This is a genomic window from Streptococcus sanguinis (genome assembly GCF_900475275.1).
Taxonomy (GTDB): Bacteria; Bacillota; Bacilli; order Lactobacillales; family Streptococcaceae; genus Streptococcus; species Streptococcus sanguinis_N.
In genome coordinates this window covers 922,744-1,153,429 of record NZ_LS483364.1, presented here as the reverse complement: position 1 = coordinate 1,153,429, position 230,686 = coordinate 922,744, and the positions used below count along the sequence as shown (strand labels likewise).

222 protein-coding genes, 4 tRNA genes, 5 pseudogenes and 1 CRISPR repeat array (2 of these 232 running past the window's edge) are annotated in these 230,686 nt (G+C 42.3%); of the genes and pseudogenes, 34 read left to right on the top strand and 197 right to left on the bottom strand.

What is annotated here, in order from left to right; genetic code table 11:
• From DQM55_RS05985 to DQM55_RS05900, 15 genes are all read right to left on the bottom strand, one after another.
• On the bottom strand, positions 1-94 hold the beginning of the coding sequence (locus tag DQM55_RS05985; protein ID WP_111675809.1) for a phosphoribosylanthranilate isomerase. The gene continues 407 nt to the left of window position 1, outside the view; the window shows 94 of its 501 coding nt (coding positions 1-94); its start codon is at positions 92-94; its stop codon lies beyond the left edge, outside the window.
• A 57-nt stretch (positions 95-151) separates the two neighbouring features.
• Positions 152-2,245: a type I DNA topoisomerase gene (gene topA, locus DQM55_RS05980; RefSeq protein ID WP_111675808.1), complete on the bottom strand. Its 2,094-nt coding sequence runs from the start codon at positions 2,243-2,245 to the stop codon at positions 152-154.
• Positions 2,246-2,329: 84 nt separating this feature from the next.
• Positions 2,330-3,172 carry a DNA-processing protein DprA gene (dprA, locus tag DQM55_RS05975; protein WP_111675807.1) on the bottom strand — a complete coding sequence of 281 codons (843 nt, stop codon included), beginning with the start codon at positions 3,170-3,172 and terminating at the stop codon, positions 2,330-2,332.
• Between the two features lie 131 nt (positions 3,173-3,303).
• A complete protein-coding gene (locus DQM55_RS05970) occupies positions 3,304-3,867 on the bottom strand; it encodes a sugar O-acetyltransferase (RefSeq protein ID WP_111675806.1) in 564 nt (187 codons plus the stop codon).
• The gene (locus DQM55_RS05965) at positions 3,843-4,685 is read right to left on the bottom strand and encodes a PRD domain-containing protein (protein WP_111675805.1); all 843 of its coding nucleotides are present in this window, start codon (positions 4,683-4,685) and stop codon (positions 3,843-3,845) included. Before DQM55_RS05965 ends, DQM55_RS05970 begins: the two co-directional genes overlap by 25 nt.
• A gap of 17 nt (positions 4,686-4,702) precedes the next feature.
• Positions 4,703-5,467: a ribonuclease HII gene (locus DQM55_RS05960; RefSeq protein WP_111675804.1), complete on the bottom strand. Its 765-nt coding sequence runs from the start codon at positions 5,465-5,467 to the stop codon at positions 4,703-4,705.
• Positions 5,454-6,305, bottom strand: a complete 852-nt coding sequence (ylqF, locus tag DQM55_RS05955; RefSeq protein ID WP_111675803.1) for a ribosome biogenesis GTPase YlqF — start codon at positions 6,303-6,305, stop codon at positions 5,454-5,456. The genes DQM55_RS05960 and ylqF overlap by 14 nt, the downstream gene beginning before the upstream one ends.
• A gap of 141 nt (positions 6,306-6,446) precedes the next feature.
• Complete coding sequence (locus DQM55_RS05950) at positions 6,447-6,785, bottom strand: ATP cone domain-containing protein (protein ID WP_111675802.1); 339 nt, start codon at positions 6,783-6,785, stop codon at positions 6,447-6,449.
• A 243-nt stretch (positions 6,786-7,028) separates the two neighbouring features.
• A complete protein-coding gene (gene dapA, locus DQM55_RS05940) occupies positions 7,029-7,964 on the bottom strand; it encodes a 4-hydroxy-tetrahydrodipicolinate synthase (protein WP_111675801.1) in 936 nt (311 codons plus the stop codon).
• Between the two features lie 82 nt (positions 7,965-8,046).
• Positions 8,047-9,123 (bottom strand): aspartate-semialdehyde dehydrogenase, encoded by a 1,077-nt coding sequence (locus DQM55_RS05935; protein WP_111675800.1) that lies wholly within the window; start codon positions 9,121-9,123, stop codon positions 8,047-8,049.
• Positions 9,124-9,797: 674 nt separating this feature from the next.
• Positions 9,798-10,322: a GNAT family N-acetyltransferase gene (locus tag DQM55_RS05920; protein ID WP_111675798.1), complete on the bottom strand. Its 525-nt coding sequence runs from the start codon at positions 10,320-10,322 to the stop codon at positions 9,798-9,800.
• The gene (locus tag DQM55_RS05915; protein WP_111675797.1) at positions 10,319-10,972 is read right to left on the bottom strand and encodes a DNA alkylation repair protein; all 654 of its coding nucleotides are present in this window, start codon (positions 10,970-10,972) and stop codon (positions 10,319-10,321) included. Before DQM55_RS05915 ends, DQM55_RS05920 begins: the two co-directional genes overlap by 4 nt.
• Positions 10,973-10,975: 3 nt before the next feature.
• On the bottom strand, positions 10,976-11,587 hold the full coding sequence (locus DQM55_RS05910; protein WP_002897543.1) for a DUF5052 family protein: 612 nt from the start codon (positions 11,585-11,587) through the stop codon (positions 10,976-10,978).
• On the bottom strand, positions 11,584-12,117 hold the full coding sequence (locus DQM55_RS05905) for a GNAT family N-acetyltransferase (protein ID WP_231909458.1): 534 nt from the start codon (positions 12,115-12,117) through the stop codon (positions 11,584-11,586). The genes DQM55_RS05910 and DQM55_RS05905 overlap by 4 nt, the downstream gene beginning before the upstream one ends.
• A 76-nt stretch (positions 12,118-12,193) precedes the next feature.
• Entirely contained in the window at positions 12,194-13,864 is a 1,671-nt protein-coding gene (locus tag DQM55_RS05900) for a formate--tetrahydrofolate ligase (protein WP_111675795.1), read from the bottom strand.
• Positions 13,865-14,077: 213 nt separating this feature from the next.
• On the opposite strand from DQM55_RS05900, the gene DQM55_RS05895 reads away from it, so the two are divergent.
• From DQM55_RS05895 to DQM55_RS05875, 5 genes are all read left to right on the top strand, one after another.
• A complete protein-coding gene (locus DQM55_RS05895) occupies positions 14,078-14,761 on the top strand; it encodes a phosphopantothenate--cysteine ligase (RefSeq protein WP_111675794.1) in 684 nt (227 codons plus the stop codon).
• 11 nt (positions 14,762-14,772) lie between these two features.
• Complete coding sequence (gene coaC / locus DQM55_RS05890) at positions 14,773-15,324, top strand: phosphopantothenoylcysteine decarboxylase (protein WP_111675793.1); 552 nt, start codon at positions 14,773-14,775, stop codon at positions 15,322-15,324.
• A complete protein-coding gene (locus tag DQM55_RS05885) occupies positions 15,308-15,871 on the top strand; it encodes an ECF transporter S component (protein ID WP_002930513.1) in 564 nt (187 codons plus the stop codon). Before coaC ends, DQM55_RS05885 begins: the two co-directional genes overlap by 17 nt.
• Positions 15,872-16,107: 236 nt before the next feature.
• Entirely contained in the window at positions 16,108-17,826 is a 1,719-nt protein-coding gene (locus DQM55_RS05880; protein WP_111675792.1) for a phospho-sugar mutase, read from the top strand.
• 124 nt (positions 17,827-17,950) lie between these two features.
• Positions 17,951-18,298 carry a thioredoxin domain-containing protein gene (locus DQM55_RS05875; protein ID WP_111675791.1) on the top strand — a complete coding sequence of 116 codons (348 nt, stop codon included), beginning with the start codon at positions 17,951-17,953 and terminating at the stop codon, positions 18,296-18,298.
• A 46-nt stretch (positions 18,299-18,344) separates the two neighbouring features.
• On the opposite strand, the gene mutY is transcribed toward DQM55_RS05875, so the two are convergent.
• The 5 genes from mutY to DQM55_RS05850 all read right to left on the bottom strand — a co-directional run bounded on the left by mutY (position 18,345) and on the right by DQM55_RS05850 (position 22,929).
• Positions 18,345-19,505 carry an A/G-specific adenine glycosylase gene (gene mutY / locus DQM55_RS05870; protein ID WP_111676934.1) on the bottom strand — a complete coding sequence of 387 codons (1,161 nt, stop codon included), beginning with the start codon at positions 19,503-19,505 and terminating at the stop codon, positions 18,345-18,347.
• 65 nt (positions 19,506-19,570) lie between these two features.
• Complete coding sequence (gene pta, locus DQM55_RS05865) at positions 19,571-20,548, bottom strand: phosphate acetyltransferase (RefSeq protein ID WP_111675790.1); 978 nt, start codon at positions 20,546-20,548, stop codon at positions 19,571-19,573.
• A gap of 23 nt (positions 20,549-20,571) precedes the next feature.
• Positions 20,572-21,459, bottom strand: coding sequence for an RluA family pseudouridine synthase (locus DQM55_RS05860; protein WP_111675789.1), 888 nt, complete (start codon positions 21,457-21,459; stop codon positions 20,572-20,574).
• Positions 21,456-22,283, bottom strand: a complete 828-nt coding sequence (locus DQM55_RS05855; protein ID WP_004191240.1) for an NAD kinase — start codon at positions 22,281-22,283, stop codon at positions 21,456-21,458. The genes DQM55_RS05860 and DQM55_RS05855 overlap by 4 nt, the downstream gene beginning before the upstream one ends.
• Complete coding sequence (locus DQM55_RS05850) at positions 22,258-22,929, bottom strand: GTP pyrophosphokinase (RefSeq protein ID WP_002895452.1); 672 nt, start codon at positions 22,927-22,929, stop codon at positions 22,258-22,260. The genes DQM55_RS05855 and DQM55_RS05850 overlap by 26 nt, the downstream gene beginning before the upstream one ends.
• A gap of 95 nt (positions 22,930-23,024) precedes the next feature.
• On the opposite strand from DQM55_RS05850, the gene DQM55_RS05845 reads away from it, so the two are divergent.
• From DQM55_RS05845 to DQM55_RS05815, 7 genes are all read left to right on the top strand, one after another.
• Positions 23,025-23,588 carry a CYTH domain-containing protein gene (locus tag DQM55_RS05845; protein WP_331813032.1) on the top strand — a complete coding sequence of 188 codons (564 nt, stop codon included), beginning with the start codon at positions 23,025-23,027 and terminating at the stop codon, positions 23,586-23,588.
• 136 nt (positions 23,589-23,724) lie between these two features.
• Positions 23,725-24,681 (top strand): ribose-phosphate diphosphokinase, encoded by a 957-nt coding sequence (locus DQM55_RS05840; protein WP_111675787.1) that lies wholly within the window; start codon positions 23,725-23,727, stop codon positions 24,679-24,681.
• A 10-nt stretch (positions 24,682-24,691) separates the two neighbouring features.
• Complete coding sequence (locus DQM55_RS05835) at positions 24,692-25,804, top strand: cysteine desulfurase family protein (protein ID WP_331813031.1); 1,113 nt, start codon at positions 24,692-24,694, stop codon at positions 25,802-25,804.
• Position 25,805: 1 nt separating this feature from the next.
• Positions 25,806-26,153, top strand: coding sequence for a DUF1831 domain-containing protein (locus DQM55_RS05830; protein ID WP_111675786.1), 348 nt, complete (start codon positions 25,806-25,808; stop codon positions 26,151-26,153).
• A gap of 112 nt (positions 26,154-26,265) precedes the next feature.
• Positions 26,266-26,487, top strand: coding sequence for a DUF4649 family protein (locus DQM55_RS05825; protein WP_002900305.1), 222 nt, complete (start codon positions 26,266-26,268; stop codon positions 26,485-26,487).
• 124 nt (positions 26,488-26,611) lie between these two features.
• Positions 26,612-27,259, top strand: a complete 648-nt coding sequence (locus DQM55_RS05820) for a redox-sensing transcriptional repressor Rex (protein WP_002900304.1) — start codon at positions 26,612-26,614, stop codon at positions 27,257-27,259.
• A gap of 24 nt (positions 27,260-27,283) precedes the next feature.
• Positions 27,284-27,976, top strand: coding sequence for a gamma-glutamyl-gamma-aminobutyrate hydrolase family protein (locus DQM55_RS05815; protein ID WP_002900303.1), 693 nt, complete (start codon positions 27,284-27,286; stop codon positions 27,974-27,976).
• 69 nt (positions 27,977-28,045) lie between these two features.
• On the opposite strand, the gene radC is transcribed toward DQM55_RS05815, so the two are convergent.
• From radC to gyrA, 3 genes are all read right to left on the bottom strand, one after another.
• A complete protein-coding gene (gene radC, locus DQM55_RS05810; protein ID WP_002900302.1) occupies positions 28,046-28,729 on the bottom strand; it encodes a RadC family protein in 684 nt (227 codons plus the stop codon).
• Positions 28,730-28,883: 154 nt separating this feature from the next.
• Positions 28,884-29,639 (bottom strand): class A sortase, encoded by a 756-nt coding sequence (locus DQM55_RS05805; protein ID WP_111675785.1) that lies wholly within the window; start codon positions 29,637-29,639, stop codon positions 28,884-28,886.
• Positions 29,640-29,653: 14 nt separating this feature from the next.
• A complete protein-coding gene (gyrA, locus tag DQM55_RS05800) occupies positions 29,654-32,113 on the bottom strand; it encodes a DNA gyrase subunit A (protein WP_231909457.1) in 2,460 nt (819 codons plus the stop codon).
• Positions 32,114-32,307: 194 nt separating this feature from the next.
• On the opposite strand from gyrA, the gene DQM55_RS05795 reads away from it, so the two are divergent.
• Positions 32,308-33,294, top strand: coding sequence for an L-lactate dehydrogenase (locus DQM55_RS05795; RefSeq protein WP_002895436.1), 987 nt, complete (start codon positions 32,308-32,310; stop codon positions 33,292-33,294).
• Between the two features lie 44 nt (positions 33,295-33,338).
• Here DQM55_RS05795 and DQM55_RS05790 read toward each other — a convergent pair whose 3' ends face one another.
• The 17 genes and pseudogenes from DQM55_RS05790 to parE all read right to left on the bottom strand — a co-directional run bounded on the left by DQM55_RS05790 (position 33,339) and on the right by parE (position 46,270).
• The gene (locus DQM55_RS05790; RefSeq protein WP_111675783.1) at positions 33,339-33,755 is read right to left on the bottom strand and encodes an NUDIX hydrolase; all 417 of its coding nucleotides are present in this window, start codon (positions 33,753-33,755) and stop codon (positions 33,339-33,341) included.
• Between the two features lie 54 nt (positions 33,756-33,809).
• Positions 33,810-33,881, bottom strand: a tRNA-Arg gene (locus tag DQM55_RS05785).
• 87 nt (positions 33,882-33,968) lie between these two features.
• Positions 33,969-35,171 (bottom strand): 30S ribosomal protein S1, encoded by a 1,203-nt coding sequence (gene rpsA, locus DQM55_RS05780; protein ID WP_002897515.1) that lies wholly within the window; start codon positions 35,169-35,171, stop codon positions 33,969-33,971.
• Between the two features lie 163 nt (positions 35,172-35,334).
• Positions 35,335-35,406: transfer RNA gene (locus DQM55_RS05775), tRNA-Gln, on the bottom strand.
• A gap of 13 nt (positions 35,407-35,419) precedes the next feature.
• Positions 35,420-35,500 (bottom strand) — tRNA-Tyr (locus DQM55_RS05770).
• 49 nt (positions 35,501-35,549) lie between these two features.
• Positions 35,550-35,780, bottom strand: coding sequence for a DUF2969 domain-containing protein (locus DQM55_RS05765; RefSeq protein WP_002895433.1), 231 nt, complete (start codon positions 35,778-35,780; stop codon positions 35,550-35,552).
• Between the two features lie 105 nt (positions 35,781-35,885).
• Positions 35,886-36,911 (bottom strand): annotated as a pseudogene (locus DQM55_RS05760) (branched-chain amino acid aminotransferase); the annotation flags it as partial.
• Between the two features lie 168 nt (positions 36,912-37,079).
• Positions 37,080-39,530, bottom strand: coding sequence for a DNA topoisomerase IV subunit A (gene parC / locus DQM55_RS05755; protein ID WP_111675782.1), 2,451 nt, complete (start codon positions 39,528-39,530; stop codon positions 37,080-37,082).
• Positions 39,531-39,772: 242 nt separating this feature from the next.
• On the bottom strand, positions 39,773-40,591 hold the full coding sequence (locus tag DQM55_RS05750; protein ID WP_111675781.1) for an aminoglycoside 6-adenylyltransferase: 819 nt from the start codon (positions 40,589-40,591) through the stop codon (positions 39,773-39,775).
• Positions 40,592-40,607: 16 nt separating this feature from the next.
• Positions 40,608-41,144 carry a GNAT family N-acetyltransferase gene (locus tag DQM55_RS05745; protein ID WP_111675780.1) on the bottom strand — a complete coding sequence of 179 codons (537 nt, stop codon included), beginning with the start codon at positions 41,142-41,144 and terminating at the stop codon, positions 40,608-40,610.
• Between the two features lie 29 nt (positions 41,145-41,173).
• The gene (fic, locus tag DQM55_RS05740; protein ID WP_111675779.1) at positions 41,174-41,779 is read right to left on the bottom strand and encodes a protein adenylyltransferase Fic; all 606 of its coding nucleotides are present in this window, start codon (positions 41,777-41,779) and stop codon (positions 41,174-41,176) included.
• A 13-nt stretch (positions 41,780-41,792) separates the two neighbouring features.
• On the bottom strand, positions 41,793-41,984 hold the full coding sequence (locus DQM55_RS11835) for a GNAT family N-acetyltransferase (protein WP_231909456.1): 192 nt from the start codon (positions 41,982-41,984) through the stop codon (positions 41,793-41,795).
• Between the two features lie 12 nt (positions 41,985-41,996).
• A complete protein-coding gene (locus DQM55_RS11830) occupies positions 41,997-42,167 on the bottom strand; it encodes a GNAT family N-acetyltransferase (RefSeq protein ID WP_231909455.1) in 171 nt (56 codons plus the stop codon).
• 26 nt (positions 42,168-42,193) lie between these two features.
• Positions 42,194-42,469: pseudogene (locus DQM55_RS05730) on the bottom strand (DUF6261 family protein); the annotation flags it as partial.
• A gap of 34 nt (positions 42,470-42,503) precedes the next feature.
• Positions 42,504-43,310, bottom strand: a complete 807-nt coding sequence (locus DQM55_RS05725) for an Eco47II family restriction endonuclease (protein WP_111675778.1) — start codon at positions 43,308-43,310, stop codon at positions 42,504-42,506.
• The gene (locus tag DQM55_RS05720) at positions 43,307-44,308 is read right to left on the bottom strand and encodes a DNA cytosine methyltransferase (protein WP_111675777.1); all 1,002 of its coding nucleotides are present in this window, start codon (positions 44,306-44,308) and stop codon (positions 43,307-43,309) included. The genes DQM55_RS05725 and DQM55_RS05720 overlap by 4 nt, the downstream gene beginning before the upstream one ends.
• 18 nt (positions 44,309-44,326) lie before the next feature.
• Complete coding sequence (gene parE / locus DQM55_RS05715) at positions 44,327-46,270, bottom strand: DNA topoisomerase IV subunit B (protein WP_111675776.1); 1,944 nt, start codon at positions 46,268-46,270, stop codon at positions 44,327-44,329.
• A gap of 190 nt (positions 46,271-46,460) precedes the next feature.
• Between parE and plsY the strand changes: the two genes are divergently transcribed.
• Positions 46,461-47,111, top strand: a complete 651-nt coding sequence (plsY, locus tag DQM55_RS05710) for a glycerol-3-phosphate 1-O-acyltransferase PlsY (RefSeq protein WP_111675775.1) — start codon at positions 46,461-46,463, stop codon at positions 47,109-47,111.
• A 39-nt stretch (positions 47,112-47,150) separates the two neighbouring features.
• On the opposite strand, the gene nt5e is transcribed toward plsY, so the two are convergent.
• From nt5e to DQM55_RS05650, 12 genes are all read right to left on the bottom strand, one after another.
• The gene (gene nt5e, locus DQM55_RS05705; protein WP_111675774.1) at positions 47,151-49,307 is read right to left on the bottom strand and encodes a cell surface ecto-5'-nucleotidase Nt5e; all 2,157 of its coding nucleotides are present in this window, start codon (positions 49,305-49,307) and stop codon (positions 47,151-47,153) included.
• A 163-nt stretch (positions 49,308-49,470) separates the two neighbouring features.
• Positions 49,471-50,739, bottom strand: a complete 1,269-nt coding sequence (locus DQM55_RS05700; protein WP_004191178.1) for a dihydroorotase — start codon at positions 50,737-50,739, stop codon at positions 49,471-49,473.
• 12 nt (positions 50,740-50,751) lie between these two features.
• Positions 50,752-51,216, bottom strand: coding sequence for an NUDIX hydrolase (locus DQM55_RS05695; protein WP_002895418.1), 465 nt, complete (start codon positions 51,214-51,216; stop codon positions 50,752-50,754).
• A gap of 8 nt (positions 51,217-51,224) precedes the next feature.
• Positions 51,225-51,878: a uracil-DNA glycosylase gene (locus DQM55_RS05690; protein ID WP_004191174.1), complete on the bottom strand. Its 654-nt coding sequence runs from the start codon at positions 51,876-51,878 to the stop codon at positions 51,225-51,227.
• 10 nt (positions 51,879-51,888) lie between these two features.
• On the bottom strand, positions 51,889-52,506 hold the full coding sequence (locus DQM55_RS05685) for a hypothetical protein (protein WP_231909454.1): 618 nt from the start codon (positions 52,504-52,506) through the stop codon (positions 51,889-51,891).
• Between the two features lie 64 nt (positions 52,507-52,570).
• On the bottom strand, positions 52,571-53,323 hold the full coding sequence (locus DQM55_RS05680) for a DUF4336 domain-containing protein (RefSeq protein ID WP_111675772.1): 753 nt from the start codon (positions 53,321-53,323) through the stop codon (positions 52,571-52,573).
• A complete protein-coding gene (locus DQM55_RS05675; protein WP_111675771.1) occupies positions 53,320-54,858 on the bottom strand; it encodes a glycosyltransferase family 39 protein in 1,539 nt (512 codons plus the stop codon). The genes DQM55_RS05680 and DQM55_RS05675 overlap by 4 nt, the downstream gene beginning before the upstream one ends.
• Before the next feature lie 111 nt (positions 54,859-54,969).
• Complete coding sequence (gene pyrE, locus DQM55_RS05670) at positions 54,970-55,599, bottom strand: orotate phosphoribosyltransferase (RefSeq protein ID WP_111675770.1); 630 nt, start codon at positions 55,597-55,599, stop codon at positions 54,970-54,972.
• 79 nt (positions 55,600-55,678) lie between these two features.
• Positions 55,679-56,371 (bottom strand): orotidine-5'-phosphate decarboxylase, encoded by a 693-nt coding sequence (gene pyrF / locus DQM55_RS05665; protein WP_061585549.1) that lies wholly within the window; start codon positions 56,369-56,371, stop codon positions 55,679-55,681.
• Positions 56,372-56,618: 247 nt separating this feature from the next.
• Entirely contained in the window at positions 56,619-57,557 is a 939-nt protein-coding gene (locus tag DQM55_RS05660) for a dihydroorotate dehydrogenase (RefSeq protein WP_111675769.1), read from the bottom strand.
• Positions 57,558-57,569: 12 nt separating this feature from the next.
• Positions 57,570-58,376, bottom strand: a complete 807-nt coding sequence (locus DQM55_RS05655; RefSeq protein WP_111676928.1) for a dihydroorotate dehydrogenase electron transfer subunit — start codon at positions 58,374-58,376, stop codon at positions 57,570-57,572.
• Positions 58,377-58,581: 205 nt separating this feature from the next.
• A complete protein-coding gene (locus tag DQM55_RS05650; RefSeq protein WP_111675768.1) occupies positions 58,582-59,445 on the bottom strand; it encodes a hypothetical protein in 864 nt (287 codons plus the stop codon).
• A 308-nt stretch (positions 59,446-59,753) separates the two neighbouring features.
• Here DQM55_RS05650 and DQM55_RS05645 point away from each other — a divergent pair, with 308 nt between their 5' ends.
• Positions 59,754-60,662: a LysR family transcriptional regulator gene (locus DQM55_RS05645; RefSeq protein WP_002897493.1), complete on the top strand. Its 909-nt coding sequence runs from the start codon at positions 59,754-59,756 to the stop codon at positions 60,660-60,662.
• A 79-nt stretch (positions 60,663-60,741) separates the two neighbouring features.
• Here the strand turns inward: DQM55_RS05645 and csm6 (DQM55_RS05640) are convergent, their stop codons facing one another.
• The 16 genes from csm6 (DQM55_RS05640) to rpiA all read right to left on the bottom strand — a co-directional run bounded on the left by csm6 (DQM55_RS05640) (position 60,742) and on the right by rpiA (position 78,282).
• Positions 60,742-62,022 carry a type III-A CRISPR-associated CARF protein Csm6 gene (gene csm6, locus DQM55_RS05640; protein WP_111675767.1) on the bottom strand — a complete coding sequence of 427 codons (1,281 nt, stop codon included), beginning with the start codon at positions 62,020-62,022 and terminating at the stop codon, positions 60,742-60,744.
• Positions 62,019-63,188 (bottom strand): type III-A CRISPR-associated CARF protein Csm6, encoded by a 1,170-nt coding sequence (gene csm6 / locus DQM55_RS05635; RefSeq protein ID WP_111675766.1) that lies wholly within the window; start codon positions 63,186-63,188, stop codon positions 62,019-62,021. Before csm6 (DQM55_RS05635) ends, csm6 (DQM55_RS05640) begins: the two co-directional genes overlap by 4 nt.
• Positions 63,185-64,264 (bottom strand): type III-A CRISPR-associated RAMP protein Csm5, encoded by a 1,080-nt coding sequence (gene csm5, locus DQM55_RS05630; protein ID WP_111675765.1) that lies wholly within the window; start codon positions 64,262-64,264, stop codon positions 63,185-63,187. The genes csm6 (DQM55_RS05635) and csm5 overlap by 4 nt, the downstream gene beginning before the upstream one ends.
• A 1-nt stretch (position 64,265) precedes the next feature.
• Entirely contained in the window at positions 64,266-65,165 is a 900-nt protein-coding gene (gene csm4, locus DQM55_RS05625) for a type III-A CRISPR-associated RAMP protein Csm4 (protein WP_111675764.1), read from the bottom strand.
• Position 65,166: 1 nt separating this feature from the next.
• Positions 65,167-65,829, bottom strand: coding sequence for a type III-A CRISPR-associated RAMP protein Csm3 (csm3, locus tag DQM55_RS05620; protein WP_111675763.1), 663 nt, complete (start codon positions 65,827-65,829; stop codon positions 65,167-65,169).
• Positions 65,829-66,218, bottom strand: a complete 390-nt coding sequence (csm2, locus tag DQM55_RS05615; protein WP_048771740.1) for a type III-A CRISPR-associated protein Csm2 — start codon at positions 66,216-66,218, stop codon at positions 65,829-65,831. The genes csm3 and csm2 overlap by 1 nt, the downstream gene beginning before the upstream one ends.
• 3 nt (positions 66,219-66,221) lie before the next feature.
• Entirely contained in the window at positions 66,222-68,426 is a 2,205-nt protein-coding gene (gene cas10, locus DQM55_RS05610) for a type III-A CRISPR-associated protein Cas10/Csm1 (protein WP_111675762.1), read from the bottom strand.
• Positions 68,407-69,141, bottom strand: a complete 735-nt coding sequence (gene cas6 / locus DQM55_RS05605) for a CRISPR-associated endoribonuclease Cas6 (RefSeq protein ID WP_111675761.1) — start codon at positions 69,139-69,141, stop codon at positions 68,407-68,409. The genes cas10 and cas6 overlap by 20 nt, the downstream gene beginning before the upstream one ends.
• A gap of 2,398 nt (positions 69,142-71,539) precedes the next feature.
• Positions 71,540-71,866 carry a CRISPR-associated endonuclease Cas2 gene (gene cas2, locus DQM55_RS05590; protein WP_172454733.1) on the bottom strand — a complete coding sequence of 109 codons (327 nt, stop codon included), beginning with the start codon at positions 71,864-71,866 and terminating at the stop codon, positions 71,540-71,542.
• Between the two features lie 2 nt (positions 71,867-71,868).
• Complete coding sequence (gene cas1 / locus DQM55_RS05585; RefSeq protein ID WP_111675757.1) at positions 71,869-72,870, bottom strand: CRISPR-associated endonuclease Cas1; 1,002 nt, start codon at positions 72,868-72,870, stop codon at positions 71,869-71,871.
• Positions 72,871-72,982: 112 nt separating this feature from the next.
• Positions 72,983-73,720 carry an NAD-dependent protein deacylase gene (locus tag DQM55_RS05580; RefSeq protein ID WP_111675756.1) on the bottom strand — a complete coding sequence of 246 codons (738 nt, stop codon included), beginning with the start codon at positions 73,718-73,720 and terminating at the stop codon, positions 72,983-72,985.
• Positions 73,721-73,731: 11 nt separating this feature from the next.
• Positions 73,732-74,493, bottom strand: a complete 762-nt coding sequence (locus DQM55_RS05575; protein ID WP_111675755.1) for a hypothetical protein — start codon at positions 74,491-74,493, stop codon at positions 73,732-73,734.
• Entirely contained in the window at positions 74,490-75,203 is a 714-nt protein-coding gene (deoD, locus tag DQM55_RS05570) for a purine-nucleoside phosphorylase (protein WP_172454732.1), read from the bottom strand. Before deoD ends, DQM55_RS05575 begins: the two co-directional genes overlap by 4 nt.
• Before the next feature lie 335 nt (positions 75,204-75,538).
• A complete protein-coding gene (locus DQM55_RS05565) occupies positions 75,539-76,351 on the bottom strand; it encodes a purine-nucleoside phosphorylase (RefSeq protein WP_111675753.1) in 813 nt (270 codons plus the stop codon).
• A gap of 28 nt (positions 76,352-76,379) precedes the next feature.
• Positions 76,380-77,591, bottom strand: a complete 1,212-nt coding sequence (locus DQM55_RS05560) for a phosphopentomutase (RefSeq protein ID WP_111675752.1) — start codon at positions 77,589-77,591, stop codon at positions 76,380-76,382.
• A gap of 13 nt (positions 77,592-77,604) precedes the next feature.
• Positions 77,605-78,282, bottom strand: a complete 678-nt coding sequence (rpiA, locus tag DQM55_RS05555; protein WP_111675751.1) for a ribose-5-phosphate isomerase RpiA — start codon at positions 78,280-78,282, stop codon at positions 77,605-77,607.
• A 176-nt stretch (positions 78,283-78,458) separates the two neighbouring features.
• On the opposite strand from rpiA, the gene mnmE reads away from it, so the two are divergent.
• Positions 78,459-79,832, top strand: a complete 1,374-nt coding sequence (mnmE, locus tag DQM55_RS05550; RefSeq protein ID WP_111675750.1) for a tRNA uridine-5-carboxymethylaminomethyl(34) synthesis GTPase MnmE — start codon at positions 78,459-78,461, stop codon at positions 79,830-79,832.
• A 99-nt stretch (positions 79,833-79,931) separates the two neighbouring features.
• Positions 79,932-84,062: a CRISPR direct-repeat array (repeat unit 36 nt; unit sequence GTTTTGGAACCATTCGAAACAACACAGCTCTAAAAC).
• A gap of 90 nt (positions 84,063-84,152) precedes the next feature.
• Here the strand turns inward: mnmE and csn2 are convergent.
• From csn2 to DQM55_RS05495, 11 genes are all read right to left on the bottom strand, one after another.
• A complete protein-coding gene (gene csn2, locus DQM55_RS05545; RefSeq protein ID WP_111675749.1) occupies positions 84,153-84,818 on the bottom strand; it encodes a type II-A CRISPR-associated protein Csn2 in 666 nt (221 codons plus the stop codon).
• Positions 84,808-85,152 carry a CRISPR-associated endonuclease Cas2 gene (cas2, locus tag DQM55_RS05540; RefSeq protein WP_111675748.1) on the bottom strand — a complete coding sequence of 115 codons (345 nt, stop codon included), beginning with the start codon at positions 85,150-85,152 and terminating at the stop codon, positions 84,808-84,810. The genes csn2 and cas2 (DQM55_RS05540) overlap by 11 nt, the downstream gene beginning before the upstream one ends.
• Positions 85,149-86,015, bottom strand: coding sequence for a type II CRISPR-associated endonuclease Cas1 (cas1, locus tag DQM55_RS05535; RefSeq protein ID WP_111675747.1), 867 nt, complete (start codon positions 86,013-86,015; stop codon positions 85,149-85,151). The genes cas2 (DQM55_RS05540) and cas1 (DQM55_RS05535) overlap by 4 nt, the downstream gene beginning before the upstream one ends.
• Positions 86,015-90,190, bottom strand: a complete 4,176-nt coding sequence (gene cas9 / locus DQM55_RS05530; protein WP_111675746.1) for a type II CRISPR RNA-guided endonuclease Cas9 — start codon at positions 90,188-90,190, stop codon at positions 86,015-86,017. Before cas9 ends, cas1 (DQM55_RS05535) begins: the two co-directional genes overlap by 1 nt.
• A 307-nt stretch (positions 90,191-90,497) precedes the next feature.
• Positions 90,498-90,569, bottom strand: a tRNA-Arg gene (locus tag DQM55_RS05525).
• Positions 90,570-90,609: 40 nt separating this feature from the next.
• Positions 90,610-90,957: a 50S ribosomal protein L19 gene (gene rplS, locus DQM55_RS05520; protein ID WP_002900259.1), complete on the bottom strand. Its 348-nt coding sequence runs from the start codon at positions 90,955-90,957 to the stop codon at positions 90,610-90,612.
• A 118-nt stretch (positions 90,958-91,075) separates the two neighbouring features.
• Positions 91,076-91,402: a fluoride efflux transporter CrcB gene (crcB, locus tag DQM55_RS05515; protein ID WP_172454731.1), complete on the bottom strand. Its 327-nt coding sequence runs from the start codon at positions 91,400-91,402 to the stop codon at positions 91,076-91,078.
• A complete protein-coding gene (gene crcB / locus DQM55_RS05510; protein ID WP_111675744.1) occupies positions 91,399-91,773 on the bottom strand; it encodes a fluoride efflux transporter CrcB in 375 nt (124 codons plus the stop codon). The genes crcB (DQM55_RS05515) and crcB (DQM55_RS05510) overlap by 4 nt, the downstream gene beginning before the upstream one ends.
• On the bottom strand, positions 91,773-92,036 hold the full coding sequence (locus DQM55_RS05505) for a chorismate mutase (RefSeq protein WP_111675743.1): 264 nt from the start codon (positions 92,034-92,036) through the stop codon (positions 91,773-91,775). The genes crcB (DQM55_RS05510) and DQM55_RS05505 overlap by 1 nt, the downstream gene beginning before the upstream one ends.
• Positions 92,037-92,332: 296 nt before the next feature.
• A complete protein-coding gene (gene sufB / locus DQM55_RS05500) occupies positions 92,333-93,715 on the bottom strand; it encodes a Fe-S cluster assembly protein SufB (protein ID WP_111675742.1) in 1,383 nt (460 codons plus the stop codon).
• Positions 93,716-93,839: 124 nt separating this feature from the next.
• Positions 93,840-94,280: a flavodoxin gene (locus tag DQM55_RS05495; RefSeq protein WP_111675741.1), complete on the bottom strand. Its 441-nt coding sequence runs from the start codon at positions 94,278-94,280 to the stop codon at positions 93,840-93,842.
• 105 nt (positions 94,281-94,385) lie between these two features.
• Between DQM55_RS05495 and DQM55_RS05490 the strand changes: the two genes are divergently transcribed.
• On the top strand, positions 94,386-95,321 hold the full coding sequence (locus DQM55_RS05490) for a DHH family phosphoesterase (protein ID WP_111675740.1): 936 nt from the start codon (positions 94,386-94,388) through the stop codon (positions 95,319-95,321).
• Between the two features lie 107 nt (positions 95,322-95,428).
• The gene (locus tag DQM55_RS05485; protein WP_002895374.1) at positions 95,429-95,671 is read left to right on the top strand and encodes a type B 50S ribosomal protein L31; all 243 of its coding nucleotides are present in this window, start codon (positions 95,429-95,431) and stop codon (positions 95,669-95,671) included.
• 216 nt (positions 95,672-95,887) lie between these two features.
• Here the strand turns inward: DQM55_RS05485 and DQM55_RS05480 are convergent, their stop codons facing one another.
• From DQM55_RS05480 to uvrC, 13 genes are all read right to left on the bottom strand, one after another.
• The gene (locus DQM55_RS05480) at positions 95,888-97,714 is read right to left on the bottom strand and encodes a CAP domain-containing protein (protein WP_111675739.1); all 1,827 of its coding nucleotides are present in this window, start codon (positions 97,712-97,714) and stop codon (positions 95,888-95,890) included.
• A gap of 705 nt (positions 97,715-98,419) precedes the next feature.
• Positions 98,420-98,710 carry a cupin domain-containing protein gene (locus tag DQM55_RS05470; RefSeq protein ID WP_002895366.1) on the bottom strand — a complete coding sequence of 97 codons (291 nt, stop codon included), beginning with the start codon at positions 98,708-98,710 and terminating at the stop codon, positions 98,420-98,422.
• A 29-nt stretch (positions 98,711-98,739) separates the two neighbouring features.
• Entirely contained in the window at positions 98,740-99,534 is a 795-nt protein-coding gene (gene ldcB / locus DQM55_RS05465) for an LD-carboxypeptidase LdcB/DacB (RefSeq protein WP_371513526.1), read from the bottom strand.
• Between the two features lie 4 nt (positions 99,535-99,538).
• On the bottom strand, positions 99,539-101,269 hold the full coding sequence (locus tag DQM55_RS05460) for a TcaA second domain-containing protein (protein WP_111675738.1): 1,731 nt from the start codon (positions 101,267-101,269) through the stop codon (positions 99,539-99,541).
• Between the two features lie 16 nt (positions 101,270-101,285).
• A complete protein-coding gene (locus DQM55_RS05455) occupies positions 101,286-102,323 on the bottom strand; it encodes a DUF6574 domain-containing protein (RefSeq protein ID WP_111675737.1) in 1,038 nt (345 codons plus the stop codon).
• A 98-nt stretch (positions 102,324-102,421) separates the two neighbouring features.
• Complete coding sequence (locus DQM55_RS05450) at positions 102,422-102,736, bottom strand: rhodanese-like domain-containing protein (RefSeq protein WP_111675736.1); 315 nt, start codon at positions 102,734-102,736, stop codon at positions 102,422-102,424.
• Positions 102,729-103,691 (bottom strand): zinc-binding alcohol dehydrogenase family protein, encoded by a 963-nt coding sequence (locus DQM55_RS05445; protein ID WP_111675735.1) that lies wholly within the window; start codon positions 103,689-103,691, stop codon positions 102,729-102,731. The genes DQM55_RS05450 and DQM55_RS05445 overlap by 8 nt, the downstream gene beginning before the upstream one ends.
• 273 nt (positions 103,692-103,964) lie before the next feature.
• Positions 103,965-104,453, bottom strand: a complete 489-nt coding sequence (locus DQM55_RS05440) for a prolyl-tRNA synthetase associated domain-containing protein (protein WP_111675734.1) — start codon at positions 104,451-104,453, stop codon at positions 103,965-103,967.
• Between the two features lie 12 nt (positions 104,454-104,465).
• Positions 104,466-105,050: a uracil-DNA glycosylase family protein gene (locus DQM55_RS05435; protein WP_111675733.1), complete on the bottom strand. Its 585-nt coding sequence runs from the start codon at positions 105,048-105,050 to the stop codon at positions 104,466-104,468.
• A 53-nt stretch (positions 105,051-105,103) separates the two neighbouring features.
• On the bottom strand, positions 105,104-106,510 hold the full coding sequence (gene pepV, locus DQM55_RS05430; RefSeq protein ID WP_111675732.1) for a dipeptidase PepV: 1,407 nt from the start codon (positions 106,508-106,510) through the stop codon (positions 105,104-105,106).
• 69 nt (positions 106,511-106,579) lie between these two features.
• A complete protein-coding gene (locus DQM55_RS05425; protein ID WP_111675731.1) occupies positions 106,580-107,185 on the bottom strand; it encodes a nitroreductase family protein in 606 nt (201 codons plus the stop codon).
• A 259-nt stretch (positions 107,186-107,444) separates the two neighbouring features.
• On the bottom strand, positions 107,445-107,990 hold the full coding sequence (locus DQM55_RS05420) for a hypothetical protein (protein WP_072074056.1): 546 nt from the start codon (positions 107,988-107,990) through the stop codon (positions 107,445-107,447).
• 153 nt (positions 107,991-108,143) lie between these two features.
• A complete protein-coding gene (gene uvrC / locus DQM55_RS05415; protein ID WP_111675730.1) occupies positions 108,144-109,973 on the bottom strand; it encodes an excinuclease ABC subunit UvrC in 1,830 nt (609 codons plus the stop codon).
• Between the two features lie 364 nt (positions 109,974-110,337).
• Between uvrC and DQM55_RS05410 the strand changes: the two genes are divergently transcribed.
• The 3 genes from DQM55_RS05410 to DQM55_RS05400 all read left to right on the top strand — a co-directional run bounded on the left by DQM55_RS05410 (position 110,338) and on the right by DQM55_RS05400 (position 113,870).
• Positions 110,338-111,594, top strand: a complete 1,257-nt coding sequence (locus tag DQM55_RS05410) for an extracellular solute-binding protein (protein WP_002915028.1) — start codon at positions 110,338-110,340, stop codon at positions 111,592-111,594.
• An 81-nt stretch (positions 111,595-111,675) separates the two neighbouring features.
• Entirely contained in the window at positions 111,676-113,034 is a 1,359-nt protein-coding gene (locus tag DQM55_RS05405) for a carbohydrate ABC transporter permease (protein ID WP_002904606.1), read from the top strand.
• Positions 113,034-113,870, top strand: a complete 837-nt coding sequence (locus DQM55_RS05400; RefSeq protein WP_002895328.1) for a sugar ABC transporter permease — start codon at positions 113,034-113,036, stop codon at positions 113,868-113,870. Before DQM55_RS05405 ends, DQM55_RS05400 begins: the two co-directional genes overlap by 1 nt.
• 163 nt (positions 113,871-114,033) lie before the next feature.
• Here DQM55_RS05400 and DQM55_RS05395 read toward each other — a convergent pair whose 3' ends face one another.
• The 19 genes from DQM55_RS05395 to lepA all read right to left on the bottom strand — a co-directional run bounded on the left by DQM55_RS05395 (position 114,034) and on the right by lepA (position 131,440).
• Positions 114,034-116,595: a CAP domain-containing protein gene (locus tag DQM55_RS05395; protein ID WP_111675729.1), complete on the bottom strand. Its 2,562-nt coding sequence runs from the start codon at positions 116,593-116,595 to the stop codon at positions 114,034-114,036.
• A gap of 190 nt (positions 116,596-116,785) precedes the next feature.
• Positions 116,786-117,508, bottom strand: a complete 723-nt coding sequence (trmD, locus tag DQM55_RS05390; RefSeq protein WP_111675728.1) for a tRNA (guanosine(37)-N1)-methyltransferase TrmD — start codon at positions 117,506-117,508, stop codon at positions 116,786-116,788.
• Positions 117,498-118,016: a ribosome maturation factor RimM gene (rimM, locus tag DQM55_RS05385; RefSeq protein ID WP_111675727.1), complete on the bottom strand. Its 519-nt coding sequence runs from the start codon at positions 118,014-118,016 to the stop codon at positions 117,498-117,500. The genes trmD and rimM overlap by 11 nt, the downstream gene beginning before the upstream one ends.
• 94 nt (positions 118,017-118,110) lie before the next feature.
• Complete coding sequence (locus tag DQM55_RS05380; protein WP_002909609.1) at positions 118,111-118,473, bottom strand: TIGR02328 family protein; 363 nt, start codon at positions 118,471-118,473, stop codon at positions 118,111-118,113.
• Between the two features lie 75 nt (positions 118,474-118,548).
• On the bottom strand, positions 118,549-119,103 hold the full coding sequence (locus DQM55_RS05375; RefSeq protein ID WP_002918892.1) for a GNAT family N-acetyltransferase: 555 nt from the start codon (positions 119,101-119,103) through the stop codon (positions 118,549-118,551).
• Between the two features lie 165 nt (positions 119,104-119,268).
• Complete coding sequence (locus tag DQM55_RS05370; RefSeq protein WP_011837040.1) at positions 119,269-119,934, bottom strand: potassium channel family protein; 666 nt, start codon at positions 119,932-119,934, stop codon at positions 119,269-119,271.
• Between the two features lie 10 nt (positions 119,935-119,944).
• The gene (locus DQM55_RS05365) at positions 119,945-121,294 is read right to left on the bottom strand and encodes a TrkH family potassium uptake protein (protein ID WP_002918889.1); all 1,350 of its coding nucleotides are present in this window, start codon (positions 121,292-121,294) and stop codon (positions 119,945-119,947) included.
• On the bottom strand, positions 121,291-121,842 hold the full coding sequence (locus DQM55_RS05360) for a putative immunity protein (RefSeq protein WP_002918888.1): 552 nt from the start codon (positions 121,840-121,842) through the stop codon (positions 121,291-121,293). The genes DQM55_RS05365 and DQM55_RS05360 overlap by 4 nt, the downstream gene beginning before the upstream one ends.
• A 175-nt stretch (positions 121,843-122,017) precedes the next feature.
• Positions 122,018-122,257 carry an RNA-binding protein KphA gene (gene kphA / locus DQM55_RS05355; protein WP_002895313.1) on the bottom strand — a complete coding sequence of 80 codons (240 nt, stop codon included), beginning with the start codon at positions 122,255-122,257 and terminating at the stop codon, positions 122,018-122,020.
• 19 nt (positions 122,258-122,276) lie between these two features.
• Positions 122,277-122,549, bottom strand: a complete 273-nt coding sequence (gene rpsP, locus DQM55_RS05350; protein WP_002895310.1) for a 30S ribosomal protein S16 — start codon at positions 122,547-122,549, stop codon at positions 122,277-122,279.
• Between the two features lie 128 nt (positions 122,550-122,677).
• Complete coding sequence (locus DQM55_RS05345; RefSeq protein WP_111675726.1) at positions 122,678-123,505, bottom strand: hypothetical protein; 828 nt, start codon at positions 123,503-123,505, stop codon at positions 122,678-122,680.
• 11 nt (positions 123,506-123,516) lie between these two features.
• Entirely contained in the window at positions 123,517-124,206 is a 690-nt protein-coding gene (gene pynA / locus DQM55_RS05340; RefSeq protein WP_111675725.1) for a pyrimidine 5'-nucleotidase PynA, read from the bottom strand.
• Positions 124,207-124,396: 190 nt separating this feature from the next.
• The gene (locus DQM55_RS05335; RefSeq protein ID WP_111675724.1) at positions 124,397-125,323 is read right to left on the bottom strand and encodes a cysteine peptidase family C39 domain-containing protein; all 927 of its coding nucleotides are present in this window, start codon (positions 125,321-125,323) and stop codon (positions 124,397-124,399) included.
• A 53-nt stretch (positions 125,324-125,376) separates the two neighbouring features.
• Complete coding sequence (locus DQM55_RS05330) at positions 125,377-126,210, bottom strand: AraC family transcriptional regulator (RefSeq protein WP_111675723.1); 834 nt, start codon at positions 126,208-126,210, stop codon at positions 125,377-125,379.
• 200 nt (positions 126,211-126,410) lie between these two features.
• Positions 126,411-126,905, bottom strand: coding sequence for a YkgJ family cysteine cluster protein (locus tag DQM55_RS05325; RefSeq protein WP_111675722.1), 495 nt, complete (start codon positions 126,903-126,905; stop codon positions 126,411-126,413).
• Between the two features lie 167 nt (positions 126,906-127,072).
• Entirely contained in the window at positions 127,073-127,717 is a 645-nt protein-coding gene (locus DQM55_RS05320; protein ID WP_111675721.1) for a hypothetical protein, read from the bottom strand.
• Positions 127,718-127,821: 104 nt separating this feature from the next.
• Positions 127,822-128,613, bottom strand: a complete 792-nt coding sequence (gene pnuC / locus DQM55_RS05315; protein WP_111675720.1) for a nicotinamide riboside transporter PnuC — start codon at positions 128,611-128,613, stop codon at positions 127,822-127,824.
• Positions 128,614-128,943: 330 nt separating this feature from the next.
• A complete protein-coding gene (locus DQM55_RS05310; RefSeq protein ID WP_111675719.1) occupies positions 128,944-129,576 on the bottom strand; it encodes a hypothetical protein in 633 nt (210 codons plus the stop codon).
• 40 nt (positions 129,577-129,616) lie between these two features.
• A complete protein-coding gene (lepA, locus tag DQM55_RS05305) occupies positions 129,617-131,440 on the bottom strand; it encodes a translation elongation factor 4 (RefSeq protein ID WP_172454728.1) in 1,824 nt (607 codons plus the stop codon).
• Between the two features lie 122 nt (positions 131,441-131,562).
• Between lepA and DQM55_RS05300 the strand changes: the two genes are divergently transcribed.
• Positions 131,563-132,378, top strand: a complete 816-nt coding sequence (locus DQM55_RS05300; RefSeq protein WP_111675717.1) for a Cof-type HAD-IIB family hydrolase — start codon at positions 131,563-131,565, stop codon at positions 132,376-132,378.
• Positions 132,379-132,461: 83 nt separating this feature from the next.
• Here the strand turns inward: DQM55_RS05300 and DQM55_RS05295 are convergent, their stop codons facing one another.
• From DQM55_RS05295 to DQM55_RS05265, 7 genes are all read right to left on the bottom strand, one after another.
• Positions 132,462-133,037 carry an NADPH-dependent F420 reductase gene (locus DQM55_RS05295; protein WP_111675716.1) on the bottom strand — a complete coding sequence of 192 codons (576 nt, stop codon included), beginning with the start codon at positions 133,035-133,037 and terminating at the stop codon, positions 132,462-132,464.
• Positions 133,038-133,272: 235 nt separating this feature from the next.
• Positions 133,273-133,638, bottom strand: coding sequence for a TIGR02328 family protein (locus DQM55_RS05290; protein ID WP_111675715.1), 366 nt, complete (start codon positions 133,636-133,638; stop codon positions 133,273-133,275).
• A 51-nt stretch (positions 133,639-133,689) separates the two neighbouring features.
• Positions 133,690-134,784, bottom strand: coding sequence for a ferrochelatase (gene hemH, locus DQM55_RS05285; protein ID WP_172454783.1), 1,095 nt, complete (start codon positions 134,782-134,784; stop codon positions 133,690-133,692).
• Positions 134,785-134,979: 195 nt separating this feature from the next.
• A complete protein-coding gene (locus DQM55_RS05280; RefSeq protein ID WP_111675713.1) occupies positions 134,980-136,263 on the bottom strand; it encodes a glycosyltransferase in 1,284 nt (427 codons plus the stop codon).
• Entirely contained in the window at positions 136,232-136,879 is a 648-nt protein-coding gene (locus DQM55_RS05275; RefSeq protein ID WP_172454727.1) for a hypothetical protein, read from the bottom strand. Before DQM55_RS05275 ends, DQM55_RS05280 begins: the two co-directional genes overlap by 32 nt.
• Positions 136,872-138,014, bottom strand: coding sequence for a glycosyltransferase (locus DQM55_RS05270; protein ID WP_172454726.1), 1,143 nt, complete (start codon positions 138,012-138,014; stop codon positions 136,872-136,874). The genes DQM55_RS05275 and DQM55_RS05270 overlap by 8 nt, the downstream gene beginning before the upstream one ends.
• A gap of 2 nt (positions 138,015-138,016) precedes the next feature.
• Positions 138,017-138,787 carry an SDR family NAD(P)-dependent oxidoreductase gene (locus DQM55_RS05265; protein WP_111675710.1) on the bottom strand — a complete coding sequence of 257 codons (771 nt, stop codon included), beginning with the start codon at positions 138,785-138,787 and terminating at the stop codon, positions 138,017-138,019.
• Positions 138,788-138,925: 138 nt separating this feature from the next.
• Here DQM55_RS05265 and pepT point away from each other — a divergent pair, with 138 nt between their 5' ends.
• Positions 138,926-140,149, top strand: a complete 1,224-nt coding sequence (pepT, locus tag DQM55_RS05260; RefSeq protein WP_111675709.1) for a peptidase T — start codon at positions 138,926-138,928, stop codon at positions 140,147-140,149.
• Between the two features lie 45 nt (positions 140,150-140,194).
• Here pepT and DQM55_RS05255 read toward each other — a convergent pair whose 3' ends face one another.
• From DQM55_RS05255 to DQM55_RS05200, 12 genes are all read right to left on the bottom strand, one after another.
• Positions 140,195-140,854, bottom strand: coding sequence for a DUF6572 domain-containing protein (locus tag DQM55_RS05255; protein WP_002904652.1), 660 nt, complete (start codon positions 140,852-140,854; stop codon positions 140,195-140,197).
• Between the two features lie 119 nt (positions 140,855-140,973).
• Positions 140,974-141,708: a PoNe immunity protein domain-containing protein gene (locus DQM55_RS05250; RefSeq protein ID WP_111675708.1), complete on the bottom strand. Its 735-nt coding sequence runs from the start codon at positions 141,706-141,708 to the stop codon at positions 140,974-140,976.
• A 282-nt stretch (positions 141,709-141,990) separates the two neighbouring features.
• Positions 141,991-145,554, bottom strand: coding sequence for a pneumococcal-type histidine triad protein (locus DQM55_RS05245; RefSeq protein WP_111675707.1), 3,564 nt, complete (start codon positions 145,552-145,554; stop codon positions 141,991-141,993).
• 9 nt (positions 145,555-145,563) lie between these two features.
• The gene (locus DQM55_RS05240) at positions 145,564-146,502 is read right to left on the bottom strand and encodes a metal ABC transporter solute-binding protein, Zn/Mn family (RefSeq protein ID WP_111675706.1); all 939 of its coding nucleotides are present in this window, start codon (positions 146,500-146,502) and stop codon (positions 145,564-145,566) included.
• Between the two features lie 283 nt (positions 146,503-146,785).
• Entirely contained in the window at positions 146,786-149,965 is a 3,180-nt protein-coding gene (gene carB / locus DQM55_RS05235; protein ID WP_111675705.1) for a carbamoyl-phosphate synthase large subunit, read from the bottom strand.
• 23 nt (positions 149,966-149,988) lie between these two features.
• The gene (locus DQM55_RS05230; RefSeq protein ID WP_172454725.1) at positions 149,989-151,065 is read right to left on the bottom strand and encodes a carbamoyl phosphate synthase small subunit; all 1,077 of its coding nucleotides are present in this window, start codon (positions 151,063-151,065) and stop codon (positions 149,989-149,991) included.
• A gap of 114 nt (positions 151,066-151,179) precedes the next feature.
• Positions 151,180-152,097, bottom strand: a complete 918-nt coding sequence (locus tag DQM55_RS05225) for an aspartate carbamoyltransferase catalytic subunit (RefSeq protein WP_002900182.1) — start codon at positions 152,095-152,097, stop codon at positions 151,180-151,182.
• A 107-nt stretch (positions 152,098-152,204) separates the two neighbouring features.
• Positions 152,205-153,488, bottom strand: coding sequence for a uracil-xanthine permease family protein (locus DQM55_RS05220; protein WP_002900181.1), 1,284 nt, complete (start codon positions 153,486-153,488; stop codon positions 152,205-152,207).
• A gap of 8 nt (positions 153,489-153,496) precedes the next feature.
• Complete coding sequence (pyrR, locus tag DQM55_RS05215; RefSeq protein ID WP_002900180.1) at positions 153,497-154,015, bottom strand: bifunctional pyr operon transcriptional regulator/uracil phosphoribosyltransferase PyrR; 519 nt, start codon at positions 154,013-154,015, stop codon at positions 153,497-153,499.
• 233 nt (positions 154,016-154,248) lie between these two features.
• Positions 154,249-156,789 (bottom strand): pneumococcal-type histidine triad protein, encoded by a 2,541-nt coding sequence (locus tag DQM55_RS05210; RefSeq protein WP_111675703.1) that lies wholly within the window; start codon positions 156,787-156,789, stop codon positions 154,249-154,251.
• A 135-nt stretch (positions 156,790-156,924) separates the two neighbouring features.
• A complete protein-coding gene (locus DQM55_RS05205) occupies positions 156,925-157,557 on the bottom strand; it encodes a Pr6Pr family membrane protein (protein WP_049539168.1) in 633 nt (210 codons plus the stop codon).
• 7 nt (positions 157,558-157,564) lie between these two features.
• Positions 157,565-157,903 (bottom strand): zinc ribbon domain-containing protein YjdM, encoded by a 339-nt coding sequence (locus DQM55_RS05200; protein WP_032912892.1) that lies wholly within the window; start codon positions 157,901-157,903, stop codon positions 157,565-157,567.
• A 274-nt stretch (positions 157,904-158,177) separates the two neighbouring features.
• Here DQM55_RS05200 and DQM55_RS05195 point away from each other — a divergent pair, with 274 nt between their 5' ends.
• Both DQM55_RS05195 and DQM55_RS05190 read left to right on the top strand, forming a co-directional pair.
• Entirely contained in the window at positions 158,178-158,702 is a 525-nt protein-coding gene (locus tag DQM55_RS05195; RefSeq protein WP_049539160.1) for a hypothetical protein, read from the top strand.
• Between the two features lie 20 nt (positions 158,703-158,722).
• A complete protein-coding gene (locus tag DQM55_RS05190) occupies positions 158,723-159,253 on the top strand; it encodes a transcription repressor NadR (RefSeq protein ID WP_172454724.1) in 531 nt (176 codons plus the stop codon).
• Positions 159,254-159,299: 46 nt separating this feature from the next.
• Here DQM55_RS05190 and DQM55_RS05185 read toward each other — a convergent pair whose 3' ends face one another.
• From DQM55_RS05185 to DQM55_RS05145, 8 genes are all read right to left on the bottom strand, one after another.
• Complete coding sequence (locus DQM55_RS05185) at positions 159,300-159,767, bottom strand: 8-oxo-dGTP diphosphatase (protein WP_111675702.1); 468 nt, start codon at positions 159,765-159,767, stop codon at positions 159,300-159,302.
• A 23-nt stretch (positions 159,768-159,790) separates the two neighbouring features.
• Positions 159,791-160,234 (bottom strand): hypothetical protein, encoded by a 444-nt coding sequence (locus DQM55_RS05180; protein ID WP_111675701.1) that lies wholly within the window; start codon positions 160,232-160,234, stop codon positions 159,791-159,793.
• Positions 160,212-160,754 (bottom strand): hypothetical protein, encoded by a 543-nt coding sequence (locus DQM55_RS05175; RefSeq protein WP_111675700.1) that lies wholly within the window; start codon positions 160,752-160,754, stop codon positions 160,212-160,214. The genes DQM55_RS05180 and DQM55_RS05175 overlap by 23 nt, the downstream gene beginning before the upstream one ends.
• Positions 160,744-161,289, bottom strand: a complete 546-nt coding sequence (locus tag DQM55_RS05170; RefSeq protein WP_111675699.1) for a DUF1697 domain-containing protein — start codon at positions 161,287-161,289, stop codon at positions 160,744-160,746. The genes DQM55_RS05175 and DQM55_RS05170 overlap by 11 nt, the downstream gene beginning before the upstream one ends.
• Positions 161,290-161,331: 42 nt before the next feature.
• Positions 161,332-163,167: a DUF2971 domain-containing protein gene (locus tag DQM55_RS05165; RefSeq protein ID WP_172454723.1), complete on the bottom strand. Its 1,836-nt coding sequence runs from the start codon at positions 163,165-163,167 to the stop codon at positions 161,332-161,334.
• Between the two features lie 21 nt (positions 163,168-163,188).
• Positions 163,189-165,177, bottom strand: coding sequence for an excinuclease ABC subunit UvrB (gene uvrB, locus DQM55_RS05155; RefSeq protein WP_111675697.1), 1,989 nt, complete (start codon positions 165,175-165,177; stop codon positions 163,189-163,191).
• A gap of 161 nt (positions 165,178-165,338) precedes the next feature.
• Positions 165,339-166,286 (bottom strand): CPBP family intramembrane glutamic endopeptidase, encoded by a 948-nt coding sequence (locus DQM55_RS05150; RefSeq protein WP_111675696.1) that lies wholly within the window; start codon positions 166,284-166,286, stop codon positions 165,339-165,341.
• Between the two features lie 79 nt (positions 166,287-166,365).
• Positions 166,366-167,298 carry a CPBP family intramembrane glutamic endopeptidase gene (locus tag DQM55_RS05145; protein WP_111675695.1) on the bottom strand — a complete coding sequence of 311 codons (933 nt, stop codon included), beginning with the start codon at positions 167,296-167,298 and terminating at the stop codon, positions 166,366-166,368.
• A gap of 195 nt (positions 167,299-167,493) precedes the next feature.
• Here DQM55_RS05145 and DQM55_RS05140 point away from each other — a divergent pair, with 195 nt between their 5' ends.
• Both DQM55_RS05140 and DQM55_RS05135 read left to right on the top strand, forming a co-directional pair.
• A complete protein-coding gene (locus DQM55_RS05140; RefSeq protein ID WP_111675694.1) occupies positions 167,494-169,662 on the top strand; it encodes an ABC transporter substrate-binding protein/permease in 2,169 nt (722 codons plus the stop codon).
• A complete protein-coding gene (locus DQM55_RS05135) occupies positions 169,662-170,402 on the top strand; it encodes an amino acid ABC transporter ATP-binding protein (protein WP_111675693.1) in 741 nt (246 codons plus the stop codon). The genes DQM55_RS05140 and DQM55_RS05135 overlap by 1 nt, the downstream gene beginning before the upstream one ends.
• 57 nt (positions 170,403-170,459) lie before the next feature.
• On the opposite strand, the gene DQM55_RS05130 is transcribed toward DQM55_RS05135, so the two are convergent.
• From DQM55_RS05130 to DQM55_RS05100, 6 genes and pseudogenes are all read right to left on the bottom strand, one after another.
• Entirely contained in the window at positions 170,460-172,238 is a 1,779-nt protein-coding gene (locus DQM55_RS05130) for a serine hydrolase domain-containing protein (RefSeq protein ID WP_111675692.1), read from the bottom strand.
• Positions 172,239-172,304: 66 nt separating this feature from the next.
• Positions 172,305-174,086 (bottom strand): serine hydrolase domain-containing protein, encoded by a 1,782-nt coding sequence (locus DQM55_RS05125; protein ID WP_111675691.1) that lies wholly within the window; start codon positions 174,084-174,086, stop codon positions 172,305-172,307.
• 102 nt (positions 174,087-174,188) lie between these two features.
• Positions 174,189-175,001 (bottom strand): CPBP family intramembrane glutamic endopeptidase, encoded by an 813-nt coding sequence (locus DQM55_RS05120; protein ID WP_111675690.1) that lies wholly within the window; start codon positions 174,999-175,001, stop codon positions 174,189-174,191.
• A 219-nt stretch (positions 175,002-175,220) separates the two neighbouring features.
• The gene (locus tag DQM55_RS05115) at positions 175,221-177,005 is read right to left on the bottom strand and encodes a serine hydrolase domain-containing protein (RefSeq protein ID WP_111675689.1); all 1,785 of its coding nucleotides are present in this window, start codon (positions 177,003-177,005) and stop codon (positions 175,221-175,223) included.
• Positions 177,006-177,040: 35 nt separating this feature from the next.
• Positions 177,041-178,831: pseudogene (locus DQM55_RS05110) on the bottom strand (serine hydrolase domain-containing protein).
• A gap of 113 nt (positions 178,832-178,944) precedes the next feature.
• On the bottom strand, positions 178,945-179,136 hold the full coding sequence (locus tag DQM55_RS05100; RefSeq protein ID WP_111675686.1) for a hypothetical protein: 192 nt from the start codon (positions 179,134-179,136) through the stop codon (positions 178,945-178,947).
• 617 nt (positions 179,137-179,753) lie between these two features.
• On the opposite strand from DQM55_RS05100, the gene DQM55_RS05090 reads away from it, so the two are divergent.
• Together DQM55_RS05090 and DQM55_RS05085 are read left to right on the top strand one after the other, a co-directional pair.
• Positions 179,754-181,286: an ATP-binding cassette domain-containing protein gene (locus tag DQM55_RS05090; protein ID WP_111675685.1), complete on the top strand. Its 1,533-nt coding sequence runs from the start codon at positions 179,754-179,756 to the stop codon at positions 181,284-181,286.
• A 90-nt stretch (positions 181,287-181,376) separates the two neighbouring features.
• Positions 181,377-182,411, top strand: a complete 1,035-nt coding sequence (locus tag DQM55_RS05085) for a DNA helicase UvrB (RefSeq protein ID WP_231909453.1) — start codon at positions 181,377-181,379, stop codon at positions 182,409-182,411.
• Between the two features lie 264 nt (positions 182,412-182,675).
• Here DQM55_RS05085 and DQM55_RS05080 read toward each other — a convergent pair whose 3' ends face one another.
• The 11 genes from DQM55_RS05080 to DQM55_RS05030 form a co-directional block, all read right to left on the bottom strand.
• Complete coding sequence (locus DQM55_RS05080) at positions 182,676-184,412, bottom strand: ABC transporter ATP-binding protein (protein ID WP_111675684.1); 1,737 nt, start codon at positions 184,410-184,412, stop codon at positions 182,676-182,678.
• Positions 184,402-186,144: an ABC transporter ATP-binding protein gene (locus DQM55_RS05075; RefSeq protein WP_111675683.1), complete on the bottom strand. Its 1,743-nt coding sequence runs from the start codon at positions 186,142-186,144 to the stop codon at positions 184,402-184,404. The genes DQM55_RS05080 and DQM55_RS05075 overlap by 11 nt, the downstream gene beginning before the upstream one ends.
• Positions 186,145-186,240: 96 nt before the next feature.
• Positions 186,241-187,428 carry an MFS transporter gene (locus tag DQM55_RS05070; RefSeq protein WP_111675682.1) on the bottom strand — a complete coding sequence of 396 codons (1,188 nt, stop codon included), beginning with the start codon at positions 187,426-187,428 and terminating at the stop codon, positions 186,241-186,243.
• A gap of 156 nt (positions 187,429-187,584) precedes the next feature.
• Positions 187,585-188,931, bottom strand: coding sequence for an asparagine--tRNA ligase (gene asnS, locus DQM55_RS05065; protein WP_009659378.1), 1,347 nt, complete (start codon positions 188,929-188,931; stop codon positions 187,585-187,587).
• 21 nt (positions 188,932-188,952) lie between these two features.
• Entirely contained in the window at positions 188,953-189,318 is a 366-nt protein-coding gene (locus DQM55_RS05060) for a VOC family protein (protein WP_002906354.1), read from the bottom strand.
• A 179-nt stretch (positions 189,319-189,497) separates the two neighbouring features.
• Positions 189,498-189,848: a hypothetical protein gene (locus DQM55_RS05055; RefSeq protein WP_002897376.1), complete on the bottom strand. Its 351-nt coding sequence runs from the start codon at positions 189,846-189,848 to the stop codon at positions 189,498-189,500.
• A gap of 9 nt (positions 189,849-189,857) precedes the next feature.
• Positions 189,858-190,451 carry a hypothetical protein gene (locus DQM55_RS05050; protein WP_002897375.1) on the bottom strand — a complete coding sequence of 198 codons (594 nt, stop codon included), beginning with the start codon at positions 190,449-190,451 and terminating at the stop codon, positions 189,858-189,860.
• A gap of 14 nt (positions 190,452-190,465) precedes the next feature.
• Positions 190,466-190,885 (bottom strand): hypothetical protein, encoded by a 420-nt coding sequence (locus tag DQM55_RS05045; RefSeq protein ID WP_002897374.1) that lies wholly within the window; start codon positions 190,883-190,885, stop codon positions 190,466-190,468.
• A gap of 231 nt (positions 190,886-191,116) precedes the next feature.
• The gene (locus tag DQM55_RS05040) at positions 191,117-191,590 is read right to left on the bottom strand and encodes a hypothetical protein (RefSeq protein ID WP_111675681.1); all 474 of its coding nucleotides are present in this window, start codon (positions 191,588-191,590) and stop codon (positions 191,117-191,119) included.
• Between the two features lie 252 nt (positions 191,591-191,842).
• Entirely contained in the window at positions 191,843-193,024 is a 1,182-nt protein-coding gene (locus tag DQM55_RS05035; protein WP_111675680.1) for a pyridoxal phosphate-dependent aminotransferase, read from the bottom strand.
• Positions 193,021-193,509 carry a cell wall elongation regulator TseB-like domain-containing protein gene (locus DQM55_RS05030; RefSeq protein WP_111675679.1) on the bottom strand — a complete coding sequence of 163 codons (489 nt, stop codon included), beginning with the start codon at positions 193,507-193,509 and terminating at the stop codon, positions 193,021-193,023. Before DQM55_RS05030 ends, DQM55_RS05035 begins: the two co-directional genes overlap by 4 nt.
• A 114-nt stretch (positions 193,510-193,623) precedes the next feature.
• Between DQM55_RS05030 and DQM55_RS05025 the strand changes: the two genes are divergently transcribed.
• Positions 193,624-194,070 carry a MarR family winged helix-turn-helix transcriptional regulator gene (locus DQM55_RS05025; protein ID WP_111675678.1) on the top strand — a complete coding sequence of 149 codons (447 nt, stop codon included), beginning with the start codon at positions 193,624-193,626 and terminating at the stop codon, positions 194,068-194,070.
• Positions 194,071-194,155: 85 nt separating this feature from the next.
• Positions 194,156-194,704: an NADPH-dependent FMN reductase gene (locus DQM55_RS05020; RefSeq protein WP_002895223.1), complete on the top strand. Its 549-nt coding sequence runs from the start codon at positions 194,156-194,158 to the stop codon at positions 194,702-194,704.
• A 98-nt stretch (positions 194,705-194,802) separates the two neighbouring features.
• Here DQM55_RS05020 and DQM55_RS05015 read toward each other — a convergent pair whose 3' ends face one another.
• The 11 genes and pseudogenes from DQM55_RS05015 to DQM55_RS04965 form a co-directional block, all read right to left on the bottom strand.
• Entirely contained in the window at positions 194,803-195,102 is a 300-nt protein-coding gene (locus tag DQM55_RS05015) for a DUF4176 domain-containing protein (protein WP_111675677.1), read from the bottom strand.
• Between the two features lie 31 nt (positions 195,103-195,133).
• Complete coding sequence (locus tag DQM55_RS05010) at positions 195,134-195,679, bottom strand: hypothetical protein (RefSeq protein ID WP_111675676.1); 546 nt, start codon at positions 195,677-195,679, stop codon at positions 195,134-195,136.
• A complete protein-coding gene (locus DQM55_RS05005; protein ID WP_111675675.1) occupies positions 195,676-196,218 on the bottom strand; it encodes a hypothetical protein in 543 nt (180 codons plus the stop codon). The genes DQM55_RS05010 and DQM55_RS05005 overlap by 4 nt, the downstream gene beginning before the upstream one ends.
• A 101-nt stretch (positions 196,219-196,319) precedes the next feature.
• The gene (locus tag DQM55_RS05000; protein WP_111676922.1) at positions 196,320-196,871 is read right to left on the bottom strand and encodes an ABC transporter permease; all 552 of its coding nucleotides are present in this window, start codon (positions 196,869-196,871) and stop codon (positions 196,320-196,322) included.
• Between the two features lie 61 nt (positions 196,872-196,932).
• A pseudogene (locus tag DQM55_RS04995) lies at positions 196,933-197,455 on the bottom strand (hypothetical protein).
• 39 nt (positions 197,456-197,494) lie between these two features.
• A complete protein-coding gene (locus DQM55_RS04990; protein ID WP_111675674.1) occupies positions 197,495-198,127 on the bottom strand; it encodes a hypothetical protein in 633 nt (210 codons plus the stop codon).
• 1 nt (position 198,128) lies between these two features.
• Entirely contained in the window at positions 198,129-199,760 is a 1,632-nt protein-coding gene (locus tag DQM55_RS04985) for an ATP-binding protein (RefSeq protein WP_111675673.1), read from the bottom strand.
• Positions 199,751-200,110 (bottom strand): hypothetical protein, encoded by a 360-nt coding sequence (locus DQM55_RS04980; protein WP_111675672.1) that lies wholly within the window; start codon positions 200,108-200,110, stop codon positions 199,751-199,753. The genes DQM55_RS04985 and DQM55_RS04980 overlap by 10 nt, the downstream gene beginning before the upstream one ends.
• Positions 200,110-200,409, bottom strand: coding sequence for a TIGR04197 family type VII secretion effector (locus DQM55_RS04975; protein WP_172454722.1), 300 nt, complete (start codon positions 200,407-200,409; stop codon positions 200,110-200,112). The genes DQM55_RS04980 and DQM55_RS04975 overlap by 1 nt, the downstream gene beginning before the upstream one ends.
• 64 nt (positions 200,410-200,473) lie before the next feature.
• Positions 200,474-201,202: a peroxide stress protein YaaA gene (yaaA, locus tag DQM55_RS04970; protein ID WP_111675671.1), complete on the bottom strand. Its 729-nt coding sequence runs from the start codon at positions 201,200-201,202 to the stop codon at positions 200,474-200,476.
• Between the two features lie 16 nt (positions 201,203-201,218).
• On the bottom strand, positions 201,219-201,803 hold the full coding sequence (locus DQM55_RS04965) for a VanZ family protein (protein WP_111675670.1): 585 nt from the start codon (positions 201,801-201,803) through the stop codon (positions 201,219-201,221).
• 129 nt (positions 201,804-201,932) lie between these two features.
• Here DQM55_RS04965 and DQM55_RS04960 point away from each other — a divergent pair, with 129 nt between their 5' ends.
• Positions 201,933-202,394, top strand: coding sequence for a DUF1836 domain-containing protein (locus tag DQM55_RS04960; protein WP_111675669.1), 462 nt, complete (start codon positions 201,933-201,935; stop codon positions 202,392-202,394).
• Positions 202,378-203,025, top strand: a complete 648-nt coding sequence (gene trhA / locus DQM55_RS04955; protein WP_002900134.1) for a PAQR family membrane homeostasis protein TrhA — start codon at positions 202,378-202,380, stop codon at positions 203,023-203,025. Before DQM55_RS04960 ends, trhA begins: the two co-directional genes overlap by 17 nt.
• Positions 203,026-203,055: 30 nt before the next feature.
• Here the strand turns inward: trhA and DQM55_RS04950 are convergent, their stop codons facing one another.
• Both DQM55_RS04950 and DQM55_RS04945 read right to left on the bottom strand, forming a co-directional pair.
• A complete protein-coding gene (locus DQM55_RS04950; RefSeq protein ID WP_111675668.1) occupies positions 203,056-203,655 on the bottom strand; it encodes an ECF transporter S component in 600 nt (199 codons plus the stop codon).
• On the bottom strand, positions 203,636-204,502 hold the full coding sequence (locus DQM55_RS04945) for a pyridoxamine kinase (protein ID WP_111675667.1): 867 nt from the start codon (positions 204,500-204,502) through the stop codon (positions 203,636-203,638). The genes DQM55_RS04950 and DQM55_RS04945 overlap by 20 nt, the downstream gene beginning before the upstream one ends.
• Positions 204,503-204,541: 39 nt before the next feature.
• On the opposite strand from DQM55_RS04945, the gene DQM55_RS04940 reads away from it, so the two are divergent.
• Positions 204,542-205,861 (top strand): aminotransferase-like domain-containing protein, encoded by a 1,320-nt coding sequence (locus tag DQM55_RS04940; protein WP_111675666.1) that lies wholly within the window; start codon positions 204,542-204,544, stop codon positions 205,859-205,861.
• 49 nt (positions 205,862-205,910) lie between these two features.
• Here the strand turns inward: DQM55_RS04940 and DQM55_RS04935 are convergent, their stop codons facing one another.
• The 29 genes and pseudogenes from DQM55_RS04935 to hflX form a co-directional block, all read right to left on the bottom strand.
• Positions 205,911-207,650, bottom strand: coding sequence for an ABC transporter ATP-binding protein (locus tag DQM55_RS04935; protein WP_111675665.1), 1,740 nt, complete (start codon positions 207,648-207,650; stop codon positions 205,911-205,913).
• Between the two features lies 1 nt (position 207,651).
• Positions 207,652-209,394 carry an ABC transporter ATP-binding protein gene (locus tag DQM55_RS04930; RefSeq protein ID WP_111675664.1) on the bottom strand — a complete coding sequence of 581 codons (1,743 nt, stop codon included), beginning with the start codon at positions 209,392-209,394 and terminating at the stop codon, positions 207,652-207,654.
• Between the two features lie 87 nt (positions 209,395-209,481).
• Positions 209,482-210,153: an MmcQ/YjbR family DNA-binding protein gene (locus DQM55_RS04925; protein WP_111675663.1), complete on the bottom strand. Its 672-nt coding sequence runs from the start codon at positions 210,151-210,153 to the stop codon at positions 209,482-209,484.
• Between the two features lie 32 nt (positions 210,154-210,185).
• Positions 210,186-210,818: a copper homeostasis protein CutC gene (locus DQM55_RS04920; protein WP_172454721.1), complete on the bottom strand. Its 633-nt coding sequence runs from the start codon at positions 210,816-210,818 to the stop codon at positions 210,186-210,188.
• Positions 210,819-210,882: 64 nt separating this feature from the next.
• Positions 210,883-210,972 (bottom strand): annotated as a pseudogene (locus DQM55_RS04915) (GNAT family N-acetyltransferase); the annotation flags it as partial.
• A 94-nt stretch (positions 210,973-211,066) separates the two neighbouring features.
• Complete coding sequence (locus tag DQM55_RS04910; protein ID WP_002920904.1) at positions 211,067-211,666, bottom strand: hypothetical protein; 600 nt, start codon at positions 211,664-211,666, stop codon at positions 211,067-211,069.
• A 203-nt stretch (positions 211,667-211,869) separates the two neighbouring features.
• Entirely contained in the window at positions 211,870-212,916 is a 1,047-nt protein-coding gene (rfbB, locus tag DQM55_RS04905) for a dTDP-glucose 4,6-dehydratase (protein WP_111675661.1), read from the bottom strand.
• 61 nt (positions 212,917-212,977) lie between these two features.
• Positions 212,978-213,526, bottom strand: a complete 549-nt coding sequence (locus DQM55_RS04900) for a hypothetical protein (RefSeq protein ID WP_111675660.1) — start codon at positions 213,524-213,526, stop codon at positions 212,978-212,980.
• A gap of 1 nt (position 213,527) precedes the next feature.
• Positions 213,528-214,121 carry a dTDP-4-dehydrorhamnose 3,5-epimerase family protein gene (locus tag DQM55_RS04895; protein WP_111675659.1) on the bottom strand — a complete coding sequence of 198 codons (594 nt, stop codon included), beginning with the start codon at positions 214,119-214,121 and terminating at the stop codon, positions 213,528-213,530.
• Between the two features lie 4 nt (positions 214,122-214,125).
• Complete coding sequence (gene rfbA, locus DQM55_RS04890) at positions 214,126-214,995, bottom strand: glucose-1-phosphate thymidylyltransferase RfbA (protein WP_002897349.1); 870 nt, start codon at positions 214,993-214,995, stop codon at positions 214,126-214,128.
• Positions 214,996-215,129: 134 nt separating this feature from the next.
• Positions 215,130-215,954 (bottom strand): ZIP family manganese transporter TmpA, encoded by an 825-nt coding sequence (tmpA, locus tag DQM55_RS04880; protein WP_111675658.1) that lies wholly within the window; start codon positions 215,952-215,954, stop codon positions 215,130-215,132.
• A gap of 22 nt (positions 215,955-215,976) precedes the next feature.
• Positions 215,977-216,447 carry an 8-oxo-dGTP diphosphatase gene (locus tag DQM55_RS04875; protein WP_002903078.1) on the bottom strand — a complete coding sequence of 157 codons (471 nt, stop codon included), beginning with the start codon at positions 216,445-216,447 and terminating at the stop codon, positions 215,977-215,979.
• A 1-nt stretch (position 216,448) separates the two neighbouring features.
• A complete protein-coding gene (locus tag DQM55_RS04870) occupies positions 216,449-217,543 on the bottom strand; it encodes an NAD(P)/FAD-dependent oxidoreductase (protein WP_002909466.1) in 1,095 nt (364 codons plus the stop codon).
• Positions 217,544-217,554: 11 nt separating this feature from the next.
• Positions 217,555-218,352, bottom strand: a complete 798-nt coding sequence (locus DQM55_RS04865; RefSeq protein ID WP_002909465.1) for a Nif3-like dinuclear metal center hexameric protein — start codon at positions 218,350-218,352, stop codon at positions 217,555-217,557.
• On the bottom strand, positions 218,339-219,028 hold the full coding sequence (locus DQM55_RS04860; RefSeq protein WP_002909464.1) for a tRNA (adenine(22)-N(1))-methyltransferase: 690 nt from the start codon (positions 219,026-219,028) through the stop codon (positions 218,339-218,341). Before DQM55_RS04860 ends, DQM55_RS04865 begins: the two co-directional genes overlap by 14 nt.
• Positions 219,029-219,169: 141 nt before the next feature.
• Positions 219,170-219,958 carry a glutathione-dependent disulfide-bond oxidoreductase gene (yghU, locus tag DQM55_RS04855; protein ID WP_111675657.1) on the bottom strand — a complete coding sequence of 263 codons (789 nt, stop codon included), beginning with the start codon at positions 219,956-219,958 and terminating at the stop codon, positions 219,170-219,172.
• A 67-nt stretch (positions 219,959-220,025) separates the two neighbouring features.
• Positions 220,026-220,706 carry a DnaD domain-containing protein gene (locus tag DQM55_RS04850; RefSeq protein WP_002909462.1) on the bottom strand — a complete coding sequence of 227 codons (681 nt, stop codon included), beginning with the start codon at positions 220,704-220,706 and terminating at the stop codon, positions 220,026-220,028.
• Between the two features lie 8 nt (positions 220,707-220,714).
• Positions 220,715-221,656: a homoserine O-acetyltransferase MetA gene (gene metA, locus DQM55_RS04845; protein ID WP_002909461.1), complete on the bottom strand. Its 942-nt coding sequence runs from the start codon at positions 221,654-221,656 to the stop codon at positions 220,715-220,717.
• Between the two features lie 147 nt (positions 221,657-221,803).
• Positions 221,804-222,316 (bottom strand): adenine phosphoribosyltransferase, encoded by a 513-nt coding sequence (locus DQM55_RS04840; RefSeq protein ID WP_002897341.1) that lies wholly within the window; start codon positions 222,314-222,316, stop codon positions 221,804-221,806.
• 228 nt (positions 222,317-222,544) lie between these two features.
• Entirely contained in the window at positions 222,545-223,039 is a 495-nt protein-coding gene (locus DQM55_RS04835; protein ID WP_111675656.1) for a hypothetical protein, read from the bottom strand.
• A 46-nt stretch (positions 223,040-223,085) separates the two neighbouring features.
• A complete protein-coding gene (gene recJ, locus DQM55_RS04830) occupies positions 223,086-225,305 on the bottom strand; it encodes a single-stranded-DNA-specific exonuclease RecJ (RefSeq protein WP_111675655.1) in 2,220 nt (739 codons plus the stop codon).
• A 105-nt stretch (positions 225,306-225,410) separates the two neighbouring features.
• Positions 225,411-226,001 carry an HD domain-containing protein gene (locus tag DQM55_RS04825; RefSeq protein WP_111675654.1) on the bottom strand — a complete coding sequence of 197 codons (591 nt, stop codon included), beginning with the start codon at positions 225,999-226,001 and terminating at the stop codon, positions 225,411-225,413.
• Positions 226,002-226,094: 93 nt separating this feature from the next.
• Positions 226,095-226,691: a hypothetical protein gene (locus tag DQM55_RS11825; RefSeq protein ID WP_331813030.1), complete on the bottom strand. Its 597-nt coding sequence runs from the start codon at positions 226,689-226,691 to the stop codon at positions 226,095-226,097.
• On the bottom strand, positions 226,684-227,139 hold the full coding sequence (locus DQM55_RS11820) for a hypothetical protein (RefSeq protein WP_231909451.1): 456 nt from the start codon (positions 227,137-227,139) through the stop codon (positions 226,684-226,686). The genes DQM55_RS11825 and DQM55_RS11820 overlap by 8 nt, the downstream gene beginning before the upstream one ends.
• Before the next feature lie 54 nt (positions 227,140-227,193).
• Positions 227,194-227,904: a class I SAM-dependent methyltransferase gene (locus DQM55_RS04815; RefSeq protein WP_111675653.1), complete on the bottom strand. Its 711-nt coding sequence runs from the start codon at positions 227,902-227,904 to the stop codon at positions 227,194-227,196.
• A 6-nt stretch (positions 227,905-227,910) separates the two neighbouring features.
• Complete coding sequence (locus tag DQM55_RS04810) at positions 227,911-228,666, bottom strand: SDR family NAD(P)-dependent oxidoreductase (protein WP_111675652.1); 756 nt, start codon at positions 228,664-228,666, stop codon at positions 227,911-227,913.
• On the bottom strand, positions 228,663-229,592 hold the full coding sequence (rnz, locus tag DQM55_RS04805; protein WP_111675651.1) for a ribonuclease Z: 930 nt from the start codon (positions 229,590-229,592) through the stop codon (positions 228,663-228,665). Before rnz ends, DQM55_RS04810 begins: the two co-directional genes overlap by 4 nt.
• Before the next feature lie 10 nt (positions 229,593-229,602).
• On the bottom strand, positions 229,603-230,226 hold the full coding sequence (locus tag DQM55_RS04800; RefSeq protein ID WP_172454720.1) for a cystathionine beta-lyase: 624 nt from the start codon (positions 230,224-230,226) through the stop codon (positions 229,603-229,605).
• Positions 230,219-230,686 carry the 3' end of a GTPase HflX gene (gene hflX / locus DQM55_RS04795; protein WP_111675649.1) on the bottom strand. It continues 771 nt past the right edge of the window, so 468 of the gene's 1,239 nt are visible here — the last part of the coding sequence; the start codon falls outside the window, past its right edge; its stop codon occupies positions 230,219-230,221. The genes DQM55_RS04800 and hflX overlap by 8 nt, the downstream gene beginning before the upstream one ends.

Below are 230,686 nucleotides of genomic sequence, written 5' to 3'. Positions count from 1 at the left end.
GCTCCAGACCTAGAGAACCCATCAGAAGTGGAACAATTCCTATCTTATTCAGTTGAGACGCGATTTTTAGAAATTCTGCAAATTTATCTGTCATAAAACTTCACCTCTTCTTCAGAAAGATATTTTACGTAATATAAATTATGTAAAAATGTTATTTCACTTTTTCTTCTTCGTAATCGCCATTGCTGCAGACTACTTGCTTGCCACCACCGCGTACTTTCTTTTCAATCAGATAATGGTCACATTTTGGACAGTTCCGACCAACTGGCTTGTCCCAAGATGTGAAATCACAGTCAGGATAACGATCGCAGCCGTAGAAAATGCGATTTCGCTTAGTCTTACGCTCAATAACTTGACCTTTCTGACACTGTGGACAGGTCACGCCGATTTCTTTGACGATAGCCTGAGTATGACGACAGTCTGGAAAATTGCTACAGGCGTAGAACTTGCCAAATCTACCCAATTTGATGACCATGGGACTGCCACAGACCTCACAGTCAAAACCAGCTGGCTCATCCTTGATTTGGATTTTCTCCATTTCAGTCTCGGCTTTAGCCACTTCCTTTTCAAAAGGTTTATAAAACTCGTCAATAACTTTCTGCCATTGCTCTTTGCCAACTTCTACATCATCTAGTTTAGCTTCCATTTCTGCTGTAAATTTCACATTTACAATGCCTGGGAAGAATTCGACAATCAGTGAATTGACAATCTCCCCTAGTTCCGTCGGCTCAAAGCGCTTGGAAACCAGCTTAACGTAATATCGTTTCTGAATGGTCTCAATGGTCGGTGCATAGGTAGACGGCCGACCAACGCCATTTTCTTCTAAAGTCTTGATAAGAGTCGCTTCAGAATAACGAGCAGGTGGCTGGGTAAAGTGCTGTTCTGGATTGGTATTTACACGTTTGACGGTATCGCCCTTTTCCATGTCTGGCAGCATTTTATTCTTGTCAGAGTCGTTGTAAATAGCCAGATAGCCATCAAACTTGACCTGACTGCCGTTGGCAGAAAATTGGACACCATTTTGCCCCAGCTTAACATTCATAGTATCAAAGACTGCTGCTGTCATTTGACTGGCTACAAAACGGTTCCAAATCAGCGTATAGAGCTTAAGCTGATCCTTATCCAGATACTTTGCGATGCTTTCTGGAGTATTGAAAACGCTGGAAGGACGAATGGCTTCGTGGGCATCTTGAGCGCCAGAAGCGTTCTTGGGCTTGCTGCCATGTTTGGAATATTTGGCGCCAAATTTATCCGTGATAAAGCTCGCTGCTTCATTTTGCGCTACTGGGCTGATACGAGTCGAGTCGGTACGCATATAGGTAATAAGACCTTGTACGCCAGAACCGATATTAATCCCTTCATAGAGCTGCTGAGCCACCATCATTGTCTTACGAGTCCGGAAATTAATCTTATTAGCGGCATCCTGCTGCATAGAGGAAGTCGTGTAGGGCAGCGGAGCATTGCGTCGACGCTCTTTCTTTTCGACACTGTCGACTGTAAAGTCATCACCCTTGAGGTGAGACAGAACTTCTTTGACCTCGTCATTGTTGGTCAGCTTCATCTTTTTACCATTCATACCATAGAAGCTGGCCTGGAACTGACGGGTTCCTTTCTTGAAGGTTCCATCAATTGTCCAGTACTCTTCTGGTTTGAAGGCATTGATTTCATTTTCCCGGTCAATAATCAGCTTGAGAGCGACAGACTGCACCCGGCCAGCTGACAGGCCTTTTTTGACTTTCTTCCAGAGAATAGGAGAAATAGAATAACCAACCAAGCGGTCCAGAACTCGACGAGCCTGCTGCGCATCAACTAAATTCATATCAATCTGACGCGGCTCTTTAAAAGCATTTTTGACCGCATCTTTGGTAATTTCGTTGAAGACGACACGGTTTTTCTCTTTTTCATCCAGATTAAGAATGTGAGCCAAATGCCATGAAATAGCTTCTCCTTCGCGGTCCGGGTCACTTGCCAGAAAGACTTGTTTAGCTTTCTTTGCTTCTTTTTTCAAGTCATTAATCAACGGACCTTTACCACGAATATTGATGTACTGCGGCTCATAGTTGTTCTCAAAATCAATGGACATAGTAGACTTTTTCAGGTCACGAATATGCCCGACACTGGCCAGAACCTTGTAGTTTCGTCCCAGATATTTTTCTATTGTTTTTGCCTTAGCAGGCGACTCTACGATGACAAGATTTTTCTTGGTCGTAGACTTCTTCTTTGTTTTTGTAACCAATTTAGACACCTTCTATAAGAAATAAATCTCATAGAGTTTAAACTATTTTTTGATAGATGTCAACTGCTAACTTTTCTTATAGGAAAACTTGTTTTAAAAATCAAATTCAGAAAGAACGTCAGAGCCTGATGTGATGCACTTTGCGCCCTCTTGAATCAAATGATGGCAACCGTCAGATTTCCCATCTAAAATTGACCCCGGAATAGCAAAGACATCTCGCCCTTCTTCCATCGCTCGCTCACAGGTAATCAGGCTGCCTGAGCGCATCTTAGCTTCTGCCACGATGACGCCACGACAGAGACCAGCGATGATCCGATTCCGCTCTGGAAAATGAAACTTCAAAGGCTGTTCACTTGGACCATACTCTGTCAGCAATAAATGATTTTTGCCAATGTAAGATTGTAATTTTTTGTTTGCTTTGGGATAAAAGACATCTAATCCTGTTCCGATGACAGCAATCGTCTGCCCCCCGTTTTGCAGGGCAGCCATATGAGCCGCTGTATCTATTCCACGAGCTAGGCCACTAACGATAACCAATTCATTATTTAGCTCCTTGACAATCTTTTGTACGGAGGCATTTCCTTGCTTGCTGCTGTCTCGACTGCCAACGACTGCAGCCTTGGGCAATTCTAGTAGATTTAGATTTCCCTGATAAAATAACAAAGTCGGGGCATCATAAATCTCACATAAATCCCAAGGGTAAATATCATCCAAGATAGAAAAGGACGGAAAAAGTTCGAATTCTTCCTTCAAAGCTGGTAGATCAAGACGTTTATACTTCTCTATAAAGAGAGCGGGATTACGGCACTCAGATACGACAGCCTTATCTCGGAGAGAAAGCTTGCTATCTCTACTCTCGGCGTATCTCAAAACATTTAAAACCTGATGATTAGTCAAACCAGCTTTTTTCATTTTATAAATCTCAAAATTATTCATTTTTTCACCTCACTTTCTTATTCGTAAAAAATTCAAAAAAAGAACTGCAATACAGTTCCTTCTTTACGATTTTATTGAATTTGATGTTGTCAATAGCTGGTCTCCTTGACTATTTGCCTTTAACCCATCTTTTATTCTTTATGAACAGGAATTTCCTTAATAATTTGTGCTGGATTACCAGCCAAGACTACATTGTCACCAAAAGACTTAGTCACAACCGCTCCTGCTCCGACTACCACATTATCCCCTAATGTCACTCCTGGCAGAATCGTCACACCTCCGCCAGCCCAGAAATTATCACCAATAGTGATTGGTGCTCCGTACTCAATACCGGAATTTCTTTCCACTGGATCAAGCGGATGAAGAGGTGTCAAAAACTGACAATTTGGACCGAGCATGCCATTGTTTCCGATGCGAATGGGGCAAACGTCCAGCATAGTCAGGTTCCAGTTAGAACAAAAATTTTCTCCTAAATGAATGTTAATTCCGTAGCCGCAAACCAAATCTGGCTTCATAGCAAGATTATTTCCCGTACTGCCAAACCATTCCTTGATAATGGCCGTACGCTTGTCACTGTCTTGCTCGTGGTTGAAACGATATTGAAATTCTTTGGAGCGGGCTCTAATTTTTCTTAAATCTTCGTCTTGTGGTCGGTAAATCTCTCCAGCAATCATTTTTTCGTATTCGCTTTGCATGTCATCCTCCTTTTCATGCGTGACAAATGGATGGTCAGGTAAAGTTGTTCATCCTCTGATGTTTGGTAATTTCTGGTTTGCTTTAAAAATTCAGCAATCTTCCTAGTTGTCTCATAAGCCAAGGGATACTTACATTTAAGTAAGTCAAACATCTCATTGTCCTCTAAATCACGGTGGCCGCTATCAGTCAGGACTCGCTCACAGAAAAATTTTAGATGGGTCATGAAGCGCTCAAGGTAGATGTCTTCCTCGTCTAAAGAAATTTCCAAACTGTACTTGACAATGGTCATGATTTCCTCCATCATCATAGTCAAATCACGCGCAGTTCCGTCGCCATTTTCCAGCTCTGCATTGACCAAGGTCAGCGCCATAAAAGCTGCTTCATCATCTGGAAGTTCCTTGCTGACATAAGCACTCAAAAGCTGTTTGGCATACTGACCAACCTCAAACTCGATAGGAAAAAAGCGTTTAATATCCCACATGAGGAAATTCTTGAGGTAAATATCATCTTCCAAGCGCAGCAAGACTCCGTGGATATGATCTGCCATCGCCAGAAAAGCAGTGTCTTTGAGTTTCTTCTGCAGTTTCTCCCTTGCGAAAGAAATAATCTTATCTGACATTTCCATGACCTCTGCTGGCAACTCCATCAGAAGCTGTCGTCTATTTTCTGACAAGACATACTTTTTCTCAATCAGCTCATCTGGAATCTCCTGGCCAACTTTTCGACCAAAGGCCAGTCCTCGTCCCATTAGAATAACTTCTTCTTGGTCCTCTTCAGAAATCACCACATTATTGTTTAAGATTTTACTGATAAGCATGCCTCACCTCTTCGTGCCTATTCGCACATGGATTTTATTGGTTCAAATGTCTTGCGATGAATAGGAGTTACGCCGTTTCGCTCCAAGCCCTGCAAATGGCTCTTAGTTCCATAGCCTGCATTTTGCGCAAAATCATAACCAGGATATTCTTTGTCATAGTCTGCCATCAGCTTATCTCGAGTGACCTTAGCAACAATACTGGCCGCTGCAATAGATAGCGAATTAGCATCACCTTTGATGATGGACTCTTGCGGAATCTCGACATCTAGCTTCATGGCATCAATCAGCAGATAATCTGGCTTGAGACAAAGCTTAGACAAAGCATCTTTCATAGCAAGCTTGGTCGCTTCGTAGATATTGACTTTATCAATAATCTTGCTGTCCATCAGGCCAACACCTACTGCCAAGGCTTTATCCATAACTGCTTGATAGATTTCATCATGCTTTTTCTTAGGAATTTTTTTACTATCGTTAAGCCCCTTAATCTTACATCCTGGAGGTAAGATTACTGCTGCAGCGACAACTGGTCCAGCTAGAGGACCGCGGCCGACCTCATCAATCCCAGCGATTGCCTGGTAGCCTGCTTGATAAAGCTCTTTTTCATACCGTAACATCTGCTCCAGACGCAAATCTTCATCTAACTCTGCCTGAATAGCTCTTTTACGCTTTTCAATCGCTTTTTGAACTCCACTGCGCAAATCATTCGCTGCTTCTGCCAGAAAAGGATCAGCCAAATCAGTCACTAACTCTAAGCGTTGCTGAATCTCCTTAATCGTTGCCATCTAATTCTCCTACTGTATCCAAGCAATATCGGCCCAATTTACCATCACGAACATCTTTGACAAATAAGCTATAAAAACGATCATAGTCATCACGGAAACCAAGTTTTTGAGTCATATCCATAATCATATCAGGTGCTTCCTGACTCAGATCCAGCTGCTTGAAGCGTGCTGTCAGCTCCTCAGGATAATGCTCCTTGAAATAATCGAGGCCAAAAATCGTTACCTCATCCATAGGCAGTAGATTATCCTTAATAGCTCCAGTCAGAGCAAGCTTGAGAGCAACCGTCTCATCTTCAAACTTAGGCCAGAGTATTCCTGGTGTATCCAAGATTTCCAAGTCTTTATTTGACTTGAGCCATTGCTGGCCCTTGGTTACACCTGGCTTATTCCCTACAACGGCAATTTTCTTACCTGCCAAGCGATTCATGAGGGTTGATTTGCCAGCATTGGGAATGCCAATAATCATGGTACGCAGGGTTTCGATGCGAATTCCTCTCTCTTTCTGACGCGCCAATTTGTCAGCCATAAGCTTTTTAGCTGCATCTGTCACTTTTTTTACAGCAGATTGCTCTTTGGAATTAATAGATAAAGTCGGAATCCCTTGGCTTTCAAAATAGCTCTGCCATTCTTTAATACGAACAGGGTCAGCCAAATCAGCCTTGTTTAAAATCAAAAGCTTGGGCTTGTCACCCACAATCTTAGTCAGCATAGGATTCTGACTAGATAAGGGCAGTCGCGCATCAACCAGTATCGTCACAAAATCAACAAACTTAATATTTTCCTGTACCTGTCTCCGTGCCTTAGACATATGCCCTGGAAACCATTGAATCGTTGCCATAATTTATCCTTTCAACGAATATCATTGATAAAATTTTATATCTTTAACTATTTTAACATATTTCTAAAATTTAAGCGGATGAATGCTAAAGTGATCCTTTCTACCTCAAGAGCAAAAAAAGCCCTAGCAGGCTTTTTAACTTTATCTCACTTGCTCAAAATGCAGATGCACAGCGATATGATCTCCATAGCCATTGCGCTCTAAATCGCGTTGCAAGCGATAGGAAATATAATGCTCTGCAATGGTAATATAGCCTGCACCCAAGAGGCGGCTTTCAACCATGGACTGAATCATGCTAATAGTCGCACGCTCAACCTTAGCTTCATCCAAATCCAGAACCACTTTCTTTGTAACCTGCGCTAAATTCTGACGCAAATCATCTGTCAACACATAGACAGTCTGAGCTGCCTTTAAAACTGCTTGATAAATTTTATCTGGGTCAAATTCTACAACCTCACCACTCCGTTTAATAACTTGCATAAAAAAACTCCTTTTATATTATATATTTCTAATCTAATGTAAGTCTCTAACATGACTGCTGTCAGTCCAGTTGTCTATAGTCTGCTCAAAAAGAATTCTGGAAGCCAGACCATACCTTAACATTATATAATTTTTTCCAATATTTTTCAAAGGAAGCTTCCTTTTTTCTTTAATCTTAAAAGACTATATAAAAAAGGACTGCTCTGGGCAATCCTTTCTAGAAATATTTTTCAGTTCTATCAATCAATAATCCGGTCTTAGAACGCCTTTAACCGTCTCTTTGGTTGCTTGATAGTCGCCATCGACCACAACCTTGATAATACGTTTGGCATCTTCTTCGGGCGCTGGTACAAGCGGCAAGCGAGTTGGGCCAGCTGCAAATCCTAAGTAATTAAGGACTGCCTTGACTGGAGCTGGACTTGGGTAAGAGAAAAGGGCATTGACTTTAGGGATGAATTTCCGTTGGATAGCTGCTGCTTTTTTGATGTCATTGTGTTCAATAGCGTCCAGCATTTCAAACATTTCATCACCGTTTGTGTGAGAAGCAACAGAAATAACTCCATCAGCCCCCAAATTCATAGCATGAAAGGCATCGCCATCCTCACCAGTATAAATCAGAAACTCCTCTGGACGATGCTCAATCAGATAGGCCATGTTCGCCAGACTGGTACATTCTTTAACGCCGATAATATTTGGATGTTCTGCCAACCTCAGCATAGTCTCAGGTGTCATCTCAACAACAACCCGGCCAGGTATATTGTAGATAATGATAGGCAGGTTTGAAGCATCCGCAATGGCTTTAAAGTGCTGATACATCCCTTCCTGAGAAGGTTTGTTGTAATAGGGTACAATGGCCAAACCAGCTGCAAAGCCACCAAATTCATCTACTTCTTTGACGAATTCGATAGAATCACGCGTTTCGTTGGTACCGACACCGGCAATCAAAGGAACACGCCCTTTGACAACCTTTTGAACTGCCGCAAATAACTCCAACTCTTCATCATGAGTCAGAGTTGGACTTTCAGCAGTTGTTCCAGCTAGTAAAATCCCATCCGTATGATGCGCCAAAAGGTGCTCAATCAAGTCTGGAATAGCATCAAAATTAATGGAACCATCTTCATGAAAAGGTGTAATAAAAGCTGTGATGATTTTACAGTTTTTCAGATCCGAATACGCCATAAACTTACCTCTCTTTATTATACGAAAAGAGGGTTGAAAGAACGATTATTCAACCCTATGCTGTCAAGTTTCCTTATTCACTTTATTTTAATTCAAAAACAACTTCTGCTGTCGGACGAACTAAACCACGCTCATGCAGTGTCTCTGCGATTTGAACAGAATTCCAAGCTGCACCTTTAAGAAGATTGTCTGAAACAACCCACATATGAATTCCTTTTTCTGCATCAAGATCCTTACGAATTCGGCCAACAAAGGTTTCTTTCTTACCAACCGCATTGATCGCTTGCGGATAAACCTGATGAGCTACATCATCCTCCAAAATAGCACCTGGGAAAGCTGCGATTGCTGCTTTTACATGTTCAATAGGTGCAACTTCCTTAGTCTCGATGTAGACAGACTCTGAGTGAGCAGACAAAATCGGAAGGCGGACACATGTCGCAGAAACAGCAATAGAATCATCTTCCATGATTTTCTTCGTTTCTTTAGTCATCTTCATCTCTTCATAAGTGTAGTCGTTATCTGTAAAGACATCAATCTGAGGTAAGGCATTAAAAGCAATAGGATAATGTTTTTTGTCGCCGCCACATGGCAGGATATTGGCTTCCGCCTCCTTAGGATTTACACCATCATTGAGAACAGAGCGCAATTGAGCTTGGGTTTCAAGAATGGCTCCCATACCTGCACCAGAAACTGCTTGATAGGTAGACACAATGATGCGCTCCAACCCCCACTGCTGACGAACAGGCTCTAAAGCCACCATCATCTGAATTGTCGAGCAGTTAGGGCAAGCGATAATTCCCTTGTGCTGATCTAATGCATGGGCGTTGACTTCTGGAACAACCAGAGGAACATCAGGATTTTGACGGAAATAAGAGGTGTTATCAACCACTACTGCTCCAGCTTTGACTGCGTAAGGAGCGAATTTTGCTGAGGTAGAACCACCAGCTGAAAAGAGAGCAATATCTACACCTTCAAAAGCCGTCTCAGTCGTCTCTTCAATAGTAATATCTTGTCCCTTGAACTGGAGAACTTTACCAGCTGAACGAGCAGACGCCAGATAGCGTATTTTATCAATTGGAAGGCTAGATTCTTCCAGCATTTTAATCATTTGAGATCCAACGGCACCAGTGGCACCTACTACAGCAACTGTATATCCCATGCGATAACCTCTCTGAATTTTCAAAAAATTTTGTATTGTTAGTATTATACTATTTTTAGGGAAAAATGCAAATAGTTCTAAAGAATATAAGTGCGATTTTTTGATAAACCACACCAACTCTCATGCCTATCTAAGAGAGCTTTCAAGGTTTACAGCTTTTGTTCTTACGAACAAAACTGCATCCATTGCTCTACGACTCAACTGCCTTCTGCGAAGTTGAGTCATCAAGAGCAATAGCACTCACGACGCCAACCGTCTCAGCATCAATGTCTCTAAGCTCGGCTGAGAAAAACCGTCTTGCCTCTCTAAGAGAAGTTTCAAGGTTTACAGATTTTGTCCTCACGAACAAAACTGCATCCATTGCTCTACGACACAACTGCCTTCTGCGAAGTTGTTTCATCAAGAGCAATAGCGCTCACGACACTGCGCGTCTCAGAATCAATGTCTCTAAGCTCGGCTGAGACAACCCTTCTTGCCTCTCTAAGAGACATAGAAAAATCCCCAATTCGTAGATTGGGGATAAGGGCACTTTCGTGTGATCAGCAGGTTCACACAACTGATCAAGGTCCGCTCCTGCGTTATGACCTCCCATGCTTCAATTTGCAGAAAAGCTGCATATCGACTCATCGCACGAAATATAGTTTACCTTATCTTTTTCCGTCTTGTCAAGGTATTTAATCTAAAATATAAACAAAAACTTGTCTATCTTTCCATTCCTGACCTTCTTTTTGGAATTGTTTCCGTACTCCTTCAAGATAGAAATCAGCTTGCTCCAGCAAATTCTGTGAAGGGATATTCTGTAGATCAACATGTGCTTCTAAACGATGAAATCCTAGTTCACGACTGACTTTCTTAAGTTCACCTAGCATAGCTCTGGCGTAGCCCTGACGCCAAAATTGATTATGTATCGTATAACCTATTTCCGCCCATTGAAAATCGTCTCTAGCCAGCACAAATAAATTAACCATTCCTACATGTTTTCCGCTTTTTGCATCATAAATTCCCCAAATATACTGTTGGTCTTTCTCTCGGAAATCTCGGTGCTTAGCCACCAAATCCGCAAACCAACTTTCTGTACAAATTGTCATATCTAAAAACCCATCATCAAATGGAGATTGGGAAGGCAGTCTATTGGAAAATCCTTCCAGCCAAGCCGAATAATCTTTCTCTTCCAGATATTTTAAATAAATATGTTTCATAAATACTTACTTCCCTCTCGAATACTAAGCGCAGCCATTTCCGCCTGATGCCGTTCTATAAAATCCTTGACCCAGTTTGGATTGGTTTTGGAATAATCTCTCAGCGCCCAGCCGATGGCCTTGTTAATAAAGAATTCTGTTTGGCCTAGATTATTCACTAAAATCTGTTCTAAAAGTTCAGTATCAGTTTCCTCTTTTCGCAGTAGTTGATGGTCAATAGCCAAGCGCCGCAGCCAGATATCCTCATCACAACTCCAGGATAAAATAATCTCTTTGGTTTCTGGAAATCGGGCAATGATTGATCCGACCAAGCGATCCAAAAAGTCAATAGTATCCCACCAAGATTTTGTTTGAGCCAGCTTTTTCAAACGTGGCAAGTCAGATGGAGTCAATAGCTTCTTGCAAATCCCCAGATAATCTAGCGCGGCATACTGTAATTCACGATAAGGATTACTCCAAGCTTCATTTATAAAATTCCAGTCAACGACGGAGTCTGTCTGTTGTTTGAAAAAAGTCTTTGCGAGCTTCCGTCTGGCTGGAGTTTTGACTCCTAGAAACTCAAATTTATTTTTCATATAGGCTTTCATAGCCACTGCATCATCAGGGTTAGCTACAGCTTTTAACTCTTTTACCAATTCCTCTACATTCATATCTTACTCCAGCAATTCACGGTCATAAATAGTGTAGTCGCAGCGGTAAATCACGAGACGTTTGCCGTCAATCAGCAACTCAGAGGTTTTAGGAGCATCGGATTTATCTAGAGAAACACGGTCTCCAGCATAGGCAGCCAACGGAGTGCCGTTTTGAGAGCGAATCAAAATGACCTTTTTCTTTCCGGTAAAGTCGTTTTTAAAGGCTGAAATCATGCGATTTAAAACAGGAACAGAATGGCTATTCTCCTCAACATCTGCAGTCTTTTGATACTGGGCAAAGACATCTTTCAAGCCTTTTTCTTCTGCAATCAAGGAAGAGCCCACATGGTCAATCTCATACTTACCCAAGGTTATTTTGAGCACAGAAGAATCTTCCTTGGAATTTCCTTCCGCATCAACTGAATCAAACTCCTCGTTACGCGAGATGGATAGTGACTTGCCCGACATCTGGTCTATGAGTTGGGAATTCTCATCATAGGTGCGAACCGTCATCTCCAACCCCAACCATTCCTCCTTGGCATTTTTAAACCAATTTTCAACGGACTGACAACCCGTCAAGGCCAAAAGGGTAATGCTTAGAAGAGTTATTAATAAATGTTTCTTTTTCATCATTTCCACTCCATTTCTTTTAAAAGTTTAATTGGTCCAGCTTGCTTGTCCAAGGATTTCTGCAGCCAAACAATGTCATGCCAACGCTCGAATTTATAGCCGATTTTAGGGAAATGCGCTACTTGCTGGTAGACTCTTTTTTGATGCAAAGCCAGGCTGGCTTCATTTGGCAGAGAAATACAGGCTAGAAAATGCATATATCCCATCTGATCTAACAGGTCTTCAAGCTCATCATAAAGCCTGCTGCCGACTCCCTTTCCTCGAGCATCTTGACTGACATAGACGGATAATTCCACCGCCCAATCATAGGCGGCGCGCGCATAATAAGTCGAAGCATAGGCATAGCCTAAAATTAAACCATCTTCTTCCGCTACCAGATAAGGATATCTTTCCAACGTTTTCTCAATCCTAGTTGCAAAATCCTCAATGGTGGGTACTTCATATTCAAAAGTGATGGCTGTATTTTCTACATAAGGCGCATAAATAGCAAGCAAGGTCGTAGCGTCTGATGGTGTTGCAAATCTAATGTTCATGTTGTCTCCATATTCTATTCTCATTATTTTCACTATTATACCAAAAAAGGCTCGTAAAGAGCCTTTTAAACCAAGATCAAAATAGTCCAATCGCTGTGCCGTCTGCTGCAACATCCATATTGAGTGCTGCAGGACGTTTTGGCAATCCTGGCATGGTCATGACATCTCCTGTCAAAGCCACGATAAAGCCTGCTCCAAGTTTTGGTACCAGTTCACGAATGGTAATTTCAAAGTTTTCTGGCGCACCAAGAGCTGCAGGATTGTCAGAGAAGCTATACTGTGTTTTGGCCATACAGATTGGCAGCTTATCCCAGCCGTTTTTGACAATTTCGCGAATCTGAGTCTGCGCTTTTTTCTCAAAGTTCACCTTCGAACCACGATAGATTTCTGTGACAATTTTTTCAATTTTTTCTTCAATAGAGAGATCATTGTCATAGAGGCGAGTGTAATGAGCAGGCTCTTCAGCAATGGTTTTGACTACAGTCTCAGCCAGAGCAACACCACCTTTGGCGCCATCAGCCCATACACTAGCAAGCTCAACCGGTACCCCGATTTCTGCACAAAGTTCCTTAAGCGTAGCAGTTTCAGCCTCTGTATCTGAAACAAATTCATTGATGGCTACTACCGCTGGAATACCGAACTTACGGATATTTTCAACGTGACGCTTGAGATTAGCAAAACCAGCTCTGACCGCTTCAACATTTTCTTCTGTCAGAGCATCCTTAGCAACGCCACCATTCATCTTGAGGGCGCGTAAGGTTGCAACAATCACCACTGCATCTGGAGAAGTGGGTAAGTTTGGAGTTTTAATATCTAAAAATTTCTCAGCACCAAGATCTGCACCAAATCCTGCCTCCGTCACAGTATAATCAGCCAAGCGCAACGCTGTGCTAGTCGCTAAAACAGAATTACAGCCGTGGGCGATATTGGCAAAAGGACCGCCATGAACAAAGGCTGGTGTTCCGTAAATAGTCTGTACCAGATTTGGCTTAATCGCATCTTTCAAGACCAAAGCCAAGGCTCCTTCGACTTCAAGGTCACGAACATAGACTGGTGTACGGTCATAGCGATAACCGATGACAATGTTAGCCAAGCGCTTTTTCAAATCTTCAATATCCGTAGCTAGGCAAAGAATCGCCATAATTTCAGAAGCAACCGTAATGTCAAAACCATCTTCTCGCGGAATACCATTAACCGGACTTCCTAAGCCAACGGTCACATGGCGAAGAGCTCGGTCATTTAGGTCAACCACCCGCTTCCAGATAATACGACGCTGATCGATTCCCAGTGCATTTCCCTGATGAAGATGATTATCGATAAGAGCTGACAGGGCATTATTGGCAGTCGTGATGGCATGCATATCACCAGTAAAATGCAAGTTGATATCTTCCATCGGTAGAACTTGCGCGTGACCTCCGCCAGCTGCTCCTCCCTTGATGCCCATCACAGGCCCCAGAGATGGTTCGCGAATGGCAATCATAGTTTTCTTGCCAATTTTATTGAGTGCGTCAGCCAGTCCAATGGTAATGGTAGACTTACCTTCTCCTGCTGGAGTTGGATTGATTGCCGTCACCAAAATCAGCTTGCCAACAGGATTTTTTTCAACCTCACGAATTTTATCAAAGCTGAGCTTAGCCTTATACTTACCATATAATTCCAAGTCGTCATAGTTGATGCCGACTTTTTTCACTACATCAACAATAGGCTGCAATTCAACACTTTGAGCAATTTCAATATCTGTTTTCATCAAGAACTCCTCTGTCAATTAATATAAAGATTATAACAAAAAAGAGCAAAATCTACATGATTAAGCTCTAAAAAGATTTTAATGTTCGGGAAAAAGAAAAGTTAAGAAATTTAAATTCTCTAAAATATAAGATTTCAGAGAATTATTTTCCGCTGTGACACTCTGCAATTAGAATTATTTTACTAAATTTCTTTTTTCTTGTAAAATAGTGCTATGAACATATTGATTACTTCTGGCGGGACCAGCGAGAAAATCGACCGTGTCCGCTCTATTACCAATCATTCGACAGGCCAGCTTGGGAAAATCATAGCTGAAACTTTCCTAGACAAGGGCGATCAGGTGACTCTGGTGACGTCTCCCAAGGCTGTCCGCCCTGCAGCCCATCCCAATCTTACCATTGTCCAGATTGAAAATGTTACAGAATTGCTTGAAACTCTGGAGCCGCTCGTTCACACACATGATATACTGATTCATGCAATGGCAGTCTCTGATTATACCCCCGTCTACATGACTGGTATGGAAGCTGTAGCTGCTAGCTCTGATATGGCTGAATTTCTGGATAAGACTAACTCAGAAAGCAAGATTTCTTCTCAGGATGATGTTCAAGTTCTTTTTCTCAAAAAGACACCTAAAATCATCAGCCTAGTAAAAAACTGGAATCCAGACATTCGCTTGATTGGCTTCAAACTCTTGGTTGATGCTTCTGATGAAGAGTTACTCAAGACCGCACAAGCCAGTCTCATAAAAAATCAGGCAGAAATCATTGTCGCCAATGATTTGACAAAGATTTCTAATAAGGAGCACAAAGCCTATCTTGTCGGAAATGATACTGTAACCCAGGCTCAATCCAAAGAAGAAATTGCTCAGCTCCTCTACCTGCATATCCATAGTCCATAAGGAGGTAAATGATGACACAGATTACCTTAGCCGTCAGTGGCAGCATATCAGCTTACAAAGCTGCTGACATCACTAGCCGTCTAAAGAAAGAGAACTTTGAAGTTGCTGTCCTCATGACAGAGGCAGCGACAGAATTTATCACACCGCTGACCCTGCAAGTCTTGTCACAAAGTCCAGTTGCAATTGATATTATGCAAGAACCTGACCCTAGCAAGGTCAATCACATTGACATCGCTAAAGAGTCTGACCTCTTTCTGCTTGCGCCTGCAACAGCCAATACCATCGCTAAACTAGCCAACGGTTTAGCTGACAATATGGTGACAGCTACTGCCCTGGCTCTGCCGCCTCATACCAAGAAAGTTTTGGCTCCAGCTATGAACACTAAGATGTTTGAAAATCCACTAACCCAGCAGAATTTGGAGCGCCTGCAGCGTTTTGGATGGAAGATTATCCAGCCGCGCGAAGCTGTTCTAGCCTGTGGCGATCAGGGGACAGGTGCTCTAGCTGAGATTGATACAATTATTGATACAGTAAAGGAACTTATTTATGAAAAAACAGTCTAAAATTGCTCAAATTGCTATTTTCTTTGCCATTATGTTGGTACTGCACCTGCTAAGTTCGGTCATTTTCAACTTACTTCCAGTACCGATTAAACCTACGATTATTCACATCCCAGTGATTATCGCCAGTATCCTCTATGGCCCTAAAGTCGGAGCTGTCCTAGGCGGCCTCATGGGATGTATCAGCGTTGTTACCAATACCTTGGTGCTGCTACCAACCAGCTATCTCTTTAGCCCTTTTGTTCCAAATGGAAGCCTTTCTTCGCTTCTTGTTGCCATGGTACCTCGCATTCTCATCGGGATTACTCCTTATTTCGTATATAAAGCTATGAAAAATAAGGCTGGCTTGATTGTAGCAGGTTCCGTCGGTTCTGCTACCAATACCATCTTCGTCTTGGGCGGTATCTTCTTTCTCTTTGCAAATGTATATCAAGGTGATATCAAAGCACTTCTGGCTGTTATTCTATCAGCAAATTCCATTGCCGAGTTAATCATTTCTGCGATTTTGACAGCAACTATCATTCCTGCGCTTGAAAAAGCCAAAAAATGATGATGATTTAGTTTTCTGGACCAAGCCTTGCTTTGGTCTTTTTTATACTGCAATTCAGCTCTAATATTCTGAAATCCTTGAAACAATGTCTTGAAAAGTATTTCATTGTTTTCTAGGTAACCTCTTTCAAAATTAATGAAAATATGCTACAATGTAAGCGATTAAGAAAATTTAAGAGCAGGATTTTTTACTAAAATCTCCTACTCTCCATTTCAAAAATAAAGGAGACTCCACCTATGACTTATCAAGATAACTTCAAAAAATGGCTTGATTATGCTGAACTTCCTGACTATCTTCGTGAAGACTTGAATAGTATGGACGAAAAAACTAAGGAAGATGCCTTTTACACCAATCTTGAGTTCGGTACTGCTGGTATGCGTGGTTTAATTGGCGCTGGTACCAACCGTATTAATATTTATGTTGTCCGTCAGGCAACCGAAGGTTTAGCTCGCTTGATTGAAGAAAAAGGTGATGAGTTCAAAAAACGCGGTGTTGCCATTGCTTACGACTCCCGTCATTTCTCACCAGAATTTGCCTTTGAATCTGCTGCTGTTTTAGCTAAACACGGCATCAAGTCCTATGTCTTTGAAAGTCTGCGCCCAACTCCGGAACTTTCATTTGCAGTGCGTCATCTGGGAACTTTTGCTGGTATTATGATTACAGCCAGCCACAACCCTGCTCCATTTAACGGCTACAAGGTATACGGTGAAGACGGCGGACAAATGCCTCCGCATGATGCAGATGCATTGACTGACTACATCCGTGCTATTGAAAATCCTTTTGCTATTGAGGTCGCTGACGTTGAAGCTGAAAAAGCTTCTGGTTTGATTGAAGTGATTGGCGATGCTATTGATGCTGAATACCTCAAGGAAGTTAAAGATGTCAATATCAACCAAAAACTGATTGATGAATACGGTAAGGACATGAAGATTGTCTACACTCCTCTGCACGGTACTGGTGAAATGTTGGCTCGTCGCGCTTTGGCTCAAGCTGGATTTGATTCTGTAGAAGTTGTTGAAGCTCAAGCTGTAGCTGATCCAGACTTCTCTACTGTTAAGTCTCCAAACCCTGAAAGCCAAGCAGCCTTTGCCTTGGCTGAGGAATTAGGCCGTAAGGTTGGTGCAGATGTCTTGGTTGCAACTGACCCAGATGCTGACCGTGTCGGTGTAGAAGTTCTGCAAAAAGACGGCAGCTATCTCAACCTTTCAGGTAACCAAATCGGAGCCATTATGGCTAAATACATCTTGGAAGCTCATAAGAGTGCTGGAACTCTGCCAGCTAACGCTGCTCTCTGCAAGTCAATCGTTTCTACTGACCTGGTGACTAAGATTGCCGAAAGTTATGGCGCAACCATGTTCAATGTCTTGACTGGTTTCAAATTTATCGCTGAAAAGATCCAAGAATTCGAAGAAAAACACGACCACACCTACATGATGGGATTTGAAGAAAGCTTCGGCTATCTGATTAAACCGTTTGTACGTGATAAAGACGCTATCCAAGCTGTTTTGGTTGTGGCTGAGCTTGCTGCCTACTACCGCTCACGTGGCTTGACTCTGGCTGACGGTATTGAAGAAATCTACAAAGAGTATGGCTACTTTGCTGAAAAGACTATCTCTGTGACCTTGTCTGGTGTTGATGGAGCTGAGCAAATCAAGGCTATCATGGCTAAGTTCCGTGACAATGGTCCAAAAGATTTCAACGCTACTGCTATTTCTGTTACTGAAGACTTTAAGGCGCAGACTTCTACTGCAGCAGACGGTACTGTTACAGCTCTGACAACTCCTCCAAGCGATGTGCTGAAATACACCTTGGCTGACGGTTCATGGATTGCTGTCCGTCCATCCGGAACAGAACCAAAAATCAAGTTCTACATTGCCGTTGTCGGTGATAGCAATGAGGATGCTCAAGCAAAAATTGCTGCTATTGAAGCAGAGATTAATGCCTTTATCAAGTAAAATAACACTATCAACCAATCAACCAGAGAATGAAATTCACATTCTCTGGTTTTTCGTTTCCAAATCAAGCATTTTTCTGCTTTTTATGGCATACTAGTTTTATCAAAAGAAATGAGGATTATTTATGGAACAATTTGCTCAAAATATTAAAGACTTGGAAGTCACAACTGTTGACCGTGCTCGTCAAGCTATTGCCGACAAAGAGACTGCAACTTTCTTCGTCGGTCGTAAGACTTGCCCTTACTGCCGTAAGTTCGCTGCTACTCTTGCTGGCGTGGTCGCTAATACTAAGGCGCATATTTTCTTTATCAATAGCGAAGAAGCCAGCGAATTAGAGAAACTGCAAGCCTTCCGCTCTGAATACTGCATTCCGACGGTTCCTGGTTTTGTTCATGTTCAAGACGGCCATGTATCTGTTCGTTGTGATTCTTCTATGACTGCAGATGAGATTAAAGCTTTTGCAAACTTATAAAATTGATTCAATTCAAAAATCTGAGACAAAAAAGTCTCAGATTTTTTTACTTATTTCTAGCTTCCTGAAAGGACTCCCACATTTTTTGCTGGGGTTTGGCAAAGGGGTAATTGCCAAAGTCTCCTGGATGAAGCCACAAGACCTCCCCCTCAGCTACGTGCTGACTATCTTTAACTCGGCCATAAGCCAGCTGAATATGCCACTTACGATGACTGAAGATATGCTGAATTTTTGAAAAGGACTGCCGCTGCCAATCAACAATCAAACCATAATCCTGCTCAAAGCTTTCTTGAGGTGACAAGTCAAGACTAGGCTGGTTTTCAGCAACTTCAAAAAGTGACATCTGATTTTCAGTTTGAAATTCCTCAACTTCAATCAATGGAAAATGCCAAAAACCTGATAACAAGCCAGCAGCTTCATTCTTTTCAAGCAAGAACTGTCCCTGTTCGTTTTCGATAATCAAGCCTTGCAGATAGACTGGAACTGGCTTCTTTTTAGGTGCTTTGATTGGATATTTATCCATAGTTCCGTGCAAATAAGCTGCGCTGAACTCTTTTACAGGACTGTCTTCTGGATGAGGATTAACAGGAGCTTCGATATCTGACCCCAGATCCATCAGCGCTTGATTAAAATCTCCAGGTCTATCTGGATCAATTAGAATCTCCATCATAGTCTGAAATACCTTCCGATTGCTAGGTTGGCCAATATCTAAATCAACTTCAAACAATCGACTCAGCACCCGCATAACATTGCCATCCACCGCAGGCTCAGCTAGTCCAAAGGCAATACTAGCAATTGCACCAGCCGTATAAGGCCCGATCCCTTTGAGGCTAGCAATTCCTTCATAGCTATCAGGAAATTTCCCAGCGAAAGCCGTCATTATCTGCTGGGCCGCTTTTTGCATATTTCGCACCCGCGAATAATATCCCAGTCCTTCCCAAGCCTTGAGCAGTCTATCTTCTGGTGCCTGTGCTAAGTCAGCTACTGTCGGAAACCAGTCAAGAAAACGTTCATAGTAAGGAATCACCGTATCCACCCGAGTCTGTTGCAACATAATCTCAGAAACCCATATATGATAAGGATTATTTGTTCTGCGCCAAGGCAGGTCGCGTTTGTTTTCATCATACCAAGTCAATAATTTTTCACGAAAAGAGGCAATTTTATCTGCCTGCCACATCTCAATTTCGTATTCTTTCAAATCTAACATAAATCTAGTATAGCATAAGGCAAGAAAAATAGGAGAGCTTACGCCCTCCAATTGTTTCCTATCGTTTAATAATGACCAACAGCCTGACTAGCTGTAATCAAAGTCAGCTTATAAACATCATCCGCATTACAGCCTCGAGAAAGGTCGTTAACTGGATGGTTAAGACCCTGCAAGATAGGACCTACTGCTGAAAATCCGCCCAAACGCTCTGCCATTTTGTAGCTGATATTCCCAGCTTCGATACTTGGAAAGACAAAGACAGTCGCTTGACCAGCTACCGGGCTGCCAGGCGCTTTCAATTCTGCTGTTGCAGGAACGAAAGCTGCATCAAACTGTAATTCACCATCGATAGCCAAGTCTGGACGCATTTCTTGAGCCAGTTTAGTCGCCTCCACTACCTTATCAACCTTTTCACCGAATCCAGAGCCCTTGGTCGAATAGCTGAGCATGGCAACTTTTGGATCGATACCGAAAATTTGTGCTGTTAAAGCTGAGTTAACAGCAATCTCCGCCAAAATATTGGCGTCTGGATCGATATTAATGGCACAGTCACTGAAAATGTAGCGTTCGTCATCACGCACCATGAGGAAGGCTCCTGAAGTACGAGAAACCCAAGGCAGGGTCTTGATGATTTGAAGAGCCGGCCGAACAGTCGCTGCTGTGGAGTGAATCGCGCCAGACACCATCCCTTGAACCTTACCAAGATAAACCAACATGACCCCAAAGTAGTTGACATCTTCCTTGAGCAACTGACGTGCTTCATCTGCAGTGATTTTTCCTTTACGACGCTCAACGAATGCTTCTACCAATTCCTCAAAGCAGGAACAGTTTGAAGGATCAATAACCTGATATCCTTCTTTTACTCCCTCAATTTCTAGATAAATACGGATTTTATCAGGATTCCCCAAAAGAACTGGAGTAATATCGGTTTCTTTCACCAAGCGTTTAGTTGCTTGCAAAATCCGTGGCTCCTCACCCTCTGGCAAGACAATCTTTACTTCCTTATCCTTCAAGGCTTCACGAATTGAATCAAAAATTTTCATGTTTCTTAAAACTCCTTTATCTCTTATTCTTTTAATTTCTCAATAACTTGTTTAAAATCTTCTGGCAAAGGACTGGCACGCTCAACTTCCTGACCACTAAAAGGATTATAAAATTTCAAAGAATGACAATGTAAAGCTTGACGCTCTATTCCGTGTTCCAAACTCCCACCATAAAGGTCGTCACCCAAAAGCGGAAAGCCAATATGTGAAAAATGAACACGGATTTGATGAGTCCGCCCGGTATGAAGATGGATATCCACCAGATAGACATCTCCGAACTGCTCTATAATCTTATAACTGGTATGAGCGTACTTGCCATCCTCTGTCACGCGCCTCGTAATGATACTCTCAGGATTGCGTCCAATCGGAGCAATAATCTCACCTTGCTCTTCTAAGTCACCAGTCCCCCGAACTAGAGCGTAATAGCGCTTTTCTATCAGCTTCTTCTGCAACTGTTTGTCCAATCTGGCATGAGCATAGCCATGCTTGGCAAAGAGCATGAGCCCACTTGTATCCTTATCCAGACGCGTCACGATATGCACCTGCTGGTTTTCATAGGCATGACGAATATAGTAAGCCTTAACAAAGTTTGCCATAGTATTGGAATGATTAACACTGGGAATACTGGCCACCCCTGCCGGTTTATCCAAAACCAAGAAATGCTCATCCTCGTAGACGACAGACAAGTCCTTATCAACAGCTTTCAGACTCTCAAATCCTTTTTCAGAAGGAATGTCAATCGTCACTTTATCGCCAATATCCAAGAGATAAATAGCATTCTGAGGCTGATGGTTGACAAGAATGTTTCCGCCGGAAAATTTTATCTTAGCCAAGAGGCCTTTGGAAATTTCGTGTCGCTTCAAAAAAGTCTTTACCTTGACATGCTCATCAGCAATAAACTCAAACCTCATTCCTGGCACTCTCCAATAAAGGAGTCTCTGACACGATTCCAAAAGCTGGTATGGCTTGGTGAAGCCACAAAATGTATCTTGTGATTGTCAATCTGATACTCAATACGGACAATATTTTTGAAAGAGAAAGTTTGATTGTCAACCGCAATAGTATGATAGTCACTGCGGGTCGGCACTAACTCAATCTTATCCTTTTTAGGAACAATGACCGACGAGCCCAACGTCCGATAAACCCGATTGTTGAGACTAGCAATTTCTGTCACCTGCAAGGCTTCGATAGTCGGATGCAATACCGCTCCGCCCAGAGATTTGTTATAGGCTGTACTGCCTGTCGGAGTAGAAACAGAAATACCATCTCCTCGGAAACGCTCGAAATGAACCCGATTGATAATGACATCGGCCACCATAGTCCGATCCGAGCGTTTGATTGTTGCTTCATTCAAAGCACGAATGATACGCGTATCACCATTTTCAAAAGTAATTTTGACATTTAAAATTGGATAAGAAACCTGAGCACCCGTATCCAATTTAAGGTTTTCGACAAGTTTATCTAGTTCAAAATCACGGTAGTCTGTATAAAAGCCGAGATGCCCTGTATGCACACCGACAAAGCGGACCCGATCCAGCTGTTCTTCATACATATGAAAAGCTGATAGCAGCATGCCGTCACCACCCACCGAAATCACGATGTCGGGATTCTTAGGAGTTAAAATAAAGCCATTCTGTTTAAGCTTCTGCTTCAAATCCTGATAGACTTGTTCACTCTGTCTTTTCCGATTGCGGATAATCGCTATTTTTTTATCTGTATTCTTCATCTGTATCATCACTATTTCCCACACCGTCATTTAACTTGCGGTGAAGAGGATCAAAGAGAGCCTGCGCCTCCTGGATAGCATCACGGATTTCTCCCATCTCCTCATCCAGCTGATAGGCAAGATTAGCTGTCGTTTCCAAGCGACATTTGATCTCCTCGGGAAATTCTCCTTTATACTTGTAATTCAAAGAATGCTCAATCGTAGCCCAAAAATTCATCGAAAGGGTGCGAATCTGAATCTCAGCCAGAATAAGCCTATGACCATTAATCGTATCAACTGGATACTCTATAATCACATGGTAGCTCCGATAGCCACTTGCTTTTTTGTTTTTAATATAATCCCGCTCCTGAACAATGCGCATATCAGTCCGGTTTCGCAGGACTTCTAAAACTTCATCTACATCATCGACAAACTGAACCATGACTCGTAAGCCAGCGATATCCTGCATCTCTTGCTCAATATTCTCCTCGCGAATGCCTCGCAGAATCATCTTTTCTTTAATGCTCTCAATAGGCTTGACACGCCCAGTCACAAACTCAATCGGGGAATGACGTTGCTGCTTGCGGTATTGCTTTCGCACCCCACGTAACTTAATTTTCAGCTCTCCAACTGCTTGAATATAGGGGTCTAGAAACTCTTCCCATTCTATTGTCATACACTTACCTTGTCATATCATTATTTTTTGTATAAAATAAACACAACTGTTATTATAACATAAATCGCTTTCAAAAAAAAGAAAAGGATATGAAAATGAATCACTTAGAAATTGAATTCAAAACCATGCTGACCAAGGAAGAGCACGACCGTCTGCTCCAATTATTTGCTGATATTTCGCCTATTAGCCAGACCAACCACTACATCGAGTCAGACCAGCAGAGTATCCGACACGCCCACATGGCTTTTCGAGTACGAACTTTTAACCATCGAGAAGCTGAGCTGACGCTCAAGATTCCTCAAGAAGTCGGATCCTTGGAACTCAATCAGAATTTGACACCAGAAGAAACCAAAAACATTTTGCAGAACAATGAATTTCCTACGGGAGAGATTTTAGAGACGCTGCTTCAGAAAGAAATTCCCATCCAAGACTTGAAGATTCTAGGCTCTCTAGAGACTATCCGCTATGAAAAAGAAAATGAAATCGGTCTATTTGCTCTGGATGAGAGCCACTACTTGGGCAAAACTGACTTCGAACTCGAAGTCGAAGTTGAAGATTTCGAAAAAGGAAAAGAAAATTTCCTCAACTTCCTAAAACAGCACAAGATCGACTACAAACCCGGCAAGAGCAAGATAGCAAGATTTTCTGAAAACTTGTAAATCAACGACCACAAAATAGCTGAAATAATCTAATTTTTTTGGTAAAATAAAAGGTAGCAATCTAAAGCCTATTGAAATATAAATTTCATGGAGCATTAGATTATAGAAATGACACAAAAAGAGGACGGTCCAACTCATGTCAGATAAAAAAAATATGAAGCTTTTTTCCCTCAACTCCAATCATTCCATAGCTGAAAAAATCGCTGAGGCTGCTGGGGTTCCTTTGGGAAAACTTTCCTCCCGCCAATTCTCGGACGGCGAGATTCAGATTAACATTGAAGAAAGTGTACGTGGCTATGATATATACATCATTCAGTCTACTAGCTTCCCTGTCAATAATCACTTGATGGAACTCTTGATTATGGTTGATGCCTGCAAGCGTGCCAGTGCTAATACGATTAATGTTGTCATGCCTTATTTTGGTTATGCCCGTCAGGATCGGACTGCTGCCCCTCGCGAGCCAATCACAGCTAAACTGGTTGCCAACATGCTTGTCGGCGCTGGCGTAGATCGTGTGATTTCTCTGGATCTTCATGCCGTGCAGGTCCAAGGATTCTTTGATATCCCAGTCGATAATCTCTTCACTATCCCACTCTTTGCCAAACATTATTGCAATATGGGGTTAACGGGAGATGATGTCGTTGTCGTCAGCCCTAAAAACTCTGGTGTTAAACGCGCTCGCAATCTGGCTGAATATCTGGATGCCCCTATCGCTATCATTGATTATGGCGAAGACGAGGCAGGTCGCTCTGAGGGCTATATCATCGGAGATGTCGAAGGCAAGAAAGCTATTCTGATTGACGACATTTTAAATACCGGTCGGACTTTCTCTGAAGCAGCTAAAATTGTCAGCCGCGAAGGCGCAGTAGAAATTTATGCCGTATCTAGTCATGGACTCTTTGCAGATAAAGCTGTAGAATTACTAGATAATTCTCCTATCAGGGAAATTCTTGTGACAGACTCTGTTGATACCAAAGAAAATACACCTAAGAATCTCCACTACATTACAGCTAGTGAACTGATTGGTGATGCCATTGTCCGCATCCAAGAGAGAAAACCAGTCAGCCCACTCTTTGCCTATCAAAAGAAATAAGGTAACCAGAGTGATTTATTTAGATAATGCCGCTACAACTGCTTTGTCGCTCGCTGCAATTCAAGCAATGACCAAGACGATGACTGTCTTTGGGAATCCTTCCAGTACGCACAGCCATGGACGAGAGGCTAGTAAACTGCTCAGACAGGCGCGTGAGGATATTGCTCAAGCCCTGCATACTCAAAGCAATAAGATTCTTTTTACTTCAGGCGGCACTGAAAGCAATAATACTGTAATCAAAGGCTATGCCCTTCGTCACCAGAACCAAGGAAAACATATTGTTACCACTGCTATTGAGCACCATGCCATCTTAGAAGTGGTAGAGTACTTAGTAGATAAATTTGGCTTCGAAGCTACTTTTGTTCAGCCGATAGATGGTCAGATTCGAGCGGAGGATATTGAGAAGGCTCTTAGACCTGACACTATTCTTGTGTCCGTCATGGCGGTTAATAACGAGACGGGTGCTATCCTTCCCATTAAGGAAATTGGTGAATTACTGCAAGAACATCCTGCTGCTTTTCACGTTGATGCTGTCCAAGCAATTGGTAAACTTCCCATCTACCCTGACGAGCTAAGGATTGACTTTCTCTCTGCTTCAGCGCATAAGTTTCATGGTCCCAAAGGCGTTGGCTTCCTTTATGCCAAGAAGATGGATTTTGACAATTTCATGCACGGTGGCGACCAGGAAGAAAAACACCGGGCCGGAACTGAAAATCTAATCTCTATCACAGGTATGGCGGCGGCTCTGTCAGATAGCACGGAACATCTTGAGGAAAATCTAGCGCATGCGCAAGACTTAAAAGACAGCTTACTTGCTGACTTATCGGACATTGAACATTACTTAAATGAAAGTCAGCCAAGCTTGCCATATGTCATCAATTTGGGATTTCCCAATCAAAAGAATGACCTACTTCTGCTTCAAATGGATTTAAATGGCTTTTCCATTTCAACAGGCTCAGCCTGTACAGCCGGAGCTATACAACCCAGTCATGTCTTGCAGGCTATGTATGGCAAGGATTCCAACCGCTTGTATGAGTCCATTCGGATCAGCACTTCGGACCAAACGACTCTGCAAGAGATTCAATCATTTACAAAGAAATTAAAAGAAATTTTAGGAGGATAAGATGGCCTTTCAAACATCTGTTAGCTTAGCAAACTGTGAATATACCTATTCACTTCACCCAAATGTCAAGAAATTTACCTTGCGCGACAATACTTTCGCGGAAAGCAAGGTCGGAAACTATGAACTCTCTCGTCTGCTGGAAACTGTTCCCAACAGCGGAAATGGTTTTCTGCTGAAAATCATCGTCAATAAAGATTTGAATGGTTTCAAAATCAACATCACTGATAAATCAGGCCTGCGCTTGGTTAATATTTTCAAATCAGAAGACCATCACATTATCCAGCAAAAATTTTATTTCTTGATGGATAGCCTGGTTGAAAGAAATATTTTTGAAAAGACACCACAATAAGCAAGATTCTCGCAATTTTGCTTTTTTGATTTAGACTCTTAAAAAAACGAGCTTGACTTCTACTTAGAACACTTGAAGAAAAGACTAACCGAACCCAAAGAAAGGATTAACAATGGTTGAACTGACCTATTTGGACTCATATAAGGTAAAACGAACACTTACCTATGAAGACTTCGACGAATTTCTTCTCGCCTTCTCTGGCTGTGTCACAGTTCCTGACTCGCTCAAGGTGCTTTCTGTTACGTATAAGGGACACCAGCTGCCTTTTGCAGGGCTAATTGGAGACTTGTACCGCCAGATGTACCAGTTAGACTTAACTCCCTATCAGGACTAATCTCTTCGCAACTGCAACATAACTTAAACTTTCACTCTTTTCTTTTTTAGTGCATTAAACATCTTTAATTAGTTGATTTTTTCACAAACTTCCTATAAAATAGAATTAGAAAGGTTGTGATTTTGTGAAAACTGAAAAAAATACTACAATTCCTCGAGCAACTGCTAAAAGGCTATCGCTCTACTATCGTATTTTTAAACGGTTTAATGCTGAGAAGATTGAAAAAGCAAACTCCAAGCAAATTGCAGAAGCCATTGGTATTGACTCTGCTACTGTCAGACGAGATTTTTCTTATTTCGGTGAGCTTGGCCGCAGAGGATTTGGTTATGATGTCAAGAAATTGATGAACTTTTTTGCTGACCTCTTGAACGACAATGCTATTACCAATGTCATGATTGTTGGCGTTGGTAATATGGGGCGGGCTCTGCTGCACTATCGTTTTCATGAGCGCAATAAAATGAAGGTTGTAATGGCTTTTGACACAGATGACCATCCAGAAGTTGGCAGCACAACCAGCGATGGGATTCCTATCTATGGAATTTCCCAAATCAAAGAAAAAATACAGTCAGGAAATGTGCAAACTGCCATCCTAACTGTACCTAGCGTAAAAGCTCAAGAAGTCGCATCTATCTTAGTTCAGGCTGGTGTCAAGGGCATTCTCTGTTTCTCACCTGTAAACCTATCCCTGCCTAAGGATGTGGTCGTCCAGTATGTTGACCTGACTAGCGAACTGCAGACTTTGCTCTACTTCATGAGAAAAAATGATTATTAATTTGAAAGAGGTATTAAACACTCTATGAGTAAACCTATTATTGGAATAACCGGAAATGAAAGAGAAATCCCAGACGATCACTTCATCCATATGAGCTATACAGCGACAGGATTCGTTGAGGGTGTCAAAGAAGTTGGCGGAATTCCAATGATTTTGCCAATCGGTGATGAAGAAATGGCTAAACAGTATGTTTCCATTGTCGATAAATTAATCATCACAGGCGGTCAGAATGTATGTCCGCAATTCTATGGAGAAGAGAAAACCATTGACAGCGATGATTATTTACTCAAGCGAGACATTTTTGAGTTAGCTTTAATCAAGGAAGCTCGCCGCCAAAATAAACCAATCTTCACTGTCTGCCGCGGAACCCAACTTTATAATGTCGCTTTAGGCGGTACGCTTCATCAAGATATTGAAGATCATTGGCAAGATAGCTCTGCTGAGTACACAACCCAAAGCATGGTGACCAAGAATGGTTCTATTCTGCACGAAATCTATGGACCAGCATCCGAAATCAACTCCTTCCACCACCAAAGTATCAAGGATTTAGCTGCTGGCCTAGAAGTCATCGCCTATGATCCTCGCGATAAGATTATTGAAGCCATCACTTCTACTGACGGCAGTCCTTTCCTTGGCGTCCAATGGCACCCAGAGTTCTTGTTTGGCTCCAGAGAAGGAGACTTAGCTCTGTTTGATTATGTTGTCAATATTCTTTAAAACCCTCTATTCCTAGATATACTTCTGTTCTACACGAATAGAAGTTTTTTTATATTCAAGTAAACCAAATTATATCATATCTGTCTCCTCTCGATAGCTATAGTAGTTGGACTTGGACACAATCAAATGATCCAAAAGGACCAAGCCCATCATCTCACATGCTTCTTTCATATGCTGGGTCACCTCATCGTCGTTTCTACTAGGAACGACTGAGCCTGATGGATGATTGTGTACCAGTATGATAGATGTCGCCAGATGCTTAAGAGCGTAGTGGAGAATTTCTCTCGGCTCAGCAATGCTTCTGCTGACAGTCCCCATAAAAATAGTCTGCTGGTGCAGAATTTGATTTTGACTATTAAGATAAATAGCAACCAAGCACTCCTGCCTCATATCTCCAAGTTCTTGCTGCATCTTCTGGGCTAATTTTTGACTGCCCATAATCTGCTCTTTCTGCAGAACCTCTGCTCGGTTAATCCGACGGCCTAATTCGATAATGGCTTGCAGCTCCACAGCCTTAATCGGACCGATTCCAGAAATAGTCTGCAATTCCTGCAAAGTTAAATACTTGAGATCGTTCAAACTGGAAATTGATGATAAAATTCTTTGAGAAACTTGAAAAACAGTTTCTTTTTTGTTGCCTGTCCTGAGAAAGATTGATAGAAGCTCCTGATTACTGAGTTTTTCAGCGCCTTCTCTCATCAATCGCTCCCGCGGCATCATGCTAATATCATCTTGAAATGAAATGCTATACATAGAAACCTCCTTACCTTATTATTCGGAAAAAGAGTCAAAATCAGCAAGAATAGATACCAAAAATCTTTCGTCCAGAACAAATTTTAGATAAAAAAACTCCAAAAATTAGAGTTCTTTCTAACCTTTGGAGTGAAATTTTTTTAGCCTTTTGCATTTAAATCTGCATTTGGTTATAGGACTTACTGAAAGATTCAAGAACTTCCTTAGGAGCCTTATCATACTCGACAGAGCCTTCTAACGTTCCCTTGACAATAGTCCGGTTGGTTGCCGCAGCATCCTCACAAGTAACCAAAGTAATCTCTGTAACGCCTTCGGTATCCTCAATCAAATCCGTTCGATCTGGAGTTACCGTTTCAACACTAGTGATTACATAAGTATAGACATGCTCTTTATCAGTGATATAGATCTTCATGCCAGCCTTAGCACGATCCAGTGGGGAAAAGAGCATGTTGCTAGCCCCTGTGATGCCAAAGACATGGTGGCTAGCCAAGGCATAATTCCCCTGCCCCATCTGCTGGGTCTCTTTCATCGTACCAGCACCATAATACAATCCAGCATTATCCAGCCCTTTGAAGATCGGCAAATTCATGGATACTTCTGGAATTGAGATACCTCCGATAACAGGCAGTTGCTGGGCTTTCCACTGAGCATTGATAACTGCTTCTGTAGAAAGCGACTCTACCTTATTAAAATCAAAGCTAGTCTCAGCATTTTTATTTTTATTAATAGAGTCTTTGGAAACCTTGCTGACCTGATATTGGTTGGTATGCCAAACCATAATCATGTTTCGAATTTGCGCATTAAAGATTAAGCCCAGAGCCACAATAATTAATAATGTCGCAACAATATTGATAAAAATATTTCTTTTGCTTCTCTGTTTTCTTTTTCGACTTCTTTTTCCTTGTACCATATAGAGGTCCTCTTTTACGATTCGTTTTCTTCCTCTGCTACATCTTCTTTATCGTCTGCTTCGACGCTTGTAAAGGTGACAATCTGTGCATTTTGGTCCAGACGCATGACCTTAACTCCCATGGTTGAGCGGCCTGTCTGAGAAATATTCGCCACACTGGTCCGAATGATGACACCTGTATTAGTGATAATCATCAAATCTTCCTCGCCAGTAACTGTCATCAGACCAGCAAGAGGTCCATTCTTATCAGTGATATTGGCTGTTTTAATCCCTTTACCACCACGGCCCTTGGTTGGATACTCGCTGGCAAGAGTACGCTTACCATAGCCTTTTTCGGTGATGACAAGCACTTCGTCTCCCTCAGCAATCACACCAGCTCCAACGACCTGGTCCCCCTTTCGAAGATTGACTCCGCGAACACCAGTCGCTATACGGCTCATGCTCCGGACAGCTGTCTCATTGAAGCGGACAGAATAACCAAACTTAGTACCAATGATAACGTCTGAAGCGCCGTCCGTCAGAAAGACATTAATTAACTCGTCTTCATCTTTCAAATTCAAAGCCTTAAGACCATTCTGACGAATATTAGCAAATTCCGTTACACTGGTCCGTTTGACCACCCCATGACGGGTAGTAAAGAAGAGATAGGAATCATCACTGCGATCTTGCTGGACATTAATAATGGTCTGAATAGTCTCACCTTCATCCAGTTTCAAGAGATTGACCACTGGCAAGCCCTTGGCTGTCCGGCCGTACTCAGGGATTTCATATCCTTTGAGACGATAGACTCGACCTTTATTGGTAAAGAAGAGCAGTCTATCGTGGGTACTCGTTGAAACAAGCTCTTTGACGAAGTCATCGTCTTTGACACCAGTTCCTTGAACACCGCGGCCTCCGCGTTTCTGAGCGGTAAATTCAGCCTGATTCAGACGTTTGATATAGCCTTTATTAGACAGGGTAATCAAAACATCCGCTTCCTCAATCAAATCTTCATCTTCAAGAGAAAGAACTTCTCCCACCATCAGCTCAGTTCGGCGGTCATCCGCAAATTTACGTTTGACCTCGTCTAACTCTTCCTTGATAATAGCGATAACGCGCTCTGGCTTAGCCAAGATATCAGCCAAGTCTGCAATCAAAGCAATCAGCTCGTCGTACTCTGACTGAATCTTATCACGTTCCAAACCAGTCAGACGACGAAGACGCATATCAAGGATAGCCTGACTCTGGCGCTCAGACAGTTCAAACTTAGCCATCAATTCAGCCTGTGCTTCTGCGTCCGTCTCGCTATTACGGATAATGCGAATCACTTCATCAATGTGATCCAACGCAATCAGCAAACCAGCCAAGATATGAGCTCGAGCTTCTGCCTTTTCTTTATCGAAGACCGTCCGTCGAGTCACCACTTCCTTTTGGTGCTCAATATAAGCCAACAAAATCTCACGAAGAGACAGAATCTTCGGCACACCATTTTGAATAGCCAGCATATTGAAGCTGAAATTGGTCTGCATCTGAGTCAGCTTGAAAAGGTTATTTAGAATGACATGAGCAGAGGCATCACGGCGAACCTCAATGACAAAACGGACCCCTTCACGATTGGACTCATCACGAACAGCTGTGATACCGTCAATGCGTTTTTCCTGCACCAGACGAACAATATGCTCATGAACCTTAGTCTTATTAACCATGTATGGAAACTCAGTTACGACAATTCGCTCACGGCCATTTTTCATCTCTTCGATTTCAGTGCGAGAACGAAGAACAATCGAACCCTTCCCTGTTTCATAAGCCCGGTGAATACCGGACTTGCCCATAACCAGTGCTCCTGTCGGAAAATCTGGTCCAGGCAGGACTTCCATGATATCGCGAGTGGTTGCTTCCGGATTGTCCATGACAAGCTTAACAGCATCAATAGACTCACCAAGATTATGCGGTGGGATATTTGTCGCCATCCCAACTGCAATCCCTGTCGCACCGTTTACAAGCAAGTTAGGGAAGCGAGCAGGAAGAACTACAGGCTCTCTCTCGCTGGCATCATAGTTGTCAATATAATCAACAGTGTTTTTATTAATATCGCGAAGCATCTCAAGAGCAATCTTGCTCATACGTGCTTCTGTATAACGTTGAGCAGCAGCCCCGTCTCCGTCCATAGAACCGAAGTTTCCATGGCCATCTACAAGCATATAGCGGTAGCTCCACCATTGAGCCATCCGCACCATCGCTTCATAAATAGAAGAGTCACCATGCGGGTGATACTTACCCATGACATCCCCTGTGATACGAGCTGATTTCTTGTGAGGCTTCTCAGGTGTCACGCCCAGCTCATTCATACCATAGAGAATCCGACGGTGAACTGGCTTTAGACCATCACGAACATCTGGAAGTGCCCGAGCCACGATAACGCTCATCGCGTAATCAATGAAACTAGTCTTCATTTCACTAGTCAGATTAACATTTACTAAGTTTCTGTCTTGCATTAAAAAATGCCTTTCTTTCATATTAAACTACCCTTTATTATACCACATTTTCTTTAATTTTTCAGTATTTTGAACCGTTTGTAAAAACGTTTACATCGCTAGATACACAAGTTGACCGTGACAAAATATGGCAAAAGTGGTAGAATGAATATGTACGGGAAATATTCCCTAAAAAAATAAGGAGATGTTTAGAAATGACTGCTACTAAACAACATAAAAAAGTCATCCTTGTCGGTGACGGTGCTGTAGGTTCATCTTACGCATTTGCTCTTGTAAACCAAGGTATTGCTCAAGAACTTGGTATCATTGAAATTCCTCAATTATTTGAAAAGGCTGTCGGTGATGCTGAAGACCTTAGCCACGCCCTTGCTTTCACTTCACCTAAAAAAATCTATGCAGCTACTTATGCAGACTGTGCGGATGCTGACCTCGTTGTTATCACTGCAGGTGCACCTCAAAAACCAGGTGAAACTCGCCTTGACCTTGTTGGTAAAAACTTGGCTATCAACAAATCTATCGTTACTCAAGTCGTAGAATCAGGCTTCAACGGTATCTTCCTCGTTGCTGCTAACCCAGTTGACGTTTTGACTTACTCAACTTGGAAATTCTCTGGTTTCCCTAAAGAGCGTGTTATCGGTTCAGGTACTTCACTTGACTCAGCTCGCTTCCGTCAAGCTCTTGCTGAAAAGATTGGTATTGATGCTCGTTCTGTCCATGCCTACATCATGGGTGAGCACGGTGACTCTGAGTTTGCGGTTTGGTCACATGCTAACGTTGCAGGTGTCAAATTGGAGCAATGGTTGCAAGCTAACCGCGACTTGAACGAACAAGACTTGGTTGATCTTTTCATCTCCGTCCGTGACGCAGCATACTCAATCATCAACAAAAAAGGAGCAACTTACTACGGAATCGCGGTTGCTTTGGCTCGTATCACAAAAGCTATCCTTGACGATGAAAATGCAGTATTGCCATTGTCAGTCTTCCAAGAAGGACAATACGGTGTTGAAAATGTCTTCATTGGTCAACCTGCTATCGTTGGTGCACACGGTATTGTACGCCCAGTAAACATCCCACTTAACGATGCTGAGACTCAAAAAATGCAAGCTTCTGCTAAAGAATTGCAAGCAATTATTGATGAAGCATGGAAGAATCCAGAATTCCAAGAAGCATCTAAAAACTAATTTAAAAAACATCTCCTAATAAAAGGGGATGTTTTTTAGTTGTTTTATATAGATTTGTCAGCAAAAATATCAAACAAATAAGGTACGATGAGCTCGCTATCCATGTCTTCTAAAGAAGAAATCCAGACAAAGTCTGTATGCTCTTCTGAATCCAATATAATATCACGCTCTTCCAAAATCTTGCCAGCATAAACTAAGCGTGTGAAAACAGTATCTTTGCTAGCATCAAACTGACTATCTTCATGGATAATCTTATCAATCCGAATCTTTTGATTAACCTCCTCCATAGCCTCACGTAGAGCTGCCTCTCTAGGCAGTTCATTCTCTTCTACACTTCCGCCTGGAATATCCCAATAAGATGGATAGACATTAGGAAGACCTCGCTTTATCTTAGAGCGTTTGATAAGCAAATACTTCCCCTCTTTCTCGATTAAGGTATGAGCGATTAATTTTACTATCATTGCATTCTCCTCCAAGAAAGAAAAAAAGACTCCGAAGAGTCCAATTTAAAGTCATCCACCCTGAGAGAATCGAACTCCCATCTCAAGAACCGGAATCTTGCGTGATATCCATTACACTAAGGGTGGCAACTAATTCATTATAACTGATTTTCTCTGAAAATACAAGTGAAAATCAGAAAAAGAAGTTGAGATTTCTCAACTTCTTTTAACTAATTACAATTCAATATCGCCAAACAAATCAGCCATTGAGAATCCAGTTTGAGTTTCTGGAAGTTCAAAGTCACGTTTTTCTTGACGTTTTGGACGACGAGGACGTGATTGGCGTTTCTCATCTTTTTGTCCTTCTTCTTGAGCTGGACGTTCTTCAAGAGCCTTGATAGAAAGTGATACACGCTCATCAGCAGCATTCACTTCAAGAACCTTAACAGTTACTTCTTGACCAACCTTAAGGGCATCCTTAGGGCTTTCAACACGTTTGTGTGAAATTTGTGAGATGTGAACCAATCCATCGATACCTGGCAATACTTCAACGAAAGCACCGAAATCAGTCAAACGTTTTACAGTTCCTTCAATCACATCACCTGCAGCAAGTTTTTGCTCAACGCCATCCCATGGTCCAGGTGTTGTTGCTTTAAGAGAGAGGGATACGCGTCCTTCTTCTTCGTTCAAATCAAGAACTTTCACTTCAATTTCATCACCAACTGATACAACAGACTTAGGTGATACGTTGCGTTCATGTGACAATTCAGTCAAGTGAACCAATCCATCAACTCCGCCAAGGTCAATGAAAGCACCGAAGCTAGTAATACGAGCAACTTTACCAGTTACAATATCACCAACATTCAACTTACCAAAGACTTCAGCACGTGCCGCTGCAGCTTCAGCTTCTACAACCTCACGACGTGAAAGGATGAAGCGGTTTTCTTTTGGATCTACTTCTTTGATCTTAGCATCAAACTCTTGACCTACAAAACGCTCAGTGTTACGAACGAAACGAGTATCAAGCATTGAAGCAGGGATAAATCCACGAAGTCCTTCAAACTCAACTGAAAGTCCACCTTTAACAGCACGAGTGCCCTTAACAGTGACAACTTCTTCTTCACGACCAACCAATTTGTCCCAAGCTTTGCGAGCTTCCAAACGTTTTTTAGATACCAGGTAAGTTACTGTGTCTGTATCTTTACCCACTACTTGACGAAGAACAAGCAATTCAAGTGTTTCACCTGGTTTTACAAGGTCGTTGATATCAGCGTCGCGGTCATTTGTCAACTCACGAAGAGTCAAAACACCTTCAACACCAGTTCCAGCGATTGCAACATTAGCTTGGTTAGCGTCAACAGTCAATACTTCAGCAGTAACGACGTCACCTGGCTCAACTTGGCTAACACTGTTTAGCAAATCTTCAAATTCATTCATCTAAAAAAATCCTCCAACAATCAAGCTTTCGCTTGACATACTACTTATTTATTTTCCTAAGCACCCGCAAATGACATTGATCTATCGTTAACGATTTTCATCCTATAAAGAAATAAAACACCAGAAGACATTTTATTATTTTATCAGATCTATTACCTAAGAACTGGGGTAGCTGGATTCGAACCAACGCATGAGGGAGTCAAAGTCCCTTGCCTTACCGCTTGGCTATACCCCATTAATATAAAGAATGGAGAGAGAGGGATTCGAACCCCCGAACCCGAAGGAGCGGATTTACAGTCCGCCGCGTTTAGCCTCTTCGCTATCTCTCCGACAATCAACGCTATCTATTATAACATTGATACAATGAAAATGCAAGCCCTATTTGCTTAAATTATAGGTTTCAATCAAAGTTTCCACAGCTCTTTCAAGTTTTTTATAAAAACTTTCAGCATTTCCATTTTTGATGATTGCAAACTGGCCATCTAGCTCGGCAATCTCACCAATAACCTTTTTGCCAATAGCAAGACTATAACCGTCAAATTGGTCTGCTCCGACCTTCACTTTACTGTCTGTGATTTGAATTTCAATTTTTTTGTCTTTCTTACTCATAACTTACCTCTTTCAAATTTCTATTGTACACGAAAATAGCTGAGTGCGCAAGCTATCTTAGGCTAGAATCACAGAAAAACTGCCCAATCAAGGACAGTTTTTAGATTATACTTTTACAATCCAACCTTCTGGCGCTTCAACATCGCCGAATTGAATACCAGTTAATTCGTCATATAGCTTGCGAGTGACTGGCCCGACTTCTGTCTCGCTATAAAAGACATGGAAATCGTCACCGTGCTGTATACCACCAATAGGAGAAATAACCGCTGCTGTTCCACAAGCTCCCGCTTCAGTAAATTTACCTAAGTCTGCCAGAGGAACATCTCCTTCAATAGGTTTGAGCCCTAGTCTATGCTCTGCCAGATAAAGCAAAGAGTACTTGGTGATGGATGGCAAGATAGACGGACTGAGCGGTGTTACAAACTCATTATCCTTTGTGATACCAAAAAAGTTGGCAGATCCCACCTCTTCAATCTTAGTATGGGTTGCTGGATCCAGATAAATCACATCAGAGAAATGCTTATCCTTAGCAATCTTTCCGGGTAATAAGCTAGCAGCGTAATTCCCTCCAACTTTTGCCGCACCAGTTCCGTGCGGTGCCGCGCGATCATAGTCATCTGACACAATGAAGTTAGTCGGAGTCAGACCGCCTTTGAAGTAATTGCCGACTGGCATTACAAAGATAGTGAAAATGTATTCTTCAGCTGGTTTCACGCCAATAATATCGCCAACTCCAATCAAGAGAGGCCGAATATAAAGGGTTCCGCCTGTTCCGTATGGTGGTACATATTCTTCATTAGCTCGGACAACCTGCTTAACTGCATCCACAAACATTTCTGTAGGAACTTGCGGCATGAGCAAGCGATCAGCTGTCTGCTGTAAACGTTCCGCATTTTTATCTGGACGGAAAAGCTGAATACTGTCATCCTTAGTTCGATAAGCCTTAAGCCCCTCAAAAGCCTGCTGGCCGTAGTGAAGGCTAGGAGACGACTCAGAGATATGGAGCGTAGCGTCCTCTGTTAACGTTCCTTCTTCCCACTGGCCGTTGCGATAGTATGCTATGTAGCGATAAGGCAGTTTCATATATGAGAATCCTAGATTTTCCCAGTCAAGATTTACAGTCATTGTCTTTCTCCTCTTCTTCCAAACTTCATTTTTAGATACTCCCTATTTTACACCTTTTTAAGATATTTTCAAGTATTATTTTCAATTTTCAGAAAATTTTGTTATCTGATCTTTTGTTCCGCTATCAAACTCATAGAAATTGAAAAAACCAGCTCCCGCGAACTGGTTTGATGATTACTTGATATAAGCTGAGAAGACTTCTTCGTCTGAAATGGTATCAGAAATGAAGCTACCGTTGCTAGTTCTCTCAGACAAGCTGAGGTCGGCCAGATTGATTTCATAGGCCGTTCCTTTATTAGAAAGCACCTGCAAAATCTGCTCCTCACTGGCTTCTGCTTCTGTTGTGAAGAGATCAAAGTCCACTGTTTCGCCAAAGACAGGTCCAGCTGCAAAGACACGATGTGGCTTGGCCTTAAGCTCTCTTAGAACCTGAAGGCCGCGATTTGCCCGACTGGTAACAGGAATATCTGCTACTGCCATACGCTTGAGCGAACCGCGCTGAGTTAGGAGGTAGAGCGAGTCTGTGTTGGCGATAAAGGCTGCCGCTAGAACATCGTCTTTCTTGAGATTGATGGCTTTAACCCCAGCTGCCTTAGCTCCGATGACAGGAACTTCCTCAATATTGAAGCGAAGGGCATAGCCATTCTTGGTCACGAGCATAACATCATCCAGCTTAATCGGTGCTAGAGCAATGACCTGGTCGTCTTCATTTTTTAGTTTAGCAAACTTAAGCGATTTGGACTTGTAGGTCCGCCAAGGACTGAATTCCTTGCGCTCTACACGCTTGATTTGACCTAACTTGGTCGCTGCAAAGTAAGTGCCCTCCTCAAAGCTGTCCAGCAATTCTGTATAGATAACCTCTTCCTTGGTATCAAAGTTGCTGATAGTCTGACTGAGGTGTTCTCCTATTTCTTTCCAGCGGATGTCTGACAGCTCATGAACAGGCCGGTAAATAACATTTCCCAGGCTGGTAAAAATCAATAAATGCTGGGTTGTCTTGGCTGGGCTGACGAAAATCAGTCGGTCATCGTCACGCTTGCCCATCTCCTCTAGGGTCGAAGCTGAGAAAGAACGCGGACTGGTTCGCTTGATATAGCCAGAACGTGTCACGCTGACATAGGTTTCTTCCTCAACGATGAGACTAGCTGTATCAATCTCGATGGCGTTTGCTGTATTCTGCAGCTCACTGAGACGCGGATTGCCGAACTTCTTCTTGACATCGCGGAGCTCTCGCTTCATGAGGTTATACATAGTTCGCTCATCGCCGATAATGGCTGCCAGCATCGCAACCTTCTCGCGCAGCTCTGCTTCTTCCTCTTCCAGAACCACGACGTCTGTATTTGTCAAACGGTAGAGTTGGAGAGTGACGATAGCCTCAGCCTGCTCCTCAGTGAAATCATAGCTGACTTTAAGATTTTCCTTGGCGTCTGCTTTGTTTTCTGAAGCACGAATCAGGGCAATCACCTCGTCCAAGATGGAAAGCACCCGAATCAGTCCTTCCACGATATGAAGTCGTTTCTCAGCCTTGGCCTTGTCAAAACGGCTGCGAGCCAGAATAATCTCCTTGCGGTGGGCAATATAACTGGTCAAGATTGGTACAATCCCCACCAAACGAGGCGTGAAGTTGTCGATTGCCACCATGTTGAAGTTATAATTGACTTGCAAATCAGTGTACTTGAAAAGGTAGTTGAGAATCAGCTCGGTATTGGCGTCTTTCTTGAGCTCAATGGCAATGCGAAGACCGTCACGGTCGGATTCGTCCCGCACCTCAGCAATGCCGGCCACCTTGTTGTTGACCCGCACATCGTCAATCTTCTTGACTAAGACCGCTTTATTAATCTCGTAAGGAATCTCGGTGATAACTATTTGCTCTTTTCCGCCTTTCAGCTTTTCAATCTCAGTTCTGGAGCGGACTACGACGCGACCTTTACCAGTCTCGTAGGCTTTCTTAATCTCATCACGACCTTGGACAATAGCTCCTGTCGGGAAGTCTGGACCAGGCAGAAACTCCATAAGTTTGTCGACCTTGGCAGACGGATGGTCAATCATATAGATGACCGCGTCAATGACTTCAGCTAGATTATGAGGTGGAATATCCGTCGCATAACCAGCAGAAATTCCAGTTGCACCATTGACCAAGAGATTAGGAAAGGCTGCTGGCAGAACAGTCGGCTCCTTCTCGGTATCGTCGAAGTTCCAAGCAAAAGGAACGGTATCTTTCTCGATATCCTGCAAAAGATAGCCAGCCATCTCAGACAGGCGCGCCTCAGTATAACGCATAGCCGCCGGTGGATCACCGTCCATTGAGCCATTGTTCCCGTGCATCTCAACGAGAATCTCACGGTTTTTCCAGTCCTGAGACATACGAACCATGGCATCGTAGATGGAACTGTCACCGTGGGGGTGGAAATTCCCCATGATGTTCCCGACAGACTTGGCAGACTTGCGGTAGCCCTTGTCAAAGGTATTGCCATCCTTGTTCATGGAATAAAGAATACGGCGCTGCACAGGCTTCAAGCCATCGCGAATGTCCGGCAAGGCCCGCTCTTGAATAATGTATTTGGAGTAGCGACCAAAACGCTCTCCCATGATGTCCTCAAGGGACATGTTTTGAATGTTACTCATAGGATACTAAGCCCGTAAAATACAAAGCGAAAATAGGAAATTCTTGCAGTGAGCGATGCTCACAAGAGAATTTATCTTTTTCACACAGTATTTAGGGCGTGTTCAACTCCTTTCAAAGAATGTAGAGTAGTTTTTTATAAAATAAAGGATATTTTACGGAAATTAGTCCCGTGTTCAGTTACTATAAGTAACCAAACTATCCTTTCTGTAGTTTAATGTTTTAAATTACGTTCTTTATTTAGTCAGTAATTGGGAAGTCTTGCCTCAGCATACTCAATCATCTTCTCTGCAGTTACTTTGTCATAGTGGAAGCCAGTTTTGAGAGAGAAGGCTTGTGCTTCCTTGTGGAAAAAGTGCATAGTAGCTAAGAAAGACTTGGTGAGGCTTTTCTGGTCAGAAAAGTCAAGTAAGGCTGTAAATTCTTTCTCTTTCTCAGAAGGCAAATAATGAAAGAGGTACTTGTAGTTCTTGCCAACATCGACAGTTCCCTTATCCGCTGCCACTTGCCAAGCAAAAAGCTTGAGCAATTCTTGCTGACAGATTCCATACAGATGATCCGTCGCATAGACCAGGTGGTTTCGATGAATGCCCTTGACCACATAGGCTGAGACCCACCAGAATTCATTACAGGATTTGTCAAAGTCAGTCGCACTGGCTGGTGCCGTCCAATAGCGCTTGGGTGTCGGTGCGTGAGGAGCAAACAGCCCCTGCGGGTCATCCAACACCGTGAAATCCGCTTCGCTATCCACCCACTCTTTGATGTATTCCTTAGGACAAAGAGTCAAATCTATCCTATTGCCATCTCCAAAGAGCATGAGATAGAGGCGGCGATGGTCTAGTAGGACATGCTGCTCAATCATGCGCTTGCCAAATCCTTCCAACCAAGCAAGGTCGGCTATTAGACCATCCAAATCCTCCACAATGTAGACTACATCATAGTCTTGGAACTCGTCTCTGGGAGCATTTGGATTTGTCCGCGAGCCAGACATAGCGACAGCGTCAACTTGTAGCACTTTTGCGGTTTGCAAAATCACATCAAACATCTCGGTTTCAGTTCTCATGGAAACACCTACCTTTTTAGTGAAAACTCTTGATTCTGTAGAGGACATGTCTATAAAGGGGACTGTCTGCTGGAACTTTTTCATTATCAAATTCTTTGACAAATTCCATGCCTAGCTTTTGCATGACTTTTTGCGAAGGAAGATTGAGTAAGGATGTAAAAGAGTAAACTTCTGACAAGCCAGCTTGCTGAAAAGCAAAGTCTAGACAGGTTTGGGCAGCCTCCGTCGCATAAGCACGATTCCAAAACTCTTTTCGCAGACGCCAGCCGATTTCTACTGCTTCTTTTCCAGCGAAAATCTGTAAATCCGAATGGTGCAGACCTACCAAGCCGATAAACTCCTGACTGGACTTTTCTTCAACAGCCCAAAGACTGTAGCCATAAGCTTTAACTTCATCTTGAATACCCTGATAAAGCCGCAAGGACTCCGCTTGACTATATGGCTTTGGGAAATACTGCATGACATCCGAATCCTGATTCATAGCAATCAAAGCCGGCAAATCAGATTCCTGCAAGTCTCGCAAGATGAGACGGTCTGTTTCAAGAATAGTCATCTAATCACTCCTTTGCAAACTTTCTTATCTCACAACTCCTCAGCTTTATATAGGCTATAGCCTTCATAGTAGTAACTATGGTCAATGCCCTTCATATAGAGGTTGCGGTTATGAATGTCCTTTGTGAGGGCTTGCTTGAGGACATGCTTGATTTCTGTATCTCGAATGGGGCTGCGCTCCATAGCCAAAAGGTAATCTTCCTTATCTACTTGAGACCAGTCCACGACTTGCCCCAGCTCAGCCTTTAGTAGGTGGTCCAGCCAAAGCCTCATGCTCCTACCATTTCCCTCGCGGAAAGGATGGGCAATATTTAGCTCCACATACTTTTCGACAATCTGATCAAAGGTCTGCTGAGGCATGCGGTCAACATTTTCCAAGGAAGCTGCCAGATACATGACAGGCGCAAAGCGAAAATTCCCTTTGGAGAGATTGACTGTCCGAATCCGGCCAGCGAAGTCATAAATTTCTTCAAACAAGAAAGCATGAATAAAGGCCAGAGTGGCATAGGTGCCAGCTGCTTTATCGTCCAGAAGCTGCTCTTCAAAAAGCTCTTTAGCTCGGGTCTTGCTGATTTTTTCTTCCATCTTGGCTAGTTCAAGCGAATCCGTCAGACCCAGTTTATTGTCAAGCGTCATTGGCTTGCTCCTCTCATTCAGATTTTCTAAATCCTGTACCAACAGGCTTAAAACCTACTGCCCGATAAAATCCATCTGCTTCAGATATTAATTCAATCCGTGTCAAAGGATATTTTTTGTGGATCTCCTCAATCAGCTGCTGTCCCAGTCCTTTTCTGCGGTGGGATTTATCAATAATTATTTCAGCTAAAAAGGTCGTCAGCACTTCATCCGTCAGTTAACGGGCAAAGCCAAGGATTTTCTGGTCCTCTTCAAGCACCAAGTAATGAGACAGATTTGTTGAAAATAGAGATGTCACTTTTTCCTCTGTAAAAGAAAGCCATTTTTCACTTTGATAAAGGCTATAAATAGCTTGACAATCTTTTCTGCTTGCAGGTCTGATAATCATCTTCTATTCCTCCAAATCTGTCAGACTTAATTAACACTCCCCACTGCTTCCGTTACCTTCTTAGTAGGTTTACGTTTTTTGTAGCGGCTGCGGATGGTGTTGAGGTGGTCGTGGAGATTGACCACGTGAGTTCTTTCAGGATAAGCGTAGGCAATGATTGCAGTGAAATCCACTAGAAAATCATAGATTTCTTGCAGCTTGAGGCGGACGTTCTTATTTTGGCTTGGTGTCTTGCCCTTGATCTCAGTCAGTCGCTCCTTGTAGACCTTTTCAAAGGCCTTCTGAGCGGCAGCAAGACTGTCGAAAATGTGATGATTTGAATTATTAAAAACTCTATTACTTATTATCAAATCCTAAATAAGTTGGAAATCCTAACATATAAATTGCCATAGAAATTGCTAATTCTTCTGTTTCAGCATTTTCTTTTTCTGAATTGATAATAATTTCTTCAAAGACTGTATCACATGGAGTTGTAGAATCTTCAAGTTCTGAAACAACATTTTTAATAACTTCTGGCAAAATCATACACATTTGGTAGAAAGCATCATCTTGACCTGTAACTAAAGCATAAAATTGGTCAAGACTGACTCGACGTATAAATTTGTGTCCCATCTTCTTACCGTCTACTTTAGGTTCCCATTTAATATTTTGCGATTTTTTTGCAATAGCTTCTACAAGAAAACAAGCGCAATCATCATCTTTTAAAATTTGGTTTTGCATCTTAATGAACGTTTTTCCAGACGAAGCAGCATTCATCGTATTATGTTTATTTTTCATTTCAACATAAATCGAACTAACAATTGAGCCATCTGGCAATGTAGTACCTTTAGGATTTTTATAAATAACGTCCCATCCCTCTTTAGGTACTTTACAATATTCTATATATCGGAAAATCTTTTGGTGGAAATAACCTATGTCATTATTATTTGATTTATCACGCTGACGAAAAATTTCACTTTTGATAATTTCATCCCATGAATTATGATAAACAGTTTTATCAAAAATCAATTTAATCGGATCAATGATATTTTTATTAAAACGTTTCAAATCAAATGATTGCAACTTTTTTCCGTACTTTTCAATAGTTGCTTTAACATGATTATAAAAATCTTTTTCGCTGATAAAATTTAACGGCCAAGTCATAACATCTCCAAACTTTCTCTTATTTTTTTTCCTACTTCATAAGCAAGATTAACTGGAACAGCATTACCTACTTGTTTATATTGATTTCCAACACTACCTTGAAACTCCCAATCATCTGGGAAACTTTGAATCCGAGCATTTTCTCTAACAGTAAATGGGCGAGATTCTAATGGATGACACCGTTCGGTTTGTTTTTGAGTTGGTGAAGTTAGAACTGTAAGAGAAGGTTCATCCAAACTCATTCGTCTTAGAATCCCGGTTCTTCCACCTCCCATATCCCAAGTAGATTTCATATACTCTTTAGCAATATTTTCAGGAATGTCTCTCCAATAACCTCCAGGTGGTACAAGTTCAAAAATCTTTTTCTTATAATCTGAATATTGAGCACCAACACTTGATGGACAATCTAATAGAATATCCTTTAACACTGGTTTATAATCATGAGGTTCTGGATACTCGAAAGTTATTTTGTCAGTTAAGTCATTTCTAATTCCAACCATAATCATACGTTCACGTTTTTGAGCAACACCATAATCCCAAGCATTCAACACTCGCCATTGCACAGTATATCCTTCTGCCTCAAAAATTTCCATAATCGTTCTAAATGTTCTACCTTTATCATGTGTAACTAATCCTCTTACGTTTTCAAATAAAAACATTTTGGGTTGTAGTTTATCTAAAAATACAGCATAGTGATAAAACAAAGTGCCACGGGCATCTTCAAGTCCTAGACGATTTCCTGCATAAGAAAAAGATTGACATGGTGCGCCTCCACTGAGTAAATCTAGCTCCCCTTTTCTTATATTGAATAATTCTTCTAAATTTAAGGGAGAAATTTTTTCAATATCCTCATGAATAACATTCCAATCAGGTCTATTACTCTTTAATGTTTCAGATGCAGCTTTATCAAATTCAATTAAACCAATAGACTCAAAGCCTGCTCTTTCAATACCTAGCGCAAGACCTCCAGCACCTGCAAATAATTCTATGACTTTCAATAACTATTCCTCTTATTCTTAAAATACTGTTACTTCCTCAAGCGTAAACTTGACATTATCCTCAATCCACTTGCGGCGTGGTTCGACCTTGTCGCCCATGAGGACATTGACGCGGCGTTCGGCGCGAGCCAGGTCTTCGATGGTGACACGGATGAGGGTGCGAGTGTCGGGATTCATGGTTGTCTCCCAGAGTTGGTCGGCGTTCATTTCACCGAGCCCCTTGTAGCGCTGAAGCATAGCTCCCTTGCCAAACTTGCGGCGCAGGTCATCCAGCTCACCATCGGTCCAGGCATACTCGACGACTTCGCTCTTGCCCTTGCCCTTGGACATCTTGTAGAGAGGCGGCAGGGCGATATAGACGCGGCCAGCCTCGACTAGCGGGCGCATATAGCGATAGAAAAAGGTCAGCAGCAAGGTCTGGATATGGGCACCGTCGGTGTCCGCATCGGTCATGATGATGATCTTGTCATAGTTGGCATCCTCAAGGGTAAAGTCTGACCCAACACCTGCTCCAATCGTGTAGATCATGGTGTTGATTTCTTCGTTCTTGAGAATGTCGGCCATCTTAGCCTTAGCAGTATTGATAACCTTACCGCGCAGAGGCAGGATGGCTTGGAACTTACGGTCACGGCCTTGCTTGGCAGAACCACCGGCAGAGTCTCCCTCGACCAGATAGAGTTCGTTCTTGGCTGGATTCTTGGATTGGGCTGGAGTCAGCTTACCAGAGAGCAAGCCCTTGTCTTTTTTATTCTTCTTGCCATTCCGGCTTTCGTCACGTGCTTTACGGGCTGCTTCCCTGGCATCTCTAGCCTTGATAGCTTTGCGGATGAGATTGGAAGCTAGCTCACCATTTTCCAAGAGGAAGAAAGTCAGCTTGTCAGAGACGATGGAGTCCACGGCCGGACGAGCCAAAGGACTGCCCAGCTTGTCCTTGGTCTGACCCTCAAACTGCAGGTGCGCCTCAGGGACCAGGATGGACAGGACAGCAGCCAAACCTTCGCGGTAGTCCGATCCTTCTAGATTCTTGTCCTTTTCCTTGAGCAGGCCGGTCTTTCTGGCATAGTCGTTCATGGCCTTGGTAATAGCGGTCTTGAGTCCCGTCTCGTGAGTCCCGCCGTCCTTGGTGCGAACATTATTGACAAAGGATAGGATATTATCGGCGTAGCCGTCGTTGTACTGAAGGGCCACCTGAACTTGGAAGCCGCTCTCTTCGCCCTCGAAATAGAGGACAGGGGTCAGGGTTTCCTTGTCTTCATTGAGGTAGCTGACAAAGTCTTCAACTCCGTTTTCATAGTGAAATTCTACTTCTTCGTCAGTCCGCTCATCAGTCAGCGATAGGCGGACGTTCTTGAGCAGGAAGGCTGATTCCTTAAGCCGCTCCGCAATGGTGTTGTACTTGAAGTCTGTCGTTGAAAAAATCGTATCATCCGGCATGAAGGTCACTTTGGTCCCAGACTTAGACTTAGGTGCAGTGCCGATTTTCTTGAGCGTAGTGACTGGTTTCCCACCATTTTCAAAGCGCTGCTTGTAAACAGTCCCATCCCGCGTGATTTCCACTTCCAGCCAGCTGGACAGGGCGTTGACAACAGAGGAACCTACACCGTGGAGACCACCTGAGGTCTTATAGCCACCTTGGCCGAACTTACCACCGGCGTGGAGAACGGTGAAGATGACTTCAACCGTAGGAATACCCATAGCGTGCTTGCCGACTGGCATCCCGCGTCCGTGGTCTGCGACGGTCAAACTGCCGTCCTTGTTGATCGTCACATCGATCCGGTCGCCGAAGCCTGACAGGGCCTCATCAACAGCATTGTCCACAATCTCCCAGACCAGATGGTGGAGTCCAGCTCCGTCGGTCGATCCGATATACATCCCTGGACGCTTGCGGACGGCATCCAACCCTTCTAATACCTGAATGGCATCGTCATTATAATTGTTAATATTGATTTCCTTTTTTGCCACAAGAACCTCCTAATGATTCATCTTTTCTATCTTACAAGTTTTTGGCAAATATTGCAAAGATTTTTTTGAAAAAACTGCTGATAAGAACTGATTTTACACGAAGAACAATCCAATATCCGAGTAGACATTTCCTGCTATAAATTCTATCCTTTTCTATTGTAAGAAAGCGAAATAATGGTATAATAAAATCATGATGAACACGATAATTGGATTAATACTAGCATACTTACTGGGCTCTATTCCGACTGGACTTTGGATTGGGCAAATTTTCTTTAAAAAGAACCTGAGAGAATACGGCAGCGGCAATACCGGAACGACCAATACTTTCCGAATTTTGGGAAAGACCGCGGGAACGGCTACTTTTGCTATCGACTTTCTCAAAGGAACTGCAGCGACCCTGCTGCCTTTCTTTTTGCATATTGAGGGAGTTTCGCCGCTTATCTTTGGCCTCTTGGCTGTGATTGGCCATACTTTTCCTATCTTTGCTGGCTTTAAGGGCGGCAAGGCTGTGGCAACCAGTGCAGGGGTTGTTCTGGGCTTCTCACCAGCCTTCTTTATTTATCTGATTGTTATCTTTGCCAGCATCCTTTATCTGGGAAGTATGATTTCTCTGGCAAGTGTGCTTTCGGCAGTTATCGCCATCCTGTCGGCGCTGCTTTTTCCTCTAGTCGGCTTTATCCTGCCCAACTATGACCTCTTCTTCACTCTGATTATCATTGCGCTAGCCTTGATTATTATCCTCCGGCACAAGGACAATATCCAACGTATAAAGCAGAAAAAAGAAAACTTAATCCCTTGGGGCTTGAATATCACACATCAAAATCCTGAGGCTAAGAAATAAAACGGAAGTGAACAACTTCCGTTTTATTGTGTCTTCTAACTAGTCTTCTTTGTGACTTTTCTTGATTCCTGCCAATCCAAAGAATCCTAAAACCATACCAACTAAGCTCAGGGCAACTGTTGATTCGCTGCCTGTCTGTGGCAGTTCTTTAGCTGCAGGATCCTTAGTGAAGGTCTTGGCAACATGAACTGCTACTTGCTTGGTTTGATTTGGCGTGTTAACCAGTGGCGCTGCCTGTTTTCCAGGATCAACTGCTTTGGAGCCAGCTGGGTAGGAAGCCGCATTAGCCGGATCCGTTCCTTGCTTGATTTCTTCAATATCTTTGTAGCCATCACCATCTGTATCCTTAGTGGATGAAATAGAGATAGCGCGTGAGTTTGGATTGATAACCGCATAGGCTGTCAAATCAGCTTTTGCCAGATAGTCTGCGAAGGCCACATCCATAGATGGTCCTTCCTCGCGAGGGCCACCCAGCATGGTATAGCCATCCCCACCAGCAGCCAAGAAGTCATTGGTCGTCAGATAGTAGGTCTTATTTGGATCAAGAGGCTCATAAACACCCGTTTCTTTGTTCTTAATCTCAATGTGGAGGACACGCTGATTAGCTGTCAGAGTCGTGTCGTAGTAGACTTTAGCCCCAGAGATTTGCAGGTAACCACCGCTTGGTTCTAGCAAGGGTTGTCCGTTCTCATCCAGCACAGGCTTGCCATCTTTTTCCTGAAGAATAGAGCCCAGAGATTTGGCAAACATATCTGCGATGTTTTGACCAGTTACCTTGATTTGCGAAATAGTGTTCCCGAAAGGCAATACGGCGATGACATCTCCCTTGGTGATTGGCTTGTCTTTAGCAATAGTTTCACGCAGGCCACCGCCGTTAGTAACAGCCAGGTCTGTTTTATTGGCAAAGCCAGTTTGACCATAATCGTAGAGAGCATCGGCTACAACATTACCCAGATTGGTTTCCCGAACACGGACATTTTCACGGTCACCATTAAGCTCTACAGGACTGTTTGCCACAATAACCTTGGCATTATCTGCGTCGTACCTAGCTTTAATCTTGCTGACCATGTCTGCTACAACTGGGTCTGGAGCGACTTTTTTAGCTGTTTCAGCAGAGATTTGCTGAGGATTTCCCAGAAGCTGATTGGCCTTGAAAGTCACTTTTCCGATATTGTGTAGATAGCTACCGGTCTGGTTGTAAGTTACATTATCACCATAAGTGGTAGACTCTACTGTGTGGGAGTGGCCGTCAATAACGGTTACACGCTTACCTTTGAGCTTAGGATTTTTAGAAAGGGCTTCAGCCAATGTTGAGCCGCGCCACTCAGTCGGTGTGGTCGTGTCAACACCTAAGTGAGCCAAAACAACGTAGTTTTTGTAGTTCTTTCCTTCTGCCGCTGCGCGTGCTTCAATTTCGTCAATAACCCGATTAACTTCTGTGATTGGATCAGTGAAGGTCACACCTTGGATGTTTTTAGGGTGAGTTTTTGTAGAAGTTTCTGGTGTTGTCACACCGATTACCACAAACTCATCTCCCTCAACCGCTGGGTCCTTGTCTACAATGGTAGAGGCTTGGAAAACTCGAGCATTATTAGCGTAGGTATTGGAGCTGAGAAGTGGGAATTTAAGAATTTCCTTGTATTTCTTTGCCTCATCTAGACCAAAGTCAAACTCATGGTTCCCGACTGCCATAGCATCGTAGCCAATTTCATTGAGGATTTTCGCACGTTCCTCCCCTTTTGAACTATTGGAAATTGGCAGACCCTGGAAGGCATCACCCGCATCCACAACTAGCACTTTAGGATTTTTAGCGCGCTCTTCCTTGATGACAGTTGCCAGCTTAGCATCACCGATAACGCCTTTTTCCTCTACGATGCGACCATGCACATCGTTAGTATGGAGAATCGTAGCCTCTGGTAGATTTTCTGACTGGGCTGGTGCTGCAGCGGCTTCTGTCGCAGCTGGACCAGCTGGAGCAGCTGTATTCTGACTATCTGCTGGCTTTTCTTCTGCTGAAGCTGCTGGAGCAGTTAGTTGCGCTTCAGAAGCTGTCTCAGCAGCTGGCTGATTGGTCAACTCAGTCGTTGCCGGCTCTGGACTAGCCTGTGCCTCTTCTGCAGAGACTTGATGAGCCAAAAAAGCAGGTGCCAAAAGCACTGTTGATAGAACAGGTAAGATGAAAAATTTCTTCTTCATATAACGAACACTCCTCTTTAGTATTTTGTTATATTATACATCTTTTTTGCTTAAAAAGGAACTAAACCACTACTATTTTAACAAACATTCGGTTTTTCAGAAAATTACTAGAAAATTTTCTGTGTTAAAAAAGACCCTGAAATTCATCAGAGTCTAATCTGCATTATCCTTTAAAGACAACTTCCCCATCACAGATAGTAAACTTCACTTGGCCTTTCAGCTTTTCACCAACAAAAGGTGAATTGGCTGCCTTGGAGGCAAAGTGGTCAGTCACAAGTCTATCTGCTTCTGGATCAAATATTGTCAAATCAGCAGGACCATCCTGAGCGATGAATCCAGCATCAAAACCATACAACTGAGCTGGATTAAATGTCATTTTCTCCAAAAGCTCCATCAAGCTCAGATGACCAGCCTCTACCAAGTAGGTCAGTCCCAGAGAAAGCGAAGTCTCAAGCCCAGTCATACCAGAAGGCGCCTGAGTGATATCGGCTACATTTTTCTCGTCAGCATGATGTGGAGCATGGTCCGTCGCAATGACAGAAATGACACCAGACTTGAGCCCCTCGATAACCGCCAGACGGTCCGATTCTAAGCGCAGAGGCGGATTCATCTTAGCATTGCTGCCCTTTGTCAATAGCAGAGCTTCTGTCTTCGAGAAGTGCTGAGGCGCTGCTTCAGCAGTGACTTGAGCGCCTAGCTTCTGAGCGAATTCCACCACCTTTACACTCTCAGCCTTGGACAAATGCTGGATATGCACATGAGCCTTGGCATCATAAGCAATCATAACATCGCGGGCAACCATGCTGTACTCTGCCACACCTGTCGCGCCGCAGATATGAAAATGCTCTTTGGCAATATGCTCGTTAAAACCAAGTATGCCGTTGAGATTGGGATCTTCCTCGTGCAAGCTGATAAAGGTGTTATTTTTACGCGCTTCTACGAGGGCTTGGCGGACAATGCCAGCGTTGGTCAGCGGAATACCGTCATCAGAAAAACCTACTGCACCAGCTGCCAAAAGACCTTGGAAATCTGTCAGATGCTGCCCATCAAAATTCTCTGTAATTGTTGCAACCGACTTGATATGGATATTTTCCCGACTAGCCGACTCCAGTACTTCTTTCAGAGTTTCAACCGTAGAGATAGTCGGATTGGTATTGGCCATCATAACAACGGTCGTAAAACCACCTGCTGCTGCTGCCAAGGCCCCCGTATGAATATCTTCCTTATGAGTCTGGCCTGGCTCCCGGAAATGCACATGTATATCCACCAAACCTGGAGCCACAACCAAACCACTGGCGTCAATCACTTTTGCTCCTTCTGCCTGCAAATCTTGACCGATTTTGACGATTTTCTTCCCCTCAACCAAGAGGTCAGCAATTTGGTCAAAACCAGTTTTAGGATCCATAACTCGTCCGTTTTTGATTAATAGCATCGTCTTATCTCCTTATTCGTAAAAGTCCACCTGCGTATCCAGCAGCTTATCCCCGTCATAAACAAACTTTGCTGAAAAGAAAGGCTTGTCTTCTAGAAGCCACTCAACAAAAGTATGATCGCCTTCCCAAGTTGGTTTAGACAAAACCTGGTCATAGGGCACCCATTCTAAAGTCCCTTCGTTGCAGTCAATCAATTCCCCCTCAAACTCCGTCACCTTGAAGACGTAGGTGTACCAGTCCAAGTTGGGAGTAAACTCTGGAAAAGTGATAACGCCTTTAAGAACAGGCTTGGCCTTTAGACCTGTTTCCTCTAGAATCTCACGTGCAGCGCATTCCTGCGGGGTTTCTCCACGCTCTAGCTTGCCACCGACACCGATCCATTTTCCAGCGTGAACATCATTGGGCTTTTTATTGCGATGCAACATAAGAAACTCTCGACCATTATCGATATAACAAATCGTTGCTAACTGAACCATACTACCTCCTAAGCTAACCAATCGATAGGCTCCAAGCCCTTAGCTACTAAAAAATCATTGGTACGAGAAAAAGGTTTACTACCAAAGAAACCACGGTAAGCGGACAGCGGACTTGGGTGAGCTGACTCGATTATCAAATGTTGAGAATTGCTAATCAGGGCTTTTTTCTTGCGGGCGTAAGAACCCCAGAGGATAAAGACAACTGGATCGGTCTTCTCATTAGCTACCTTGATAATAGCATCAGTAAAAGGCTCCCAGATTAAGCCAGCATGCGCATTGGCCTGACCAGCAGGCACTGTCAGACCAGCATTTAGCAAGAGAACACCTTGCTGAGCCCAGGAAGTCAAATCATGCGACTCTTTCACACCGATATCATCAGCCAGTTCTTTGAGAATATTCTGCAAAGAAGGCGGAGCTGGAATGTCATCAGGCACCGAAAAACTTAAGCCTTGTGCCTGTCTTGGTCCGTGGTAGGGATCCTGCCCCAAAATAACCACCTTAACATCTGCTAAATCTGTCGTCTGAATCGCATTAAAAACCTTTTCCCGAGGTGGGTAAATGGTCCCCGAAGCATACACTTCATCTAAAAAATGATTGATTTTTGCAAAATAACCTTCCGGCAATTGCTCCTTAATCAAAGCGTGCCAAGCTGAATGCTGCATATATGTCTCCTTACGTCTCAATTTCACGAACTTGTTCATCTAGCTCTATGGCCGGATAATGGTCGGCTAGATAAGAACTAAAGCGACTCCAATTTTTCTCTTTGTATCTAAATGGCATAAACTGTTCTCTATAATCTATATTTCTGACAATAAGGAAGAACTTCGGCGGCAAAAGAGACTTGTTTTTCTTGCCCTTGTATCGACTATATTTCTGATATTTATTCAAGAAAATCTGCCAAATTTGAGAATCAATCTTCCTAAAACAGAAATAGTTATGATAAGTAATGAGGCAATTCTTATAAATCAAAAGCTTTAATTCTTTGTCGTGAAAGTCGACCTCTTCTTCTATTGTTTCAAAATCAGGAGTTGGAGATAATTCCTCCGTCATTATTTTAAGATATTTTCTATGCCTGCTGATATGCTCAGTTAATTCAAGAAATCGAACAAAAGCGAAACCAGAAATAATAATTCCACCAGCGACCCCTACATAAGCACTTTTTCTCTCACTCTTACTCGCTTCTTCCCGTACATATCCACTTCCATTATGAATCAAATAAGAAAAAACAAAAACGGTCAGCAAAATCAGAAACATAAGAAAAACGATTTTGTATATAAAATTAAAAAACAAGCTTCTCTTTATCATAAAATTTTAGAGATATCCTCCTTGAAACAAGGCAATAAATACTTTTTTCCTATTTTATCCACCTAAGTGCTCTTCTGAGTTCTGCTCTGCCATTTTCCAGAAAACAAGAACCGTGGGCTAGTATGATTTTCTCCGGTTGCCAAGCCAGCATCTGCTCTAGACATTCATTGGCTTCTTTTTGATGACCGATAAAGGTCATGCGGTAGTCAATAGGTGTCTGGCCATCCGGAGCTGCAACTCGAACTAATTTATAAGCCTTGCCGCGAATCTGACTTGGAAAATGTTTTGTTTCAAAATTCTCAATCAAATCTGTCAAAATCAAGGTTTGACTGTCCTTATGAAAAAAGACAACTTCCTCAATATAAGTACTTCCCTTGAAAACCAACTGATCTATCTGACCTGCCCAAGCTTCTGGAGCCTCATCTGTCAGTTTTTCATTAAAAGAGACTGGTATTTTCTGCTTGGCTGCTCTCTCTTCCACTCCTGGGCTAGACCAAGCAATTGCCTCAGGATAACGCTTCTTCCAGTCAGCTATATAGGCATAGTGAATCTTATTAGGCGAAACAAGATGTGCAACTGGTCCCAAAACATCCAACTGGTCAAACAAGGCTTGATTTGGCTGAATTGGTGAATGGCACCAGAGCTGACCATTTGCTAACTTGATAACAGTCATGCGGGTAGAAAAAGGCAACTTTGTCACCACTGCATCCATCTCAATCAAATCACCGTCAACAATCCAGATATTCTCGGCAATAGACTTCAAGCTATAAAGCGGTTCATAGATAGGAACAGGTCTTTTCATTCTAAAGACTCCTTCTTTCTAGTCCAAAAGCGAAACTTCCCTAGGGCTTGAGGATACTGGGCTAATCCTAGGGCAGACAGAATTAGAATCTGTGGCAAAAACTGAATCAGATAACGCGTCTTCCCTCCCTCGAAAATCTGCAGAAAGAGCAGGCCACCAAAAACAGCTAAGGTTAGAAAATTCAGCTCATCACTGGAGCGATATTTCCAAAGGGCAAAGACAAGTCCTGCCGCCATGACAATCCAGACCACCTGCTTGGACAGCGAGAAATAGACAAATTCTGACTTGTCAGTGTTCAGGAAGAAGTCACGGACAAACTGAGTTAAAGGATTATCCTTCGTATCTTGGTAAAAAGGCGATATATAAGGCGTCTTTTCATTTTCAACACTGCGGTAGAGCCAGCCCAAATCACCTTCTGCTACAGTCAGAGACTGCTTGTGGAAGAGATGATGAGCTAAAGTCAAAGGATTATATTCACTTAAGCGCCGCTTGATTTCCTTGATAACATATTCCTTGGCAAACATGCCATTGTTATAGTCATACTGCTTATCGGGCTCAATGTACTGCAAGAGCCCTTCTTTCATATCTTCCTGATTGTGGCCATTAAAGGTCAGACCTAGATTGATAAAGAGCAGGGGACCTTTTGCTAGTCCCTCTCCCTTCATAATCGGCACTTCCGTCTGATGCTTGGACCAGTAATGCAGCGGGGCGTAACTAATCGCAAAACTGCAAGCAAAAACGACTAATGCTAGAAAGAACTTCTTCCAATTCTTTTTGAAAAAGAGGACTCCAAAGACAGCTATCAGCAGAATCATTACTGTTGGTCTAAAGAAGAAAGCCAGACTAGTCATCAGCCCAAGCAAAATACTGCGCCAAACCAGCTGTCTACTGGTTTCCTCTCCCTTTAGCAATCCCAGAACTAGGAAAATCTGCAGACTAATGAAAGGCAGAGGCGGAATATCGGTATACATTGAAAAGAAATAAGGAGAGAATCCCAGTAAGAGCACATATAAACTAAAGACAGCATCTGCAGCCTTTTGGGAAAAATACTTTTGGCAGCCCTTATAGAGAATCAAGGCCGTTACGTTAGTATAAACAATATTCAAGGCCTGCATGACCCATAGACCAGATTCCCCAAATACGTTAAAGAAAAAACGCTCGTAGAGAAAGAGTGAGACATTGTTAGGGTTGCGGGTCAGATAGCTGGAAATGGAGCTTTCTTTCAGAGTTTTGAAAGCCCCTGTAAAGACAACTGCTGCATCCCGCCTAATCAAAAGTTCTGCTGAAAAGAGCATAATCAGCTGAAAAATAAAGGCAGCTAGCATAATAAGAAGTTTATGCTTCATCAGCCAATGATAAGCTTTTTCTAGCAAATGCCGATAGCGATAGGCCAGATAAGCCAAGCCAGCAAAGGCAATTATAGCTATACTATTCAGCTCTGCAACATGCCAGATGGCAATCAGAAACCAATGAACAGCCGTAATCAGCATAACTTTCTGTAATATCGAAAAGGATAGATGATAAATCTTAGACATAGCTCTATTATACCAAATGCCGAGACTTTAAGCCATTTTTAAAGGTAAGACAAGGACGTTTTACTGAAAAATGACCTGAATAAGAGTCAGATCATTTTATTTCTATTCGGTCTAGGCATGCCAATTTTCTTGGTCATGCTTAAATTTCTCAAGCAAGTCCAAACCCTCAGGACTGACATACCCCTCAGCTTCGGCCAGAGTGATTAGCTCAGTGTAGTTAGAAAGGGTTACTAATTTCACACCCGCTTCATTGAAGTTCTTTTCTGCTTTTGGCAGCTCATAGGTAAAGATGGCTGCTGCTCCAATCACATCCGCACCTTCTCGTTTCGCTGCAGCAATCGCATCCAAGACCGAACCGCCAGTTGAGATTAAATCCTCAATGACAACCATCTTCTGCCCAGGCGCTACGCGACCTTCGATTTGATTGCCCGCTCCGTGATCTTTTGGTTTGCTGCGGATATAGGCAAATGGCAGGTTCATCTTATCCGCGATAATGGCTCCATGAGGAATGCCTGCTGTCGCAGTTCCAGCAATGACTTCTACATCTGGAAATTCCGCCCGAATCTTTTCGACAAAACCATCCTCGATCAAGGTCCGAGTCTCTGGATAGGCCAAGGTCACACGGTTGTCCGTATATATAGGTGATTTGATGCCCGACGCCCACGTAAAAGGCTCTTCTGGCTTCAAATACACAGCTTTGATTTTCAATAAATCACGCGCAATCTCTTTTGCTAAAGTCATTTTTTGCTCCTTATAAAATTGAAATTTTATGATGCTGTTAATTTCGTATAACGATTTAAATCGTATCTCTTGTTCTTACTTAGCTATTCCACTGCTTCTTAATCTCGTGGTAGGCATCCCAAGGATTTTCAGCCTGAATAATCGGACGTCCTACTACAATATAATCACTACCGATTTGATGAGCTTCTTGCGGAGTCATAACCCGTTTCTGGTCGCCAATTTCTGCTCCAGCTGGTCGAATACCCGGCGTCACACAGAGAAAGTCTTCAGCAGTTGCCGCCTTAATCAATTCAACTTCTTGAGCTGAGCAAACGACGCCATCCAAACCGGCTTCTTTAGCTTTCCGAGCGTAATTGACTACAGACTCCTGAACCGTAGTCTGGATATTTTGGCAATCACGCATATCTTCCTCGCTGGTCGAGGTCAGCTGGGTCACCGCAACCAACTTAGCCTTATCCCCCAAGACCTTCTTAGCTTCGCTCATCATCTCTACACCGCCTGCTGCATGGACCGTCACCATGTCGATGCCAAAAGTACCTAAGACAGACATGGCTGAGCGTACTGTATTGGGAATGTCGTGCAGTTTCAGATCCAAGAAAATGCTGTGTCCAAGACCTTTCAGATAATGAACGATTTCTGGACCGATGGCATAGAAGAATTCCATGCCGATTTTGACATAGAGTTTTTCATCTTCCGGAAAATGCTCCAAGAAATCTTTGACATCGTCAAAAGATGGAAAGTCGAGGGCGATAATAGGCCGTTCTTCACGCATGAGGGGAAAATCTCCTTTTAAGTTATTATCTTCAAAGAAGTCCATTGGTCATTTATATCTCAAAACCAACCTTCACGTTAGGCCCAGAGACATAGAAAAACCTTGCCCGAGAGCAAGGTTACACGAAAATGTGGCAGTAGTTGCCATTCAAACGTATGTACCTTAGTAGCCTCTCTGGACTTCTTTAAAGGTTATATTTAGTTCATTCTATAATTTCACAGCAGGATTGTCAAGCAAAAATGTAACTTTAAAGCAAATTCTCTCGAACTTCTTTTCGTAAAGTTTCAAGACTTTCGATGCCGTATTTATCCATAACCTTTGGCAAGTCTTCAATGATGGTCGGACAGGCATAAGGATCCGTGAAATTGGCAGTGCCCACCCCGATAGCTGAAGCACCTGCTATAAACATCTCCAGAGCAGCCTCCGCAGAATCAACTCCCCCCATACCAATAATGGGAAGTTTGCTTGCCTGCGCCACTTGACGGATAAGCTTGAGCGCTACCGGAAAGACAGCCGGACCCGACATACCCCCTGTGCCATTAGCGATAATAGGCTTGCGCGACTTCAAGTTAAATCGCATACCTACTAAGGTGTTAATCATGGTAAAACCAGCAGCACCAGCGTCTTCAACAGCCTTGGCTACCTGAGTAATGTCTGCTACGCTTGGAGTTAATTTGACATAGACTGGTACAGCAGAAGTCTCTACTGCTGCCTTAGTTGCTTCGTAAGCCAACTCTGGAACTTGACCAATCAAAAGCCCAGCATTTCCATGGTCAACATTAGGACAGGAGATATTGAGCTCAATAGCCTTGACATTAGGGGCTTGAGATATTTTCCCAGCCACTGTGGCATACTCTTGATTGGAAAATCCCGCTACATTAGCGATGATTGGCAGGCCGGGATAATGCTTTTCCAGCCAGGGTAGTTTTTCAGTCAGTACAACTTCAACGCCAGGATTTTGCAAACCAATAGCATTAAGCATACCAGCTGGCGTTTCTGCCACCCGCGGTGTGGGATTGCCAAATCGAGGCTCTAAGGTCGTTGCCTTTATCATGATAGAGCCTAGCAGGTCCAAATCATAGTACTTAGCATACTCTTGTCCGAAGCCAAAGCAGCCAGAGGCTGGAATAATAGGATTTTTTAGGTCCAAGCCTGGCAAGGAAACCCTTAAACGTTGGTCACTCATTCTTTTTCCCTCCTAGACAATAATCGTGCCCGTCTCAAAGACCGGCCCGTCTTCACAAACCCGCTTATTGACTGACTCGTCCTGACCTGCCACATGAACGACGCAGGCATAGCAAGCGCCCATACCACAAGCCATACGAGACTCCATGGAGAGATAAGCATGCGGATGGTCCTGAAACTTACGATCGACATACTGGAGCATGGCTGGCGCTCCACAGGAATAGACAGCCGCATAGTCTTGGGTCATCTCATCTACCACCGCTGATACATAGCCCTTGCGACCATAGGAACCATTATCCGTCGTGACAATGACATCAGCGTATTTTTTCATTTCTGCTTCCAAAATAACAGCAGATTTATCAGAGAATCCCAGTACAGCTGTCACTTGTGCACCCTTGGTATGCAATTCTTTAGCAACCTCAAGCAAGGGAGGGACACCAATCCCACCACCGATAATCAAAACTCGGTCATCTGCCCTTACAGGACTTAAATCAAAGCCATTTCCCTGAGGTCCCATAACATCAAGAAACGAGCCAACTGGCAGTTGAGAAAAAATAGCCGTCCCGCCGCCTTCTATCCGATAAATAATGCGACAAGTCAGATTGTCTCGGTCAATCTCTGCGATTGAGATAGGCCGGCGCAAAAGCTTGCTTTCATCTGGTACCCGAATATGTAAAAACTGCCCAGCCTGCATCTGAGCAACCATTTGTCCCTTTAGAATCATGGAAAAAATATTAGGCGCAATTTCTACTTGCTCAAGCAGCTCCATCTGCTCCAGCATAATCTTGCCAAATCTCTTTTTACAACTGTCACTAACCATGACAACCTCACTTTCTACAAGAAAAACCTCGCCGCAGCAAGGTTTCGCAAAAAACAAGGCAGCCAACTGCCTCTTATACCGTTTTTCCTACCTTACAGCCTCACTGGACTTAATTAAAGGTTAAATTGTAAACATTATATCGTTAGCGATGAGGAATGTCAAGGTGACTACAAAAAAATAATGCATCAGAAAATAAAATCTAGTGTTAGTTCAAATTTACAGAATCTTTTTTCACAAGATACCAGTTGCCCGAATCTATCTTAATAAACTCTAAATCAACTTGCCTAAGCTTCATATTGCTTTCATCTGGCTTAGGTGACACATAAGAAACTTTTAAATTAGAAATATAATCTTCAGCTGACAGATTTTGATTTTGCGGTGGTCCATACAGACTGATAATTTCTTCATAGGTAGAACCCGTTTGAGAATTTCCTTCCTTATTTTCCAAAAGCAAACTATCGAACGCTGCTTGAGTCCAAGTGAAATCTCTGCTCGCTTCGGTATCAATGGGTAATTTAGAACTATTTAAATTGTAGTATTCTTTAGAGATAAGTTTGTATTCATCTTTAAATTTTTCAAAAACTAAGCTTACATAAGCATACTTATAACGCTCGATACTATGCCATCGCAACCGAATTTGAGGAGTTTCTTTCCCATAATTCAAGGCTATCCATCCTTCACCCGAATCAGGCCTTCCATATCTGTTGATTATCGCATCCAGACTGGTCCCTCCAAGATTTTTGTCAAATCTTAAACCATCAAAATCCTGAACTTCCCAAGAAAATTGATATTCTTTTTCGTCACTTATCAACTTTCTAGCAAAAATTTCTGCCTCATTTTGTTCAGAATCAGAACTTGTAGAAGATACTATTTCCTGTGTTGAACTAGTTTTTCGAGAAGTTAAATGTTTCTGCGAATGAAGAAATGAAAAAACAACAGCCGTCAAAATAAGTGCTCCGTAAACTAAAGAACCTATGACAATAAATGCAGTCCTTTTATTCTTGTTCTTTTTCTCCTCTTTGGAAATATCAGAAAATATTTCTTCGAATGATTCATCATCTTTTTTCATAACTTCTTGATTTAATTACCTTACTAACTTATAAATTTAGTTTAGACTACATAGATAGTATTAAAAACAGATTTCATTAAAACTATTTGATAGACTGAAACCAACTTTTATTTTATCACGGCTATTTCAAAAAATCAAAATCCAGACGCAACCAATCCTATAAAAATCGTTATTCAAGTAGATTGAGAAAATCTACTTCTACCATTCTATACCCATAGTAACATATAGAAGTTCTTACATATGTTAAGTTTGTCCTCAGAACTAGCAATCACTAGAAAAATCAACTCAGTTTGTGATAAAATAGTCCTATGAGAATTCAACAGTTACACTATATTATCAAAATCGTCGAGACTGGCAGTATGAACGAAGCTGCGAAGCAGCTTTTCATTACACAGCCTAGTTTGTCCAATGCTGTGCGGGATTTGGAAAATGAAATGGGAATCGAGATTTTCATTCGCAATCCCAAGGGAATTACCTTGACCAAGGACGGCATGGAGTTTCTTTCCTATGCCCGGCAGGTAGTTGAGCAGACGCAGCTTCTAGAGGAGCGATACAAAAACCCTGTCGCCCACCGTGAGCTTTTTAGCGTGTCTGCCCAGCACTATGCCTTTGTGGTCAATGCTTTTGTTTCCCTGCTTAAAAAAAGCGATATGGAGAAATACGAGCTCTTTTTGCGGGAAACTCGGACTTGGGAAATTATTGACGACGTAAAAAACTTCCGCAGTGAAATCGGCGTCCTCTTTCTCAATAGCTACAACCGCGATGTCCTATCCAAGATGCTGGATGACAATCACCTGATTGCCACTCATCTCTTTACAGCTCAGCCCCATATCTTTGTCAGCAAGTCCAATCCGCTAGCCAAGAAAAAGCTGGTTCAATTATCTGACTTAGAAAACTTCCCCTACCTCAGCTATGACCAAGGGACTCACAACTCCTTCTACTTTTCTGAGGAAATTCTCTCTCAGGAACACCATAAAAAATCTATCGTGGTCAGCGACCGTGCGACCCTCTTTAACCTTTTGATCGGTCTGGATGGCTACACGATTGCAACCGGTATCCTCAACAGCAACCTCAACGGAGATAATATCGTGTCAATCCCACTGGACATTGATGATCCGATTGAGCTGGTCTACATCCAGCACGAAAAAGCCAGCCTATCCAAAATGGGAGAACGCTTCATTGAGTATCTGATTGAGGAAGTGAAGTTTGATAAATAATAATAGATTAAACCCGTATCGGGATAACCGATGCGGGTTTTTTTACAGTTTAAAGAACCATAATTGATTACAAGCTGGCTTATTTTAACTGATCAAGTAAAAATTCATTTTTCTTATCAAAATAACTAAACCATTCTACATCAAAGGAGTAATTATACTGAAGCATTGCTTGCAAAGCTCTGATTAATTTCAGCATTCTTTTATTATTTACAGTCTGACTATCAATCTCCATCAAACCGTGAGCAAGGTTATTTCGCTCTCCATTGAAACTTTTTACAACCTTGATACTGTCCATCAAATCCTCATCTTCTTTATAAAACTCTAAAATATTATAAAATGACAGCAGATTCAAAACAGAATTGTATTGAAAAATTCTCTCTTCTTTTTCAATACTTCTCTCCTTCTTTAGAATAGAATCAATATAAGTTATAATTTCATCAGAGTCTGAGTGTTCTGGATTTAATCTAGGTAAATTGTCAGTTCTGATAATGAGGTTAGGATGCTCTTTACGAAGAAGCTCTTCTAAAAGAAATTCGGCAAGAGATTTTGATTTTATCAAAACATCAGCAATATGTCCTCGACGATTTAAAATATCAATCATTAAAAAGTAGTTGATTGCTTTAGCCTCTTGAGCACTAAAATCTTGATTTGAAATATCTGCTAGCAGTGATTGTTTTCTAAACACATTAACAAAATTTTCCAGAATAGCACATACTTTCTTTTGCTTTGTTTTAGACAGAATTTTGTTATCTTTTTTCGTCAGAATTGCAAGCGCTGCTGCATAATCATACTGCTTGATAAGTTGTCTCAGGTAGCGTTTCACCAAAGACTGATTAAACTTTTCAGATTTATCTTCTAAGCTACGATTCTCAAAGCTACTACTATTATCTATATTTGTATCAATTAATTCTTCAATATCAGGGCCGGAAGCTGGATCAAAACGTCGATTAGCTGATTTATCTGGAGTCGCAACTTGCACAGCTCTAGTATTATAATCATAGATTCGATTAGCAGCAAACATCGCAGAAATTATTTGAGGAGTCGCAGAAGAAAGATTTAAGATTAGTTCATCTTCATCATTTTTATAACGCTTAATAATCTGAGTGATTTCTTCATACATCTTATCAAAAATATAGACTTCATCGTTTTTTAAAATAGTCGAATCGACAACAATGATTGGCGAATAGCCTTCAATAGACTGAAGAGCCGTTTCTATCCATTCCTTCTTAGCTAACATCTCCTCGCTATAAATTAAAACAATTTTTTCTGGACGATATATTCGAGTTAGATGCAGCAAAGCTCCATCGTGATTCTTCATAATGGGATCTGTCGTCCCAACTGCAGATATTAAAATTTTCATTTTGCATTCAAACTTTCTAACAATCTATCATTTGTGTTTTCATAGAAATCTAATAAACTTTTATCAAAAGAATAGTAGGTTAAGATTAATTTCTTCAAAGCTTTCAGTGCTCTGCTTAATTTCTTAACATCTTCCGGACTTAAGGAATCCAAAGTATGCGCTATTGCATTTCTAGAGGAAGTCAACTCTCTAATCGGTTTCATTTCCTTCAATATTTCCCACTCTTGATTGTTCTTTAAAATTGTTATATAGTCACCAAAAAGTATATAATTCCTATCAAAATAATTTTCAATATTCCTCAATTCTTGAGGATAATTTTTATTAATATAGTCTTCAGCAATAAATTCTAAAAGCGATCTCATTCGGATAAAACTTTCACCAACATTGCTTCTTTTTTTCTGAATATCAATAATCAGATAAGCATTTAAAACTCGCTTAGTAGTTTCGTCCAGCTTCCGCTTTTTTAGTCTCTGGGGAATATCCTGTCTATCCAGAGCATCCACGAGATTCTTTAATTCTTCTTTAACTTTTCTTAGATTATCATCAGAAATCAAGCTATTCAAAACATCTAAGGCAGCTCTGTAATCATATTTTTCAATCAAATTTTTAGCCGTTCGTTTTAAAAGTGCTTGTCTGAACTTCTCTGATTTATCTTCTATCGTCCTATCCTCAAAATTAGGACTATTATCCTCGTTTGTCTCAATTAATTCATCAATATCTTCTTCATTATCATGTTCTAACCTCTCGTTAGAAGAACCAGTCGGACTAGGAACTTGAACAGCTTTTACATTAATATCATTCAATCTATTAATAATAAATAGAGCAGACTTAATCTGAGGCGTCCCGCTAGATAAATTTAAAATAAATTCATCAGTATTATTAAAAAATGCTGGATTTAGAAATCTCTCAATTTGTTCATACATCTTATCAAAAATAAAAACTTCGGAATTCTTAATGATTGTTGGGTATTGCTCTATTTCAGGACTATAAGATTCTTCAATAGAGTGAAGAGCTGCTACTATCCTATCATGTCGTAGAACAGTTCTTTCTGAATAAATGATAATGATTTTGTCTGGTCTGTATTTCCTAGCTATATGAAGAAGAGCACCATCGCGAAAACCTCGAATAGGATCTGTATCACCCACCGAAGAGATCAAAATTCTCATTTAGAAACCTCCTGAATAATAAAATTCACTTTTCCCATTTCGTAAAAATTATCTGTGTTTCTAACAAGAGTTCTAGTATCACCATTGACACAGAACTTTAGATTGGGAGCTTTGGTTAATTTCAATACGCCCTTACGAACCATTTTAGTTTTCATTCTACTATATCGTTTTTGTAGAATTCCGTCAGCCTGCTTAAATACTGTTTTTGTCCAAGCACCACTTCCAGATCCTAAATAAAGAGGATACTGAACATTTTTTTGATAATATTTTTCGTCAAACTCCTCCAAGAAAAAAGCTTTATAGTTATTATAAAATTTAAACGATAAATTACCAAGCTGTTCAATCATCTTCGCCGCTCTATCAGATGTAGTAGTAATAACAAATTCAGCAATCGTAAGAGGGGGAAGAGATTCTCGATATAAAGGAATTGGTTTAGCATTTTTTGTGATAGCAGAATAATCCCATTTCTGTGCTAGTATCAAATCTTGACTTTGAAATTCTCTGTTCTTGATTTTCAACGAGAGACTGTCACTAATCCTGATTTCATTAAAGATGTCATCAAAATTTTCATTCTTCTTTGCTCCCCAAGGAACTACTCTTTTATTTTCTCGTTTTTTTTCTGAAACAAAATTTGTCTTTTCCCACTGAGAATGCGCATTGAGCAAAACAGTTCGAATAGCGCCTTTTAACGAACTACCTGGAATATAAGGCTTTCCAAATCCATCTCGGATATATTTAGAAACTTCATTTATAGTTCCCTTGGTAGATTTATCTTTTTCAAAACCTGTCTCTTGGATTTTATAACCACCGAAATTTCGCTCCCTGATTCTATTTCCCTCTACAAATGAAATTAATCGATTATTTCTAGATGCTTTACCATGCTCCATCAGAAAAGACTCAAACTTATCTGATAACCCTTTCTCAACCATAGATGAGTAAAACTTTCCCATATCAGGAAAATAGTAAGCTCCATTTTCATAAATAAACTCGCGACTAGTATACTTCTCTCCGCTTCCGATATGTAGTGGCGCCATAGTACGAAGAGTCAGCTTAAATGTTCTGTATTCATGTTTCATACTAGACCTCCAATTTATAAAAAAGCGGTTTGGCAAAATTCCAGACAGGATGTGAGAAATTGACCGGCCTTATATCAGCAATCTGCCCTCGAAATGATTTTGAAAAAGTTGAGCCAGCTTTAAATTTGTAGAAATCTTGCTTCCTAAAATTACTTTGATAGCTGTTGCTAAAGGCAAAGCCACTTGATTTAGCCAACAAGTACTGTCCATTGCAAATAGCTTCTTCTAAATCATCATCATTTGGCAGTGCTGTTGTTAGTGTCATAACATTTGATACAGCTTCAAAAGCTAAGTGTTTAGACAGTTTCTCTGGTACATCCTTTATTTCAAGATGAAACCTTCCATAGCCAGAACTTCTTTTTCCGCCCAGTCCAGAAAATTGCAGTGCAGTCATAAGTTCATCAAAAAGCTGACTTTGTTTAGCAATAAGGTATAGAGAAACATTCTCTTGATAAGTAATTGTTCTAACCTGGAATAAATGTCCATCCATAAAAGGCTGATTTTTGGTAACGATATTTAGTTTTCCAAACTCCTCATTATCTAATACTTTTCCATTCAAAAAAGCTTCAAAATCATCTAAACGGATGTAACTTAATTTTTTTGTTTTTTTCGCTTGCTTTCTCAGCTCAACAAGGTCATTCATTTGAGGTAATTTATCCATTTTAGGATAGCCGATTGGTTTTGGTAAAAATGGCATATCAACAAAAGGGAATGCATCTGATAGCACAAAATCATCCTGTCGGACTAAAGATAGAAAATCCTCTTCTTTGCCCATCTTAATAGCTTCAATAAACAGCGCCGAAAATAAACGATCAGCTGTAAAAGTAAAAGCAGTACTATCTAATTTACCAGTACCGAAATGAGCAGTCTGAAAGCTCAAGAGATACATTTTATAGGCCATTTTAGACCTCCGTTTTCAATAACTCATTCAAGTTGCTAGTATCATAAGTTCCGAAGACTGTCTCAAGTTGCAAATCTTCGAAAGAAACTTTTCCATACCCACGGCTTCCAGAACCTCCAAGATAGTCCAACTCTAAAAGTTTTAGACCATCAACAATAACTTTTAAATCTTCTTCTGCCTGTTCGGCTGACTCATCTGTAATTTCATAAATCAGTTCAAAATTAAAGACACTTTCTCGAATAGCTCTTTCAATTTGACGCGGGTTTGCCTCAGCTGTAATGCGGTCAATAGTATTCTCAAACTTAACCTCAGTATATCCTCTAGCACCCTTTTTATCTAATTCGTCAGCATTTATCAAAAATGCATCTCGAAAAATCAATCTACCAATTCTAAATTTTTTTGAACTATGATTACCAAAGAGGCGACTTAAAATGTCTCCATCATCTTCAGGTGAAGAAGCCAGTGTCTCATTGTAAACCTTAGCTAACAGACTTCTCATTTTTCCTTTAATGCTAGACCCAGGAATAATTGGATAGTTAGTAATCGGATCTTTAATGACAGGAGAATCAGTTGCACCAATGGCTGCAAAAGCATTGCTAGCGCCGATATGTAAGCCAGTCTTCAAGTGAATATTAGCTGAAATTTTTACTTTTGCGTATGTCATTAATCTTTACCTCCATAAAACTTGAAATAAGCAACTAAGGCTTCCATATAGCGACAAAAACGTTGCAGAGATACTTTGTCTTTAACTTCCTTTAAAGCTTCTAGCAAATCACTTTGTAATAATAAATCTTCAACTGGATAGATTTTCTCACCTCTAAATCTTATCTCATTCCGGCGTGATTGATAGACTAGTCTAACTCTTAAATACGACAAATCAGAATTTAACTCTTCAAAATTTCTAACATTACTTTTATCTGAAATGCTACTTGTAAGTGATAAAATATTCCTAATTTGACTTGTAGTCAAAAAAAATTCATCATTTTTCTTCCTTAATTGTAATATTGCCTTTTCTGCCTTATCAACATAATTTTCATCCGTTAAAATTGCCATTTCCTAATCCTTTCTAGTTTCATAAAGATAGAGTAAGAGAGCTGCCTCAGCCTCTTTTCGTTCTTTTGCTCCAGCATTGTACCAGCTGAAAAAGAGATTTTTAAACTCTCTAAAAGCTTCTTTGTCTTTGGAACTATTCTCAAGACGTGCTAAATAATAAGCCAAACGAGCTACATTGATTTTCGTATAGTCTCTCAAAAGTTCAATCAAACGGTAGATAAATACCTTTCCTCGCTCATCTTGACTCTTAAAGAAGGAGCGAATGTTAATCAGCTTACCTTGATAGATTTCAGTGATAAAATCATCAAATTTAAATGTGAATTTCTCCTCAAATAAACTAAGACTATCTTTGTCATTTGCTTTTGCAGCCTCTTCCAAGTCTCCAGTATAAGACGCCATAAGACTGATAGGGGTTTTATCAGCAAACAAGCCAATACCAGCAGAAAGTGTCAACTTCCCATCAGACCATTTTAAGAAGGCTTGCCTCAATTCCACTGTAAAATCAATCACATCTTTCCAAGCACCAATAGCAAAGACATCATCCCCACCAGCATAGATAATCGTCATCTTTTTCCCATCCGCAAACTGCTGAATATAGAACTTAAAAAACAGACTCATATTACGAGAGAAAATCGCTGATCTTGAAAGACTACTGTAGATTCCATCTTTTTGATGAGAAAACCCTGCCATAAAGGCTGCACCTAAATCATCCACATCCAAACGAACAACAGCCAAACGACGAATTCCTAAACCAGTATCTTTGTCCTGAGCCATATCAGCATACTCATGAATCTCTGCATAGCGATAGTCACCCGCAAAAATATGAGTTCCTGACTGATCAAGTGACCACTTATTCTTGACATAGAAACGGTCTGTTTGCAAGGCTTGATCACCTTCAGCTGTTACCAGTACAGCATCGGGACCGATTGGCAAACCTGCTGCTCCACCTCTGCAAACTCGGAAGGTATCATCTGAAATCCTTTTTGAGAATTTTCTCAGTTCATCACAAATATGGCAGAGAGAATGCTCTTCATCCTCATAAACTTGTTTTGTAAGCTTCTCTACAGAATGGCAGATTTCACACTCTCTTTCAGAATTATTTCCACCTTTGTTTAAGAATTTCAAGGTCTCTGCATCATATCGTGAAAGCTTCTTATCAGAAATCATCCGGCTGGTCTTTTGATAGATAGTTCGATATGCAGCAAGCGAAGCTATTGATGTAGACTGGACTTGTCTAGTAATCTCCCCTGCCGCAAATGCTGTCCATCCAAAAGCGACATAGAGTCCTGTCTGGAAGTTCTCTAGTAAGAACTGATTAAAAGATGCTTCAAACTCCTTTAAAAGAGCGGTTGTTTTCTCTGTATTTGCCAAGATGAAGTAAGCATGACCTCCTCCGACGTAGAGTAGATTTGTTCTTGAAAGCTCTAGTTTTTCCAGCAAGCTATCAACGATATGTTCACTCATTAAATCAAGGTACAAACTTCGGGCTTTCAGCTGTTTAGCTGCTCCGCCACTTGAGATATTATAGATAAAATCCTGAATACCGGATACATCAAAACTCGCAAGTAGAAAGACCTTTTCTTGGCTAAAGGCATCCAGCCAGTCATCTCCATGCTCCTCTAGATAATCCCAGATAGCAGCTGCAAATCCTGCCGTTAAGAGACTATGCTGAGATACATTAATATCTGCAAAATCTTCCAGACCTGGACTTACAGGTACAAATGAACAGAGAGCTTCCAGTGCGTGAAGGAGATTCGGTATACTTTCTACGCTGAAAGAATGCTCTTTCAGAATAGCTGCCAATTTATCAAGAATCCTCTTATAGTCCTGCTGAGTAATTGGAAGGCCTCCTAGATCAGCTGACTCTGGTAGCCTTTGTTCATCCTCTAACAAAGTCAAAGGCTTATAAAGGTAACTCCTTTTCTCTTTGAAAACATTAAAAATATCAGCAAGTGGCTTAAAATGATCCGATAAAACTTCCGAAGCATCTAGATCTAAGCCACTAGCCATTTGATTGGCTAAGAGAATGATTTTTTCACTGCGCTCTTTCTGTTGACTGTCTATGTCCGACCAGTGCGGAGCGTTTTGCTCAAGCCAGTTCTTAACCAGTTCCTCACTATAGTCTTCCTTGTTTTCAGCTCTTGCGATAAGGCTGCCAAAGTTGTAAAACAAGGCCTGGTAAATCAAATCAAGTTTTTCTTTCTTCAATTCTCATCCCTCCCATTCCTAAGCTGCATTTAGCTCCGACTCCAGAATATTCCCCGAATCTCAGAAGCATCTGGGCATAGGCCTTTAAGGTAGACGCTCCCTGGATCCGAATAGTTACCCTGCCCTCAAAGGCGGGGTATTTTCGTCCATGAATCGGGAAATAATGACTCTTCAGACGATAACTGCTGATTTGGCTATGCTCTGCTAAAAACTCCAGCGTTTCCTCCTCTATCTCTGCTTTGCCTTCTACCAGCCGGCTGTACTTCTGCATGAGGCTCTGAAAGATTAGACGTGTATCTGGAAAAAGGACAAACTGTCCCTGACGTTTAAAGGTCGTCGGAGTATAGAAGTTCAGGCTTATCAAGTGCGAAGCCTCATCTCCCTGAAAAATCTCCAGCAAGGACTGGGAAGAAAGGGACTGGATCTCGATATTCTTCACCAGAATCTCCTCAGAATAAGTCTCTAATTTTATCGTTTCAAGACTCAATAGCTGGGGCAATATCTGCTGCTCCGCTTCTTCCGAAAGTAAGTTTACCGTCCAAATAGACTCCTCCCGCTCCGAACGAAGATTCATCGAATATGGATTGGTCTCTTGCTGATGGAGGAAGGAGGCAAAGTCATCCGACAGCTTCTCCATGAGAAAGCCCTGCAGTTTACAGACTAAGTCATCATCCTTCAAAGATGCCTTTGAAAGATGCAATCGTATTTTCTTCACATTTCCATTCCTTTCTATAATAAGAAAAAGCGCCTAAAAACGGTGAAAGTATTTTTCACCGAATCTAGGGCGCCCTTTTTTAGTTATTATCAGTACTGTTTTTACGATTGTTATTATATCAAATCTTGAAAGCGATGTCAAGATTTTTCTTATTTTAAATATCTAATCCTATTTTAAAAATTGCATCATAATTCCCCCAGTTTGCAGTCCCCTCTCGAGGTGACTGGGGTTTCTTATGGGTGGTATTCGAGCTATGACTTTGTCAAATAAAGTGTTTCCGTCCTCTCGCGAGGTGACCGGGGATTGTTACCAGATGGAACAAATACTACCAATAATGGCTTGATTGGGTTTACGTCCCCTCTCGAGGTGACTGGGGGTTCTAACGGACATGAACGTTATTAGATATGTGGGAGGTATTTAATTTTCGTCCCCTCTCGAGGTGAATGGAGCCTCTTACTAAATGCCTTCCACAATCCTAAATAACGTGTAAAGTTTCCGTACCCTCCCGAGGTGACTAGGGGTTCTTACCAAAACAAGCACTCATTGAATTTAATAAATCTAACGGGTTTCCGTCCCCTCTCGAGGTGATTGGGGTTTCTAACGGACTAGAGTATTACAGTTACCGAGAACAAACAGACATGTTTCCGTTCCCTCTCGAGGAGTCTGGGATTTCTAACTGGCTCTACATCACAGCTTTTGGCAAGGTTGCTGAAAAGTTTCCGTTCCCTCTCGGGCAGACTGGAGGTACTAACCGTTACTAGACGAGCGATGTTTCATAATCTCCTTGTTTCCGCCCCCTCCCGAGGTGACACTGGAGGTTCTAACGAACTGAGTGTTCGGTTCAAAATGGATGTTCGCGGTGTGTTTCCGTCCCCTCTCGAGGAGACTGGGGGATCTTACTTTTACAGGGACTAAAAAAGGCTATGAATGGTGGCGGGTTTCCGTCCCCTCCCGAGGTGACTGGGGGTTCTTACTATCGTGAGTATCGTGCCTAAAATCAAGGAAAAGGCACGTTTCCGTCCCCTTTCGAGGTAACTGGGGTTTCTTACATAGTATGAAACCAACCACAGGGGTAGAGGTATGACCGTTTCCGTACCCTTTCGAGGTGACTGGGGGGTTCTAACTGATGAAGTACGCTTGATATCTCTCAATCCACAGTATGGTTTCCGTCCCCTCCCGAGGTGAATGGGGGTTCTAACCAATGAGAAAATATATTGGAGGCTGGTTAAAATATTGTTTCCGTCCCCTCTTGAGGTGTCTGGGGGTTCTTATAAAATAAACAAATTAAAGAAGTTGAAGCAGAAGGTTTCCGTACCCACTCGAGATGACTGGGATGTCTCACAAAATGGCAAAAATTGGATATGCAAGGGTTAGTTCGTTTCCGTACCCTCGCGAGGAGACTGGGGGTTCTAACCTTTTGACAAAAAACTAGATACTGAATATCTGGAACTGTTTCCGTACCCTCCCGAGGTGAATGGGAGGTCTTACGAAAGCCAGGAAGACCTAAAGGAAGGACAAAATTTCCGTTTTCGTCCCCTCCCGAGGTGAATGGGGGGTCTTACATAGCTTGAAACTAAAAGATAGTTATTTTGGAGAAGAAGTTTCCGTACCCTCTCGAGGAAACTGGGGTTTCTTACGAAAGAGAGGAATTTACTATGGATAAATTTGATTATAAGTTTCCGTACCCTCTCGAAGTGAATGGGGATTCTTACGCTAGAAAATTGAAACAACAACGTAAAACCTCCGTTTCCGTACCCTCGCGAGATGAATGGAGTTCTTACACAAAGACGAACACGGCGTATTTCAATTAGGACTTAGTTCCCGTACCCTATCGAGCTGACTGGGGTTTCTTACAAAGACGTTGCTGTTCCTGTCCTTATTGGCGTTACTAGTTTTCCGTACCCTTCCGAGGTGAATGGGGGTTCTGACCGATTGAGAGTAAAGAGGGCGAAGAAAACTGCTAGGTTTCCGTACCCTCCCGAGGAGACTGAGGGGTCTTACCAAGACAAAGTTGAAGTGTCTGAAGACTTCCTGGCTTTTCCGTTCCCTCTCAAGGAGACTGGGGGGGCTTACAAGCTTGCTCACTATGTCTATGAGACTAAGACCTATTTGTTTCCGCCCCCTCTCGAGGTGACTGGGGTGTCTTACAAGATATTTGTAAAACTGAATAATTCTGAACACGTAAGTTTCCGTCCCCTCTCGAGGTGACTGGGGTGTCTTACGAAAATGACGGTCAGACTGTTGAGGGTGGAAAACTTGTTTCCGTCCCCTCTCGAGGTGACTGGGGTGTCTTACCCCATATCTTGTATAGGGTCTTCGCGTCGAACCACTAGATCTAGTTTGACATCCCAGTTGGAACTTATCCTTATTATACCATGAAGCCAGCAAATTTTAAAGATTAAAAGAATAATATCTCTTCCAGCAACTCAGCGCCAACATAGGGATTAAAGACTACAGTTTCTTCTTTATGCCCGACATATACGATGATATTGTCTCCTTCATCGGCTTGATAAAAGTCTCTTATATCTTTTATCAAAAGTTCAAAATTCAGCTTTTCTATATCGACTTCGAAGCAAGAACGCTGAACCCTTGTACCATAGCCTTCCAAAAGCTTGGCTAGTTTTAAACGCCTTTTATTACTTACGATATCATAAATAACCAGACAAAACTTTGTTTTCTTCCTGGCAAATTCCTTGCTGACACTATCAAGATTATAAAAAGTCATCTTCACTCTCCCGTATAACTGCTGATATAGTCGTCAGCATTCCTTGACTTAAAACATCGAATCAAAGACTTGACTTGCTGATCTGCCATGTACAAAAAAGTGTAGCGATTCTTATCCAATTCGACATAATGATGGATTTCTAAGATGCGCTCCCTCATAGCTCGAGAAAATACTTCAATCCCTTCCGAAGTCAAATGCATTTCATCCCCCATCTTCTCAAAATGCTCCCCCCTAATATCACCATGCTTAATCAGACTCATCACAGTATCATCTACGATGACTGGCCGCCACTCTTCCATTAGGTCGCTGGCTAGTACTGCATGATGGGTATGTGGCTGATGGGTAACTCCAAAGCCTGCACTAAGACCATTTTTCCGAATCAAGCCAATAAAACAGGAATACAAAATCGAATACCCAAAATTTAGCAGCGCATTAAAACGATCTAAGGACGGCCTCCTATTGCGACAATAAAACTGAAAATCTTCTTCTACCAGTAGATTAAGATAGTAGAAATAAGATTTAGCAATCCTACCTTCAATCCCCATAATTTCTGATATGCTTTTGGCAGATTTAAGGCTCTCACAAGCAGATTTAAAACGTTTAAAATCCTCTTCGTCAAATAGCCCTTGCTCATCGTATGCTTTTAGCAGATTTAATTGATTCATGATTTTTGCCGAAGCTATCCTCTGCGACATCTTCAGACAGAAACTTTTATCAAAAGAAGCTTGGGCCTGCTCTCTCTGCTTTTCATAGTCCGCTTCCTTAAAAGAATCCATCGAAAATAAAAACTCACCCTTGCTAGAAAAATAGAAGACTGGAATCCCATGGCGAGATAAAGATTTCAGCAATTGTGTTGATAACTGAGAATTACCAAATATAAGAATGTTATCAATTAGACCTAATGAAATAGCCTTGAGCATAGTGCGTTCTTGGTTCTTTATCATTAACTTACGATCACTAATTGATAAACTGTATGAAGAGTTCTGAATATACAAATCGGCCATATTAAAACACCTTCTTTTTATTTAATATTTTAATATACCTATTTTAAGTTGTCAATAAAAACCCTTGCAAAATCTACAAGAGTCTTTTCTTTCTTATTTTTAGAAATAGATTCTAGTCATCTCTTCTCAACTTCCCCAACACTTCTCCAATCTTGCCCTCAATGACTAAGTCTGCCTGGCTGTCTTGAGGGATGCTGGTCTTGTTGATGACGACCAGATGCTTACCTGAAAAGTACTGGATGAGGCTGGCTGCGGGATAGACGACTAAGGAAGTGCCGCCGATTATCAGTAGGTCAGCTTGATGGATAGCTTGAGCTGCCTGCTGGAAAACTTCCATATCTAGAGGCTCTTCATAGAGGGTCACATCTGGCTTGACAATACCGCCACAGTCAAGGCAGTGAGGAATGGTACCCTGCAGAGCCAGAAAGCCATCCAAATCATAGAATCGCTGACAATTCAGACAGTAATTTCTATCCGCACTACCATGAAGCTTGAGAACCTTTTTCGAACCAGCCATTTCATGCAAGCTATCGATATTTTGAGTCACCACAGCCTTGAGCTTGCCCGTCTTCTCCAAGTTCGCCAAGTATGCATGAGCAGCATTGGGCATAGCATTCGGATAAAGCAGATACTTCTTGTAAAAGTCAAAAAACTCCTGCGGATAGCGCTCAAACATAGTGTGAGAAACCAGCTGCTCTGCTGTAAAATGCCGTCCCAGCTTGACGCTGTATATCCCATCTGAACTGCGGAAGTCCGGAATATTGGACTCCGTCGAAACACCCGCCCCACCGAAAAAGACGATATTTTGACTTTGGTCTATTAATTCTTGCAGCCTTGCAATCTTATCCATCCTGCTACACCTTATAAGAGACTTTCTATGACCGCATTCGCTCGGTCGAAGTAAAAAGGTTCCCTCTGATAAACTATACCTGTCTCCTGCGCCAAATCAACCAGAAGCTCCATAAAGTGCTGAGATGAGAAACCTGTCGTCCGGTGCAATTCTTCCTCATCGAAAGGCTTGATAAGATGAGCCAACGGATTGCGAACTGACTTTTCTAACTCTCTTAGCTGCTGTGCTGATTCTTTGACAGATTCAGGAAAATGCAACTGCAAAATCAGCTCCGTCAAACTAGAAGAATTGACCGTGCTTTCTGCATGAAAATTTTGCAGGTCAGGATTATCAGAATGTCGCATCTTTTCAAACTTCCAACGGTCGTAACTAGCCCCTCGCGAATTATGAATATAGCTGTCAATATCCGGTATTTGCATGCGAATCAGCCGCATAAAAATCCGATAAATAGCCGGACTGACAGCTCGGATAAAGTCAATCAGCTGCTCATTTCTAAGCTTGGCTTCCAGATCATAAAGGTAATTGACCAGCTGCTCGTCCGCTTCATTTTCATGGCAAAAAAGCTGAAAATCAGCTAGGTTAGACCCAGTGATTTCCAACTTTAGATTCATCATAGATTGGATGTTGAGCTCCCTTCGCTCCGCTAAAGCCTCAAGAAGAAGGACCAAGTCAGACTGGACACTGCTTCCTGCTCGCTCAGCTAGTTTATGGGCATAAGCATAGTCATAACGGGAAATAGCAAAGAGAATAGCTTCTTTGACATCTACTTTCATGCTTCTGCAATCAAGGTTTCCAAACCAACCTTCATCATATCGGTGAAGGTATTTTGGCGCTCTTCTGCTGTCGTATCCTCTTCAGGATTGACCAAGCTGTCAGAAATAGTCATGATAGCAAGAGCGTCCACATGGTGCTGAGCTGCCAAGTAGTAAAGAGCCGCAGCTTCCATTTCCACTGCCTTAACGCCCCACTTGCCAAGCTCGATGTTCTTTTCAAAGTAATTTGAGTAAAAGACATCTGACGACAAAACATTCCCAACATGGGTTGTCATACCGAGATCTTTGGCGATATGATAGGCCTTATCTAGTAAATCAAAGCTAGCGATTTGTGGAAAATCATACTGTGGCCAGTCATTGCGGATAATGTTGGAGTTAGTTGCAGCCGCCTGCGCCAGTACTAATTCACGGACATGGACATCAGCATTAAGCGAGCCAGCAGTTCCGACACGGATTAGCTTTTTCACACCGTAGTCAACAATCAACTCACGCGCGTAGATAGAGATTGAGGGCATTCCCATCCCTGTCCCCATAACTGAAACACGTTGTCCTTTATAAGTACCAGTGTAACCGAACATATTGCGGACTTCATTGAAGCAAACAGCATCCTCAAGGAAATTCTCCGCAATAAACTTAGCCCGAAGCGGATCCCCCGGAAGAAGAATTTTATCAGCAATCTCGCCTTGCTTAGCAGCAATATGAATAGACATAGTTAAGATACCAAACCCGTCAAAAGCAAAGGGAAAATAGGAGATGGCCGCAGTGAGCGATGCTCGAAAGACCAACTATCTTTTTCCCACCGCTTTTAGGGTGGGTTCAATTCCTTTCTTTCTTAATTTTAATATTCCATAGAAAGACTAACCCGAGTTCAATTCAAACTCAGACGCCCTTCCTTTCTGTATTTATTTGAAAGATAGTTTTTCGCTCGTGTTCAAATCTGAACAACTCACTCTACCTTTCTTTAGTTTAATGATTTTATCGGCTAGATAGAAAGGCTGTTCCGGATTAAATTACCAACCCAGACACTACGCCTTTCAACATTTTTTTACAATTCAGCAAGCGTTTCTTTAAGAAGTCGTTTGAAATCACCCTTGACACGTTCTGTTACTCCAACCACTTCCTCATGATTAAGCTCTTCTTGGAAACCAGCAGCAAAGTTTGTAATGCATGAAATTCCAAGGACTTTCAAACCAGAATGTGCTGCTACAATCACTTCAGGAACAGTAGACATGCCGACTGCATCCGCTCCAAGCGTCTTATAAGCACGGATTTCTGCAGGTGTTTCATAAGTTGGTCCAGTTACACCGATATAGACACCCTCATCCAGCTTGATACCAAGCTTATCAGCAACTTTATGAGCGACGGCACGGTATTCTGGAGTGTAAGATTTAGACATATCAGGGAAACGTGGACCAAATTCATCCAAGTTTTCACCAATCAAAGGATTTTGACCAGTCATATTGATGTGGTCAGTGATGGCCATCAGTGTACCAGGGCCATAGCCAATACCGCCAGCAGCATTGGTCACAATGACACCTGTCGCACCAAGAGCCTTCATCACACGCACTGGGAAAGTAACGATTTCTAAAGGATTTCCTTCATAGAAGTGGAAACGGCCTTGCAGTGCCAAGACTTTCCGTCCTGCCAAGTCTCCATAGACTAATTTACCAGCGTGACCAACAACAGTTGAGCGGCCCCAGTTTGGAATATCCGCATAGTCAAGACTAACGGTATTTTCAATTTCTGAAGCCAATTCTCCCAAACCAGATCCCAAAATCAGACCAAACTCAGGTTCTGTCATACCTTTTTCTTTTAAGAAGACTGCTGTTGCTTTGATTTTTTCTGATAAGCTTGTCATAAATATTTTCCTCACTCTCTTATTATGCTTATACCAATTTGTCCAAGAAGCTTTCACCAATCATAGCCTTGTCCACTCCGAAGTTTTCAGCAACGGTAGCTGAGATATCTGCAAAGTGTCCGACAGGAATATGACCATGACCGCTCAGCGATTTTCCGAAGACCAAGAGCGGAATGAACTCACGAGTGTGGTCCGTTCCGGCATAGGTCGGATCATTACCATGGTCAGCAGTAATCATGAGCAAGTCATCTTCACGCATGTTTTCTATAATTTCTGGGATGCGAGCATCAAACTCTTCCAAGCAGTCACGGTAGCCATGTGGATCACGGCGGTGACCATAAAGAGCATCAAAGTCTACTAGGTTAGTAAATGAGAAACCTTCTTTGAAGTTTTCATCTTTCAAGGCTTTGACCAATGTATCTACACCATGATTGTTAGACTTATTGTGTCCCATGTCATGATTGATTCCAGCACCGTTAAAGATGTCATTTATCTTACCAACAGAATAAGTATCAATTCCGGCTTCATTGAGCTTGTCAAGTACAGTTGGATTGAACGGAGATACGGCATAGTCGTGACGATTTGCTGTACGAGTGAAGTTACCTGGCTCACCTACATAAGGACGAGCGATGATACGTCCCAGAAGCGCAGGACGTTCCAAGGTAATAGAGCGGGCGAATTCACAGATACGATAGAGCTCTTCCAAAGGAATTACTTCTTCGTGTGCCGCAATTTGCAATACTGGGTCAGCTGAGGTGTAGATAATCAGCTCGCCTGTTTCCATCTGACGAGGACCAAAGTCATCAATAACTGCTGTACCAGAGTATGGCTTGTTAGCCTCACGAATGACCTTGCGACCAGAAAACTCTTCAATCTGAGTCAGGATTTCTTCTGGGAAGCCATTCCAGAAAGTATCAAAAGGCTCAGTAATATTGAGACCCATGATTTCCCAGTGCCCTGTCATCGTGTCTTTTCCAAGCGATACTTCTTCCAGCTTGGTATAGTAGCCGCTAGGATTTTCTTCTTGAGGAACTGTCTTCAAAGGAGTAGGACGCTCGATATTTCCTAGACCGATCTTAGCCATATTTGGCACATTCAGTCCTACCGTTTTGGAAATATGTCCCAGAGTATCTGAAGCACCATCTGGTACCCCTGCATTGACAAAGTTATTGGCATCTGGAGCAGCACCGATACCAACTGAGTCCATGACTACCAAGTGAATACGATTAAATTTTGGCATAAAATACCTCTTTCTATTTATTGGCCTCTAAAACTTGGAGACCCGATTTTCCAGCAACAATGACCTTGTCTACCATTTGATTAAACAATCCATGCTCCACTACTCCCACAACATGATCAAGTCCTTGTGCAAACTCAACTGGATTTTCAATCACACCTAAATCTAAGTCAATAATAAAATTCTGCATGTCTGTGATAAAACGCTGGTCGTCCTGCTGACGAAATGCCGGCTTATAGCCCGCACTCTCAAAGCGACGAAAGAGCTGTTCAGCACCGTACTGAACAACTTCTACTGGTAGCTTGAAGGCACCTAACTTCTCGACCATCTTGCTCTCATCGACTACCCAGATATAGTGCTTTGTAGGCACCGCTACGACTTTCTCCATGAGAAGTGCGCCACCACCGCCCTTGATACCGTTAAAAGTGGCGTCAACCTCATCAGCTCCATCAACTGTCACATCAACAAAGTCAACTTCATCAATGGATTTGAGCGGAATACCTAAACCTTCCGCCTGTTTGCTAGTGACACTGGAAGTCGTCACAGCTGTAATCTTCAGTCCTTCTTCTTTTATACGACGGCCAATCTCTTCGACAAAATAATAAGCGGTCGAACCCGTCCCGAGACCAACTATCATCCCGCTTTGGACAAATTCAGCAGCCTTGATTCCTGCCAGTTTCTTTAGATTTTCCATAGCACCTCCTCAAATCACACTACTTTTATTATAACATGATTCTCACTAACATGAAAGTGTTTTCTTTACCAGACTTAAATTTCATTCCTTCCGCTTGATAATCGAAAGCCTTGCTCCTCCTTGATTTTTGCGTTACAATTAGATTAATTGATTTTAAACACAAGGAAAAATACTGTATGATTACCAGAGAATTTGATACAATCGCTGCGATTTCTACACCTCTTGGCGAAGGAGCCATCGGTATCGTCAGACTAAGCGGGACTGACAGCTTTGCTATTGCCCAAAAAATCTTCAAAGGGAAAAATCTGAGCGAAGTGGAAAGTCACACACTCAACTACGGTCATATCGTTGACCCTCAAAAACAGGAAATTCTAGACGAGGTTATGGTTGGTGCTATGCGCTCTCCCAAGACCTTCACGCGCGAGGATATCATTGAGATAAATACCCACGGTGGGATTGCGGTCACGAATGAAATCCTACAGCTGGCTATCCGCGAAGGTGCGAGAATGGCTGAGCCTGGCGAGTTTACCAAGCGGGCCTTTCTCAACGGGCGTGTGGATTTGACTCAGGCTGAGGCTGTCATGGACATCATCCGCGCCAAAACCGATAAAGCAATGAACAACGCTGTCAAGCAGCTAGATGGCTCCCTCTCCAACCTTATCAACAATACCCGTAAGGAAATTCTCAACACACTGGCTCAGGTCGAGGTCAACATCGACTATCCCGAGTACGACGACGTGGAAGAGATGACGACCCAGCTTATGCGAGAAAAAACGGCTGAGTTTGAGGCTCTGCTGAGCAATCTCCTCAATACTGCACGACGAGGTAAGATTTTACGCGAAGGCATTTCCACTGCTATCATCGGCAGACCAAACGTTGGCAAGTCCAGCCTACTCAACAATCTTCTGCGTGAGGACAAGGCCATTGTGACTGATATCGAGGGTACGACCCGTGATGTGATTGAGGAGTATGTCAATATCAAGGGTGTGCCGCTCAAGCTCATCGATACCGCAGGCATTCGGGAAACCGATGACCTTGTGGAGCAAATTGGAGTTGAGCGCTCTAAAAAAGCTCTGCAGGAAGCCGACTTGGTCCTCTTAGTTCTTAATGCCAGTGAGCCTTTGACAGATCAGGACAGACAATTGCTCGAAATCAGTCAAGATAGCAATCGAATCGTCCTGCTTAACAAGACTGACCTAGAAGAAAAGATTGAGCTTGATCAGCTCCCTACTGATGTCATTAAGATTTCTGTCCTCCACAACCAAAATATTGATAAAATTGAAGAACGCATCAATCAGCTCTTCTTTGAAAATGCTGGTATCGTCGAACAAGACGCTACCTACCTGTCCAACGCCCGCCATATCTCCTTGATTGAAAAAGCTCTGGAAAGCCTGCAAGCCGTCAACCAAGGCTTGGACATGGGGATGCCGGTAGATCTTCTCCAAGTCGATATGACCCGCACTTGGGAAATTCTCGGCGAAATCACTGGTGACGCCGCACCAGACGAGCTTATCACCCAACTCTTCAGCCAATTCTGCTTAGGGAAGTAGAGAACAAAAGGACTGATATACTCAGTCCTTTTTATGATGAATAAAAACAAAACAACACAGCTCTAAAACGAGGTTGAAAAAATTCTTGAAAAAGAAGCTGTTTTGGAACCATTCGAAACAACACAGCTCTAAAACGCTCAACCGTTTAAAACGCTCTGCGACCTTGTTTTGGAACCATTCGAAACAACACAGCTCTAAAACACGAAGTCGTTGAAAAAAAAGGCAAGAAATGTTTTGGAACCATTCGAAACAACACAGCTCTAAAACTCATTGACTTGATTTGCGTTTAATGCTAAAGTTTTGGAACCATTCGAAACAACACAGCTCTAAAACTAAAGTTTCTTCTCAAGATCTGCAAGTTTAGTTTTGGAACCATTCGAAACAACACAGCTCTAAAACATCACCTTCCTCATTTACGATATTGATTGAGTTTTGGAACCATTCGAAACAACACAGCTCTAAAACTTTCAGTAGATTCAAGTGCTTTATCCAATGGTTTTGGAACCATTCGAAACAACACAGCTCTAAAACTTCCTGGTCTGCATGAGGAACTTCACTAAAGTTTTGGAACCATTCGAAACAACACAGCTCTAAAACCAATCTCCTACTCGTGATGTGTTGACGCAGGTTTTGGAACCATTCGAAACAACACAGCTCTAAAACGCAAGAGCCTAGACAACGAGAAGGCGTCCGGTTTTGGAACCATTCGAAACAACACAGCTCTAAAACGCAACAGCTCCTGAGCCAAGTTTAGCCGCGGTTTTGGAACCATTCGAAACAACACAGCTCTAAAACAAGCCAAAGCGATTTGTTGCGTTGCTTGGCGTTTTGGAACCATTCGAAACAACACAGCTCTAAAACAATAATCTGCTATTTCTTGAAGACGGTCAGGTTTTGGAACCATTCGAAACAACACAGCTCTAAAACTTCAGTAAATATTTTTCTAAAACTTCCTTGGGTTTTGGAACCATTCGAAACAACACAGCTCTAAAACTGAGTTGGATAACCTTCTGACGACCACCAAGTTTTGGAACCATTCGAAACAACACAGCTCTAAAACTCATGACGAGTTCGAATACGATTGGACTAAGTTTTGGAACCATTCGAAACAACACAGCTCTAAAACTTGGACTCAACGGTTCAGTCAGTGGTTTCAGTTTTGGAACCATTCGAAACAACACAGCTCTAAAACCCAGTTGACGAACGTAAAACAGGTTTCTTTGTTTTGGAACCATTCGAAACAACACAGCTCTAAAACCTACGGCTTTAAAATCATACATTGCCCTCAGTTTTGGAACCATTCGAAACAACACAGCTCTAAAACCAACTCATTTAAAATCTCTGATGTATCTTTGTTTTGGAACCATTCGAAACAACACAGCTCTAAAACCTGATTGAGTCTAGCTCTACCAGCCCTTTCGTTTTGGAACCATTCGAAACAACACAGCTCTAAAACTAAACAATCATAATAAAAGAAGAGAGATAAGTTTTGGAACCATTCGAAACAACACAGCTCTAAAACAGAACAGCTGGGAAATATGCACTACCTGTAGTTTTGGAACCATTCGAAACAACACAGCTCTAAAACATTTTAGGCGCTTTATCCATCAACTCAATCGTTTTGGAACCATTCGAAACAACACAGCTCTAAAACGTGTATTTCACAATCGTCCGATTGCCTTTCGTTTTGGAACCATTCGAAACAACACAGCTCTAAAACTTCTGGCATTTTGAGTGAAAATCATATCATGTTTTGGAACCATTCGAAACAACACAGCTCTAAAACTAAACAGAGTTGGCTTCATCTACAATAATAGTTTTGGAACCATTCGAAACAACACAGCTCTAAAACTACTTTGTAAGTTAAAAAAATGATTAATAAGTTTTGGAACCATTCGAAACAACACAGCTCTAAAACTTGAATGGGATTGGTGTCTGTGATGACAGTGTTTTGGAACCATTCGAAACAACACAGCTCTAAAACATCCAAATAGCAATAGCCGTACCCAGCATAGTTTTGGAACCATTCGAAACAACACAGCTCTAAAACAAGCCCAATACTACGGCACCAACGGGCGGCGGTTTTGGAACCATTCGAAACAACACAGCTCTAAAACATATTTCTAGTATAATTTCCAGGCATACGCGTTTTGGAACCATTCGAAACAACACAGCTCTAAAACTAGAGTTACCATTGACACGCAGAGCTATATGTTTTGGAACCATTCGAAACAACACAGCTCTAAAACTGCAAGCCTACCTTTTAACTGAAATTCAAAGTTTTGGAACCATTCGAAACAACACAGCTCTAAAACTGTTACAGAACGGGGTATCGCCGACGCTCAGTTTTGGAACCATTCGAAACAACACAGCTCTAAAACTCAGCTCCTCTTGCATGCGCTCCAACCGCTGTTTTGGAACCATTCGAAACAACACAGCTCTAAAACATATTTTAAAGGGGTTTAATATCAGTTACAGTTTTGGAACCATTCGAAACAACACAGCTCTAAAACTAGCTTTTCTGCCCCTTAACTGAAACTCAAGTTTTGGAACCATTCGAAACAACACAGCTCTAAAACCAAGCTAGAGTGAGATTAAAACCAACATACGTTTTGGAACCATTCGAAACAACACAGCTCTAAAACAGGAACATCGGTAGCACTTATTTCTGTTACGTTTTGGAACCATTCGAAACAACACAGCTCTAAAACAAATAATCTGCTATTTCTTGAAGACGGTCAGTTTTGGAACCATTCGAAACAACACAGCTCTAAAACCTCAGGACACCGCGGCCGCAAGCGGCTCGCGTTTTGGAACCATTCGAAACAACACAGCTCTAAAACGGTGGTCCTGTTGATGTCAAAAACTATTATGTTTTGGAACCATTCGAAACAACACAGCTCTAAAACCAGATAACGTCAACTCGTCCAATCCCTCGAGTTTTGGAACCATTCGAAACAACACAGCTCTAAAACACAATAGCTTACGAGAGCAAAACGAGCGCTGTTTTGGAACCATTCGAAACAACACAGCTCTAAAACCTCATTTTCGCTTAACTTTCCAGTTCGGATGGTTTTGGAACCATTCGAAACAACACAGCTCTAAAACTTCTCTAGCCAATCTGTCCAACTCGAATAGGTTTTGGAACCATTCGAAACAACACAGCTCTAAAACGTTACAGATTGGTCGATTTTAATACCATTTGTTTTGGAACCATTCGAAACAACACAGCTCTAAAACGTGTCCACTTCTCACCTCTAACCTGTTTAGGTTTTGGAACCATTCGAAACAACACAGCTCTAAAACAAATACTGCTGTAAAACCAATAAAGCAAAGTTTTGGAACCATTCGAAACAACACAGCTCTAAAACATTGTCCATAGCCACCAAACTTATGAGTAAGTTTTGGAACCATTCGAAACAACACAGCTCTAAAACGCAGTTAGCGACTATCGGAACAATGATAGCGTTTTGGAACCATTCGAAACAACACAGCTCTAAAACTGTTACATACACGGGGTTTCAACGACGCTCGGTTTTGGAACCATTCGAAACAACACAGCTCTAAAACGCAGACTATGACGCTACTAAGTCGCTAAATGTTTTGGAACCATTCGAAACAACACAGCTCTAAAACCTCGCTCTCTTACTCTGAAGCTCTAAATATGTTTTGGAACCATTCGAAACAACACAGCTCTAAAACGCGGGGGCTGTGTTTGTGTCAAATTGCTTGGTTTTGGAACCATTCGAAACAACACAGCTCTAAAACGAAGAATATTGAGCTTCATAGGTTTGCTGCGTTTTGGAACCATTCGAAACAACACAGCTCTAAAACAATAAGCATTGCTATCTAGCCGCTCATTCTGTTTTGGAACCATTCGAAACAACACAGCTCTAAAACATGAGTCCTGCCAGCTCCCAACTCAGTAGCGTTTTGGAACCATTCGAAACAACACAGCTCTAAAACACCTTGTCTATCAGCCTTGTTTCTGCTGATGTTTTGGAACCATTCGAAACAACACAGCTCTAAAACACACGTAACACAAAATAGGTATAATGATTTGTTTTGGAACCATTCGAAACAACACAGCTCTAAAACAATCTTGGTAAAATACAAAATTAATATAATGTTTTGGAACCATTCGAAACAACACAGCTCTAAAACTATTTAATCATTAAATCATTTTGTTTATCTGTTTTGGAACCATTCGAAACAACACAGCTCTAAAACCTCGTAAAAAATTTTTTCTCACGAAATTTCGTAATCGCGCCATTCGTCTCAGCCAGACTTCAGCTCGTCAGGTTCCAATTGTTACTCTTATTATACCATATTTTCAGGGTTCAAGAAATAGTCTTGATCCAGCACATACTGAGGGAAATCATAGACTTTTCGAGGTTCGACAAATAAGACTCTTAGTTGATTGAGTTGTATATACTCGATCAAATTTACTAACTCATCCTTTGATAGATAGGCGGATACATTGATGAAAACAAGAAGTTTCTTTTTAGAAAGATATTTAAAAACCTGGACAATTTCTAGCATCTTTTCAAAAAGTGTATCACTTAGAGTTTCGACTTTGACACCAAGTGCATCGATTAACTCTAGAATGGTGATTTCATCATACTCTAGGTCTAACTCGTTTTCCAAACACTCAAATGCCAACAATTCTGTAATCGTAGCAACCAGCTTTTCAATCATGGACTTGACTTCTGGTTTGTCATTGAGTTGATTTTCTAAATCAGCATGTATCAGCTTGAGCATAGAAGAGGAGTTGAGATTGTATCCTAAGACATCCGTTATTACCAGTAACTCAGACTCTTTCAGAGATTTTAGATTTCTATCAAATAACTTCAAGTCCCCATCATCAGTAGAATATTGGTAGAACTGCTTGACGATAGTTGAAAAGGTAAGTTGGTCTTCCAGGACTAAAAAGGTTGCATTTTCAATAGCCAATGGTTCATCCAATAATGGGAAATTAATCTTCATCTCCAGGCTCCTCTCCTAGAAAAACTAAACGTGCGTCGGAGTTTGCTACGCTGGTATTTCGCTCGCCATTTAAGTAAATCATGCGAGAAAACTGCTTTTCTGTAACGGTTAAGAGAGTAATGTTTCCTTTTTTAGGATTATGAGTCTTGAGTCGCTCAATCATGGCGTTATTAGCAGAGTTGTTGAGCAAGAGCTTGCTATAGATAGAGAATTGGTGCATGATAAATCCTTCATCTATGAGGAACTTGCGAAATTTCCGATAGGCCTTGCGTTCCTCTGCGGTATCAACGGGCATATCAAACATTAAAATCATACGCATATATCGATAACTCATATCCTAAACTCAGGAACTCCTTTCTCCGGTTGATTGAGAGCCTGGATGACTTTCTTAGTATAGTCACTGACGATATTGGACAGGTACATATCTTTGCCATTGTAGTGAAAGGTATCTGAGAAAATAGTGAAAAGTTCTTGTTTGATTTTGACAAAAGAACTGTTTCGATTTTCATAGACGATTCTGTCAATAATCGGACGGAAAGGCTCCATAATATCGCTAGCGAGGTTGAATTGATTAAACTGATTAGCATGTTTCAATCCAAACTGAGTCATACAACCAGACAAGACAATTTCACGCGCAAACATACTCAAAATTAAGGTGTAACCATAGTCCAAGGCAGCATTGACATCATTATCTTGTTCACGGCTAAAATCATTTCCAAACAAGGTGTTAAAATAAATCCGAGCTGCGTGCCCTTCGCGGTTACTAGGATCAAATAAATCCAATCCATGATAGAGATCGATGACGGACTGACTCTTTTCCAGAAAACCACAACTCCCTAGATAAAAAGCCTGATTGAGAATTTTTTGTGCAATGATGGTTGTCCAGATTTCCGCCTTTACATCTTCATTCCAAGCAATTTGCCGAGAGAGTTGCAGACTGGAATCGTGCCGACCGTAGTAGGGCATTAAGTATGCAGTTGGCAAGCGTTTATCATCACAAAAGATGACCAGAATATTTTCATCCACCAAACGTTTAATCAGCATGGTGGAGAGAACGATATCCGTCGTCTCCAAAAGAAGGATGTCCACCTCGGACAGGTGAATCAACTCTGTCCGAGAGGCATCTTTAAAGATCAAGTGATTGTTCTTGTAGGAGAGCTTAGAGTGTGTATTGACAACAACGGTCCTCCATCCCATTAGTCTTCTCCCAGTTTGCTTAAGTCAATCCGAGTCTCATAAAGACCAGTGATGGATTGGTGGATGAGGGTAGCGTTGAGGAGTGATGAAGGTGTATAGTCCCTATATCGTGGAATTTTTACTCCCAAGAATTCGAAGTCAGAGGCGCTTCCTTGTGATGTCAATTCGAATAAACCAGCATTTTTACTATTTTCTGGACCAATGAAGCTGAAACACAATTCTTTGATATCTGCTGTTTCCCAATCTGTAAAAGCTTGCCGGATTCTCTCTCCATTTTTTAACGCCCCAACATACTTTTCGTTAAAATCAAGTACATATTCTAAAAGTTTAGCAAACTCATCCCTATGTTTCTCAACATACTCTAAGTGCTCTGGTTCGAGTGTTTTATTAACATTCTTAGCATGATATAAAAGAGTTGTATACTTTTCGGGAATGACCAATTCATTACCTTTATGAATTTCTCCTCGTTTATTGTTTGTCGATAGAATACTTGCTAGTCTTCTTCTTGTACCATCAGGAAACTCAAATAAACTATATTTAGGTAAAGTAATAGTTGATAGAAGTTTTATATATCCTTTTTCAAGAAGATATTTTTCTTTGTTATTTTCAAAGTTAATTTTATCTAAAATAGAGATACCTTGAAACTCAAGAATTGTCTTTTGTTGTTTTTTCGCTCCTTTTTCAATAATAGCTTTAACTAAGACCGCATATGAGTTAGAAATACCAGCGTAACCACCGTATTTTCGTGGATCAAGCCCCTGTTTAATAGGAACAAGATTTTCTTTGCTATCTTCTGATGGTTTAGGAGATGGATTAGAATTGAACAAGCCTTTAGGTTTACCTCTATCTAGACCATGTGTCTGAATCTCTATTTTCTTCACAATATTCACCTGTGGGTAGGAAAGTACTTTTTTGATTGTTGCGAAATCTTTTTCCTTATTCCAAGCGATTTCTCCCGTATCCTTGGAGTATTCGATATTCTCTCTTTTTACGATAGCTCCGTCTGCGTAATGCACTTCTTCTTTAAAAAAGTTCAACAAGTTTGAGTAAAAGAAATACTTCTCAGTTGCTTTTTCAATTTCTTTAGAGGGTTTGAATCTTGAGATGTATTTCTTAAGGTCGTACTTTTGATAGTCACCATAGACGAATTCAGGCTCTAGTTTAGGATATTTCTTAAGGATAGCCTTAGCCACCACCGCATTTAAGTAGGCATCATGCGCATGGTGGTAGTCATTGATTTCCCGCACCTTGTATAACCCAAATTCTTTACGGAAGTTGGAAACTAGATTGGATTTCAAAGTGATGATTTTGACGGTACGAATTTTCTGCTTCTTCTCATTCACTTCTGTATTGAAACGGGCATCCAAAATCTGTGCAACATTTTTTGTGATTTGCCGCGTTTCAACTAGTTGGCGTCTGATAAAGCCAACTTTATCACGCTCATCTAGTCCACCTCGTTCAGCTTTGGTTAAATTATTAAATTTACGTTCTGAAATCAATTTGGAATCCAACAATTGTTGCCAAAAAGCTTTTCTTTTTTGAACAACCTCTAAACTTGGAACATTATCGGATTTACCACGATTATCCTTTGAACTAGTCAAGACACGGTTATCGATCGAATCATCCTTTATAAAGGCCTGTGGAATGATGTGATCAATATCATAGTTGCTTAGTTGGTTGATTTCAAGGGCTTCCCCTGTATACATATCCTTCCCATTTTGGAGATAGTAAAGGAAGAGACGGTCATTTTGAAGTTGAATATTATCTGTAGGATTTTCTTTTAATATATTTGAATCAAGCCCAGGTGCTAAATTTTTTAGTGCATCTTCAATGCGTTTATATCTTTGTTGGGAATTCTTTTTCCCTCTGGTAGTTGTCTGATTTTCTCGTGCCATTTCAATCACAATCGACTCAGGAGCATAGCCCATAACCTTGACAAGTTCATCAACAATCTTGATACTTTGTAAAATTCCTTTTTTGATAGCAGGACTGCCTGGAAGTTCTTGGACAACTTGCTTCACATCATCTGTTTTACCAACTACTTGTGCTTTTTGGATAATTTCTTTGAAGGATAGTCCGTCATCATTGATCAACTGCATAAAGTTACGATTGTTATAACCATCATCAACCAGATAATCAAGAATCGTTTTGCTAGTTTTTTTATCACAGATACCATTAATCAGCTTGGCAGAGAGTTTTCCCCAACCAGTATAATGTCGACGAGTCAGTGATTTAATCACTTTTTCATCAAAGATGGAGTCATATTGAGCAAGGCGTTGCTTAATCATCTCACGATCTTCAAATATTGTGAGAGTATGAACTATATTTTCAAGAATCGCTTCATTTTTAGGATCATCCATAAATTCTTTATCTCTGATAATTTTGAGTAAATCATGATAAGTAGATAGACTAGCGTTAAATTGTTTTTCAATTCCTTTTAGTTCGATTCCATCGTAACCATCAACATTGTGTAGATAATGAATGAGATCATTTTCAGTTACTTTTCTTTTCTCTTTGAATAATTGATTGACAATTTGCTTCTTCTGCCCACTATCAAGAAATTGATAATCTCTCAATCCTTCTGCAATAAATTTTACTTTTGTTAATTCATTATAGACAGCAAATATTTCGTATAATAGGCTGTGCTTAGGTAGAACTTTTTCCTCTGGTAAATACAAGTCATAGTTAGTCATTCTGTGAATGAAGTCTTCGGCAGATCTTGCCTTATCAACAACTTCTTCAAAATTCCAAGGTCTGATTTGCTCGTCCGAGTTTCGAGTAAGCCAAGAAAAATCACGATTGTCACGAGCCAACGGGCCAACGTAGTAAGGAATACGGAAGGTTAAGATTTTCTCTATCTTTTCTTTGTTTTCCTTCAGAAATGGATAATGTTCTCCTTGTCGACGGAGAATGACATTCATTTCTTGAAGATGAATTTGATGAGGAATAGAACCATTATCAAAGGTGCGCTGTTTTCTCAAAAAATCTTCACGTTCAATTTTATCAAGAAAATAATCTGCTCCTTCGAATTTAGAGAGAAGATTTTTGATATATTTGTAAAATGCTTCTTGAGTGGTCTTGCCATCGATATACCCAGCATACCCATCTTTAGATTGGTCAGAAAAAACTTCATCATATTTTACTGGAAGATTGTTTTTGATGAATTGTTTTAAAGCTGCTAAGTCTTCTTGGTGGTTTTCATAGCGCTCAATCATAGAGGCTGATAGTGGAGCCTTGGTTGAAGGATCTGTAACAGTTAAGATTCCTGATAGAAGAATGGCGTCATAGAGTTTTTTAGCAACTAGGAAAAGGTCTGCAAAACCATCCCCAATTTGTCCGAGTAAGTTTTCCAAATCCTCATCATAGGTATCTTTAGAGAATTGTAGTGGAGATTTTTCTTCTAAATCAAAATGTTTCTTAAAATCAGCTTGATTCCCTACAATCAACTTGAGAAATTCTGAAAATAATCCAGTAGATTTTTCATTAGAGAAGAGTTTCAGTACATGATCTTTTTTAGCGGATTTACTAATCTTATCAGTAAATATTGCTTCGACTTGCGCTTTTTGTTCACTGAGAGAACTTCCTTCAAAAGTGCTGTCGTACGTGGTTACAAATTCATTAAAGATTTTTTGGATATCATTGTTTTTAATATCGAAAGATTCTTCGTATAAAAAATGTCCACGGTATTTAATCATATGAGCTAATGCCAGATAGATTAAACGCAAGTCAGTTTTTTCTTTCGAATCCGCAAGTTGCTTTCTCAAATAATAGATAGTTGGAAATTTCTTGTGATATTCTTTTTCTTCTGCTAAGGTAGCAAAAATAGGGTATTTACTTCGTCTCTTATCCTCAGGAACTAAAAAGGAGTCATCTAGTCGATGGAAGAAGCTTTCATCTATTTCATTCATTGATTCTGTAAAAATTTCTTGAAGATAAAGAATACGGTTGCGTCGGCGAGTATAGCGCCGACGAGCTGTTCGTTTTAGACGTCTACTCTCTGCAGTATTTCCATCGTCAAATAATAAGGCGCCTAATAAATTTTTCTTAATATGACTTCTATCTGTATCCCCGAAAACTCTCATTTTCTTAGCAGGAACTTTATAATCATCAGTTACTACAGCCCATCCAACGCTATTTGTTCCTATATCAAGTCCTATTGAATATGGTTTCTTCATAAAAATCCCCTTTTATAAATTTGTTTTTTTATGTCAATATTTTAACACAAAAACGTTTACATTTAAAGAAAAATATTATATAATTATTTTGTTGGAACTATTCGAAACAACACAGCAAGTTAAAATAAGGCAGTGGTTTTTAAGCCCAGTCCGTATTCAACTTGAAAAAGTGCGCACCGATTCGGTGCTTTTTTATTTACTATAATAACCCTATTGTGCTCCTATTTCTTAAAAACAATTTATTTTAAAGATTTTTTATTTAAACACAGAAAAAAACTACGTTTGTCAACGTAGTTTTTCAAATCCATGTCCCCTGCCGGAATCGAACCAGCAACTACTCCTTAGGAGGGAGTTGTTATATCCATTGAACTAAGGGGACTTAGAGAAAAACTCTGCCCAACGACAGAGTCTTTCTAAGATTAACGGCGAATTTCTTTGATACGCGCTGCCTTACCTTGCAATGCACGAAGGTAGTACAATTTAGCACGACGGACTTTACCGTAACGAACGACTTCAATCTTATCAACACGTGGAGTGTGGATTGGGAAAGTACGTTCAACACCGATACCGTTAGAGATTTTACGAACGGTGTAAGTTTCTGAGATACCAGCACCTTTACGAGCGATAACCACACCTTCAAAGATCTGGATACGTTCGCGACTTCCTTCGACAACTTTCGCGTGAACGCGGACAGTGTCACCAGGACGGAATGCAGGGATGTCAGTACGAAGTTGACCTTCAGTCAAACTTTGGATTAATGGATTCATTTTTTCTACTCCTATCTTACTAATCTTAAGGTTCAAGACCGCAGCGGATTAGCCGTTTTTTGTGCTTCCATTAGGCACAAACTATATTATATCAAAATTTCTAAAAATGTAAAGATGTTTAAATGAAAATTCCCGAAAGAATCGCTAAAAATCCGAGTATGTATGTCAGAGCCAAATAGAAAACAAATTTCTTTCGCTCCGAAAAGAGCTCTGCCAGCTCATCATTCAAGGTGGAAAAAGTCGTCAGGCCACCACAGAAGCCTGTTGCTAAAATGACATAAACCTGCTTGTCTTCGATATGATTATAAAAATATCCAATGAGAAAAGCACCTAGAAGGTTTGCCACCAAAGTCCCAATCGGCAGAGATGCCCTGCTATTGACCTTGGAAAAAACATAACGCACAAGAGCACCAGCGCCACAGCAGATTAACATCGCCCACATCATGCCTTCACCTGCTTTCCAGCCCATAAGGCGATTGCAAGGCCACCACCTACACTTAAAACTAGATAGATAAGAAGCTCCGTATAACGTCCTGAATCTGCTAGTTTGATACTGTCTAGCAGAAGACCAGAAAAAGTCGTCAAACCTCCACAAAAACCGGTCGAAAGCGCTAGAATTAGACGCTGGGACTTAACTTTACTGCTAAGATAGCCCTTGATAATATAGACCAGCAAAAAAGTTCCCAAATAATTGACCAGTAAGGTAGCCAGCGGAAATGAATCAGCAAAAACTGATAAGAGCGCTACTTGGTAACGTAGCCAGCCGCCTACCATCGCAGATAAAGCCACAGCTATCGAGTTCTGTACTTCTTTCATTAGATATTTTTATTCTGAAATTCACGCGAACGTTTTAAAATGTCAGAAAAGGTCGCAACAACAGTTTCCTTGTAGTCTTTTTTTTCAACCTTATCCGCCACTCTGGCGAAAATCACATCTTCTCTCTTACTATCCAAGACAGCCGTACCTGTTAATTTTTTTAAAGCCACGACTTGGTCGACCAGATTCATGCGTTGCTCCAGCAAGTCAACAATTGCATCATCCACTTGATCAATTTCCTGTCTGATTTCTTCTAACGTCATCTCATTCCTCCTTATATTCTATCTATCATATCAAAAAATAGTAAAATTTTCTAGTTAATCCTAAATAAAAAGGTCCAATGGACCTTGATTAAAGGGAACTCGCAAGGGCGAGTCTTTATCTGCAACCTAAAACAACTCCCATCTATAGATTAAAAAAGTTCCCCGAACCTTATTAAAGAGCACTCGCTTAACCGAGTGCTTATCCGCAACCTAAAACAGTCCTCCTGACCTTGGATTAAGGAGAACTCGCAGAAGCGAGTTTTTATCCGCAGATTAAAAAGGTCCAATGGACTTTTTTAACCAACTGAGCCTTCCATACTCATATTAATGAGTTGGTTGAGTTCGACGGCGTATTCCATTGGAAGTTCCTTAGTAATGGGTTCCATAAATCCGTTGATAATCATAGCTGTGGCTTCTTCTTCGCTGATGCCTCGACTCATGAGATAGTAGAGCTGATCTTCAGACACTTTGGAAACCTTGGCTTCATGCTCTAGCGCGACATTGGAATTATGGATTTCATTAAAAGGAATGGTGTCAGAACTGGATTCACCATCCATCAGAATGGTATCGCACTCGATATGAGATTTGGAGCCAGCGCTATTCTTCCCAAAGCGAACCTGACCACGATAGTCTGTCTTTCCACCATCCTTGGCCACTGATTTAGAAATCAAGGTACTGGATGTCTTAGGAGCATTATGAAAGACCTTGCAGCCCGCATCCAAGTGCTGGCCATAGTTGGCAAAGGACATAGAGAGAACAGAAGTTCTTGCGTTGCGGCCATTAAGAATGCTACAAGGATATTTCATATTGACCTTACTGCCTAAGTTCCCATCAATCCACTCTAAGGTGCCACCCTCCTCAACAATCCCCCGCTCCGTTACAAGATTATAGACATTGTCCGACCAGTTTTGAATGGTTGTATAGCGGAAAAAGGCATCCTTTTTGACAATGATTTCGACATTTGCAGCATGAAGACTATTGCTTGTATAGGTCGGTGCTGTACAGCCCTCAATGTACTGTATAGAACCGCCCTCCTCAATAATCATCAAGGAGCGCTCAAACTGGCCGGCATTTTCACCATTGATTCGAAAATAGGTCTGAACAGGAACTTGGCACTGGACGTTCTTGGGCACATAGATAAAGGTTCCGCCAGACCAAACCGCACTATTAAGCGCAGAAAATTTATGCTCAGCATTTGAAATCACAGTACCAAAATACTGCTTGACCAAGTCCGGATATTCCTGAACAGCCGTATCCGTATCGGTGAAGATAATCCCCAGCTTGGCAAACTCTTCCTTCATATTGTGGTAAACCACTTCAGATTCATACTGAGCCACAGCTCCAGATAGAAAGCGCTTCTCGGCTTCTGGAATTCCCAAGCGGTCAAAGGTTTTCTTAATCTCTTCTGGAACTTCATCCCAACTGCGAGCCCGATCTCCGCTTAGCTTCTGATAGTAGATAACATCATCAAAGCGAATCCCTGACAAATCCGGGCCAAAGTCGGGCATTAGCAGTTTATGAAAGAGTTCCAAGGAGCGCAGACGATAGTCCAGCATCCACCGGGGCTCATTCTTGATTTCTGAGATTTCTCGAACAACTTCTTCTGTCAGGCCTTTACCAGTCGAAAAGAGCGGCTTGACATCATCATGAAAGCCAAAAGCATAGTCGCGTTCTTTCATAGGAACTCCTCCTTTATCTGATGGATAGCGCTTACCTATATTATACTCCTAATCATGAGAATTGTCAGAAAATAACACTTTCGCAAAACAAAAACGGCCGCAGCCGTTTCATCTATCTATCACTTTAAACTTTATTAACCAAGCCTTCCGCAAAAGCTTCCAAGCGTGCAATATCATCATCTTCCGCAGATAGATCCACCTTAACACTTTCTGCCCCCTTAACCGCTCCTGTAGCAGCAAAGGCAGCATCAAAGTCATCAACAGCCTTGCAGAATTCGTCATAGAAAGTATCGCCCGAACCGACCACTCCGTAGACCTTGCCAGATAAATCCAAACCAGACAAGTCTTCGTAGAAGTCCATCATTTCATCCGGCAGCTCACCATCACCATAAGTATAGGTCGCTACAATCGCAATATCTGCTTCCAAGAAATCTTCTGCATCGACAGTGGTGCACTCGTCCACTTCAACTTCTACATTCAAATCTCTTAGCTTATCCGCCACAATATCAGCAATTTCCTCGGTGTTTCCAGTCATGCTGGCAAAAACAATTTTTGCTAAGGTCATAGTTTCCTCCAAATTCTAATCTGCTCTCATTATATCATATCTTTTTTATTTTAAAAATAAAAACTCTTATGCTACAATGGGTAAAGAAAGTTGACGAGGTTATTTATGACTCTTTATCATGATATTTTAACTAAAATCAAAGAATACGATACTATTATCATCCATCGCCATATGCGTCCAGATCCCGATGCTCTTGGCAGTCAGGTCGGACTGCAAAAGCTGCTTCAGTACCATTTCCCAGAAAAAACAATAAAAGTAACAGGCTACGATGAGCCCAATCTCATGTGGCTAGCACAAATGGACAAAGTCTCAGACGAAGAATACCAAGAGGCCCTAGTCATCGTCTGTGACACCGCTAATACAGCTCGCATTGACGACCAACGCTACACGACAGGCGATTTCCTCATCAAAATCGATCATCATCCTGATGATGAGGTTTACGGAGATATTTCTCTAGTTGATACAAGCTCCAGCAGTGCCAGTGAGATGATTGCTCTCTTTGCCTTTGAAAATGGCTTAGACTTGAGCAAGGAAGCTGCAGAACTCCTCTATGCTGGTATCATTGGTGACACCGGCCGCTTCCTTTATCCTTCTACTAGCGCCCGCACATTCGAAGTAGCTGCCAAGTTGCGTCAATATGATTTCGACTTATCAGCCTTGTCCCGAAAAATGGACTCTATCAGCCGCCAAGTAGCTAAACTGCAGGGCTATGTATATGAGCAATTGGAAATAGATGAAAATGGAGCTGCGCGGGTCATTCTGCCTCAGAAAGTTTTACAAGCCTATCAACTAACCGATGCTGATACTGCGGCCATTGTCGGAGCACCTGGACGAATTGAAGATGTCGGTCTGTGGGCTATCTTTGTTGAGCAGCCAGATGGTCACTACCGTGTCCGCATGCGCAGCAAGGTTATTCCTATCAACGGTATTGCTAAAAATCATCATGGCGGAGGACACCCCTTAGCCAGCGGAGCCAATGCATTTTCAAAAGAAGAAATAGAGCAAATCTACACCGAGATGAAAGAATTGGCAAAAAAGTAAGAAATTAGTCTAAAAGTCTTGTCAAATCAATCAGAATTTGATAAACTATCAAAGTAACTAATCTATGGCTCGCAAAGAGACCATGGCAGAAAGGAAATTTTTGTAAAATGAGAAAAGATATTCATCCAGAATACCGCCCAGTTGTCTTCATGGACACTTCTACCGGCTACCAGTTCCTTAGTGGTTCAACTAAGCGTTCAAACGAAACAGTTGAGTTCGAGGGGGAAACTTACCCATTGATCCGTGTAGAAATTTCATCAGACTCACACCCATTCTACACTGGACGTCAAAAGTTCACTCAAGCAGATGGACGTGTGGATCGTTTCAACAAAAAATACGGTCTCAAATAATCATAAGCACCAATCGGTGCTTTTTTTGTACTCAAAAATTTCTTTTCGCCTTTTTTGAACTTTAAAATCTGTTCACAACCGCCACTTTTGCTTCCTAGTTAATTCAACAAAAAAACTCCAAAAGTCAGACGATTAAAATCTAACTTTTGGAGTGTGGTTTATATGCAACCAAAGATTAAGAACACAGATGTTTAAGAATAAAATTCCTTATTCTTATTATTTATAGCTGTAAGCCCAGTAGTAAACACCGTTTCCGTCTACAACTGTCGCTACTGCACCTTCAGTTACGTTAGGATCAAGAAGCAATTCTCTCAGACCGCTGTTAGCCCATTTCTTAACGACAACAGATGGATCTTCATCACGACGTCCAACAAAGCCTGAGCTATCGTATTGACGTGAAATTTCATTTACTTTTGGAAGTGCTTGATTTTGATAAATGTCTTCTGACCAAGTCAACTCTTTCAAGCCTTGAGCTTTACGCTCTTCATTGATTTTAGCGAAAGCTTCTTTAGCTTTTGAAACATAGTCATAGTTTGTATCGTTTGTTGCTTCAACACGGTAAACAAACTTAACATAACCAAATTCTACATCACTGTATTTCTTATCCTCAACACCACTCTTAAGGTTTGCAATCAAGACATAATCCTTAGCATATGGGTTTTCTTTGGTTTTCTCAAAGATTTCTGGATCTTCGATTTCCCATTCAACTTTGGCATCCCATCCTGCGTTATCAAGGAACTTAGGATTCATCTTTTCGATAACGTAGTTTTTGAACTCTTCAACGTTCTTGAATGGCAGCGGTTGACCTGCTTTAGCAGTTGTCACTAGGTTAGTTGAGTACAATTTCACGCTAGAGTCTTTATCACTGTACATGTATTCATCATCAGCAGTGTTTTCGTGAAGTTTTGGATCAAGAGCTGGATCGTTTGGATCAGTCATGCCTTGCAGTTTCCATTTGTCACCAAACCATTTCCAATATGGAGAGTATCCATTAGCTTCTGAATCAGATGGTATACGGTAATAATGGGTAGAACCATCAAAGTAATAGTTAGGATCTGACTCGAGAGCCTTGTCACCTGGTTTTCCAGTTGGGTAGATGATTTTTGGAGCTCGTCCATTTGGTGCCCATGTCAAGTGTTCCAGACCTTCTGCTGGTTTTTCAACATATGGCGGGATTTGATCTTCGCTTGGTTTATCAGTTGTTACCAAGCCAGGAGTCTCTGGCACAGCAGGTCTTGTCGGAGTTTCTGGTTTTGGTTCTGCTGGTTGCTCTGGTTTCGGAGCAAATGGATTGAGGTCGCCTTCTGCACCGTTAATTGGAGGATTTTCCGGCAAATCAACACTTGGTACCTCTGGTTTTGGTTCTTCCGGCTGACTTGGAGTTGTTGGATTAGTAGAGTTATCAGTAGAATCCTTAACAAATACCCACTTGCCATTTTGATAGTAGTAATAGTCGCCATTATCCAACACATAGTAATGATAACCATTTTCATAACGATAATGTGGATCGTTTTCCAGGTTGTTATTGGATGTGCTGTTATTGTTAGTATTTGTCAGCGGCTTCCACTCACCATCACGATAGATACGGTAAGAACCATCTGTCATACGGTAGTAATGGTTACCATTCCAGTAAATATAGTTCTCATCATTTGCCAGATTGTTGTAGTTATTCCAACCATTATATCCGTAGTTGTTGCTATAGTTATAATTCCAGTTGTTATAGCCTGGATAATAGTTATTATAACCATAGTTATAATTATAGCCATTGTAACCATAGTTATAATTGTAGTTATTGTAACCATAGTTATAATTGTTGTAACCATAGTTGTAGTTATTGTAACGGTAGTTGCGGCTGTTACGGTAATTATAGTTGTTATAACCATAGTTATAATTGTTGTAACCACCATTCCAGTAATTATAGCCTGGTTGATAGTAGTTATAGCCATAATCTTGAGCCTGAGCATTATTCGCAAGTGCAATTGCTGGAATAATAGCCGCAGCCGCTACAACAGATCTTGATAAGAGTCTGAAACGATTGTTCATATTAATTAAACCTCCAAAGTGACCAACATCACTTTATTTTTTTGTGGGGGGGGAATTTATTTTTTGTGCACAACTTCATAAAAAAGAATTTCACGAAAATACTGCCAGCTGACAGTTGACTACTCCATCATTATCAAACGCAAAAAAACGAATCACTAGTTAGTGAATCCACCTGATTAAAGGTTGCACATAAATGTTTTTATAACATTTGATTTAGAAAGAAAGAAGTCAATATGCTTGAAAATACTTTTTTATGCATATCTCACCCTCAAGACGAATTATAGCACAAGAAATTTTTGAATGCAAGCATTTTAGTTAACAAGGTGTAAATTATTTTTATGGGTAATTTTTTATAGTTCGTCTTTTTGTTTATCTTTCTGTTTTTTAGCTTTAAAAATCTATAAAATGTTCTTTTTAACGAACCAAAATAATAGAAAAATGTTTATAATTTGGTTTACATAGTGTAAATTATTTTTGTTATTTATTTATAAAAGCTTCTCACCCTCTCATTTCGATTTTTTATTTAAGTTTATTTTAAGCTTATCTTAAGCCTTTTTTAAGCTTATCTTAAGTTTGTTTTAAGAATCAAAGAATCTGTTTATGAATCCCTTCCTTATGGGTTTTTATTTACAGAAATGAATAGTTCTTAAAAAGTAGTAAAAAATACTAGAAGCATTTATTCCAGCTTCTAGTATTTTGAATTTATTAATATTTGAGTTGTTTGATAACCAAGAGGTGGCTATCTTCCTCTCCGACCAAGCTGTGTGGCTCATTGGGCTCCATCGTCAAAAAGGAACCTGCCACTAGCCGCACAGTTTGTTCTCCAGCAGAAAAGCTTACATCTCCCGACAAACAAACAACTGTTACTAGTGCATCAGCACTGTGCTCTGGTACTTCTTTTCCTTTAGCAAGATGCAGATGATGGATGATTCTGCCTTCTTCTTGAACAGGTGTTTCTGCAAAATCATTATTGGGATTGGTAACAAAAAATTTCATTTTCTTCCTCCTTCTAATGGATGATGTGACTACTGATCTTCATAGCCTCCACCGGTAATGCCGAAATATTCTTCTAAAGATTTGCCTGATTGAGCAATTTCCTTGGCTTCTTGACCAATATAGCGCAGATGCCAACTTTCAGGCATATAGCCAGTTGAACCTTCCTTACCCTCTAGATAGCGAACGATAAAACCGTACTTATAGGCGTTCTCTAGAAGCCACTGACTTGCTCCAGCTTCTTGTACGAGGTTACCACTCTTATCAATCAAGTCAAAAGCTAAGCCGGTCTGGTGCTCACTGTAGCCTGGTCGAGCTGAATAGCGGTCTGCAGCTGCCTTACCATCCTGATTGACATAGTTTTGATAGAGTTCTGTCTGAGTATCATAGCTGCGAAAGCCACTGTATTGGTCGCTGATAGCATAGCCTTGTGCCTGCATGTCTGCAATCAGTTTGAGCAATTCTGCTTTAGCAGTCGCATTCTCACCTGGATTATAGGAAGCTGACAAAGGGTAGTGTTTGTTGACAACGAGAATCTCATCATATTTCCCTTTGACACTGTAGTAGCTGCCGTTATAAGAAACATTTTGATCAAGAGTTTTGGCCTCGTGATTTTGCTCCTTTTTAGTATCAGCACTATCTGAAGATGTTGTCGTATCTTGGCTAGACTTTTTATCTTTTTCAGCATCTTGTTTCTTAACTGTACTAGTTGAGCTAGCCGCTTGTTTATCAGAGCTATCTCCAGTAGTGTCTTTACCAGACGAACACGCGCCTAGAACAAGAACAGATGCTGCAAGAAAAATTAGTTTACTGTATTTCATTGTCATAATATCAACCTTCTGAAACTTCAAGATTATAGATTACAAAAGAATCCCCACTAGGCTTCAAGTAGTAAGTCTTATTTTTACGATTTACACTATTTGGAGTGTTATCGACATAGTGGACTGTATAGTCCTCATATGTTGTCACGATATAGGAACCATTTTCTTCCTTGATTTCGCGGATATCCAAAGCTCCTGGCTCATAATAGTTAATTTTTGCTTTCTTAACACCACCACCAGTGGTCCACTCAACCATTTCTCGATATACTGCACTAGAGGTATCGTAGTATTGAGAATAGTTGTTGCTTCTGTTAGAAACAGAGCTGAAAACAGCACTGCGGTAGTCATTAAGGAAAGTAGAGACTTTTGCCTTTTGAGCCTCAACCTTTTTCGCTTCTTCGTTCTTTTCTCTAATCTTAGAAAGCACTTCCTTAGGAAGAGATAATTTCACATTCGTGGTATCATCTTCCACAATCACTGTCTCTTTATTGGTAGTAAAGGTAGTATCAGAGAAAGTAAACTTGGCATAAATTTCAAGCTCTTGATAAGGAACAAGCTGCAACTCAGGAGTCAAACTGCTACCACTTTCTTTACCATTAACAACGATTTTAATATCTGTTGCTTTTGAAGTTTCAGAAGGCATCGTAATTTTTAGCTGTTTCTTTTCAGACTTGAGATCCAGTTTGATTTCATTATCTTTAGCCGTAGCTAAATCAAGCTGAACCTTACTCTCTACATCTCCAACATCTGTCTTACCTTTGAGTGTAAAGTCTTGTTTGATAAAGTGATATTCACCCAATTCAGTGTCTGTATTTTTCTTAAGAGTAATAGTTTTTTTCTCACCAGGTTTAATGGTAGCATTATCTAAATTTGTATTGACTTTAACTTTGACTGGATAGGAAACCATTTGATATTCCTGGAAAATACCAAATTTCTTACTCTTTTCAGTAACACCTAAAATCTTATTATTGTTGTCATCGATATAAGCAGATTTGCCATTTGACTCAACAATGTTATCTAGCTCAGTTTCGAGATTAATCTCCTGGCTCTCTAGGTGCTCAACTAAAGCTCTTGCTTCAGCACGCGTCCACTTATCGGATTGAGTAGATAGAAGACTTGCCACTTCATCAAAGTCTTTACTAGAGACCGCTTTGGCAAAATGGTCTGTGACCACTTTAACTCCAGTTATAGAGTTTAGATAGAAGAAAGCTCCAATCAAAGCGGCAACTAAAACGGTTGGAGCCCCAATCATGATTGCTTGCTTCTTTGATATTCTCTTTTTAGCCTTTTTTACCGGTTTCTGTGGTAATTGTGAGTCGAGCAATTCAGACCGAATAGGCAAGTTAGAGAATCCTTGACTCTTAGCTTCTGCAAATTCTTCTTTGGTAGGTTTTCGACCAATATTATTTTCAAAAGCTTGCAGCCAATTCTTACGAAGTTCTTCATATTGGCTAGATTCAAATGCGCCTTGCTTCTCATCTTGGAAAGATGATTGAATCGATTCTTCTGTGACAGAATCTTCAGAAGGTGTCTCCTGAACAATATCTTGATTATCAGAAGCTTCATCAGTAGTATTTTCTACTGACGAAGTATCTGTGGTTGCTTCCCCTGCTTCGCCTGCAATCTCCTTAATCTTTTTTGGATCAAAGTTAGATTGTTTGCCGGCTTGGAACTCACTTGCAGTTGGTTTTCGACCAATTACTTTTTCAAAGAGATCAACCCATTTTTCTTTTGTTGCCATAAATCTCCTCCAATTATTACATCATTATGATACTAGCTAGTAGAGAAAAAGCGATGAAAGAGAAGATAATTGTAATCACACCATTGATAATAATGGCCAATAGATATTTATAAAAAGGATCCATAGAGTTGTTTGTCTTGGAATAAATCAAAGCAAAGGTAGCTCCAACTCCAATCAACAAGAGTCCAATCCATGTGAAGAACAGAGATAAATGAATAACACCCAACAGAGCAAACAGAGCAGAAACAGCAATAAATGGAAGAACAATAGCATACAGTCGGCCATACCAATCAAAAGCCTTATTAAAGGTAAAACTTCTATCTTGGTAGACCAAACGCTTCACAACAAAACCACCTAATATAATAGAGAAAAGGAAGAGAGCCGCTGCTATCAGAGAAACAAAGAAGACTTTGAAATTAAAAGTCGGTCCATTATACATACCAAAACTCATGATACCAATGGTACTGAAAATATTGTAGTTTGCAACAATAGCAAAAAAGAACGCTATCAAACCTAGAGAAAGGTAACCATTCACCTTGCTGCTCTCAACTTCAGATGTCGGTGATTTCCAAGCTGAAACGAGCCAAGCCCAGAAACCTTTCATTGTTTTAGAAAACTCGCTGGGCTGAGGAGGTTGCTGACTGTAATAAGCCTGTGGTCCTTGTTGAGGTATTTGTGAATTGAACTGTCCTTGCTGCTGGTTGTTCTGATAAGCTTGCGGACCAGAAGACTGAGGCTGTCCAGCAAAGGGACTTGCTTGCTGAAATCCTTGTTGCTGATAAGCTTGTCCCTGATTTGCAAATTGATTTGGATTTGCTTGTTGCTGAGGAACTTCTTGATATTGTTGAGAAGCCTGCTGAGCAAAAGGCTGTTGGAAGTTTTGCGGCTGTTCAAAGCTTGATGAAGCCGGACTAGCTTCACTAGAGGCTTGCTCCGCACTTACCTGTTCAGCTTCAACAAATTCCCCGGCAGCCAATGCTTGGGCAATTTCCTCCTCTGTAGCCGAGCGTCCATTAACGGCCTCAAAATATTCAAGCCAATCTTGTTTTGACATAAAATATCTCCTATCTATAAATTATTATACTACTATAGTATACAAAAAAAGGGCCGGAAATTCAATCTATTCCGGCATTTGCTCTTCTTAATCGCTTGTCATATCGTCAATTTAGCAGGAAAAGCTTCGACTCCTCCTTCGACATTAGTTACTTGGTAACCCTTAGCTTCCAAAAATTCGCAGGCACGCGCTGAGCGTCCGCCTTTTTGACAGATGATATGGTAGGGGATTTGTTTATCTAGTTTTCCATAATTTTCAGGCAAGGTGCTGAGAGGCAGATTCTGAGCCCCAGAGATATGTCCAGCAGTAAATTCATCCACCTCGCGAACGTCAATCAACCGCAGTTCTTCTGCCTGTAATTTGTCATATAAATCTTTCGCACTAATTTTTTGCATCATTTTTCTCCTATTCATTCATAATCACGATTTTTCCAAAACCTGCCGTCCCTTCGATAAATGCATGAGCTTTGGGCACTTGCTCTAGGGAAAAGACACGCCTTGGTGTAACATTGACCTGATAGCGGTCAATATAGTCAAATAATTCATCCATCAAATCTTGGCTCACATGAGCTGAGTGAAAACTTGTCAGAAAACTGTTATTTTTAATTTCCTCAATTGGATTGAAACCTGCCAGTTCCCATTGCCCACCTAAGAGGCCGGTCACACAGATAATCCCGCCCTCTGCGATATGGTCAAAAGAATCCTTGACAGTTGCTGGACCGACCAACTCCAGGATTTTATCAAACTTCTCCTCTGTTTCCAGTCGGCCATCCTGGTCTATAATGATATCGTCGTAGGCTTGGTGCTTGAGTAGAAACTGTTTGGAACCGCTATTGACCGAGCCCACGATATGTGTGTCTGGAAACTGTGCCTTGACCAGACGAGCAAAGGCCAAACCGACACCGCTAGTGGCAGCCCGAACCAAAATCTTGTTATTAGGCTCAATGCGCAGATTTTTCATAGAGCCTAGAGCAGTATAATAGGTCTCTGGCACTGCTGCCAGCTCAGTCCAGGTCAGATTGGTCTCAACTGTATAAATTTGGTCGTTCGGCAAGAGGACATACTCAGCATAAGAACCGTCAAAAGCTCGCCCCATTTTACCCATAATGGAAACCACTTTCTGGCCGACCTCTAAGTCTGCTCGAGTCGTCTCGGCAACTTGGCCAACACACTCAATGCCTAAAATCCGAGGGAAGGTGACACTAGGCGATAAACCCTCACGAGTAAAAATCTCCGAGCGGTTAATCCCAAACCCTCTGACCTTGACCAATGTCCAGCCTTCTTGAAGTTCTGGAATCGGTCTTTCTTCCAGCAGAAGCTTTTCTGGACCACCCGCTTCGTAAATGACTATAGCTTTCATCGTTTCCATAGAATCACCTCGCTTTCTACAAAGTTTAGCATTCTAAGCTTAGACTTATCAAAAAATCAGCCAGCTACTTCAGAAAATCAAACTGAACTTTGACAAAATTATCAGCCGGCTACTGGAGAATCTCCTGAGAGGAAACAAGTTGCTGGATACGTCCTTCATCCAAGTTCAGGATAGAGGGACAAGACGCTAGCAAACGAGTGTTCCCAATCCGCTAGGTTTGACCACCTGAGAGAGAAGCTGGATAACGCTCCTCTATCTCAGCAAAACAGCTTACTAAAGCTCCAGCACTTGGTAAGAGTAGCCCAAATCTTTCAGAAACTTGAACAAATCCTCTGTAGAGATAAAGATAGTCTTTTCATTGGTATTGGGATGGAAAGTCATGATATCCTCAGATACAATGTCCTTATCAAAATAAACTTTAATGTCCTTTTCCTCGTTGTTAAGCAGACCAAAAGGCGATACCGTTCCTGGTGGCAACTGCATTTTTTCATAGAGGGAATCCGCTGAAGCCATACGAATGCGGTTGGCTGAAACCAGCTCTTTAAACAAATCCATGTCCAGACTCTTCTTGTCATCCATAATTAGAAGATAATACTGAGTTTTCTTCTTATTGGTCAAGAACATGGACTTGGTTCGAACGCCTTCCATACCTTCAATATAACCATCTGCCTGCTCTGTCGTAAATGCAGGTGGGTGCTCTACCACATCAAAAGTAATCCCCAACTCTTGCAACTTATTAGCTACTTGTTGATAAGCATCCATAGTTTTTTTCCTTTATTGATGAATAATCTTTTGTACCAATGCTTGTAAGTCTGGAACCACTTCTGCCTCAAACCAAGGATTTTTAGCCATCCAGATTTGGTTGCGGGGCGATGGGTGTACCAAAGGAAAAAAGTCAGGCAGGTAGTCTTGATAATGCTGAACCGTCTCAGTCAGCTTGATATTTCCTGTTTGATGCAGATAGTATTTCTGTGCATACTGACCAATCAAAATGGTCAGCTCAATATCTGGCAAAAGCTCTAAAATCGGCTGATGCCATTTGTCCGCAAAGTCCTTACGAGGTGGTAAATCTCCAGACTTCCCATGTCCCGGAAAATAAAAATCCATGGGTAAAACCGCAAAGTAGCCAGAATGATAAAAAGTCTCTTCATCAACACCCAGCCATTCTCTCAGTCGGTCACCACTCTTATCTTTCCAATAAAGCCCTGCCTCTTGAGTTTTCAGCCCCGGCGCTTGACCAACAATGTTAATCCGTGCATTCTTTGGTGCCGCAAAAAGCGGCTTGATCCCTTGCTCCGTAAATTCCTTATTTTCTGGGTCGGCCATGATGGCCTTAGTAATATCTTCTAATGTATGCATAGCAGCTCCTTGCAAAGAAACTCATTTGGCAAGACCAAACGAGTTTTTCTTTTTTATTTGATTAATTCGTAGATAGCTTCCGCGTAAATGGCCGCAGCACGGAAAAGGTCTTCTACATCAGTAAATTCGTTGGCTTGGTGCATGGTGTTGACATAGTCTGGGAACATAGCACCAAAAGCCACACCGCGCTTCAAAAGACGGCCAAAGGTTCCACCACCAATGACTTGCTCATGTCCTTTGAGACCAGTTTGTTTTTCGTAAACACTCAAAAGTGTTGCTACCAATTCATCATCTGCTGGGACATAGTGCGGAGTGTGCCCATGCTCAGACAGACTTACTGACACAACACCAGCAACTTTTTCAAGACCGGTCTGAATCTTTTTCGGATCAGTACCTTGAGGGTAACGGATGTTCAGAGCAATAGTATTGTCAGCCTTAGCGCTGTCAAAATGGAAGACACCAGCATTCACGCTGAGAGCACCCATTTTAGCATCTGTATAAGCAATTCCTAACTTCTCACCTGCAAAGTCCTCGTGCAGAACTTGAGCTGCCACTTCCAAATAAGCCTTGGCGTCACCTGCAAAGTCAAATTGGTTGAGGAAGAGAGCCAGATAGGTTGCTCCGTTGATACCATCCTCCGGTGTAGAACCATGAGCTGATTTCCCAATGACTGTCACTTCAAGAGCGTCGCCACTTGCTTTCAGACTAGCTGAAACCTTGTGCGTAGCAGCAAAGTCTTGTAATTTGACATCCAATTCCGCTGCATCAACTGCTGCTGTAAAAATAGCTGTCGCTGATTCTGGCACCATATTCTCGCGAAGTCCGCCAGTGAAGCTCTTGAGTTTAAAGCTACCATCATTACTGTTACCAAAGTGGAGATATTCTGTGATATTCCCTTTTTCACCGTTAATGATTGGGAACTCAGCATCTGGTGAGAAACCAAAGTCTGGCTCAGGCAAACCAACATGCTTGAAATAATAGTCCATGTCTTGCCAACCGGATTCCTCGTCTGTCCCCACCACAAAGCGCACACGCTTAGATACTGGCAAGCCCAAGTCTTTGATGATTTTCAAACCGTAGTAACAAGCCATGGTTGGCCCTTTATCATCAGACGAACCACGCGCATAAAGCTTATCATCAATAATTTCAGGCTTGTAAGGATCTGTATTCCAGCCACTTCCAGCAGGAACCACATCCATGTGGGCAAAGATTCCCAATTCTTCCTCACCCTCACCAAAAGTAAAGTGGCCAGCATAATTGTCCACATTCTTGGTTTCATAACCATCTCGTTCAGCAATTTCTAAAAACTTATGCAGAGCTTGAACAGGACCAGGTCCAAAAGGATGTTCCTTGTCTGCCTTGGAATCGTCCCGTTCTGAGTTGATTTCTAAAAGACTGAACAAGTCAGCTAAGAGATCTTCTCTTCGTTTTTCAACTTCTGCTTTAAAATCAATTGTCATTATTTTACCCCAATCTCTAATTCGATTTAAATCAATGTACATACGAATTAAATCAAAAACATAACTATATCAACGTTTCTCAATGATTTCATCAACCGGCAAACGATAACTAGGTTCTAGTTTTTCATTAGTATAACCAACCGTAATTAAGAGTTCCGGACGAAAACGCTCATCAATTTCCAAAACCTCATTAACCTTAGATTTATCGAAGCCTAAGATGATGTTAGAGCCGATACCTTGGTCAGTCAGAGCCAGAACAAGATTCATAGCCACCAGACCAGCATTGAGAGATAAATAATCGCTCTTTTGCTGTTCACTATAGCGAGCAAACTCAGCTGGCAGATTCTGCATATAGAATTGGAGCTGCTCGTCAGAAAAATTTCTCACTCCAGCCACACGCGCAATCTTACGAGCTCGCTTGGTCAAATCTGTATCCGTAAAGAGGGCAATGGTTACTGGTGCTTCCTTAATCTGGTCCACATTACCACCGAAAGCTGTCTCAGCTAGAGCCTGATTACGCTCCCGCACCACAACGAACTTCCATGGCTGACTATTGTGGGCACTGGGTGCCAACGTTGCAATTTCAATGGCTGTGCGAACATCCTTTGGATCCACAGGTTTGTCATTGAAATGCTTGGTCGCATGACGCTTTTTATTGAGTTCTAGAAATTTCATAAGTCGTATCCTTTTCTAAATATACTAGTTTCATTTTATCATATTTTGTAAGAGTTTGCAGTTTTTTTCCTTTCATAAATTTCACTAAATCATTATTAGAAATGCTTAAATTATGCCTATTTTTATTTATAATTGAGTATAAACAATATTTTATTTAAAAATTTTTTGATTCAATCTTATCTTTTAAGTCACTTAAATTTCCATCTATTTTACATTTTGCTACAAAAAAAGCAGGTGGTTCTTACCTGCTTTGTTAATATTATTGTCCAGATTTAAGCTGACCAAGAGCTTTATAAGCCCCTTCAATAGCCTTCTTCATAGCATCACGTCCTGTTTTCAATTGCTGAGCAAATAGAGCACGATTTTGTTCTGGAATTTCTGTATCATCTGAACCAGCACTTGAGAGCGTTTCATTAAAAGTTTCTCTTGAAGTTTCCATAGATTGAATAGCTGGTTCTACTTGTTGATTGTATGCTTCTTTCCCAGCCTCAGGTACTTTGTTCCCAATTTCATCAATGTACTTTTTATAATTATCAATCAACTTACTAAAGAGAGCTTTCATGTCACCAATTGTTTTAGCATTGTCGATTTCTTCATCTGTCAAAAGAACAATTTCTGGGATTTCTACATCTGAACTAGCTGTTTTTGATGAAGTTTCAGAGCTACTTGATTTACTCTTTGAAGTAGATGTTTTTTCTACAGAACTTGAAGCTTTTTCAGAAGAATCTGATGTTGTTTTTCCAGAACATGCTGCTAAAGTTATAACCGATAAAAGCGCTACACTAGCTGTAATAATTTTTCTCATTACTGTCTCCTATTAATAAAGAATAGACATATTATAATACAAAATTATTTTATTGTCAAACATTATAGGCATTATAATAGTCCATCCATTTCTGTTAATTTTTTCCTAATTATTAAAGAAATCCTGCATACACAGTCCTCATATGAGATTTGTCTATTCTAAATCCACCTGTGGCTCTGCTACTTCTGACAAGGATGTTTTCTGCTGATCTACTAGATTTAATTTAGCCCACACTGCTTCTGCCACTGCTCGTGGTACGCCGACTTCGACGATTTGGTCAACACTGGCTTCTCTAATCTTGGTTAGAGATTTGAAGTGTTTCATAAGATTTTGCTTGCGTTTTGGTCCCAAGCCTTCAATGCCATCTAGCTGCGATGAGAAGGAATTCTTAGACCGGAGCTGGCGGTGGAAGGTAATAGCAAAACGATGGACTTCATCTTGGATACGCTGGAGTAGGAAAAATTCCTGCGAATTGCGGGATAATTCTACAACCTGCAGAGGGTCACCAAAGAGCAATTCATGAGTCTGGTGCTTGTCATTTTTTTGCAGTCCAGCGATGGGAATATCTAATCCCAACTGATTTTGGATAACTTCTTTAGCAATATTGACCTGGCCCTGTCCACCGTCAATGACAATCAGATCAGGCGGAGTCAGTCCATCCCGAATCACCCGACTATAGCGACGTTTGATGACCTCTCGCATACTGGCATAGTCATCTGGTCCAACCACTGTTTTGATCTTATACTTGCGATAGTCTTTCTTGCTGGGCTTGCCATTGACAAAGACCACCATAGCTGATACTGGACTGGTCCCCATGATGTTGGAGTTATCAAAAGACTCAATGCGAACTGGCGTTGGAATGTTAAGAAGCTGCCCTAGATTCTCAATAGCACCTTGAGTCTTTTCAATAGATTTCTCCAAGAGATCAAATTTCTGCTGAAGACTGACTCGAGCGTTTTTGATAGCAAGATTGACCAACTGCTTCTTCTCGCCTCGCTGGGGCTTAAGCACTTTGGTATCCACCATGGCTCGGACAGCTTCTTCGTCAATATCTGCCGGAATCAAAATTTCATTGGGCTTGAGGTGGGATTTTTCCTGATAGAACTGGCCAACATAGGTCAAAAAATCTTCGTCAGGATCATTGTAATAAGGAAAAAGATTGACATCGCGCTCGATTAACTTGCCCTGGCGGACAAAGAAGACCTGTACGCACATCCAGCCCTTATCTACATAGTAACCAAAGACATCCCGATTCTGCAAATCCTTGGCCATGACCCGCTGCTTGGTTCGCAGGGTGCCAATGGACTGAATCAAGTCGCGGTACTCTGCCGCTTTTTCAAACTCCATAGCTTGCGCTGCGCCAGCCATTTTCCCCCGTAAATCCTCAATAATCTGGTCATCCTGACCCTTGAGAAAGGCCGCCACCTCCTGAGCCAGCTCTTTGAAATACTGGCTGTCTACTTGGCAAATAGTGTGAGCCTTGCACTGCCCCAGATGGTAGTAAAAGCAGACCTTTTCAGGCGGATTTGTACACTTGCGGAAAGGAAAGAGTCGATCCAAAAGACGCTTAATTTCATTGGCCGCACCGACATCCGGATAAGGACCAAAATAAAGTCCACCGTCCTTTTTGACTTGGCGCGTGATGATTAGGCGTGGATAGGTTTCGTTAGTAATCTTGATAAATGGATAGGACTTATCGTCCTTGAGCATGATATTGTACTTGGGCTGGTTTTCCTTGATTAGATTGATTTCCAGAAGCAAAGCCTCAATGTTAGACTCGGTGACAATAAACTCAAAATCCTCAATCTCAGAAACAAGAGCCTCCGTCTTGGTATCATGACTACCACGGAAATAAGAACGAACCCGGTTGCGAAGATTCTTGGCTTTGCCGACATAGATAATGGTACCGTTTTTGTCTTTGTGAATGTAACAGCCAGGACTGGTCGGCAACAGTTCCAGCTTTGATTGGATTAGCTTGTTCATAGGTCTATTATAGCAGAAAAGGGAAGCATTCAACAGAAAGACGTTAGAATGTTAGAAGATAAAAAGTTTTATTCCTTTCTTTGGTAATACTGAACTATAACTTGTCTTTATATCTTCTTGCATGTACCAAAAATCTATCTCAAAAGAAACATGATTTTTTTCATAATAAAGCGTTTTCTAGGTAAAAATCAAGCAAGCGATTGCACAGCCATTTTAATAGGCTTTGATTAAATAAACAGAAATAAAATAGAAAAATTTTAGAAAAATTAATATATTTTTAAAAAAATTTCAAAAAAAGACTTGACAAAAATTGCAAACGGTTGCATAATAGGATTGTAAATAAAAATTCCGGGAGGAAATAGGAATGAAAACATGGAAAAAAGTAGTATTGGGCAGTGTCAGCTTGCTGGCTGCAGGAACGCTGTTAGCAGCTTGTAGCTCGAACAGTAGCAAGGAGAACTCTTCTTCTAAAGCCGATAGCAAGACCTTGAAACTTTGGGTACCAACTGGTTCTAAAGATTCTTACTCTGATACAGTTAGCAAGTTCGAGAAAGAATCAGGCTACAAGGTTGACGTAGTCGAAATGGAAGATCCAAACGCTCAGGAAAATCTGACAAAAGATGCTAGTACTGCTGCTGATGTTTTCTCTCTGCCACACGACCAACTTGGTAAATTAGTTGAAGCCGGAGCTATCCAAGAAGTTCCTTCTAAAATGGCAGAAGAAGTCAAGAAAAACGATACTGAACAAGCAGCAATTGGTGCTCAATACAAAGGCAAAACTTATGCTTTCCCATACGGTATCGAATCACAAGTAACCTACTATAACAAGTCAAAACTTTCCGCTGATGATGTTAAGTCTTATGAAACCATCACTTCTAAAGCTAAATTTGGTGGAAACTTGAAAGAGGCTAATGGATACATCACTGCTCCACTCTTCCTTTCTGTTGGCGACACTCTCTTTGGTAAAGATGGTGAGCAAGTAGACGGAACAAACTGGGGTAACGAAGCCGGTGTCAACGTTCTGAAGTTCATCGCAGCTCAAAAGAATAACAGCGGTTTTGTGAACGTAGATGCTTCTAACCTTCTTGCTAAATTTGAAGATGGTTCAGTTGACGCTTTCCAATCAGGTCCATGGGACTACGCAGCTGCTGAAAAAGCTGTCGGCAAAGACAACCTTGGTATCTCTGTTTACCCAACTGTTAACATCGGTGGACAAGACGTTCAACAAAAAGCCTTCCTCGGTGTAAAACTTTACGCAGTTAACCAAACACCTTCAAACGGCGACACTGACCGTATCGCAGCAAGCTACAAACTGGCTCAAGTGCTTACTAGCAAAGAAAGCCAAGAAAACCAATTCAAGTTTGAAGGACGTCACATCATCCCTGCTAACAAAGAAGTGCAAGAGTCTGAAGATGTTAAGAAAGATGCCTTGGCACAAGCTGTTATCACAATGGGATCTTCTGATACCTACACAACAGTTATGCCTAAACTTAGCCAAATGTCTGTCTTCTGGACTGAAAGTGCTGCAATCCTCAGCGATGCTTACAACGGTAAATTTGGTGAAGATCAATACCTCGCAAAATTACAACAGTTTGATAAAGATTTAGCAGCAGCTAAATAATCCTCAAACGAATAAAAATAAGCATTGAAGTGAGGAGGGCAGCCTCCTCACTTCTTTCTTTGTAAATATAAGGAGAATACTATGACTCAGTCATCTTATGACAATGCATCCATGGTTCAGGTCTTTAAAGAGGGAACTTGGGATGTCAAACTCTCTTTTCTGGTAATGGGACTGAGCAACCTTGTAAACAAACAATTTATCAAGGGGCTGCTCTTCCTCTTCTCAGAAATTGCTTTCCTGATTGCTTTTGCAGTCCAAATCATACCAGCTATTGGTGGCATGATTACATTGGGGACTCAAGAGCAGGGAGAGGCTATCAAAAAAGTTAACGGTTTGGAAATCACCGTTCAAGTAGCGGGTGACAACTCTATGCTGATGCTGATTTTTGGACTTGCTTCTCTTATCTTCTGTGCAGTCTTCGCCTACATCTACTGGTGTAACCTGAAAAGTGCTCGTCACTTGATGGCACTCAAGCAGTCCGGTCAGAAGATTCCTAACTTCGTTGAGGACTTTAAGACGCTTGCTGACGGCCGCTTCCACATGGGTCTAATGAGCATTCCTCTCATTGGAGTACTGCTCTTTACCATCCTGCCTCTGATCTATATGATCTGCTTGGCCTTTACTAACTTTGACCATAAGCATCCAGCTCCTAAGTCACTTTTTGACTGGGTTGGCTTCTCTAGCTTTGGTGATGTTTTCTCAGGTCGCATGGCTAGCACCTTCTTCCCACTTTTAGGCTGGACCTTGATTTGGGCGGTTGCTGCGACAGCCACTACTTTCTTCTTCGGTATTGTTTTAGCTCTCTTGCTCAATACCAAAGGCCTCAAGTACAAGAAAGTTTGGCGGACACTCTTCGTTATCACTATTGCTGTACCCCAATTCGTATCTCTGCTCTTGATGCGTAATTTCCTGAATGACAATGGACCTTTGAACGGATTATTGCAAAGCCTTCATCTCATTCAGCATCCAATTCCATTCTTGAGTGACCCTGTGTGGGCTAAGTTCTCAATCATCCTTGTCAATATGTGGATTGGTATTCCATTTACCATGCTGGTGGCAACCGGGATTATCATGAACCTGCCTAGTGAGCAAATCGAGGCTGCTGAAATTGATGGAGCTAGCAAGCTTCAAATCTTCAAGAGCATTACTTTCCCTCAAATTCTTTTGATTATGGCGCCATCACTTATCCAGCAGTTTATCGGGAACATCAACAACTTCAACGTTATCTACTTCCTGACAGGCGGTGGACCTACTAACTCTTCCTACTATCAGGCAGGCTCAACTGACCTCTTGGTTACCTGGCTCTATAAACTGACCGTTTCAGCCAAGGACTACAATCTGGCATCTGTTATCGGTATCCTGATCTTTGCAATCTCTGCAGCCTTCAGTCTCTTAGCCTATACCAGATCCGCATCATTCAAGGAAGGAACTGCTAAATAATGAAAAATAGAAAAAAACTCAGTTTATTAGGGATTTATGTCTTACTGGCTGTTTTAGCATTCATCTGGCTAACGCCGATTATCTGGATTTTTCTGACCAGCTTCCGTGGTGAAGGCTCCAATGCAGTCCCTTACTTCTTCCCTAAGACCTATACTCTTGACAACTATATCAGACTGTTTAATAACAACACATATCCTTTTGTTCAGTGGTTTATGAATACCCTGATTGTTGCAACAGCAACCTGTATCCTGTCTACTTTGATTACTGTGGGTATGGCTTACTCACTCAGCCGTATCAAATTCAAGCATAAAAATCGTTTCCTAAAGCTGGCTCTGGTTCTTAACATGTTCCCAGGCTTCATGTCAATGATTGCGGTTTACTACATCTTGAAAGCACTCAATTTGACACAAACCCTTACTTCACTGATTCTGGTTTATTCAGCTGGAGCAGCTTTAGGCTTCTATATAGCTAAAGGTTTCTTTGATACTATCCCATATTCTTTGGACGAATCCGCTATGATCGACGGAGCGACTCGCTTCCAAATCTTCCGGACTATTACATTGCCGCTTTCAAAACCGATTATCGTCTATACAGCGCTTATGGCTTTCATGGGACCTTGGGTTGACTTCATCTTTGCCTCTGTGATTCTAGGCGATGTCAAGGAAAAATATACAGTGGCTTTGGGACTTTTCCAAATGCTTAATAAGGACGCCATCAATAAATGGTTCTTGCCTTTCACATCTGGAGCAATTATCATCGCAATTCCAATCACTCTTCTCTTCATCTTCATGCAGAAATACTACGTAGAAGGTGTAACAGGTGGAGCAGTCAAATAGAATCTATTATGTATATCAAAAACTTCCGACAATTAATATCGGAAGTTTTTATCTTTCTTAGAAAATGTGGAACTTAACTCCTCATCCCTTTTATATGAGATTGCTTATTAACTTGGACAAAAAAATGAGTCTGGAAATCGTTCCAATCTCATTTTTTATTTCATTAATTATAATCTTCGTCTCTGCGACGGCGCTTGTTGGTTCCCAAAAAGGCAGCTGCACCAAGTGCCATACCAAAAATTGCAAGGCGTTCTGCTTCTGAGCCAGTATTTGGCAGAATAGCAGGAACTGTTGGAGCCTTATCAGCTGTCGTAGCCACGCTAGCAAGTTGAGCTGCAGGATTTACAACAAAATCAGTAAACGCACCACCACCTGCCGCTTGAACGGCACCCGTAGTGGCTCCTTTGACTTCACGAGTGTTCGCATGAACTTCTGCAGTCTTAGCATCTGAATCTTTCTTAGATTCATCCTCTGCACCTGGACCAGCAGCTCCGCCTTTTACAGCAGTTAGAGTCTGTTTATCTTCACCTGAGCGATAGTTACTATTCAGAGCATTTCCATACAGGAGAGCTGCTTGATTCAAGATATTCAAGAGAGTTTCATAATTCGCTTGAAGACTGTTGTAGGATTCCTCAAGGACAGCTAAAGTTGCAGTCTCTTGATTTAAGATTGCTTGTTTAGCTTCAAAATCAAGCTGCGCTTCTGCCAACTCCCGCTCTGCTTCTGCAAGTAACTGAGGAGCATTTTGAAGGTCAATAACTTTCTTTTTAGCTGCAGCTAATGTTTTTTGAGCAGACAGCAAGTCCTCTTGAGCAGTTGTCAAATTAGCTTTCGCAGCTTCTTGAGCAGACTGAAGTTCTGCCAACTTATCCTTAGCTGCCGCTAGAACTGCCTGAGCATTGCTCAAGTTAGTTTGGTAAGGAGCCAAGCTTGCTGCAATCTTAGCTGTTGCTCTGTCAAGAGCTTCTTGCTTGAGAGCAACATTCTGCTTAGTCAAAGCTAGATTATTTTCAGCAGTTGCTACCTTCTGACGAGCTGCTTCAACTGCTGCAATTTGAGCTGCCGCTGTCTTTTGAGCATCAGCTAATTGAGCATTTAGGATATTGATAGCTGATTCCTGACCAACTTTTTGAGCCTTAAGTTCAGCTAATTGATTCTTAAGTGCTGTAACATTAGCGTTAGAACCTGCAGAACGACCACCACCAGCACGCAACAACTGCTCCATAGCAGCAACAGTCAATAGAGTACCGTTATTAACACGCTGGTCAAAGTTGCTAATGTGATGGAAACCAACCTCTGATGTACCATGAGGAGTGCCCCATTGATTTGGATGTTTATCATAAGCCGCTGAGATAGCATTAGCTTTATTGTCCATCATCTGCACATAGTGGCCAATTTTAGCAAACACACCCGCTCCAACTCTCGTATAGATAGCATTAGCATCAATCTGAGTTTCATCTGTAGGCAGTCCATATTGCGCCGCAATCTGCTGGTAAAGTGTTTTTTCTTCATGCCAGAAATTGACAGCTCCTTGTGGATCAAAACTAATCGCCACATTTTCGTTACCAATCAGCTTGCCCATGTGCCAGTTATTGCGCTCAAAGTAGATAGTCTGAATCTGGCTAGCCACATTCGCATACGGATCAACCAACAACTCTTGTAAGCCGACATTACGACGGTAAGCATTAATCGCCTTAACCAACTCCAAAGCTTGAAGGTTATTTTCTAGATTAGCTGGACTGGTTGGGTCAGAATTAACTGAGATACCAAATTCATTTTGTCCACGTTGGTAAACAGCAAGAGCATTGTTGGCAGCATCACGAATTTCTTGATTAGCCGCATTGTTACGAACATTTTCTAAAAATTGAGAATAAGTCGTATTGCGAAGGTCAACAGGAGCTGTTGCTGCTGCTTTCTCGGCAGCAGGAATCTGTCCTTCAAGCGAGCTAATAGCTTGATTGGTTTGGCTCAAAGATGCCTTTGCCTGATTGATTTTATTCTGGATTTCAGCCTGCACTTGTGGAGCAGAAGACGCTGCTTGCTCTGCCTTTGTCAGTTCAGACTTTGCATTATCTAAAGCAGTCTGTGCTTGACTTTGCTGGCTCTTAGCAGTTGCTACAGCTTGCTCTTCTGAGTGAAGCGGTGTTTTAGCTTGTTTCAATTCAGTCTCTGCAACATCTACCAGAGATTGACTCGCCTTAATAGTATTTGCTTGGTCTTTAACAGCCTGTTCTGCCTTAGCAGCTTTAGCAGCAGCTTCTCGAACGGCAGTGTCTTTTGCGCTAACCTCTTGCTCTGCTGTTTTTGCTTCCGTCTCCGCCTTAGCAACATTTTCTTCTGTTGCTTCTGCCTGCACTTCTTTAGCAGTCTCAACAGCGGCTTCAGCCACTTTCACGCTAGTTTTTGCATCTTCAGCTTCTGTTTTCGCAGTGTCTACTATCGATCTTTGCTCATCAAGTTTAGCTTTGGCTGCTTCAGCATTTTCTTGGGCAACAGCTACATCTGCTGCAGTCACCGGTTTTTCAGTTACTTCAGTCGCTTTTGGAGCTGTTACAGTTGATTCAACCAACTCATCCGCGTGCACTTGATGGGTCAGTCCACCAGAAATAATAGTTGTAGCCGCGATACCAGTCGCTACAACAGACTTGCCTATTTTCTTTTCCATAATCAATCTCCTTTTTATAATCTCACATACTATAATTAACCTGGGTATAGCAGCCCGCATAGTAATATACTATCACAAAACGCTAGTATTAACTAGTAGCAAACGTATAGTTTTAATAGTTTTTTTATTACATTTTAGTTACAAAAATGTTTTATTAGAAAAATAAGCTGGTTTTTCCAACAAAAATGAGCATTTCTTTATCAAATAAAGCAAAAACTCCTAGATACTTTCTAAGAGTTAACCTTGCTTGTCAGTCCGAGTGAGGTTGTCGAATTTCCTCTAACATCGCTTCTTCTTCGGCCGTCATTTCATAATGTTTTAGCAAGTCAGGTCGTCTTAGGTAGGTCTTTTTCAGACTTTCATAGAGACGCCACTTGCGGATATTTTCATGATGGCCGCTCATAAGGACTTCAGGAACGACCATGCCCCGATAGTCATAGGGCCGAGTGTACTGAGGATACTCCAAGAGCCCAGACGAAAAACTGTCATCTGTATGACTGGCTTCCTTGCCAATAACCTCTGGAATCAGGCGAACGGTAGCATCAATCATGGTCATGGCCGCCAATTCTCCTCCAGTAAGGACATAGTCCCCAAGCGAGATCTCATCTGTCACTAAAGTCTTGATCCGCTCATCATAGCCTTCATAATGGCCACAGATGAAAATGAGTTCCTCTTCTTTAGCCAGCTCCTCAGCATAGGCTTGGTCAAAAGTCCGGCCAGCAGGGTCCAGCAAAATCACGCGCGGCTGCTTCTTTTCAATGGCATCATAGGCATCAAAAATAGGCTGGGCCCTTAGCAGCATACCCTGACCTCCACCGTATGGCTCGTCGTCTACATGCCGGGATTTTTCAGCCTTTTCTCGGAAATTGTGGTAATTGATTTCTAAGAGGCCTTTTTCTCGAGCTTTACCGACGATAGAGTGCTCCAAGGGCGCAAACATCTCCGGAAAGAGAGTCAAAATATCAATTTTCATCGTCCAGTCCTTCCGGTATCTCTACATCAACCCGACCTTGCTCAATGTCAATCCCCAGCACAACTGGCGGAATGTAAGGTAAAAGCAAATCGCGCTTACCTTTACGCTTGACCACCCAGACATCATTGGCTCCTGGCTGGAGAATCTCCTTAATCGTACCTAGCAGAACATCATTTTCATAGACTTCAAGGCCGATAATCTCATGGTAGTAAAATTCGCCATCTTCCAAATCAGCCAAGTCTTCTTCGGCTACTTTCAGACTAAAGTCACGAAATTTCTCGATGTCATTGATATGGTACATGCCCTTGAACTTGATAATATCAAAGTTCTTGGCCTTGCGGTGGCTGGCAATCTCCACATCCATAACAAACTGGTCTTTCTTATCGAAAAGGACCAGTTTATTGCCTTTTTTAAAACGCTCTTCCGCAAAATCTGTCACCGACAAAACCCGCATCTCCCCTTGCAAACCTTGGGTATTGACGATTTTACCAACATTAAAATAATTCATTTTTACTCCAGTTAATCTTTTTACTATTCGTTTTATTGTATCATTTTGCTGGCTTTTTCTCAAGATAGGCAGCTGGCTCAGACAGCGGAAAAGCTTATAAGTCAATGCCTTTTTCTTTGAGATTTTGCAGGCATTCCTCATAGTAAGCTGCGTCATGCTCGGAGTAAATAGGGCTCGCCACAGCCATTTCTTCCAGATGCACATAAGCTGGACAAGTCTTGCCACGATAGTCCCGCTCCAGCCATTCTGGAGACACACGATAACCTCGCTTGCTCATCTCCTCCATAATCAGCTCATGGTAGCGATAAAGCAAGTAAGGAGAGTGCGTAAAAACATAGTCAACGGTCGCATGTTTCTTGCCCCAGCCATTGCCACGAAGAGCGTAGCATTCCCGATGCTGACCAAGTAGTTGCGGACGGGGAAGCTTGGGAATCAGTGCTTGATGCCAGAGTCTCATTTTATCCTCCGTTTAGTAAAAACAAAGCAATCTTTTATTGCTCAAAATCGCAATTGAGCTCCAGAGAATTTCCTTTTAATAATCGCTGAAACGTCTATGTTTGATTTCAAAGTCGAAATAATTCTCCTCCTGAATTCGGCGGAAAATGTCTCGGTAGGCTTCTTCGTCAAAAGAATTCCCTCGATAAAGGATTTCAAAGCTAAGATCCTCATATTCCAGAAAGGCATTAGCTGAGCGGAAGCCTTTGCTGTGATAGAAATCCCAGCGAGCCTGACGCTGCGCAAGATTGTCACATGGCTCATCCAGACGCTCGATTTCTAAAATCATGGTTCGCTGATAAAAATTGACCAGCTTTTCGATGATTTCACCACCATAGCCATGGCTGCGCAGGTGAGGCATAATCGCAAAGAAACTAACATAAAAGGCTTGCGAGTTGGAGATAGCAAAGGCAAAACCAACAAATTCCTTTTCATGATAAAAGGCGAAAAAATTAGCATCTTCCTGTTCCTCATATCGTAAAAATTCACTGAGCGGTATCCTTTCCTCTTCTGGGAAAGCTTCATTATTCAAGGCTTCTACCTTATCCAAATCCGGAAAATCTGCTGTAATGATCTGGCTGGTTAAGCTCATAAAATCACTCCTTTTCTAGTGATAGTATAACAAATTTTACAACTGGTTTCAAAAAAGAGCCCTGAAAGAGCTCTTATGTATTTATTTTTCTGAAATGATAGTAAGGTGCCGAATTACTAGAAAGTGCCAATAGGACTTTCCAGCGAAGAGGACCTATCCTAGCTACTACTTCACTATTTCACGTAAATCGTCCAAATGCTGGTTATCAGTCACAGCCATAATGCTGACTCCTGCTAGCCAGACAAAGTCTGGAGTAAACTGGCTTTCCAAAGGCTGATTTTTTGTCAGACGATAGCCGATAATATTAAGATGATACAACCTACGAGCATCTACTTCACGGACCGTTTTCCCGACCCAGCTAGCAGGCAGCTCAAACTCAGCCACCACTACATCGTCATCCAGCTGGAAGACCTCAATCGAATGGTTAAAGAGAATGGTCTTAGCCAATGAAATACCAGCCTCCACTTCAGGCAGGATAACCAAATCAGCTCCCACCTTTTCCAACACCTGCTGGGTCACTTCATCCTTGACCTTGGCAATGACATTTTTTACGCCCAATGCCTTGCAGTGCATGACCGCTAGGACGCTGGATTCCAGACTTTCTCCCGTCGCCACGACGACCGTATCACAGGAACCGACATCTGCGGCCTCCAAAAGCTCCATATCAGTAATGTCCCCGATCACACCGACGGCAATCATGTCTTCATACTGATTGATTGTCTCTTCGTGATTATCAATTGCAATGATTTCTACATCCTGAGAAATCAAGGCCTCAATGATACTCTGTCCAAAAATCCCCAAGCCAAGGATTCCAACTGTTTGATTTGCCATTTCTTTTCTCCTATCCAATCATAATGTCCGCCTTGCTGTAGTGCAAGGTAGTCGCCTTCTTCGGTTGATAATGGTTAAGACTGACCATAAGAGTCAGCGGCCCCACCCGTCCAATAAACATCAGCAACATAATCACAACCATACCAGCTGTATTGAGGCTGGTAGTGATATTGGCTGTCACACCAACTGTAGCCAGTGCCGACACGGTCTCAAATATCAGGTAAATAAAGCGATGACTACTATCGGTCACTAGCCCAAGAGCCAAAAGGCCAAACAGAAATGTCAGCTGAAAAATCACTGTCACACCAAAAGCCTTCTGCACTAGCTGAGGAGCCAGCGTTCTCCGACCAAGATTGGTATGTGGCAAGCCCAAAATCTCCTTACGAGCGAAAAGCAAAAGAACTAAGAAGGTTGTAATTTTCAGACCACCTGCTGTACCACCCGGAGCTCCTCCTAAAAACATCTGGAGCAGATAGATAAACAGGGTTACTGGACGAGCAGCCGTATAATCTATGGAAGCAAAGCCAGCCGTCCTCATGCTGACTGTCTGGAAAAAGCTGACCAGTAGCTTATCGCCAAAGGAAAGATTGCCAATCGTTCCAGGATTATTATACTCCGTCCAGAGACTCGTTACCGTCCCAAAAACGAGGAGACCAGCAGTCAGCAGCAAGACTACCTTGGTATGAAAGTGAAGCTCCTTCTGTTTTCCTCCCAATTTAGTCGCCAAGTCAAACCAGACCATAAAGCCCAGTCCCCCAGTGATGATGAGGAGAGCCAAGGTGATATTAACCAAAACATCTGTCTGAAAGCCCAGTAGGCTATCATTACCAAAATTATCAAAGCCCGCATTACAAAATGCAGAAACGGCTAAAAAGATAGAATTAAAAATCCCTTTTCTCATACCAAACTTGGGAATGAAGCGAATCATGAGAAGGAGCGCACCCAGTCCTTCGATAGCAAAAGTCGTGATAAAAATCGAACGGACAAATTGACCTAAGGTACGATTGTGACCATAACTAAAACTATCCCGCAGAATACGGCGATCCTTGAGGCTGAGCTTTTTCCGACTTTCCATGGTGAAAAATCCGATAAAAGTCAGGATTCCCAAACCACCAATCTGAATCAGCAACATACAAAGGAGCTGTCCCCAGACATTGTATGTATCCACAACCGATTGAGTAAAAAGCCCTGTCACACAGACCATCGAGACAGCTGTAAAAAGATGATCCAGATAGCTCGCTTGGGAACTTGCCGTCTGCACCCAAGGCAGACTGAGTAGCAAGGAGCCACAGAATATCACCAGAAGAAAAGACAAGATAATCTTTTGCGCTGGTGACAAGCGTGAAAATAAATGCTTCATAAAGTTTCCTTTCCTGATCTAATAAAAGCAGAGGCTAACTCTATCTGCCCTTCTCTTTCCTTGACAGCCCGCTGCAAATCATCTGGACTCTGCAAGTTTCTGACTTTGATGGCATAATCCGCTGCGACAATAGCATGACCTCGCATGTGGGCTGTTGCAACCGCTTGAGCAAAGACACGCGCGGCATACTTGCTGACTTGTGATTGGGCTTGCTGCGACAGTTTGTTAGCCAAGAAACCAGCCTGCCTTAGTTCATAGGCAGATGCCCTCCCATCAAGTCGAGCCTGAAAAACCTCTCTTACCTGAGTCAAAATCTTCTGCTTTTCAGACTCATCTTCCGCATCAATCAGAGCTATAAAGCTTGACGCCATTTTCATAGCCCATCGAGCCAGTTGCCCCTGAGGAAGTTCCTCCAAAACAAGCTCCAATTCCAATCTCTTCTCACTATCATCCAGAATTTTTAGCTTATAAGGGCTCGGTAAAATCACTTGATCATTCTCATAACACTTGCGCTCATGAGTGTTCCAAGCATAATCTTCTGACTTCATATGTCCTCCAGTTTCGAATTTCTCTAAACTCGCCCCTGCATTTCGTTTTTATCTTAAATGAAGTACTAGTTCTCGCGAAGCTCGAACTGCATCAATGCCCCTAAATTCAACTACGCCTAAAGGCTTGTTTCATTAAGGGCCATAGAAAAAGCGGGACACATAGCCCCGCTGCTTCTTATTTCTCATCAATGACGATGCGAACCTTTTTGTACTCGGTTGGGACAGAGTAAACAATCGTCCTTATAGCGGAGATAGTACGACCTTTACGACCGATTACACGTCCAACATCACTCTGATCAAGATCCAGGTGATATTCTAAAAATTCAGGTGTATCCTCAATCTTGATAGTTAAGGCATCTGGCTGTGAAATCAAAGGTTTCACTATCGCAATAATTAGATTTTCAATCGTGTCCATATGTCAACCTACGCTTCTATTATTTAGAGTATTTTGAATCGTGGAATTTCTTCAATACGCCTTCTTTTGAAAGGATGTTGCGTACAGTATCAGAAGGTTGCGCACCATTACCCAACCACTCAAGGATACGGTCTTCCTTCAAAGTCACTTGGTTTTCAGCTACAAGTGGGTTGTAAGTACCAACTGTTTCGATGAAACGTCCGTCACGAGGTGAACGTGAATCTGCAACATTGATACGGTAGAAAGGTTTTTTCTTAGAACCCATACGAGTCAAACGGATTTTTACTGCCATTATTAAGGTCTCTTTTCTTTATTTTTTTCTTTTGGTGAAATAGCAGAGCTATTAAGCACATGTTCTATTATAGCAGATTAAAAATAGCTGTCAAGTTTTTTTCTTGACAGAGTTAAAAATTTTTTAGATTAGTCTTTCTCGTTATTTAAAATAATCTGTTCAGACAAATTTTCATATTTTTTAAAATACAATTTGACTGAAGCGTCTTTAGGAAAAGCGCCTAAATCCATATACTTATTAATGGTCTCAGGTGCATAATACTCTGTGCCTCCACTCCGACTATTATAGGACCTGCTTTTTACCTCGTCTTCTGATATATTTTTCTCATCCAGTACTTGGTCTGAATGAAATTCGAAAGACCATTTTAAAAGACCAGCTTTATCCATTTTTTGGACAATCTCTTTTAGCTTATCATGATTTTCTGGATTCTTCCTGAATTCGACTAAAAACTTACTATATAGCATGAGATATTTATTTAGGCTTTCTGAATCATCAACCTTTTTAGAGGACGAAACGCTTATAGTCTGAAATAGAGCTCTGTCAAATCCTGATTTTTGCTGGTATACAGCAGTCATATCATCTTCCATTTCGCCCTCAATCTCATCAATTAAGCTAGTTATTTCTTGGTCTACCAAACAATCCAGCAGCTGATCTGCTGTTCGCTCTCCATAAAATATCTCATAAAATTCGATTTTACTGCCTTTTCGATCTGGGTGGTATTTTAGAATAGAGTACTTTTGGATATCTTCCTCGGTGAAATACAAATCAATTGTCGCACCGCCTCCCTCGTAATGATAACTGCCATCAGAACTAACCTTGACGGGCTGAAAAGGGAGCTTTTTAAAAAGAGCCTTCGTTGTTCGTATGCTTTCGTCGACTTCTTCTTTCTTAGCATAACAGGCTGTCAGTAGCAACAAACTGGCAAGAATAGAAAACAAGGCAAGGATTTTTTTCATTTGCAGTCTCCTTATGGAACCAATAGTCTGATAATGTCGTCATAAGAATAAGCGATATAGGTCGGTTGAAAAAGACTTTCATTTTCTAGCTGCTTGGAATTGTACCAGATAGAGTCCAATCCAGCATTATTAGCGCCAGCAATATCTGCTGTCAAGGAGTCTCCAATCATCAAAGTCTGAGACAGGTCAAAATCTGTAATCTGCTCTGCTATTTTTTCATAAAATAAAGCTTCGGGCTTCTGAGTCCCCATCTTTTCCGAAATAAAAATATGATTAAAATAAGGAGAAATGTCGGAATGGGCCATGCGGCCAGTCTGAATAGCCGTGATGCCATTGGTCGCTCCGTAAATCTCATAGTCAGCCTCTGTCAGACTGTCCAAAAGCTCGCTAGCACCAGTGTAAGTCTGACCTTGCTGAGCAATATGCTGCTGATAAAGGAAGGCTAACTCGGCGCCATCCTTCTCAATGCCAAAATGGGCAAAAAGACGAGAGAAGCGAGTGTTGACCAGCTCCGGCTTGGTAATTTTACCCTGCTCCAGTTCCCGCCAAAGCGCCTTGTTCATGGGAATATAATAATCTTTGTAGGTTTGAATCTCCGTCACGCCCTGCTCCTCTAAAAAATGAGTCAAGGCGATGTCTTCTGCCGTATCAAAATCCAGCAACGTATGGTCAAGGTCGAAAAGTAGAAATTTGTATGACAAAATCGAAATCCTTTCTGTAACTGTAGTAGCTTCATTATACCACAAGCTACAAAAACCAGCCGCTCAAAAATAAACGGCTGATTTCTAATCTATTTATCCACTGGTATCCAGAGGTACATCTGATAGTCTGCTATCCCTTCTTTCGATCCTGCTGCATTACCAAACAGCATCTTCGTTTTTCTCACTTCTTCTACTCTTCTTTATAGTTAATACACAAATCTCTAAATTTATTATCTAGCGCTGCAATATCAAACAAGACTTCTGACAGTTTTTGATAATCTTCCTTGATACAAAATAGATGAGCTTGGCCAAACAATTTTGCTAAATTTTCTTTTAGTTCAGATCTGACCGTATCGTGGTCTTTTAAGAAGTTGCTCATGTATAGATTTCTGATAGAAGCTAATTTGAAACTAAAGTATTGATGAAGATGTTTTTGTTCTTCATTCAAGCCATTCTCCGCTACTGACTTAGCATATCTTGCTATCACATTCTCCTCGCCGTGCTCATATCGTTGCTTCATCAGTATAGATGTTTTCTGGTAAACTTCTTTGGAAGTAGGAGATTTGATTTTTTTAAAGTTTCCCCACATGGAGAAAGAACCTCTTTTATAGTCGATATTTTTAGCTTCCCAGGCTTTCGAAAATTCTGAGAAAGTCATTTTCATACAAGCAAAGCCTGCTGGATCATGGAAATAGATAAACTCATCATCTAGATCATAAACCGAAACAAAATGGTCCACCCCATACAAATGAATATGATTGGGATTATAAGTCAGATACCCCATGTCCAAAGGCCCAAGAACAACTGGTCCGCCGAGCAAGAACTTACTTAAGATCTCTCTGATAGAGATATGATTCACCGCATTTGAATCCTTTATATAGTATTCATCATATGTAAAACCCAGAATGTTTAAAGAATGGCTGATAGAACTGTCTGGCATCCCATTATCAAAGAAGACTAAGGGGTGTTTTTCATCTTCCTTTATAATACTAGCGCCATTTCCCATTACCATAATGGCTTCCAAAAACTCAGGGCGAACATCATAACCATACGAATGCAGCGCCATCGCAAGTGAATATGTATAGCAAAGAGAAACGTCCCCAAAATACATCTGCATAGCATCATCCTCCTCTGTAATCATCGCCTAAAAAATGACTTGCAATCACCATTTTATTTCACCACAGGTATCCAGAGTTCCATTTGATAGTCTGGGGAGTACATATCACCCTCGGTGTAAACTTCAAAATCTGGTGCTCCTGAGTGGCGATAGCCAGTTTCTGGAAAAAAGACTTCCAAGACATATTTCCAAGCATGGTGGATGCTGGCTGGTATAGCCCCCTTGACTGGTACGATGGCATATTCAGCTTCTGCGATTTCTTTGATTGACAGACCTAGTTCTTCTGCTTTAGCTTTATCCTTCACATCATAAGCGGCCATATAGTTGATGATTTCGCCTTCTTTGACATCCGAGCAGACGCCAAAGGATTGGCCACTGCCCAGACTCTCTAGGCTTTCAAAGCTGTGATTTGCATAGAGCTGCTCCCAAGCGGATGGGCACTGGCTATTGTCAATAGCTTTCAATAGGACGCCTGCCACAGTAAAAGCAGGTTTCTTTTGAATCTTGATATCCATGTTCTTTCCTCCTGTAATCTTTAAGGATAATTGAAGTCTAGGAAAGACGCGATAAGGTCTTCCATTTCGAACTTCTGAGGGAGTCGCACCATGGAATTTCTTGAAGGCTGCGCTAAAGGCATCCGCAGACTCATAGCCGTATTTCAGTGCTATATCAATGACTTTCTCAGAGCTTTCCCGCAAGTCTGTCACTGCTTCTGACAGCCTGAGATTGCGTAGATATTCCGCTAAAGTCATATCTGCTAGGATGGAAAAGAGCCTGCTAAAGAGAGCATAAGAATAGCCCGATAGCTGCTGAAATTGTTGCAAGTCCACTTCTGCGTCCAACTTGCTTTCCAGATATTCCATGGTTCGATTGAATTGATGCATCATATTCTTTTTCACCTCATAAAAGATACTAAGGCTCTTAAAAGCAAAGTAAAATTTGGAAAATTGACGGAGGGGCTCCTGCTCCGAGAAAATTTTATCTTTTTCACATAGCTTTTAGGCCGTGTTCAATTCTAACTATAGTCTAACAGATATAAGATACTTCCGCCCTAGAATTTTTGTACAAGATTTAGAGGGGGGGGATTCTACAATCTATCCCTCAGCTTCTCCACAAAGAGATAAGCCGCAGGACAGGTCAGGGTATTTTTGATTGTCAGATGATTAATCTGATGAATCTTCTTACGGTCTGTGTGAGGGAACTCACGGCAGGCCTTGGGACGGACATCATAGATTGAGCAGAGATTGTCTCCACCTAAAAAAGGACAAGGCATGGCCTTGAAAACCTTGTCACCGTCTTCGTCCACCTGCAGAAATTCCTCTTCAAAAGCCGGCAGCTTCATCTTGAAATACTTGGCAATGCGGACAATGTCGGCTTCCTTAAAGTCCGGCCCCAGAGTTTTACAGCAATTGGCGCAGGCTGTACAGTCAATCTCCTCAAAGACCTCATCATGGATTTGCTGGGCTAGTTTATCAAGGTTTTTTGGTGGTCTCTTCTTGAGACTGGCTAAAAATTTTCGATGCTCTTTCTGCTTCTGCAGAGCTAACTGATGGTACTTTTCAAGGTCGATTTCTTGAGTCATATATTTTTCTTTCTGTATTCAAATTGTTTTTATTATATCATAAAATGAGCGCTCTTAAATGTTGTCAAACCCCAAAAATATGACATATTCCACCTCACAAAAAAATCTGAGAACCAGTCCCAGATTTGCTTTTTATAAACTTAGAGAGTTATCATCAAATGCTATCGCTAAATGTTTTTTCCGCCGTCCTTGCTGACGCTCCAAGTTTCTTCGATATAGGGGATAAACTCATACAGAGTATCTTCATCGCCTTCAAAGGACATCATATAGACTTTATCACCTTGTTTGAAGACCCAAACCGTTAAGTTTTGAGTGGATTTTAAAACAACATTAATCTGAAAGGCTTCATTTCCAGCTACGGTACTCTTTGCTCCCCAAAAATCATCAACTTCCTTATTATCCTTCCAGTGGTAGGCAATACGTTGGGCAATGGTTTCAGCGTTGAATTCTTCACCTTCTCCAATGTTAGCTTTTTCTTTTGTATAAGCGTTCATCGTGACAATGTTATAGCCACTTCCATCCGTATACTGGACGCTGTCGCCACCATCTACGTCTGTAAACTTAATCCAATTATCAGGAATACTAATATAGCCATAATCATCAGAGCCGACCCGCTGCGTACCAGTAGTCTTTGACGAATCTTTTTCTTTACGACTGCTACTACTTGTATCGCTGTCATCTCTCAGGGAAACCCGACTAGAGGAATCAGATGGTTTCCGACTTCTATAGCTCCTGATAAGGCTACAAGAAGACAGGGAAAGACCGGCTAAGATTATCAGGGAGAGCAGAAAGTACTTCTTTTTCATGGTCATTCCTTCCTAAATCTAATAAATTTTACTAACACTAGTTTACCATATTTTTAGGACGAAAGGAAAGAGAGACATTGTCGCATCCGATTTCTTTTCCGTTTATAGGACTATGCTTTTTTAGCAGCCTTATTCCACTGGTACCATCCGACCAAACTGTTGATTAAATAGATCAAATATTTCCCTTGAATCTGAAGACTCTCACCCCACCAGAGGTAAATAGAAAAAATATTGGTCGCTGCCCAGAAAATCCACTGTTCACGATAAACAGCCGTCATCAAGATTTGCCCTACACCATTTGTCGCATCTGTGATTGAATCACGATAAGGACGATTAGCCCCCACAGACTGATAAATCAAGCCAAAGACCAACCACCAAAGCATACTGAGCGATAGATACTTTGTCCATCCTTTGGCATCTAGCTTACGAGCAACAAACTCTTGCTTTTCTTTTTTAAACTGACCTTGGTAAATCCACACCAAGAGTCCAATTGGCTGCATGATGGTAAAGTAAAGAGTCGTCAGGACCTCGCCATAGAAGCCTTTCTGCAAGGCCAAAATCAAGTAAATCACAGAATTAATCAAACCAAAGAGGTAATTGCTAGCCCGTCCTTCAGAAACGAAGATTACACAGATAATCCCAGTCAGACTGCAAATCATCCCCGTCCAATCCACGATGCGATGTTCATATATCAGCTCCAGCCAGAGCGGAAAACTCCCTAGAATCAAGAGATAAACCCATTGACCTAGACTGCGATGAGCAAACAAATCGTCCCAGATAAGTTTCAAGGTACCAGAAAAGCCGAGCTTCTTCATACTAGTCACCATTCGTTTATAGCCACCAGACATTTCAGAAAGCGTCAGCTTCATGTTTGCGATTTTCTTTTGGATATAAGTATTCATTCTTTCTCCTTTTGTTTTTTAAGAGCCGTGTCAAATTGACTTACGGATGCAACGCTCTATTATTTTCGAACACGCATAAGGTCTGTCTTATACAGTGTTCACATTTTATCATATTCCTATTTTAGAAAATGTCAAGTAAAATCAAAAAAAGATTTCCTAACGTTCGGATTTCAAGAAAAGACCTACAAATTTTTGTAAGTCTTTTTACTTAGATTTGATAGTAGCCGAACATTTTTTCTGATTTGTTACTATCTTTTTGTGAAACATAATTAGCTTCTACACTGAAAAAACAAGAGACTTAATAAATAGGCCTCTTGTTTTTTTAAACTATTATTCGCTGACTGCTCCCTTGCTATCAAGACTCCAAGTATCTTTCATGTTTGTAATGAAATCATCAAGAGTTTCTTCGTCGCCTTCAAAGGATAGTATATAGACTTTGTCATCTTTTTGGAAAACCAATGTATTAGCAAGTTGTCCCGATTTCAGAATGATGTTTATTTGAAAGGCTTCTATTCCTGAGACAGTACTTTTAGAGCCCCACATCTTCTCAATATTATCTTTTTGACTCCAATTATAGGCTACATGTTGAGCAATTGTTTCTGCATTGAAAGTCTCACCATCTGCTACTTCAGCTTCTGCCTTAGAAACAGCATTCATGGTAACGATATTATAAGCAGAACCGTCGGTATATTGGATAAGTCCCTCAACCTCTGCATCAAAAAATTTAATCCATTTACTTGGGATATCGATATAACCAAACTCTGGAGAACCAACACGTTTTGTTTCTTGATTGGTTTTGTTCTTGCTTCTTTTAGAAGAAGAATTTGAAGAATTCTTTTTCACTTGTGCACTGAAACTAGTCGAAGAACTAGATTGATCAGGCTTTTGTCCAGACTTGGCACACGATGCAAGAGTAAGTGAAGTTAATACCAGAACTGCTCCAAGCAGATACGATTGTTTCATGATTTTCTCCTTTTGGGATATATCCTAGAGATATAAGACTTTATTCCTCATCCATACTCAGGACACTGAGGAAGGCTTCTTGTGGGACTTCGACAGAACCGATAGCTTTCATCCGTTTTTTACCGGCTTTTTGTTTTTCTAAGAGTTTGCGCTTACGAGAAACGTCACCACCATAACACTTGGCCAAGACATTCTTACGCAAGGCCTTGATGTCTGTCCGAGCCACGATTTTCTGTCCGATAGCGGCTTGAATAGGTACTTCAAACTGCTGACGAGGAATGATTTTCTTGAGCTTGTCTACAATCAGCTTACCGCGCTCATAAGCAAATTCCTTGTGAACAATGAAGCTGAGAGCATCCACCTTGTCGCCATTGAGGAGAATATCCATCTTAACCAGCTTGGACGAGCGATACTCAGAGATTTCGTAGTCAAAGCTAGCATAGCCACGAGTAGAGGACTTGAGCTTGTCAAAGAAGTCAAAGACGATTTCAGCAAGCGGGATCTGATAGATGACATTGACCCGATTATCATCGATGTAGTCCATAGTCACAAAGTCACCGCGCTTGCGCTGGGCCAACTCCATCACCGCACCGACAAATTCCTGCGGCACCATAATCTGCGCCTTGACATAAGGCTCCTCGATGGAATCAATCTTGGTCGGGTCCGGAAACTCGCTCGGATTGGACACATCAATTGAAGCCCCATCTGTCATATTGACCTTATAGATAACGGATGGCGCCGTCATAATCAGATCAATATTAAACTCACGCTCCAAACGTTCCTGAATGACGTCCATGTGAAGCAAGCCCAAGAAGCCACAGCGAAAACCAAAACCAAGGGCTTGAGATGTTTCTGGCTCAAACTGCAGACTGGCATCGTTTAGCTGAAGCTTTTCAAGTGCCTCACGCAGGTCATTATATTTATTGGACTCAATCGGATAGAGACCAGCGAAGACCATCGGGTTCATCTGCTTGTAGCCAGCTAGTGGCTCTGCAGCCGGATTGTCCGCCAAGGTCACTGTATCCCCGACCCGGGTATCCTGTACCGTCTTGATAGAGGCTGCGATATAACCAACATCCCCTGTCGCTAGGAAATCACGACCAATGGCCTTGGGCGTAAAGATGCCGACCTCAGTCACGTCAAAGGTCTTGCCATTGCTCATGAGCTGAATGGTATCTCCCGGCTTGACCATACCATCCATCACCCGCACCTGCAGAATTACCCCACGATAGGCGTCATAGACCGAGTCAAAAATCAAGGCCTTGAGCGGTGCTTCTACATTTCCAGTCGGTGCTGGAACTTTTTCCACAATCTGCTCTAGAATTTCCTCAATTCCGATGCCAGCCTTGGCAGAAGCCAACACGGCTTCGCTTGCATCCAACCCAATCACGTCTTCGATTTCTGTCCGCACCCGCTCTGGGTCCGCAGCTGGCAGGTCAATCTTATTGATAACTGGCAGGATTTCCAAGTCATTGTCCAGCGCTAGATAAACATTGGCTAAGGTCTGAGCTTCAATTCCCTGAGCCGCATCCACGACCAGAATCGCCCCTTCACAGGCCGCCAGCGACCGCGATACCTCATAAGTAAAGTCTACGTGTCCTGGCGTGTCAATCAAGTGGAAGATATAGGTTTCGCCGTCCTTGGCGGTATAATTGAGCTCGATAGCATTGAGCTTAATGGTGATACCGCGCTCCCGTTCCAAGTCCATGCTATCCAAGAGTTGGGCCTGCATTTCCCGGCTGGAAACCGTCTCCGTCGCCTCCAAAATCCGGTCAGCCAAGGTTGATTTCCCGTGGTCAATGTGGGCAATGATGGAGAAATTGCGGATCTTCTCCTGACGTTTTTTCAAATCTTCTAAATTCATTTTTCTCATCCTTTTAGGGTATTCTATTTATTATAACACAAGACCAGTGATTTTTCCTATAGACTCGGACTTTCTCTATAAATTATGCTATACTAGTCAGAGAATAATTTTGGAGACACTTTATGATTAAAATTCTTGCACTTGATATGGACGGCACCTTGCTCAACAGAAAAAAAGAAATTCCCCAGGCTCACATCGAAGCTCTGCACCGAGCTATTGAAAAAGGAGTCAAATTGGTTCTCTGCACAGGCCGTCCCTTGGTTGGCGTCAAGCCCTATTATGACAAGCTGGGCCTTGCACAAGAAAACGAATATGTCATCGTGGACAATGGCTGCGCTACACACCAGACCAGCGACTGGAGTCTGGTGGACTGGCAAGAGCTGAGCGGTCAGGATATTCGCTATCTCTACAGCCTGTCTGAAAACAGCCCTGTCCAGCTGACTCTATTTGATGAAGAGCATTATTTCGTCGTCGGAGAAAAAGCCAGTCCCTATGTCGCGAATGATGCTAGCCTGGTCTTCACCACTCCAACCGAGATTAGTCTGGAAGAGGCTTGCAGCGGTCAACACAGAATGTTTCAAGCCATGTTTTTAGGCAGCCAAGAGCAGGTAGATGCTTTTGAAGCCGACTTTGGCCAAGAAATCTGCCAGCGTTTCAGTGGTGTTCGCTCTCAGCCGGTCATTTACGAGGCTATGCCGTCTGGTGTGACCAAAGCCTTCGCCCTAGAGCGATTGGCTAAACAATTAGACGTTAAGCCTCAGGAAATCATGGCAATCGGTGATGCCAACAACGACATCGAGATGCTGGAATATGCAGGCCTCGGTGTTGCCATGGGCAATGCTTCTGACCATGTCAAAAGCCTAGCTGATGCCGTCACAGACAGCTGTGAGGAAAATGGGGTCGCTACAGCTATCGAGAAGTATATTTTGAATTCGTAAAAGTATAAATCCCCAGAAGTGAAACTTCTGAGGATTTTGTTTTCAGTCTAAGAATTAGCCTGCTTTGAGGCTAATTTTTTTCTTTATTTAATAACAGCAAAACCAGCTGTCCAGTTGATTTTCTCATGTGCAGCAAGTGTTATTTGCAAGAAACCCATTGCCTCTAATTCACGAGCACGTTTGAGCTCGCCCGCATCAATCGTATCTAAACCACCTTCTTGGATATATCCAGCAAGAATCTTCTTAGCTTCTTGGTCATCCGAAGCCAATTGAACAGTTGTTCTTTCTTTATCAGAGACTTGTTTCGAAGCAATTGTCGCCGCAAAATTTGTGTTAAAGGCTTTGACCACACGAGCTTCAGGAATTAACTTAGCAATTTCTTCTGCTGCTGAACTCCCAGCCGGTGTAAGCAATTCATCCATATTCTCAAAGTTTACAGGGTTAGAAATATCTACTAAGATTTTTCCAGCGAGCGCTGCTTTATTAGCTTCAAGAATGCTTGCAATTGCGGCGTATGGAACAGCCAATACAACAATATCACCCGCACGTTTTGTAAGACCTTCTTTCCCTACAAAATCAACTTCATGTCCACCTGAAGTGAATACACTTGCGATTGCTTGTCCCATATTTCCTTGTCCAAAAATTGTAATGCTTGCCATAATATGTTCCTCCTTTTAAGTTACAAATTTTTATTGTAATGCTCTTTGTTACATCTAAAATTATAACACACGGAATTGTAATGTCAATAATTACAACTCGGAAAATTTAAAAAATTTCGAGCTCCTAAAAGTCACTGGTATTTTATCACAAAAAACATATAAAAAAGGAAGAGCACTATATCTTCCTTTTTGTTGTTCTATAACCTTAATACTATGCCGTCTTGGCACTTGGAAATCAGACAATATCTATCCCCTTCTCTTTGAGATTTTCCAGGCATTCTTGCAGATAGGCTGCGTCATGCTCCGGATAAATGGGATGTTCGAGCTCCTCAGCTTGCAACTCCTGGTAGGGTGGGCAGGTTTTGCCACGGTATTCCTTGTCCAGCCAAAGGCTATCCGGCTGATAGCCCCGTCGTTGCATCTCCTCCATAATCAGCAGGTGATAAGCATAGAGGCAATAAGGGCTGTGCTCAAAAACATAGTTGACCGTCGCATGCGGCTTGCCCCAACCTCGTCCACGTAAGGCTGCACACTCTCGGTGCTGGCCTAAAAGCTGCTGGCGCGGAAGTTTTTCAATCAAATCTTGGTGCCAAAGTCTCACGGTTTTCTCCTTCTAAAAGAATCTTATAAAGTCATCAACGAATATGAACAATCAGCTCTTGGGCAGCTTTCCTGCTTTCTCCAGCATTTTCTTGACAAAATATGGCATCTTAACATTCTCGCGCCCTTTTTTCTCAATCAGTTTCTTGACGAAATCTGGCATTTTCAGCTCTTCATCCTCTGCAAGAATCTGGCTGCTCTCCTCCGACGGCTGCAATTCATCGAAGGTTTCTTCTTCTGGAAAACATTCTTTGAAGGGTTCATGCTCATGGCGGCGGATAGTTTGAATCAGGGCATCAATTAGCCGGTCGTCTGCATTGGGCATAGGCGGTCTGTGATAAGCAACACCCAGATCATCGCAAAGTTCCTTGCACTCCACGTCATTATCAAAAAGGACCTCTATATGCTCACTGATAAAGCTAATCGGCACAAAAATATAATGCTGCGGATGTGTTTCTTGCTGGCGCATGTAGTCCAGAACGTCAGGTTTGATCCAAGGGAGTCCGATGTCACTCTCACTCTGCCAAACATTGAGATAATCCTCTTCTGTCAGACCTAACCTTTCAGCAATCAAGCGGGCATTGTCATAGATCTGATCAATGTAAGGATCTCCGAAATCCAAGGCCAGAATAGGCACACTGTGGGCTGAGAAGAAAATCTTGAAGGTCTCTTCTCCAACCTCTTCTGTAAGAATCTTTCTCAGCTCCTCTGCCCAATAATCAAGAATAGCTTCTTCCTGATACCATTCCTTAATGATATTAAAGCGGATGGAATCACTCTGGATAAACTTCTCATAGCCCATGACAGAATAGTAAGAAAAATGCGGCTCTAGAATCAAACAGATACAATCCTCAATACCATCCTCTTCCATCTGCTCAATCACATCTGTGATAAAAGGACGTGAGAATTTATTGGCAAAATAAACCGCATAATCACCAGATAAACGCTGACGGACCTTTTCCACCTCTTCTAGACTGATACGCTGCAGAGGCGTTCCACCAATGAGGACATAGTTATCATAGAGGGTCTGAATTTCATGGTCTTGCGGCCTGACACCGCGGCGAATGTTGGTAAAAAATTCAGCCACTCCCTCAAAGCTAATCTCCTCTGGCGAGCCAAAAGTCATCATTAGAATTGCTTTCTTCATCATCTTTCCTCTTCAGTCACTTCGAGAAAGCCAAGTTGACTTTCCAACGACTTTCTTGTAATCACTTTCATTTTAACATCTTAAAAAAGACTTGAATAGACCAAAAAACCTATTCCTTGAAAAGAATAGGAAAATTTAATAATTCAGACACTTTAATATTGGAAGTATGCTTTAATGATTTGTTGAGTTTTCCAGTTATAAATCAACCTTAAGCAGCCGCCCCAGCTCTTGATAGAGAATTTCTGTAGGCTGATATTCTTTGCTTTGCTGGGCAAGAGTTTTCAACTGAGACCAGTCCGGGCGATTTGTCAATTCCTTAAAAATGCGCAGCACTTCAGCATCGGTCTTTCTACGAGCTACCAGCCCTACTTGGGCTAGCTCAGCACGAACGGCATTATCAAACTGATCATAATCCTGCGGCAAAATGAGACTGGGAATCTCATGCTCAATACAGGCCATCATGATACCCGTCCCCGCATGGTGAATGGCAAAATCTATCTTATCCAGAATATCTGTATAAGGCAGATAGTCAAAGAGCAGCAGGTTTTCCGCCAGTTTGCGAGGAACATTTCCCAAGCCACTAGCTTCTCCCAAGGTGACGTAAAAGAGGTAATCTGGGTAGAGTAGGCTCAGTTTTTTCGCCCGCTCCACCATGCGCTCCTTCTCCCATTTCAAATGCGTACCGCAAGTCACTAAAACCCGCTTCTTATCGGTCTCAAAATAAGACTCATGTGCTTCAGGCAGACGATCAAAGGACAGGCATTTGTAGCCAACCCAGCGAAGATGCTTAGGAAAATCATCTCGAAACTCCAGCTCTTTCATGCCCAAAGCCAAGATAGAGTAAGGCGAATAAATAGCTTCTGTGCCGTCTTCCCGATAGAGTTTAAAATCTTGATAGTCTCCCAAACTCTTCCGGACCAAGGCAAAGGCCATTTTCTTTCCACAGCGAATAACTTGCCTGCCCAAGGCATCTCTGAACTTGTATAAGGCACCCTGATGAGGTTTCCATCCTCCCAAATAGGTCGGCGTTGTCGTCCGGCACTCAATCGCAACCGGACTCGGAATCGTGGTTATCCAAGGGATGCCAAAGCAATCAGAAATCAGGCCTGCTGGGGAAGCAACAAAATCCGCTATGACCAAATCCGGTTTACCACCCTCTTGCCAAATTCGATTTAACTCATCTATAACTTCTGGAATTAGTCTGGAATTGGCCCGAAACTGCTGATAGGCAATCAAAAGATTGCTTTGCTGCGGAGTATTGGCGATGTCTTCCATCACTGTCGGTCTTTCTGGAAAGAGAGCCAGACAGTCAAAACCAATTTCCTCTACTAGCTCTTTCTTTTGGCAGCCAGTGATGACCCGAATCCGAAAACGCGGATCCGTCAGCAGAGGCTTGACTAAGGTCAAAGTAGGCAGCAAATGCCCACTAAATGGCACACTAATCACATCAATCTTTATCACTTTTTCTAATCCAGTCATGAACTAATCCTTTCACATCTTCCCTGTATTCATAATCAAAATGGTTGCTATCCACCACCACATCAGCTGGATGGCCATCTAGAAATCTACTGTAAATATCCTTCTTTCCCTTAATGACCAGCAAGTCAATATCCTTGCGATTTAGGAGTCTCCGTGAAACAGGCCCTAGCGCAATCACTCTCAGTCTGAAGGGCAGCTTTTCCTCACCCAAGTCCTCCAGCCACTGAGTCAGCATATTGAGTCCAGAGCTTTTGCAGATAATGACAGCCTCCTCAACATCCAGTAAAGGAGATAAATGCCGCTGCAAAGCCTCCTGAAAGCGAGAATTGTAGAGAGTATGCCAATAGTAACGGATATTGGAAATGGAAGCATTCAGCAAGGTAACTTGGATTTGTCTCCCGTGCTCAAATCCCTGGTTAAACGGAAAATTGCTAGCCACCACTGAGAAATCTGGTGGACAAATCTGCTCAAGAAACTCAAGCTGTCCTGCTGTCAGACTAGCGCAGTTCAAATGACTGCTGCCACTGAGAAAAAGCAAGACTTTACTAGATTCTATCAAGGTTTGATCTAGCGACAGAGCATCCAACTTATCCAAGTACTGCTTCATCTTACTCATAGCGGATTTTCCCATCCGTCACTCGAATCTTCCTTCCCCGCCAGTTAATCACCCGCGGACTAAGCAAAACATAGAGGAAAAGCAAAGGCAAGAGTAAATCATTCAGCACTTCGTAAAACACTTCATCAGGATGCGGTTGAGTAGTTAGGATAAGGCGACGATAAGCCAGCATCCAAACCGCCTTAACCAAGAGCAAAAGCAAAGCCAGCAGCACAAAAGGCCAGCTAAGAATGAAACTGATGAGCAAAGCAGGAAGGGGCAGAAAACTAGGCAGAGCAATTAAAATAATAACCTTCCAGTCCAAGTGCTCCTTCAGATAGATAGAGCTAAAAAGCAGCCAACGCTTCATCTGCAGCAAATATCGCTTGGCATCCTTGATAGTAGTCCGAACATTACAGGTCACCCGCGTCTGGATAATCTCCACTCCCTTGCTGCGCAGAAAATCAGCCACAGCCAAATCATCACATAGATAGTCTTTAATAGCACTGAAGAGCCTCTGTTCCCTAGCTAGTTCAAGTGGCAGAATGTAGAACATTCCATTAATCGAGTGATTGGCTTTGACTTCTGCCATGGTAAAATAAGTAACGAAAGAATTTCCATTGACAAAAGCTGCCACTAGCTTGGACCAGAAATTGCTTCGTTCCTGATTATAGGGAATACCGGTCAAAATAACATTCTCACCCAGATGGTCTGTCAATTCTCCCATTTTTGAAAAATCAATGACACTGTCGTCGTCGAGAACAATCAGATATGGCCGGGTCAGCTCATCTATAATCTGCTCAATCTTATAACTCTTAGGATTAATCCCCTGAGGGACATCCTCCATGAGAAAAACGCGAATGCGCTGGGCATAGGAAGGATTTTGACAAATCTTGTCAGCCACTCGCTGCGCCTCTGAGTCAGACTGATCAATCAGCCAGTAAAACTCAACTGCTTCTGTCTGTTGGAGATTGGCTAGTAAATCATTTTCCAAACGGGGGTCACCAGATAGGATGGGCTGGACCACCGTATAAAGCTCCTCTTGAAAGTCTGATGAAGAGCTCTGCCCTTTTTTCAAATAAGCCAAAGACAAGAGCCAACGCAAGATAAAGAGAAGCAAATAGGCAGCAGCCAGCAGGGAAAAAATAAATTTCATGTTCAAAGCCCCTTTCGTAGATATGCGCCAATCAAACGGATAATCCATCTTTGCGGAAGTAGCTTCATGAGCCAAGCCAGTAGTCGATATCTCATGCCCACTATAGCATAGGAACGGCCTTGCTGGAGCAGTCTAATGATGCGCCGTGCCGCTATAACTGGACTCATCTGTAATTGATCACCACCCAAAGCATCCTGCAGCTCTGGAGGAAAGATGGCAGTCCGAACCGGTCCCAGTATATAAAGACAAACTCTCATTTCAGAGCCTTTGAGGCGCATCTCTTCTTGCAAGGCTAGACAGTAAGTCTGCAAAGCGGCCTTACTGGCGCTGTAAGCTGCCAGATAAGGATGGGGACAAAGTGCCGCTAGTGATGAAAGCTGGACAAGTCTTATCTTGCAATTGCGCTCCGCAACTTGCTTGATCAGCCGAATCGGTGCTTGGTAATTGACCTGCCAGAGGGCATTTTCAGCAGCTTCCGAAAGAGATAGCGTTGGACCAAAATTAGCCAGACCGCAGCAATTAATCAGTAGATCTGCCTCTAGCTGCTGAGCAAAATCGTCCACCGCAGCTGCATCCAGCAAATCCAAAACTCTGTAGGAAAGCTTAGCTCTAACTCCAGACAAGTCCTCTTGCAACTGAGTGAGCTTAGCTTCATCTCTGCCAACCAAAACAAGCTGGTCTGTCCTTTGAGCCAGTTCTCTAGCCAGCTGACGACCTACACCTCCCGAAGCCCCCAAAATCACAGCTTTGCTGATTGTTTTTTCCATTTGCATAGATATAGTTTACCAGATTTTGACAAGATATAAAACTAATTGCTAGATTTTACCTTTGCCTTCAAGAAACGAAAAACATTTCTCACTCTCCCCTGAATATGCTAAAATAGACTTAAATGAAATGAAAAAGGAGCATTTATGAAATATCCTAATCTTTTAGACCGTTTTCTGACATATGTCAAGGTCAACACGCGCTCAGACGAGACATCTACTACTACACCCAGCACTCAGAGTCAGGTGGACTTTGCCAAAAATGTCCTCATCCCTGAGATGAAGCGGGTTGGCTTGGAAAATGTCTACTATCTACCCAACGGCTTTGCGATTGGAACTCTGCCAGCCAACGACCCTAGCTTTACCCGCAAGATTGGCTTTATTTCCCACATGGATACAGCAGATTTCAACGCAGAAAACATCCAGCCACAGGTCATTGAGAATTATGACGGTGGTGTGATTCCGCTGGGACAATCTGGCTTCAACTTAGATCCTGCTGACTTTGCCAGTCTCCATAAATACAAGGGCCAAACCCTGATTACGACTGACGGAACAACCCTTTTGGGAGCAGATGACAAGTCAGGTATTGCTGAGATCATGACTGCTATCGAATATCTGTCTGCCCATCCAGAAATCAAGCATGGAGAAATCCGAGTTGGCTTTGGACCAGATGAGGAAATCGGTATCGGTGCTGATAAGTTTGACGCAGAAGACTTTGATGTGGACTTTGCCTACACAGTAGATGGCGGCCCTCTAGGAGAACTCCAGTACGAAACCTTTAGCGCTGCTGGAGCAGAACTGACCTTCCAAGGCCGCAATGTCCATCCAGGGACTGCTAAAGACCAGATGGTCAATGCTCTCCAGCTGGCTATTGACTTCCACAACCAACTGCCAGAAGCCGACCGACCAGAGAAGACAGATGGCTACCAAGGCTTCTACCACCTGATGAACCTGACCGGGACTGTCGAAGAAGCTCAAGCTAGCTATATTGTCCGCGACTTTGAGACAGAGGCTTTTGAAAATCGCAAAGCTGCTATGCAGGCCATCGCTGATAAGATGAACCAAGAGCTGGGCAGCGAGCGCGTTATATTGACCCTCAAAGACCAGTATTACAACATGAAGCAGGTCATTGAAAAGGACATGACACCTATCCATATCGCCAAGGCAGTCATGGAAAGTCTGGATATCCAGCCTGTCATCGAGCCTATCCGTGGCGGAACTGACGGCTCTAAAATTTCCTTTATGGGCATCCCGACACCTAACCTCTTTGCCGGCGGTGAAAACATGCACGGCCGCTTCGAATATGTCAGCCTAGAAACCATGGAATGCGCTGTCGATACCATCATCGGAATTGTTTCCTATCAAGAGTAAAAAAAGCAACCACAGAAATTCACGAGGAATTTCTGTGGTTTTTTCTCACTCTGGCAATTCTACCTTCAAGCTCATATCTGTAGGTTGTAACACTTTCTGAACAGCTGCGAGAAAGGCCAAACCGTTGTCAGATGGAGAATACTGGAATGTGATATGTATGACTTTTTTATCAAAGTTATCGCCATATCGTTCCACATACTGCTTGCTTTCGAGGAAGTAAATATAATTGTTAATTTTTTCCTGCAGAATTTCCAGATGGACTGCCTCTATTTCTTCCTGCCAGTCAACTGGATCCACTAGAAGAAGCTCCAAATGATTATCAACTGTACCAATAGCATCAAGTTCAGTTGGCTTTAGTTCTGAAGAGATGGCTTGAGTGGCGATTTGTCTAAATTCTTCTGCTGTAAAAAGAGGACGGCTATTTTCAGGATTTTTCAAAATAAAGGAAGGATGATCTTCGATGAAGAGCTTATCGGATTCATCTTGTGTATACTGTTTTTTAGATTTCCAAAAACCATACTGCGCATAATTCATCAACTCTTTCCCAGTATGTTCTCCCGACATGTAACTATCTGCAGCTTCTTTGGGGATTTCTTGAACTACTTCTGGCATTGTAATATTAAAAGTTGGATAACGCAAGAAATACTTATCACCATCTTGACAGATTTCCAACATATCTTTTTTACTTAAATAAATCGTTTTCATTTTTATGACCTTTCTCGTTCTTCTGTTGTTTTTAATTTTGTTTGTTCGTTTTTATAAAGGGTAAGTTCATTACTTCTGTAAGGAACTAATTTTATCACTTAATTATCTCTTAGCAGACTCTAGGCTTTTGGCTCGTCTTTAACTAAATCATAAGGGAAATATGGGACACCTTCCAATTCCTTGTAATCTAAACCCTTAATTTTACAAATAGCGCCAGATTCAAAGGACCAGTAACCATAATAATTATCAATATTCGCTTTATGCAAGTCATACCAACCAGTATCCCTATGTCCTGGATACCATTTCTTAGTTACATATTCTTTCAGCAGTTTGAGGGCCTGTTCAGCATTCTCTTCTTCAATAATTTTCCTAGTAAAGCCATAGGGTCTTGGAAAATTATAGTTTATCCGAATCTTCCAATCTGGATGACGTGATTGAATCAAGTAATCAATCAAATAATCCTCCGGATCATCTTTCTTGACCAAATCCACCAACTCATCAAAAGTCTCTTCATCAATCTCTAAAAGAATTCCAATGGAAAGGACCCGAACCATTTGAAGATAGCCAGAATTGCTCTGCCAAACTGGAAGAAGGCTATTGACAAAAATAATATATTCCTCCTTAAAATCTTCAATAGGATAACCAGCTGTATAGGTAGCTAGCATTTTCTTTTCTTGATAAATAGATATATCTTCTTGAGTTAGTTTAATTACTTCGTCAGTTGGACGTTTATAAGGATTAATTCCTAGTTTAAGCTGGTTTAATTCTTGTAGCCATTCGTTAATCATCGTTTCATTAAATTTAATTAATTCATTGATTTTTTCTTCTATAAATATATTATCTCTTTTCACCACTTATCCTCTTATAGTCATATAGGCTTTCTTTTAAGTTAATGAATTTTCAACTTATTCCCAGCCTTATTGATTATTATTCTGATTTTCTTCCTCACGTTGTTTTTGAAGATCCTCAAGAAATTCCTTCTGAACTTGCTTTAGCATACTACTGTTCTCTGTTTATTTTAACACAATATCAATCAAATAAGTATAGAGTTGTGAAAATCAAAAACGAATGATGGTATTAGACTTGGCTTGGTCTTCATCATTCGTTTTATTGTTGTTTTACATCAAAATGTAGTATTAACTAATCTGAACAGTTTTCAGTTGGCCATCAACTCCTGTAAAGCTGATGCTTCTGGTTGCTGCATTATAGCTGAAAGTCTCTGAGCTGACACCGTAGAGCTGAGAAAGCTCCTGCAATTTCTGGTTGAATGCTTCCTCTGACATACCAAAACTCGCTGCTAAGCTTGATTGACCAGTTGGGTTTGCAGCTGTAGAGGCTTCTGCTGGCTTGTCAGATTTGTTTTGAGCTGCTTCTCTAGTGGCAGATTCGGAAAGTAAATTATCACTTTGCGCAGTTTCTGAAACACTGCTACTTGCTGGCTGACCTGAAGTAGGCTGTTCAGTCGGCGCTTTCAGGAATCCTTTTTGCACCGCATAGGCATCCGCAGCTTGACGCTCAGCTTCTGACAAGTCTTTCTTGTAGATATAATGCTCGTGGTCCAGATGGGCTACCCGATAGCCTTGCTCATCCGCTCCGACCATATCCTGCAGATTAAAGTGATAGTCATCATCTTCCCTATGCTGAGAATCGGACTCGCTTGTTCCCTTAGGATGGACGAGTGACTGCTGGAAGGCCAGGATTTCCTTAAGCAGCTCTTTCTTGTCTGTAGCTCTCTGTCCGAGCCTATCAAAAAGCTGGTCCAGCTGCTGGTATTGCTGCTCACTTCCTTGATTCTTTTCCAAATACTGATGGATAGACATGAGCAGATTATAAAGCTGTTGATAAACTTCCTGATTTTCCGTATTAGCCGGCTCTTCCTTTTGTCCAACAATGGTTCGGCTCATCTGATCCAAAAGCTTCTGACTTGCTGTCAGCAGAGCTTGCTTATCTGAGCTGCTGCTCTTTAATTCCTTGACTAATTCTAAGATTCTAGCTGCATAGTCTGCCCGGCTGTTTTGGTCTTTTACTTCTCCAAGCAGTTCCTGAGCTTTTCCAAGGAAGACAAGAGCTTGAGCACTCTTCTCGCTATCATCCGAGGTGCCAAAATCATCATAAATACCCTTCAAAAAGTCATAAATCATGGCTTTGTAGGTTGGCTGATTTGGCTCTCCCTGATCCAGGGCTGTCTTTTCAGAGGACGCAGAAGGCTGGCCGCTAGCAAGGGCTGCTGCAATCTCTTTCTTAGTCTGATAGAGGGCAGGGAAAAGCTGCTGGAGATTGGTCGCTTCTATAAAGGCTTGAGACTTATAGAGAGTCAAGGTCAGCCCAGCTGCTTTTCTGCGCAGCTCAGGGCTCAAACGTCCATCCTCTAATGCTTGGTAGAAATAGCGAATATAATCAACCGCTGTGACGCCTGTCCGATCATGATAATCTTCTAAAGCTGATAGTAATTGTCCTAGCTCTGCCATTTCAGCTTGATTCTGGCCAGCATAAGCATTTTGCAGACGCTGTAGCAAGTCAGCTTTCTTCAGTCCATAGCTATCCGTGTCAAGTCGGTTCATTCTCTCCAAAAGTCCTTGATAGCTCTTGTCTAGCTCGGTCTCTTGGATTGGCTTGACCCTCTGATCCACATGTATAAACTGCTTATCAAAGTTATCCAGACTGCTCAGATAGCCAGCTGTTGAGTTGCTTGGCAGCTTCTTCATGGTTTCCACAAACTGCCCCAAAGCAAGCTCAATCCGCCGCTGCATAAGAGGATAATCCGCATAGAGACGCTGACTGTCCGCTTTTAGGCTTTCTACTTTTTGCAAAATAGCGGCCTCATCATAATCGCCCTGCTCATACTTAGATTGAATCTGAGGCAGACGATTTTTCAAGGCTTCTGCTGCACCCTTGGACTGGATTTTGATATAGTGGTTATGGTCGCCATGAGGAATGACAAACTGACCATCCTCTACCTGCAGACTGTAAGGCGAAAGACCTGAGCGCAAGGCTGTTGTGTAGAGCTCATTCATGAAATCCAGCTCTGCATTGCCCGTTACTAAAGGAATGCGAACATGCTCCTTGCGGACAGCATAGGGGTGGATATGAGTCGGGTCATAGGCTTGGTCAGGGTTATTAAAGACAAAGAAGCCGTTTGAGATGCGAACCGCCTCCTTGGGAACGCCATAGGTATGGCAGATATAAGCAATCTTTTCCTCATCGCTGGCATCGCGTGAATAGCGTTCAGCGTCATTGACTGCTGCTGATGGTTTTGCTAGCTGCTGCTTGGCCAAGACCTGCTCCGCTGCTTGAATCTGTTCAGCAGTCAAGTCTTTCTTGTAAAAGTAATGAGCATGGTCTCCGTGCGATACCATGTAGCCTTGGTCGTCCTTGCCAATGACAGCCTCCGCATGAAAACCATGCTCGTGATTAGGCTGTGACGGTAGCTGAGGCTTCAAAGCATGCAGTGGATCGCCCAGCGGCTCGTAAGTATAGCCAATAGGAATCAAGCGGGCAATCTTCGCTTCCAAGTCTGACAGCTTGTCATAAGGAATGAAATGATGGTGGTCTCCGTGGGGTATAACGACTCCATTTTCTGTCCGACGACTGATTTTCAGCGGGTCAAACACCACGCCGTCCCCTTCATGATAGCGCTGAGACTGAGGCAGGGCATAGAGTTGCTGCAACAGACTTGGCAACGATGGCTGAGATGGCTGAGATGGTTGAGACGGTTGAGACGGCTGAAGCGGATTAGATGGACTCGGCTGAGTAACCGCTAAGCCAGGACTTGGCTGCTCAATCTTTGAATGATTTGGTAGTTGTGGATTCGGATTTGAGACTGGCCCACCCTGATTGATAGCACTATTCTGATTCCATGTGTTGGAAGAAACTATTGTCCTACCGTAGTTAGGCGGATTCACACTTCCGCCGGTCTGCCTGCTATTCCAGTAGCTCTGAGCCGCAGCCAATTCTGCTGGTGACAGGTCGCTCTTAGGAATGTAGTGAAAATGCCCGCCATGCGGCACGATAAATGCATCGCCAGTATCCTCGATGATATCAGATGGACTAAACGTATAACCATCATCCGTCCTATATCCCCCTTGACCTTGGTAAGAAACTCCTGCAAGGTCTGCTGCCGTCTTTCCCGCAGCTAAGGACTTGCTGGGCTGGCTGAAATCGCGGGTTTTGCTTGATTTTGCAGTGGAAGATTTGCCACTATCGCCTTCTTCCTTGGTCTTATGCAGCTTCTTCTGCCGCGCAATCTCATCCACCGAGCGGACATTACTGGTATGCTTGGCATCCTTGAGGTAGAGATAATACTTCCCCTCTACCTTGATGATGTAACCATCCTTGACCTCATTGACAATATCTGCTTCCTGCAGCGTGTAGTTAGGATCTCGGATAATCAGCTCTTCGCTGATAATGGCATCAAAAGGCACCTTCCCGTCAAAGTAATGATAATGGTCTCCATGGGAAGTGACATAGCCCTGATCTGTGATTTTCACGACGATTTGTTCTGCTTCGATACCTTCTTCATCATTGATTTGATCAGATGTCAAATTTTTATCCGTCTTGTCGCCCGAAGTCTTGTCCTCAATATAGGCTACTTTGTTATCTTTGGTCTGAGGTCGGGGCTGAGCTTGCCATTGGATAAGACCGTAAGTTCCGATACCAAGAGCTAATACAGCAGCTGAAGCAAGAAAATATTTCTTTTTCATGGTTGTCTTTTATCCTTTCAAATCTTTAGCTAAAACAGCTAGATTTTCTTCTAAATTTTCTAAATAAGATAGTTGGTTGGCTGGGTCTGCTTCCAGAGGATTCAGCTCCTTGATTTGTACACCGGTCGCCTTGACCAAGGTTTGAGCCACTTTGGAAGAAGCATTGCTTTCCACAAAAATGGTCTTCACCTTGTGCTCCTTGACAAAGTCTTCTATCTCTGTCAGCTGACGCGGACTAGGCTCCTGCTCTGGTGAAATACCAGCAATGCCCAACTGGGTCAGCCCGAAGCGCTTGGCTAGATAAGAAAAGGCTGTATGTTGCGTGACAAAGGTCTTATTGGGCACTTTATCAAAAATCTCCTGATAGCGTTCTGTCAGTTTTTTGGCCTCTTCTTGAAATTTTCGAGCATTGGCCTGATAAGTATCCCGATGGTCGCTATCCAGCTCCGACAACCTGTCAGCGATAACCTGAGCTTCCTCCGCAGCTTTCTGAGGATCCAACCAGGTATGTGGGTCATAGAGCGTCTTCTCATCCACTCCCTCTCCCGCTTGGACATCTTCCAAGCCAGCGACTCGATCCAACTCCATTCCCTGGGAAGCCTCAAGGACTTGAACCTTGGAATTCTTGAGACTAGGATTCATCTCGCCAGCCCAGGACTCCAAGGTCCGTGAATGATAGACAAAGACATCTGCATCATAGATGGCTGCCACATCATTGGCTGAAGGCTCAAAATCATGAATACCGCTACTAGACTGAATCATGCGCACGTCATTCAGATCTCCTGATATAGCCTTAACCATAGAGTAGATAGGATAAAAGCTGGTTACAATTCTCAAGCCTTGCGACGAACTGGATGGACTGGATTCTTTTTGAGACTGACAAGCCCAGAGACACAAGGCCAGAGCTAGCAGGCTAAGGCCGGCTGAGATTTTTAAAGCGCGTTTCATAATATCTCCTTAACTTATTATTAACCGGTTTATTAACCGGTTAATATCATACACTTTGTCAACTTCTTTGTCAAGTTTTTTAAGAAAATAAAGCAAAAAAGAAGTAGAATTCTTTTCCACTTCCTCTTTGCTTTTAATTTAATATATTTGAAAGGTTATTTATTTATGACTATTCAAGGACAGAATAAACTTGAACAGATGTTCCTCTCAAGATTAACTGTTTGAGATTCCTTTTCCAACTTTCAGACTGTCAAATGACAATCTGGAACTGAAAACTCCTGCTCTATATCGCCTCTGTAGTGAAACTGCGGCTTTCAAGCACCTTCAGCATGGCATCGGCCGTGTCCAAGGCTGTGAAGAGGGGCACTCCGTGCTCAATAGCTGAGCTACGGATAATTCGACCATGCTTATCTGCTGTCCGCTTGGTTCCGACCGTGTTGATAATAGCCTGAACCTTGCCCTTGCGAATATAGGCTGGGATATCCTTGTTATCATCACTGCCGATTTTTTCCACCAGACGGACGTGTAGGCCGTGATTTTCAAAATAGGAGGCTGTTCCCTTGGTTGCCCAGATACCATAGCCAATATTGGCAAAACGCTGAGCCAGCTGCAGGGCTTCTTCCTTGCTATCATCTGCGATAGTAAAGACGACATTACCAAAGTTTGGCAGATGGAGATAGGAAGCCTCAAAAGCCTTGTAGAGCGCTTTTTCCAAAGTTCGGTCGCTGCCCATGACTTCGCCGGTAGACTTCATCTCAGGTCCCAAAAGACTGTCAACCTTTGCCAGCTTGGTAAAGGAGAAGACTGGCGCCTTGATATGAACCATGGAACTTTCTGGATGAAGACCATCTTCATAGCCCAGCTCTGCCAAAGTTTCCCCAAGAATCAAACGAGTCGCTACTTGCGCCATCGGAATATCGGTCACCTTGGACAAAAAAGGAACAGTCCGGCTGGCACGCGGATTGACCTCAATGACATAGACCCGCTCATCTTTGATGACGAACTGAATATTCATCATACCAATACAGTTCAGTCCCAGAGCCAAACGCTTGGTATAGTCTGCAATAGTATCCTTGACTTTCTGCGATAGGGTTTGCGGCGGATAGGCTGCCATGGAATCCCCTGAGTGAACCCCTGCCCGCTCGATATGCTCCATAATCCCTGGAATCAAGACCTGACGGCCATCAGAAATGGCATCCACTTCGCACTCATCACCGACAATGTAAGAATCAACCAAGACCGGATGATCTGGACTGGCCTTAACCGCTGTCCGCATATAAGAGCGTAGATCCGCTTCGTTTTCTACAATTTCCATGGCACGGCCACCCAAGACATAGGAAGGTCGCACCAGAACGGGGAAGCCAATCTTACGAGCAGCCTCTACTGCTTCCTCTTCATTAGTAGCCGTCTGACCTGGCGGCTGCTGAATATCCAGTTCCTTCAGCGCTTGCTCAAAGAGATCCCGATCCTCAGCTCGATCCAAGTCCGCCACTTGGGTACCTAAAATCTTAACACCAGCCTTGGACAGAGGCTCTGCCAGATTAATGGCTGTCTGCCCGCCAAACTGAACGATAACACCTTTAGGCTGCTCCAGCTCAATGACATTCATGACATCTTCAAAGGTCAGTGGCTCAAAATAGAGCTTGTCAGAGACAGAAAAGTCAGTCGATACAGTCTCTGGATTGCTGTTCATGATAATCGCTTCGTAGCCAGCTGCCTGAATAGCCTTTACAGAATGAACGGTCGCATAGTCAAACTCGACCCCTTGCCCGATTCGGATAGGACCTGAGCCTAGCACTAGAACAGATTCCTTGCTGGATTTGACAGATTCATTTTCAAAGCCATAGGTGGAATAGAAATAAGGCGTCGCAGACTCGAACTCAGCAGCACAGGTATCCACCATCTTGTAAACCGGCACAATCTTCTGCTCCTGCCGGATGCGACGCACCTGCTCGGCTGTCATGTCCCACAAGGCTGCAATCTTAGTATCCGCAAAGCCATTTTGTTTGGCTTTCTTAAGCACATAACTATCTCCAATATGACTGGCCAGCTCCTGCTCAATTTCGTAAATATGGAGCAGCTTATTCAGGAAAAAGACATCAATCTTGGTCAGCTCAGCAATTTCATCCGGACTGTAACCACGACGAATAGCCTCTGAGATATAGAAAAGTCGGTCATCTTGCGCCTTGACTATCTTCCTCATCAGCTCATCATCGCTTACTTGACTGAGAGCAGGCAGCTCATTATGGTCCACACCAACTTCCAAAGAACGACAGGCCTTGAGCAGACTCTCCTCAATATTGCGGCCGATAGCCATGACTTCCCCGGTCGCCTTCATCTGGGTTCCCAGACGGCGCTCACCCTGCTCAAATTTATCAAATGGAAAGCGTGGAATCTTAGCGACCACATAGTCCAGAGCCGGCTCAAACATGGCATAGGTAGAGCCTGTCACTGGATTGATGATTTCATCTAATGTAAGCCCGACTGCGATTTTCGCTGCCAGCTTGGCAATCGGATAGCCAGTCGCCTTAGAGGCAAGGGCTGATGAGCGGGAAACCCGAGGATTGACCTCAATGACATAGTATTTGAAACTATGCGGGTCCAGAGCCAGCTGCACATTACAGCCCCCCTCAATCTTCAGCGCACGGATAATCTTAAGACTAGCGTCCCGCAGCATCTGGTATTCATAGTCTGAGATGGTCTGACTAGGTGCAAAAACGATAGAATCACCTGTGTGGATGCCGACTGGATCAAAGTTTTCCATATTACATACGACCAGCGCATTGTCGGCACCATCTCGCATAACTTCGTATTCGATTTCCTTAAAGCCCGCTATAGAACGCTCGATCAGACACTGGGTAACCGGAGAGAGTTTGAGGCCGTTTTCTGCGATTTCCTGCAGCTCTTCCTCATTGCTACAGATACCGCCGCCAGTTCCTCCCAGTGTAAACGCAGGACGGACAATGACTGGATAGCCGATGCCAGCCGCGAATTCAAGCGCTTCATCCACAGTATTGACAATTTCTGACTCAGGGATGGGCTGGCCAAGTTCTTCCATCAGCTGCTTGAAGAGATCCCGGTCTTCCGCTTGGTCAATGGCCGATAACTTGGTCCCTAAGAGTTCCACTCCCAGCTCTTCTAAAAGCCCTGACTTGGATAATTCCATGGCCATATTGAGTCCAGTCTGGCCGCCCAGAGTAGGCAAAAGAGCATCTGGCCGCTCCTTACGCAAAATCCGCGCAACAAACTCCAGCGTGATAGGCTCGATATAAACCCGATCCGCAATTTCCTTGTCCGTCATGATGGTCGCTGGGTTAGAATTAACCAAGACAACACTGTAGCCCTCTTCTTTCAAGGACAGGCAAGCCTGGGTTCCTGCATAGTCAAACTCCGCAGCCTGACCGATAACGATAGGACCAGAACCGATGACCATAATTTTCTGAATATCTTTACGTTTTGGCATAGTGCACCTCTCAATCTTGCTTCCTAGTAAGCCTGATGGGCATCCATCATTTCCATAAACTCATCAAAGAGATAGTCTGCATCATGCGGTCCCGGCGCAGCATCTGGGTGGAACTGCACAGAAAAGGCAGGATAATCCCGATGGCGCACACCTTCGACAGACTTATCATTGATTTCTTCATGGGTCACAATCAGGCATTCCGGCAAATCCTCACGACTGACTGCATAGCCATGATTTTGACTGGTAAAGTCAACTCGGCCTGTCGCAATCTCACGTACCGCATGGTTGAAGCCACGGTGGCCGAACTTCATCTTATGCGTCTTGGCACCGTTAGCCATGGAGAAGAGCTGATGCCCCATACAGATTCCGAAAATTGGAATTTTGCCCTGAACACCACGAATCATGTCCAGAGCCTCCGGCACATCTTCCGGATTTCCCGGTCCATTGGACAGCATGACGCCGTCAGGATTGAGCTGGAGAATTTCCTCAGCTCTGGTATCATAAGGCACTACTGTCACGCTGCAGTTGCGCTTAGCTAACTCCCGCAGGATAGAATGTTTGAGACCAAAGTCAACCAATACCACACTGCGACCCGTTCCCGGAGCTGGATAGGACTGCTTGGTAGACACCTGCTTGATATTATCAGTCGGCAGAACTGTCGCCTGCAGCTGGTCTTGCAAATGCTCAATACTATCATCCGCATTGGCAATGGTTGCCCGCATGGTTCCATGCTGGCGGATAATCTTGGTTAGTGCCCTTGTATCAATTCCCGAAATGCCTGGAATCTTCTTGATTTTGAGGAACTCATCCAAAGACAATTGTTGGCGCCAATTACTGGCACGACGAGCATGCTCATAGACCACCACTCCCTTACAGGTCGGTAAAATGGATTCATAGTCGTCCCGATTGACACCATAATTTCCAACCAAGGGATAGGTAAAGGTCAGAATCTGGCCGTTATAAGACTGGTCCGTAATCGATTCCTGATAGCCTGTCATACCTGTATTAAAAACGATTTCGCCTGTCACAAAAAGATCCGCTCCAAAAGCTTCCCCTTCGAAGATCATGCCATTTTCTAATATTAAAAGTCTCTTTACCATTGTTCCCTCCTGTCCAAGATGCAGACCGTTCATGACCATCCACATAAGATATATAATAATAGGGAGTGGGATTGCTTCACATAGCTTCACCCACTCCCGGCCTACTGTCCGAGATTATTGACGACCTTTCAGAACCGCTTCGATAATAGCCATTCTGACAAAGACGCCGTTGGTCATTTGTTCAACGATACGCGATTTTGGTGCTTCGACCAGATGATCCGCAATTTCTACATCGCGGTTAACTGGAGCTGGATGCATGAGAATCGCTGTATCTTTCATACGGTCATACCGCTCTTGAGTCAGCCCATGCAGTCTGTGGTAATTTTCTTTAGAAAAGATGGACTCGTAGTCATGGCGCTCATGCTGCACGCGCAGGAACATCATGACATCCACTTCTTCAATTACCTCATCAATGGTGACAAACTTACCATAGTCCGCAAACTCTTGGCTCCGCCATTCTTCCGGACCAGCAAAGTAGAGCTCTGCCCCCAAGCGCTTGAGAATCTGCATGTTTGACTTAGCCACGCGCGAATGGTCCAAGTCACCAGCAATCGCAACCTTTAGTCCTTCAAAGCGACCAAACTCTTGATAAATAGTCATCAAATCCAGCAAGCTTTGGCTAGGATGCTGACCAGAACCGTCTCCACCGTTAACGATAGAAGTCGTAATGGTTGGACTTTCCACTAGCTCTTTGTAATAATCCACTTCTGGGTGGCGAATGACACAAACATCGACGCCAAGGGCAGACATGGTCAGGATAGTGTCATACAAGGTTTCTCCTTTATTGACCGAGCTGGTCTTGACATCAAAGTCCAGAAGATCGCAACCCAACTTCAACTCTGCTACCTCAAAGGCCTTGTGAGTCCGCGTCGAAGGCTCAAAGAAGAGGTTAGAAACGATATGCTGCTCATCATAATGGACTTTAGCGCCATTTCTAAATTCGATTCCGCGTTTAATCAAGGCCATAACTTCTTCATTTGACAGAGTTTCCATAGAAACAAGGTTCTTAAGAGCGATTTGATTGGATGACATGATGTAATTCTCCTTTATGAAAGAATGAGGGCTTCCAGAGTGCTGCAAGTAAAGTCGCTCTGAGAGCAAGCTATTTTTGAACGAAAGTTAATGATTTAGCACCTAGCTCAATCCTTGGGCTCAGGCAGGACAAGATAGAGTACAATTCCCAGAATAGTTGACAAGGCAACTCCTGAGATTTGCAGACCCGACAGCTGCAAGGTCAGACCGCCGATACCAGATACCAAGATAACACTGGCAATCAAGAGGTTCTTTTTATTGTCAAAGTTGGTCTGTGCTTCGATCAGAATTTTGAGACCGCTCGAAGCAATTACCCCAAAGAGGGCGATGGAAATACCACCCAGTACAGGACTCGGAATGGATTGGAGCAATGCAGATACCTTGCCAACAAAGCTCATGACAATAGCCAGCACTGCTGCGCCAGCAATGACATAGACACTGTAGATTTTATTGAGCGCCATAACTCCGATATTCTCTCCGTAGCTAGTCACTGGCGGTGCTCCGAAAAGCCCTGCAATAATCTGAGCCAGACCATCACCAGTCAAAGTCTTGTCTAGACCCGGATCCTTGAAGAAATCCTTGCCTGTCAAGCTATTCAGCACCATAACATGCCCGAAGTGTTCTGTCATGGTTACAAAGGCGATAGGCGCCATAGTTAAAATCGCACTAGGATAAAATTTCACATCGTAGTCCAAGAAAGGCAGACTCATAGGCGGAAGGTGGAACCAAGATGCTTCCCCAACCTTGGCAAAAGAAACGATTTCCTGCCCAGTCACAGCCCCTAGAATCAAGCTAAAGATGTAGCCGACTATCAGGCCTAGCAAGACTGGGATGATTCCCACAATCTTCTTACCATAGATATTAAAGAGGATGACTGCCAAGAGAGTGACCATACCGATAATGAAGTAGGTCAAATCATAAACCTTTTCACCATTAGCTGCTGTCTTATTCATCACATCGCTAACAGCTGTTCCAGCCAAGCTCAGACCAATGACCATGATGATAGGCCCAACCACTACTGGCGGCAGCACCTTGTCAATCCAAGCATTTCCAGCAAACTTGACAATCAGTGCCACGATAAAGTAGACCAGACCACCAGTGATGGCTCCCTGTGCAACCGCTCCGATACCATCTGTCTTCATCAGCATCTGCATGGCTGCGATATAAGCAAAACTAGAGCCCATGTAAGCCGGAATCTTGTACTTGGTAACAGTCAGATGGGCCAGTGTTCCCAGACCGCTGGAAAAGAGGGCTACCGCTGGGTCAATTCCCACCAGAATCGGTACCAAGACCGTCGCCCCAAACATGGCGAACAAGTGCTGAAAGGATAGTCCTAAAAGCAGACCTGGCTTTGGCATATCATGCACATCATACTTAACATCTTGACTCATTTAGCTTATTACTCCCCCATAATCAAAACGCGATCTTGACCGTCTGTCTCGGTCATCTCAACAATAATCTCCTCAGTTTGGCTAGTCGGAATGTTCTTGCCGACATAATCTGCCCGTATAGGCAGCTCGCGGTGACCACGGTCTACCAAGACAGCCAGACCAACCCGAGAGGGACGTCCATGACTGACCAGATTGTCGATAGCTGCTCGGATGGTCCGTCCTGTGTAGAGGACATCGTCAATCAGGATTACTTGACGGTCGGTAATATCTACTGGAATCACTGTCGTATCTTCCTCAACCTTGATATCATCTCGAAAAGGCTTGGTATCTACTTCTGCGACTGGAATATCGATATTCTCCAACTGAACCAACCGCTTCTGAATCCGGTGAGCCAAGTGAACCCCACGGGTCTTAATGCCAGCCAAGACCACTTGGTTCAAGTCCTTGTTGCGCTCGATGATTTCATAGGTAATCCGCGTAATCGCGCGATTCATGGTGATGTCATCGACAACTTCTTTTGTTTTCATTCTTTCCTCCTCAAATAACAGAAAAAGTCTCCTTATACAAGGAGACTTCAGAAAAATCTAGTCAGGCAAGCTAAAACAAGACGCACTTGCTTACACTCCACCCATCTTTTTACTTGCTCCTTGTCTATCTCTCTGGATAGAATTAAAGGATTATTCAATTTTTTATACTATATCACAAATTCAAAACTATTTCAAGAAAAAAATTGTATTTTTTCTGCTTGACTGGGTAAGGATTAGTTACTACCCTCTTTCTCCGCCTTTTCCTTATCTTTTGGATCCTTTTGATTTTCTTTGTTTTCTGCTTGAGCTAGCTCGTCTTTTAATTCAGGATTTTCAGCAGTTGGCACTTCTTCTGGTGATGGCTTAGAAGAGTTTTCTAGATTCTCATCTTGATTGTTTAACTCTGCTTCAGCAGATCCAGCTGGATGCTCGCTATAATTTGAAGCTCCTTGGCTGCTGGCTTCAGATAAGGCTGGCTTATCGGATGCTGGCTTCCCTTGGACATCTGCATTATTAGGCTCACTTTCCTTAGGTTCTTCCTTCTTTTCTTCCTTTGCATCGGCCGGCTTATTATTATCAATACTGCCACCCTGAACATCTGGAAAATGCTGCGCCAAAGCTTTCGGAATTTTATTTTCATTCAATTCAAGCTCTGCTTTAGGGATATGATTGTCGCTGACATTGATATAAGTCACAGTCTTATTTGGTTCCTGCAGCGCTAAGGTTGTGATTTTATTCTTGTTGACAGCCAGATTGTCTAAAGCCCTAAACTGATTAATCCCTTCCAGGTTTTTCAGCTCATTCTCACCCAAGTTTAAATTCTTCAAGGAAGACTGAGCAGCTGGAATGTCCAAAGATGAAATCTTGTTTTGACTTGCGGACAAAGTTACTAAATTCTTAGCAGCTTCAACTCCTGCCAGCGAAGTCAGGCGATTGCCATTTAGGCTTAGAGTTGTCAGATTTGGATTAGTCTTCAAGAAGTTCAAGTTCTCAACATTGGAATTGTCAGCTGTTAATTCTTCTAGATGGGAAGCTTTGAGGGTATTGAGATTTAAGTTTGGGTTGTTGGATAAGAAAAGCCTTGTTAAATCTTCTTTTTGGCTCAGAGCAGAAACATCTTGCAGCTGATTGTGCTCTAAACTTACTGCTTTTAATTTTGCAAGCTTGGTCAAAGCAGAAATATCTGAGATATTGTTGTAGTCAAGGTTCAATGACTCCAGATTTTTCAGCTTCGCCAAAGGTGAGATATCGGTAAGGTCATTTCCCGCTGCTGCCACTGTTTTGAGGTTCGGATAACGCTTCAAGAAAGATAAATCAGTGATGCCATTCTGGGAAATGTCCAAGCCTTCCAAGGTCGGAATTTCTTTTAAGAAATCATAGTTGGTAACGCCCGTCTTTGTCATCCACAGCTGTTTTAAATGTTTAAATTGCAGCACTGGTCTGATATCCTTAATCGGAGTAAAGCCAATCCCCAGAACTTCAATATTCAACATCAGTTCCAAGCCTTTTCGCTCCAGCGGATTTTTGCGCTGGCCGATATTTAAGTATTTTACAGTTGCCAGCCAGGCTTTCATCTTTTCCGTATCCGTCTCATCTGATGGGAATGGGCTGTCTGCCGTAGCATGTAAAATATCTTCAATGATTTCATCATCAAATCCTAGAGCTTTCAAGGTTGCCATACCAACTGCGTCATGAGCGTGTGGATTTCCATGAGGGTCAAAAGGCTTGGTCGTATCAATCTCACTGACCAAAGTCGAATGGCTATGATCACCATGCGGATAGATAAATACCTTTCCTTTATCTGTATCGCTCACCTGAATCAGACTTTCATCAATTCCTAATTGCTGAGCCAAATAGGCCTTTTTCTTGGCAATTTCTTCTTCCTCGTCTAATGGATTTGGCGCAGGATCAGGCGACGGAGCTGGGATTGGCAACGGTTCTGGTGAAGGCTGTGCTTGCCCTTGCCGGCCATAGTAGGCATCTTCAGCAGCTTTCTTATGTTCCGCTGGAATCAATGACTCCCAAGGCGAAGCAATCAACTGCTCATAGGGGATGAAATGAGTATGACCATTATGATCTGCCAGCAAGCCTGTAGCAAGTTTGCCTGTTACCCCTGTGCCTCTAAATAAGAATCCATCGCTGGTAGGATAATCAATCCCAGCAAACTGGCGTTTAGTTGTCCCTTGCTGCTGGGGAACAGACGGTCTAAGCGTTGGCTGATAAAAAGGTCCAGTAGGATTGCTAGACGGCGTTGGACGATAGCTCGGTGCTTGTGCAAGATTACCCACTGACTGTTTCAAAATGTAATGAAAATGATCCCCGTGACGCACAACATAGCCGTATTGGTCTTCTGATACAATGTCTCTAGGATTAAAAACATAGCCATCATCAGCAGTGCTCATTTGATTTGCCAGCTGAGGCGAGCCTGCAGGCACTTGCCCATCTTTTGGTATCAGATAGGCCCACTTGCTATTCTTTAGATCAGAATAAAAAATAAAGTGCGTATGGCCATCATGCTCTAAAATCAAACCTTCACTAGTTCTAGCTTTAATTTGAGACTCGCTTTTGAAGAGAAAACCATCATCCGTCGGCTTATCAACACCAGGAACTTGTCCTTTTTTGGTCGCCTTACTTTTCTTCTTCACTTCTTGCTTGGTCTTAACCTTATCCTTACTTTTTTCCTGTTGAGACGGCTGAGACTGACAAGCCACCAAGCAAAGGTTACAAGCTAAGATGATTCCTGCTAAACCTAATAGTTTTTGATTGTGCTTCATTTCTTCCTCCTTTTTGTTTAACTGGTTAATCATTAACTAGTTAACTATATCACACAAATCTGATATTAGCAAGAAAAAATCGAAGCAAAATAAAAAAACAGATAAAATCTGTTTTTCATCTACAAGTACAAGTCTCTAAGAAGTCTTCTTCTTTGAGAAAGAGATGGACTTTATCCCGTAAAAGACAAAGCCAAAGATTAAGTAGGCTGCAAAGATAATCAGACACATCTGGATGACATAGGGCCAGCCTTTCTTAAAGACATTGAGGAAAAAGTAAGGAAATGGATTGTCCTTGGACCTTGGAATATCTATTTTCAGAAAGAAACCATTAAAGAGAGCAAAGGCCATGTAGACCAAAGGCACACTTGTCCAAGAAATCGGATCAAACCAGCGGTACTGGCGCGATTTGTCAAAGATTAATGTATCCAGAAGAAAAGCCAAGGGTACTATATAATGACATAGAAAATTCTCTAGACGGTAAAAATCTGTCGCAATCGGTGCTAGCAAGAGGTGATAAACGACACAAGTAATCATGATGGACATGGTTACCCCGCCCTTGATTCTCAAGATTTTCGGTGTTTTCCAAGCATCACCAGGTCTCATCATTAGATAGACCAGATAGCCCGTAAAGAGAAAGACCAAGAGATTGGACAAAACCGTATAGTACATGAGCATGCCCACGCCATACTTAGTGATCTCCAGATACACTCCTAGAAAGGCTAGGATAAAAAGAATAATTCGATAAATTAAGATAAAACGACGATTCATAGAGACCTCAAATTTTCTTAACAAACTCTGACTTGAGCTTCATCGCACCGAAGCCGTCAATCTTACAGTCGATATTATGATCGCCTTCCACGATACGGATATTTTTCACGCGCGTTCCCTGCTTGAGATCCTTAGGTGCTCCTTTGACTTTCAGATCCTTAATCAAGGTAACTGTGTCGCCATCAGCCAGCTTATTGCCATTAGCATCAATTGCAACTGGTCCTTCTTCTGCTTCTTGAACCTCAGCTGGATTCCATTCATAGGCGCACTCAGGGCAGACCAAGAGCGTTCCATCTTCGTAGACATACTCTGAATTACATTTGGTGCAGTTTGGTAAGTTGTTCATTTTCTTCTCCATTTCTAGTCAAGGCTGCTAAATTCCCATACCAGCCTTCTATATATGATTTAGCTCTTCTTTCATTTTTCAAGTCCAGCAGAACACTAATCGATGTGACGGTCAACTAAATCCTAAAAATCTAGTTTGCTCCTATTTTCACACCTTTCTAGTATAAGCTATTTTAAGCATTTTGACAAATCTCTTTTAGGATTTTTACAGGTCTTGACCTTTCTGCAAAAACAGTGTACTATACTAATGTATATACAGATAAAAAGGAGTCGCTATGAAACCAAGATCTAAAAATCAGTTTATGACACTGACCGCTTTTTTGACTGCACTAGCTATTGTTATCCCGCTGGTTATGCCAATTAAAATTGTCATTCCGCCCGCTTCCTTCACCTTAGCCAGTCATGTCGCTATCTTTCTGGCTATGTTTATCTCCCCTCTCATGACGGTGATTGTCGTGATTGGTTCTACTATTGGGTTTGGAATGTCCGGACTTCCTTTCATCATCACGCTCAGGGCCCTGTCCCACTTGCTCTTTGCTAGCATCGGCGCTCTTTATCTGCAAAAGCACCCGGACACACTGGACAGCCAGAAGAAGACATGGGTATTCAATTTCCTACTGGCCTTGATTCATGCCTTTGGCGAAGTGGCCGTCTGCATCCTCTTTTACACAACGTCTGCCTATCCTGCTAATGCTTTCTATATCTTATTTGGTCTGGTTGGACTTGGTACGGTCATTCATAGCATGGTCGACTTTGTCATTGCTAAGTTCATCTATAAAGCGCTGAAAAAGATTCGCTAGAGCTTGAAGATTCCTGACTTTTGGTTTACAATGAAGCTATGACCAAGCAAAGACGAGAAGAACTATTAGACCTTTTGAAAACATCATCTGCTGCCCTCAATGGCCAGTCACTGGCGGAGCATTTCCATGTGACCAGACAGATTATCGTGCAAGATATTGCCCTCTTGCGGGCTGATGGTGCCCCCATCCTCTCAACCAATCGTGGCTATCTTTATAAAGACCGCCAAGAAAATGCTGCTGTCCATCAGCTCTTCAAGGTTCAGCATGGGGCTGAGGATATGGAGGCCGAGCTGCTGGCTATCGTGGATAATGGCGGCCGCGTACAGACTATTTTGATTGAGCATCCGGTTTACGGCGAAATCCAGACTTACCTAAAGCTGACCTGCCGCCGCGATGTCCAGCATTTTCTCCAACAGGTCGCATCCTGTGCCTTTCGCCCCTTATCTGAGCTGACAGATGGAGTCCACTATCACCTAGTACAAGCCGACTCCCAGCAGGATTTGGACTATGTAGAATCTGCCTTGAGAGACCTAGGATTTTTACAGGAATAAATAACAAGAAAAAAAGACTGATTAGGCCCCAACCTAGTCAGTCTTTTTAGTACATACTCTTGCGCCAGCCACCTTCGATACGCTCGTGATAGTAATATTCGGATAATTCCTCATCTTCCATCATACGAAGGAGTTCCAACATATCGTAGGCCAAGTCCAGCTGTGGCAGGCTGTCCTTGTCTACCCAAGAAATCTCACCCTCTTCAGTCGAGTGAATCTGACCAGAAAATTCGGTCGCTTTGTAGCAAAAGACGATGTAGCGAACCCCTTCATCCGTATGCCAGTTCTTTACTCCGACCAATTTGGGATGACTAATTTTCAAACCCGTTTCCTCTAAAATCTCACGGACAACTGAATCATGGAGAGACTCACCCTTCTCAATGTGACCACCCGGAAAGGCATATCCAGACCAACGATAGCGCTCAGGAGAGCGATACTGCATTAGAAATTTACCTCGCGATACATCTTCAACAAGGCAGATGTTTGTTAGGATTGTTTCTTGGGAACGTGACATAGATTCACTCGCTTTCTAAGTTATTAAAACATATCTTCGTTATATTTCACTTCTGACTTCATGACAAAGGGATTAATCAATTCATGATGCTCATAGGTACTATGAACCACAAAACCTCTGACAATGATGATTTCTTTATCTTGTATATGATAGTCTATATTGATAGGCATTGCTGGATTCGGAATGATTGACAGAGCAAAGAATGCCGAAAACCAAAGATAAAGTGCCACCAATCCACTGAATAATTGAAAAATAAGGTGATACCAGTGAAAATCTCTTATCCTTAAAAAGACTATCCAAGAATGGATAAAGAAGGTCAAACAAAGAATAAAAAACCAGCTATTCCACAAAACCGGAGTAAAGGATAGACCAAAAGCTAACAAAATCAAATGAAGAATGACAAAGGTTAGCAAGGCCAGATAGAGGGTTTTAAATGAAAATAACTTAGCTAGATTTTCTTTTGTCATGATTTTTCCTCTTTTTTTCATTATATTTTAAAATCAACATCGTTAACGCTGAAATGAAGAAAAAGATTAGATAGGTCGCGATCGGAAACCAAACATAGCGAGAATCTAAACTGATTAGAGGTGGTGCAAAATGTTTTCCATCTTTTGATCGAATTCCTATAAAATAATGTAAAAGAAAAAGTAGACCATTAAGATAAAGAAAAAATTCTGAAAAACCTTTTAGTGTGTTGAACCCTTCTTCTCTTAGACTTCCAAACCTGGAATAATATGGAAGAACAATTAAGATCGTCAAATTTAAATATAAAGGGCTAATATATTTAAACTCACGAAGCGGGCCCGGAATAGACTTATTTCCAAATGTTAAAAATGCTACTCCAATAGCAATCAGCAAAAATACGCAATACTCTATGATAGATGCTATAATTGAATGATTTTCCAACCAAAAACTAAACTTGTTCCCCTGAACTTTTACTTTTCTTTTGTTTTTGTTTTTATTTTTCTTTTTGGTCTTACTTCTCATTTACCAACTCCACAATCTTCTGGAAAGTCTTGCCGTTTCGAATGGTTAGTTGCTTGTAAAAACTAGATTTGAGCAGTTTCTTATGGTAGTTGGACTTGAGATAGTCTGCTTGGTCAGCATTGCTATAAAAAAAAGCTGTCTGCCCGAAATGCAGCTGCTCCTTGTCATTCGCCCAGCTGCCTGCCAGCTCTTGAACACTCTCCCTATCTGTCTCCGGCAGATAAAAGAGAACATCTCGCCGAAAAGCTGTTTCATCCTGCCACCAAGTAGGCAGATTTGCTGTTTCTTTTTGAAGCATGGCAGAGCTGACAAGGACGAAAGGTAGAGGGAAATCGTAAGACCGACTGAAATAAGCCGACAATATATCCCGAATCCTCTCCTCCTGCTCCTCACTATCAAAGAAAAGATTGCCGCTGTTGATGTAGGAAACTGGATTTTCAAAACCCAACCCAACTAAATCTTTCTTCAAATCAGCCATAACGACCTTGTTTTTCCCGCCGACATTAATGCCGCGGAGTAAAAGCGCATAACGCATATAGTGCTCCTTGCTTGTATGTTTTAAAAATAGTTATTTTCTCTAACGATAGGGAATTTTCGAACTTTCTATTACTATATCAGGATTAGTAAGTTTGAGATAAGGAGCAATATAGTCTGCATCCGTAACTTTTGGTCCCAATATTACTTTTGAATATTTTAAAGGTAGCAAATTGATGTATACAAATAAATCGTATCTACCATTGCCTTTTGGACTTAACACTATATACTTCCTAAAGTCATTATAGTTAACTTTATCAAAAATTTCTAACCCAATATCTTCTTTCTTCAAAGATTTATCATTTAATAAATCCTTATCTTTGTCTAAACTTTTATTTTCATTTTCAATGATTTGTTTTATAGCTGCATCATCTAAGTTTATTAGAATACGATACTCCATTTCATACTCATAATCTTTAACTTTAAAAAGGTAAGAAACCTTCTTTAATTTCTCAGCAAAACCAATTAATGCTTCTTTATCTTCAAGGTCTTGCAATTTTTCAAAAATTTGTTTTAGATTATCGAGAAATATACCAACATCAGATTTATCTTTATTCTCTGACATTAAATCTAAATAATGGATTTTAACAAATTCAATAGATTTATGTGCAACAATATCTTCAAGATAAGTTATGTCGTATTCAAGGAAGGCACCCTGAGAAGAATCAGCATACTCCTTCCACATAGGTAAACTATCCGATACTACAGTTAAGGAAGATATAAACACATTGGAAGTTTGATAGTTATGGAAAAATGTATTATCTATCCCTAAATAATCGTAGATTGCTCTTCCCTCCATTGGGTCATTTAACTGTTTTAAATTAGTAAGTCGTAAATAGGGAGGTTTCACTTTAGAATCATTTTCACTTTTCCAATCTGCTTTTATAAGAAAATTTGTTAAAGTATCAATCTTAGTATAATGTCCAAAAGAACCGATTGTTTTTAAATCTTTAGCATCAACAGTCAATTTAGAACGAATGTAGTATATAAGCTTATCCGCTTGTTCTAAAAGTTGATTAGCGTCTAATGAGGAGATAGATTCTAAATCACTTTTCTCATTCAAGTAATCATTATCATACTTCTCAATTAACTTAATAGCTTGGTTTCGTATGATATCCGAATCATTTTCTTCTGCTATCTTTCGAATAACTTCTATTGAATCCTCAATTATGTCATCAAAATGCCTTGATACAAAATCTAGGTAGTCATCAATATATTCAACTTGAGGATTCTCCATAAAATATTTATTAATTTTCTTCAAGTGCTCAAATCGAAAAATTAAGACAAGCTCATCTAATTGAAAATACCAATAATAATCATAATTTTTAAAATCATAATTTTTATATAAAAAATTAATAAATGAATTTATTTCTTTTTCTAATTGAATTCTAAAATCTGATGGAAGGTTACTTTGTGTCAATACTTGACAAAAAACAGCAAGTATTGAAGAAACAACATAGTAATCTTCCCAATTTTTTTCATCAACTACTAAACTGATTATGTCAAAGAAACAGCTATTTTTTTCAAAAAAATTTAGATAATCATCAGTTTTATTAACTTTGAACATGTAGTAAAACAAAATATCTAAATAATAATAATAAATTAAAAAACCTTCAAACTTTTCTTGAGTTTTTAATATTATTCCACTTATTGATTCTAAAAACTTCTTTTCTGTCGTTTTAACAATTTCTTTTTCAAAAACGTCACAAATAACTAAAGCATGTTCAACATAAGCAAATTGTTCTTCTTCAGATAAATCTAAATATCGATTTATAAAGTTTTCAAGTTCGTGTTTTCGTTCTTTTTTATCCAATAAAGTAAAAGAATCTAATAATTCGAATGCACCAAAATCATCTGTAAAATAATTAAGTTTTTCCATTTGCTTTCTCCTTTATATCCCTCAATCCATCGCCTTTATTTCCAGAATCATATCGCGAATCTGTGCGGCCAGTTCGAAGTCCAGAAGTCCTGCAGCTTCTTGCATCTGGCCTTCCAGTTTCTTGATCATGTCCTTGCGTTCTTGTTTGTTGAGGCTTTCGATTTCGACAGTTTCTTCCTTGTCTGGCAGGGCAGCCTTGGTCACACTGATCAGATCTCGGATTTCTTTCTTGATGGTCTGCGGTACAATGCCATGCTCTTCATTATAAGCCATCTGGATTGCCCGACGGCGGGCAGTTTCATCAATAGCGCGCTGCATGGACTGGGTCATGGTATCCGCATACATAATCACATGCCCTTCGCTGTTGCGAGCTGCCCGGCCAATAGTCTGGATCAGGCCACGCTCGTTGCGGAGGAAGCCTTCCTTGTCTGCATCAAGAATTGCCACCAGGCTAACCTCAGGTACATCAATTCCCTCGCGCAGCAGGTTAATCCCAACCAGAACGTCAAAGACACCCAAGCGCAAATCACGGATAATCTCAGTCCGCTCCAAAGTCTTGATGTCTGAGTGCATGTACTTGACCTTGACACCCATTTCTTTAAAATAGTCCGTCAAGTCTTCCGCCATCTTCTTGGTCAGGGTTGTGATAAAGGTTCGCTCATTCTTTTCGACACGGGCATTAATTTCTCCCAAAAGGTCATCAATCTGTCCCATGGTTGGACGGACTTCCACTTCTGGATCCAGAAGCCCTGTCGGCCGGATAATCTGCTCAATAACAGTATCCGTCTGTTCATTTTCATAGTCGCCCGGCGTAGCCGATACATAGACAATCTGGTGAACATGGCTTTCAAACTCCTCCCGGCGCAGCGGACGGTTGTCCAAGGCAGACGGCAGGCGGAAACCATAATTAACCAGCATCTCCTTGCGAGAGCGGTCGCCATTGTACATACCGCGAATCTGTCCCATGGTCATGTGACTCTCATCAATCATAATCAAGAAATCATCAGGGAAAAAGTCCAGAAGGGTATAAGGTGGCTCTCCTTCGCTCCGACCATCCATGTGGCGAGAATAGTTCTCAACTCCATTCGTATAGCCCATTTCACGAAGCATTTCAATATCATACTCCGTGCGTTGCTTCAAGCGCTGGGCTTCCAGAAGCTTGCCTTCCTTCTCAAAGATAGCCAGCTGCTCCTCCAGCTCCGCCTGAATCTTGGCAATGGCTAATTCCATGTGGTCTTCATTGGTCACGAAGTGAGTGGCTGGGAAGATGGCCAAATGGTCCACCTCACCCAAGACTCGACCGGTCAAGGCTTCAACCTCACGGATCCGGTCAATCTCATCTCCGAAAAACTCTACCCGAAAGGCATGCTCATCCCGAGAAGCTGGGAAAATCTCCACTACATCACCACGAACCCGGAATTTCCCCCGCTGAAAGTCAATGTCATTGCGCTCAAACTGGATATCTACCAGATCATTCAGTAGCTTATCTCGGGAAATTTCTAGACCTGGACGTAGGCTAACCACGCTATCAGAGTATTCCTTAGGCGAACCCAGACCGTAGATACAAGAGACCGAAGCCACGACAATCACATCGTTACGCTCCAAGAGGGCTGATGTCGCTGAGTGACGGAGCTTGTCAATCTCGTCATTGACCGAGCTATCCTTTTCGATATAGGTATCGCTGGAAGGCACATAGGCCTCAGGCTGGTAGTAATCATAGTAGGAAACGAAGTATTCCACCGCGTTATTGGGGAAAAACTCCTTAAACTCGCCATAAAGCTGGCCAGCCAGCGTTTTATTATGGGCGATAACCAGAGTTGGCTTGTTGACCTGAGCGATAACCTGGCTCATGGTATAGGTCTTACCAGTACCAGTCGCCCCCATGAGAATCTGAGCCTTCTCGCCCCCCTCGATATTATCCACCAACTGCTCAATAGCCTGTGGCTGGTCACCTGAAGGCTCATATTTAGAAACCAATTCAAATTTATTATCTGTTATTCTGTTAATCATCTTTTATTCCTTAAATTGTGCTTCTATCATTTTACCATATTTGCCCTATTTTCTCTGGATTTGGGTATAACTAAGAGGCTCATACTTCTACCATCTTCTGTCCCTTGTCACACCTCTCGTTAAAAAACATAAAAAAAGCCCAGCTCAACTGGGCGAAATGGTTATTTCTTAAAGATCAGCGCCTGAGGCAGGCGATTTTCTTTTTTAAGTGACCAGTAGAGATAGGCAATGCAGCCAATCAGGACGATACTGGCAAAAATAGATCCTTCAGCACCAAAGGCTCCACCAGACAGAAAATCCACAGAAGATTGCGAGCTATAGTTCAAGATTGAGGCAGATGCTCCTTGACCACTGACCTGAATGCCATAGATATTTCCTTGCACAAAATTCCAAGCGCCGTGCATACCAGCCAGTACCCACATATTGTCATACTTGAGCATAAGGAAACAAGCAAAGATACCGTCTAGTATGATATTGACAATAGAAAGAACGGTCACACCAGGGTTAAAGAGGTGCAGAGCCCCGAATAGAGCACTAGAAATCAAGATACCAATGAAGATATTGGACTTAGCGCTAACGGCTGGAAAGAGCCAACCACGCGTCACTAGCTCTTCTGTCCCGCCTTGTAGAATCCAGAAAGGAATGATAGCTAGGACAAAAATCAAAGACTGTAAGTTCACCTGACCAAATTTCAGACTGGCTGTCCCCGTTACCAAGAGCAAGACAACAACCAGTGAAAACTGAACTGCTCCAATAAGGAAGCCTTTAAGGAGATTTTTGAACCAGTCTTGTTTATAAAATCCCAGACTAGAAAAAGGACGCTTCTCACGATATCGAACCCAGAGAAAGACAGTAAGAGCGATAAAAAAGAAAGTAAATAGTTCAAAAAATAGACTATAGTGACGGAGAAATTCCATAAGTGCTGCTTGGCCGCCAGCGGGGTTTGTCGCACGGAACAAAATACCAATAACAAGCCCAATCGGAAACATTCCGAACATTCCAGCAAAACGACCTACATAAACAAAACCAATAGCAATCAAGATAGAAAACCAAATCGGCGGAATATAACGCGATTGCTTGATAGCATCCAACATACGAGATTTAAACATATACACATTCCTTTCCTTGTTTTACTTTATTATAGCATATTATTTTAGGATGAGCAAAAGAGAACCGTTCGTACTGTTTCTAGTTCTTTTCCACTAACTCAGTCAAACTACCGTCTTTTTTCATCTTGATAAGCAAATTGAGGACAGCCAGCAAGAGAATGAGCGAGCTGAAAATAGAAGCTTCAGCACCGAAAGCTCCACCAGTCAACCAGCTCCATTCTGACTTAGGGATAAAGTTCAGGACTGCCGCGTCCACACCAGTACCACTAACACTGAAACCGTAGATATTGCCTTGGCTAAAGTTCCAAGCAGCATGAAGTCCTATAATCCCCCAGACATTGTCCGTCCGAAGCAGATAAAGACTTGCAAAGAGGCCAAATAAGGCAATGTTAACAATGGGAAGAATACCAATATCTGGATTGCCTAGGTGCAAGAGGCCAAAGAGCAGGCTCGAAGTCAGCAAACCGATGGGTAGGTTGGTCTTTTTGACAGCAACTGGCAGCAGCCAAGCCCGTGTCACCAGCTCTTCTGCTCCGCCCTGAATCATCCAGAGCGGAAGCAAAATCAAGATATAGAGAAAAGGTTCCAGCGTCAGCTGTCCCCATTCGAAAGAGCCAGCTCCGCTCAACAGCATAAGCAGAGCGACTAGACTAAAGAGGAGAAAACCTACTGCCAATCCTTTGACTAGCTCCACCAAGCTTCCTTTTTTAACAAAGCCCAGAGTCGAGAACGTTCGTCCTTCAGCCCAGCGCACCCAGAGAAAGAGAGCCAGTATCATAAAAACAAAGCCAAATAAGAGAAAAGGCAGGGCAAAATTGAAAAAGATTTCAAAGAATCCTCCTTGCCCTAAGAAACCTAGCATAAGACTGAGGACAGTCGAAATTGGCTCCAAAGCCAGATAGGCCAACTGCTGTCCTCCTTGCACGAAAACAATCGCCAGTAAAAGAGACAAAATATAAGGAGGGACAAAGCGAGCTTGATTGACTCCGTTCAAGATACGTGATTTTTTCATAAGAACCTCATTCTATCCTTGCTTTGATTCATTTCCAGTATAGCAGACTTTGCTTTAAGTACAAAGAAAAGTTGCAGCTATTTTTGCGAAAAATCCAGAGTTTTTATGTCAGAAAACCTAACATAAAAACAGGAGAAATTTGCCTAATCAGTGTTTTTTTGCTATAATGCTAGAATGCTAAAAAGGAGGAAGAAAATGAAGAAAAAATTCTTAGCAGTCTTGCTAACATTATTTCCATTTTTTGCGTTAGGGGCGACAGCCCAGGCAGATACAGTCAAAATCGTATCCGATACTGCTTACGCACCATTTGAATTTAAAGATTCTGATCAGACTTACAAGGGAATTGACGTAGATATTATCAACAAGGTCGCAGAAATCAAAGGCTGGGACATTGACATGAGCTTCCCAGGCTTCGATGCAGCTGTCAATGCGGTCCAAGCCGGCCAGGCGGATGCCATCATGGCTGGTATGACCAAGACAAGCGAGCGCGAAAAAGTCTTTACCATGTCTGATACCTACTACGACACCAAGGTCGTTATCGCGACGACCAAGGCAAACACCATCAGCAAATATGAACAGCTGAAAGGAAAGAAAGTCGGTGTCAAAACAGGAACGGCTGCCCAACGTTTCCTTGAGAAAAACAAAGATAAGTACGGCTTCACTCTCAAAACCTTTGACACGGGTGACTTGATGTATAACAGCCTTTCTGCTGGTGATGTCGATGCAGTGATGGATGATCAGCCTGTCATTGAGTACGCCATCAATCAAGGCCAAAACCTGAAAATTTCTATGAAGGGCGAGGCTGTTGGTAGCTTTGCTTTCGGTGTCAAAAAAGGCAGCAAGCACGAGCATTTAGTTACTGAGTTTAACGAAGCTTTGGCGCAGATGAAGAAAGACGGCAGTCTGGATGAAATCATCAATAAATGGACGGCTTCTAAAGGCAGTTCTGACTCAGCTGTTCCAGAGACTTCTACTCCTGCCGGTCAAAAAGCTAGTCCGACAAAAGACAAATACATCATTGCCAGCGACTCATCTTTTGCTCCTTTTGTCTTCCAAGATGACAGCAACCAATACACTGGGATTGACATGGAGCTGATTAAGGCTATTGCCAAAGACCAAGGCTTTACTGTGGAAGTCACCAATCCTGGCTTTGATGCAGCTATTAATAGCGTTCAGACCGGTCAGGCTGATGGAATTATCGCCGGAATGTCTGTCACTGATGCTCGCAAGAAAACTTTTGATTATTCTGACCCTTACTACACAGCCAACTCTATCTTGGCAGTCAAGGACAGCAGCAATATCAAGTCCTACGAGGAACTCAAGGGCAAGACAGTCGGTGTCAAAACTGGTACCGCTTCTCAAACGTTCCTTGAGGAAAACAAGAGCAAGTACGGCTACTCTATTAAAACATTCTCAGATGCAGCTTCCATGTATGACAGCCTTAATACTGGCTCCGTCGCAGCTGTAATGGATGACGAGCCCGTTGTCAAATACGCTATCAAACAAGGCAAGAAACTTAAAACACCTATTGAAGGTACACCAAGCGGCCAAGTCGCTTTCGCAGTAAAAAAAGGCAGCAATCCTGAGCTGATTGAGATGTTTAACAATGGACTGGCCAACCTCAAAGAAAGCGGCAAGTACCAAGAGATTTTAGACAAGTATCTGGCTAGCGAAGAAAAGGAATCCACTGTAGATGAGTCCACTATTTGGGGCTTGCTGCAAAATAATTACCAAGAACTTCTTAAAGGTCTGGGAGTGACGATTGCTTTGGCTCTCATTTCATTTGCGATTGCTATGGTCATCGGGATTATCTTTGGTATGTTCAGCGTCAGCCCTTATAAACCGCTGCGCTGGATTTCAGAAATCTTTGTCGACGTTATTCGTGGTATTCCACTGATGATTGTGGCAGCCTTTATCTTCTGGGGGATTCCTAACCTAATCGAATCCATGACTGGTCAACAAAGCCCAATCAACGCTTTCGTTGCAGGAACCATCGCCCTCTCTCTCAATGCCGGCGCCTATATCGCTGAAATTGTCCGTGGAGGTATTCAAGCCGTTCCTGTTGGACAGATGGAAGCCAGCCGCAGCTTGGGGATTTCCTACTCCAAGACCATGCGCAAGATTATCCTGCCACAGGCAACCAAGATTATGCTGCCAAACTTTGTCAATCAGTTTGTCATCGCACTCAAGGATACAACGATTGTCTCAGCTATTGGACTGGCCGAACTCTTCAAAACGGGTAAAGACATCATCGCCCGCAACTATCAGAGTTTCCGGATGTATGCTATCCTGGCTGTGCTCTATCTCATCATTATCACGCTCTTGACCCGCTTGGCAAAACGCTTAGAAAAGAGGATTAAGTAATGGCAAAATTAAAAATCGATGTGAACGATCTTCATAAATACTACGGGGAAAACGAAGTCCTAAAGGGGATTACTGCTAAATTCTACGAGGGAAATGTGGTCTGCATCATCGGTCCTTCTGGATCTGGTAAGTCAACCTTCCTGCGCAGTCTTAACCTGCTAGAGGAAGTGACTAGTGGTACTATCACGGTTGATGGCTTTGATCTGACGGACAAAAAGACTGACGTGGATCTGGTCCGTGAAAATATCGGTATGGTCTTCCAGCACTTCAACCTCTTCCCGCACATGACTGTTCTGGAAAATATCACTTTTGCTCCTGTTGAACACAAGCGCTTGACTCAAGCCGAAGCAGATAAGCTAGGGATGGAGCTCTTGGAAAAGGTCGGCTTAGCTGATAAGGCTGATGCCAGTCCAGACAGCCTGTCCGGCGGTCAAAAGCAGCGGGTGGCAATTGCTCGAGGTCTGGCCATGAATCCAGACATCATGCTCTTTGATGAGCCTACTTCTGCCCTTGACCCTGAAATGGTTGGCGACGTTCTCAACGTTATGAAGGATCTGGCCCAGCAAGGTATGACCATGCTGATTGTGACCCATGAGATGGGCTTTGCCCGTCAAGTAGCCAACCGCGTTATCTTTACTGCTGATGGTGAATTCCTAGAGGACGGCAAGCCTGACCAAATCTTTGACAATCCGCAGCATCCACGTCTTAAAGACTTCTTGGACAAGGTACTGAATGTATAAAACCAAACGAAGAGCCAGCTATAAGCTGGCTCTTTTCTTGTTTCAAAAATTTTTAAACTACATCACCCACCATTGGTAGAGCGACCAGTAGAGGATATTGGCGACAATAGTCAACGCAGATAGACTAGTCAGAACTGTCAAGAAGAGGCGGCCTTTTCCGAGATCCTTTCGAGTCTTGCTAAAGAGCGGATAAACCGCACATCCTGCTAAGAACAATCCCAAACCTGCAAAAGCCATATAACGCCAATGAGCGATGATACTGAGATCCGTAGTGCTTGAGCTAAGCAGGAGCAAGAGTAAATTTCCAGCTGAGACCACTACTCCTGCAGCTGTCAAGATGTGCCACCATTTCCAAGCTCGATTTTGCTTGCTTTTCACCTTGCCAAAGACCAGTCGATAGAGGACTAGCACAAGCCGCACAAGTAGATTATCCAAAGCATAAACGACACTAAGAGCTGCCAAAGCAATCAACCCAAACTTAGTCCAGATTTCCCAGTCAGGGACTTTCTCGAAATCACTGACCGGAGTAGCGATTCGCGTTTTACCATTTCCACTTTTATAAATAGTCCAAAACAAATGATCCATTCGCTCCGAGGACGGCTTCTTCATATGAAGCATATTACCTGGAAAGAGCTGATACAAAGAGAGCGGACCTTGGTTGAAATTCCGAAGAATTTGATAATAGCCTGGTTCGAACTTTTTCTGAGTCTCTGCACTGGCTGTCGGACGTTTTCCGAAAATCAATTCTGGCATGCCATCATTATAAATTTCTTTCACGCCTTGATTGGTCATGATCACCTGACCGATACCATCCTTCAGATCCAGCAGGAGATAGCTGGAAAAACCATTTGTATTTCCTCCGTGCCCTAGCACTGTAACTGCAAATTCACTGGCCCAGAAGCCATGAGCATTACGAACAATATCTGTATCAGGATAGGTTGCTGTCGTTGAATAGAGAGTCGTCCAAGTCTCCGACCGAGTAAAGAGAGTTTTGCGACTCAGCAGAGCCTGAGCAAATTTTTGAAAATCACTCAATGTTCCTGTGGCTCGACCAACTGGATACAGGCCGACTTCATAAAGTGCATCGCCTAACAGGCTGCCATCTGTCGCATATCCTTTTACTTCCTTGCGCTTGGCTTGGACATAAGCATTGTCAGACAAGTCTTGAGCTATGGCCGTTCTCTCCATGCCCAGAGGCTGGAAGATATGTTCATGGGCATAATCAACAAAGGATTGCCCAGAAATTCGTTCCACAATGTAGGCAGCCAACCCAGTACTGTAATTGGAATAAGCTGTCGTTGTACCCGGCTCAAAGGACTGAGCCGGCTGATATTTGAGTAGCAAATCCTCTAAACTCTTGCCCCCTTGCATATAGAGAGGGGCTTCATCAAATCCAGACCGATGGTTCATCAGATCTAGCATGCTAATGGGCTTGTCATACCGGAGATTTCTAAGAAAGTCCTTTGGCAGATAGGCGCGAATATCTTCTTCTAGGTTAATCTTACCTTGCTCCCAGAGCTGCATAACGGAGACCCATACGGTCAGCTTAGTCACGGAACCCCATTCAAAAACGCTGTCATCATCGGCCTTGATGCCTTTTTCCTTGTTCATATAGCCGAAGTTTCCTTGATAGATAGTGCCGTCTTTGTCAAAGACAGCTGTCGCCATGCCGGCTGTTGTCTTTTCGTTCTCTTTGACATAGTCTTGGATCTTCTGACCAATTTTGTCTCGTTCCGTACCAGACGGCAACTTCTGCTCTTCAGCTAGCGCAGTGGCTGGGCGAAAAAGCCCCAATGTCAAAATAGTTAGAAGTGTGAAAATAAATGTTTTTTTCATGCGATTCTCCTTTGCAGAATTACACAGACAAAGCCCGCCTTCCCAAAGGAAGGCAAGCAACTTATATCACATCACCCACCACTGATAAAGCGACCAGTAGAGGATATTAACGACTATGGCCAGGGCGGATAGACTAGTCAGAACTGTCAGGAAGAGGCGGCCTTTTCCGAGCTCCTTTCGAGCCTTGCTGAAGAGCGGAAAAACTGCACAACCTGCTAAGAATAGGCCCAGACCTGCAAATACCATATAGCGCCAAGATTGAACAATTGAGTAATCCTGATTCATGGCAGCCAGTAAAAGCAGAATAAGATTGCCTGCAAAAAGGATCATTCCTAGAGAAGTCAGGTAATTCCAGACCTTCCAAGAGCGAGGTACCGAACTTTTTGCTTTACGTAGGATGAGACGGAAACCGCCAATCAGAAAACTAATCAAGATATTTCCCAGAGCAAACACGAGTGCCAGACCTCCGAGAAACACGACTAGATAATGTCTAAAGAGAACTGAATCGGAAATCCTTTCTGCATTAAGGACACCAAATTCGAGGCGGTCAGCACCTTGGCTTCGGTCAATAGTCCAGAAAGTGCTCAGCAGATCCGGCTGATCTGAGACTTTGTTGATCTTTTGGATGGCCCCGGGAACCATGAGCATGAAGGACAGTGGCCCCCTATTATAGCTTCTCAAATAGTGGTAAGAGCCAGGCTTGAATTGCTTTTTAGTAGCTTCGCTGACAGTCTGCATCTTGCCAAATATCAGCTCCGGCATTTGAACATTGTAAACTTGTTCATACAGTTGATTGGTTAAGATGACTTGGCCGATGCCATTTTTCAGATCCAAGTAAAGATAGCTAGAAAAGCCATCAGCATTACCACTGTGTCCCAGCAAGGTAACACCGTAGTGACTGGCCCAAAAGCCATGAGCATTACGAACAATATCCGTACCAGGGTGGGTAGAGGTTGTTGAGTAAAGCTCGGTCCAAGTTTCTGGATGATGAAAGAGCGTCTTACGTTCCAGCAAGGCCTGGGCGAATTTCTTCAGGTCTCCTAGAGTCCCCACAGCCCCTCCGACTGGGTACATCCAGAGCTTAAATGGTGTATCTCCCAAGAGCTTACCTTGGTCATCATAGCCCTTATCCTCCTTGCGCTTTTCCTGTACATAAGCGTTGTCCGATAAGTCAGGCAAGATAGCAGTCCGATCCATGTCCAGCGGCTCAAAAACATGCTCATGGACATAGTCTGCATACTTCTGCCCAGATATCCGCTCCACGATATAAGATGCCAAAGCCGTGCTGAAGTTAGAGTATGATGTCGTCGTACCCGGCTCAAAGGACTGAATAGGCTGGTAATCGCGGAACTGCTCTTCCAAGTCGCTCTTATCTCCTTTTTTGTAGAGTGGCATTTCATCAAAGCCAGCCTGATGGTTCATCAGATCCAGCATGGTGATAGGCTTATCGTAGCGAAGATTGCGGAGAAAGCCTTCTGGCAGATAAGTTTTGATGTCTGCTTCTAGGTCGATTTTGCCCTCTTCCCAGAGCTGCATGACCGACACCCAGACCGTCAGTTTAGTGATTGAAGCCCATTCAAAAACACTGTCATCGTCAACTTTGACTTTGTTTTCCTTGTCCACATAGCCAAAATTTCCCTTGTAGATGGTTCCGTTTTTATCAAAGACTGCTGTTGCCATACCGGCCGTTGTCTTTTCATGTTCCTTGACAAAGTCTTGGATTTTCTGACCAATTTGGCTGCGATCTGTGCCAGACGGCAACTTCTGCGAGTCAGCTAAAGCAGCGCTCGGTCGGAAGATTCCTAGAGTTATAATCGTTAAAAGTGTCAGAATAAATGATTTTTTCATAGCATTTCCTTTCTGTTCGACTCAAAGATTCATATGAGCTAAGGTCAGATAATTTGTACAGTCTCCTTTCAATTTTAGAATCAGCTTATTCTTATTTTTTAGTCATGCGTTTTTCTCTTCTTTATCCGCCCGATACCAGAGATAAATACTGTAAAGGGTCAGAATGCCCAAGCCGCCAAGGTAAAAGAGGGAGTTGACCTGAGAGAAATCAAACTTATCAGCTAGGTTGATGCCGACAAACGTTTCTATCAGAATGTCTAGCAGGGCATGGAAAATCATACAGGCAAGGACAGATTTCGTCTTCTTATGCAGTGCAGCAAACCAGATAGACTGGACTATAGTTACAATGATAAAGACTAGAAAGGGATTCTGACTTCGATCATAAAAGCGGTCATAAAACCAGAGAGGAATATGCCAAGCAGCCCAAGCCAGTCCAGTTATCGAGGAGGCGATAAGCATAGAGAACTTCTTTTCCAAAGCCGACTGCAGAAAGCCTCGCCAGCCAGGCTCTTCCATGCCACCAGCCAAGGTCATAAGGTAGATAAAGGATCCAATAAATGAAAGCAGAGACCCGTCTACCAGCTTGCCTCCGGAAGCTAATGCAAAAGTCACAGCCAGACCTCCACTGAAGAGTAGGAGATAGAGCCAAGTTCCTTTCTTGCTTGAGAAGATAAAGGAACAGATGGCTTTGAAGCCTTTTATTTTCAGCACTATTAGGCTTGCTATCACCGGTCCGAACATACTGAGACTCGTTAGGAGGCCTTCCAGAGCCAGATAGAGTACAGGTGGATTTTCCGGCCAGAGATTTTTGAGAATGATCGCTAGCAACATAAATCCCCAAGTCCAACCGAAGTTCCAAGCTAGGAAAGGCCAGACTAGTTTTGGTTGTGGTTTGCTTCTTGTTTCATTGGTCATCTGATTTTCTCCTTTAAATGGTTTGATTTTATCTGCTTGCTTTTTGTAGTCTGATAAGATCCTTGATTTTTTGCTTCGTTTAGCCGCGCTCTGTATAAAAGACAGCTATCGTACTTCAGCTCCTGTTGAAAAATCACTAACCTTAAGATTGTAAAAAGAATTAATCAAATGGTTCACCTCATGAGATAGTCCATTCCCCCAGAAAAAACAAGCAAATAATCACAATGCCCACCACTGATAAAGTGACCAGTAGAGAATATTGACAACGATAGCTAGAGCTGACAGACTAGTCAAGACAGTCAGGTAGAGTCTGCTCTTACTCAGCCCTTTTCTTGCCTTGGTCAGAAGTGGGAAGACTGCACAGCCAGCCAGAATCAATCCCAGACCGGCAAAAACAATGTAGCGCCAGCTAGCTAAAAAGGTCAGATCGCTGGTAGCAAATGTGTTAAAGAGGAGGAGGAAGTTTATAGCCACACCTACTCCAGCTAAAGAAGTTAGGTAAGTCCAGATACGAAGAGATTTTGGTGTTTTAGATTGACCTTTTTTGAAGACCAAGCGGAAGAGATCCAGTCCGCCCCGTGCCAAAAAGAGAATGATACTGAAAACAATTCCGACTGCCGCTGAAATAAGGAAGGACCAGTCTTTCAGAATCTCGTTATCCTTGACTCTGAAGTTGTCACCATAGGAAGCTGTTACCTTAGTCTCGTCTCCACTACCGCTGACAACTGAAAAATTCTGGGTCAAAAGCGGATTGTCCTTGGATTTCTCGACAAACTGAGTGTAAAGCAAAGTTCTGGAGATAGACATAGGACCACTGGCAAAGTAGCGAGCAGCTCGGTAATTACCAGACTGGAATTTGTCAAAGGTGGTTGAGTCCGTCTTTTTCTTAGGTCCAAAAACCAAGGCTGGCATTTCATAGTTATAAACCGACTCATGATCCTGATTCGTCATAACGGTCATACCTATACCATTTTTCAAGTCCAGCAGAATATAAGATGAATAGCCAGTCGAGTTTCCGCCATGGCCAACAAGCGTCGTGCCGTACTCCTGTGTCCAAAATCCGTGCATATTGAGCGGCATATCCGTTCCCGGATAATTCGATGTTGCTGTGTAGAGAGTTGTCCAAGTCTCAGCATGCTTGAAGAGCTTTTCTTTCTTCAAAAGCGCTTGGGCAAACTTCTGGAAGTCAGACAAAGTGGAGACGGCATTCCCCGCTGGGTAAAGCCCTAGATGGAAATAGCTAGTTCCCATAGATGTCTGACCGTCCGCCCGATAAGAGATTTGCTCCATCCGCTTCTGGTAAATCTTTGGATTTTCCTTAAAGTCGGCTGATAGAGCAGTGTCTTTCATCCCTAGTGGTTGAAAGATATGCTCATGGACATAGGCAGAGAAGTCCTGACCGGAGATTCGCTCAACGATATAGGCTGCCAGACTAGCTGAAAAGTTCGAGTAGGCTGTCATGGTGCCTGGTTCATAAGACTGTTCTGGCTGATTAATTGCCAGAATCTCCTCAATAGACAAGCCCTTATCTTCCTTGTAGGCGTGGGTAGACTCGCCAAAGCCGGCCTGATGGTTCATGAGGTCTGTCATAGTGACGGGCTTGTCGTGGCGCAAAGTCTTCATAAATCCCTCTGGCAGATAGGTGCGAATGTCTTCGTCAAGGTCAATCTTGCCCTCTTCCCAGAGCTGCATGACGGAGACCCAGATAGCTAGTTTCCCTACTGACCCCCATTCAAAGACGCTGTTGTCGTCGGCTTTAATGCCTTTTTCCTTGTTCATATATCCAAAACTGCCTTGGTAAATAGTCCCGTCCTTGTCAAAAACGGTTGTTGCCATACCGGCTGTTGTCTTTTCATGTTCCTTGACAAAGTCTTGGATTTTTTGACCAATTTGGCTGCGCTCCGTACCAGACGGCAACTTCTGCTCCTCAGCCAAGGCTGTAACCGGTCGGAAGAGTCCTAGAGTTATAATCGTTAAAAGTGTTAGAATAAATGATTTTTTCATGTGATTCTCCTTTGCAGAATTATTCGGGCAACTTATCACATCGCCCACCACTGGTAGAGCGACCAATAAAGAATGTTAGCTACGATAGCGAGAGCAGATAGACTCGTCATGACTGTCAATAAGAGCCGACCTTTGCCAAGTCCCTTTCGAGCCTTACTCAAGAACGGATAGATGGCACATCCTGCTAAGATTAAACCTAGAACTGTAAAGACTATATAAGGCCATATGCTATAGGGGTAACTACGATTACTTGCTAGAAAAGCTGCAACAAGGCCATAGAAATTTAAAGCCACTCCTACTGCTGCTAAAGAGGTTAGATAAGTCCAAATCCGAAGTTTCTTAGGTGTTTTAGGCTGGCCTTTTTTGAATACCAATCGGAAAAGATCTAAACCACCCCGTACCAAAAAGAGAATGATACTGAAAACAATTCCGACTACCGCTGCAATAATCATGGCCCAGTCTGCCAAAATTTCGCTATCCTTGACTCTGAAATAACCTCCATAGGCAGCTGTCACCTTGACCTTATCTCCGCTGCCACTGACTACTGAAAAATCCTGACTCAAAAGTGGATTGTCCTCGGATTTCTTGACAAAACTAGTATAGAGGAATAAGCTTCTAGAGATAGACATAGGACCACTGGCAAAGTAGCGAGTAGATCGGTAATTTCCAGACTGGAATTTGTCAAAGGTGGCTGAGTCCGTCTTTTTCTTAGGTCCAAAGACCAAAGCCGGCATCTCATGGTTGTAGACGAATTCGTGTTCTTGATTCGTCATGATAGTCATACCGATGCCATTTTTCAAGTCTAGCAGGATGAAAGAGGAATACCCCAAGGTATTACCGCTATGGCCAACAACAGTCATGCCAAACTCTGTAGCCCAGAAACCGTGCATATTGAGCGGCAGCTCTGTCCCTGGATAGGTCGAGGTCACTGTGTATAGGGTCGCCCAAGTCTCAGCTCGCTGGAAGAGCTTCTCTTTCTTCAAAAGCGCTTGGGCAAACTTCTGAAAGTCAGCCATGGTAGAGGCAGCATTTCCCATTGGATAGAGCGCTGAGTATAAATAGGCAGTCCCCTTCGAAGTCTGACCATCTGCACTATAGGACAAGGCCTCCATTCGCTTCTTATAAACCTTAAGATTATCCTTCAAATCTGAAGACATAGCTGTATCATTCATCTCTAATGGCTGGAAGATATGCTCATGGACATAGGTAGAGAAGTCCTGTCCGGAGATTCGCTCGACGATATAGCTCGCCAAACCGGCAGAGAAGTTTGAGTAGCTGGTCATGGTGCCGGGTTCGTAGGACTGGGTTGGCTGATTATTGGCTAAGCTTTCCTCAATTGTCAATCCTGTCTCTTCCTTAAGGCCCTGAATTGACTCGCTAAATCCCGCCTGATGGTTCATGAGGTCAATCATAGTGATCGGCTTGTCATAGCGAAGGTTTTTTAAAAATCCCTCTGGCAAATAGGTGCGGATGTCTTCCTCTAGGTCAATCTTTCCCTATTCCCAGAGCTGCATGACGGAGACCCAAACCGTCAGCTTGGTAACCGATCCCCATTCAAAAACGCTGCTATCATCTGTTTTGACTTTCTTTTCCTTGTTCATATAGCCAAAGTTTCCTTTGTAGATGGTGCCATCCTTATCAAAGACCGTCGTCGACAAACCAGCTGTTGTTTTTTCATGTTCCTTGACAAAACTTTCGATTTTCTGACCAATTTGGCTGCGCTCCGTGCCAGACGGCAACTTCTGATCCTCAGCCAAGGCGGTAACTGGTCGGAAGAGTCCTAGAGTTATAATCGTTAAAATTGTTAGAATAAATGATTTTTTCATGATATTTCCTTTCTATTTAGCTTCAACAATCGCATAGGCGATACTTCTGTATACCATTCGGATAAAAATTCTTAGCATAGCTTTCTCCTTTCTTAAGCAATGATTTGCATCATCTAATCAAAAGTCACTGCTTCTACAGCCACCCTTGTCGCTTCATCTTTCTTGACATAGTCCTGAATTTTTTGGCTAATCTCAATGGCCGCCGTGTTAGACTTCAAAGATTGCTCCATCGTCTTAGCTTGAGGCGTTTTTACAAGTCCCAAGCTTAGGACTGTCAAAAGCCAGAAAAATAACGTTTTTGGCATGGTTTCTTACTCCTTAGATACAATTTAAAATGACAACTGGAATCTATCACATTCCAGTTCTTCTTATCTTTTACAAATTTTAGGCCTATTTGTATAATCATTTTATATATATAAATTTTATATACAAGACGATTATATATAATTTTCTGGTATATGTCAAATTTTTATATAATTAAAAAATTATATATCAAAATCATCTTAAAAGCCTTGAAATCAATATTCTTAGAGAGTTTATAAAAATTTGCTCCAAAAATCTTTTAAAAATTTTTATTTATTTGAAAGCGCTTGACGAATCTGCTATCTTTTGCTAGACTTAAGACAGAACTATTTCGGAGGTACACGGAGACATGAAAAATTAAGTCTATTTTTTAAAGGAAACTTTATTTAGTAGATTTTGTCATGTTTCTGCATATCCGCGGGATGTTCATTTTTTGTGCTTTCTAGCTTCTATTTGCTTATCTTTAGATTAATCCTGTCGCTCCTATGACAGTGTAAGCTGGAAGCCTATAGACGAATAATCCCACTTTGACACTCCTGTGTCTGCTTTGTGAAACTAAAAACAGCTCTGCTAAATAAAGCAGGGCTGTTTTTTGTGTTATAAAACGAAGGAGACATCTATGCTTCAAATAAGAAATCTAACCATTACCCATCTAAAAGACCTGAAAGAGTTAGTCAAAGATTTGTCACTGACTGTCAATCAAGGAGACAAGGTCGCTATTATCGGTGAGGAGGGCAATGGCAAGTCCACCCTACTCAAGCTCCTGCTAGACGAGCGACTGGTCAGCTCCTATGTCAGCTACAACGGACAGATTGATAAGTCCTATACTGCTGCTGTCTACTTACCCCAGCAGCTACCTTCAGAGGATGCCCAACTGACGCTCAATGACTATTTCTTTGCTGATTTTGAGACAGAACTGGACTATGACAAGCTCTACCGCTATGCTGGGGAGCTCAACTTTGACAGCCAGCGTTTTGCTAGTCAGCAGCAGCTCTCTAGCCTATCTGGAGGAGAAAAGCTCAAAGTCCAACTCATCAAGAAACTAGCCAGTGATTGGGACATTCTCTTTCTTGACGAACCCTCTAATGACCTTGATCTCGAAACTCTGACTTGGCTGGAAAACTTTATCAGCCACAGCCAGAGAACGGTCCTTTTCGTCTCTCACGACGAGCACTTTCTCGCTCAAGCTGCGACTAAGATTGTTCATCTGGAGCGAATCAAAAAGAAGCAGGAGGCTAGAACCAGTGTCAAGAGTCTGGACTATGAAAATTACCGCCATCAACGTCAGGAGGCCTTTGAAAAACAAGCTCAATTGGCACGGAAAGAGCGGGAAGAACACGCCAAGACCATGGAAAAACACAGAAGAGTTAAGCAGAGTGTAGAGCATACTTTACGAAACACCCACGACGCTACTGCAGGTCGACTGGTGGCTAAGAAGATGAAAAGCGTCCTCTCACAGGGCAAACGATTTGAAAAGGCAGGCGCTGAAATGACCGAAATTCCGACACAGGAAGATGTCATCAGCCTTCACTTCTCAGACATAGAAGCTCTGCCATTGGCCAAAAGAATCCTGAAATTAGAAGGAATGAAACTGGAAACAGACGAACGACAACTGGCGGAGAACCTGACTCTGGAGGTCTGTGGCCAGGAAAAAATCGGGCTGATTGGTGCTAATGGTGTAGGCAAGTCTACTCTGCTTAAGGAAATATGGAAGATCTTGCGTGAGCGGACAGACATGCTAGTAGGCTACATGCCCCAGCATTATGGTGACTTGCTGACTGATGAGAGCAGTCCCTTGGACTTTCTGGCTTCCTCTGGCGACAAGTCCCATGAGGAGAAAATCCTGACGCATCTAGCCAGTCTCCAGTTCACGCGCGACGAGGCCCGCCACCCGATTGGGCAGCTTTCCGGCGGTCAAAAAGCCAAGCTACTCCTGCTCAAACTAGTCCTAGACCGCCCCAATGTCCTCCTGCTGGACGAGCCAACCCGCAACTTCTCTCCCACCTCTCAGCCCCAGGTTCGCCAGCTTTTGGCGACCTATCCTGGCGCCATCATAGCTGTCTCCCACGACCGAATCTTTCTCAAAGAAGTCTGCCAGAAGATTTATAAACTGACAGAAACAGGGTTGGAAGATGTTGAATTTGAAAAGTAATTCAAAAATTTTCTTCATTGTCTTTATTGACTACTTATGGTCACTTCCTTTATAATGAAGATAGTTTCATAGAAAGTTCAGGTTTTAAACATGGGAGATATCATAAATATTGCTGCTGAAAACACACTTAACAAAAAAGAGATTTTTAACGAACAAACCCAATTCGTTGAACTCACAGATCAGATACTTTTACAAACTCGTTCTGAAATTGAACAACCAACTACAATAAAGATACCAATTATTGAGTTGTCAGAATTAGGAACTACTGTAGCTTCTCTTATCCCTAATTTGACAAAAGTTGTCCAAGGAAATAATGGCGAAAAAGCCTATCGCATTGTTAATAAAGCTGCTGGCGATACCTTAAAAAAGGCAAAAAATGGTAACTACTGGGGAGCTCTGCGAAAAGCGGATGGAGGCTCGAAATTTGTCCAACTTCAAGAAATAAGTGAACTTGCAAATGAAGGATTGATGATTCAACCACAAGTTATCATTGTCGCTGCACTCTTATATTCTGTTGAGAAAAGATTAGACAATATTGTTGAACTTGAGAAACAAATTTTATCATTTTTAGAAACCGAAAAAGAATCTTCAATTGAAGCCGATGCCGAGACATTGATGGATTTAATTAGGAAATATAAGCATAATTGGGACAATAGCCACTTCGTCTCCAGCAGCCATAAAATGGTAATGGATATTCAGAGAAGTGCGAGACAGCAAATGACTTCCTACCAAAAGAAATTAGAAGAAGATTTAAAGTCTACCCCTCTTCTTATAATCCAATCAGAAGTTTCATCGGCTAAGAAAAAAATTAGTAAGAAATTTAAATACTACAGCTTATCTCTATACACCTATTCACTGGCATCTTATATCGAAATTATGCTCAGTGGAAATTTAGCTGAAAAAAATATATTATCTATCAAAGAAGAAATCGAAAAACTTTCTTCTGCCTATTCTGCCATGTTTACAAAATGTCTAAATTATTTAGAAAAAATGAGCGAATCCTCTATTGAATCCAATGTATTGAAAGGTGTAGGAGAAGCAAGCAAAGCAATAGGCGGTTTCTTAGGAAATATTCCTTTTATCAAGGACGGCCCTGCAGATGAATTTCTCCAAGACGGCGGATAAGAGCTAAATAAAAGCGCAAAGAAAATGGAAAAAGATATAATTAAATCATTCAAAAAATTAAAAAATGCTAAAACATCTGTTTTTATTGATAGGCTCAATGAACTGAACCAAATCTACAACCATACATCAGATGTATGTATAGACAATGAGAATATTTATTTTATTGTTTCATAGTACTATAGTCTATAAGCAAAAAGAGTTGGAATTTCCAACTCTTTTAGTTTTGTTTAGCATCAATCTGTGAACTTTAATAAAGCTCCCCTTCTACTCCTGCGCCGTCTGCATTTGGTAATAAACACCTTTGGCATCCATGAGCTCCTGGTGATTACCATGCTCGACGATATCACCATCTACCATAACGAGGATGATGTCAGCATTTTGAATAGTGGACAGGCGGTGGGCGATGATAAAGCTAGTCCGACCCACCATGAGCTTGCTGAAAGCCTCCTGAATCAAGACTTCTGTTCGGGTATCGATGGAGGAAGTCGCCTCATCCAAGATTAGGATTTTAGGAACAGCAAGGAAGACACGCGCAATGGTCAAGAGCTGCCGCTGACCTTGAGAAAGGGAGTCCCCAGCATCCGCTAGATAGGTGTCGTACCCCTGAGGCAGCTGCTGGATAAAGAAATGAGCATTGGCCGCCTTGGCAGCTGCAATGACCTCTTCTCGGCTGGCGTCTGGCCGGCCAAAAGCTATGTTGTCATGAATGGTCGCCGTCTTGAGCCAAGTCTCCTGCAGTACCATACCAAAATGCTGACGATAAGAGGCTCTAGTGTAATGCGTTATGGGAGTACCGTCTAGCGAAATAAGACCACTGTCTACATTGTAAAATCGCATGAGGAGATTGATCAAGGTAGACTTGCCAGCACCAGTTGGCCCGACAATAGCAACCTTACTAGCTGCTGGAATCCTTATATTCAAATCCTGAATCAGCTCTTTTCCAGGCTCATAGCCAAAAGCTACATGCTCGAAGCTAATCTGTCCTTTGATATCTTCCGACTGGAGGATTTCCTGACCAGACTCAGCTATTTCTTCTTGGTCCAAAACGCTGTAAATTCGCTCCGCACAAGCTAAAGCGCTCTGCAATTCCGACATGACTGACGATATATCATTGAAAGGCTTGGTGTACTGGTTGACATAGTTGAGGAAGGTCACCAGCTGCCCAACCGTAAAGCCTGTTCCCTGAATGATTCGTACAGCCCCAAAGCCCACAATCAAAGCATAGATCAGGGCATTGATAAAACGAGTCGAAGGATTAACCGTCGAAGAATAGAAAATAGCCGCCTGAGAATAGTCTGCATAGGTTTGATTACTGCGAGTAAAAGCTGAATCAAACTGCTCCTGAGCATTAAAAGCCTGGATCAGACTTTCTTGAGTCAAACTTTCCTCAATCAGCTGGGTCTGCGCTCCCCTCGCCTGCGTCTGACGTTGGAAAAAGCTAAAACTCTTTCTGGCAATAAAGCGAGCTAAGAAGAGAGAAAGGGGCGTCAAAAGCAGAACCAAAAGCAAGAGGAAAAAGTCCAATCTGGCCATGCTAATGATGGTCACTAAGATTGTCAGCAAACCCACAAAAAATTGATTGAAAACCATAAGTAGGCCATTGCTGAGTTGCTCCAAGTCCGTCGTCACCCGACTAACCAAGTCTCCGGTTCCCTGCCGATCCAGATAAGCTAAAGGCAGATAGTGTATTTTCTTGATGACACCTTGCCGGAGTTGCTGGCTATAGCGATAAACCAGCTGATTATAGAGCAAGGGATTGAGCCACTGAATCAGCGTATTGGCTACGATAACCAGCAGCATCTGGCCCAAAATCGGCATCAAATGTTGATCCGCTTGAGGAAGAAGAACGCTATCAATCGCATTTCCAATTAAAACTGGAAGAAGAACAGTCAGAGCCACTTGAGCCACTGTTCCCAGACTAGCTAGGAGAAAGAGCCAGCGCGCCTGCAGCAAATCTCGAGTCAAGCGCCTCAAGCTGCTAGATGATGTCTTATGCTTCATGCTTGCCCTCCTCTCCTTGACTATGCTGGGAGTTATGGATTTCTCGGTAAATGGCAGAGCTGACCAGAAGTTCCTCATGGCGACCAAGGGCCACCTGTTCTCCCTTATCTAGGACTAAAATTTGATCCGCCGAGCGCAAGCTATTGGTTCGCTGAGAGATCAAGACCAGACTGGTCTCTGTCAATTCATTCTTAATAGCCTGCAAGAGTCTAGCCTCTGTCAGATAGTCCAGAGCCGAGGTTGCATCATCTAAAATCAAGAAAGGCCCCCTCCGCAAGACAGCTCTTGCAATAGTTAAACGCTGACGCTGACCGCCAGAAAAATTCCGACCAAAGGCCTCTACAGTCGCATCCAAGCCACCTTCCTTCTGAGAGACAAAGTCTGCCGCCTGAGCAATCTCTAAAGCCTGCCACAAATCTTCGTCTGTTGGCTTGATTGACAATCCTAAAGTCAGATTGGAGCGAACAGTTCCTTGGAAAAGCTCCGCCTTCTGAGGCACCAGACTAATCCAAGACCGCCATTCTCTGAGATTTTTAGGACTGCGTCCTTGGGAAAAGATGGTCAACTGACCAGCAGCCACAGGATAAAGATGAGCCAGCAGCTGAACCAGAGTAGACTTACCTGAACCTGTCCCACCAATAACCCCCAAAGTCTGACCGCTTTTCAAATCAAAAGTCAGACCAGTCAAGGCTGGACTAGCTGCATTTGGATAAGAAAAACTAACCTGCTGGACTTTAATGGCTTGATTTGGCAGAGCTGTTTCCTGCACTAATTCCTGCAGGACATCTTCTTCTGCTTGCTCGAAGACCTGACTGATACGACCTGCACTGATATAGCTTTGATTGAGCGAGTTGACCAGCATAGCCAGCTTGAGCAATTCCACCAAAATCTGCAATAAATAATTGACCAAAGCCACTAGCATCCCCTGGGTCAGCAAGCCCTTGCCGATAAAGGTATTCCCCTGCCAAATGACAGCAATCAGAGTACCATTGACCGTAAGAAAGGTCAGAGGACTAATCAGACTAGCCAGAGCTCCCGTCCTGATTTGCCAAGTTTTATAGAGCTCGTTGCGATTGCGAAAGGTCTGAACCTCACGCTGGGTCTGACCGAAAGCTCTTATAACCCGCATACCCTGCAGCTGCTCACGAGTCAAATTGACCAGCTGATCTGTCAGTTGGCGAATCTTAGCGTAGAGAGGATTCATAAGACGAGACATGAAAACGATAATAGCCGTTAAAATTGCTACCATGAGCAAGAACCACAAGGTAATGACCGGACTGATAGTAAAGGCCATAATAATAGATCCAAAAACGATGATGGGCGCCCGCAGAAAGAGACGAAGAAATTGATTGATGCCCGTCTGAATCTGATAGGTGTCGCTCGTCAGCCGAGTCACCAAGCTAGAAGTTGTCAACTCATCCCGACTAGCCTTGGGCAAGCGCAGGATTTTTTGATAGAGGTCGCTTGTCATCTGGCGAGTAAAGCCCACTGCCGCCTTTGACGAATAATACTGGGCTACCACTGCTACCACCACGCCCAGCGCAGCCAAGCCCATCAAAAGAAAAACCATCCAGTAGAGATGGGAGCTGTCGTGTCTAGGAATTGTCTCGTCCACAATCCCCGCAATCAAAACCGGAACCAAGAGTTCAAAACTGGCCTCCAAGAGCTTGAACAAGGGCCCCAGCAAAGACTCTCTGATATAGCCCTTGAAATATTTCAATAAATCTTTCATACCGCCTACTTCTCCATTAAACTGTATTTATTTTACCATAATTTTCAAAGGGTAAAAAATATTCTCCTTCTGACCAGCAGAAAGAGAACATTGATATTAGACTTCTTGTAAGTTCTGGCTTATTTTCTTTAGACTCATATACAAAAATGGCGTTACAGCAAATAAGAAGCCGCCTAAAGCTATAAAAGTCCAGTCAAAGCCAAAGTAATCAATCAACCAGCCTGTCACAGGGAAAATGACAATCATGCTCAAGCTGAACATCATAGAATAAACACTGAGCATGGTCGCCCGTACTTCACTTGGCAGCTGCTTTTGCAAATCGTTGTCAAAAATCGGCTGAAAGAGTGCATACAAGGCGTTGCTGATTAGATAAATCACAATATAGATGATTGGCGTGCCAAAATAGGACAGCAGGTAGCTTGCTCCAGTTAAAAGTACCACTGAAGGGAAAAGTTTTAGGGCAGAATATCTCTTTCCAATCACACTCGCCAGATAGACCGCTAAGATATTCAAAGCACTGCCAATTAGCATAACTACTGAAATCTGCCAATCTTTTAAGTCCGGCAATTGATTTTGATAATAAAAATAAAACATACACATCAGCGTTCCGATGATTTGGGACAGAATCATCCAGATAAAAAGGCTAGGATTTCTCTGCAACTCCTCTTTGACAGCCCAGATAATCTTTTTCATAGTCAGACGTTCCGCTTTCTCTGCTTTGACACTAGGTTCTTTTAGCATCCAGGTCAAGAACAGAACGATGACAGAGGTGCCAATCATGATATAGTAGGTCAGATGCAATTGTCCATGGACAAAAAATCCAGCCCAGACTGTTCCCAAAGACCGGGTCGCTTCAGCCACTCCAGACATAAAGCTGGAGATGGACAGGTAACGTTCCTTGAGTCCAGCCTCTACAGAAGAATCATAAACCATGGCCGCACTTGTCCCCGAATCAAAGTTATAGGACCAAGCACTAATCACCATAGCCAGTGCATAAACCCAAAAGTTCCCCTGCCCGGCCAACATGAGAACAGAAGACACAATCCCGGCTATCCGGCTCAGATACAGATTGGTCTTGTAGGAAAAGCGATCCGCCAACATCCCAGAAGGAATTTCACAGATGACACTGGTCGCATGAAAAATACTTTCCAAAAGCCCAATCTGCCAAAGGGACATGCCATTTTGACTTAGAAATAAAATCCAAAAACTAGTAATGCCTAGAAAGGCAAAAAATTCTACACCGGCCATAAGACCGATATTTTTCCGATAACTTCTTTTAAACATATTTTCTCCTTTAACAAGTGTTTCTTCATTTTTATCCTTTATCACTTGTTAATCCGCTGTTCACATGACCTCTACCTCTTCTTTCTCTAAAATTCTATATTTGGATTATTTCATAGTTCATTGCTGAAAAAACGCCACATGGGCGTTTGAATCATTTTATGGTTTAATACGGTGCAGCATACGTGGGAATGGAATGGCTTCACGGATATGCTTAGTCCCTGCTACAAAGGTTACCATACGCTCGATACCGATACCGAATCCACCGTGCGGAACTGTTCCATACTTACGAAGATCCAGGTAGAATTCATATTCTGTCGTATCCATACCAAGATCATTCATCTTAGCAACGAGGGCATCGTAATCTTCTTCACGCATAGAACCACCGATGATTTCACCGTAGCCTTCTGGAGCAAGCAAGTCTGCACAGAGGACACGGTCTGGATTTCCAGGAACTGGCTTCATGTAGAAAGCCTTGATAGCTGCTGGGTAGTTCACGACAAAGGTTGGTACACCAAAGTGGTTTGAAATCCATGTTTCATGCGGTGAACCAAAGTCATCTCCATGTTCCAGATGCTCATAGTCAGCATCTTCATCATTTTCATGCGCTTGCAAGAGGTCAATCGCTTCATCATAGCTAACACGCTTGAAAGGCTCTGCAATATAGCGTTTCAAAAGTTCTACATCACGTTCCAAGGTTTCCAAAGCTTGAGGAGCACGGTCAAGAACACCTTGGATCAAGGCTTTAACATAAGCTTCTTGCAAGTCGAGTGACTCATCATGCGTCAAGTATGAGTACTCTGCATCCATCATCCAGAACTCAGTCAAATGACGACGGGTTTTTGATTTTTCGGCACGGAATACAGGACCAAAGTCAAAGACGCGACCAAGAGCCATAGCACCTGCTTCCAGATAAAGCTGACCTGACTGACTCAAGTATGCTGGAGTTCCGAAGTAGTCTGTTTCAAAGAGCTCAGTTGAGTCTTCTGCTGCATTTCCTGACAAGATTGGGCTGTCAAACTTCATAAAGCCATTCTTGTCAAAGAATTCATAGGTAGCGTAGATGATGGCATTGCGGATTTGCATCATTGCCACTTGCTTACGAGAACGCAGCCACAAATGACGGTTATCCATGAGGAAGTCAGTGCCATGTTCTTTGGGCGTGATTGGATAGTCATTTGACTCGCCGATGATTTCGATATCGGTGATGTCCAACTCATAACCAAATTTTGAGCGCTCGTCTTCCTTGACAACCCCTGTCACATAGACAGAAGTTTCTTGGCTAAGCTTTTTAATCGTATCAAACTTCGCCAATCCTTCTTCTTCGCCAAATTTCTCGATGAAGTTAGGCTTGAAGGCCACCCCTTGGAAAAAGGCAGAGCCATCGCGCAACTGCAAGAAAGCAATCTTACCCTTACCTGACTTATTGGCAACCCAAGCACCAATGGTCACTTCTTGACCAACATAATTTTTCACATCAATAATTGTTACGATTTTCTTTGACACGTTTTTTCTCTTTTCTATTTTTTATTCTTTATGACAGACTGCCTCGACATTATTACCATCTGGATCCAAGACAAAGGCTGCATAATATGATGAAAGGTTCCCCCGATAATTTGGCGCACCGTTGTCTTTTCCCCCTGCCTTTAAACCAGCCTCATAACAAGCTTGAACCTGCTCATGGTTTTCTGCCAAAAAAGCAAAGTGAATCGGAGACTGCTCTCCCTCCCCCAACCAAAAATCTCCACCAGGATGTGGGCTGTTGGGAGCAACAAAACTGAGTAGAGAACTACTTCTAAAAGCCAATTTGTAGCCTAGAGGAGAAAGAAAACTTGTATAAAAGTCTTTTGAAATTTGTAGATTCCTGACCTTTATCTCAAAATGATCAATCATATCTGCCTCCTAGATTGGTTGCTAAATGTCACTTTATTTCAAGACAAATCTTTTGGACATCTGTTCTATATTTTACCATAAAGCGATTGCAATAGCTATCCTTGAAGAGGCTAAATCTCAGAAAAATTAAAAAACCAGCCTCCTAAAGGCTGGCGGATAACTCTCTCTGAATAAGAGGACTAATTTTTCGTTCCATATAGCAGTCGATCAACCATGTCATCATCATAGTTCAAGACTTTTTTCAAAGCCATCTTAAAGCGCTGATCACTGAGAATCTGACCTCCTGGACTCTGGTCAATCGTCGCATAATTCCCCTCCCCATCCTGAGTAAAGGCTACAGTGAGCTCTTGGTCAGGATCTTCACAAACATTTCTCTGAGGATCTTTAGAACTGGTAGACGGTCGAAAGTCCATTCTTTGCAGGCGAAACGACAGTTCCTTATGAAAGGTCGCAATGTCTTTCTGACGATTGGCTACTGGCTCATGTTTGTCCAGCCAAGTCAAAACATCTTCTTTTGTAATATATATCATCTTCCCCTCCTAAACCAAATCAAAGTTCGCCCTGTAAATAACCGTATCATAGCTTGGGCTAGCTGCTGAGAGAGCCGCTTGAATGATATGGAGCACGCGCTGCTGTTGACCTTCGAAAGCCGAGGGCAGGAGCATATTAGAGACATTTTTGACAATCACTCCCTTAGTGAATTCCCCATCTTCATAAGAAAAATCCTGCTGATGAAAAATGGTCTTGGTCTTAAATTCAATCACCTGTCCTTGCAAGATTAGCTTATAAGTCTTCTTCCAGTTGGTTCTGCCACCAAAGCGATAAAGGACCAGATAAATCCCCAAATCATGATCTGCAACCCAATCGCCCGTCTCAAAAACTAGCTCGTCATCAATACCAGCTTCCTTTAAAATCTCAATCCCTTCTTCAGAAATCATCTCGTGCACGAACTTCCAACTTCCTTCCTGGGGAAGAGTCGCTGTTCCCTCAGTCTCCTTCTGAGGTCTACTACTGACTGCTTTATGGGGAACTCTTTTAGGGGTAAATTCTTCCTCCCAAGTCATATCTTCTTCTATGTCACTGACAGCCCGCCTAGTCGGTAAAAAATCCAGACACTTTTCTAATAATCCCATATCCTATCTCCTCTTTATCTGTACTCCACGTGGTTTACTTCCCTTATCTTCGTATCATAATAAGGGTTAATCTGCGACAGGGCATGTTGAATCACTGTTACGATCTTGTCCTCTCGTCCCTTTAAAACCTTGGGAATCACAAGCTGGGAGATTGTTTCTGTTGATAGACCTTTTACACTTTGATCTTCCTTATTGCGAACTGGATATCTATCGGCCCGTTCTTCTTCTAGGCGAAATTCAAGCAAGTGCCCTCCGAGAATCATGGCTAAGACTTGATATTTCCCTTCCCCGATACGAAATTGCTTGACGCAGAGAAAAATTCCTCTCTTCTCATCCTCTAGTAAAAATGGCAAAGCCAATTCTTTTTCTGCAATCGAAAAATCCTCGAGAATCTTCTTCTCTCTTTCCTCTATTTCCTTTCTGATAAATCCCATTTTATCTCCTTTTGTACAAAATAATCTTCATCCCTATTATTACTTAAGTAAAAAGACCATGAGGAAGACACTGCATGTGAATAGAATGCAGGGCTAGACCAAATGGACTTCTTTTATTATACACCGAAACACCATCATCTTCAACTAAATACTCCTCAAATTTATAAGTCGTGTGGTGATTTCTATCAGAAAGTTACTCCTACTAACTTAATCTACCATTATAGCCGCTATTTAATCAATAGGCGGATCATCCTTTTCCTCTTCTTCCGTCTTCCAGTAGGTCATACTGCTCTTCTCAGTATCTACCTCCATCTTTTTATTAAGTTTAATATCAACCTTATAATAGGCACGTTTAATTAAAAACTTTTGACTGTTCTCTGCAGAACCCCAAGTTCTACAAACCATCAAAAAGCGTGCAGATCCTTGTCCGGATATCTCCTCCTTAGTGTAAGAACCTGGAGCAGTTGGGCGTTCTAAGATTCTCATATTTAAATTCAATTCTGGCTGGTAATTGTTCAAATACCAGTCTATTCGGGCAGAGTCATTCTCATAATATTGGATACGATAGCGATGACCTTTGGCTTGCAGACTATAGCCATTGGATTCAGAAATTGTGGTCCATCCCTGCTCTGAATCAACAACAGAACAAGCAGCCAATAAAACCAAACTGACTCCCATGAATAAGAAAAATAAATGTCGTTTCATATCCTTCTCCTTTCACTCCCGTTTGCAAGCCCAGACAGCTAAATTCCAACTGCTCCCAGCTTTTATTTTCTGAACAAAATCTTCTCAATTCAACCAGAAAATATGAAAGCAATCTTATGGCATCCTATATTATTTTACCATTTTATTTAACTCATTACCAGTACAGTCAAAAATAAATTGAAAAGGACGAACGCTGAGTTCATCCCTATTTATCGTTTATAAATCTTCGAAAGTAGTGTAAGATTGAGAGCTTTATTTACTCTCCATAAATTGCTGCAAGCGCTGAACGGCTTCTTTGAGCGTGTCCAAATCTGTCGCATAGCTAAGACGGACATTTTCTGGAGCACCGAATCCTGCTCCAGTCACCAGAGCCACGCCAACTTCTTCTAAAATTGCTGTCGTAAACTCGGTCACATCTGTGTAGCCTTTCATTTCCATGGCTTTCTTGACATTTGGAAAGAGATAGAAGGCCCCTTGCGGCTTGACCACTTCAAATCCTGGCACCTGAGCCAAGAGTGGATAGATGGTATTAAGACGTTCTTCAAAGGCCTGGCGCATGGTTTCAACCGTTTCCTGACTGCCAGTCAAGGCCTCGATTGCTGCATATTGAGCCGCTGCTGTCGGGTTAGAAGTCGTCTGACCTGCAATCTTACTCATGGCCGCAATAATCTCCGGCTCACCAACTGCATAGCCAATCCGCCAGCCTGTCATGGAGTAGCTCTTAGAGACACCATTGATGACCACCGTCTGCTTGCGAATCTCCTCGGACAGACTGGAAATTGGTGTAAATTTATTACCGTTATAAACCAGACGTCCATAGATGTCATCTGCCAAAATCAGAATATCATGCTCCACAGCCCAGTTTCCAATCGCCCTTAGCTCATCCGCTGTATAAATCATACCAGTCGGATTGGACGGCGAGTTCAAAACCAAGACCTTGGTCTTATCAGTCCGAGCAGCTTCCAACTGTTCCACCGTAACCTTGAAATTATTTTCCTCAGTGGTTTGAACAAAAACAGGAATCCCCTCGGCCATCTTAATTTGGTCGCCGTAGCTTACCCAATAAGGCGTCGGAATGATAGCTTCATCACCTGGGTTGAGCACACTCATAAAGAAGGTGTAGAGGGAGAACTTAGCTCCGGTTGCCACCGTCACTTGATTCGGCTGGATTGTGTAGCCATAATAGTTAGCAAAATACTCTACCACTGCTTCTTTTAGCTCTGGCAGACCGCTAGTCACTGTATAAAAGCTAGCACGCCCATCCTCAATAGCTGCTACAGCCGCATCTCGGATATTCTTAGGCGTCGGAAAATCCGGCTCTCCCAGAGTCAGAGACAGAATATCCCGCCCCTGCGCTTTCAAAGCCTTAGCACGCGCTGCTGTTGCCAAGGTCACGCTTTCTTCCATTTTTAAGACACGATTTGATAATTTCATAGTCCCTCCTTGCTGACCAACTGTCCGCTTTCAAAACCAATCAGGTAGTAGGTGCCTCCCGACTTGACTTCCCAGATGGGCTGATCTTTAAAATAGCCCATGGTCACCTTATCAATAGTTCCTGCTCCATTTTCCTTGGCAATGCTCTCCGCATCTGCCTGACTGACACCTTGGTCCAGTCGATAGACCCGAATCTCATTGGAATCTTTTGCAATCAAAACAGCTTTTTCGATACCCTTACTTGTCTTGCCAAGCAGACTGTAGTAGGATTCCTGCCCATTGTAGATAGCAAAAGAGTCCACTTTTTCAAGATCTGCGTATTCCTTGGCCAAGCGTCTGCTTACTTCCTTAGCCGACTGTATCGGCTGCATAGATACTTGCAAAACTGCAAAAAATGAAAATACAAGAACACTGAGAACGATAAAAATACCGATAAGGTACTGCCAAATTGGAAAACTGGCTTTATTTCTATTTTTATATTTCACTCCGTCATTATACTACAAATACTCCTATTTTTCTATCTTTTTTTGATGAGAATATTCTCAAAATTCTAAAGCAATATCCTTGCATATGATACTATTTATTGGTAAAATATTGTTATGAAGATTACAGACGATTTAAGCAAAGAAACTCTGCTTGATTTGAAAACCATGATTGTCTTTCATAAGGCAGCAAGAACCATCCGTGCCATTGAAGCCCAGATTTTTAAAAAGCATGATTTGACTCCTACTCAGTTTTCCGTCTTAGAAACCTTGTACAGCAAAGGAGAACTGCGTATTCAGGATCTGATTGACCGCATATTGGCTACTTCTGGCAACATGACTGTCGTCATCAAAAATATGGAACGCGACGGCTGGATTGTCCGCACCTGCGACCCAAATGACCGCCGGGCTTTTTTGATTGGTCTGACGGAACAAGGCAGAGCTAAAATTGAAACTGCCCTGCCTGATCATATCAAAAATATCCAGCAAGCTCTGTCCATTCTCGAAGAAGACGATAAACAAGATTTGATTCGCATTCTAAAAAATTTCAAAAAAATGAGCTAAATAATTGCTAACTAGTGATTAATGTTGTAACATATATTGTAACAAGAGAAATTTCTCTTTATTTTATAAAAAAGGAGACAATGCAATGTCTAAAGTATTATTCATCGTCGGCTCGCTTCGTCAAGGTTCTTTCAACCACCAATTGGCTGAGCAAGCTGAAAAAGCTTTGGCTGGTAAGGCAGAAGTTTCATATCTTGATTACAAAGATGTACCATTCTTCAACCAAGACATCGAAAGTCCTGCTCCAGCTGCTGTCGCTAAGGTTCGTGAAGAAATTTTGGCCGCTGATGCCATCTGGATTTTCTCACCTGTCTACAACTGGGCTATTCCAGGAGTAGTGAAAAACCTCTTGGACTGGGCTTCACGCGCTCTGGATCTGTCAGACCCAACTGGCCCATCTGCTCTGAATGCTAAGGTTGTTACTGTTTCATCTGTAGCTAACGGCACATCACCAGATGAAGTATTCAAGCACTACCGTAGCCTGTTGCCTTTCATCCGTATGAATGTGGTAGAACCATTCACAGGTGTTGGCATCAACCCAGAAGCATGGGGAACTGGACAACTGACTGTCGCAGAAGACAAACTTGCTGAACTCTCAGCACAGGCTGATGCTCTTTTAGCAGCCCTTAACTAAAAAGAGAAGATTATAAAAAGAAAAGAAAACTTATAAGACATTAACCCCTCGCAAAAATTGCGAGGGGTTTTAGAATACTTTACTGACAGGAACAGATATTATAAATCAGCTAAAGAATATTTAGGATAAGGAATTTGAGATAATTTTTCTTCTATTTTTGCTAGCATTTTCTCTTCTGAGTCATCTATATACCCCTCAAACCAAATTTTTTCAATATCTTCTTGGTTAAAAAAGCAAGCTTGATTATCCGTCATACCAAAAGGATATACACAGCCGGAATAGTCTAAATAACCAATTTCACCTTTATTATCATAAAGAGGATAACGGTTAATAATCATAATTTTCACTTGTCCATTTTTAAGTTGGACAACACTCCCTATCGGTAGTAGCTCAGTCATTAGAAACCTCCTTTAAAAATCTTCTCGAATTCTAAGTATTCTTCTTTTTTAATCTTTTCAGAACTTTTATCTGTTTGAATAAATCGGACCTTATGAGACTAAAATAAGCAAGAAAGAAACCCATGTCACTTAGCAAATAAGACAAATAGCTGCCTTTGCTTAAATACTCAACAGATTGATAGATGGCAAAAACAGCAAAAATCAAGCCAATTCCAAACTTCCCATATATATTTCGACTAAAAATATATAAAAACTCATCTTTTATAGGTAGTGTTTCAAAATGAAACTCTTTAAATGACGGCTCTTTCCTTGTCCTTGCAAGCAATTCTACTAGATACCCAACAATAACATAACCCAAAACTAACAAGATTATTTTCCATAGGAAGGACAAGCGGCTATTCGAAACAGAAGTAAATCCATGTAGCAGCATAATGCTAGCTGCGGGAACATATTTCGTGAGATCCAGATGGAATTGTGGACTATGAACATTTGCATAAATTTTATTCGTTTTTAGGTTCATATAATAGTTTCTCCCCTGAAAAGTCAAGAGATAGATTAAATATTCTTTTTTCTTCATTTTAATTGCTTTTCCAATCTTTTAAGGATAATCAATTTCTCTAATGGCCTATTTCCAAATAATAAGAGCCCAGATACTGGGAGAAAACCAATGATAGCTATAAAAGAAATAAAGCTTCCTGAAAAATAATAATCAATTATAAATTTAATTGACGTAAAAAATAGTAGAGTCCCAAAAAACAATATTCCTTTACATTGTGTTTGTTGGTTATAAAGAAAATTAGGCCAGTCAAAATAAAGTTTCTGATTAAAATTTTTCATAGTTCCTTTTCTAATATTTCTTAGAACAAATATTATCAAAACTAAAACGCAGAGAACAGTCGAACACAAAATAAATATTCTGATAGGCACACTGGCAACCTGAGGTGCTGTTGCTTCTGAATAAATGTTTCGTAAAAGAAAGGAAGCAGGCAGAATAGCCCAAGTGAGATTAGGAGCTTGCTCTTCTTTCTTATCTATAGAGTATAGTTGTCCAGTTTTTCTATCATAAAAAATATTTTTATCTCTGAAATTACCTAACCAAAATACATTCTTATTCATTGATTTCTTCCAAGTAACAACGGTTCATAATCATAGCACTTCCATTCAATAATTGGTCATACATTACCTTAAACCATGGTTTATAAGCTAAAACTCTTAGTTTATTGTTTCATCAATTCCTTTATTGCTATCATTCTTTTCATAAAATTGCTTTTTGCTGTTACCATATAAAATATAAAATAAAAGGCAATAACTTCTATTAAGTTTGTCATGGTAGGAGCGTTCAAATATTCTCTCATTTGAAAAACAGTTAAGAAAGAACTCACTGAAAATGTAATAAGAAGAATGTATAATCGGTTTCTCTCTTCTTCTAAAAAATTCAACCAACCAACATGTTCATATAATTTGGGATTAAATACTTCAACGTTTTGCCCTAAATACTCATCTTTAAATCCAAAGTGACAGACCAAAGATATAAGAATAAGAGTCGCGCACAAAACAATTACTTTGAAAATAGGGGATTCAAATTTTATATTGTTTACTTGAATGAGAAAAGCATTTCCTAGAATTCCAAAGGATATTACTAACCACCTGAGATTAGGAAAAACTCTCTCATTGACTTTATTAGAATATACTTTTTTTCTTTTCACATCATAAAAGATGTTTCGACCTTGAAAGCCGCCTATGATAACCATAGATTTCGTTTTCTTCATTTTCAATACCATCATATTAATAAAAAACTAGAACTGAGAGGAATCAAATCCTTCCTAAACTTTACCTGTCCACCACCTGAGCTTCAAATTTAACCGGTTTATTGTCTACATTGGTTATGGTGATGGAGTAAGATTTGTTGTTAGTTACATCAAAAACTTTTTCTCCTTTATAACTAACAACAATCCCATCTTCTACTAAATGTATATCTTTTTGATTATTAGGAAGCTCATTCTTGTCTCCCTCGGTACTGCCTATCTTAATAATTTTCTTTTCACTTACCCCAAATAATACATCCCCAAATTTTTCAGACCAAACATTTGTACCTGATAATTTTATTTTAGCATCATTTAATTTTTTTAATATTAATTCTGAACTATACTCTAACTGATCCGTATTTGGAGACACTCTTAATTCAACGCTTTGACCTGATTGCAGAGTATATTTGCCGTAGTTTAAAATTTCCTGAACGTACCAGACAACAAACAGACTATACAGCACGCCAATAACAATCCTTGAACGGCCGGCTTTTAAAACGGCGCAAAAGTAAAAATAGAGAAGCAATAAAAATTACTGAAGTTATCATTCTTTATTTTCCTTATAGATTCCGTATCGTTTCAAGACTCTATCCATTCTGCAAGATTTCATCTTCTTTCCGTTTTCTCTGCTGACCCGACCACCTGATACATAGCAACAATACTATCATACGAAGAATCAAATAGACCAAACGAAGTATTTTCATCTTACCCAGAGCAGACAAAAACTCCTCCCTTGAATGTCCCACTTCTTGACCTAACTGTTCAACCGTTTTGCCTGTTTCCTCTTTAATAACAGCTGCATTCTTTGAAATCAAATAATAATTTTGCTCTAAACTAGTGGTATAGGCTCTGGATATTGGTTCATCTAAGAAAAAATATACTCTATCAGCATACTTATCTTCAGACAGAGCATAGTATATTTCAACTTCACTATCCCATTTTCTAGGAAAACTAGTTATCCTAGTATTTTCATAATCTAGATGCATAATTCCATTTAATACGTCACTAGTCCATTCTTCCGCATAGTGATAAAGAGTTGCCTTCTTATCTACCATTGGCCAAACCATAACATACCGACTATGCATGAATTCCTTGGTCAAGGCCGAATTGCTAGCCAGACTGGTCGCACCAATCTCATATATTGACCAAACAAGTACAATGAGCGTTAATAAAGCTTGAGTTGGTTTGTTTTTATAATATTTTTTCATTTTTTTTAACATTTTACTCTCCAATAGAGGGATTGGGTTTATCTAAATCCTTTTGGAAATGTTGGATAGCATTCATGAAATTTTCGAAGGTTGATGATTGTTCACTAGAATGAGAAGAAACGTATAATTTATAAGTTTCTTCTAATTTCTTCATTCCTTTCGTGTAATCTCCTTCTCCAATATTTTGAACAAATTCATAAGTTCTATAGCCAGATGTTCTCTCAACGCTATCGTAGTATGAGTTTGTAACATCAACCAGGCTATTCCCATCCTTAATTTTGTGATAAACATTAACAGCATCTAAATCTGAACGATAGTCATCATTACCAAGACTCGGCGGAAGTCCCATAGTACCTGCTACATCACCTTGCCATCCCGCTAAATCGTCTTCATTTTCAATAAAATGATTACCTGTATAATGTGCAGAAATAGTTGCAGCCATATGGGAATAGTCTATGGTTCCTCCAAATTGAGACAGTAACTCTCTAACTCTTGCTTTCTGCTTCTCGTCTAATTTATTATAATTTACTTGACCATATGCTTTCTCAGAAGCTAAATTCAGTTTCCCTTTTATCTCATCATTTGTATCTCCCTCTTCAATCTTTTCCAATCCCGTAAAATTATGCTGATTCTGAATAGCTTTCTGAATCGTATCAATTTCATCATCTTTTAAGCCATATTTTCTCAAAACAGATTTCATTCTATAATTAATACCAACATTTATACCGTTTACCCCATTCGGGCTATATAATCCACCGACCACTTGCCAAGCTCCATAAGATTTATCACCATAAGAGTAAGATGCAACTATTTTAAAGAATTCTATATTTGCTTTCTTGGATCCATATTCCTTTTCTAGCTTTTGATATAAATTTAGTAATATCTCTGATTCAGTTCGACTAAATCCATACTGTTGTCTAATAGTTTGAATAAATTTCTCTTTTTTAGTTATTGGTATGTATGTCTCAATCTTCTGTCCCTTCATTTTAATAGCCCAGCTCATATCTACACCATCAACTGAGTAATTTCCATCACTATCTACCAGGACTTGGCTTAGCTGGCTGGCTCCTTGGATAGCTAGACGAAGAACTTCTAGACTATCGCTGAAATATTGGGAGACTTGAGCGACAAAGAACTCCAACTTTTCAATCTTCTCTTCCAATTCTTTGATTTGTGATTCAATTTGCGATTCTGCACTAGAAAGAATCACCAGAGACTGCATGTGAGAAACGATATTAAATGTAGCAATAGACTTCATGCGCTCTAAGAATGATTCTTTTGCTTCAATAGCCTTTTTGACAGAGGCTAGCTGCTGCTCTCTCAATTCTTTTGTCTTCTTCAGCTGATCTAGATCGAGGTTTCCATACTCAGCTACCTGAGCATCAGCAGTCCTATATGAATTTAACTCCGTTTGAATGTCGTCCACTGCAGCCTGTAGCTTCTTAATGGCAGGAATGATAATCTCTGAAAAGAGGCCTTTCCCTGCTGTATAGGCTGCTCCCATGAGTTCTCCTGAGTCTAGGGTAGCTATTAGGTGGTCACAGCCCTGAGATAATCGGTCTGTCACCTCATTGGCCACTTGAATATTACTAGACATGGCCTCCATCAGCTGTGAAGACTCTGACGCACTGTACTTTACTCCCATGGTAAAGAGTTCCTTTCTTTCGTCAATTTTTCTCGATTTTCATCTAATTTTTGCTGAACTTTCCTTGTTTGTTTGGAAACATTGTCCAACTCCTGCTCTACATAGCTGTCAATTGCTTGTTGCAATGCTTGGTTTTCTTCCCATATTTTACGATTGGTAGAACTAGTCTCTGATACGGGATCTATCAAATTTTCTATTTGGGCATTCATCGTCCAAATATCTGTACGAAAATCCATTACCTTCTCTTCATAACGCTTTTTGAGAACTAAAAGATCTTCTTCTTGATTCTCAAGGTGAATAATCTGCTTATGTAATCGTTCACGTTTTTCTTGATTTTTATCTTTTATCATCAGTTGCTCCAACGTTGTGCCTGCTCTACATCACGCTTTTCAATTTTATAAGCTATATCAGGAAATTTATTAGCCTGAGCCAAAACAGCTGCGCTAAAGTCACTGACAGCCTGCAGCATTTGATTGCATGCCTGACGGCCTGCTTCCATCCCAGCAATCTCAGTAGTATAGCTAAACTCCACCTGCTGATTTTGCTTGTCGCTTGTATCTACCCCAACCAATTCACTGATAGCATTCTGAGCGGAAATAGTATCCGACTTGATTTTTCCCATAGTTCTGAAACTCCTTAGAAACGTCATTTATTTTATAACAATTTTATAACGAGAATATTACGTAGATATTACAAAAGCCGATTCTTCCTTTTCATACTTCCTTGATATAAACCAACTCTTGGTCACTGGACAGGTCAGGTCGGTAAGTAAAGCCAGCAAAGCTTAATTTCTTCATCTGTTCGACTTCTGTTACTTGGTTAGTTATTAGAGTTGTTAAAAACTCACCACGCGCTTTTTTAGAAATGGTCGAATGGACTTTTAGCTTGCCGCCTCGGTTTTCCAGAAACTTGAAGCCTATCATGCGCTGGCGAATTTCCTTGGAAAAGACTGTTTCAAACTCGCTGGACAGGAGGGAGAAAATCATCTCATCTTCTGCCAGAGCTTGGTCATAAGCTTCTTTCCAAAATGCCTTGAGACTCTTCCCATCTAGCTTGAGTGGCATCATAAAGTCCAAGCGATGGGGCGCTATGGGCTCCAGGGCTGGGATAACACCGTAAAGCGCCGTTGTGATAGCAAGATGCTTCTCGATATACTGACTTTCCTCCTTGGTATGGTCCTGCCTCTTGATATGGCGGTACATGAGGCCATCAAAAAGATAAAGTGCTGGAGCATGCTGCGCAGTTCCTTCTCGCAAAGCCTGAATGGCTTGCCACTCTACCTCCGCTCTTTCTGGGGAGATTTTATAAAATGATGCCAAGTCAGCTACTGACATGGTTGCCAACTCATCCAACACAGCCTGAGTTTGTGCTGAAAATGGATTAGGGATTGCAGATGGAGCAGTTAGATTCAACTCTTTGGCAGTTGGGATAAGAATTTTCATAGTTTCCTTCTTTCATTTAGTGAATATGACGGACAACCCATTTACCCAAGGCTGTCTCTAGTAGATAGGTGCCGATAATGAATCCTAGCAGATTAGTCAGGATATCACCCAAGTCAAAAATGCCAAGATGAAAGAGATACTGGCTCCCCTCAACCAGACTGATAGCCAAGGTAAAATAAGCTAAATGTTTCCATGACAGCTTGCAGAGAAAGCCCAGCGGAATGAACATAATGATATTCATGGTGGGTACCAGCTTATCTCCATAAATCCAATTATAGGTAAAAGACTGCAGGTCCAGACTGAAGCCCTGCCTGCCGATATTTTTCAAAAAGAGGGCATAGAATAGAATGAGAAAATAGAGGGTGTAACTGGCTAGTACCAGCCAACGAGGAATGTGCCGACTATAGAGGCCGCGAATAAAAAGCGAGCTAATAGCTGTCAGAGTCAGGATGATAGAAGCTGGTATCAGCAGGTTCCACTCTGGCTGATTCTTGTAAAAGACGACGGCTACATAGGCATAAAAAAAGCGCATATAGAGCCAAGACCAAAAAATCAGACTGCCTAGGAAGGCTGCCATATCAAAGATTATTTGTTTTTTCATCTGAAACCTCCCTTTCTTCTTTTTAAGATTATATCAAATTTCAATGGGACATTCTATTTTTTGCTTGACTTTGATTTACAGAGATGTTATCATCTAGTTATAAGGACTAGATAAGAAAGTGATAAAGATTTGAACACTCAACAAGTTTTTCCCAAGTGGGACGAATTACCAGATCTGGAGCTATATTTGGACCAGGTCCTGCTCTATGTAAACAATGTCTGTGGCTCTTCTATTTCAGCTGCTGACAAGGGACTGACCGCTTCTATGATTAACAACTACGTCAAGCATGGCTATATTGCCAAGCCGGTCAAGAAAAAATATCAACGCCGCCAAGTAGCTCGCTTGATTGCCATTACAACCTTAAAAACGGTCTTTTCTATCCAGGAAATTTCAGCTACTTTAAATATGCTGCATAAATCAGCAGATTCGCGAGAACTTTATGATGACTTCGTTGACTATATGAACGGTAGCAAGCTGGAGGTGGCATCCATCATTTCCACAGCCTGCCAGACGGTCAAACTCTATCAGAAGACCTTATCCCTAATCCAAGTACCAAATGAGGAGGAAGAAAATCTTGAACTACGCGCTTAAACTCAGTAAAAAACTATCCTTTGGAGAGGAAATTGCCAACGCTGTTACCCATGCGGTAGGGGCTGTTCTGATGCTAATTCTGCTGCCTATCTCGGCCATTTATAGCTATGAAGGGCATGGATTGGTGGCTGCTGTCGGAACTTCTATCTTTGTCATCAGCCTCTTTCTCATGTTCCTCTCTTCAACTGTCTACCATTCAATGTCCTATGGCTCGACCCACAAGTATATCTTGCGCATTATCGACCACTCCATGATTTACATCGCCATCGCTGGCAGCTACACGCCAGTCGTGCTGTCGCTGATGAATAACTGGTTTGGCTATCTCATCATTGCTATCCAGTGGGGAACGACCATCTTTGGTATCCTCTACAAGATTTTCGCTAAGAAAGTCAATGAAAAATTCAGCTTGGCTCTCTATCTGATTATGGGCTGGCTGGTGGTCTTTATCATTCCGCAGATTATCGGTCAAACCGGACCTGTATTCTGGGGACTCATGCTGGCTGGTGGCCTCTGCTATACTGTAGGAGCTGGCTTCTATGCTCAAAAGAAGCCCTACTTCCACATGATTTGGCATCTTTTCATTCTAGCAGCCTCTGCTCTGCAGTATCTGGCTATCGTATACTTTATGTAAGACAAATACACAAAAACCGTCTGAGGATTCTCAGACAGTTTCTTTTTTTATGCTATTTATTGATTTATCCTTGCTTTTCAGTGGCCCTCTGTGCTTGTGAGCTTTTCTGACTTGCTGAAAGATTGGATATAAGATTGGGACGGCGATAACTGTCGCTAGACTGGAGCCAAATGTACCAGTAATCTTAGCTACTGCCAGCAAAAAGGCTGCTGGTAAACTACTCCCGCCAAACAGTGTTCCTGTCAGAGTGTACTTGAGGATATTAAGCACAATCTTCACCAAAGCTGCGGCTACTGCTGTCACAAGAATATTTCTTAGTTTATCCTTTCTCTGAAAAAGTTCTTCATACAGAAAATGAATCACCACGGCCACCGCAAGTGCTTCTAACAAGATAATTGGGATTTCTGCCGCATAACCATTTAACAAGTCAAATATTCCTAGTCCAATAGCAGCCGCTAAAAAACCGAGCTTACTGCCAAAAATCAGACAGCCCACTACCACCAGTGCATTTCCAAAGTGAATAAACTGAGCTCCCACAGGAATTTTAAAAAACTGAATGCTCAAAAAAATCAAAGCAGCAAATAAACTAATCATAGTTAAGGTTTGCAAATCAATTGTTTGTTTCTTCATCTTTTTCCTCCATTAAGGCTTGAAAATCAGCAAAAAGCTCTCCTAGGTAGGGCTGGTAAAAAACGCCCTTCTTTGGATCTATTTGCTCTTTAAAGCTAAGTGCCAAGCTCTTTTCAATAAACTTCAAAATCACCAGCAGGGCTTGCTTGATGTCAATCCCCTGAACAAAAGCCGCAGCTACAAGAGCCGTCAATATATCACCCGTTCCAAAAAAATGCTGGGGCAGAGCTGGACTAGAAAAGAGATTAAACTCTTCTGTTGCTGCATCAAAATAAGCTACACCAATCTGGTTTTCTTTCATGGGCAAGCCAGTTAGCAAGACCTTGCTCGGTCCTAACTCAGCCAAACGTTTGCTGTAGTCCTCCCATCTATCTTCTGATAAACTCTCTTCGTAGGATTCTTCTAACAACAAACAGGCTTCCGTCAAATTGGGCAGAACCAAATCGGCATGTTGGCAGAGGCGACGCATATGGTTTAGATGGGCATCTGAAAATCCCTGATAAAAAGTCCCCTTGTCTCCCATGATAGGATCCACGATAAGGGGCAAGCTTTTTTCCTTTTTAAAGCGCAGCAAATTTTCCACCTGAATATCAGACTTCAAATACCCTGTTACCAAAGCTGAAAAGTCGAACTCTAGGCTCTGCCATTGTTTCAAAAAAGCAAGCATCCCATGCGTGTAATCATCTATATAGATGTCTGAAAAACCGCCTGTATGAGACGATAAAATCATGGTTGGCAAGAGGGCCACCTCTAGCTGACAAATTGCAAAAAGCGGCAGGGCAGCTGTTGCGGCAACCTTACCTAAGCCAGAAATATCTGTGGCTAGAATGACTGTTTTTGTTTTCATGACTCCTCCTACTTGCTCTCTATTGTAAAATATCTGAAAATGAGTTACAATATGAAAAAATCAAATCTGTATGGGGACAGTTTCATGGTTAAAGCAAAATACCAACGCATAATTGATAAGATTACTAAGGATATTAAAGAGGGAAAACTGGCAACTGGTCAGAAAATTCCTTCTGTCCGCAAGCTTGCAGAGCGTTACCACTGCAGTAAGGATACTGCGCAGAAGGCTCTGATTGAGCTCAAGTATCAGAAGTACATCTATGCCGTTCCCAAAAGTGGCTACTATGTGTTGGAGAATGCTCAGGAAGAAAAGCAGGATTTGGAGTTGCCTGTGAGGGATGACCGCCACCAAGCTTATGATGATTTCCGACTCTGTGTAAATGAAACTCTGATCGGCCGGGAAAATTATCTCTTCAACTACTACCCTCAGCAGGAAGGACTGGAGGATCTGCGTCACTCTGTGCAAAGACTAATGCTGGACTCTGCTGTCTATGCTTCTAGGGATCAGCTGGTACTGACTTCCGGCACCCAGCAGGCTCTCTATATCCTTTCACAGATTGAATTCCCCAATCAAAAAGAGCATATTCTGGTGGAGCAGCCGACCTACCATCGGATTAATGATCTTCTGCTAGCGCAAAAACTTCCTTATGAAACCATTGAAAGAACTCCACAAGGTATTAATCTACAAGAACTTGAGAGGATTTTTCAAAGCGGAAAGATCAAGTTTTTCTACACTATCCCGCGTTTTCACTATCCCTTGGGCCACTCTTACAGTCGGCAGGAAAAGGAAGAAATTCTTCGGCTAGCCCAGCTCTATGATGTCTATATCGTAGAAGATGACTATCTATCAGACTTTGATAGCCGTCGGGAGCTGACCTTTCACTATCTAGACAATAGCCAGCGGGTCATCTACATCAAGTCCTTTTCAACCAGCCTTTTCCCAGCCCTGAGGATTACCGCCCTGCTCCTTCCGCCCCAGATTCAAAAAACCTTCATCGCTTACAAAAGCGCCGTGGACTATGACAGCAACCTCATCATGCAGAAGGCTCTATCTCTCTACATCGACAGTCTCATGTTTGAAAAAAATAGGTTGGCGCTGCTGCAGCTTCAAGAAGAGGAAGCAAGAAAAGCCCAGATACTACTGGAGCAAGCTCAGCTGCCACTATCTAGCTATCTGATCAAGGACGGCATTCTGCTAGACTTGAGGTCACTTTCTTCCGTCAGTGCTCTCAAACACAGCAGCCTGCCGCTTGACTTCTTTGAACAAAGCTACCTTGCTAGCTGCCCTTACCAGTATGCCAAGCTTCCTTATGATAACTTAGAAGAAAATGTAGAGAAACTAAAAGACTATTTAAAATAGGTGTAGAATTCCAAATGAATTCTACACCTTTCATTTATAATCAGGCTTTTCAAGACTCCATCATCCCAGCCTGCAGTTGGTACATTTTCTTATAGGTGCCATCTTGAGCTAGCAATTCTTCGTGGCTGCCGGATTCGATAATGCACCCCTTATCTAAGACATAGATGCAGTCGGCATCCTGAATGGTAGACAGACGGTGGGCAATGGCAATGGTTGTCCGACCCCGCCGCATTTTTCTCAGTGAGGCTTGAATCAGCTCCTCTGTTTCCGAATCAATATTGGCTGTCGCCTCATCCAAAATCAAGATTTTAGGCTTAGTAGCGATGGTTCTGGCAAAGGCTAAAAGCTGACGCTGACCGCTGGAAAAAGTCGCTCCCCGCTCAGTCACATGGGAATCATAGCCTTGAGGTAGCTGACTGATAAAGCCATGAGCATCTACAAACTTAGCCGCTTCTATAATCTCTTCACGCGTCAGCTGCTCTTGGTAAAGCTGGATATTGGAAGCAACTGTACCGTGATAAAGGAAGGGATCCTGCAAAACAAGGCCAATCTTTCGCCTCAGCTCCGCCTGACTATAATCTTTAATATCGCGTCCATCAATCAAAATCTGCCCCCGCTCAAACTCATAAAAACGCAGGAAAAGATTGATAATAGAGGATTTACCAGAGCCAGTCGAACCCACAAAGGCAATCGTCTGGCCTTTTTTGACAGAAAAGGAGATATCCCGCAAAACATCTCGCTTTCCATCATAAGAAAAGGAAACATGCTTGAATTCGATGTTGCCATCTTGGATTTGCAAGTCTTGGTTAGCCTGCTCAGGCTCGTAGTCAGTGCGGTCCATGATTTCAAAAACCCGCTCCGCAGCAACCATAGATGTCTGCAGAACAGAGTAATTCTGCATAACATCAATCAAAGGATTAAAAAGCTGATTAACATACTGGATAAAGGCATACATAATACCTGCCGTAATTCCCGCCACTTGCCAAGTCAAGCCAAAGTAAGTCAGAATCACTCCATAAGCCAAGATTTTCAGCAGGGACATGGCCGGCCTCAGAAAGAGACTATTGATATTGAGATAGCGATTGGTGAAGCCTAAATGCTGACCGTTGATTTCTTCAAATTCCCGCAGCAAGCGCTTCTCTTGCCCAAAAGCCTGAATAATCCGCATTCCTTCAATACTTTCAGATAGCTTGACATTCAAATCGCTGAGCTTATTCCGGACCTGCTTCAGCTGACGATTGGATAAATGCTGATAGAGCAAGATAGAGGCTGCCATCAAAGGCAGAAAGAGAGCAATCATGAGGGTCAATTGCCAGTTGAGGGCAAACATAGCGCTCAGAGTAACAACTAAAATCAGCAAAGAGCTCAAAAAATTAGAAAAAATCTCACTGAACATATCTGCTACTGCCTGAGTATCATTGGTCAGGCGGGAAACAATAGCACCAGCTGGCGTTCGATCAAAATAAGCCATTTGCAGGCGCTGGATATTGGCAAAGCTTTCCTGTCGCAAGTCCCAAACCACACTTTGAGCCACACGCGCAAAGAAATACTTTCCCAAGAAGGTAAAAAGTACTCGCAAGAGGAAAAGGCCGTAGTAAAGAGCCAGCAAAGGCAGGCCAGCCCAGGCTTGATTACGGCCGATAAATTGATCAATAAAATAGCGGGCCAAGAGCGGCAATGCTGTTGTAACCAGAGTCGTCAGCAGAATGAAGGTCAAGGCCATGCTGCTCACTATCCTGTAGCGCCACATATAGCCTAGGAGGCGATGAAAAGTTGCTTTCTTTTTCATATTAATCTTCCTCCTTCAAGCTTTCTGCCAGCTGCTGATTATGATAAGTCTGGGCATACCAGCCCTTTTGCTCCAATAGCTCTTGGTGGGTGCCCCGCTCCTTGATACGCCCCTCTTCCATAACCAAAATCAGGTCTGCATGCACCAAGGCTGACAGCCGATGAGCTGTGATGATGGTTGTCTTGCCAGCACGCTCTGACTTTAGATTTTCTAAAATCAGATGCTCTGTCTTGGCATCAACAGCCGACAGGGAATCATCCAAAATCAGGATTTCAGGATTGGTAATAATAGCCCGACTCATCGCCAAGCGCTGCTTCTGCCCACCAGATAAGGACAAGCCCCGCTCACCGACAACCGTATCCAGCCCCTCTGGCATAGCCTGAATATCCTCATACACACCGCATAGTTTAGCGGCAGCTAGAACCTGGCTATCTGTCAGCTGGGGATTAGCAAAACGGATATTGTCCCGAATGGACAGTGCAAAAAGCATCTGTTCCTGTGGTACATAGCCGATAAGACGGCGCAAGTCTTTGAGACGGTACTCTCGGATATCATGTCCATTCAAATAGATAGCCCCCTCCTGAATATCTTGCTCCCGCAGCAGCAAGCGCAGAAGAGTGGTCTTCCCTGAGCCCGTCTGACCGACAATTCCCAGTGTCTGTCCCTGCTCAATAGAAAAATAAATATCCGATAAACTAGTCCCCTCTGCATAAGCAAACTTCCGAATGTCATAATCCAATCGACCATTTTCCGCATGAGAGAGGGGTTGTTCAGCTTCCTTGACATCTGACTCCTGAGCCAGCAGTTTCTCAATCCGTTCATAGGAAACAGCACCTCGCTGGCCGATGTTAAAAAGATAGCCTGTAGCCTGCAGCGGCCAAACCAGCATATCCAGATAAGTGATAAAAGTAACCAACTCTCCTATGGTAAACTGCCCTTGGGAGATAAAAATTCCACCGAAAATCAAGGTCAAAACATAAGAAAGACCGATAAAAAGCAAAACCAAGGGGTCAAAAAGAGCATCGTACTTTGCAGCCAAAACGTTTTTTTCGTAGACCTCCTGATTGGTCTTAGCAAAAGACTGAGTCTCCGCCTCCTGATAGCCAAAGGACTTGGTCACTCGAATCCCTGAAACACTCTCCTGAACCTTATTGTTCAAATCCGAAAATGCCTCTTGAGCAGCCTTAAAACTTTCATGATTTTTTCGGCCAATCAAGCCCGTACCCCACGACAAGAAGGGCATGGGCACAATGGCAATCAAGGTTAGCCGCCAGTCCAAAACGAAAAACATAGTTAGCAGGGTCACCAGGGCTGTAATAGAAGCATCCACAGCTGACATGACTCCACCCCCAGCCAGACTGACAATTGCATTGATATCGTTGGTCGCATGAGCCATCAAGTCCCCTGTACGGTATTTCTGATAAAAAGAGGGAGACATGTGAGTAAAGTGCTCGAACAATCTAGAGCGCAGAATCCGTCCCAGATTATTGGACGTCCCTAAGATATAAAGGCGCCAGACATAACGCAGGCCGTACATGATAAAAGCTGAAGCAATCAGCAACAGCAAATTAAAGAGCAGCTCTTGAGAAGTCAGATGTTTGTTAGCAATTCGGTCAATAACCTGACCGATGATTCTAGGCGGTATCAGATTGAAGACACTGACCAAGGACAAGGCCAAGATACCGATGATATAGCGCCGCTTTTCCAACTTAAAAAACCAGGCTAATTTTCTAATGAGGTTCATAATTTCTCCTATTCTTACTAGTCTTTTTATTATACTGTTTTTTGAGGAAAAATGAAACACAGCGGATTGGAACGCTGTGCTTCGATTCTATTTTTTACTGGTCAGCTGGTAACTAACAGCCAGTAAATCAAAGATTTCCTGATCGCTCAGTCTATCATCCAAGGGCAGACTGAGCCAATATTTCTTATTCATGTGAAAGGCCGGGTAAATCCCCTTTTTCTGAATCAGTTCTGCTACATGATCATTCTTAACATTTAGCACCTCAATAGCGCCGCTTCGCTCTGCTTCAAACTTAGACCAGTCTGTGGTCAGAAAAGCCCCATACCATTTTTTACTGTCCTGGTGGCGGAAAACTCCAGCCTTGGTCGAGCTCTTTCTGGACGACTTCTCCCAGAGGTACTCTATTTGCCCCTGATAAACCTCAGCCGCATGATCCCGCAGTCGCTTACTCTGCTCATAGAGAAAGCCAACCTCGTCAAAACAGTGCTGACGGATAGCCAGCAGTACTGCCTGACAAGCTTCACGGACCTGACCGACAAACTCCCCCGTCACCTGCTCCATCTTGACCTGCAGATAAACATCATCAGTATCGCAGTCAAAGACCTGATAGTCCAACTCCCCATCTCTGATAGTTACTTCCAAGCGAAAGTCACCCTTCATAATCTTCTGCGAGAAATGGTAAACTCCATCAGACTCCTTAAAACCGTAAGTCTGAAGCTTATTTGGATTAGACTTGTATTTTTCAAATAGTTCCAACATTTTATTAGGAGCCGCTAGAGCCCTTCTCCTCCTTAAAATACAATTTTAGTCCCATGCAGCTGGTCAACTGCCAGACTGTCTATAATTTGCTGACGATTGCCCAGATGAATGCCACCGCCCGGCATGATATCAATCCGATCAGCGGCATGCTCGATTAATTCGTCCAGCCAAGCAAAATGCTCCTCAATCGGCTCATTAGCAGGTCCTCCGTGGGTCAAAATTCGCTGGACACCGTTCTCAATCAGCCAATCCATTTCGCCAAACTGGTATTCAGCCGGTATCGCATCAAAAGCCATGTGGAAGACTACTTCCAGTCCCTTGCATGCCTCCAGCAGCCGCTGCATCTTCGAAACATCTATTTCGTTCTTCTCCGTCAAGACACCAAAAACCACTCCCTGACTGCCGACTTCCTTGGCTTTTTGGATATCTGCCAGCATAATCTCAATTTCAAGTTCCGAGTAAACAAAATCACCGCCTCGGGGCCGAATCATGGTCATCACAGTCGCACCGTAAGGCTTGGCTAAGTCAACTGCTGCTTGAATTACGCCGTAACTGGGTGTCGTGCCTCCGACAGCCAGATTATCACAGAGCTCAATCCGCTGGGCTCCAGCCTTCATAGCCTTTTTTAACAAGGTTACATTTTCCGCACAAAATTCATAAAGCATTATCTTACCTCTGATTTAATATATTGATTTCCTTTATCTATTATAACACAAGAGCTTCGCGATATCAGCTCTTATCAAATTTTCCAGCTTCTCTCTTACACCAATCAAGCCAATGGATCTGATAGTCTTCCTTGGACTAAATGCGGTTCTGTAGGCATCTTTTCTCCCTCACAATGCTATTGCTCAAATAATAGTATAAAAACTCCATTTGATTCGGAAGACTTCTTCCTCAAATGAAGTTTTCTTTTTTAGATTCCATAACCCATGCTGAACTGGATTTTAGCAGCTCCGTTCTGGAAGCTGATTTTGTTAATGCTGAATTGACTCTGCGGCAGAGCTAGAAGGAAACTATCTCCCTCCGTTGTGATAGATGAATTAGAGGCCTGCATTTGTTGCTTCAGCATGCCTGTCACCCAAGATTTAGGGATAGGAAGAGAGCCTAGCTTGGCACTATCGATTGTGATGTGCAAGACATTATCTCTCACCGTCACATCCACCTCTAGGTCCAGCTTACTGTCAATGAAGAGCAGCTTGACTGGATACTGGATGCGCAGCTTATTGCCTTCAATACTGTAAACACTGTTCAGCAGCTCCTGATTCTCAGAGTCAGTCAGAGAAGACTTGAGCACCTGATTAAGCTGGACGCTATTGAGAGAAACTTCTGTGCTGACTCCCTGAGCCGTCACATTGGCATTGCTCAAAGCTGGCTCAATAATACTCATCCAGGAAGCACTGCCTTGAACATTTTTTAATTGTTCACTTTGATTAACAGATGCAGGGACCAGAAACAGCACTGCTGCAAGCAACAGCACCAAAGCAATTCCCACTACTCTTTTTACCATTTTCATGTTTGTATTCCTTTAATTTGAGAAAATCCCTTTAGCCAAAAACACAGAAAGGATTTATTTTATTTTACACTATTTTTGCATAATTTTCTGTAACAAACATATTAAAAAGCTAACAATCCTGTGAGAAAAGGCTGGGACAGATAATCCCAGCCTCTCAATCACATAGCGCTAGTTTTACAAGGCTCATCATAGATAGCCTATTCTTACTTAATTACTTCCTGAGTCTTAGCATAGTTGGCTTCGACTGCTTCTTTTTCAGATTTCCACCAGTCTTGGTTGTCCGTGTACCACTTGATCGTCTCTTTGAGACCCGCTTCAAAGTTGGTGAACTCTGGCTTCCATCCTAGCTCATCGCGGAGCTTGCTGGCATCAATGGCATAGCGGAGGTCGTGGCCGGCACGATCTGTCACATGGTCATAAGCATCAGCCGGCTGTCCCATTTCCTTTAGAATCAGCTCCAGAACTTCCTTATTATTCTTCTCACCATCAGCACCAATCAAATAAGTTTCGCCGATTTGTCCCTTGGTCAGAATCGTCCAAACACCTGATGAATGGTCATTGGTATGAATCCAGTCACGGACATTCTTGCCTTCACCATAGAGTTTTGGCTTGATACCGCTCAGGATATTGGTAATCTGGCGCGGAATGAACTTCTCGATGTGCTGGTAAGGACCATAGTTGTTTGAACAGTTAGAAATCGTCGCTTTCACGCCAAATGAGCGCACCCAAGCTTTGACAATCAAGTCTGAAGCTGCCTTGGTTGATGAGTAAGGCGAGCTTGGATTATACTTGGTTTCAGCCGTAAATTTCTCACCTGGACCTTCTCCATGACCTGGCAGATCTTCACGCAGAGGCAGGTCACCATAAACTTCGTCAGTTGATACATGGTGGAAACGAATGTCGTATTTACGTGCTGCTTCCAAGAGTGTGTAAGTTCCGATGAAATTGGTGTGGATAAACGGACTCGGATCATTGAGCGAGTTATCATTGTGGCTTTCTGCTGCATAGTGAACGATAGCATCAGCTTCGGAAGCCAGCTTATCTACCAAGGCTGCATCAGCAATATCTCCAACAACCAACTCAACGCGGTCGCCTAAAATTTCTTCAATATTGGCACGATTACCCGCGTAAGTCAGCTTGTCCAGCACTGTCACATGGACATCTGGAAAGTTATTGTAAACATAGTGGACAAAGTTAGAACCGATGAAACCAGCGCCACCGGTAACGATAATGTTTTTATATTCTGTCATAAAATTCTTTCTATTCCTTCGTTTTTTATAGAACAAGTACTTAGTAATACTTAAATATCAGTCAGTCATTATCAATATTAAGGAAGTTTTTCTCAATCCAGTCATAGGAAAAAGCAATAATAAAGTTAATAGGTAAGGATATAAATAATGAAGATGAAGCTATTTCAATCCACAAAATCAAGCCATTCCATAATAACATTAAATATTGAGGGATATTTACTAGTAGAATATATGCATTACGTAACAAACCTGATTCATAGATAAATAAATCAACGGTATTAAGACTTGGTACTAAGAATTTATCAAAAATAAAGTAGTTTAATAAAGATAAAGTTATTAGTGCAACAAGCCAAATTATTTTCCTTAATCTAGACCAACTCTTAATTCCACCAATCCATATGTCAAAGTTCTCTTCACTGGTAAAGAGTCCCATAAACATTATAATAGCAGATGTACTAGAAATTTTAAAAATTTCCAATACTGAAACTTCATAGGTATTCTTACTCAATGATGAGAATACTTGGTTTAAAGAGAGCAATGTTACTGATAAAAGTAAATTCAACATCCATTTCTTGTTTTCTCTCTTATTTAAAAATTCACCACCAAGCATATTACAAATCCTCTTTACTCAAAGGTTTAACATCTTTAAGCAACGGGTGGTTTTTATCCGCTTCTGAGACTTCTGCTGCTTCTAAGTTTTCCCACTGGATGCCTAAAGCTGGGTCTGCATAGTTGACAAAGGCATACTTAGGTTTGAGTTCCAAAGCCCAGTAGTCATTCACCAGATAGCTATAAGAAACCGTGTCAGAAAGGACTTGGAAGCCGTTTGCGACGCCACGTGGCACAAAAATCCCCTTGCTGGCATCAATTACTGTCTGGTAGGTATTGCCAAAAGTCTCACCTTCACGCAGGTCTACCCAAGTTCCCAGCACCTTACCACCATCTGCAACAGAGATGTACTTGTCCCATGGTTCAGCATGAAGACCACGCAGGACATTTTTGCGAGAAAAGCTGACATTATTTTGCAGTTTTCCTTCTGCAAAGAAGCTTTCAGGAAAGCCTAGCGGCAGCATTTTTTCCTTTTGGAAATTCTCCTTAAACCAGCCTCGGTTGTCCCCGCGTACAGGAATATCAAACTCAAGCATTCCAGGGATTCCAGAAACCTCACGCGCTGCTAATTCCTTATCAAAAAATTGTTCCGTCATCTTCTTATTCTTCTCCAATCAAGCGCAAGAGATAGTGGCCATATTCATTCTTTTTCAATGGCTGCGCCAATTCATGCACTTGCTCTTTAGTGATATAGCCCATACGATAGGCAATTTCTTCCAGATTTGCCACCTGAACGTTCTGCATACGCTGAACCGTTTCGATATATTGAGCTGCCTCTAAGAGACTTTCGTGGGTACCCGTATCCAACCAGGCAAAACCACGTCCCATAAGCTCAACAGACAAATCGCCACGATCCAAGTAAGCCTTGTTAACATCTGTAATTTCTAATTCTCCGCGAGGACTCGGTTTGATGTTCTTGGCAATTTCTACGACATCATTATCGTAGAAATACAGTCCTGTTACTGCATAGTTAGAGCGCGGCTGTTCTGGTTTTTCTTCGATGGAGATAGCATTCATATTCTCATCAAATTCTACAACACCAAAACGTTCTGGGTCCTTGACATGATAGCCAAAAACAGTTGCTCCTTTTTCCTTAGCAGCAGCATTTTGGAGCATTTTACTCAGACCTGGTCCATGGTAAATATTATCCCCAAGAATCAGCGCCACGCGGTCATCTCCAATAAAATCAGCCCCAATGATAAAGGCTTGTGCCAATCCGTCCGGACTTGGCTGCTCTGCATAGGAGAGCTTGATGCCAAACTCAGAGCCATCTCCCAGCAGATCCTCAAAACGAGGCAAATCCGTCGGAGTGGAGATAATCAAGATGTCCTTGATACCAGCCAGCATAAGAGTTGACAGTGGATAATAAATCATGGGTTTGTCATAAACCGGCATGAGCTGTTTTGACGCAGCGCGGGTCAATGGATACAAACGTGTACCAGAACCACCTGCAAGAATAATACCTTTCATATGAGTTTCCTCTCTTAATGTATTCTCCTTATTCTACCATTTTTGAAAGCGGATGTCATCCTTTTCACTACCCTTAAATAAAAGAAAAAGAGCGGAAATTCCGCTTTCTTCCGCTCTTTGATTTTAAGTTGGTATCAACCCAAAGCCACATCCAAGACCATCATGAGAACAAAGCCCACCATGAGACCTAAAGTCGCCACATCTGTATTGCCATTGGTCTGCGAATCCGGTATCAGCTCCTCTACCACCACGAAAATCATGGCGCCTGCTGCAAAGGATAGGGCATAGGGCAGAATAGCCGTCATGGCCATAACAGCAACTGCCCCCAGAACAGCCCCGATTGGCTCTACAATCGCGGACATAGAACCCCAGTAAAAGGCTTTAAGCCGAGACTTGCCGTCCGTCCGAATCGGAATGGATAGAGCCGCTCCTTCTGGAACGTTTTGCAGGCCAATTCCCAAAGCTAGGCCAATCGCGCCGACAAAGGCTTCCGGGCTAGGATTGCCGGCCAAAGCACCAAAGGCTACTCCGACTGCCAAACCTTCTGGAAAATTGTGAATGGTAATGGCTAAGAAGAGCAGAGCTGTCTTGGACAGCTTCTTTTTGCTATGCTCAGGAACACTCTCAGCCTCCGAAATGTCCTTGCTCAAGTGCAAGTGAGGCACTACCGCATCAATCAGCCGCAGGAAAAAACCTCCCACTAAAAAACCAATCGCTGCAGGCAGCCAGGACAGCTTGCCATAAGAACTTTGCGCATATTCAATCGACGGCTCCAGAAGCGACCAAAAGGAAGCCGCAATCATGACGCCTGCCGCAAAGCCCATCATAATATCCAGCAACTTGCGACTGACCTGTTTAAAGAAAAATACAACAGCAGAGCCTACAATAGTACACCCCCATGTAAAAAGGCCAGCCAAGAGTGCCTGAATAACCACAGGCTGCGATCGTAACCAGTCTATAATTTCCCCTTATTCTCTAAAATCAATCATACAAAATCGTCTTGGTTTCCCCGATACAGTGTTTTTCCTCATTCCAGTAATGAATCCGCTCGAAAGAGCCTTTCCTCCAGTAGAGAGGCAGACGTTCACGTATGTCGTCCTGCATATCTATTTGGTCAAGTTCCGAAATCTTCCACCATTTGGGCTCCCCTTCATGATCGTTTCCCCTGACTTGTCCTTCAAATGCAGTACAAAGAAAATCGTAATACACATACCGTTCTTTTTTACTCGGATTAGTGAATCCTGAAATTCCCTTCAATTCCATGTTTAGAGCAGTTAGCCCCGTTTCTTCTTTTAATTCGCGCCTTGCAGCTTCGAAAAAAGATTCTGGAAACTCCACCTTCCCGCCTGGTTGTATCCACCCTTTAAAGTTATCATGCTGGCGATTAAGCAGTAGGATTTCTTCATCTTTTTTTACACAAATATTGACCCAATTCAAAATGGTTTCTGTCATATCAAACCTTCTTCACATACTGTTCAATAGGATAGTCAGCTGGATTCAGCAGCCCCGCTTCTCCCAAAGCTATCTGGGCCAATTGGCGTCCGATAAGCGGGCCAGTTGTCAGACCAGAAGAGCCTAATCCGCTGGCAGCGTAGACATTTAGCAAATCTGGAACAGCTCCAAAGAAAGGAGCAAAGTCGCTGGTATAAGCCCGTGTTCCCACGCGCTCGCCTAAAATCTCTGCTTTAGACAGCCTTGGCAAGTAAGTTTCCGCTTCTCGCTGCAACTGATCCAGAACTTTCTTATCTACCTTCAAATCAAAGTCCTGATCATTTTCATGACTGGCACCAACACTGACCTTGCCCGCCAGAAAGGGAATGATATCCAGCTCACCCTCAGGCATAACCACAGGGTAGTCATCCGTCTTTTCAGCCAGCTTAAAATCACGTAGCTGTCCCTTTTGCGGTCGAACATCTGTCTCATAGCCCAGTGGCTGCAAGGTTTCTCCTAGCCAAGCCCCCACAGCCAAGATCACACAGTCAAAGTTACGTCCGTCCACAAGAAGTTGCTCTCCATCTACTGTCAAGCTTGCCTTTTTCTCAACCAACTCTGCCTTGCTTGCTTTCACAAGCGTCTCCGTCAAGAGTGCTCCCTCCACACGGGCACCACCGGAAGCATAAAGAAGCCGCTCAAAGCCTTGCAAGTCTGGAAATTTCTCATGGGCTTCCTGAAGGCTGAGAAGACTCAAGTCCCCTATTAAGGGCGACTCTTCCCGGCGATTAGCAGCTAAATCATAAAGTTCCTGCAACTTGCTCTCGTCCTTTTTTAACAGATAAACACCTGTCTGTTGGTAAAAGTCTGTCTGGATACCAGCAGCTTTAAAATCCGCAATTAAATCTTGATAAAAATCAGCGCCCAGACGCGCCATCCTATACCAAGCCTTGTTTCGACGCTTGGAAAACCAAGGACTGATAATGCCAGCGGCTGCCTTGGTTGCCTGCCCCTTGCCGTCATCAAAGACAGTCACTTCCACATCTGGGGATTGGGACAGATAGTAAGCCGCTGTTGAGCCAACAATCCCAGCACCAATCACTGCTACTCTTTTCATGTCGCATCCTCTCAAATATGTCGGAAAGGATTGGTCCAAGCCTGACTAGCCAGAATCTCAATCTCCCATCCCTCTTCTGCCTTCCATGCATCAAGCTTTTCTTTCAATTTCTCTGTAAAAAGAACCTCAATATGATGTCCAGGATCCAGCGCCAAAAGCCCCTCTGTCAGCATTTCCTGAGCTGTATGATAGTAAATATCACCTGTAATGTAGACCTGCGCTCCCTTGGCAATAGCCTCTGGATAAAAGGACTGACCGCTTCCGCCACAAATAGCCACACGCTCAATCACGCGTTCGAGATCCGCTTCTTCATAAGCGACCAGACGCAAGCTATCTAGTCCAAAAGTTGCCTTGACCTTAGCCGCAAAGTCCCCAAAGGTCTGAGGAGAAATCTTCCCCACGCGGCCAATACCATGTTCTGGGCTTGTCTGACTGAGAAAACTTGTCTCCTCAATATCCAATAGCTGGCAGAACCAGTCGTTGAGCCCGTCCTCCACAACATCAATATTGGTATGGCTGACATAGACAGCAATATCATGCTTGATGAGGCTTAAAATCATCTGATTTTGCGCCTTATCCGCCACTAGGTCCTTAAGCGGGCGAAAGATAGGCGCATGCTTAACGATAATCAGTCCAGCGTCTGCCTCAATAGCCTCCGCCACTGTCTGCTCGCGAATATCCAATGCCACTAGAACCTTGTCCACTTCTTTGTCCAAAGTCCCGATTTGCAGGCCTGAAATATCGCCCTCCATGGACAGTTCTTGCGGGCAATAGGCTTCATAACGTGCGATGATTTCACTTGCTAACATGGAGTACCTCCTTGATACTTTCGATTTTTTGGGACATAGCAGAGCGTTCTAGCTCATTTTTTTCTGGGATATGAGCCAGAGCTTTTTCAATTTTTTTCAGTTCTTTCTGCCATCTTAACTGAAAAGCAGGTGACTGTTGCTTCATCAGAAAAGGTCCGAAACGCTTTTCTTGCTCTGTCAAAGTTTGCTGGCCTGCTTCTGCCACTAGGATTTCGTAAAACTTACCAGCCTCTTCTAAGACATCCTCAGCCAGCAAGCGAAAGCCGTTAGATACAAGCCAGCTGCGAAGCTCATCCTCTCGGTTATTGGGCTGCAAAATCAAGCGGGAAATAGACGCAAGCTTAGCTCTGCCATTTTCCAAAATCTCTGAAATCAAGCGACCACCCATGCCAGCGATAACGATGGTGTCAATCTGATCCTCTGCTTCCAAAGCCGCCAGACCATTGGCCAAACGAACCTCAATCTGCTCCGTCAGCCCATGCTCTGCCACATTTTTCTGGGCAGACTGAAAAGGCCCCTCTACCACTTCACCGGCCAGAGCCTTCTCAATCCGTCCTTCCTGAATCAGGTAAATAGGCAGATAGGCGTGATCGCTCCCAACATCCAGCAACTTTGCCCCATCCGGCACAAAAGCAGCCACTCGCTCCAAGCGCTGGGAAATAGTCTTTTTTTGCATTGCTTACTCTTTTCTAAACATTCTTCTATTCAGTATATCATTTTTAAGGGTATAAAAAAAGCAACGAAAGAAAAATCAGCCTGTTGATAAACTGATTTTGTCTCGCCACTTGATGATGGGGTGTTCCTACCCATCACTTTTTTATTTGATTTCCTGATACTCGGCAGCTAAACCGCGCTGAACCGCCGGACGAGCTGCAATCTTCTCCGCCCAAGCAGATAGATGTTTGTAAGATGCAGCATCCAAGAACTCAGCTGCACCTGGATAGAGCTTATCCTGTACTAACTGCCCATACCAAGACCAGATAGCAATATCTGCTATGCTATAGTCATCTCCAGCGATATAAGCTTTCTTGGCTAATTCTTTATCTAATAAATCCAGCTGTCGCTTGGCTTCCATCGTAAAGCGATTAATCGGATATTCTAGCTTTTCTGGAGCATAATTAAAGAAATGACCAAATCCGCCACCCAAGAAGGGCGCCGCTCCTGTCTGCCAGAAGAGCCAGTTGAGCACCTCAGTCCGACCAGCCAAATCTGACGGAATCAGCTTTCCAAACTTCTCTGCCAGATAGAGCAGGATATTTGCTGATTCAAAGACAGGAATCGGCTTATGACCTGACTGGTCCAACAAGGCCGGAATCTTGGAATTGGGATTGATTTTCACAAAATCTGAGCCAAATTGGTCGCCATCCATGATGCTGATCTTATAGAGATCATAGGCAGCCTTTGTCACACCTGCTGCCAGAAGTTCCTCCAACATAATCGTCGCCTTGACACCATTAGGTGTCCCAAGTGAATAAAGCTGAAAAGGCTCTTTACCGATAGGAAGCTTCTGCTCAAAGCGTGCGCCAGCAGTAGGCTGATTGATACCTGAAAATTTCCCTTGGTCGCTGTCCGCAGCAGACCAGACTTTTGGCAATTGATACGTCATACTTTTCTCCTTTTTTATAAAACCAAGGGCCTGTCATATCTAACAGGCCACTATAAATCTAATAAAGTCAGTCCTTCCATAAATTCATGGCATTGAGGAAATCATCTGAAACTGTCACATTTTGAGGATTAGCTGCTTCACGTTCTTCCCGTTTGGCTTCTACCTGAGCAAGCGTAGTGATGCCTTCCTTGCGCCAATTGCGCAAGATAGCCTGAATATACTTCCAGTTGGCCTTGCCATTGAACACAGCTTCACGAAGGGCAGCCTTGACCAAGTCAGGATTGGTTTTGTCGTCTTGAACAGTCTTGGTCAAGTCCTCAATTTCAAAGGGTGTCAGGAGACGGCCCAACTCCTGCTGAAAGGTTTCAACCAAATCTTTCAAGACATTCTGAGGTGCCTTTGCCACAGTCTGATGACCACTTTTGGCTGCCAGCAGTTCATCCAGCTTTTCCAAAGCCGGTGAAGCATCAAAGATAACCTCTGTCTCTCCATTCAGCTCAATGGTCTTATACTGCAAGAGACCTTTCTCCGTCAAATGGGACATAGAGCGATTGACTTCTGACAGGGTCTTGCCAATATGCTCCGCAATCTGACTAGGCGCCAGCTCTTCCAGAGAAGTCGTATTTTGCAAATAGAAAAACTGCCAGACCAAAAAATCATCGCTGGAATCAAAGATGTCCTTAAAATGTAAAAGAAGAGCGCTCGGGATTACTAGATTGCCCGATTTAAAAGCTGATAAATAAGTCATGTCACCTCTTATAGATAAGCAAAAAACGATACATCATTTTCAGGACTTTCCCAGTCAAAAGGCGTCTCCTGATAGACAGCATAATTGACCCAATTGCTGAAAAAGAGTGCAGCGGCCGAACTCCAGCACAAGGCCGGTGTCGTATGGACATCATCGTTTTTAAAATAATTCTCTGGAATGTGTGGATTCTTCCCTGCCTTCAAGTCGCGGAAATACTCCTTGGATAGAGTATCGCGGTCGTATTCCATATGACCGAAGCTATACACCTCTCGCAAGTCCCGGCTAGCCAGCACAGAGAGACCCGTATCCTCTCCATACGAAAGAATTTCCAGATTGGTCAGATTGACAATATCTTCCTTCAGAACTTCGGTATGACGGGAATGCGGCGCATAAAACTCATCGTCAAAGCCACGAAAAAGTAGATTACTGCTGTCAGCCAACTGGCTATAAACACCTGATAATTTGCGTGTCATCTGGTGTTTGTCCACGCCGTAGCGAGCGTAAAGTCCAGCCTGAGCTCCCCAACAGATATGCAGAGTCGAAAAGACATGGGTCTTGGACCACTCAATCACCCGTTGGAACTCTTCCCAGTAGTCCACTGCTTCAAAAGGCAGATGCTCTACCGGTGCACCAGTGATAATCAAGCCATCAAAATAGCGATTTTTAACCTCATCAAAAGTCTTATAAAAAGTCTCCATATGCTCTGCACGTGTCGTTTTAGACTGATGAGAGCTCATGTAGAGGAAGTCAATAGTCAACTGCAGCGGAGTATTAGCCAAGTGGCGCAGTATCTGAGTTTCCGTCACCATTTTCTGGGGCATGAGATTGAGTACCAGAATATTCAGAGGGCGGATATCCTGATGGTCCGCCCTATCGTCATCCATGACAAAGATATTCTCAGAACTTAAAATGTCAACAGCTGGCAGTTTCTTATCAATCTTAATTGGCATGAAAATATCTCCTTCAATCGTTAGAAAGGCTTGGAAATACTTTTCCAGCCTATTCTTTGTTTATCCAATGTACTTTCATTATACTGAAAGGAGATATAGTTTTCAATTATACTTTTTCTCTAACTAGATATAGTTAGAAACTATGTATTAATAGTGCATCAGAACCTTGTAGTCGTAATCGCCGATAACTTCGCGACCCTTGAGCTCATCCAGCTCAATAAGGAAGGCACAGCCAGCTACTACACCACCAAGGCGCTCAATCATCTCAATCGTTGCCTTCACTGTTCCACCAGTCGCAAGGAGATCATCTACAATCAGAACGCGTTGACCTGGCTTGATAGCATCCGCATGCATAGTTAGGGTATCAACACCGTACTCTTTTTCATAGTCAGCTGAGATAACCTCACGAGGAAGCTTACCAGGCTTGCGGACTGGAGCAAAGCCGATTCCTAACTCAAAGGCAACTGGACAGCCCACGATAAAGCCACGAGCTTCCGGTCCAACGATCATGTCAATCTTCTTATCTGTCGCATATTGCACAATCTCACGAACAGCGTAGCTATAAGCATTTCCGTCTGCCATTAATGGGCTGATATCACGGAATGTCACGCCTTCCTTTGGATAATTTTCGATTGTTGCAATGTAGTCTTTTAAATTCATGATATACTTTCTTTCAAAAAAATTTTTACTCTCTATTATATCACTTTTTCATCCAAATGGTAACAGAAAACTTACTTTTTATTGGTATCTATTATTTAATCTGAAAAATCATGTCTGAGCCATTCATAGACCATCACATTGAGGCCGGGATTGAGTTAGTTAATCTTCATTATCGTTTTTTCTAGGCTAGTTAAAATCAGATGTGCTGCTCTAAATAAAGTGGCGTTGCTATTTCTTGTTCATATTTTTTACAATATCCTTCGTAAATAACCCTAATAAGTCCAAATCATTAGATGGATTAATCTCAAATGTTGAAAATACAGAGTTTTCAAGAAAATTATGCAATTCTTTATAATTTTTCACATAACTATACCCCTGAGGAGCCTTAAATTCCGGCGATAATTCTTTAGCTTGTTTTAACGATATAGGCGAGTCAAAAATAGATAGGGAATAAATTGAAGAAAAATACTTAGCACCTTCTTGCAAATGTTTTTCCAAATATGGACGACTACTATTTGCTAAATCTGAATTTTCTAAAAAGTGTTGGATATTATTACGCTGACCTAAAACCATTTTTCCAACAATCATCTTAGCGAGTGAGGAAAGATATAAATAAGCTATCGTTTCTTTTTCAGGAATCCTTGAACGATATTCAAAATGCTTTTTTCCTGTTAGCAAAGCTTTAAAAAATTCTGGTTTAAAACTCAGGATAATTTCATTCATCTAAAAAGTTCTCCTTTGCAAGACTTTGGCTCAGTCTTATACCATCTCATCTCTCCATCAAATAATCATAAATCTCCTGCACAGTGCCCAGTGCCATGAGTTCTTGCTCTTTGACTAAGCGCTTGAGGTCTTGGTAAATGTGACTGCTGTCAATTTCTTTCTTTTCAGCTTCCTTATTGACCGTCATGACTCCTTCGGTGATGCTGACAAAGCCAAGTTCTTCAAAAATCTGAATCATTTTGATCAAGAGAATAGGATCAATTTTCAGATAAGCTGCCAGATCCTTTAGCTTATAGCGAACATCAAACTCGGGGAACTGATAGATTGTCTTGTAGAGTTTGGCAAACTGCTCACGGTTGCCATAACCAGTCAGATAATAAGGCTTGGCAATCTCATTTTTAAAGTAAATCGCTTCAAAATCCTGAGACTGAAGAATCTTCTTCAAAACCTGCAAATCATCAGGCAGGTCATAAACCACAACCGCTCTGCTATTTGTCAAATCTGGCAGCTCTTCTGTGAAACGCAAGACTGGAACCTTGTCAGGCAGCGTCGCATTTTTGCTGCGGATATTGAAAAGCTGAACGCCGTCCACACGAGCATCTACCAGCATGAGCTGGAGACTAGTCTGTCCATTCCATTTATTGACAGAGAGGCTGACAGCCAGCTCCAGATTCTTGGTTTGGGCAAACTCTGTCGCCAGGCTTCCTTGCCCAAAAGCTACTACTTCAAAAGTAGCATCTCCCTGAGAAATTTTTAGCTTGAGATGGCTATTGCCAGCTCCCATAGTCCGAGTATTGTCCACTTTAAAATCCTTGAGGTAAAAAAGCGGCTTCTTATTATCCATACCAAAAGGCGCCAGTTTTTCAAAGCTTTTGAGTGTATCCAGGGTCAGTTCTGGCAGGTGCAGCTCCTCGTCCAAATACAGGACTGTTTTGCCAGTCAAATCTAAATCATTGTCTAAGATGTAGGCTGTCAGGATATCAGATAGCTCTGCTAGTTTGTCTGCTTCAAGGGTCATTCCAGCCGCTCCAGCATGCCCACCAAAGGCTACAAAGAGGTCACGGTGGCTGTCCAAGGCCTCAAAGATATTGACCGCTTCAATACTGCGGGCGCTGCCCTTAGCGATTCCATCCTCAATATTAAGCACTATGACTGGCTGGTGCAGCTCTTCCAGCAAGCGCCCAGCGACAATCCCTAGCACACCAGGGTTCCAACCTTCCTTGGCCAACACCTGCACTGGTCTCTTAGGGTCCAGCATGGTTTGCGCTTCTTCATAAATCTGCTGGACAATTTCCTTGCGCTCGTCATTTTTCTGGTTGATCATAAGTGCAATGTCACGAGCTTCTTCATCATCAAAGCCAGTCAAAAGCTCAACCGCTGGATTGGGGTCATCCAATCGTCCCAAGGCATTGAGTCGGGGGGCAAGCTGAAAGCCAACCGTTTCTTCATCCAGTTCATCAGGCTGAATACCAGCTATTTTGAAGAGTTCCTGAAGACCTACTCGCTGGGTATTTTTGAGAACAGAAAGGCCATATTTAACCAGAATCCGATTTTCCTCCGTCAGACTGACCATATCAGCGATGGTCCCAATGGCCACTAAGTCCAAAAGTTCGACTTGGACTTCTTCCAACAAGGCTGTTGCTAGCTTAAAAGCCACCCCACAGCCAGCCAGATGCTTGAAAGGGTAATCCGCTCCGCTATGTTCCGGATGGACAATCGCATAAGCGTTTGGCAGCTCCTCAGGCATGGAGTGGTGATCCGTCACGATAACATCCACGCCCAGAGACTGGGCTAGATCGATAGCTTCAAGTCCCGCAACACCATTATCTACTGTAATAATGAGCGAGATGCCTTGATTTTCAATAAAATACTTGTAAACACTGCTATTAGGACCATAGCCGTCCGTAAAACGATTGGGCAGATAGACCTGACACTCAGCCCCCAACTGCTCCAAGGCTTCCTTGACAATTGATGCCGAGGTCATCCCATCAGCATCATAATCGCCATAGATCAAAATCTGCTCATAATTCTCAATCGCTGTGCGAATCCGCTCCACTGCCCGATCCATATCATGCAGATCATAAGGGTCGTGAAGCTGGTCTAAACTAGGCTCCAAAAATTCCTGCAGAGCTTCTTCAGTCTGCACACCCCTTTGGTAAAGGAGACTGGCAGCGGCATGTTCTAATCCAGCTTTCTTAGCCTTTTTTATAAATTTTTCGTCTGTAAAATTAGTGGCAAACTGCCAGTCATATTTTGAGCTAATCATGATAAGTGAAACACTTTCTCCGTTCAATCTTGTCTGAATATTATAACATGAAAAGACTGGTTCAACCAGTCTCAAACTTTCTATCTGCGAGCAAGTTCCTAAGCCTCATTCATCCAGGTAAAGTCCCTTAGCAACACTTTGGTCAATAACTTCCTGGGCTAATTCCCAAAGACTTTCAGAGGTCTCTTGGATAAAGGATTTCTTAGCGATGACCTGCGACTTGGTCAGGCCATGAGGGTTGTCATGGGGCTGAGCAACTTCCAAGTGATTGAGAAGGGGAACCAGAGCATCCAGCACTCGGGCATATTTAGCCTCTATGCTAATGCCGGTTTCAAATTCCTGCCAGAGCCCTAAAAAGGATTCCTGCTGATCTGATGGTAGCTTGTCCAAACTGATTTTCAAGGACTCCAACTCTCTATCGTAAGAATCGCTCTTGCCTACATCGTCAAAGATAAAGGTATCGCCAGCATAAATTTCTCCCAAATCATGAATTAGTAATATAGACATGACCTTTTCCAGATTGACTTCTTCGGGAATATATTCTTGAAAGACTAGCGCCATGAGCGCCCCCTGCCAACTATGCTCTGCAGAATTCTCAAAACGATAGGCATCCAAGGTACGATTGTTGCGATGAGTGGCTTTCAGCTTTTCCAGCTCATTGGTAAAAGCCAGCTGCTGCTGTAGACGTTCAAGCATGTGGAACTCCTTTGAAATGTTTTATAGTTAATTCTATTCAAAATTGATAGTTGCTCTTAACACTCTATATGATTTTCTTCAAAAACTAAACTTTCACTTCTTTTCTGTTTTTTTCCCTCGCCATCGAATTACCAATTCTGAAGTCAGGTGGGTCAGGATAATCGTCAGAAGGAAGGCCCAATGGCCATTTTCCCACTTGGTCAGCTGCTGGGATTTGAGCAAAAAGAAAGATAACTCAATAAAGATAGGATGGAGGAAGAAATAAAGGATACTTAGGTCTTTTAAATGTCGCCAGTTTTTTTCGCGCTTCCACTGAGTTTTTAACAGCCAATTGAATAAGAAGAGCGTAAAGGGAATGAGAGCAAAGAAAAAGTTTTTATCCAGTCCCTGCCTCATGTAAACCAGCACTCCTTCGCCTACTAGGAAAAGACTTGCCAACAGAAGAGACAGCCAGCGTTTTTTCTGAAATAAGGCTATCTGCCCGTAATCAGCTAGAAAGTAGCCTAAATAGATAAAAATGGGCGTATAGAAGAGGCCATTCCTGCTAGTGAAAAAGAGCTTGGCATAGACATCGTACCAGTCCGTCAGCAGACTAGGCGACAGGTAGGCGTGATATGTCTCAATAGCACCTAAGGTGTAGAGAATTAACAAAAGGGCAAATGTTTTCTTGGGACCCAACTTCCTATACAAAAAATGGACCAGCAGCAAGCCTAAGAGAAAGGCGGGGATATACCAAGAGCTGGTAACTCATTCCGATGTAGAAGAGCGCTGCTAGAATAGCCAGCGGAGCTAGGTAGAGAGGCCAGTGCAGAGATTGGAAGTAAGTCAAAGCATAGGGAAGATAGACCAGACTCCAAAAGCAATAGACCTTTAAAATGCCTTTAATATACAGAGTCAGTTTCGTAGAACCGTGCTCTCGCTTCCAGCGTACTCGGAAAAAATAGGCTGAGGAAATTAAAAAGAACGGCACTGCCATGCGACCAAACATACTCTTTTGAACAAAATGCAGGGTTTCATGTTCAAAAAGCCTCTGACAGTGAACCAGAATTACCAAAAGGGAAGCGATATATTGAAAAAGGCTGAGCAGGGCATAATTGACTGTCTGCCCTGACCCTACGACTTCTCTCCTTTGTATCAAGATTTCTCCTTACGAGGTTTGTTTAAGATGTAAATGAACACTTTTTCCTTTGACCTAGGACTTGACTAGCCAAACATGCTGAAATGCAGCGATGTCCCGATAAGGAGATTGGTTGCAGACAACCAGCTCCATCTCAAGCATCTTTTCAGCCCAATCAGGGGCAGTTTTGTAGTCATTGGATTGCAGCCCATAAAAAATTCGTACTCCTTGATAATCCTCAACTTCTAATGGAAGACCTGAAATCACATCTTGGATCTGATAGACCTTAGCAGCCCCCATGCTGTGGGTTTGATATGCCTCACCCGCCAAAAGCTGCTGGGCCTTTTCTGGGTCATTTTCAAAAACCACCGTATGCATAACTCGTCCAACCTCGTGATGCTTAACCAGAGAAATTTTGCCGTCCTTTTTTAAGAGACGGGAAAATTCTGCTAAATAAAGAGCAGGATCAGATACATACTCTAAGACATTATGACAGATGATGACATCAAAAGACTGGTCAGGCAGATTTTTCAGAAGGTTCAAGCTGCCTTGCAATTGCTCATAGGAAAAGTTCTGCTTGCGCTCAGCAATCATTTCTGAGTTCGGCTCGATGGCGGTCACTTGGTTTTTTTCCGCTAGAAAATCAGCCACAATTCCAAAACCACTGCCGAAATCCAGGATTTTCTTGTCCTTCAGTGACTCTAGAAAGGCAAAAACAATATCATACTGAAGCTTGCCCCAAGGCGCCTGCAGATGAGCTTTGTAAGCTTGTAGATTAGCTGTCATAAAACCTCACTTATAGTTAAACATATTGGCTGCTATCTTGTCGGCAATTCTTGGAAAAAGGGTATAAAGCTTGTGAGCTAGATTGAGAATCCCAGGTAGATTAATTTCCCGCTTCTTTTTACCAAAGGAACTGACAATTTTGCTCGCTACAAAGTCAGGCTCAAGGATATACTTGTCGACTGCTTTTACATAGGAACCGTCAGGATCTGCTTGATCGAAAAAGGAAGTTTTGATAGGACCTGGGTTCACCGTCGTGACATAAACACCAAAAGGCAGGAGTTCCAAACGCATAGCATTTGAAAAACCAATAGCTGCAAACTTAGTCGCCGAATACAGACTTGACTTGCTGCTTGCAATGAGGCCAGCCATGCTAACGATATTAACGATATGTCCTTGACCTGCCTGCTTCATGCGAGCTCCAAAGATCCGGGACAGGTTCATCAGGGCAAAGGTATTGACTTCAAACATGGCCTCGATATCACTGGAGCTGATTTTGTCAAATTCTTCAAAAATTCCATAGCCAGCGTTATTGACTAGGACATCTACGTGGCCATACTGGCTGTCAATCCGTTCAGCAAATCTTTCCAAAGCTGAGCTATCTGTGATATCTAGCTCAACTAGGTCAATATTTTCCCTTTCTCCATATAGTTTTTCCAGCTTAGCCTTGCTCCGTCCGACCAAAATCAGTCGGTCATGGGGCAAGAGCTTAACCATTTCCTGAGCCAGCCCACCGCTAGCCCCAGTGATGATGATGGTTCTCATATCTCCACCTCTTCCAAGTCCTTGACCACATGAACCTTTTCAAAGACAGTACTGGCATCGCGCCGCATTTGGCTGATGTCCTTGGCTAGAAAGCGAGCACTGATATGGTTGAGGAGGAGGCGCTTAGCGCCGGCCTCCTTAGCTACTTCTGCGGCTTGCATATTGGTAGAGTGACCGTGATTACGGGCCAATTTTTCATCTCCCTTGCCATAGGTCGCTTCATGGACCAGCACATCTGCTGCCACAGCCAAGCGGACGCTAGCAGATGTCTTCCGAGTATCACCCAGAATAGCAATGGTCTTGCCCGGACGAGGAGCTGAGATATAGTCTGCTGCAATAATTTTGGTCCCATCTTCTAGGACGATATCCTGACCGTTCTTGACCTTGCCAAAGAGGGGACCAAAAGGTACGCCCGCTGCCCGTAGTTTGTCTGCATCTAGCGTTCCTTCCAAATCTTTCTGCATCACCCGATAACCCACACAGAAAATCGTGTGATCCAGCTTATCCGCATAAACAGTGAACTTGTCTGTTTCCAAAATCTTGCCCAGACTATTTTCATCAAACTCATGAAAATCAATCCGATAAGGCAGACGTGAACCAGACACGCGCAGACTAGACAGGACAAAGTTCTTAATGCCTTTGGGACCATAAATTTCCAAGTCCGTTTGCTTTTCATTAGCCTGAAAAGAACGACTGGACAAAAAGCCCGGCAAGCCGAAAATATGGTCGCCATGCAGATGCGTGATGAAAATCTTGCTGATTTTGCGCGGTTTAATCGTCGTCTCCAAAATCTGGTGCTGGGTACCTTCACCGCAGTCAAACATCCAGACCTCATTGATTTCCTCCAAAAGCTTGAGGACAAGGCTGGACACATTGCGAGCCTTGGATGGCTGACCGGCTCCGGTTCCTAAAAATTGTAATTGCATGTTTTTCTTTCTAAATGATATAAATCATGGCAGAGCGATTCTGCGAGTGATAGTATTTTTTGCCAGCATAGGACTGAGCCAGCTGACTGACTTCATCTTGATTGTAGCCCAGAACTCTCTGGCAGCCATCCGCTAGCTGCTGCCAATCGGTCAAAGCAGTCAGCGCCTGACTATCCACGACTTGAGATTCAGCTTTGAGAGGTACCATTTTTATTCGCCCAGCTTCTTCGTAGACCAAGTACTGTGGAAAGACTTGGGCGATTTCAAAGAGCAGGTCAGCTGTTACCGGCTCTGGCTTTTCAGGAAAGACCAAGCCGACTTCCTCACTCTCATAGCAAAAGCCGTAGGACTTGCCAGAAAGATTGAGCCGGACAAAAGGCTTGCTTTCTACAAAGCTAGGCTCCGCATTCCACAAGTCCAGCGCCTGACTGATTTCTAAAAAATAGGCTGTCGCGGCTTCCGGACTTTTCTTTTGATAAAGCTCAGCAAAGTAAGCATTGATAACGCTAGGCGGCGGTGTGATGAAGCTCAGCTTCTGCTCCTCTGTCAGGCCAGCCAATACTTGCTCTAAGTAGACCCTGTCTAGGCTAGTAAAACCGCCGTATTTCAGAGCCAGGTCAATATAATCAGTCATAAAATTCTTCCAGTTTCCATTTGTTTTTCTCGGCAATCCAACCTGAAATGGTTTCGATATCGTCTATATATTCTCGATTCCCCATAATCGCGACTTTCTCTAAATCATGAATCTTGTATGCTTTAGCCGGCGCTACCTTGATGGTAAAAGGCAAAAATAACTCTTTCATCCGCTCCAGCAGGACTTGCTGTAAAACAGCTCTGCTATTATCCGCTTTAGCTGAAATCAAAAAATATGGAGTCAGGGTCGGAGTAAAATCCTCAGCCTTGTCCGCTTTGTTATAGAGTGTCAGCCGAGGAATATCCAGCATGTCCAGCTCTTTCATAATGTCGAGGACAGTCTTTTCGTGTTCCTCATGGTGTGGATCACTAGCATCAATAACATGGACCAGCAAATCAACATTTTTACTCTCCTCTAGAGTAGACTTAAAGCTTGACACCAGCTCCGTCGGCAAATCCTG

Coding starts and splice junctions, on each gene's coding strand:
- DQM55_RS05910 (WP_002897543.1), bottom strand. CDS start 11,587: ATGATGAAAAAGAAACATTTATTAATAACTCTTCTAAGCATTACCCTT.
- metA (WP_002909461.1), bottom strand. CDS start 221,656: ATGCCAATTAAGATTGATAAGAAACTGCCAGCTGTTGACATTTTAAGT.
- DQM55_RS05115 (WP_111675689.1), bottom strand. CDS start 177,005: ATGAAAAAATCATTTATTCTAACACTTTTAACGATTATAACTCTAGGA.
- DQM55_RS05485 (WP_002895374.1), top strand. CDS start 95,429: ATGAGAAAAGATATTCATCCAGAATACCGCCCAGTTGTCTTCATGGAC.
- DQM55_RS05205 (WP_049539168.1), bottom strand. CDS start 157,557: ATGAATCGTCGTTTTATCTTAATTTATCGAATTATTCTTTTTATCCTA.
- DQM55_RS05280 (WP_111675713.1), bottom strand. CDS start 136,263: ATGACTGGATTAGAAAAAGTGATAAAGATTGATGTGATTAGTGTGCCA.
- DQM55_RS05750 (WP_111675781.1), bottom strand. CDS start 40,591: ATGAGAACTGAAACCGAGATGTTTGATGTGATTTTGCAAACCGCAAAA.
- pepT (WP_111675709.1), top strand. CDS start 138,926: ATGAAATATCCTAATCTTTTAGACCGTTTTCTGACATATGTCAAGGTC.
- DQM55_RS05575 (WP_111675755.1), bottom strand. CDS start 74,493: ATGAAAGTAGATGTCAAAGAAGCTATTCTCTTTGCTATTTCCCGTTAT.
- cas2 (WP_111675748.1), bottom strand. CDS start 85,152: ATGAGTTATCGATATATGCGTATGATTTTAATGTTTGATATGCCCGTT.
- DQM55_RS05950 (WP_111675802.1), bottom strand. CDS start 6,785: ATGCAAGTTATTAAACGGAGTGGTGAGGTTGTAGAATTTGACCCAGAT.
- DQM55_RS05450 (WP_111675736.1), bottom strand. CDS start 102,736: ATGAATAGGAGAAAAATGATGCAAAAAATTAGTGCGAAAGATTTATAT.
- DQM55_RS05845 (WP_331813032.1), top strand. CDS start 23,025: ATGAATCACTTAGAAATTGAATTCAAAACCATGCTGACCAAGGAAGAG.
- DQM55_RS05400 (WP_002895328.1), top strand. CDS start 113,034: ATGAAAAATAGAAAAAAACTCAGTTTATTAGGGATTTATGTCTTACTG.
- DQM55_RS05055 (WP_002897376.1), bottom strand. CDS start 189,848: ATGATATATATTACAAAAGAAGATGTTTTGACTTGGCTGGACAAACAT.
- DQM55_RS05795 (WP_002895436.1), top strand. CDS start 32,308: ATGACTGCTACTAAACAACATAAAAAAGTCATCCTTGTCGGTGACGGT.
- pnuC (WP_111675720.1), bottom strand. CDS start 128,613: ATGAATACTTATATCCAAAAGAAAATCGCAAACATGAAGCTGACGCTT.
- coaC (WP_111675793.1), top strand. CDS start 14,773: ATGACACAGATTACCTTAGCCGTCAGTGGCAGCATATCAGCTTACAAA.
- crcB (WP_111675744.1), bottom strand. CDS start 91,773: ATGAAAGAAGTACAGAACTCGATAGCTGTGGCTTTATCTGCGATGGTA.
- DQM55_RS05170 (WP_111675699.1), bottom strand. CDS start 161,289: ATGCGTTATGCGCTTTTACTCCGCGGCATTAATGTCGGCGGGAAAAAC.
- fic (WP_111675779.1), bottom strand. CDS start 41,779: ATGACGCTTGACAATAAACTGGGTCTGACGGATTCGCTTGAACTAGCC.
- pyrF (WP_061585549.1), bottom strand. CDS start 56,371: ATGCGTGAAGAACGGCCTATTATCGCCCTCGACTTTCCATCTTTTGAC.
- DQM55_RS05745 (WP_111675780.1), bottom strand. CDS start 41,144: ATGACTATTCTTGAAACAGACCGTCTCATCTTGCGAGACTTGCAGGAA.
- DQM55_RS05000 (WP_111676922.1), bottom strand. CDS start 196,871: ATGAAGAAAACGAAATCTATGGTTATCATAGGCGGCTTTCAAGGTCGA.
- csm4 (WP_111675764.1), bottom strand. CDS start 65,165: ATGGCCTATAAAATGTATCTCTTGAGCTTTCAGACTGCTCATTTCGGT.
- rpsA (WP_002897515.1), bottom strand. CDS start 35,171: ATGAATGAATTTGAAGATTTGCTAAACAGTGTTAGCCAAGTTGAGCCA.
- trmD (WP_111675728.1), bottom strand. CDS start 117,508: ATGAAAATTGATATTTTGACTCTCTTTCCGGAGATGTTTGCGCCCTTG.
- DQM55_RS05435 (WP_111675733.1), bottom strand. CDS start 105,050: ATGCATACATTAGAAGATATTACTAAGGCCATCATGGCCGACCCAGAA.
- DQM55_RS05150 (WP_111675696.1), bottom strand. CDS start 166,286: ATGTTTAAATCTCGTATGTTGGATGCTATCAAGCAATCGCGTTATATT.
- plsY (WP_111675775.1), top strand. CDS start 46,461: ATGATGAACACGATAATTGGATTAATACTAGCATACTTACTGGGCTCT.
- DQM55_RS04850 (WP_002909462.1), bottom strand. CDS start 220,706: ATGACTTATTTATCAGCTTTTAAATCGGGCAATCTAGTAATCCCGAGC.
- DQM55_RS05490 (WP_111675740.1), top strand. CDS start 94,386: ATGACTCTTTATCATGATATTTTAACTAAAATCAAAGAATACGATACT.
- cas2 (WP_172454733.1), bottom strand. CDS start 71,866: ATGACTTTTTATAATCTTGATAGTGTCAGCAAGGAATTTGCCAGGAAG.
- DQM55_RS05480 (WP_111675739.1), bottom strand. CDS start 97,714: ATGAACAATCGTTTCAGACTCTTATCAAGATCTGTTGTAGCGGCTGCG.
- DQM55_RS05365 (WP_002918889.1), bottom strand. CDS start 121,294: ATGAAGCATTTATTTTCACGCTTGTCACCAGCGCAAAAGATTATCTTG.
- cas9 (WP_111675746.1), bottom strand. CDS start 90,190: ATGAAGAAACCATATTCAATAGGACTTGATATAGGAACAAATAGCGTT.
- DQM55_RS05200 (WP_032912892.1), bottom strand. CDS start 157,903: ATGAACAACTTACCAAACTGCACCAAATGTAATTCAGAGTATGTCTAC.
- DQM55_RS05330 (WP_111675723.1), bottom strand. CDS start 126,210: ATGATGCATCAATTCAATCGAACCATGGAATATCTGGAAAGCAAGTTG.
- DQM55_RS05020 (WP_002895223.1), top strand. CDS start 194,156: ATGTCTAAAGTATTATTCATCGTCGGCTCGCTTCGTCAAGGTTCTTTC.
- dprA (WP_111675807.1), bottom strand. CDS start 3,172: ATGAATAATTTTGAGATTTATAAAATGAAAAAAGCTGGTTTGACTAAT.
- DQM55_RS05460 (WP_111675738.1), bottom strand. CDS start 101,269: ATGGCAACAAAAGAAAAATGGGTTGATCTCTTTGAAAAAGTAATTGGT.
- DQM55_RS05675 (WP_111675771.1), bottom strand. CDS start 54,858: ATGTCTAAGATTTATCATCTATCCTTTTCGATATTACAGAAAGTTATG.
- DQM55_RS05175 (WP_111675700.1), bottom strand. CDS start 160,754: ATGAGAAGTAAGACCAAAAAGAAAAATAAAAACAAAAACAAAAGAAAA.
- DQM55_RS04825 (WP_111675654.1), bottom strand. CDS start 226,001: ATGCTTGAACGTCTACAGCAGCAGCTGGCTTTTACCAATGAGCTGGAA.
- pta (WP_111675790.1), bottom strand. CDS start 20,548: ATGAAAATTTTTGATTCAATTCGTGAAGCCTTGAAGGATAAGGAAGTA.
- DQM55_RS05470 (WP_002895366.1), bottom strand. CDS start 98,710: ATGAAATTTTTTGTTACCAATCCCAATAATGATTTTGCAGAAACACCT.
- hemH (WP_172454783.1), bottom strand. CDS start 134,784: ATGAAGAAAGCAATTCTAATGATGACTTTTGGCTCGCCAGAGGAGATT.
- DQM55_RS05420 (WP_072074056.1), bottom strand. CDS start 107,990: ATGAGAAAAATTATTACAGCTAGTGTAGCGCTTTTATCGGTTATAACT.
- DQM55_RS05790 (WP_111675783.1), bottom strand. CDS start 33,755: ATGATAGTAAAATTAATCGCTCATACCTTAATCGAGAAAGAGGGGAAG.
- DQM55_RS05830 (WP_111675786.1), top strand. CDS start 25,806: ATGGCCTTTCAAACATCTGTTAGCTTAGCAAACTGTGAATATACCTAT.
- DQM55_RS05860 (WP_111675789.1), bottom strand. CDS start 21,459: ATGAGGTTTGAGTTTATTGCTGATGAGCATGTCAAGGTAAAGACTTTT.
- DQM55_RS04810 (WP_111675652.1), bottom strand. CDS start 228,666: ATGAGAACCATCATCATCACTGGGGCTAGCGGTGGGCTGGCTCAGGAA.
- DQM55_RS05125 (WP_111675691.1), bottom strand. CDS start 174,086: ATGAAAAAATCATTTATTCTGACACTTTTAACGATTATAACTCTAGGA.
- DQM55_RS05075 (WP_111675683.1), bottom strand. CDS start 186,144: ATGAAAGATTTATTGAAATATTTCAAGGGCTATATCAGAGAGTCTTTG.
- DQM55_RS05445 (WP_111675735.1), bottom strand. CDS start 103,691: ATGGAAACGATGAAAGCTATAGTCATTTACGAAGCGGGTGGTCCAGAA.
- DQM55_RS05015 (WP_111675677.1), bottom strand. CDS start 195,102: ATGACTGAGCTACTACCGATAGGGAGTGTTGTCCAACTTAAAAATGGA.
- DQM55_RS04975 (WP_172454722.1), bottom strand. CDS start 200,409: ATGACGTTTCTAAGGAGTTTCAGAACTATGGGAAAAATCAAGTCGGAT.
- DQM55_RS05765 (WP_002895433.1), bottom strand. CDS start 35,780: ATGAGTAAGAAAGACAAAAAAATTGAAATTCAAATCACAGACAGTAAA.
- ylqF (WP_111675803.1), bottom strand. CDS start 6,305: ATGGCAACGATTCAATGGTTTCCAGGGCATATGTCTAAGGCACGGAGA.
- DQM55_RS05040 (WP_111675681.1), bottom strand. CDS start 191,590: ATGAAACGACATTTATTTTTCTTATTCATGGGAGTCAGTTTGGTTTTA.
- DQM55_RS04990 (WP_111675674.1), bottom strand. CDS start 198,127: ATGTTAAAAAAAATGAAAAAATATTATAAAAACAAACCAACTCAAGCT.
- cas1 (WP_111675747.1), bottom strand. CDS start 86,015: ATGGGATGGAGGACCGTTGTTGTCAATACACACTCTAAGCTCTCCTAC.
- recJ (WP_111675655.1), bottom strand. CDS start 225,305: ATGATTAGCTCAAAATATGACTGGCAGTTTGCCACTAATTTTACAGAC.
- DQM55_RS05565 (WP_111675753.1), bottom strand. CDS start 76,351: ATGACAAGCTTATCAGAAAAAATCAAAGCAACAGCAGTCTTCTTAAAA.
- DQM55_RS05850 (WP_002895452.1), bottom strand. CDS start 22,929: ATGACAATAGAATGGGAAGAGTTTCTAGACCCCTATATTCAAGCAGTT.
- DQM55_RS05135 (WP_111675693.1), top strand. CDS start 169,662: ATGGCAAAATTAAAAATCGATGTGAACGATCTTCATAAATACTACGGG.
- deoD (WP_172454732.1), bottom strand. CDS start 75,203: ATGTCTATTCATATTGCTGCTAAGCAAGGCGAGATTGCTGATAAAATT.
- DQM55_RS05405 (WP_002904606.1), top strand. CDS start 111,676: ATGACTCAGTCATCTTATGACAATGCATCCATGGTTCAGGTCTTTAAA.
- kphA (WP_002895313.1), bottom strand. CDS start 122,257: ATGGACACGATTGAAAATCTAATTATTGCGATAGTGAAACCTTTGATT.
- DQM55_RS05070 (WP_111675682.1), bottom strand. CDS start 187,428: ATGTTTAAAAGAAGTTATCGGAAAAATATCGGTCTTATGGCCGGTGTA.
- DQM55_RS05580 (WP_111675756.1), bottom strand. CDS start 73,720: ATGGATAAGATTGCAAGGCTGCAAGAATTAATAGACCAAAGTCAAAAT.
- DQM55_RS05935 (WP_111675800.1), bottom strand. CDS start 9,123: ATGGGATATACAGTTGCTGTAGTAGGTGCCACTGGTGCCGTTGGATCT.
- DQM55_RS05840 (WP_111675787.1), top strand. CDS start 23,725: ATGTCAGATAAAAAAAATATGAAGCTTTTTTCCCTCAACTCCAATCAT.
- DQM55_RS05900 (WP_111675795.1), bottom strand. CDS start 13,864: ATGAAAACAGATATTGAAATTGCTCAAAGTGTTGAATTGCAGCCTATT.
- DQM55_RS05700 (WP_004191178.1), bottom strand. CDS start 50,739: ATGCTATTAATCAAAAACGGACGAGTTATGGATCCTAAAACTGGTTTT.
- DQM55_RS05695 (WP_002895418.1), bottom strand. CDS start 51,216: ATGGTTCAGTTAGCAACGATTTGTTATATCGATAATGGTCGAGAGTTT.
- DQM55_RS05140 (WP_111675694.1), top strand. CDS start 167,494: ATGAAGAAAAAATTCTTAGCAGTCTTGCTAACATTATTTCCATTTTTT.
- DQM55_RS05300 (WP_111675717.1), top strand. CDS start 131,563: ATGATTAAAATTCTTGCACTTGATATGGACGGCACCTTGCTCAACAGA.
- DQM55_RS05645 (WP_002897493.1), top strand. CDS start 59,754: ATGAGAATTCAACAGTTACACTATATTATCAAAATCGTCGAGACTGGC.
- DQM55_RS05265 (WP_111675710.1), bottom strand. CDS start 138,787: ATGCAAATGGAAAAAACAATCAGCAAAGCTGTGATTTTGGGGGCTTCG.
- csn2 (WP_111675749.1), bottom strand. CDS start 84,818: ATGAAGATTAATTTCCCATTATTGGATGAACCATTGGCTATTGAAAAT.
- csm5 (WP_111675765.1), bottom strand. CDS start 64,264: ATGAAACATGAATACAGAACATTTAAGCTGACTCTTCGTACTATGGCG.
- DQM55_RS05875 (WP_111675791.1), top strand. CDS start 17,951: ATGGAACAATTTGCTCAAAATATTAAAGACTTGGAAGTCACAACTGTT.
- DQM55_RS04980 (WP_111675672.1), bottom strand. CDS start 200,110: ATGATAAAAGATAAAAATCAAGAAAAACGTGAACGATTACATAAGCAG.
- parC (WP_111675782.1), bottom strand. CDS start 39,530: ATGAGTAACATTCAAAACATGTCCCTTGAGGACATCATGGGAGAGCGT.
- DQM55_RS04965 (WP_111675670.1), bottom strand. CDS start 201,803: ATGAAAAAACAAATAATCTTTGATATGGCAGCCTTCCTAGGCAGTCTG.
- DQM55_RS05495 (WP_111675741.1), bottom strand. CDS start 94,280: ATGACCTTAGCAAAAATTGTTTTTGCCAGCATGACTGGAAACACCGAG.
- DQM55_RS05085 (WP_231909453.1), top strand. CDS start 181,377: ATGGGAGATATCATAAATATTGCTGCTGAAAACACACTTAACAAAAAA.
- DQM55_RS05505 (WP_111675743.1), bottom strand. CDS start 92,036: ATGACGTTAGAAGAAATCAGACAGGAAATTGATCAAGTGGATGATGCA.
- DQM55_RS05425 (WP_111675731.1), bottom strand. CDS start 107,185: ATGAAATTTCTAGAACTCAATAAAAAGCGTCATGCGACCAAGCATTTC.
- DQM55_RS05130 (WP_111675692.1), bottom strand. CDS start 172,238: ATGAAAAAAACATTTATTTTCACACTTCTAACTATTTTGACATTGGGG.
- DQM55_RS05965 (WP_111675805.1), bottom strand. CDS start 4,685: ATGCTTATCAGTAAAATCTTAAACAATAATGTGGTGATTTCTGAAGAG.
- DQM55_RS05725 (WP_111675778.1), bottom strand. CDS start 43,310: ATGACTTGGCCGTTAAATTTTATCAGCGAAAAAGATTTTTATAATCAT.
- rpsP (WP_002895310.1), bottom strand. CDS start 122,549: ATGGCAGTAAAAATCCGTTTGACTCGTATGGGTTCTAAGAAAAAACCT.
- yaaA (WP_111675671.1), bottom strand. CDS start 201,202: ATGAAAATTCTTATCCCAACTGCCAAAGAGTTGAATCTAACTGCTCCA.
- csm6 (WP_111675767.1), bottom strand. CDS start 62,022: ATGAAAATTTTAATATCTGCAGTTGGGACGACAGATCCCATTATGAAG.
- DQM55_RS05185 (WP_111675702.1), bottom strand. CDS start 159,767: ATGTCACGTTCCCAAGAAACAATCCTAACAAACATCTGCCTTGTTGAA.
- rpiA (WP_111675751.1), bottom strand. CDS start 78,282: ATGGAAAATCTAAAGAAACTGGCAGGAATCAAGGCTGCTGAATTTGTC.
- DQM55_RS05045 (WP_002897374.1), bottom strand. CDS start 190,885: ATGGGATTTATCAGAAAGGAAATAGAGGAAAGAGAGAAGAAGATTCTC.
- DQM55_RS05325 (WP_111675722.1), bottom strand. CDS start 126,905: ATGACTCAAGAAATCGACCTTGAAAAGTACCATCAGTTAGCTCTGCAG.
- DQM55_RS04870 (WP_002909466.1), bottom strand. CDS start 217,543: ATGAAAAGAGTAGCAGTGATTGGTGCTGGGATTGTTGGCTCAACAGCG.
- pyrE (WP_111675770.1), bottom strand. CDS start 55,599: ATGACTTTAGCAAAAGAGATTGCGCGTGATTTATTGAAAATCAAAGCT.
- uvrC (WP_111675730.1), bottom strand. CDS start 109,973: ATGAACAAGCTAATCCAATCAAAGCTGGAACTGTTGCCGACCAGTCCT.
- carB (WP_111675705.1), bottom strand. CDS start 149,965: ATGCCAAAACGTAAAGATATTCAGAAAATTATGGTCATCGGTTCTGGT.
- DQM55_RS05970 (WP_111675806.1), bottom strand. CDS start 3,867: ATGCAAAGCGAATACGAAAAAATGATTGCTGGAGAGATTTACCGACCA.
- dapA (WP_111675801.1), bottom strand. CDS start 7,964: ATGGCGTATTCGGATCTGAAAAACTGTAAAATCATCACAGCTTTTATT.
- DQM55_RS04985 (WP_111675673.1), bottom strand. CDS start 199,760: ATGGGAGTAAAGTACAGTGCGTCAGAGTCTTCACAGCTGATGGAGGCC.
- DQM55_RS05180 (WP_111675701.1), bottom strand. CDS start 160,234: ATGACAAAAGAAAATCTAGCTAAGTTATTTTCATTTAAAACCCTCTAT.
- DQM55_RS05880 (WP_111675792.1), top strand. CDS start 16,108: ATGACTTATCAAGATAACTTCAAAAAATGGCTTGATTATGCTGAACTT.
- rnz (WP_111675651.1), bottom strand. CDS start 229,592: ATGCAATTACAATTTTTAGGAACCGGAGCCGGTCAGCCATCCAAGGCT.
- rimM (WP_111675727.1), bottom strand. CDS start 118,016: ATGAATTATTTTAATGTTGGTAAAATCGTCAATACCCAAGGTTTGCAA.
- DQM55_RS05960 (WP_111675804.1), bottom strand. CDS start 5,467: ATGGCAACGATTAAGGAGATTCAGCAACGCTTAGAGTTAGTGACTGAT.
- DQM55_RS05270 (WP_172454726.1), bottom strand. CDS start 138,014: ATGAAATTTATTTTTTCCCTGCTGGCTGCTGCCTATTTGCTTCTCTTT.
- cas1 (WP_111675757.1), bottom strand. CDS start 72,870: ATGGCCGATTTGTATATTCAGAACTCTTCATACAGTTTATCAATTAGT.
- DQM55_RS05885 (WP_002930513.1), top strand. CDS start 15,308: ATGAAAAAACAGTCTAAAATTGCTCAAATTGCTATTTTCTTTGCCATT.
- yghU (WP_111675657.1), bottom strand. CDS start 219,958: ATGACGTATCAATTGCCAAAAGTCTGGTCTGCTGCGGACAGCGACCAA.
- DQM55_RS05035 (WP_111675680.1), bottom strand. CDS start 193,024: ATGAAATTATCAAATCGTGTCTTAAAAATGGAAGAAAGCGTGACCTTG.
- radC (WP_002900302.1), bottom strand. CDS start 28,729: ATGTATAGCATTTCATTTCAAGATGATATTAGCATGATGCCGCGGGAG.
- DQM55_RS05650 (WP_111675768.1), bottom strand. CDS start 59,445: ATGAAAAAAGATGATGAATCATTCGAAGAAATATTTTCTGATATTTCC.
- DQM55_RS04815 (WP_111675653.1), bottom strand. CDS start 227,904: ATGACAGCTAATCTACAAGCTTACAAAGCTCATCTGCAGGCGCCTTGG.
- csm2 (WP_048771740.1), bottom strand. CDS start 66,218: ATGGCAATTTTAACGGATGAAAATTATGTTGATAAGGCAGAAAAGGCA.
- DQM55_RS05025 (WP_111675678.1), top strand. CDS start 193,624: ATGAAGATTACAGACGATTTAAGCAAAGAAACTCTGCTTGATTTGAAA.
- DQM55_RS04925 (WP_111675663.1), bottom strand. CDS start 210,153: ATGTTGGAACTATTTGAAAAATACAAGTCTAATCCAAATAAGCTTCAG.
- DQM55_RS04835 (WP_111675656.1), bottom strand. CDS start 223,039: ATGAATGAAATTATCCTGAGTTTTAAACCAGAATTTTTTAAAGCTTTG.
- DQM55_RS05245 (WP_111675707.1), bottom strand. CDS start 145,554: ATGAAAAAGAAATATTTTCTTGCTTCAGCTGCTGTATTAGCTCTTGGT.
- DQM55_RS05375 (WP_002918892.1), bottom strand. CDS start 119,103: ATGAGCTTAACCAGCCAGATCATTACAGCAGATTTTCCGGATTTGGAT.
- DQM55_RS04875 (WP_002903078.1), bottom strand. CDS start 216,447: ATGACAGAAACCATTTTGAATTGGGTCAATATTTGTGTAAAAAAAGAT.
- rfbA (WP_002897349.1), bottom strand. CDS start 214,995: ATGAAAGGTATTATTCTTGCAGGTGGTTCTGGTACACGTTTGTATCCA.
- DQM55_RS05120 (WP_111675690.1), bottom strand. CDS start 175,001: ATGACCAATGAAACAAGAAGCAAACCACAACCAAAACTAGTCTGGCCT.
- rplS (WP_002900259.1), bottom strand. CDS start 90,957: ATGAATCCATTAATCCAAAGTTTGACTGAAGGTCAACTTCGTACTGAC.
- csm3 (WP_111675763.1), bottom strand. CDS start 65,829: ATGACATACGCAAAAGTAAAAATTTCAGCTAATATTCACTTGAAGACT.
- DQM55_RS04935 (WP_111675665.1), bottom strand. CDS start 207,650: ATGAAAAAGAAAGCAACTTTTCATCGCCTCCTAGGCTATATGTGGCGC.
- DQM55_RS04950 (WP_111675668.1), bottom strand. CDS start 203,655: ATGAAGAAACAAACAATTGATTTGCAAACCTTAACTATGATTAGTTTA.
- lepA (WP_172454728.1), bottom strand. CDS start 131,440: ATGAATTTAGAAGATTTGAAAAAACGTCAGGAGAAGATCCGCAATTTC.
- DQM55_RS05915 (WP_111675797.1), bottom strand. CDS start 10,972: ATGAATGTAGAGGAATTGGTAAAAGAGTTAAAAGCTGTAGCTAACCCT.
- DQM55_RS05825 (WP_002900305.1), top strand. CDS start 26,266: ATGGTTGAACTGACCTATTTGGACTCATATAAGGTAAAACGAACACTT.
- sufB (WP_111675742.1), bottom strand. CDS start 93,715: ATGAAAGAACGCGACTATGCTTTTGGCTTTCATGATGATGTCAAGCCG.
- DQM55_RS05225 (WP_002900182.1), bottom strand. CDS start 152,097: ATGTCATCCAATCAAATCGCTCTTAAGAACCTTGTTTCTATGGAAACT.
- ldcB (WP_371513526.1), bottom strand. CDS start 99,534: ATGACAATGAAATACAGTAAACTAATTTTTCTTGCAGCATCTGTTCTT.
- DQM55_RS05815 (WP_002900303.1), top strand. CDS start 27,284: ATGAGTAAACCTATTATTGGAATAACCGGAAATGAAAGAGAAATCCCA.
- DQM55_RS05370 (WP_011837040.1), bottom strand. CDS start 119,934: ATGGCAAATCAAACAGTTGGAATCCTTGGCTTGGGGATTTTTGGACAG.
- DQM55_RS05395 (WP_111675729.1), bottom strand. CDS start 116,595: ATGCGGGCTGCTATACCCAGGTTAATTATAGTATGTGAGATTATAAAA.
- DQM55_RS05255 (WP_002904652.1), bottom strand. CDS start 140,854: ATGAAAACGATTTATTTAAGTAAAAAAGATATGTTGGAAATCTGTCAA.
- nt5e (WP_111675774.1), bottom strand. CDS start 49,307: ATGAAGAAGAAATTTTTCATCTTACCTGTTCTATCAACAGTGCTTTTG.
- DQM55_RS05165 (WP_172454723.1), bottom strand. CDS start 163,167: ATGGAAAAACTTAATTATTTTACAGATGATTTTGGTGCATTCGAATTA.
- DQM55_RS05660 (WP_111675769.1), bottom strand. CDS start 57,557: ATGAGTGACCAACGTTTAAGGGTTTCCTTGCCAGGCTTGGACCTAAAA.
- DQM55_RS05455 (WP_111675737.1), bottom strand. CDS start 102,323: ATGTCAAAACAAGATTGGCTTGAATATTTTGAGGCCGTTAATGGACGC.
- DQM55_RS04840 (WP_002897341.1), bottom strand. CDS start 222,316: ATGAATTTAAAAGACTACATTGCAACAATCGAAAATTATCCAAAGGAA.
- DQM55_RS05230 (WP_172454725.1), bottom strand. CDS start 151,065: ATGGTAAAGAGACTTTTAATATTAGAAAATGGCATGATCTTCGAAGGG.
- DQM55_RS05360 (WP_002918888.1), bottom strand. CDS start 121,842: ATGAAGTCAGAAGATTATGCTTGGAACACTCATGAGCGCAAGTGTTAT.
- DQM55_RS05275 (WP_172454727.1), bottom strand. CDS start 136,879: ATGAGTAAGATGAAGCAGTACTTGGATAAGTTGGATGCTCTGTCGCTA.
- DQM55_RS04900 (WP_111675660.1), bottom strand. CDS start 213,526: ATGCTTGGTGGTGAATTTTTAAATAAGAGAGAAAACAAGAAATGGATG.
- DQM55_RS05090 (WP_111675685.1), top strand. CDS start 179,754: ATGCTTCAAATAAGAAATCTAACCATTACCCATCTAAAAGACCTGAAA.
- DQM55_RS05335 (WP_111675724.1), bottom strand. CDS start 125,323: ATGCAGATGTATTTTGGGGACGTTTCTCTTTGCTATACATATTCACTT.
- mnmE (WP_111675750.1), top strand. CDS start 78,459: ATGATTACCAGAGAATTTGATACAATCGCTGCGATTTCTACACCTCTT.
- DQM55_RS05080 (WP_111675684.1), bottom strand. CDS start 184,412: ATGAAGCATAAGACATCATCTAGCAGCTTGAGGCGCTTGACTCGAGAT.
- DQM55_RS05560 (WP_111675752.1), bottom strand. CDS start 77,591: ATGCCAAAATTTAATCGTATTCACTTGGTAGTCATGGACTCAGTTGGT.
- pepV (WP_111675732.1), bottom strand. CDS start 106,510: ATGACAATTGATTTTAAAGCAGAAGTTGAAAAACGAAGAGAAGATCTC.
- DQM55_RS05060 (WP_002906354.1), bottom strand. CDS start 189,318: ATGATTGATCATTTTGAGATAAAGGTCAGGAATCTACAAATTTCAAAA.
- DQM55_RS05145 (WP_111675695.1), bottom strand. CDS start 167,298: ATGAAAAAATCACGTATCTTGAACGGAGTCAATCAAGCTCGCTTTGTC.
- DQM55_RS05805 (WP_111675785.1), bottom strand. CDS start 29,639: ATGGTACAAGGAAAAAGAAGTCGAAAAAGAAAACAGAGAAGCAAAAGA.
- DQM55_RS04865 (WP_002909465.1), bottom strand. CDS start 218,352: ATGTTAGCAAGTGAAATCATCGCACGTTATGAAGCCTATTGCCCGCAA.
- DQM55_RS05855 (WP_004191240.1), bottom strand. CDS start 22,283: ATGATACAGATGAAGAATACAGATAAAAAAATAGCGATTATCCGCAAT.
- DQM55_RS04800 (WP_172454720.1), bottom strand. CDS start 230,226: ATGACTGATTATATTGACCTGGCTCTGAAATACGGCGGTTTTACTAGC.
- pyrR (WP_002900180.1), bottom strand. CDS start 154,015: ATGAAAACAAAAGAAGTTGTCGATGACATCACCATGAATCGCGCGATT.
- DQM55_RS04930 (WP_111675664.1), bottom strand. CDS start 209,394: ATGAACCTCATTAGAAAATTAGCCTGGTTTTTTAAGTTGGAAAAGCGG.
- DQM55_RS05690 (WP_004191174.1), bottom strand. CDS start 51,878: ATGCAGCATTCAGCTTGGCACGCTTTGATTAAGGAGCAATTGCCGGAA.
- DQM55_RS05905 (WP_231909458.1), bottom strand. CDS start 12,117: ATGAACATTAGATTTGCAACACCATCAGACGCTACGACCTTGCTTGCT.
- DQM55_RS05005 (WP_111675675.1), bottom strand. CDS start 196,218: ATGAATAAGAATGTATTTTGGTTAGGTAATTTCAGAGATAAAAATATT.
- DQM55_RS04945 (WP_111675667.1), bottom strand. CDS start 204,502: ATGAAAACAAAAACAGTCATTCTAGCCACAGATATTTCTGGCTTAGGT.
- DQM55_RS05240 (WP_111675706.1), bottom strand. CDS start 146,502: ATGAAACGCGCTTTAAAAATCTCAGCCGGCCTTAGCCTGCTAGCTCTG.
- DQM55_RS04940 (WP_111675666.1), top strand. CDS start 204,542: ATGAGTTACAATATGAAAAAATCAAATCTGTATGGGGACAGTTTCATG.
- DQM55_RS05295 (WP_111675716.1), bottom strand. CDS start 133,037: ATGGCAAGCATTACAATTTTTGGACAAGGAAATATGGGACAAGCAATC.
- DQM55_RS05895 (WP_111675794.1), top strand. CDS start 14,078: ATGAACATATTGATTACTTCTGGCGGGACCAGCGAGAAAATCGACCGT.
- crcB (WP_172454731.1), bottom strand. CDS start 91,402: ATGATGTGGGCGATGTTAATCTGCTGTGGCGCTGGTGCTCTTGTGCGT.
- uvrB (WP_111675697.1), bottom strand. CDS start 165,177: ATGATTAACAGAATAACAGATAATAAATTTGAATTGGTTTCTAAATAT.
- DQM55_RS05345 (WP_111675726.1), bottom strand. CDS start 123,505: ATGAAAAAAATCCTTGCCTTGTTTTCTATTCTTGCCAGTTTGTTGCTA.
- csm6 (WP_111675766.1), bottom strand. CDS start 63,188: ATGAGAATTTTGATCTCTTCGGTGGGTGATACAGATCCTATTCGAGGT.
- DQM55_RS04910 (WP_002920904.1), bottom strand. CDS start 211,666: ATGAAAATGGTAAAAAGAGTAGTGGGAATTGCTTTGGTGCTGTTGCTT.
- mutY (WP_111676934.1), bottom strand. CDS start 19,505: ATGTTAGATTTGAAAGAATACGAAATTGAGATGTGGCAGGCAGATAAA.
- DQM55_RS05680 (WP_111675772.1), bottom strand. CDS start 53,323: ATGAAAAGACCTGTTCCTATCTATGAACCGCTTTATAGCTTGAAGTCT.
- gyrA (WP_231909457.1), bottom strand. CDS start 32,113: ATGCAAGACAGAAACTTAGTAAATGTTAATCTGACTAGTGAAATGAAG.
- DQM55_RS05210 (WP_111675703.1), bottom strand. CDS start 156,789: ATGAAGCACAATCAAAAACTATTAGGTTTAGCAGGAATCATCTTAGCT.
- DQM55_RS04860 (WP_002909464.1), bottom strand. CDS start 219,028: ATGCAAAAAAAGACTATTTCCCAGCGCTTGGAGCGAGTGGCTGCTTTT.
- DQM55_RS05220 (WP_002900181.1), bottom strand. CDS start 153,488: ATGAGTCAAGATGTTAAGTATGATGTGCATGATATGCCAAAGCCAGGT.
- DQM55_RS05320 (WP_111675721.1), bottom strand. CDS start 127,717: ATGACCATGAAAAAGAAGTACTTTCTGCTCTCCCTGATAATCTTAGCC.
- DQM55_RS05410 (WP_002915028.1), top strand. CDS start 110,338: ATGAAAACATGGAAAAAAGTAGTATTGGGCAGTGTCAGCTTGCTGGCT.
- DQM55_RS05050 (WP_002897375.1), bottom strand. CDS start 190,451: ATGGGATTATTAGAAAAGTGTCTGGATTTTTTACCGACTAGGCGGGCT.
- DQM55_RS05195 (WP_049539160.1), top strand. CDS start 158,178: ATGAAACCAAGATCTAAAAATCAGTTTATGACACTGACCGCTTTTTTG.
- DQM55_RS05440 (WP_111675734.1), bottom strand. CDS start 104,453: ATGGATGCTTATCAACAAGTAGCTAATAAGTTGCAAGAGTTGGGGATT.
- DQM55_RS05010 (WP_111675676.1), bottom strand. CDS start 195,679: ATGAAGAAAAAAGAATATTTAATCTATCTCTTGACTTTTCAGGGGAGA.
- DQM55_RS05920 (WP_111675798.1), bottom strand. CDS start 10,322: ATGAAACATATTTATTTAAAATATCTGGAAGAGAAAGATTATTCGGCT.
- DQM55_RS11830 (WP_231909455.1), bottom strand. CDS start 42,167: ATGATTATCAGACCTGCAAGCAGAAAAGATTGTCAAGCTATTTATAGC.
- DQM55_RS05100 (WP_111675686.1), bottom strand. CDS start 179,136: ATGCCAAAAACGTTATTTTTCTGGCTTTTGACAGTCCTAAGCTTGGGA.
- DQM55_RS05380 (WP_002909609.1), bottom strand. CDS start 118,473: ATGAGACTCTGGCATCAAGCACTGATTCCCAAGCTTCCCCGTCCGCAA.
- DQM55_RS05310 (WP_111675719.1), bottom strand. CDS start 129,576: ATGAAACAATCGTATCTGCTTGGAGCAGTTCTGGTATTAACTTCACTT.
- rfbB (WP_111675661.1), bottom strand. CDS start 212,916: ATGACAGAATATAAAAACATTATCGTTACCGGTGGCGCTGGTTTCATC.
- DQM55_RS04895 (WP_111675659.1), bottom strand. CDS start 214,121: ATGACGGAACAATTTTTTGATAAGGAATTAGCAGCGCGTGAGGTTTCT.
- DQM55_RS05655 (WP_111676928.1), bottom strand. CDS start 58,376: ATGGTTAGTGACAGTTGTAAAAAGAGATTTGGCAAGATTATGCTGGAG.
- DQM55_RS04920 (WP_172454721.1), bottom strand. CDS start 210,818: ATGCTTTATGAATTTTGTGCGGAAAATGTAACCTTGTTAAAAAAGGCT.